Origin of the sequence: Pectobacterium carotovorum (genome assembly GCF_900129615.1) — a bacterium.
GTDB lineage: Bacteria > Pseudomonadota > Gammaproteobacteria > Enterobacterales > Enterobacteriaceae > Pectobacterium > Pectobacterium carotovorum.
In genome coordinates this window covers 403,701-574,552 of the sequence record NZ_FQWI01000003.1, presented here as the reverse complement: position 1 = coordinate 574,552, position 170,852 = coordinate 403,701, and the positions used below count along the sequence as shown (strand labels likewise).

At 53.0% G+C, this 170,852-nt stretch carries 150 protein-coding genes, 8 tRNA genes and 1 riboswitch (1 of these 159 only partly in view); of the genes, 85 read left to right on the top strand and 73 right to left on the bottom strand.

Annotated features, from left to right (window positions below):
• Positions 1-159 precede the first annotated feature (159 nt).
• Complete coding sequence (gene aroG / locus BUB06_RS09650) at positions 160-1,215, bottom strand: 3-deoxy-7-phosphoheptulonate synthase AroG (protein WP_010302704.1); 1,056 nt, start codon at positions 1,213-1,215, stop codon at positions 160-162.
• Between the two features lie 295 nt (positions 1,216-1,510).
• On the opposite strand from aroG, the gene zitB reads away from it, so the two are divergent.
• On the top strand, positions 1,511-2,461 hold the full coding sequence (gene zitB / locus BUB06_RS09645) for a CDF family zinc transporter ZitB (protein WP_039472592.1): 951 nt from the start codon (positions 1,511-1,513) through the stop codon (positions 2,459-2,461).
• Between the two features lie 7 nt (positions 2,462-2,468).
• Here zitB and pnuC read toward each other — a convergent pair whose 3' ends face one another.
• Both pnuC and nadA read right to left on the bottom strand, forming a co-directional pair.
• Entirely contained in the window at positions 2,469-3,194 is a 726-nt protein-coding gene (pnuC, locus tag BUB06_RS09640; protein ID WP_039472591.1) for a nicotinamide riboside transporter PnuC, read from the bottom strand.
• Positions 3,195-3,253: 59 nt separating this feature from the next.
• Positions 3,254-4,315 (bottom strand): quinolinate synthase NadA, encoded by a 1,062-nt coding sequence (gene nadA / locus BUB06_RS09635; protein ID WP_039472589.1) that lies wholly within the window; start codon positions 4,313-4,315, stop codon positions 3,254-3,256.
• Between the two features lie 222 nt (positions 4,316-4,537).
• Here nadA and BUB06_RS09630 point away from each other — a divergent pair, with 222 nt between their 5' ends.
• Positions 4,538-4,936 carry a YjaA family stress response protein gene (locus BUB06_RS09630; RefSeq protein WP_039472587.1) on the top strand — a complete coding sequence of 133 codons (399 nt, stop codon included), beginning with the start codon at positions 4,538-4,540 and terminating at the stop codon, positions 4,934-4,936.
• Positions 4,937-4,950: 14 nt separating this feature from the next.
• Here the strand turns inward: BUB06_RS09630 and BUB06_RS09625 are convergent, their stop codons facing one another.
• The 23 genes from BUB06_RS09625 to sdhC form a co-directional block, all read right to left on the bottom strand.
• Complete coding sequence (locus BUB06_RS09625) at positions 4,951-5,667, bottom strand: DUF554 domain-containing protein (protein ID WP_039472585.1); 717 nt, start codon at positions 5,665-5,667, stop codon at positions 4,951-4,953.
• Between the two features lie 236 nt (positions 5,668-5,903).
• A tRNA-Lys gene (locus tag BUB06_RS09620) sits at positions 5,904-5,979 on the bottom strand.
• A 51-nt stretch (positions 5,980-6,030) separates the two neighbouring features.
• Positions 6,031-6,106, bottom strand: a tRNA-Lys gene (locus tag BUB06_RS09615).
• 175 nt (positions 6,107-6,281) lie between these two features.
• Complete coding sequence (gene cpoB / locus BUB06_RS09610) at positions 6,282-7,058, bottom strand: cell division protein CpoB (protein ID WP_039472583.1); 777 nt, start codon at positions 7,056-7,058, stop codon at positions 6,282-6,284.
• A gap of 9 nt (positions 7,059-7,067) precedes the next feature.
• Complete coding sequence (pal, locus tag BUB06_RS09605) at positions 7,068-7,577, bottom strand: peptidoglycan-associated lipoprotein Pal (RefSeq protein WP_010299226.1); 510 nt, start codon at positions 7,575-7,577, stop codon at positions 7,068-7,070.
• Positions 7,578-7,617: 40 nt separating this feature from the next.
• On the bottom strand, positions 7,618-8,910 hold the full coding sequence (gene tolB / locus BUB06_RS09600; protein ID WP_010285308.1) for a Tol-Pal system beta propeller repeat protein TolB: 1,293 nt from the start codon (positions 8,908-8,910) through the stop codon (positions 7,618-7,620).
• A 139-nt stretch (positions 8,911-9,049) separates the two neighbouring features.
• Positions 9,050-10,225 carry a cell envelope integrity protein TolA gene (gene tolA, locus BUB06_RS09595; protein ID WP_039472581.1) on the bottom strand — a complete coding sequence of 392 codons (1,176 nt, stop codon included), beginning with the start codon at positions 10,223-10,225 and terminating at the stop codon, positions 9,050-9,052.
• 64 nt (positions 10,226-10,289) lie between these two features.
• Positions 10,290-10,715, bottom strand: a complete 426-nt coding sequence (tolR, locus tag BUB06_RS09590; protein ID WP_010285025.1) for a colicin uptake protein TolR — start codon at positions 10,713-10,715, stop codon at positions 10,290-10,292.
• A 12-nt stretch (positions 10,716-10,727) separates the two neighbouring features.
• On the bottom strand, positions 10,728-11,414 hold the full coding sequence (gene tolQ, locus BUB06_RS09585; RefSeq protein WP_039472578.1) for a Tol-Pal system protein TolQ: 687 nt from the start codon (positions 11,412-11,414) through the stop codon (positions 10,728-10,730).
• Complete coding sequence (ybgC, locus tag BUB06_RS09580) at positions 11,411-11,815, bottom strand: tol-pal system-associated acyl-CoA thioesterase (RefSeq protein WP_010299208.1); 405 nt, start codon at positions 11,813-11,815, stop codon at positions 11,411-11,413. Before ybgC ends, tolQ begins: the two co-directional genes overlap by 4 nt.
• Before the next feature lie 133 nt (positions 11,816-11,948).
• Positions 11,949-12,242, bottom strand: a complete 294-nt coding sequence (ybgE, locus tag BUB06_RS09575) for a cyd operon protein YbgE (RefSeq protein ID WP_010285015.1) — start codon at positions 12,240-12,242, stop codon at positions 11,949-11,951.
• Complete coding sequence (gene cydX / locus BUB06_RS09570; protein ID WP_011092952.1) at positions 12,239-12,355, bottom strand: cytochrome bd-I oxidase subunit CydX; 117 nt, start codon at positions 12,353-12,355, stop codon at positions 12,239-12,241. The genes ybgE and cydX overlap by 4 nt, the downstream gene beginning before the upstream one ends.
• A gap of 16 nt (positions 12,356-12,371) precedes the next feature.
• The gene (cydB, locus tag BUB06_RS09565) at positions 12,372-13,511 is read right to left on the bottom strand and encodes a cytochrome d ubiquinol oxidase subunit II (RefSeq protein ID WP_039472576.1); all 1,140 of its coding nucleotides are present in this window, start codon (positions 13,509-13,511) and stop codon (positions 12,372-12,374) included.
• Between the two features lie 13 nt (positions 13,512-13,524).
• Positions 13,525-15,093, bottom strand: a complete 1,569-nt coding sequence (gene cydA, locus BUB06_RS09560) for a cytochrome ubiquinol oxidase subunit I (RefSeq protein WP_039472575.1) — start codon at positions 15,091-15,093, stop codon at positions 13,525-13,527.
• Between the two features lie 725 nt (positions 15,094-15,818).
• Complete coding sequence (locus BUB06_RS09555; RefSeq protein WP_039472573.1) at positions 15,819-16,988, bottom strand: YfaP family protein; 1,170 nt, start codon at positions 16,986-16,988, stop codon at positions 15,819-15,821.
• A gap of 227 nt (positions 16,989-17,215) precedes the next feature.
• Complete coding sequence (gene sucD / locus BUB06_RS09550; protein WP_010285005.1) at positions 17,216-18,088, bottom strand: succinate--CoA ligase subunit alpha; 873 nt, start codon at positions 18,086-18,088, stop codon at positions 17,216-17,218.
• Positions 18,088-19,254, bottom strand: coding sequence for an ADP-forming succinate--CoA ligase subunit beta (sucC, locus tag BUB06_RS09545; RefSeq protein WP_010299192.1), 1,167 nt, complete (start codon positions 19,252-19,254; stop codon positions 18,088-18,090). The genes sucD and sucC overlap by 1 nt, the downstream gene beginning before the upstream one ends.
• A gap of 197 nt (positions 19,255-19,451) precedes the next feature.
• Entirely contained in the window at positions 19,452-20,678 is a 1,227-nt protein-coding gene (odhB, locus tag BUB06_RS09540) for a 2-oxoglutarate dehydrogenase complex dihydrolipoyllysine-residue succinyltransferase (RefSeq protein ID WP_039472571.1), read from the bottom strand.
• A gap of 15 nt (positions 20,679-20,693) precedes the next feature.
• Positions 20,694-23,501 (bottom strand): 2-oxoglutarate dehydrogenase E1 component, encoded by a 2,808-nt coding sequence (gene sucA, locus BUB06_RS09535; RefSeq protein ID WP_039472569.1) that lies wholly within the window; start codon positions 23,499-23,501, stop codon positions 20,694-20,696.
• Between the two features lie 275 nt (positions 23,502-23,776).
• Complete coding sequence (locus tag BUB06_RS09530) at positions 23,777-24,493, bottom strand: succinate dehydrogenase iron-sulfur subunit (protein ID WP_010299189.1); 717 nt, start codon at positions 24,491-24,493, stop codon at positions 23,777-23,779.
• Positions 24,494-24,509: 16 nt separating this feature from the next.
• Positions 24,510-26,276: a succinate dehydrogenase flavoprotein subunit gene (gene sdhA / locus BUB06_RS09525; RefSeq protein WP_039472565.1), complete on the bottom strand. Its 1,767-nt coding sequence runs from the start codon at positions 26,274-26,276 to the stop codon at positions 24,510-24,512.
• A complete protein-coding gene (gene sdhD, locus BUB06_RS09520; protein ID WP_010284997.1) occupies positions 26,276-26,623 on the bottom strand; it encodes a succinate dehydrogenase membrane anchor subunit in 348 nt (115 codons plus the stop codon). The genes sdhA and sdhD overlap by 1 nt, the downstream gene beginning before the upstream one ends.
• Positions 26,617-27,006 carry a succinate dehydrogenase cytochrome b556 subunit gene (gene sdhC, locus BUB06_RS09515; RefSeq protein ID WP_010284996.1) on the bottom strand — a complete coding sequence of 130 codons (390 nt, stop codon included), beginning with the start codon at positions 27,004-27,006 and terminating at the stop codon, positions 26,617-26,619. Before sdhC ends, sdhD begins: the two co-directional genes overlap by 7 nt.
• 672 nt (positions 27,007-27,678) lie before the next feature.
• Here sdhC and BUB06_RS09510 point away from each other — a divergent pair.
• Positions 27,679-28,965 (top strand): citrate synthase, encoded by a 1,287-nt coding sequence (locus tag BUB06_RS09510; protein WP_039472563.1) that lies wholly within the window; start codon positions 27,679-27,681, stop codon positions 28,963-28,965.
• 57 nt (positions 28,966-29,022) lie between these two features.
• On the opposite strand, the gene BUB06_RS09505 is transcribed toward BUB06_RS09510, so the two are convergent.
• The 10 genes from BUB06_RS09505 to BUB06_RS09460 form a co-directional block, all read right to left on the bottom strand.
• Positions 29,023-29,448 (bottom strand): bleomycin resistance protein, encoded by a 426-nt coding sequence (locus tag BUB06_RS09505; RefSeq protein ID WP_010299179.1) that lies wholly within the window; start codon positions 29,446-29,448, stop codon positions 29,023-29,025.
• A gap of 15 nt (positions 29,449-29,463) precedes the next feature.
• Positions 29,464-30,255 (bottom strand): endonuclease VIII, encoded by a 792-nt coding sequence (gene nei, locus BUB06_RS09500; RefSeq protein ID WP_039472561.1) that lies wholly within the window; start codon positions 30,253-30,255, stop codon positions 29,464-29,466.
• Positions 30,256-30,298: 43 nt separating this feature from the next.
• Positions 30,299-30,946 (bottom strand): pyroglutamyl-peptidase I, encoded by a 648-nt coding sequence (gene pcp / locus BUB06_RS09495; protein ID WP_010299172.1) that lies wholly within the window; start codon positions 30,944-30,946, stop codon positions 30,299-30,301.
• Positions 30,947-30,975: 29 nt separating this feature from the next.
• Positions 30,976-31,713: a 5-oxoprolinase subunit PxpA gene (gene pxpA, locus BUB06_RS09490; protein ID WP_039472559.1), complete on the bottom strand. Its 738-nt coding sequence runs from the start codon at positions 31,711-31,713 to the stop codon at positions 30,976-30,978.
• A complete protein-coding gene (pxpC, locus tag BUB06_RS09485) occupies positions 31,703-32,647 on the bottom strand; it encodes a 5-oxoprolinase subunit PxpC (RefSeq protein WP_039472557.1) in 945 nt (314 codons plus the stop codon). The genes pxpA and pxpC overlap by 11 nt, the downstream gene beginning before the upstream one ends.
• On the bottom strand, positions 32,641-33,297 hold the full coding sequence (gene pxpB / locus BUB06_RS09480; RefSeq protein ID WP_039472555.1) for a 5-oxoprolinase subunit PxpB: 657 nt from the start codon (positions 33,295-33,297) through the stop codon (positions 32,641-32,643). Before pxpB ends, pxpC begins: the two co-directional genes overlap by 7 nt.
• 156 nt (positions 33,298-33,453) lie before the next feature.
• A complete protein-coding gene (locus tag BUB06_RS09475; protein ID WP_010284983.1) occupies positions 33,454-34,197 on the bottom strand; it encodes a type 2 GTP cyclohydrolase I in 744 nt (247 codons plus the stop codon).
• Positions 34,190-35,656 carry a deoxyribodipyrimidine photo-lyase gene (gene phrB, locus BUB06_RS09470; protein WP_039472553.1) on the bottom strand — a complete coding sequence of 489 codons (1,467 nt, stop codon included), beginning with the start codon at positions 35,654-35,656 and terminating at the stop codon, positions 34,190-34,192. The genes BUB06_RS09475 and phrB overlap by 8 nt, the downstream gene beginning before the upstream one ends.
• A gap of 21 nt (positions 35,657-35,677) precedes the next feature.
• The gene (locus BUB06_RS09465; protein ID WP_039472551.1) at positions 35,678-36,637 is read right to left on the bottom strand and encodes a YbgA family protein; all 960 of its coding nucleotides are present in this window, start codon (positions 36,635-36,637) and stop codon (positions 35,678-35,680) included.
• 276 nt (positions 36,638-36,913) lie between these two features.
• Entirely contained in the window at positions 36,914-37,120 is a 207-nt protein-coding gene (locus BUB06_RS09460; RefSeq protein WP_010299142.1) for a YbfA family protein, read from the bottom strand.
• A 422-nt stretch (positions 37,121-37,542) separates the two neighbouring features.
• Here BUB06_RS09460 and kdpF point away from each other — a divergent pair, with 422 nt between their 5' ends.
• From kdpF to BUB06_RS09425, 7 genes are all read left to right on the top strand, one after another.
• On the top strand, positions 37,543-37,632 hold the full coding sequence (gene kdpF / locus BUB06_RS21765) for a K(+)-transporting ATPase subunit F (protein ID WP_039290783.1): 90 nt from the start codon (positions 37,543-37,545) through the stop codon (positions 37,630-37,632).
• Positions 37,632-39,320, top strand: coding sequence for a potassium-transporting ATPase subunit KdpA (kdpA, locus tag BUB06_RS09450; protein ID WP_039472548.1), 1,689 nt, complete (start codon positions 37,632-37,634; stop codon positions 39,318-39,320). Before kdpF ends, kdpA begins: the two co-directional genes overlap by 1 nt.
• Positions 39,321-39,335: 15 nt before the next feature.
• Entirely contained in the window at positions 39,336-41,480 is a 2,145-nt protein-coding gene (kdpB, locus tag BUB06_RS09445) for a potassium-transporting ATPase subunit KdpB (RefSeq protein WP_039472546.1), read from the top strand.
• A gap of 19 nt (positions 41,481-41,499) precedes the next feature.
• Positions 41,500-42,075, top strand: coding sequence for a potassium-transporting ATPase subunit KdpC (kdpC, locus tag BUB06_RS09440; RefSeq protein ID WP_039472545.1), 576 nt, complete (start codon positions 41,500-41,502; stop codon positions 42,073-42,075).
• A 102-nt stretch (positions 42,076-42,177) separates the two neighbouring features.
• On the top strand, positions 42,178-44,940 hold the full coding sequence (gene kdpD / locus BUB06_RS09435; protein ID WP_039472543.1) for a two-component system sensor histidine kinase KdpD: 2,763 nt from the start codon (positions 42,178-42,180) through the stop codon (positions 44,938-44,940).
• Between the two features lie 5 nt (positions 44,941-44,945).
• Positions 44,946-45,626 (top strand): two-component system response regulator KdpE, encoded by a 681-nt coding sequence (kdpE, locus tag BUB06_RS09430; RefSeq protein WP_039472541.1) that lies wholly within the window; start codon positions 44,946-44,948, stop codon positions 45,624-45,626.
• 82 nt (positions 45,627-45,708) lie between these two features.
• Positions 45,709-46,137: an EamA family transporter gene (locus tag BUB06_RS09425; protein WP_010309405.1), complete on the top strand. Its 429-nt coding sequence runs from the start codon at positions 45,709-45,711 to the stop codon at positions 46,135-46,137.
• Between the two features lie 63 nt (positions 46,138-46,200).
• On the opposite strand, the gene pgm is transcribed toward BUB06_RS09425, so the two are convergent.
• Together pgm and seqA are read right to left on the bottom strand one after the other, a co-directional pair.
• Positions 46,201-47,844 carry a phosphoglucomutase (alpha-D-glucose-1,6-bisphosphate-dependent) gene (gene pgm / locus BUB06_RS09420; protein ID WP_039472539.1) on the bottom strand — a complete coding sequence of 548 codons (1,644 nt, stop codon included), beginning with the start codon at positions 47,842-47,844 and terminating at the stop codon, positions 46,201-46,203.
• A gap of 47 nt (positions 47,845-47,891) precedes the next feature.
• A complete protein-coding gene (gene seqA, locus BUB06_RS09415) occupies positions 47,892-48,431 on the bottom strand; it encodes a replication initiation negative regulator SeqA (protein WP_039472538.1) in 540 nt (179 codons plus the stop codon).
• A 273-nt stretch (positions 48,432-48,704) separates the two neighbouring features.
• Between seqA and ybfF the strand changes: the two genes are divergently transcribed.
• Both ybfF and ybfE read left to right on the top strand, forming a co-directional pair.
• On the top strand, positions 48,705-49,472 hold the full coding sequence (gene ybfF / locus BUB06_RS09410; protein ID WP_039472536.1) for an esterase: 768 nt from the start codon (positions 48,705-48,707) through the stop codon (positions 49,470-49,472).
• A 290-nt stretch (positions 49,473-49,762) separates the two neighbouring features.
• Positions 49,763-50,044, top strand: coding sequence for a LexA regulated protein (gene ybfE / locus BUB06_RS09405; RefSeq protein ID WP_010285457.1), 282 nt, complete (start codon positions 49,763-49,765; stop codon positions 50,042-50,044).
• 132 nt (positions 50,045-50,176) lie between these two features.
• Here the strand turns inward: ybfE and BUB06_RS09400 are convergent, their stop codons facing one another.
• The gene (locus BUB06_RS09400) at positions 50,177-51,844 is read right to left on the bottom strand and encodes a methyl-accepting chemotaxis protein (protein ID WP_039472534.1); all 1,668 of its coding nucleotides are present in this window, start codon (positions 51,842-51,844) and stop codon (positions 50,177-50,179) included.
• A gap of 889 nt (positions 51,845-52,733) precedes the next feature.
• Here BUB06_RS09400 and fldA point away from each other — a divergent pair.
• Both fldA and fur read left to right on the top strand, forming a co-directional pair.
• Positions 52,734-53,261: a flavodoxin FldA gene (gene fldA / locus BUB06_RS09395; protein ID WP_010285453.1), complete on the top strand. Its 528-nt coding sequence runs from the start codon at positions 52,734-52,736 to the stop codon at positions 53,259-53,261.
• A gap of 329 nt (positions 53,262-53,590) precedes the next feature.
• The gene (gene fur / locus BUB06_RS09390; RefSeq protein ID WP_010285452.1) at positions 53,591-54,040 is read left to right on the top strand and encodes a ferric iron uptake transcriptional regulator; all 450 of its coding nucleotides are present in this window, start codon (positions 53,591-53,593) and stop codon (positions 54,038-54,040) included.
• A gap of 63 nt (positions 54,041-54,103) precedes the next feature.
• Here the strand turns inward: fur and glnS are convergent, their stop codons facing one another.
• Positions 54,104-55,762, bottom strand: coding sequence for a glutamine--tRNA ligase (gene glnS, locus BUB06_RS09385; RefSeq protein ID WP_039472532.1), 1,659 nt, complete (start codon positions 55,760-55,762; stop codon positions 54,104-54,106).
• A 190-nt stretch (positions 55,763-55,952) separates the two neighbouring features.
• Positions 55,953-57,449 (bottom strand): N-acetylglucosamine-specific PTS transporter subunit IIBC, encoded by a 1,497-nt coding sequence (gene nagE, locus BUB06_RS09380; protein WP_039472530.1) that lies wholly within the window; start codon positions 57,447-57,449, stop codon positions 55,953-55,955.
• A 358-nt stretch (positions 57,450-57,807) separates the two neighbouring features.
• Here nagE and nagB point away from each other — a divergent pair, with 358 nt between their 5' ends.
• The 11 genes from nagB (at position 57,808) to BUB06_RS09320 (ending at position 64,549) form a co-directional block, all read left to right on the top strand.
• A complete protein-coding gene (gene nagB / locus BUB06_RS09375) occupies positions 57,808-58,608 on the top strand; it encodes a glucosamine-6-phosphate deaminase (RefSeq protein ID WP_039472528.1) in 801 nt (266 codons plus the stop codon).
• An 18-nt stretch (positions 58,609-58,626) separates the two neighbouring features.
• Entirely contained in the window at positions 58,627-59,772 is a 1,146-nt protein-coding gene (gene nagA, locus BUB06_RS09370; RefSeq protein ID WP_039472527.1) for an N-acetylglucosamine-6-phosphate deacetylase, read from the top strand.
• A gap of 95 nt (positions 59,773-59,867) precedes the next feature.
• Complete coding sequence (nagC, locus tag BUB06_RS09365; RefSeq protein ID WP_039472524.1) at positions 59,868-61,091, top strand: DNA-binding transcriptional regulator NagC; 1,224 nt, start codon at positions 59,868-59,870, stop codon at positions 61,089-61,091.
• 203 nt (positions 61,092-61,294) lie between these two features.
• Positions 61,295-62,959, top strand: a complete 1,665-nt coding sequence (gene asnB / locus BUB06_RS09360) for an asparagine synthase B (protein WP_039472522.1) — start codon at positions 61,295-61,297, stop codon at positions 62,957-62,959.
• Between the two features lie 219 nt (positions 62,960-63,178).
• A tRNA-Met gene (locus BUB06_RS09350) sits at positions 63,179-63,255 on the top strand.
• 8 nt (positions 63,256-63,263) lie between these two features.
• Positions 63,264-63,348, top strand: a tRNA-Leu gene (locus BUB06_RS09345).
• A gap of 56 nt (positions 63,349-63,404) precedes the next feature.
• A tRNA-Gln gene (locus BUB06_RS09340) sits at positions 63,405-63,479 on the top strand.
• Between the two features lie 35 nt (positions 63,480-63,514).
• Positions 63,515-63,589 (top strand) — tRNA-Gln (locus BUB06_RS09335).
• Positions 63,590-63,642: 53 nt separating this feature from the next.
• Positions 63,643-63,719, top strand: a tRNA-Met gene (locus BUB06_RS09330).
• Positions 63,720-63,725: 6 nt separating this feature from the next.
• Positions 63,726-63,800 (top strand) — tRNA-Gln (locus tag BUB06_RS09325).
• A gap of 134 nt (positions 63,801-63,934) precedes the next feature.
• Positions 63,935-64,549 (top strand): hypothetical protein, encoded by a 615-nt coding sequence (locus BUB06_RS09320; protein ID WP_039472521.1) that lies wholly within the window; start codon positions 63,935-63,937, stop codon positions 64,547-64,549.
• 22 nt (positions 64,550-64,571) lie between these two features.
• Here BUB06_RS09320 and ubiF read toward each other — a convergent pair whose 3' ends face one another.
• Positions 64,572-65,738 (bottom strand): 3-demethoxyubiquinol 3-hydroxylase, encoded by a 1,167-nt coding sequence (gene ubiF, locus BUB06_RS09315; RefSeq protein ID WP_039472519.1) that lies wholly within the window; start codon positions 65,736-65,738, stop codon positions 64,572-64,574.
• A 227-nt stretch (positions 65,739-65,965) separates the two neighbouring features.
• On the opposite strand from ubiF, the gene miaB reads away from it, so the two are divergent.
• From miaB to BUB06_RS09270, 9 genes are all read left to right on the top strand, one after another.
• Entirely contained in the window at positions 65,966-67,390 is a 1,425-nt protein-coding gene (gene miaB / locus BUB06_RS09310) for a tRNA (N6-isopentenyl adenosine(37)-C2)-methylthiotransferase MiaB (protein ID WP_039472517.1), read from the top strand.
• Between the two features lie 330 nt (positions 67,391-67,720).
• The gene (locus BUB06_RS09305) at positions 67,721-68,779 is read left to right on the top strand and encodes a PhoH family protein (RefSeq protein WP_039472515.1); all 1,059 of its coding nucleotides are present in this window, start codon (positions 67,721-67,723) and stop codon (positions 68,777-68,779) included.
• On the top strand, positions 68,776-69,255 hold the full coding sequence (gene ybeY / locus BUB06_RS09300) for an rRNA maturation RNase YbeY (protein ID WP_039472514.1): 480 nt from the start codon (positions 68,776-68,778) through the stop codon (positions 69,253-69,255). The genes BUB06_RS09305 and ybeY overlap by 4 nt, the downstream gene beginning before the upstream one ends.
• A gap of 127 nt (positions 69,256-69,382) precedes the next feature.
• Positions 69,383-70,261 (top strand): CNNM family magnesium/cobalt transport protein CorC, encoded by an 879-nt coding sequence (corC, locus tag BUB06_RS09295; RefSeq protein WP_010298789.1) that lies wholly within the window; start codon positions 69,383-69,385, stop codon positions 70,259-70,261.
• 7 nt (positions 70,262-70,268) lie between these two features.
• Positions 70,269-71,798 (top strand): apolipoprotein N-acyltransferase, encoded by a 1,530-nt coding sequence (gene lnt / locus BUB06_RS09290; RefSeq protein ID WP_039472512.1) that lies wholly within the window; start codon positions 70,269-70,271, stop codon positions 71,796-71,798.
• A 452-nt stretch (positions 71,799-72,250) separates the two neighbouring features.
• Positions 72,251-73,147, top strand: a complete 897-nt coding sequence (locus BUB06_RS09285; RefSeq protein WP_010298785.1) for an amino acid ABC transporter substrate-binding protein — start codon at positions 72,251-72,253, stop codon at positions 73,145-73,147.
• 219 nt (positions 73,148-73,366) lie between these two features.
• Positions 73,367-74,107, top strand: coding sequence for an amino acid ABC transporter permease (locus BUB06_RS09280; RefSeq protein ID WP_039472509.1), 741 nt, complete (start codon positions 73,367-73,369; stop codon positions 74,105-74,107).
• A 3-nt stretch (positions 74,108-74,110) separates the two neighbouring features.
• A complete protein-coding gene (gltK, locus tag BUB06_RS09275) occupies positions 74,111-74,785 on the top strand; it encodes a glutamate/aspartate ABC transporter permease GltK (protein ID WP_014914631.1) in 675 nt (224 codons plus the stop codon).
• Positions 74,785-75,510 carry an amino acid ABC transporter ATP-binding protein gene (locus BUB06_RS09270; RefSeq protein ID WP_039472507.1) on the top strand — a complete coding sequence of 242 codons (726 nt, stop codon included), beginning with the start codon at positions 74,785-74,787 and terminating at the stop codon, positions 75,508-75,510. The genes gltK and BUB06_RS09270 overlap by 1 nt, the downstream gene beginning before the upstream one ends.
• 49 nt (positions 75,511-75,559) lie before the next feature.
• Here the strand turns inward: BUB06_RS09270 and BUB06_RS09265 are convergent, their stop codons facing one another.
• Positions 75,560-76,042, bottom strand: a complete 483-nt coding sequence (locus BUB06_RS09265) for a zinc ribbon-containing protein (protein ID WP_010298779.1) — start codon at positions 76,040-76,042, stop codon at positions 75,560-75,562.
• Between the two features lie 309 nt (positions 76,043-76,351).
• Between BUB06_RS09265 and leuS the strand changes: the two genes are divergently transcribed.
• The 13 genes from leuS (at position 76,352) to lipA (ending at position 90,179) form a co-directional block, all read left to right on the top strand.
• Positions 76,352-78,934 carry a leucine--tRNA ligase gene (gene leuS, locus BUB06_RS09260; protein ID WP_010298778.1) on the top strand — a complete coding sequence of 861 codons (2,583 nt, stop codon included), beginning with the start codon at positions 76,352-76,354 and terminating at the stop codon, positions 78,932-78,934.
• 14 nt (positions 78,935-78,948) lie between these two features.
• Entirely contained in the window at positions 78,949-79,503 is a 555-nt protein-coding gene (gene lptE, locus BUB06_RS09255) for an LPS assembly lipoprotein LptE (RefSeq protein WP_010298775.1), read from the top strand.
• Positions 79,500-80,525, top strand: a complete 1,026-nt coding sequence (holA, locus tag BUB06_RS09250) for a DNA polymerase III subunit delta (RefSeq protein ID WP_039472505.1) — start codon at positions 79,500-79,502, stop codon at positions 80,523-80,525. The genes lptE and holA overlap by 4 nt, the downstream gene beginning before the upstream one ends.
• Positions 80,492-81,181, top strand: coding sequence for a nicotinate-nucleotide adenylyltransferase (gene nadD / locus BUB06_RS09245; protein WP_048329204.1), 690 nt, complete (start codon positions 80,492-80,494; stop codon positions 81,179-81,181). Before holA ends, nadD begins: the two co-directional genes overlap by 34 nt.
• A gap of 194 nt (positions 81,182-81,375) precedes the next feature.
• Positions 81,376-81,693, top strand: a complete 318-nt coding sequence (rsfS, locus tag BUB06_RS09240) for a ribosome silencing factor (RefSeq protein WP_010284049.1) — start codon at positions 81,376-81,378, stop codon at positions 81,691-81,693.
• Position 81,694: 1 nt separating this feature from the next.
• Positions 81,695-82,165, top strand: coding sequence for a 23S rRNA (pseudouridine(1915)-N(3))-methyltransferase RlmH (gene rlmH / locus BUB06_RS09235; RefSeq protein WP_005976291.1), 471 nt, complete (start codon positions 81,695-81,697; stop codon positions 82,163-82,165).
• A gap of 33 nt (positions 82,166-82,198) precedes the next feature.
• Positions 82,199-84,103 (top strand): peptidoglycan DD-transpeptidase MrdA, encoded by a 1,905-nt coding sequence (gene mrdA, locus BUB06_RS09230; RefSeq protein ID WP_010298767.1) that lies wholly within the window; start codon positions 82,199-82,201, stop codon positions 84,101-84,103.
• A 9-nt stretch (positions 84,104-84,112) separates the two neighbouring features.
• A complete protein-coding gene (gene mrdB / locus BUB06_RS09225) occupies positions 84,113-85,225 on the top strand; it encodes a peptidoglycan glycosyltransferase MrdB (RefSeq protein ID WP_010298765.1) in 1,113 nt (370 codons plus the stop codon).
• 13 nt (positions 85,226-85,238) lie between these two features.
• The gene (gene rlpA / locus BUB06_RS09220; RefSeq protein WP_010298764.1) at positions 85,239-86,360 is read left to right on the top strand and encodes an endolytic peptidoglycan transglycosylase RlpA; all 1,122 of its coding nucleotides are present in this window, start codon (positions 85,239-85,241) and stop codon (positions 86,358-86,360) included.
• A gap of 166 nt (positions 86,361-86,526) precedes the next feature.
• On the top strand, positions 86,527-87,738 hold the full coding sequence (gene dacA, locus BUB06_RS09215) for a D-alanyl-D-alanine carboxypeptidase DacA (protein WP_010284040.1): 1,212 nt from the start codon (positions 86,527-86,529) through the stop codon (positions 87,736-87,738).
• A gap of 135 nt (positions 87,739-87,873) precedes the next feature.
• Positions 87,874-88,137, top strand: coding sequence for a DUF493 family protein YbeD (gene ybeD, locus BUB06_RS09210; protein ID WP_005976281.1), 264 nt, complete (start codon positions 87,874-87,876; stop codon positions 88,135-88,137).
• Between the two features lie 165 nt (positions 88,138-88,302).
• The gene (lipB, locus tag BUB06_RS09205) at positions 88,303-88,986 is read left to right on the top strand and encodes a lipoyl(octanoyl) transferase LipB (RefSeq protein ID WP_175552158.1); all 684 of its coding nucleotides are present in this window, start codon (positions 88,303-88,305) and stop codon (positions 88,984-88,986) included.
• Between the two features lie 227 nt (positions 88,987-89,213).
• A complete protein-coding gene (gene lipA / locus BUB06_RS09200; protein ID WP_039472502.1) occupies positions 89,214-90,179 on the top strand; it encodes a lipoyl synthase in 966 nt (321 codons plus the stop codon).
• A gap of 82 nt (positions 90,180-90,261) precedes the next feature.
• Here lipA and tatA read toward each other — a convergent pair whose 3' ends face one another.
• Positions 90,262-90,459 (bottom strand): Sec-independent protein translocase subunit TatA, encoded by a 198-nt coding sequence (gene tatA / locus BUB06_RS09195; RefSeq protein WP_010298753.1) that lies wholly within the window; start codon positions 90,457-90,459, stop codon positions 90,262-90,264.
• Positions 90,460-90,962: 503 nt separating this feature from the next.
• A riboswitch (Fluoride riboswitch) is annotated at positions 90,963-91,067 on the top strand.
• An 85-nt stretch (positions 91,068-91,152) separates the two neighbouring features.
• On the opposite strand from tatA, the gene crcB reads away from it, so the two are divergent.
• The gene (gene crcB / locus BUB06_RS09185) at positions 91,153-91,536 is read left to right on the top strand and encodes a fluoride efflux transporter CrcB (RefSeq protein ID WP_010309045.1); all 384 of its coding nucleotides are present in this window, start codon (positions 91,153-91,155) and stop codon (positions 91,534-91,536) included.
• Positions 91,537-91,617: 81 nt separating this feature from the next.
• Here crcB and cspE read toward each other — a convergent pair whose 3' ends face one another.
• Entirely contained in the window at positions 91,618-91,827 is a 210-nt protein-coding gene (gene cspE, locus BUB06_RS09180; protein ID WP_005976270.1) for a transcription antiterminator/RNA stability regulator CspE, read from the bottom strand.
• A gap of 217 nt (positions 91,828-92,044) precedes the next feature.
• Between cspE and BUB06_RS09175 the strand changes: the two genes are divergently transcribed.
• Positions 92,045-92,755, top strand: coding sequence for an aspartate/glutamate racemase family protein (locus BUB06_RS09175; protein WP_039472500.1), 711 nt, complete (start codon positions 92,045-92,047; stop codon positions 92,753-92,755).
• A gap of 170 nt (positions 92,756-92,925) precedes the next feature.
• Here BUB06_RS09175 and ypfM read toward each other — a convergent pair whose 3' ends face one another.
• The gene (gene ypfM / locus BUB06_RS22460) at positions 92,926-92,985 is read right to left on the bottom strand and encodes a protein YpfM (protein WP_137739554.1); all 60 of its coding nucleotides are present in this window, start codon (positions 92,983-92,985) and stop codon (positions 92,926-92,928) included.
• A gap of 233 nt (positions 92,986-93,218) precedes the next feature.
• Between ypfM and BUB06_RS09170 the strand changes: the two genes are divergently transcribed.
• Genes BUB06_RS09170 through BUB06_RS09155 form a run of 4 tightly spaced genes read left to right on the top strand, consistent with a single transcriptional unit; the run spans position 93,219 to position 95,593 of the window.
• On the top strand, positions 93,219-93,596 hold the full coding sequence (locus BUB06_RS09170; protein ID WP_039472499.1) for an ArsC family reductase: 378 nt from the start codon (positions 93,219-93,221) through the stop codon (positions 93,594-93,596).
• Between the two features lies 1 nt (position 93,597).
• Entirely contained in the window at positions 93,598-94,725 is a 1,128-nt protein-coding gene (dapE, locus tag BUB06_RS09165) for a succinyl-diaminopimelate desuccinylase (protein ID WP_039472498.1), read from the top strand.
• Positions 94,722-95,396: a M15 family metallopeptidase gene (locus BUB06_RS09160; RefSeq protein WP_039472497.1), complete on the top strand. Its 675-nt coding sequence runs from the start codon at positions 94,722-94,724 to the stop codon at positions 95,394-95,396. Before dapE ends, BUB06_RS09160 begins: the two co-directional genes overlap by 4 nt.
• 2 nt (positions 95,397-95,398) lie before the next feature.
• Positions 95,399-95,593 carry a YpfN family protein gene (locus tag BUB06_RS09155; protein ID WP_010309028.1) on the top strand — a complete coding sequence of 65 codons (195 nt, stop codon included), beginning with the start codon at positions 95,399-95,401 and terminating at the stop codon, positions 95,591-95,593.
• Positions 95,594-95,701: 108 nt separating this feature from the next.
• Here the strand turns inward: BUB06_RS09155 and BUB06_RS09150 are convergent, their stop codons facing one another.
• The 3 genes from BUB06_RS09150 to BUB06_RS09140 all read right to left on the bottom strand — a co-directional run bounded on the left by BUB06_RS09150 (position 95,702) and on the right by BUB06_RS09140 (position 98,749).
• Positions 95,702-97,372, bottom strand: a complete 1,671-nt coding sequence (locus BUB06_RS09150; protein WP_039472492.1) for a methyl-accepting chemotaxis protein — start codon at positions 97,370-97,372, stop codon at positions 95,702-95,704.
• A 368-nt stretch (positions 97,373-97,740) separates the two neighbouring features.
• The gene (ypfH, locus tag BUB06_RS09145) at positions 97,741-98,358 is read right to left on the bottom strand and encodes an esterase (RefSeq protein WP_010301621.1); all 618 of its coding nucleotides are present in this window, start codon (positions 98,356-98,358) and stop codon (positions 97,741-97,743) included.
• 163 nt (positions 98,359-98,521) lie between these two features.
• The gene (locus BUB06_RS09140; protein ID WP_010301618.1) at positions 98,522-98,749 is read right to left on the bottom strand and encodes a DUF1272 domain-containing protein; all 228 of its coding nucleotides are present in this window, start codon (positions 98,747-98,749) and stop codon (positions 98,522-98,524) included.
• Between the two features lie 228 nt (positions 98,750-98,977).
• On the opposite strand from BUB06_RS09140, the gene BUB06_RS09135 reads away from it, so the two are divergent.
• Entirely contained in the window at positions 98,978-101,941 is a 2,964-nt protein-coding gene (locus BUB06_RS09135) for an autotransporter domain-containing protein (RefSeq protein WP_039472490.1), read from the top strand.
• A gap of 102 nt (positions 101,942-102,043) precedes the next feature.
• On the opposite strand, the gene BUB06_RS09130 is transcribed toward BUB06_RS09135, so the two are convergent.
• From BUB06_RS09130 to BUB06_RS09120, 3 genes are all read right to left on the bottom strand, one after another.
• Positions 102,044-104,758, bottom strand: coding sequence for a M16 family metallopeptidase (locus tag BUB06_RS09130; RefSeq protein WP_039472488.1), 2,715 nt, complete (start codon positions 104,756-104,758; stop codon positions 102,044-102,046).
• Positions 104,759-104,791: 33 nt separating this feature from the next.
• Positions 104,792-106,573 (bottom strand): ABC transporter ATP-binding protein/permease, encoded by a 1,782-nt coding sequence (locus tag BUB06_RS09125; RefSeq protein ID WP_039472486.1) that lies wholly within the window; start codon positions 106,571-106,573, stop codon positions 104,792-104,794.
• A 61-nt stretch (positions 106,574-106,634) separates the two neighbouring features.
• Positions 106,635-109,013: a TonB-dependent siderophore receptor gene (locus BUB06_RS09120; protein WP_039472485.1), complete on the bottom strand. Its 2,379-nt coding sequence runs from the start codon at positions 109,011-109,013 to the stop codon at positions 106,635-106,637.
• Positions 109,014-109,423: 410 nt separating this feature from the next.
• Between BUB06_RS09120 and BUB06_RS09115 the strand changes: the two genes are divergently transcribed.
• The 7 genes from BUB06_RS09115 to BUB06_RS09085 all read left to right on the top strand — a co-directional run bounded on the left by BUB06_RS09115 (position 109,424) and on the right by BUB06_RS09085 (position 115,232).
• Entirely contained in the window at positions 109,424-109,945 is a 522-nt protein-coding gene (locus BUB06_RS09115; protein WP_010301596.1) for a sigma-70 family RNA polymerase sigma factor, read from the top strand.
• 9 nt (positions 109,946-109,954) lie between these two features.
• On the top strand, positions 109,955-110,923 hold the full coding sequence (locus BUB06_RS09110) for a FecR family protein (protein ID WP_223806343.1): 969 nt from the start codon (positions 109,955-109,957) through the stop codon (positions 110,921-110,923).
• A 216-nt stretch (positions 110,924-111,139) separates the two neighbouring features.
• Positions 111,140-112,021, top strand: coding sequence for an energy transducer TonB (locus BUB06_RS09105; RefSeq protein ID WP_039472481.1), 882 nt, complete (start codon positions 111,140-111,142; stop codon positions 112,019-112,021).
• 78 nt (positions 112,022-112,099) lie between these two features.
• Entirely contained in the window at positions 112,100-112,840 is a 741-nt protein-coding gene (locus BUB06_RS09100) for a MotA/TolQ/ExbB proton channel family protein (RefSeq protein ID WP_039472479.1), read from the top strand.
• A gap of 14 nt (positions 112,841-112,854) precedes the next feature.
• Complete coding sequence (locus tag BUB06_RS09095) at positions 112,855-113,277, top strand: ExbD/TolR family protein (RefSeq protein WP_039472477.1); 423 nt, start codon at positions 112,855-112,857, stop codon at positions 113,275-113,277.
• A gap of 127 nt (positions 113,278-113,404) precedes the next feature.
• A complete protein-coding gene (trxA, locus tag BUB06_RS09090; protein ID WP_039472475.1) occupies positions 113,405-114,670 on the top strand; it encodes a thioredoxin in 1,266 nt (421 codons plus the stop codon).
• Positions 114,671-114,860: 190 nt separating this feature from the next.
• Positions 114,861-115,232: a hypothetical protein gene (locus tag BUB06_RS09085; protein WP_039472473.1), complete on the top strand. Its 372-nt coding sequence runs from the start codon at positions 114,861-114,863 to the stop codon at positions 115,230-115,232.
• 74 nt (positions 115,233-115,306) lie between these two features.
• Here the strand turns inward: BUB06_RS09085 and BUB06_RS09080 are convergent, their stop codons facing one another.
• The 5 genes from BUB06_RS09080 to dapA all read right to left on the bottom strand — a co-directional run bounded on the left by BUB06_RS09080 (position 115,307) and on the right by dapA (position 120,828).
• Positions 115,307-117,349, bottom strand: coding sequence for a tRNA(Met) cytidine acetyltransferase TmcA (locus tag BUB06_RS09080; protein WP_039472472.1), 2,043 nt, complete (start codon positions 117,347-117,349; stop codon positions 115,307-115,309).
• 17 nt (positions 117,350-117,366) lie between these two features.
• A complete protein-coding gene (locus BUB06_RS09075) occupies positions 117,367-117,819 on the bottom strand; it encodes a DUF441 domain-containing protein (protein WP_039362141.1) in 453 nt (150 codons plus the stop codon).
• 219 nt (positions 117,820-118,038) lie between these two features.
• Positions 118,039-118,752, bottom strand: a complete 714-nt coding sequence (gene purC, locus BUB06_RS09070; RefSeq protein WP_010301568.1) for a phosphoribosylaminoimidazolesuccinocarboxamide synthase — start codon at positions 118,750-118,752, stop codon at positions 118,039-118,041.
• Positions 118,753-118,895: 143 nt separating this feature from the next.
• Positions 118,896-119,933, bottom strand: a complete 1,038-nt coding sequence (bamC, locus tag BUB06_RS09065) for an outer membrane protein assembly factor BamC (RefSeq protein ID WP_010301565.1) — start codon at positions 119,931-119,933, stop codon at positions 118,896-118,898.
• 16 nt (positions 119,934-119,949) lie between these two features.
• On the bottom strand, positions 119,950-120,828 hold the full coding sequence (dapA, locus tag BUB06_RS09060) for a 4-hydroxy-tetrahydrodipicolinate synthase (protein WP_039472469.1): 879 nt from the start codon (positions 120,826-120,828) through the stop codon (positions 119,950-119,952).
• Between the two features lie 370 nt (positions 120,829-121,198).
• On the opposite strand from dapA, the gene BUB06_RS09055 reads away from it, so the two are divergent.
• The 4 genes from BUB06_RS09055 (at position 121,199) to arsC (ending at position 124,291) form a co-directional block, all read left to right on the top strand.
• Positions 121,199-121,750: a glycine cleavage system transcriptional repressor gene (locus BUB06_RS09055; protein ID WP_039472468.1), complete on the top strand. Its 552-nt coding sequence runs from the start codon at positions 121,199-121,201 to the stop codon at positions 121,748-121,750.
• A gap of 53 nt (positions 121,751-121,803) precedes the next feature.
• Positions 121,804-122,271 carry a thioredoxin-dependent thiol peroxidase gene (gene bcp, locus BUB06_RS09050; RefSeq protein WP_039356343.1) on the top strand — a complete coding sequence of 156 codons (468 nt, stop codon included), beginning with the start codon at positions 121,804-121,806 and terminating at the stop codon, positions 122,269-122,271.
• Positions 122,272-122,441: 170 nt separating this feature from the next.
• A complete protein-coding gene (gene bepA, locus BUB06_RS09045) occupies positions 122,442-123,905 on the top strand; it encodes a beta-barrel assembly-enhancing protease (RefSeq protein WP_039472465.1) in 1,464 nt (487 codons plus the stop codon).
• Positions 123,906-123,919: 14 nt separating this feature from the next.
• On the top strand, positions 123,920-124,291 hold the full coding sequence (arsC, locus tag BUB06_RS09040) for an arsenate reductase (glutaredoxin) (protein WP_039472463.1): 372 nt from the start codon (positions 123,920-123,922) through the stop codon (positions 124,289-124,291).
• 56 nt (positions 124,292-124,347) lie between these two features.
• On the opposite strand, the gene hda is transcribed toward arsC, so the two are convergent.
• The 3 genes from hda to upp form a co-directional block, all read right to left on the bottom strand.
• Positions 124,348-125,055 (bottom strand): DnaA inactivator Hda, encoded by a 708-nt coding sequence (gene hda / locus BUB06_RS09035; RefSeq protein WP_005976214.1) that lies wholly within the window; start codon positions 125,053-125,055, stop codon positions 124,348-124,350.
• A gap of 98 nt (positions 125,056-125,153) precedes the next feature.
• Positions 125,154-126,443, bottom strand: coding sequence for a uracil permease (uraA, locus tag BUB06_RS09030; RefSeq protein WP_010301543.1), 1,290 nt, complete (start codon positions 126,441-126,443; stop codon positions 125,154-125,156).
• Between the two features lie 229 nt (positions 126,444-126,672).
• Positions 126,673-127,299, bottom strand: coding sequence for a uracil phosphoribosyltransferase (gene upp / locus BUB06_RS09025; protein ID WP_010307474.1), 627 nt, complete (start codon positions 127,297-127,299; stop codon positions 126,673-126,675).
• Positions 127,300-127,636: 337 nt separating this feature from the next.
• Here upp and purM point away from each other — a divergent pair, with 337 nt between their 5' ends.
• The 5 genes from purM (at position 127,637) to speG (ending at position 133,576) form a co-directional block, all read left to right on the top strand.
• A complete protein-coding gene (gene purM, locus BUB06_RS09020; RefSeq protein ID WP_010286490.1) occupies positions 127,637-128,674 on the top strand; it encodes a phosphoribosylformylglycinamidine cyclo-ligase in 1,038 nt (345 codons plus the stop codon).
• Positions 128,674-129,312: a phosphoribosylglycinamide formyltransferase gene (purN, locus tag BUB06_RS09015; RefSeq protein WP_010307471.1), complete on the top strand. Its 639-nt coding sequence runs from the start codon at positions 128,674-128,676 to the stop codon at positions 129,310-129,312. The genes purM and purN overlap by 1 nt, the downstream gene beginning before the upstream one ends.
• Positions 129,313-129,591: 279 nt before the next feature.
• A complete protein-coding gene (locus tag BUB06_RS09010) occupies positions 129,592-130,698 on the top strand; it encodes an ABC transporter substrate-binding protein (protein WP_039472639.1) in 1,107 nt (368 codons plus the stop codon).
• Entirely contained in the window at positions 130,691-132,832 is a 2,142-nt protein-coding gene (locus BUB06_RS09005) for a TonB-dependent siderophore receptor (protein ID WP_138255852.1), read from the top strand. The genes BUB06_RS09010 and BUB06_RS09005 overlap by 8 nt, the downstream gene beginning before the upstream one ends.
• A gap of 168 nt (positions 132,833-133,000) precedes the next feature.
• Complete coding sequence (gene speG, locus BUB06_RS09000) at positions 133,001-133,576, top strand: spermidine N1-acetyltransferase (protein WP_039472461.1); 576 nt, start codon at positions 133,001-133,003, stop codon at positions 133,574-133,576.
• 471 nt (positions 133,577-134,047) lie between these two features.
• Here speG and ybbP read toward each other — a convergent pair whose 3' ends face one another.
• Together ybbP and ybbA are read right to left on the bottom strand one after the other, a co-directional pair.
• Positions 134,048-136,477 carry a putative ABC transporter permease subunit YbbP gene (gene ybbP, locus BUB06_RS08995; RefSeq protein ID WP_039472459.1) on the bottom strand — a complete coding sequence of 810 codons (2,430 nt, stop codon included), beginning with the start codon at positions 136,475-136,477 and terminating at the stop codon, positions 134,048-134,050.
• On the bottom strand, positions 136,474-137,205 hold the full coding sequence (ybbA, locus tag BUB06_RS08990) for a putative ABC transporter ATP-binding protein YbbA (RefSeq protein WP_010307452.1): 732 nt from the start codon (positions 137,203-137,205) through the stop codon (positions 136,474-136,476). The genes ybbP and ybbA overlap by 4 nt, the downstream gene beginning before the upstream one ends.
• Here ybbA and tesA point away from each other — a divergent pair.
• The 3 genes from tesA (at position 137,128) to BUB06_RS08975 (ending at position 139,581) form a co-directional block, all read left to right on the top strand.
• Positions 137,128-137,811 (top strand): multifunctional acyl-CoA thioesterase I/protease I/lysophospholipase L1, encoded by a 684-nt coding sequence (gene tesA, locus BUB06_RS08985; RefSeq protein ID WP_072013005.1) that lies wholly within the window; start codon positions 137,128-137,130, stop codon positions 137,809-137,811. The two genes, ybbA and tesA, sit on opposite strands and share 78 nt — an antisense overlap.
• A 28-nt stretch (positions 137,812-137,839) precedes the next feature.
• The gene (locus tag BUB06_RS08980; RefSeq protein ID WP_039472456.1) at positions 137,840-138,610 is read left to right on the top strand and encodes an SDR family oxidoreductase; all 771 of its coding nucleotides are present in this window, start codon (positions 137,840-137,842) and stop codon (positions 138,608-138,610) included.
• Positions 138,611-138,720: 110 nt separating this feature from the next.
• Complete coding sequence (locus BUB06_RS08975; RefSeq protein WP_010307439.1) at positions 138,721-139,581, top strand: co-chaperone YbbN; 861 nt, start codon at positions 138,721-138,723, stop codon at positions 139,579-139,581.
• A gap of 433 nt (positions 139,582-140,014) precedes the next feature.
• On the opposite strand, the gene BUB06_RS08970 is transcribed toward BUB06_RS08975, so the two are convergent.
• On the bottom strand, positions 140,015-141,208 hold the full coding sequence (locus BUB06_RS08970; RefSeq protein ID WP_039472454.1) for a nicotinamide mononucleotide deamidase-related protein YfaY: 1,194 nt from the start codon (positions 141,206-141,208) through the stop codon (positions 140,015-140,017).
• A 220-nt stretch (positions 141,209-141,428) separates the two neighbouring features.
• Between BUB06_RS08970 and tyrP the strand changes: the two genes are divergently transcribed.
• Positions 141,429-142,637 (top strand): tyrosine transporter TyrP, encoded by a 1,209-nt coding sequence (gene tyrP, locus BUB06_RS08965; RefSeq protein ID WP_039472453.1) that lies wholly within the window; start codon positions 141,429-141,431, stop codon positions 142,635-142,637.
• Between the two features lie 157 nt (positions 142,638-142,794).
• Here tyrP and BUB06_RS08960 read toward each other — a convergent pair whose 3' ends face one another.
• Entirely contained in the window at positions 142,795-143,334 is a 540-nt protein-coding gene (locus tag BUB06_RS08960) for a YfaZ family outer membrane protein (protein ID WP_039472451.1), read from the bottom strand.
• A gap of 249 nt (positions 143,335-143,583) precedes the next feature.
• Here BUB06_RS08960 and BUB06_RS08955 point away from each other — a divergent pair, with 249 nt between their 5' ends.
• Positions 143,584-143,796 (top strand): catalase, encoded by a 213-nt coding sequence (locus BUB06_RS08955; RefSeq protein WP_236689858.1) that lies wholly within the window; start codon positions 143,584-143,586, stop codon positions 143,794-143,796.
• Position 143,797: 1 nt separating this feature from the next.
• On the opposite strand, the gene menE is transcribed toward BUB06_RS08955, so the two are convergent.
• The 6 genes from menE to menF form a co-directional block, all read right to left on the bottom strand.
• Positions 143,798-145,231 carry an o-succinylbenzoate--CoA ligase gene (menE, locus tag BUB06_RS08950; protein ID WP_039472445.1) on the bottom strand — a complete coding sequence of 478 codons (1,434 nt, stop codon included), beginning with the start codon at positions 145,229-145,231 and terminating at the stop codon, positions 143,798-143,800.
• Entirely contained in the window at positions 145,219-146,190 is a 972-nt protein-coding gene (menC, locus tag BUB06_RS08945) for an o-succinylbenzoate synthase (protein ID WP_039472443.1), read from the bottom strand. Before menC ends, menE begins: the two co-directional genes overlap by 13 nt.
• Entirely contained in the window at positions 146,190-147,047 is an 858-nt protein-coding gene (gene menB, locus BUB06_RS08940; RefSeq protein WP_010301311.1) for a 1,4-dihydroxy-2-naphthoyl-CoA synthase, read from the bottom strand. Before menB ends, menC begins: the two co-directional genes overlap by 1 nt.
• Positions 147,048-147,052: 5 nt before the next feature.
• Positions 147,053-147,868 (bottom strand): 2-succinyl-6-hydroxy-2,4-cyclohexadiene-1-carboxylate synthase, encoded by an 816-nt coding sequence (gene menH, locus BUB06_RS08935; RefSeq protein ID WP_048329183.1) that lies wholly within the window; start codon positions 147,866-147,868, stop codon positions 147,053-147,055.
• Entirely contained in the window at positions 147,856-149,538 is a 1,683-nt protein-coding gene (menD, locus tag BUB06_RS08930) for a 2-succinyl-5-enolpyruvyl-6-hydroxy-3-cyclohexene-1-carboxylic-acid synthase (RefSeq protein ID WP_039472441.1), read from the bottom strand. Before menD ends, menH begins: the two co-directional genes overlap by 13 nt.
• A gap of 245 nt (positions 149,539-149,783) precedes the next feature.
• Positions 149,784-151,106, bottom strand: a complete 1,323-nt coding sequence (menF, locus tag BUB06_RS08925; RefSeq protein ID WP_039472438.1) for an isochorismate synthase MenF — start codon at positions 151,104-151,106, stop codon at positions 149,784-149,786.
• Positions 151,107-151,448: 342 nt separating this feature from the next.
• Between menF and BUB06_RS08920 the strand changes: the two genes are divergently transcribed.
• From BUB06_RS08920 to rcsB, 3 genes are read left to right on the top strand one after another with little or no spacing between them, the layout of a single operon-like run.
• Positions 151,449-152,618, top strand: a complete 1,170-nt coding sequence (locus tag BUB06_RS08920) for an MFS transporter (protein WP_039472436.1) — start codon at positions 151,449-151,451, stop codon at positions 152,616-152,618.
• Positions 152,619-152,634: 16 nt separating this feature from the next.
• Positions 152,635-155,319 carry a phosphotransferase RcsD gene (gene rcsD, locus BUB06_RS08915; protein WP_039472435.1) on the top strand — a complete coding sequence of 895 codons (2,685 nt, stop codon included), beginning with the start codon at positions 152,635-152,637 and terminating at the stop codon, positions 155,317-155,319.
• Positions 155,320-155,327: 8 nt separating this feature from the next.
• Entirely contained in the window at positions 155,328-155,978 is a 651-nt protein-coding gene (gene rcsB / locus BUB06_RS08910) for a response regulator transcription factor RcsB (protein WP_005976164.1), read from the top strand.
• A 37-nt stretch (positions 155,979-156,015) separates the two neighbouring features.
• On the opposite strand, the gene rcsC is transcribed toward rcsB, so the two are convergent.
• A complete protein-coding gene (gene rcsC, locus BUB06_RS08905; RefSeq protein WP_072013002.1) occupies positions 156,016-158,871 on the bottom strand; it encodes a two-component system sensor histidine kinase RcsC in 2,856 nt (951 codons plus the stop codon).
• 115 nt (positions 158,872-158,986) lie between these two features.
• A complete protein-coding gene (gyrA, locus tag BUB06_RS08900; RefSeq protein WP_010301285.1) occupies positions 158,987-161,626 on the bottom strand; it encodes a DNA topoisomerase (ATP-hydrolyzing) subunit A in 2,640 nt (879 codons plus the stop codon).
• A 261-nt stretch (positions 161,627-161,887) separates the two neighbouring features.
• Here gyrA and ubiG point away from each other — a divergent pair, with 261 nt between their 5' ends.
• From ubiG to BUB06_RS08870, 6 genes are all read left to right on the top strand, one after another.
• Positions 161,888-162,607 carry a bifunctional 2-polyprenyl-6-hydroxyphenol methylase/3-demethylubiquinol 3-O-methyltransferase UbiG gene (gene ubiG / locus BUB06_RS08895; protein WP_039472432.1) on the top strand — a complete coding sequence of 240 codons (720 nt, stop codon included), beginning with the start codon at positions 161,888-161,890 and terminating at the stop codon, positions 162,605-162,607.
• Between the two features lie 349 nt (positions 162,608-162,956).
• Positions 162,957-165,242: a class 1a ribonucleoside-diphosphate reductase subunit alpha gene (gene nrdA / locus BUB06_RS08890; protein ID WP_010301282.1), complete on the top strand. Its 2,286-nt coding sequence runs from the start codon at positions 162,957-162,959 to the stop codon at positions 165,240-165,242.
• A 122-nt stretch (positions 165,243-165,364) separates the two neighbouring features.
• Positions 165,365-166,495: a class Ia ribonucleoside-diphosphate reductase subunit beta gene (nrdB, locus tag BUB06_RS08885; protein ID WP_010301279.1), complete on the top strand. Its 1,131-nt coding sequence runs from the start codon at positions 165,365-165,367 to the stop codon at positions 166,493-166,495.
• A gap of 3 nt (positions 166,496-166,498) precedes the next feature.
• Positions 166,499-166,759, top strand: a complete 261-nt coding sequence (yfaE, locus tag BUB06_RS08880; RefSeq protein WP_010284079.1) for a class I ribonucleotide reductase maintenance protein YfaE — start codon at positions 166,499-166,501, stop codon at positions 166,757-166,759.
• Between the two features lie 140 nt (positions 166,760-166,899).
• On the top strand, positions 166,900-167,814 hold the full coding sequence (locus tag BUB06_RS08875; RefSeq protein WP_010301277.1) for an SPFH domain-containing protein: 915 nt from the start codon (positions 166,900-166,902) through the stop codon (positions 167,812-167,814).
• Positions 167,814-168,269, top strand: a complete 456-nt coding sequence (locus tag BUB06_RS08870) for an NfeD family protein (RefSeq protein WP_039472429.1) — start codon at positions 167,814-167,816, stop codon at positions 168,267-168,269. Before BUB06_RS08875 ends, BUB06_RS08870 begins: the two co-directional genes overlap by 1 nt.
• A gap of 56 nt (positions 168,270-168,325) precedes the next feature.
• On the opposite strand, the gene cueR is transcribed toward BUB06_RS08870, so the two are convergent.
• The gene (gene cueR / locus BUB06_RS08865; RefSeq protein WP_039472426.1) at positions 168,326-168,727 is read right to left on the bottom strand and encodes a Cu(I)-responsive transcriptional regulator; all 402 of its coding nucleotides are present in this window, start codon (positions 168,725-168,727) and stop codon (positions 168,326-168,328) included.
• A 116-nt stretch (positions 168,728-168,843) separates the two neighbouring features.
• On the opposite strand from cueR, the gene copA reads away from it, so the two are divergent.
• A protein-coding gene (gene copA / locus BUB06_RS08860; RefSeq protein WP_039472424.1) for a copper-exporting P-type ATPase CopA crosses the window boundary here: on the top strand, positions 168,844-170,852 show its 5' portion. Its footprint extends 715 nt past the window's final position; only the first 2,009 of its 2,724 coding nucleotides appear in the window; its start codon is at positions 168,844-168,846; the stop codon falls past the right edge of the window.

Sequence of the window (170,852 nt, the reverse complement as noted above, 5' to 3'; positions counted from 1 at the left end):
GACTCGCCGAGCGAGACATTACCCGAGGGCGGTAAAAAAGAAGCCGCAACGTTACACGTTACGGCTACCTTCAAAAGCTTAACTGAAAAGCATTAGGCCTGTGCCGGGTTTTTTTATGGCGAGCGTCCTGCCCGCCACCCTACGGGCAACCGTTAGATATTACTTGCTACGGCGCTCGCGTACCGCAGATGCCAGCTGACGCAGCAGGGATTCTGTATCTTCCCAGCCAATGCAGGCATCGGTCACGCTACGGCCATAGACCAGCGGCTCACCGCTTTCCAGATTCTGGTTGCCTTCGACCAGATGGCTTTCCACCATCACGCCCATAATCGCCTTTTCACCCTGTGCGATCTGCCCGCAGACGTCAGTGCAGACATCCATCTGCTTTTTGAACTGCTTGCTGCTGTTCGCATGGCTGAAATCGATCATGACCTGCGGTGTCAGGCCCGCTTTTTCCAGACCAATTTTCACGTCTTTCACGTGCTCAGCGCTGTAGTTCGGCGTTTTGCCGCCGCGCAGAATAATGTGGCAATCGTTGTTACCGCTGGTATTCACGATAGCCGAATGGCCCCATTTGGTGACAGACAGGAAGCAATGTGGCGCGCTGGCGGCGTTGATCGCATCAATCGCGACCTTGATCGTGCCGTCGGTACCGTTTTTAAAGCCGACAGGGCATGACAGGCCGGAGGCCAGTTCACGGTGTACCTGAGATTCTGTCGTACGTGCGCCGATAGCGCCCCAACTCATCAGATCCGCCATGTATTGCGGGGTGATCATGTCCAGAAACTCACCCGCAGCCGGTAAACCGATGTCGTTAATTTCCAGCAGCAGTTGGCGTGCAATGCGCAGGCCGTCATTAATCTGGAAACTATTGTCCATGTGCGGATCGTTGATTAGCCCTTTCCAGCCAATCGTGGTGCGTGGTTTTTCAAAATAAACCCGCATAACCACTTCCAGATCGTCGCTCAGCTCGTTACGCAGCGTCAGCAGACGCGCGGCATACTCTTTTGCTGCTTTCGTGTCGTGAATCGAGCAAGGACCAATTACCACCAACAGGCGGTCATCATTGCCGTTAAGAATTTTATGAATGGCAGTACGCGCGAACGATACCGTTTCCGCGGCCTTCTCCGTGGCTGGAAACTTTTCTAGCAAAGCAACCGGCGGCAAAAGTTCATTAATTTCTTTAATTCTTAAATCATCATTTTGGTAATTCATAAATAAATCCATCGGTTCCGAAACGGTATGTTAACCCCATCCAATACGCGCCATCCCGCCTGTACGGGTCGCCTGAGAAACGGGATGTTTCATATTGAAGATTGATTATTATATGTCAAGCTGGTGTTGTCAGGGCGCTGAAATCAGCGGGATTTACGCGATCAAATGCTCTCAGATACCGCATCCGTCCTATTTTCACCAGAAAATAGCGCAACTGACAGGTCGGTGAACCGCAGAATAGGCTTTCTCTGTGGGTTTCAGTAAAGTGGAATAAAATCGCAATTCAGGGTGATCTATGGCACATAACCACAGCCACACAGAATCAGGTAACAGTAAACGTCTGCTGGCCGCGTTTATCATTACCGCCACGTTTATGGTGGCAGAAGTCATTGGCGGCCTGCTGTCCGGCTCCCTCGCCTTGCTGGCGGATGCTGGCCATATGTTGACGGACGCCGCCGCGCTGTTTGTCGCGCTTGTTGCCGTACGTTTCGCACAGCGTAAGCCCAATGCTCGCCATACCTTTGGCTATTTGCGGCTCACTACCCTCGCCGCCTTTGTGAACGCGCTGACGCTGATGCTGATTACCGCCTTCATCTTCTGGGAAGCCATCCAGCGCTTCTATGATCCCCAGCCCGTTGCGGGCGTCCCTATGCTGCTTGTCGCCGTTGCCGGATTGGTGGCAAATATCGTGGCATTTTGGCTGTTACACCACGGCAGCGAAGAGAAAAATATTAACGTCCGCGCAGCGGCCCTGCATGTGCTGGGCGATCTGCTCGGATCCGTTGGCGCGATTGCCGCCGCCATTATCATTCTTTATACCAACTGGACACCTATCGACCCGATTCTCTCTATTTTGGTGTCGTGTCTGGTGCTGCGCAGTGCATGGGCGCTATTGAAAGAGAGCATTCACGAGTTGTTGGAAGGTACGCCGACCCAGCTCAGCGTTGAGGTTCTACAGAAAGATCTGACGCTGAATATTCCCGAGGTCAGGAACATTCACCATGTTCATTTATGGCAGGTGGGCGAGAAACCGATGATGACGCTGCATGCACAGGTGGTTCCGCCTCACGATCACGATGCGCTGTTAAGACGTATTCAGGAATATTTACTGAAGCATTACCAGATTGAACACGCGACGGTTCAGATGGAATATCAACGCTGTGATGATGACCACTGCGCTTTCCACCATCAGGAAAGCCATCATCATGAAAGCCATGATGCAGACGGCCACCACCACAAGCATTAAATTTGGATTACGCGCCGTGTGAAACCGCGCTGACGCGGTTTTCCTGTGCGCTCTTAATCCACAGCCAGGAGCCGTTCAGGGCAATCAGCGTCAGGATCGCGTATTCTACCGCCATCGCATACACGCCCTGATAAGCAAAAATCACCACGCTTATCACATCAATCACCACCCACAGCAGCCAGTTCTCGACGTATTTACGCGTCATCAGGATCATCGCCACAATCGACAGTACCATCATGGTGGAATCCCAGAATGGGAACGCATCCGGCTGAAGGTTCGGCATCTGCACAGACAACCCAAGCCCCTGCATACCGGAAACGGCAATGCGCGTCAGCACAGCAAACACCGCGTCAATGTAGAACGTCATCAAGCCAATCGCGACAACGCACGCCACCGACCAGCCAATCAGTTTTTGCACCGGTAGCCAGCGGATGCGCAACTCCACTTCCTGCGAATCTGTCTTACGCGTCCAGGCATACCAGCCATAAATGTTGGCGGCAAAAAAGAAGATTTGCAGCAACAGGCTGGCGTAAAGCTGAATCTGGAAAAAGATCACAGCAAATAGCGTGACGTTAATCAACCCAAACAGATAGTTGATGGTTTTTTCCTGGCTCGCAAACCAGATACACAGCAGGCCAAACAGCGTGCCAATCGCCTCAATCCAGGAAAGATCGTATCCCCCTTCCCCCAAAGGGATATGAATTAAAATATTGCTGGTACTCAAAAAATCCATCTCATCACCCTGTCTCAATTATTGTAAAAAAATCTCTATCAAGATGCCCAAGATCTCCGTCAGGCATTCCCTTTCACTCGTAATTGCAGTGAAGCCGCAAAATCCAGCATGCGATTCAGAGGGATTAATGCGCCTTCTCGCAGGGCTGCATCAACATGAATCTCATGAGCGCCACCGCCTTGCTCCAGACCGTTAGCAATCGCCTCCAGCCCATTCATCGCCATCCACGGACAGTGGGCGCAGCTGCGGCAGGTTGCCCCTTCGCCAGCTGTCGGCGCTTCCAGCAATGTTTTCTCTGGGCAGGCCTGCTGCATCTTGTAGAAAATGCCGCGATCGGTCGCCACAATCAGTTCGCGCTGTGGCAGCGTTTTCGCCGCCTGAATCAGTTGGCTGGTTGACCCAACGGCGTCAGCCATCTCTACCACACTCTGTGGCGATTCTGGATGGACCAAAATTGCCGCGTCGGGGTACAGCATCTTCATGCGCTGCAGCGCCTGCGTTTTAAATTCGTCATGCACAATGCACGCACCCTGCCAACACAGTACATCCGCCCCTGTCTGCTTTTGTACATAGCTTCCCAGATGACGGTCCGGTGCCCAGATAATTTTTTCTCCCAGGCTATCCAGATGTTCGATCAACTCCACCGCGATGCTGGATGTGACCACCCAGTCAGCACGCGCTTTCACTGCTGCAGAGGTGTTGGCATACACCACCACCGTTCGGTCCGGGTGCGCATCGCAAAAACGGCTGAACTCATCGACGGGACAACCGAGATCGAGCGAGCACTCTGCTTCCAGCGTGGGCATCAGAATCGTCTTTTCCGGGTTGAGTATCTTGGCGGTCTCTCCCATAAAGCGGACCCCAGCCACCAGCAGCGTTGATGCCGAATGGGTGCTGCCGAAGCGTGCCATTTCCAGCGAGTCCGCTACACAGCCGCCAGTTTCTTCCGCCAGCGCCTGAATTTCAGGATCGGTATAATAGTGCGCGACCATGACGGCATTTCTTTCCCGCAGCAGCGTTTTTATCCTGTTACGATAGTGCTGTTTTGCATCAGCCGATAAGGGTCTGGGCTTCGGCGGAAAGGGATAAATGGTCTCATTGCTATCAAAAAGGATACTCATTATAAATTTCCACGATGACAACTCGGGTTGTAACACCTGATACTAATGAATGATCAGCATCGACGTTTTTTATCCTAAACAAAATACCGAAAACCCGCCCTAAAGTCGCGGTGTTTTTTCCATATGACCCGCCATTCTGTTTAATATGCTTAAAATGGTGAGGTGAAATGCGTAAGTGGCATGACTTGTAGAAAGTAGAAAAGAGACAAGGAGAGAAATGGCATGGCCAGCCTCTATATCAGACTATATCGCGATACCCTGACCGTCAGAAACGTGGACACGAAACAAGAGGTGACAGAGCAATCAGAAACGCCTTTTACCACCACGCGCTTACTGCTCGGGCAGATGATCCCGGCAATGAAGCTATTGGATCGACTCGCGCGCAAGGTAGCCCCCAAACGACTGCTCGATCTGTTCTCGTCACACAAGGTCATCATCCATGCCATGGAGATGAATGAAGGCGGACACAGCCAGGTCGAGTTTGCCAGCTACATAGAGCTAGCCAAGAGCATCAGCCCACAAGGAAAGCATATTTATGTCTGTAGCAAAAATGTGCCGCTTACCGACCAGGAAGTGATACAAATTTTTAGCGGCGACATGCCTTCGATTGTCAGCCGCTAATCAGACGTTGCGCTTTAGGCGAAAAAGCGGTGCCAGTACAGAGAGATAGGAATAACCAGAACCAACGCAGGTAGGAAGTTCACCACCGCAAATGATTTGATCTGCGCGATCCGTAGCCCTACCGCAATCATGATAATCCCGCCACAGGCAGAAAAATCGCCCATCGTGATATCTGTCATAAAGGGCATAATCAATTTGGCGGAGAAGAACAACAGCGTCTGGACAATAACTTGCGGTATCGCAATCGACATCACGGCAAGGCCAAGCGTGATGGAGAAAATCAGCGCGGTGAAAATATCCAAAGCAGATTTGATGATCAACAGTTGATAATCACCAGTTAGCCCTTCCGTTAACGCTCCAACCACGCCGGTTCCGCTGGCACAAAACAGGACGATTAACGCGGTAAAATTCTGAGTGTAGACATCCTGCGGCAAGCGGTGCTCTTGTGCAGGCAGCACGCGGTTTAATCCTTTCTGAATCATCGTACCAGCCCACTGCACGCCGGACTCCATGCGTAACAGCTCACCTAACGCCACACCAATCACAATAGCCAGCGCCACCGCAGGCAGTTGCTGGACTTTCACAACCAGCGTCACCCCCATTGCAATCGACACCATCGCAAATGCTGGCGGAAGGCCATCCTGCAAACGCTGAGGGATAAAACGACGCAAAGCGATACCCAGACCACTACCAATCAAGATAGCGGCACCATTAATCAACGGACCAATCATATATCTTCCTAAACAGGGCTACACGCGCTTCCCTGTGGCAATGACTCCATCCCTGCTCGATAGGATTAGAAAACAGTTCCTGACGGGTTATATAGTCCATAGAGAGGGGCAAAAACCTAATATACCGCAAAGTCTTAATGAGTAGGGAATGATGATGGGCTTTATCTCACCGATGCGACATGTGCGATATATGATTTAAAATGAATTTATTCGAGGAAGAAAATCTACTGCCGAAGTGGTGGGTCGTGCAGGATTCGAACCTGCGACCAATTGATTAAAAGTCAACTGCTCTACCGACTGAGCTAACGACCCGCAATGCGGAACTACTTTGATACTTAATGCTGTTATAACTATGCTTGAAATTGGTGGGTCGTGCAGGATTCGAACCTGCGACCAATTGATTAAAAGTCAACTGCTCTACCGACTGAGCTAACGACCCAATTTCATGCTGCTTTAGCGTTTTGCTATTTGCCTTGGCAACGGCGGCACATATTACTGATTTAAATTTTCGGCGCAACCTATTTTCTTAAATAACTTTTTGATTGCTTACTCTTAAGACGTTTAGGCACAAAAATCGCTCATGATGCGCAATTTTTGTGCCAATTAAGACGGGGTTACGATGCAGATAAACGTTTTTGAGCCTGCTTTGCACTTTCCGTATTGGGGTACATTTTTACAACTTGCTGGTAAACGGCCTTGGCTTTATCAACCTGACCTTTTTCCTGCATGATCACCCCAACCTTCAGCAACGCCTCGGAACTTTTTGGTGACTTGGGATAATTTTTGACTACATTGGCGAAATAGTACGCCGCATCGTCCTTTTTCCCCTTGTTGTAATTCAACTGACCAAGCCAATAGTTAGCATTAGGCTGATAGGTTGAATCTGGGTACTTTTTGACGAATGCCTGAAATGCGCTGATCGCCTGATCGTACTGTTTTTTCTCCAGCACGAGCGCGACTGCGGCATTGTAATCCGTATTCGCATCACCCGTACTGGCCGGTGCCGCCGTATTGGCTGCACCGGTATCAGTACCCGCAGCAGCGGCAGGTGCACCGTCTGTCGTCGGTGTAGAAGATGATTGCGAACTTAATCCATCAATCTGCTGATAGATCTGTTTCTGCCGTTCAACAACCTGATTCAACTGATACTGACTTTCCTGAATCTGCCCACGGAGGCTGTCAATATCACGCTGATTATCAGAGAGCTGCTGTTGAAGTTGGGTTAAAAGCTGACTGTGAGCGTTAGAAATACGCTCCAATTGAGTGACGCGGTCTTCGACCGAGCCTGAGCCGACATTACTGATTGGCGCTTGGGCAGTAGCGGCCCAAGGGACCGCTACGCCAACCAGTAACGACAGACCCAACAGGTGACGTCTGAAGTTACTGCTCATGCGATTCTCTTAATATACCAGAACGGCACGACGGTTTTTGGCATAAGCCGCTTCGTCATGACCGAGAACAGCTGGTTTCTCTTTACCGTAAGAAACGATAGAGATCTGATCGGAAGAAACGCCTTTACCTTGCAGGTACATTTGTACCGCGTTGGCACGACGCTCACCCAGAGCGATGTTGTATTCTGGCGTACCGCGTTCGTCCGCGTGACCTTCGATAGTCACTTTGTAAGACGGGTTGCTACGCAGGAATGCAGCGTGTGCGTCCAGCATCTGAGCGAATTCAGAGCTCACATCGTACTTGTCCAGACCGAAGTAAACGATGTTGTTGCGCTGTAATTCTTGCATCTGCAAACGAGCTTGCTCAGAAGAAGACATGTTGCCGCCGTCCATCATGCCATTGTTGCCAGCACCCATGGAAGATTGGTCATTGTCCGCATTCTTGTTAGAGCTACAAGCGGCCACTGCCAGTACCGGCAGAGCCAACATCAGGCCTTTCAGCACTTTATTGAATTGCATTTCTTATGTCCTTTGACGAGTTTATTGTACATATCTGTACTTATAGATACGGCGACCAGGCAGGGAATTTAACCTGTCCATCAGTAGCCGGAAGACGCGCTTTGAAACGCCCATCTGTCGAAACCAGCTGTAGCACTGAACCCAGCCCTTGTTTGGAACTGTAGATCACCATCGTGCCATTCGGTGCGATACTTGGCGTTTCGTCCAGGAACGTGTCCGTTAATACTTGTACGGCACCCGTTACCAGATCCAGTTTGGAAATATGCTGAGCCCCACCATTCGAGCTCACCGTTACCAAAAATTTCCCGTCGGCACTCACGTCAGAGTCCTGGTTCTGAGAACCTTCCCAGGTCAGACGTTGTGGCGCACCGCCGTTAGCATTCACTTTGTAAACCTGAGGACGACCAGCCTGGTCTGAAGTATAGGCCAAGGTCTGGCTGTCTGGGAACCAGGTTGGTTCCGTGTTGTTGCTGCGACCATCAGTCACCTGGCTGATTTGCCCAGATCCCAAATTCATCACATACAGATTCAGGCTACCGCTCTTAGACAGTGCGAACGCCAACTTGCTGCCATCAGGAGAGAAAGAAGGCGCACCGTTGTGACGCGGGAAGGAAGCAACCTGACGGATCGCACCATTTGCCAGCGTCTGAATAACCAGCGCAGAACGGCCGCTTTCAAACGTTACATACGCAAGCTTGCTGCCGTCTGCGGACCAGGCCGGAGACATCAGCGGTTGTGGTGAGCGGTGAACCACAAACTGGTTGTAACCGTCGTAGTCGGCAACGCGCAGTTCATAAGGGAACTGACCACCGTTAGTCTGAACAACGTAAGCGATACGGGTACGGAACGCCCCTTTAATACCACTCAGTTTCTCAAACACTTCATCACTGGCGGTGTGCGCAGCATAGCGCAACCACTGCTTGGTCACTTTGAACTGGTTCTGCGCCAATACGTTACCCGGGTTACCGGAGGTATCGACGAGTTGGTAAGAAACCAGATAGCTGCCATCAGCACTCGGTTGAACCTGACCAACCACAACCGCATCGATGCCCAACGCCGTCCATGCAGCAGGCGTCACTTCGGATGCTGTTGCAGGTTGCTGAGGCATACGGTTTGCATCGATCGGGTTGAATTTGCCACTGTTACGTAAGTCAGCACCCACGATGCCGCCGACGTCTTCAGGCGCAGCGCCCGGGCCTGCCCACTTGAACGGAACCACACCGATAGGACGTGCAGAGTCTACCCCTTGGGTAATCTCTATACGTACTTCCGCGTGAACAACCGCAGTCCACAGCATTAAAAAGCTTAATGCAACTTTCAGTACTTGCTTCATCTCATCTCCCTTATCCAGACGCGAAGTCTACGATAAATTAGCAGAATTTTAACAAAAACAAACCAATGTCAACAAAACAACATAACCTGGTTTATTTACCATCGTAATAATCTTAAATCTATTGGGGTAAACAGCCCGGTTACTGCGGTTTAAAGTCTATTGGCGCATTTTTAAAAGCCTCATAAACATCCGTACTTGGTGGCTTCGGTATTCTGGCCTGTTTGGCAGCCGCAATAGCCGCCTGACATAACGCCGGATCGCCGCCTTCAGCAGTGACGTCAATCAGCAGACCATCTGGCGCCAGCTTAATCCGTAACGTACAGGTGCGACCTTTGTAGAGCTGCCAGTCATAAAACTTGCTCTGAATGGCTGAACGAACCTGACTACCATAGCTATCAAGCGCTGCACCTGATGCACCGCTCTTCTTATTGTTACCTGTGCCCGCAGGTGCACCACCGCCAGACTTCGGCGCATTTTTCGATGAAGCCAGCCCACCCAGCAAATCATCAACGGCGCTTTCCTGCTTAGCCGCTTCTGCTGCCGCTTTCTTTTTATCATCAGCGGCTTTCTTAGCTGCTGCGGCTGCTTCTGCTTTCTTCGCTGCTTCAGCGTCGGCTTTTTGCTTAGCCGCCTCGGCTGCTGCTTTTTGTTTAGCTTGCTCAGCCTCTGCGGCTGCCTTTGCAGCTTCTGCTTTAGCGGTTTCTGCTGCCTTCTGTTTAGCGGCTTCAGCGGCTTTTTCTTTAGCCTCTTCCTCCGCCTGCTTCTTAGCAGCAGCGGCCGCAGCAGCCTGTTTCTTCGCTTCGTCTTCCGCTTTCTTTTTAGCGTCTGCCGCCGCTTTCGCCTGCTGTTCAGCTTCAGCCTTCGCTTTTGCTGCTGCAGCTTCGGCTTGCTTCTGCTGTTCTTTTGCCTGCTGAGCCGCCGCTTCAGACTGCTTACGCTGTTCAGCCTGTTCCTGAGCCTGCTTTTTCGCCTCTTCCTGCGCTTGCAGACGCTCTTTTTCCAACTCTTTCAGCCGCTGCTGTTCAGCCGCTTGCTTCTGCTGGAGCTCTTCGGCCTGCCGTTCAGCCTGCTTTTGACGCTGCTGTTCAGAACGTTTCGCATCGGTCTGCTGCTGCTGTTGGCGGTTATATTGCTCCACCACTGCGCTCGGATCGACCATTACGGCATCAATTGACGAGCCTCCGCCGCCCCCGCTGGCATCCATCGTTTGCGTCGACGAACTCCAAAGCAGCAAAGCAATCAGTATGATGTGCAAAACAGCCGAAATAATAACGGCGCGTTTTAGCTTATCGTTTTGTTCGTTTGCCTTTAGCACAAGCGATTCCCAAAAACAGTGTTGCCAGAAATAGGCTTAACGATCATTACCGTGATGCGCTCATTTAAATCGGTTGTGTCATCAAACCAACGGATTTAACGCCAGCCTGATGCAACAAATTCAACGCTTTAATGATCTCATCATAAGGAACATCCTTCGCGCCACCAATCAAAAAGACCGTCTTGGGATTGGTTGACAGCCGCGATTGCGCTTCAGCAACCACCTGCTCTGCCGGAAGCTGCTCCATACGGTTTTGTTCAACAACCAGGCTATATTGCCCTATGCCTGAAACCTCTACGATCACGGGCGGATTGTCATTGCTGGAGACCGTTTTTGAGTCGGTCGCATCCGGTAGATCCACCTCAACGCTCTGCGTAATAATCGGGGCTGTCGCCATAAAAATCAGCAACAGCACCAACAGCACGTCCAGTAACGGAACAATGTTGATCTCGGATTTCAGCTCACGACGGCCTCTGCGTACTCGTGCCATGATCCCCCCTGATTACTTGCTGTTGTCGCTGGAGAACGCCTGACGGTGCAGGATAGCGATAAACTCTTCCGTAAAGTTGTCGTAGTTTTGCTCCAGTTTGCCCACCCGCTGGCTAAGACGGTTATACGCCATGACCGCAGGGATCGCCGCAAACAAGCCGATTGCCGTTGCAATCAAAGCTTCGGCAATACCAGGGGCAACCATTTGTAAGGTGGCCTGCTTCACTGCGCCCAGCGCGATGAAGGCATGCATAATCCCCCAAACGGTACCGAACAGGCCGATATACGGGCTGATAGAACCAACGGTTCCCAAAAAGGGAATGTGCGTTTCCAGCGTTTCCAACTCACGATTCATTGAAATACGCATTGCGCGGGACGCCCCTTCCACCACGGCCTCCGGCGCATGGCTGTTGACACGATGCAACCGTGCAAATTCTTTGAAACCTGAATGGAAGATTTGTTCAGTGCCCGTCAGGCTATCGCGACGAGTCTGACTTTCCTGATAGAGGCGCGACAGTTCGATGCCCGACCAAAATTTGTCCTCGAACGCCTCAGCTTCACGCGTCGCCGCATTCAAAATTCGGGTACGTTGAATAATGATCGCCCAGGAAGCGATAGAAAAACAGATTAAAATCAGCATGATTAGTTTAACCAGAAGGCTTGCCTTCAGGAACAAATCAAAAACGTTCATGTCAGTCACTGCTTGAACTCCGCGACAATAGACTTAGGAAGCGCAATAGGCTTCATTTGATGTGGATCGATGCATGCGATCAAAACTTCAGCATGGCTTAGCAGGGTACCATGAGCATTAAGAATACGCTGGGCGAAAGTCAGAGAAGCACCACGCAGCGAGATAATCTCGCTTTGCACTTCCAACATGTCGTCGAGGCGCGCAGGAGCAAGATACTCCACCGTCATCCGACGAACAGCAAACGCGACATGCTCACTTAGCAAGGCTTGCTGGTGAAAGTTGCGCTCACGCAACGCCTCGGTTCTTGCCCTTTCATAAAAGGCAATATAGCGAGCGTGGTAGACAACGCCACCTGCATCAGTGTCTTCAAAGTAGACTCGAACTGGCCAGCGAAACAACGAATTACTCACTCTACATCCCAGTAATGCATTAAACCTCGCTACTATACGCAAGAGAAATGAGGTTTGGAATGGATTGTGACAACGGAAAGAAAATAATTATGGGCTGCAAGCAACCCATAACTAAATGGAATAGGAGGCTATTTTAGCCGAAGAAATAGTACAATCCTGCGCACAGGATCACAAAGGCGGGAAGTGGTGCGAAAAACGCGCGCCAGAGCAGGCGATGTGGACGAAAACCAACGCCATGAACAACGCCAGCGCAAACGGCCCAAATCAACAGCAGCCCCTGCCAAACCGCGAGCTCACTGGTCCGCGCGGCAAAGCGCGTCGGATCCCAGAATACGCAACCAGCCAGCAGCAACGCCATGATAAGGGAAAGAGCCCTTAACGGGCTCTTATCCATCAGGCGATAGAGTTTATCGACCAGATCACTCATTGCTTATCTTCTTCAGCCGCTTTGCTTGCCTCACTCTGCTCAATAGCCAGGGCCGTGATGATCCCTAGTGAGCAAGCAAGAAGCGTTCCGAGTATCCAGGCAAAATACCACATAAATTAAGCTCCTTACTTAGTACATAGAGTGAGTGTTTTGCTCAATCTGCTCTTTGGTAATGCGACCGAACATCTTGTAGTAACACCATGCGGTGTAAGACAGCACGATAGGAACGAAAATCATCGCAACCACTGTCATGACTTTCAGCGTCAGCAGGCTTGATGTCGCATCCCATACCGTCAAGCTGACGTTAGGCACAGTCACTGACGGCATGATGAACGGGAACATAGCGATCCCTGCGGTCAGAATCACACACGCGATAGTCAGAGAAGAGAACAGGAATGCCCAAGCCCCTTTCTCTGCACGCGCCATAAGGGTAGTCAGCACTGGCAGCACTACGCCCAGAGCCGGGATAGCCCACAATACCGGATGGTTATTGAAGTTGATCAGCCAGGCACCCGCCTGATGAACGACTTCTTTACGCAGCGGGTTAGACTCAGCCGCGGTGTTGATCGCCGACGTCACCACATAACCATCAATACCGTAAACCACCCATACGCCAGCCAGAGCAAACGTCACCATCATCACCAGCGCGGAAATCTGCGCGGCGGATTTGGAGCGCACGTGCAGATCGCCCGTGGTCCGCATCATCAGGTAGGTTGCACCCTGAGTCAGGATCATCGTCAGGCTAACCACACCCGCCAACAAGCCAAACGGGTTCAGCAGTTGGAAGAAGTTTCCGGTGTAGTACAGACGCAGATATTCATCGACGTGGAACGGTACACCCTGCAACAGGTTACCAAATGCCACCCCAATCACTACCGGTGGGACAAAGCTACCGATGAAGATGCCCCAGTCCCACATGCCACGCCAGCGCGGATCTTCGATTTTTGAACGGTAATCGAAGCCGACAGGACGGAAGAACAGTGAGGCCAACACCAGAATCATGGCAATGTAGAAACCAGAGAACGCGGCGGCATAAACCATCGGCCAGGCAGCAAACAGCGCACCACCTGCGGTGATCAACCAGACCTGGTTACCATCCCAGTGCGGCGCAATACTGTTAATCATAACGCGACGTTCGGTATCACCACGTCCCATCAGACGCACCAGAATGCCCACGCCCATGTCAAAACCATCAGTGATGGCGAAGCCAATCAGCAAAATACCGATCAACAGCCACCAGATAAAACGTAAGACTTCATATTCAAACATAGTGGACTCCTGTTTACCGTGCTTCCTGCGCAGCCGCTATAGGTTGTTCAAAATGGTAGCGTCCTGTTTTCAGGCTGCTTGGCCCCAGACGTGCGAATTTGAACATCAGATACATTTCTGCAATCAGGAAGAGCGTATACAGACCACAGATCAGCCCCATGGAGAACAGAATATCCCCTGCGGTCAATGATGACGCTGCAACGGCTGTCGGCAGAATCTCACCGATAGCCCAAGGCTGACGGCCGTATTCAGCCACAAACCAGCCAGCTTCGATAGCAATCCACGGCAGCGGAATACCGTACAACGCCGTACGGAGCAGCCAACGTTTCTGACCAATTTTGTTACGCAGAACAGACCAGAAAGACAGGCCGATGATTAACAGCATCAGAACGCCACAGCCCACCATGATACGGAAAGAGAAATACAGTGGTGCAACGCGCGGGATAGAATCTTTAACCGCCTGTTGAATCTGCGTTTCTGTCGCATCAGAGACTTTCGGCGTATAGCGCTTCAGCAGCATGCCATAACCGAGATCCTGTTTGGACTGTTCGAACGCCAGCCTTACTGCCGGGTCGGTGTTGCCCGCGCGTAATTCTTCCAGCAACTGGTAAGCCTTCATACCATTGCGAATACGCACTTCATGCATCTCCATCAGCTCTTTCAGGCCGGTAACTTCTTTATCCGTTGAACGCGTGGCAATGAGCCCCAGAGCATAAGGGATCTTGATGGCATAGTTATTTTCCATCGTATCCTGATTGGGGATGCCGATCAGCGTAAAGGATGCTGGTGCAGGTTGCGTTTCCCATTCTGCTTCAATTGCTGCCAGTTTGGTTTTCTGTACGTCACCCATTTCATAACCAGATTCATCACCCAGTACGATAACGGACAGGACAGAAGCCATACCGAAGCTTGCAGCAATAGCGAATGAACGCTTGGCAAACGCAATGTCGCGGCCTTTCAGCAGATAGTAAGAGCTGATACCCAGAATGAACATCGCGCCCGTACAGTAACCTGCCGCTACCGTGTGAACGAATTTCACCTGAGCAACCGGGTTCAGTACCAGATCGGCGAAGCTCACCATTTCCATACGCATGGTTTCGAAGTTGAAATCCGATGCGATGGGGTTCTGCATCCAGCCATTGGCAACCAGAATCCACAGTGCAGAGAAGTTAGAGCCCAGCGCAACCAGCCAGGTCACGGCCATATGCTGCACTTTTCCTAAACGGTCCCAGCCGAAGAAGAACAAGCCAACAAAGGTCGATTCCAGGAAGAATGCCATCAGGCCTTCAATCGCTAGCGGCGCGCCGAAAATATCCCCGACGTAGTGAGAGAAATATGACCAGTTGGTCCCGAATTGAAACTCCATGGTCAATCCGGTAGCGACCCCCAGAGCGAAGTTAATTGCAAATAACTTGCCCCAGAATTTGGTCATATCTTTATAGATTTGTTTGCCGGACAGCACATATACCGTTTCCATAATCGCCAGCAAAAACGCCATCCCCAGCGTTAATGGTACGAATAGAAAATGGTACATTGCTGTTAAGGCAAACTGTAAACGTGACAGTTCGACTACATCAAACATTTTGACTCCTTGCTCCTCGCAGGAAGGGATTAGCTTGCAAACGCTGACAAGCTGCCAAACATCCGGCCATTACACCCAAAAAGAACACAACAAGAATTGCTTTAACACAGGCTGTAATGAACGCTAGAAATACCGTTCACCAGGGCAGTCGCATCGCGATACCCCGACAGCAAGCTCAAGATAAATCACAAGTATTACAAATCGCATACCCCATAGGGAGGTAGCCGTATATTACGCCTGTAATCCCCTACAATAAATAGGTTTTTACGTGACCCAGACTAGGTTTTTGGCTTCAAATCAACTTTTCCACTAGACGGCGTGAAAGACGATAATTGACCTCGCGCAATTTAAGCCTATTTCAGAAATTATATCCAGAGGCGTTTTTTGATCTAAAACAATTTAACGCTTTTCTCGTGATTGTCGCGTTGCATTAATTTCCTTATTACACTCATTGTTAATGCAATGTGACTTTTAGGTTTAATTAAAATTAATTCGGCAATATAATTTTTACTTTCCGTTATCGATTATTCACATGTGTTTTTATCTTCTATTTTATGTCAAATTTCTATTTTTTATTGCTGACAACCGCGCTGTATTTTCGCCATGAATTCCCCTGCCCTTCCCCCCCTATGAATCGCCAGCTTGTAACGCTCCATGCCACAGCGGAGACCAAAAGGCCTCCGCTGTGGTTGCAGGTTAAGTGACACGTAGCAAGATGCTGCGATTTACTGCTTCGCTTTCATCCGTTCAATGGCGTTATCGTAAACCGTGTTACTTTTCTCGCTTCTTGCAAGCTCGTAATGCTGGAGTGCATCGCTGAACTGACCCGCATTCTCGTAGATTTTTGCAATATTGTAGTACGAGCTGGCACGCGTGGTTGCCGCGTTGCTACCATTTGCCAACGCAATCGCTTTGCGGTTGGCCCAAATGGCTTCGGCAATGTTGCCGCGTTTTTGATAGGTCAGGCCCAGGTTGCTATATGCCTGACCAAACGCGCTGTCCTGATCGATCGCTGCCAGGAAGAGTGTGGTGGCCTGCTCTAGCTCACCGCGCCCATAGGCGGCTTCGCCGTCACGATTGAGGCTTTTTGCCAGCGCGGTATTCCCAGTAACAGAAGCTGCCGTCTGCGCCGGGTTAAGCACCATTGGCAGCACATCGCTGTCCTTCACTTTGGTGAAATCCGCCTCGCCAACCGCATTGATATCTTCAAAATCACCGTTAGGGTTAAGACGGAAAACCGTCCAGATATTCCCTGCTTTATTCAGTGGGACGGAATATGAACGTACCTGTGAGCTGCCAACATAGACAAATACTTTTGCACGGCTTGCGGAAAGCGCTAATGAATTCGCCTTCTCACTATTTGAATAATCATGGACGGCATAAATATAACTTTCGCCTAAACGCTTTTTATCAATCGTGATCGTTTCTGGACCAAAACTATCTGTATCATCGACATCAAGATTAGCATCGCGTCCATTTTTGTGGCTGAAATAAATATGATTACCCGGATAAATAAGATGGGAATCTAAATCGTCAGGTTTTTCACCCCAGGTTAATACAATTCGCATCCCGTCCAGGCTTTTCATTACTGGACTAATCGCATAGGTCATACCATCACACGGGCATTTCACTACCAGATCGGAATACCCTGCTTTTTTAATGATCAGCAGACTGTCTTGATCGACGTCGAATGGCGCGTTAAGCGCCGCACGGCCCGCGACATCAGAACGTGCAGTCACTGACTGCGCACCGTTCTTCTGTAAAATAACCGTTGCATCATCAATTTTTTTATCTTTGACAGTCGCACTTAGCACTTCAATATTAATAGACTGTGCGCTGACTGCACAGGTAAACGCAGATAGTGCCAGAACTAGCGCTTTTATATTTCCTTTCACACAACATCCCCTTAAGGCAAATTAATTAATCATTCCCTGCTTACACATAACAAATGAGATAATCATCACTTCTGTTTATCGCTAACAGCCCTTTACAGGCGCGCGAATTATCCAATAAAACCCCGTAGAAGTCATGCGTAATTCAATTATGCCAATTATCCCAGACAGCCAAATTGGAATAAAAAAAGCCACCCGAAGGTGGCTGGTATATTTAATCGACTCATCGATTAACGCGATAATATCGCTTTTACTGCATCGCCGATATCCGCCAGGCTGCGAACGGTTTTAACACCCGCCGCTTCTAACGCTGCGAATTTATCGTCAGCGGTACCTTTACCACCCGCGATGATGGCGCCAGCGTGGCCCATGCGCTTACCTTTCGGTGCCGTCACACCCGCGATGTAACCGACAACCGGTTTAGTCACGTGCTCTTTAATGTACGCCGCCGCTTCTTCTTCTGCCGTACCACCGATTTCACCGATCATCACGATGGCTTCCGTCTGTGGATCTTGTTCAAACAGCTTCAGAATATCGATGAAGTTAGAGCCTGGGATCGGGTCACCACCGATCCCCACACAGCTTGACTGACCCAAACCGGCATCGGTCGTTTGCTTCACCGCTTCATACGTCAGCGTACCAGAGCGAGAAACGATACCGACTTTACCCGGCAGGTGAATATGGCCCGGCATAATACCGATCTTACATTCGCCCGGCGTGATCACACCTGGGCAGTTCGGGCCGATCATCCGCACGCCGCTCTGATCGAGTTTCACTTTCACCGTCAGCATATCCAGCGTCGGGATACCTTCGGTGATACAGATAATCAGCTCGATACCTGCGTCAATCGCTTCCAGAATGGAGTCTTTACAGAACGGAGCGGGAACGTAGATAACCGATGCCGTTGCGCCCGTCGCTTCTACCGCTTCACGCACCGTATTAAATACGGGCAGACCCAGATGTTCCGTGCCGCCTTTACCCGGCGTCACACCACCGACCATTTGCGTACCGTAAGCAAGTGCTTGCTCAGAGTGGAATGTCCCCTGACTACCGGTAAAACCCTGACAGATAACTTTGGTATTTTTATTAATCAGAATGGACATTATTTATCCCCCACTGCTGCAACAACCTGCTGAGCTGCACCCGTCAGGCTGGTCGCGGCAATAATATTCAGGCCGCTATCCGCCAGTTTCTTGGCACCCAGTTCCGCATTGTTTCCTTCAAGACGTACAACAACCGGTACGTTAACGCCCACTTCGGCTACCGCACCGATAATACCGTCAGCGATCAAATCACAACGTACAATGCCACCAAAGATGTTAACAAAGACGGCTTTTACCTTGTCGTCAGACAGGATGATTTTGAACGCTTCAGTAACACGCTCTTTCGTCGCACCGCCACCTACATCGAGGAAGTTAGCAGGAGAACCGCCGTGCAGCTTCACGATGTCCATCGTGCCCATCGCCAGACCCGCACCGTTGACCATACAGCCAATGTTACCGTCCAGCGCAACATAGTTCAGTTCCCACTGCGCCGCATGCGCTTCACGAGAATCTTCCTGACTTGGGTCACGCATTTCACGCAGCTCAGGCTGACGGAACAGGGCATTGCCGTCCGCACCCAGCTTGCCATCCAGACAGATCAGATCGCCCTGCTTGGTGATAACCAGCGGGTTGATTTCTACCAGAGCCAGATCGCGCTCAAGGAACAGCGTCGCCAGACCCATGAAGATTTTGGTGAACTGAGCCACTTGCTTACCGCTCAGACCCAGTTTGAAGGCCAGTTCACGGCCCTGATAAGGCTGTGGGCCGACCAGTGGATCGATCGCCGCTTTATGAATCAGCTCCGGCGTTTCTTCCGCCACTTTTTCAATTTCTACGCCACCTTCGGTGGACGCCATGAACACCACGCGACGCGTGCCACGGTCAACAACCGCGCCCAGGTACAGCTCTTTGTCGATATCCGTTGCAGCTTCAACCAGAATCTGATGAACCGGCTGACCCTGTGCGTCAGTTTGATAAGTAACGAGTTTTTTACCCAGCCAGTTTTCAGCAAAGGCGCGGATATCTTCTTTGTTGCTGACGACTTTAACGCCGCCTGCTTTACCGCGGCCACCAGCGTGAACCTGACATTTTACGACCCACGGACCCGCACCAATTTTAGACGCGGCTTCTTCCGCTTCACGCGGTGTGGTACAGGCATAGCCGGTCGGTGCCGGTAAACCATATCGAGCAAAGAGTTGTTTTGCCTGATACTCGTGTAAATTCATGATGTTCTATCCATTTAGGTTTGGAGATAAGTCGGCAGACGGTTTTTCATCACCGAGTCTTTCGGTAGAGAAAAGCGCCATTAACTCTCTGATATATTTGGATAACGCCGCTGGGAAGAAGCGGCCTGCATAGCACATAATCTGTGTATTTCGGGCGGAAACCGTCAGGGTTACCGCCCGAAAGTCTACCTGTCGGACTACACGTCTAACAGCAGACGCGCCGGATCTTCCAGCATCTCTTTCACCGTCACCAGGAAGCCAACGGACTCACGGCCGTCGACCAAACGGTGATCGTAAGACAGTGCCAGATACATCATTGGCAGAATAACGACCTGACCATCAACCGCCATCGGACGATCTTTAATGGCGTGCATACCCAGAATCGCACTCTGCGGTGGGTTGATGATCGGGGTAGACATCAGAGAGCCAAAGACGCCGCCGTTGGTAATCGTGAAGTTACCGCCCAGCAGTTCTTCAACCGTCAGTTTGCCGTCACGGCCTTTCACAGCCAGCTCTTTGATACGCTTCTCGATGTCGGCCATGCCCAGCGCATCCACATCACGCAGCACTGGCGTAACCAGACCACGCGGGGTAGATACCGCGATGCTGACATCGAAGTAGTTGTGGTACACCACATCTTCGCCATCAATAGACGCATTCACTTCTGGATAACGCTTCAGCGCTTCGACCACAGCTTTGATGTAGAAGGACATGAAGCCCAGACGCACACCGTGACGCTTCTCAAATGCGTCGCCGTACTGCTTGCGCAGATCCATGATTGGCTGCATGTTGATTTCGTTGAACGTCGTCAACATTGCTGTGCTGTTTTTCGCTTCCAGCAGACGTTCTGCAACGCGCTTGCGCAGACGCGTCATCGGTACGCGTTTTTCGCTGCGCGCGCCCAGAGCGGGTGCCGGAGAAGCCGCTGGTGCCTCGGACTTAGCCGCTTTAGCAGGCTCTTTCTTCTGGGCAGCCAAATGCTTATCCACGTCTTCACGGGTAATTCGACCGCCTACGCCGCTGCCTTTGATCGCAGCTGCATCGAGATCGTGCTCTGCAATCAGACGGCGGATTGCCGGGCTGAGCGCGTCGCTGTTCTCTTCTTCCAGCCCAGCCGTATGGCGCTGTGCTGGTGTTGATTCTTTACTCTGTGACTTCTCGCTGGTTTCTTTACCGGAGCTATCGCCACGGCGAATACGGCCCAGTAGCTGGCGAGACGTTACGGTCGCGCCTTCTTCTTCCAGCACGGCATCCAGAATGCCCGCTTCAGAGGCAGGCACTTCCAGCACAACTTTGTCAGTTTCAATTTCAACCAGCACTTCATCACGCTGAACGCTATCGCCTGGTTTTTTATGCCAGGTAGCAACGGTGGCGTCAGCGACGGATTCAGGCAGGTCGGGTACATGAATATCTACGCTACTCATTATCTATCCTTTTATTTAATCAACGTTCAGCGCGTCATCAACCAGATCTTGCTGTTGTTTCTGGTGTACGGACATATAGCCAACGGCGGGTGATGCAGACGCCGGGCGTCCTGCGTAACGTAAAGAAGCCCCAAACGGAATCACTTCACGGAAATGGTGCTGACTGCAATACCAGGCTCCCTGATTCAGCGGCTCTTCCTGACACCACACGAAATCGTGAACATGGGCAAACGGTTCCAACGCAGCTTGAACGGACTGATGCGGGAACGGATAAAGCTGTTCGATACGGACGATCGCGACATTCTTTTGCTCGTTCTTGCGGCGCTGTTCCACCAAATCATAGTAGACCTTACCGGAACAAAGCACGACACGCTTCACGGCTGCCGGATCTAATTCTTCTACTTCACCAATCGCTGGCTGGAAGGAACCATTTGCCAGTTCATCCAGTGAAGAAATCGCCAGCGGATGGCGCAACAGAGATTTCGGTGACATGACCACCAGCGGACGGCGCATACCGCGCAGCGCCTGACGGCGAAGCATGTGATACACCTGTGCTGGCGTTGACGGAATACAAACCTGCATATTTTGCTCAGCGCACAACTGCAGATAACGTTCCAGTCTGGCAGACGAGTGCTCTGGACCTTGACCTTCGTAACCGTGCGGCAGCAGCATGACCAGACCACACATACGGCCCCACTTCTGCTCACCGGAGCTGATGAACTGGTCGATAACGACCTGCGCACCGTTGGCAAAGTCACCAAACTGCGCTTCCCAGATGGTCAGGGTGCGCGGTTCTGCGGTCGCATAGCCGTATTCAAACGCCAGAATCGCTTCTTCGGATAGCACGGAGTCCCAAACGTTGAACTCGCCCTGCCCGTTGTGTACGTGGTTCAACGGCGTGTAGCTGGAACCATTTTTCTGGTTATGTACGACAGCGTGGCGATGGAAGAACGTGCCACGACCACTGTCTTCACCAGACAAGCGAATCGGAATGCCTTCATCGACCAATGTGGCATAAGCCAGCGTTTCAGCGCCACCCCAGTCGAACGGTTTGTTGCCCGCCGCCATTTCTGCACGGTCGGTATAAACCTTGGCAACGCGAGGATGGATATCAATCCCTTCCGGCACTTCACTGATACGCTTCGCCAGTTCCTGCAAACGTTTCATTTCTGTGGCGTGCGGGTAAGGTTCATCCCACTCATGGTTCAGATACGGCGTCCAGGTAAAGGACTGCATATCCATCTGACGCCATTCTTCCACCACGCATTCACCTGCATCCAGCGCATCGCGGTACAGATTGACCATCTCGGTGGCATCTTCCAGCGTGATGGATTTTTCCTGCTCCAGACGATCGGCGTATACCTTACGCGGCGTCGGGTGCTTCTTGATCTTCTGGTACATCATCGGCTGCGTTGCACTTGGCTCGTCAGCTTCGTTATGACCATGACGGCGATAACAAATCAGATCGATGAACACATCGCGCTTAAACTCATTACGGAAATCCAGCGCCAGACGCGTAACAAACGCCACCGCTTCCGGGTCGTCTGCGTTAACGTGGAAAATCGGTGCCTGCACCATCTTGCCGATATCGGTACAGTATTCGGTTGAACGAATATCCAACGGGTTAGAAGTGGTGAAGCCGATACGGTTGTTGATCACAATACGCAGTGTGCCGCCAACTTCGTAGCCACGCACCGTCGACATGTTCAACAGCTCCTGCACCACGCCCTGACCGCTAATTGCCGCATCGCCGTGAATGGTGATAGGTAAAACACGCGGGCCGCTTTGGCTATTCAGACGATCGAGACGCGCACGTACCGAGCCCGTCACTACCGGACTGACGATCTCCAGATGCGATGGGTTGAACGCCAGCGCCAAATGCACCAGACCGCCAGCCGTCTCGAATTCAGACGAGAAGCCCTGGTGATATTTCACATCACCGGTACCGAGGTGTTCTTTATGCTTGCCAGCAAATTCGTCGAACAGATCCTGAGATTTTTTGCCCAATACGTTGATCAGCACGTTGAGGCGACCACGGTGTGCCATCCCCAATACCACTTCGCGAGTATCGTTTGCACCCGCATGGCGAATCAGCTCTTTCAGCATCGGAACCAGCGCATCACCGCCTTCCAGCGAGAAACGCTTGGCACCAGGATATTTGGCACCCAGATAACGCTCCAGCCCTTCGGCTGCGGTTAACTCTTTCAGGAAACGGCGTTTTTCTTCAAGAGAAAATGACGGCTGCCCCATTACCGATTCGATACGCTGCTGGATCCAACGTTTCTCTTCCGTACTGGTCATGTGCATATATTCCGCACCGATAGAACCGCAATAGGTGCGTTTCAGCGCGTCATACAGATCTTCCAGTTTCATGGTGTCTTTGCCGATGGCAAAAGACCCCACATTGAAGGATTCCTGCAGATCATCCTGCGTCAGGTTGTGGTAATCCAGATCCAATTCTGCAACAGGTTCCTGCGGGCGCAGGAAGATCGGGTCCAGGTTAGCTTGCTGATGTCCACGGAAGCGGAACGCATTGATCAGCTGCAATACCTTGACCTGCTTAGCATCAATATCGGGATCGGTGACTGACGAGGTAAAGCGCGAAGAGTCTTTCGCCAGACGGCGGAAATATTCACGCGTTTTGGAATGGAGTTGATCCGGTTTGACCCCACTCGTAGGCAATTGCTGGAAGATCGAGCGCCAGCTATGTTCGATCGAGTCAGGATCGGTTAAAAAATCTTCATAGAGTTGCTCTATGTAGGACTGATTCGCACCCGCCAAATAGGAGGAATCCAGCCAGGCCTTCATCGCGCCGTTCTGCATTATGATCCCTTAAGCTAATAAGCTTCAGTTTTCGCCGTGGTTAACATGTAATTAGTGTCCGTATATTGTTCGCCGTAAAAACGGTTCACTTGTCGTACTTCGGTACGCACTTAGGGTATCCATCCCCCCTAAGGAACCTTTAAAAACCGGTTCGGGCGCGTAAGCCGGTTTTTAAAGGTTTCCTGCGCTCCCTCTGAAGAATAGCAACTTCAGAGGGAGATACATGTTTTACTACTTAATCTTTATGCAATAACACGTTACGTACTGACGAGTCATTACGCGCTACGGTGCAACAGCATCGATTTAATATGACCAATAGCCTTGGTCGGGTTCAGCCCTTTCGGACACACGTTGACGCAGTTCATGATGCCGTGGCAGCGGAAAACGCTGAATGCATCGTCCAAATCGTCCAGTCGTGGCGTGGTTTCCGTATCACGACTGTCAATCAGGAAGCGGTACGCTGCCAGCAGCCCCGCAGGTCCGACAAACTTGTCCGGGTTCCACCAGAACGACGGGCAAGACGTTGAACAGCAGGCACACATGATGCATTCATACAACCCATCCAACTTGGCACGTTGTTCAGGCGATTGCAGATGCTCACGCGCCGGCGGATTTTTCCCATTATTCAACAGGTAAGGCTTTATTTTCTCATATTGAGCATAGAACTGTCCCATGTCCACTACCAAATCACGCACAACCGGTAATCCAGGTAAAGGACGGATAACAATTTTGCTGTTTCCGCGACGTAACGCAGAAACAGGCGTAATACAGGCCAGCCCATTTTTGCCGTTCATGTTGACGCCATCGGAACCGCAGACGCCTTCACGGCAGGAACGACGGAATGACAGCGTCGGATCCTGCTCTTTCAGCAGCATCAGCGCATCCAGCAGCATCATGTCGCGGCCTTCTTCCGCCTCCAGTTGGTAATCCTGCATCCGCGGAGCATCGTCAACATCCGGGTTGTAACGATAAATAGAAAATTCGAGTTTCATCGTTTGATCTCCGCAATTAATAAGTACGTACTTTCGGCGGGAACGCCGGACGCAGTTTAGGCTGCATGTTCACCTCACGGCGCGTCATGCTGTCGGTTTGCGGCAGATACAACGAATGGCACAGCCAATTTTCATCGTCGCGCTCTGGGTAGTCGAAGCGGCTGTGTGCGCCACGGCTTTCGGTACGGAAGTTGGCCGATACCGCCGTTGCATACGCGGTTTCCATCAGGTTATCCAGTTCCAGACACTCGATACGCTGGGTGTTGAACTCACTTGATGTGTCATCCAAACGCGCATTTTTCAGGCGTTCACGGATCACTTTCAGCTCTTCCAGCCCTTTCGCCATCGCATCGCCTTCACGGAAGACCGAGAAGTTGTTCTGCATACAGGATTGCAGCGCCTTGCGGATTTCAACCGGATCTTCCCCTGAACGGGTAGTGTTCCAGCGGTTCAGACGGTCGAGCGAGGCTTCAATATCGGATTCGCTGGCATCACGGCTTTCGCCCTGCTCGTTCAACGACTCTTGCAGGTGAATACCCGCTGAGCGACCGAATACCACCAAGTCGAGCAACGAGTTACCGCCCAGACGGTTGGCACCATGAACCGAGACGCAGGCTATTTCGCCCACGGCAAACAGCCCAGGGATCACCACATCTTCGCCTTTCTCATTCACCGTCAACGCCTGACCGCTCACTTTGGTCGGAATACCGCCCATCATGTAGTGGCAGGTTGGGATAACCGGAATAGGCTCTTTCACTGGGTCAACGTGAGCAAACGTGCGGGACAGCTCCAGAATGCCCGGCAGACGGGATTCCAGAACATCTTTACCCAGATGGTCCAGCTTCAGCTTGGCGTGTGGTCCCCACGGGCCTTCACAGCCGCGGCCTTCACGAATTTCGATCATAATGGAACGGGCAACTACATCACGCCCGGCCAGATCTTTCGCGTTCGGCGCATAGCGCTCCATGAAACGCTCACCGTGCTTGTTCAGCAGGTAACCGCCTTCACCACGGCAGCCTTCTGTCACCAGCACCCCAGCACCAGCAATACCGGTCGGGTGGAACTGCCACATTTCCATGTCCTGCAACGGAACGCCAGCACGCAGCGCCATGCCCACGCCGTCACCCGTATTAATGTGTGCGTTGGTGGTGGACTGGTAGATACGGCCTGCGCCGCCAGTTGCCAGCACGGTCGCTTTCGCTTTGAAATAGACCACTTCACCGGTTTCGATACAGATCGCCGTACAGCCGACAACCGCGCCATCCTGATTCTTAACCAGATCGAGGGCGTACCATTCGGAGAAGATAGTGGTGTGATTTTTCAGGTTCTGCTGATACAGCGTATGCAGCAATGCATGCCCAGTACGGTCGGCCGCCGCCGCAGTACGCGCAGCCTGCTCGCCGCCAAAGTTCTTGGATTGACCACCGAACGGACGCTGATAAATGCTGCCATCATCCAGACGGGAGAACGGTAATCCCATGTGTTCCAGTTCCAGAATCGCTTCCGGGCCGGTTTTACACATATATTCAATGGCGTCTTGATCGCCAATGTAATCCGACCCTTTTACGGTGTCGTACATGTGCCATTCCCAGTTGTCCTCATGGGTGTTGCCCAGCGCAACGGTAATACCGCCCTGCGCAGACACGGTATGGGAACGGGTTGGGAACACTTTCGATAACAGGGCACAGGACAGGCCCATTTGGGAAATTTGCAGCGCGGCGCGCATACCTGCGCCACCCGCACCCACAACAACTGCATCAAATTCTCTGACTGGCAAATTCATCACGCACCCCACACCACAATAGTTCCATAAATGACGTACACCAACAGCGCAACCACAATCGCCAACTGTAAAGTCAGGCGTAAGGCCAGCGGTTTAATGTAGTCGGTCAGCACTTGCCACATCCCTATCCAGGCATGAACCAGAATGGAAAATAACGTTAGCAGTGTGAATACTTTGGTGAGGGCCATCGCGAAGAAACCACGCCAGATTTCATACGTGATGTCGCCAGCCGTAGCAATAAAACCAATAATATAAATTACATACAGAACAATGACGATGGCGGAAGCGCGAATCAGTAACCAATCGTGTACGCCATTGCGTCCTAACGCAGAAGCATTGCTTACCATACGAGGACTCCAGCCAGAATTGAAAGCACGACAGTAATAATAAAGGAGATATTTGCAGAACGCTTACCTGCGGCAAAGTCTTCTTCTATATAGCCAAAATCCATCAACAGGTGACGTATACCACCAACAATGTGATAAGCCAACGCGACGAGGATGCCCCAAACGATAAACTTGACGATGAAGCTATCCATAATTTCCGCAGCGCGCAGGAACCCTTCCTCAGAAGAAAGAGAAGTGCCTAACAGCCACAGTAAAATACCGACAGCGACAAAGGTGATAACGCCGGAGACGCGGTGAAGAATAGATGCTATCGCAGTAACGGGGAACTGGATCGTCTGCAATTCCAGATTGACAGGTCTTTGTTTTTTCACGGATTTGCCCACACAGCTTTTATTATTGTTTCTTCCTCCGGGCCTGATGTGAGGTCAGACAGCATGAAAGTTACGGCCCTGAAAAGTGGGTTTACGATACGCGCTCAAACATCGACATTCCGGTGTCTAAACAGCGCATGATCCTTTCATACTGGGTGCTCCTACTGCAGGGTGATTCCGGAGACCTGTCGGCAGTATAAGTACTTCACATTCCCATTACAATTCCCATACAAACTGTTTGGTGACATTTGCCCCGAACAGTGATTTAGATCACGAATTTCACAATTTATATAAAATTAATTATCTGATTTGACAAAAGTTCAACATTTCAATTACAACTAGGGGATTGAATTCCTTATGATGTGTTAAAGCACAACGGCGACACTTCCACACTGGCGTAACTTATGTAACAGTGGGGAGAGTCCACGTAAAAATCATAGGTAATGACTACAATCTATTCAGAGCATAGTTAATTGCCTGAAGATCGCTAATAACCTGAAGATTGTTAATTACCTGGAGAACGAATTTTTCATCCTGAATGCGGCTATCCGCCTTACTCTGTATCCTATTTGACGACTGTGTCACGACAGAGTTTCACCGGTCATTCTTCACTCGCCGGTGCACAGGCATGACGGTATTTCTTCAGTGAGAATTTTTAAAATTAAAGCGCTAAGGAGACTGTAAATGGCTGATAAGAAAGCAACACTTACTCTAGAGGGTAAAGATCCAATTGAGCTAAATGTCCTATCAGGTACATTGGGGTATGATGAGATTGATATTCGTCCCCTCGGTTCTAAAGGTTACTTCACATTTGACCCCGGCTTTACCTCTACCGCATCTTGCGAATCCAAGATTACCTATATCGACGGCGACGAAGGCATCCTGCTACACCGTGGCTTCCCGATTGCCCAACTGGCTGAAAAATCAAATTATCTTGAAGTTTGTTACATCCTGCTGTTCGGTGAAGTCCCGACGGTAGAACAGTATGAAACCTTCAAGACCACCGTGACTCGCCACACCATGATCCATGAGCAGATTACCCGTCTGTTCCACGGTTTCCGTCGTGATTCACATCCAATGGCCGTATTGTGCGGCGTCACTGGCGCACTGGCGGCGTTCTATCACGATTCACTGGACATTAACATTGAGCGCCACCGCGAAATCGCGGCCTACCGCCTGCTGTCCAAAATGCCGACCGTTGCAGCAATGTGCTACAAATACTCACTGGGTCAGCCGTTTGTTTATCCAAAAAACAACCTGTCCTACGCGGGTAACTTCCTGCACATGATGTTCTCCACCCCTTGTGAAGAATATGTTGTAAATCCAGTGCTGGAACGTGCCATGGACCGTATCCTGATCCTGCATGCCGATCACGAACAAAACGCCTCGACGTCTACCGTGCGTACTGCTGGTTCGTCTGGTGCGAATCCATTTGCCTGTATCGCCGCGGGGATCGCCTCGCTGTGGGGACCGGCACACGGCGGCGCGAACGAAGCCTGCCTGCGTATGCTGGAAGAAATCAGCAGCGTGGAGCACATCCCTGCGTTTATCGAGCGTGCTAAAGACAAGAACGACTCCTTCCGCCTGATGGGCTTCGGTCACCGTGTGTACAAAAACCACGACCCGCGCGCCACCGTCATGCGTGAAACCTGCCATGAAGTGCTGAAAGAGCTGGGCAGAAAAGATGACCTGCTGGAAGTGGCGATGGAGCTGGAGCATATCGCGCTGAACGACCCGTACTTCATTGAGAAGAAACTGTACCCGAACGTCGACTTCTACTCAGGCATCATCCTGAAAGCGATGGGTATTCCGTCTTCCATGTTTACCGTTATCTTTGCGATGGCGCGTACCGTGGGCTGGATTGCGCATTGGAGCGAAATGCACGCCGACGGCATCAAGATTGCCCGTCCACGTCAGCTGTATACCGGCTACGACAAACGTGACTTTACGTCCAATCTGAAAAACGACTAATCCATTCAGTACGAGCAAAAAGGCCGGATATCACATCCGGCCTTTTTTATAACGGTACTAAAGGGATGACTTACAACCTAAACTTTGCGTGAATCGCAATAAATAGCCATCTGGATCCTGTACCAGAAAATTACTTTCCCCGTGGTACACCTCATGATCGCGATACCAGCACGTTTCTACGGGTCTGCGTAGCGTATAACCCGCACGTTCAATCGTCGCCGCCAGCGCCTGAGCATCCGGGCACTCAATCGATAAATTCATACCACGTCCAAACGGCGGTTCTAAAGGCTCCACACGCCAGGGCGATTCAGTTAAATAATCCTGTTCCAGCATCAGTTGGCTCCCATGAAAAGAAAGGAACGCGAACTTATCTTCAGGCCTGTCGTACTCAATCTGAAATCCCAAAACGTGGCAATAAAACACCAGACTCTTTTGTAAGTCAGAGACAATCATTTCTGGAATTAACGTATTCATCTTGCGCATAAATCACTCACATTATTACTTCTGGCAGTGCGGACACCAATAAAACGGGCGTGATGACAGCATCGTTCTTTCGATGATGCCACTACAGCGCTCGCAGCTTTTTCCTTCACGATGGAAAACCTTGAACGAAAAAATCGCCCCGTGATATCGATTCTCATCAACGGTGCCACGCGTGTTGTAGGACAAACGGGGAATCTCCAGCAGCGCGTGACTTAACGTCTGTAACTGTTCCTCATTCAACTGCGCTGCCGTGTGTTGGGGTGCAAGCTGTGCCTGCCAGAGAATCTCGACGCGCAGATAATTCCCCAGCCCGGCGAGAAAAGCCTGATCCAGCAGCAAACCACTAAACTGGCGACGGCGAAAGCGCGGTAATAACAGACGCTCACACACCTGTTCCGGTGTCAGTGAAAGATCCAAGACATCAGGGCCAATACGTTGCAGGAAAGGATGCGTCGAGAGCGTCTCCAGCGTCAGCATTTCAATATCGGACGCGCTGTAAAGCAGAATGGCGCGATCCTGTGTTTCCAGTCGGACGCGCAAATCCCGCTTCGTTTCCGGTGATTCACCCGCATTCACGACTCGCCACACGCCATAGAGCTGATTGTGGCTATACAACACCCGATCGTTGCTAAAATAGGTCAGCAGCGCCTTCCCACGCGTTTCAATCTGCCTGACCTGCTGCCCGACCAATTCTGCTTCGTATAGCTTCAATTCTGGAAATGCAAACCAGACACGCGTCAGCGTTTTGCCCACGACGGCCTCAACCAGCTTATCGGCCGCCCGGCGAATCTCCGGTCCTTCCGGCATACCTTACTCCCTGAAAATCAGACGTATTGTGCGATTAACTAGACTAGTGCAGGGCGCCGCCAGTCACCGCCACATCAACCTGCTGCACCAGCGATTGCTTGATCATCACTTCCAGCGCCGCCGTGACTAACGGTGTAGGCATGCTCGGTTCACCGGGGTGTCGTGCAGCCTGTTCTGGCGAATAGGGAATGTGAACGAATCCGCCGCGCACCACATCGCCCTGCTGATGTAACTGGTGTAAAAGCCCGTACATCACATGATTGCAGACAAACGTCCCTGCGGTTTGCGACACCGACGCGGGAATACCCGCCACACGTAATGCCTGAACCAGCGCTTTCACTGGCAGCGTCGAAAAATATGCCGCAGGCCCGCCTTCCACCACCGGCGTATCAATCGGTTGGTTACCTCGGTTATCCGCGATTCGAGCGTCATTAATATTAATCGCCACGCGTTCGACAGAAATATCAGTACGACCGCCCGCCTGCCCCACCGCGATCACTACTTCCGGCTGCCATTCGGCTATCGCGCGGTAAAGCTGTTCCAGCGACAGGTCGAAAACGCAAGATAAACGGCAGGCCACCACGCGCGCACCGCCAACTTCCCGCTGATGAAGGTCTTTTACCGCTTCCCATGAGGGATTAATCGCTTCGCCCTCAAAAGGTTCAAATGCCGTGATCAAAACGGTTTTCATCGGTTATCCCCGTCATACAAAAATAATGATTATGCCGCCGCAACAGCGATCTGATGCTGGCTAAAGCAGTTACGCAGTTTGCGGGCAAACAGCAGCGCGTGTTGTCCATCGCCGTGAATACATACGGTATCCGCTTGTACGTTAACCCAGGAGCCGTCGATCGCCCTAACCCGCTGACGTTGAATCATCTCCAGCGTCTGCGCCAGCGCCAGCTCATCACTGTTAATCAATGCCCCCGCCTGAGTGCGTGGCACCAGCGATCCGTCAGGCAGATAGCAACGATCGGCGAACACTTCCTGACGCGTCTCCAACCCCAGCCGTTGCCCAGCGCGGATTAATTCGCTTCCCGCCAGCCCGACTAAGCGCAACGCCGGATTCACCACTTTCACCGCCTTGGCTATCGCATCGGCCAGCACCGGTTCGCATGCCGCCTGATTGTAAAGCATGCCGTGAGGCTTAACGTGCGACAACGTGCCCCCTTCAGCAGCGACGATCGCGCTGAGTGCGCCAAGCTGATACACCACCTGTGCAAAGACAATTTCCGCAGGCACATTCATCGCCTTGCGGCCAAAATTTTCACGATCGGGAAAGCTCGGGTGTGCGCCAAGCGCGACCCCATAGCCAATTCCCCAACGCACCGACTGACGCATGGTTTGTGCATCACCAGCATGAAACCCACAGGCAATATTGGCAGACGTCACCAACTTGAGCAGCGCTTCATCGTTCTCACTGCCTTCACCCAGATCGGCATTCAGATCAATAATCATGCAGCCTCCACGCCAGCTGTTCGAGGTAACGTCGCTGTTCTTCGGCGGCTTTTTGCGCCTGTGCCTGCGTACAGTGAATAAAATGTATCGGCTCGCCGAGTCGGATTTGCGCCAGATGGAATAAGTCCGCTTCGATCACCGTCGCAATACGCGGGTAACCGCCGGTCGTCTGCGCATCTGCCAGCAGTACGATAGGGTGACCATTATGCGGAACCTGCACCACGCCCGGCAGCAGCCCATGCGATGGCAGCTCGCGCGGTTTGCTGCCCGGCAATGCAGCGCGCTGTAGCTCAGCACCCAGCAAACGGTAACCCATACGGTTACTTTGCGGGCTCAGTTGCCAAGAAGTTCGCCAGAACAGTTCCTGCATTTCCTCGCTGAATTCCTGATACTCCGGCCCCGGCAAGGCCCGCACGCGATTGCTGAATAACAACTGCTTGATACCGACTTCTTGCGTCAGTTCACGAGTCGGCGTTCCCAGCGGAAGTTCATCGCCATCCATCAGCAAACGTCCGTCAAAGCCCCCAAAACCGGCTTTCAAATCGGTACTGCGCGAACCAAGCGCTTCCGGCACATCCACGCCACCGGACAGCGCCAGATAGCTGCGCATTCCGTTACGCGGCATGCGCATTTTCAACGTTTGTCCCGGCTTCACAGCGAAACGCCAGCCTGTCCAGAGTGGTTTTCCATCCAAGTCGGCATGACAGTCCGCACCAGTCAACGCCACCCAGCAGGCGGTGGTGAATGTTGCGGTAAACTTGCCCAGCGTAATTTCCAGCGCGGCAGCATTCTCCGCGTTGCCCACCAGCAGGTTGGCCATTGTCAGTGCAGGCAGATCGAGCGCGCCTGACTGGCTGATACCCAAACGGCGAAAGCCGATGCGACCGCCGTCCTGCACCGAAGTATGTAATCCGGCATGGATAACCTTCAGCATACGCCCTCCTTCTGTGGCAGAAACCGAACGTTATCGCCAGGACGCAGCAGCGTGGGCGGCATCGTTTGTGGATTAAACAATTTCAGCGAGGTGCGACCAATCAGCTGCCAGCCACCCGGCGTCGCCAGCGGGTAAATCCCCGTCTGTGCGCCACCAATCCCGACCGATCCTGCTGCCACGCGCAGGCGCGGCTCAGCGCGACGCGGCATATGCAGTTTCTCGTTTAATCCGCCGAGGTAGGCAAAACCCGGCTGGAAGCCCAAAAAGTAGACCACATACTGTGCGGCTGCGTGTGCTTCCACAACCTGACTCACTGTCAGGCCACTGTGAGCGGCAACCTCCACCAAATCCGGCCCTGCTTCTCCGCCATACACGACGGGAATGTCGATATCGCGTGGATCAAACACCAGCGATTCGCTCTCTTCCCACCAGCGCTGCAAGCGTTCAATCGCATCCAGCGCCACCTGCTGTGGATGCGCCAGCAGCACTGTCAGATTATTCATGCCCGGAATTGCTTCCAGCACCTCTTCATGATGGTTCAGGCGCTCGGCAAGCCCCCATATCCGCTGCTGGCTCTCCAGCGACATTGGCGGTTCCAGTTCCAGAACGACAGCCCTCTCGCCCAGAAGATAACACCGTGCTCGTTGCAATCTTTCCTCCTGAATCGCGTTTTATCCGTCATGGTGAACATGGCTAAATGATTAGCGTGGCTTACTGTTCTATTTTCTTCTCAACAGCTAAGCAACAACAATGCCAATATCAAAAATGTGACATCATTCCTGTGCGGTTCAGAAACTTTCAACCCATCACGCGGGGTTAGGAATATCAATAAATGTCACATCAAAACCATGCTGTGCCGCCAGCCATTCGCCCAACGCTTTGATGCCGCCACGTTCGGTGGCATGGTGTCCGGCAGCAAAGAAGTGCAGCCCCATTTCGCGCGCGATATGAATCGTTTGCTCAGACACTTCACCGGTAATAAACGCATCGACCCCGAAGCGGGCCGCTTGTTCAATAAAGCCCTGACCGCCGCCGGTACACCAGGCCACGCGTTGTATCTGTTGCGGTGCATTATCCCCACAATGCAGCACGCTACGCCCCAGTCGTTTTTCTACACGGCGGCAAAAGGCGTCTGCCGTCATGGGCTGTGCCAGTTCGCCATACGGCACCAGCGGTTCGATCGCGCCCTGCACCTGAATCTCCAGCAGAGCCGCCAGCTGTGCGTTATTCCCCAGTTCCGGATGTGCATCCAGCGGCAGATGGTAGCCATACAGGTTGATATCATTGAGCAACAGCGTTTTCAGTCGGTTACGCTTCATACCACAGACAATCTGCGGTTCGTTTTTCCAGAAGTAACCGTGGTGAACCAGAATCGCATCGGCCTGCTTCTCTACCGCCGCATCCAGCAGCGCCTGTGAGGCCGTTACGCCCGTCACAATACGTTTTACGTCCGCACGCCCTTCAACCTGTAAACCATTCGGTGCGTAGTCCTGAAACGTCGCCGTGCTCAGTTTCTCGTTAATAATTCTTTCCAGTTCCACATTACGCATACTTACTTTTCTCTTCTCGATCGTTATCCGCCATACCGATATTTTTGGCCGCCTCAAATGCCGCCAGCGTATTCTGACGCGCGGTTTTATGGTCGACGATTGGCAACGGATAGTTCAGCTGATGGTGGTGTTTGTCAGCCCAGCGATGGGGCTGATGAATATCTTTATCCGGCACGGCGGCCAGTTCAGGCAGCCAGTGACGAATAAACCGACCTTCAGGGTCGAAACGCTCGCCCTGCGTTGTCGGATTGAAAATGCGAAAATAAGGTGCCGCATCGGTGCCGGTCGACGCCGCCCACTGCCAGCCGCCGTTATTCGCCGCCAGATCGCCATCCAGCAACTGCGACATAAAGTAGCGTTCACCTTCACGCCAATCGATCAGTAAATCTTTGACGAGAAAACTGGCGCAAATCATACGCAGGCGATTGTGCATCCATCCCGTTTCATTCAGTTGACGCATCGCCGCATCCACGATTGGGTAGCCCGTTTTCCCCTGCTGCCAGGCGGCTAAATCCTCCGGTGATTCTCGCCATTTCACCCACTGCGTCCACGCGGTGAACGGTCGGTGTTTACACAGCTGCGGCCAAGAGACAATCAGGTGGCGGTAAAACTCACGCCAGACCAGCTCGTTAAACCAGGTAAACGCCCCGCCCTCACGCCGTTCCAGCATATCCGGACACTCGGCACGCAGGCGGTTAAAACATTGGCGCGGCGATACGATCCCAAGCGCCAGGTACGGAGAAAGTTTGCTGGTGCCGGGTAGCGCAGGAAAATCCCGCTGCTGATCATAATCATGCACCTGCTCGCGGCAGAAACGGCGCAGTTGCTGTAATGCCGCGCGTTCGCCGCGAGGAAAATCCTCACTATCCACTTCGCGCTGCGAATAGCTGAACGGTGCCAGTTCCACCGTGTTATCGATCGGCTCACCGCGCGCGTCTGGTGCCGGTACGCACGTAGTATCCGACTCCAGCAGGCGTTTGATAAAGGCCTGACGAAAGGGCGTAAACACTTTGTACATCTCGCCGTTGCCCGTCAGCACGCTACCCGGCGGTAACAACAGGCTGTCATGATAACCGTGACAAACCACGCTATCCGCCAGCCGATCTTTCACCTGCTTATCACGCAGGCGCTCGTTAATTTCATACTGATAATTGTAGAAAAGGTCGGTGGCCTGCTGCTGCGCACAAAACTGCACCAGCCAGTCAACCGACGCCGCAAAGTCAGCACATTCGTGGTAATGCAGCGGGATACCTTTTTCGGCCAGCGCATGCTGCACCAGCGTCAGGTTCTCAAGCAGAAAGGCCGCCTGACGCGGTGCCATATCGTGCTTTTCCCACTGCGCAGGCGTGGCGATAAAAACCGCCAGCACGCTGGCATTCGGATCCTGACAGGCGGCGTACAGCGCCAGATTATCGGTAACGCGCAGGTCGTTGCGTAGCCAGACTACATGGGTGGTCATGACATTCCTCGGGCGGTCAAACTAGTGTCCGTAACGCAGGCGTAATGCCTCGGGGTACGGCTCAAAATAACGCTGCTGAGCCAGATACACATCGGGGTATTCTGCCATGTAATGTTTTAGCAACGTGATAGGCGCCAATAGCGGCTGCAAGCCCTGTCGATAGCGGTCGATGAGCTGCGCCAGTTCCTGTCGCTGCTGAGAATTAAGCTGGCGTCGGAAATAGCCCTGCACGTGCATCAACACATTGGTGTGGTTACGCCGCGTCGCAGGCTTCGACAAAAGCTTCATTAGCCGTTTCCGGTATTCAACGATGTAGTCTTCCAGCGATTCCCACTTATCGATCCCCGCAACAAACGGCCCTAGTTCACGGTATTCCGGCTGGGAATGCGCCAGCAGCAGGAGTTTATAGCGGCTATGAAAGGCAATCAGCGCACCACGGCTCAGGCCGTTTTGCCATAGCTGATTCAGTTCGTGTAACGCATAAACGCGCTCAATGAAATTTTCCCGCAAGCCGGGATCCTGCAGGCGTCCGTCTTCCTCAACCGGGAGCCAAGGCATTTGCCGCATCAGCTCCTGCGTAAACAGGCCGATACCACTTTTACGCGCATCCTTTTGCGTTTCATTGTAAACCTTCACGCGCTCCATACCGCAGCTCGGCGATTTGGCGCAGACGATATAACCGCATAAGTGCTGAAGCTGGCTGACTTTGTCAGCGGAAAACGCCGCCATCTGCTGGGTGACATCCAGCGGTGAACCGTTGCTGGCACGCAGCGTGATATGGCTTTCCCCTTCTCTCACCAGCCTGAGTGCCGGACGCGGCACCGGTAAACCAATCGCCATTTCCGGGCAGACAGGTTCAAAACGAAAATAGGGTGCCAGTTGTTCAGCAGCAAACGTCAAACGCTTGTGTCCGCCATCAAATCGCACGGGATTACCGAGCAAACAGGCGCTGATACCAACAGGGATGAGTTCGAGCGTCATGATTTATCCTTATACCCGTCATATTTCAAGTTGCACGTGCGTTGGCATTCTGCAAACCCTCTGACCAGCATAGCGGATTTCACCACGATTCTGTGCAGTCGCAGCGAAGAATAAAGTAATAAATCATGAGATTGGGGAGAAATAACGGAAGAACAGACGGGAAGGGAAAAGGGTAAATCGCGTCAAAACATCCTTAAACCGATACTTCATCGGTTCATTTTTCGTGTTTACCTACCGGAGATGGCAGATAAACACGAGAGACCTTAGACGTTGGCCTTAATAAAAATCGCAGGCGGCGGCTTCGGACTGCGCCATCCAGACCGGTTTATCGCTGGTTTTCAGCCAGACGCGGTGTAAATAGCTGTAAAAACGTGCCCGATCGCGGCGGAACAGCATCACCGGTAACGCCAGCACGCCGATGGCAACCACGGCAGCGCGACGCAGGAGAATACGGTGCAAGGGATAAGTAGTATAAAGCGACATAACGATCCTCCTCTGGGATAAGCACCCTTGTTCAGCGGCGCTTTTCATAACGATAAAATAAGAACTGTGACATTGGTTAAAATTTTACCGCCTTTTCTGAAAGTTTACTACTCATCTGACCAGTAAAAGATGAAATAATCGCCAATTTTTTCGTCATTACGTCATTAAGTTACAGCGACGTTAAAAATAAAATTACCATTGGTTAATTTATGGTTTTAGGTTGGATCATTTTACTCTCTCTTCTTTAATGCTCTCTTCTCACTGCCTTCAGCGTTGCTGGCGCCACAACGCCCTTACGGCCTCCACCGCCTACTTTTCATCCCATTTTTATACTTTTTTTACGCCCACAGACGGGAAATTTGCACCTTCTTTTCCTGCGTTTTCCTACTCTGACGCTGTCTATTCTGTTCTGGAGGTGTGTTGTGACGCTTAGCATCGTCTTAGGCGGCCTGCTCGTGCTGCTATTACTGGCCTATCTGGTTTATGCCTTGTTGAAGGCGGAGGAATTCTGATGGCCGCTGACGCTTTTTTACTGATCTTTGGTCTGCTGCTCACGGTGCTAATCGTAGCCCAGCCGTTGGGCAGCGTACTGGCCCGTCTGATTGAGGGCGAAACGAGTACGTTCCTGCAAAAATTTGAGGCGGGTACTGCGCGCCTTTTCGCTTTGGATACGACGGAGATGCGCTGGCAGCAGTATGCGGCGGCCATTCTGACGCTTAACCTCATCGGCATTGTCGTGCTGTTTGTGCTGTTAATGGCGCAGGGTGCTCTGCCGCTTAACCCAGAAAATATGCCGGGACTGTCGTGGCATTTGGCGTTGAACACGGCAATCAGCTTTGTGACCAACACCAACTGGCAGGCTTACAGTGGCGAAAACACGCTGAGCTACCTGAGCCAGATGGTCGGGCTAACGGTACAAAACTTCCTTTCCGCCGCCAGCGGCATTGCGGTGGCTTTCGCGTTAATCCGCGCGTTTTCCCGCCGCTGTGTCGATACGCTGGGCAATGCGTGGCTCGATCTATTGCGTATCACGCTGTACGTGTTGCTGCCACTGTCTCTGCTGTTAGCGCTGTTTTTCGTCAGTCAGGGCGTATTGCAGAACCTGCTGCCTTACCAGCATCTGACCACGCTGGACGGCGCAGCCCAAACGCTGCCGATGGGGCCCGTCGCCTCACAGGAAGCGATTAAACTGCTGGGCACCAACGGCGGTGGCTTCTTTGGCGCCAACTCGGCGCACCCGTTTGAAAACCCGACGGCGCTGAGCAACATCGTGCAAATGCTGGCGATCCTGTTGATCCCTACTGCGCTGTGCTTCGCCTTTGGCAAAGCCGTCAGCGATAAGCGACAAGGCCACGCGCTGCTGTGGGCGATGGCGCTGATCTTTATCGTCGCCGCTGCCGTAGTGATGAAAATGGAGATCAATGGTAACCCGCATCTGCTGGCCTTAGGCGCGGACAGCGCCGCGAATCTGGAGGGCAAAGAGACGCGTTTTGGCGTCCTGACGTCCAGCCTGTATGCCGTTGTCACCACGGCCACCTCGACAGGTGCGGTGAATGCAATGCATGACTCCTTCACGGCTCTCGGCGGCATGGTTCCCATGTGGCTGATGCAAATTGGCGAAGTGGTGTTCGGCGGCGTCGGCTCTGGCCTGTACGGCATGCTGTTATTCGTGCTTCTGACCGTCTTTATTGCCGGCCTGATGATTGGTCGCTCGCCGGAGTATCTGGGCAAAAAGATCGAAGTCTATGAGATGAAGATGACGGCACTGGCGATTCTGATTCCGCCCGCACTGGTGCTGCTCGGCACCGCGCTGGCGCTGAGTACGGAAGCGGGACGCAGCGGCATTCTGAACCCCGGCGCACACGGCTTTAGCGAAGTGCTCTATGCGGTGTCTTCCGCCGCAAACAACAACGGCAGTGCGTTTGCTGGCCTGAGCGTCAATACGCCGTTCTATAACGTCCTGCTCGCTGTCGCGATGCTGCTGGGCCGCTTTGCCGTCATGGTGCCCGTGCTGGCTATCGCTGGTTCGCTGGTCATGAAAAAGCGCCAGCCGGAAAGCAAAGGCTCACTGTCGACGCGCAGCCCGCTGTTTATCGGCATGCTCATCGCCATCGTTCTGCTGATTGGTGCGCTGACGTTTATCCCTGCACTGGCGTTAGGGCCAGTTGCTGAACATTTACAGTTCGGCCTGACTCACTAAGGCTGGAGACTCTTTATGACTCGTCACACGATGAATCATCAGGCAACACAGGAACCGACCTCAGCCCAACAGGGTGAGGCCTCCCGCCAGATTGGCAAACGTAAACAGCAAACGCTGTTTGACAGAACGTTAATCCGTTCGGCGCTGAAAGATGCGTTGAAGAAACTCGACCCGCGCATACAGTGGCGCAACCCGGTCATGTTTGTGGTGTATCTCGGCAGTATGCTGACCACCCTCGTCTGGCTGACTATTCTGGCAGGTAAAACGGAAGGGAATGCCGTGTTTACCGGGCTGGTGTCACTCTGGCTGTGGTTTACCGTGCTATTCGCCAACATGGCCGAAGCACTGGCGGAAGGTCGCAGCAAAGCGCAGGCAAACGCGCTGAAAGGCGTCAAGAAAACCAGTTGGGCTAACAAGCTCTCCGCGCCGAATCACGATGCCAGTTCAGAATCGGTACCGGCAGACAGCCTGCGTAAAGGCGATATCGTGCTGGTGAGCGCGGGTGAAACCATTCCGTGCGACGGCGAGGTGCTGGAAGGCGGTGCGTCCGTCGATGAAAGCGCCATCACCGGGGAATCCGCGCCAGTGATCCGCGAGTCCGGCGGCGATTTCGCTTCCGTTACGGGTGGCACCCGCGTGCTGTCCGACTGGCTGGTGATTCAGTGCAGCGTCAATCCCGGCGAAACCTTCCTCGACCGAATGATCGCCATGGTTGAAGGGGCACAGCGCCGGAAAACGCCGAACGAAATCGCCTTAACCATTCTGCTGATCGAGCTTACGCTCATCTTCCTGCTGGTGACTGCCACGCTCTACCCTTTCTCCTGGTTCGGCGTACAGGCGAATAACAGTGGCGATATCGTCGGCGTGACCGTGCTTGTCGCTCTGCTCGTCTGCCTGATCCCGACCACTATCGGCGGCCTGCTGTCGGCTATCGGCGTGGCTGGGATGAGCCGGATGCTGGGGGCTAACGTGATTGCCACCAGCGGACGTGCCGTCGAAGCGGCGGGCGATATCGACGTTCTGCTGCTGGATAAAACCGGCACCATTACGCTGGGTAACCGTCAGGCTTCCGCTTTTCTGCCCGCGCCGGGTGTGACCGAACAGGCGCTGGCTGACGCCGCACGCCTCGCGTCTTTAGCCGATGAAACGCCTGAAGGCCGCAGCATCGTGGTGTTGGCAAAGCAGCGCTTTAATCTGCCGGAGCAGGACTTAACGTCGCTGGACGCCACCTTTGTTCCCTTTACCGCCCAAACGCGCATGAGTGGCGTCAATTTTGGGCAGCGTGCCATTCGTAAAGGCGCGGTCGATGCCCTGCGTCGCTACATTGAAGCAAACAATGGTGATTTCCCGCATCAGGTCGAAGAAGCGGTATCCAACGTCGCACGCAGCGGGGGCACACCGCTGGTGGTTGCAGAAGGCAAACGCGTGCTTGGCGTGGTGGAGCTGAAAGATATCGTGAAAAGCGGCATCAAGGCGCGCTTTGCCGAACTGCGCAGCATGGGGATAAAAACCGTGATGATCACCGGCGACAACCCGCTCACGGCGGCAGCGATTGCCGCAGAAGCCGGCGTCGATGATTTTCTGGCAGAAGCGACACCGGAAACCAAGCTGGCGCTGATTCGCCAGTATCAGGCCGAAGGGCGGCTGGTGGCGATGACCGGCGACGGCACTAACGATGCTCCCGCGCTGGCGCAGGCCGATGTCGCGGTGGCTATGAACTCCGGCACGCAGGCAGCGAAAGAAGCAGGCAACATGGTCGATCTGGATTCCAATCCGACCAAGCTGATCGAAGTGGTGCATATCGGCAAACAGATGCTGATGACGCGCGGCTCGCTGACCACGTTCAGTATCGCCAACGACGTGGCGAAATATTTCGCCATTATCCCGGCTGCCTTTGCTGCCACCTATCCGCAGCTCAATGCGCTAAACGTAATGCAACTGCATTCTCCCACGTCAGCCATGTTGTCAGCGGTGATCTTCAATGCGCTGATTATCGTGTTTCTGATCCCGCTGGCGCTCAAAGGGATTAGCTATCGCCCCATGAGCGCGGCGGCACAGTTAAGTCGCAATCTGTGGATTTATGGTCTTGGCGGGCTGCTGGTGCCGTTCCTCGGTATCAAGCTCATCGATATGTTACTGACCGGGCTGAATCTGGCTTAAGGACTGACGGGTATACGCTATGCGCTATTTACGTTCTTCTTTGTTTTTATTCTTATTACTGCTGCTGTTTACCGGTCTGGCCTACCCGCTGCTGACAACGGTGTTGGCACAGTGGCTGTTCCCAACACAGGCAAACGGATCGCTGATTTACCGTGAGAATGCCGTCGTCGGTTCATCCCTGATCGGGCAATCGTTCAGTCGGGCGGGCTATTTTCAGGGGCGTCCGTCGGCCACGTCAGATGCCGCGTATAATGCACTGGCGTCCGGCGGTAGCAATCTGGCCGCCAGCAATCCGGCGCTGGATAAACTGATCGGTGAACGCGCCGCTCACTGGCATCAGGCGATCGGCAACCAGCAGCCGGTGCCAACTGAACTGTTGACGGCCTCCGGCAGCGGGCTGGATCCGCAGATTTCCCCAGAGGCAGCACGCTATCAGGCACTCTATATCGCGCAGGCCAGAGGGATGTCGCTCCAGCAGGTACAGCAATTAATCGACCGCTTTACTGAGACCAGCAAGCCCGCGTTTATTGGGCAGCCAGCAGTCAATGTTCTGTTGCTGAATTTGGCGCTGGATAAGGAAAAGCCTCTGCCTTAATCAACAGTGCGTTACTATTAATTATTATACGGGGAGCCAGACTCCCCGCCGTCTTTGCTACGGCCTGACCACCGTTCAGGCCGCGCTAATAAGGGATAGAACATGATTGACGGTGAAGATCGTCGCCCGGATCCCGATAGCCTGTTGGCACAGGTCGGTGCGCCACCGCGTGGCAAGCTGAAAATCTTTTTTGGCGCCTGCGCGGGCGTCGGGAAAACCTATGCCATGTTGCAGGAAGCCCAGCGGCTGCGGGCGCAGGGATTAGATATTCTTGTCGGCGTGGTCGAAACCCACGGTCGCAGCGAAACCGCCGCGCTGCTGGAGGGTTTACCGCTACTGCCGCTCAGGCATTTTCGCCATCACGGTCGCCACACGGTTGAATTCGATCTGGATGCCGCACTGGCGCGCTGTCCGGCGCTGATTCTGATCGACGAACTGGCGCACAGTAACGTCAACGGCTCTCGCCATCCTAAACGCTGGCAGGACGTGCAGGAATTGCTCGATGCCGGTATCGATGTCTTTACCACCGTGAACGTTCAGCATCTGGAAAGCCTGAACGACGTGGTCGGCGGCGTCACGGGGATTCGCGTACGGGAAACCGTGCCTGACCCGATCTTCGATCAGGCCAGCGAAGTTATTTTGGTGGACCTGCCGCCGGACGATCTGCGCCAGCGCCTGAATGAAGGCAAAGTGTATCTGCCGCTTCAGGCCGAGCGTGCCGTCGAGAATTTTTTCCGTAAAGGCAATTTGATCGCCCTGCGTGAGCTGGCGCTGCGGCGCATGGCGGATCGGGTTGACGATCAAATGCGCGCCATGCGTGCCGGGAAAGGCCGCGAGCAAGTCTGGCATACGCGCGATGCCATTCTGTTATGCATCGGCCACGGCACGGGCAATGAAAAACTGGTGCGTACGGCAGCGCGGCTGGCGGCACGGTTGGGCAGTGCCTGGCACGCCGTTTACGTCGAAACGCCGCGTCTGCACCGCTTGCCGGAACCGCAGCGACGCGCCATCTTGCGGGCGCTCAAGCTGGCACAGGATTTAGGGGCAGAAACCGTTACGCTGTCCGAACCCGACGAAGAGCTTGCCGTCCTGCGCTATGCGCGTGAGCACAACCTCGGCAAAATCGTCATTGGTCGCCATGTGGAGCAGCGCTTCGGCTGGTGGTGGCGCACGCGTTTTGCCGAACGACTCGGCAGGCTGGGGCCGGATCTCGATCTGGTCGTGGTGGCCGTGCAGGATGATGCGCCAGCCGCACCGATTAAAACGCCTGATGCCCGCGGACTGGTAGAAAAATGGCGTATGCAGCTGTTTGGCTGCGGGCTTGCCACGCTGCTGTGCGCCTTTATTACCCTGCTCGCCTCGTGGTCGCCGTTTGCCATGCTGGAGCCAGTCAATCTGGTGATGATTTATCTGCTGGCAGTGGTGATCGTTGCGCTTTTCTTTGGCCGCTGGCCGTCGGTGTTCGCCGCCGTCATCAACGTCGCCAGTTTCGATCTCTTCTTTATTCTGCCGCGCGGCACGTTTGCCGTGTCGGACGCACAATATCTGGTCACTTTTGCCGTGATGCTCGGCGTCGGCCTGCTGGTCGGTAATCTGACCGCTGGCGTACGCTATCAGGCCAGAGTCGCCCGCTATCGCGAGCAGCGCGTCCGCCATCTGTATGAGATGTCCAAAGCGCTGAACCGCAGCCTGTCCAGCACCGATATTGTCGAAGCCAGCCAGCACTTTCTCAGCACGACGTTTCAGGCCAGAATCGCTGTTCTGCTCGCCGACAGCCTGCATCATAGCTCGCCCGAACTCGCGCACCCCGCACGGGATAGTCAGCAGTTGATTGTCGATCATGCTATCGCCCGCTGGAGCTTCGATCACCGCGCGCCAGCCGGAGCGGGAACATCCACCCTGCCCGGCGTGTCGTACCAGATTCTGCCACTCGCCACCACGCAGCAAATCTTCGGCGTGCTGGCGATCGAGCCTAATAACGCTCGGCAGTTGATGATTCCCGAACAGCAGCGCCTGTTGGAAACCTTTACCGTACTGATTGCCAATGCGTTGGAGCGTCTGCATCTGGTGCAAAGCACGGAGAATGCCCGGCTGGATGCCGAACGTGAGCAGTTGCGTAACTCGCTGCTTGCCGCACTCTCGCACGACCTCCGTACACCGCTGACCGTCCTTTTTGGTCAGGCCGAGATTCTGACGTTGAATCTGGCAAGCGAGGGGTCGCCTTATGCCCAACAGGCCAACCAGATTCGCCAGCATATTTTGAACACCACGCGACTGGTGAATAATCTGCTCGATATGGCGCGCATTCAGTCGGATGGTTTTAACCTGCGCAAAGAGTGGCAAACGCCAGAGGAGCTTATCGGCAGTGCCCTGCAACAGCTGGAAAGCGCACTGGCAAAAAACACCATTCAGGTTAATCTACCTGATGAGATGGTTCTGGTTTATTGTGATGCCGGGCTGGTGGAGCGCGTGTTCATTAATCTGCTGGAGAATGCGCTGAAGTACGCCGGAGAGCAGGCCACGATCGCGATTTCAGCACGCGTTATCCCAGCAAGCCTTATTTCAGAGAGCGCTGCCTCGCAGCCCGATGCACAGGAGAGCGCGCTGGAAATCATCGTGCAGGACAATGGCCTGGGGATTGAACACGGCCAGGAAAGCATGATTTTTGATAAATTTTCCCGTGGTCACAAAGAGTCATCGATTCCCGGCGTGGGGCTGGGGCTGGCGATCTGTCGGGCAATTGTGGAAATTCACGGTGGCCGTATCTGGGCAACGAATGCGGAAAGTGGCGGTGCCGCTTTCCATTTCACGTTACCGCTGTCAGCACCGCCGGATCTCGACCCGGAAGATATTGAGGAGCACTGAATCCATTGCAGGCCACTATTCTGATCGTTGAAGATGAAAAAGAGATCCGTCGTTTTGTTCGTCAGGCGCTGGAAAGCGAAGGCTGCCGCGTGTTTGACGCCGAAACGATGCAGCGCGGCTTGCTAGAGGCGGCCACGCGCAAACCCGATCTGATTATTCTCGATTTGGGCCTGCCGGACGGCAACGGTATCGACTACATCCGCGATTTACGTCAGTGGAGCAGCCTGCCCGTGATTGTGCTGTCTGCCCGTACCGACGAGCAGGATAAAATAGACGCGCTGGATGCCGGTGCCGATGACTATCTGACAAAACCGTTCGGCATCGGCGAGCTGCTGGCACGGTTGCGCGTCGCGCTGCGTCGCCACAGCAATACGCAGCAGAAAACGCCGCTGGTGAGCTTCGGTAATATTACTGTCGATTTGCTTAACCGGCAGGTCAATCGTGATGGTCAGGAACTGCACCTGACGCCCATCGAATTTCGTCTACTGGCAACACTACTCGCCAGCCCCGGTAAAGTGCTAACGCAGCGCCAACTCCTGACGCAGGTCTGGGGGCCAAACGCCGTCGAGCACAGCCACTATCTGCGTATTTATATGGGGCATCTGCGCCAGAAGCTGGAAAGCGACCCGGCAAGACCACGCCATCTCTTGACTGAAACCGCTATCGGCTATCGTTTTATGCCGTAAAATCATCTTTCTGTATCAGGCGACGTCCGTGGAGAATCCCTCCCGCTGCACGCGCTTGTCTTTTCTTCAGGAATACGTCGTCATGAGTAGTTGGTTAATTTACGCTTTGCTGTCTGCTGTATGTGCTGCGATGGTTGCGATATTTGGCAAGATTGGTTTGCAGAATTTGGACGCCAATACGGCGACTGCAATTCGTGCCGTCATCATGGCACTTTTTCTGGTGGGCGTGGTGGTCGCGCAAGGTAAGCTGGCGCTGGTCGGTGAGGTTGTCGCCAATAAAAAAGCACTGTTGTTCATTGTGCTCAGCGGTGTCGCGGGTGCGCTGTCGTGGCTGTTTTATTTTGTCGCGTTGAAGAACGGTAACGTCGCACAGGTCGCGCCGATCGATAAACTCAGTGTGGTCTTCGCCGTCGTGCTGGCGGTCATACTGCTGGGAGAAAAAATTTCGCTGATGGCAGGAGCTGGCGTTGCGCTGATTTCAGTGGGAGCGTTGCTTGTCGCCTTGGGATAAATACACTCTACGTTTTATCGCTGCACAAGATTAAAAAAGGCGCTGCAAGCAGCGCCTTTCCACTTATTTAGCCGTTGCCAGAACCGCGCTAACAATCTCTACCGCTTCTTTCTCGATACGCTCGCGGTGTTCCACCCCGAGGAAACTTTCACAGTAGATCTTGTAGGCTTCTTCCGTACCAGAAGGACGCGCGGCAAACCAGCCGTTCTCCGTCATCACTTTCAGGCCACCAATCGATGCCCCGTTCCCCGGAGCGGCGGTCAGGCGTGCGGTAATCGGATCGCCCGCCAGCGTACTGGCCGACACCTGCTCAGGCGACAGCTTAGACAGCGCAGCTTTTTGTGCATGTGTCGCAGAAGCCTGAATACGGTTGTAGCTCGGTGCGCCAAAGCGCTGTGCCAGCTCGTCATAGTGCTGCTGCGGGTTTTTACCCGTCACGGCCGTAATTTCCGCCGCCAGCAGACACAGAATGATGCCGTCTTTGTCCGTCGACCACGGCGTGCCATCGAAACGCAGGAAAGACGCCCCCGCACTCTCTTCACCACCGAAGCCAAAGCTACCGTCATACAGACCGTCAACGAACCATTTGAAGCCAACCGGTACTTCTACCAGCTTACGACCCAAATCTGCCACTACGCGGTCGATCATTGCGCTGGATACCAGCGTTTTGCCGACGGCAACAGACTGTCCCCACTGTGGACGATGCTGGAACAGGTAGTTGATTGCCACTGCCAGATAGTGGTTCGGGTTCATCAGCCCTGCCGGGGTAACAATACCGTGGCGGTCATAGTCAGGATCGTTGGCAAATGCCAGATCAAACTTGTCACGTAGCGCCAGCAGCCCAGCCATCGCGAATTCTGATGAGCAGTCCATACGGATCACACCGTCGTGATCCAGCGACATAAAGCGGAATGTCTGATCGACGGCATCGTTAACCAGCGTCAAATCCAGCTTGTAGTGCTCTGCGATACGCTGCCAGTAGGCAATGCCAGAACCACCCAGCGGGTCGACGCCCAGCTTCAGGCCAGCGCGTTGAATCGCCGCCATGTCCACCACGCTAGCCAGCCCTTCTACATAGGCCTGAACCAAATCCTGTTCATGGACGTGTCCGCTTTTCAACGCCTGATCCAGCGTAATGCGTTTCACGTCACGCAGTTCATCCGCCAGCAGCGCATTCGCGCGCGTCTCAATCACACTGGTGAGGTTGGTATCTGCCGGGCCACCGTTTGGCGGATTATATTTGATGCCACCATCTTCCGGCGGGTTGTGGGACGGCGTAATCACAATGCCGTCCGCCAGCGCACCGCCCTGACGATTGTGAACCAGAATCGCATTAGACACCGCAGGCGTTGGGGTAAAGCCATTATCCAACTGAACGATCACATCCACACCGTTGGCAGCCAGCACCTCAAGCACGGAGATAAACGCCGGCTCGGAGAGCGCATGAGTATCTTTACCGACATAGCACGGGCCGCTGATACCTTGCTTTTTACGCTCTTCAGCAATCGCCTGCGCAATTGCCAAAATGTGCGGTTCATTAAAGCTATGGCGCCCCGCGCTACCGCGATGGCCAGACGTACCGAATTTCACCGCGTGCGCTGTGTTGCCGACTTCCGGGCGCAGCACATAATATTGTGACGTTAACTGTGCCACATTAATCAAATCGCTCTGCTGGGCAGGCTGTCCGGCCCTTGGGTGATTAGCCATTGGCGCTTCTCCCTAACGCTGTAGTTAGATAAGTAGTTAATAAATAATTAGATGGTTCCGCACACTTTTTCTGTCAGTTCCGCTGGGAACTGCATCGTCAGCATGATGTGCTCAACCATGCTGCGTTTACGACCGGTATTCGTGTTGGTAATCACCCAGTATGGCGTGCCCGGAATATGTTTGGGCTTGGTGTGTGTGCCATGCTGAAGCAACGTTTGCTGGTCGCCCGCGAAATAGACTCGGGTGCGGCCATGAAGGGATTCTGTCGCGGCAGCAAATTCCTGCGGCGATAAGGTATACAGCGTGGACAGAACCAGCATAAAGCGATTGATGGCTTTATTCTGTTCAGCGTATTCATCCGACAGCAGCAGTTCACGCAGGGTTCGTACCCGATCGCGCGGGCTCGGCGCAGCGGCAGGCTGAGACGTCGTCGTTGTTGCAACAGCCGCTACCGCTGGTGTTGTGACAGGCTGCCCAGCGGTAAATTTCAGCATGCGCCGTAAAATATCCGATGCGCTCTCACCAATATGCTGTGTGTGGCTGGCAATATAACGATAAAGCTCTTCGTCGACTTCAATAGTTTTCATCTTTATCCAGTGCTGTTTTTACCCATTACCATGCAAATTACAGAGACGTTTCCCTTCTGTAACCCGACATCTATGGGTAGATGACTCAAATCAAAAGGATTATACAGGCGTTCAAACATTATCGAACAGCGGCATAGTGGGACAATAGCAAAAGTCAGACTATGCCCCAATGCCTTTCACATCCCTTCGAGTGGCTATACTGTTCCTTCAGCGACAACATTGATTCTAAAGTCATGATACCCTAAGCCCATGTCTCTCTGAATGAACTTCACCATGAAATTGAATCATCGCTGGCAAAATGCGCACCAGCCCACAGATAAGCTCCCTGTCGTCCTGATTCATGGCCTGTTTGGCACATTAGATAACCTTGGCGTATTGGGCCGGGATTTGCAAAATACGCATGACATTCTGCAAATCGATTTACGCAATCACGGTTTGTCGCCACGTTCATCGCAAATGAACTACCCCGCGATGGCGCAGGATGTGCTGGCATTACTGGATGAACTGAACATCGAACGCGCTATCGTTATTGGGCATTCGATGGGCGGAAAAGTCGCCATGGCGCTCAGCGCGCTCATTCCCGAACGGTTGGACAAACTGGTCGCCATTGATATCGCTCCGGTGGATTATCAGGTGCGTCGCCACGACACTATCTTTGCCGCACTGCGTGCTGTAACAGAAGCGGGCGTGACATCACGCGCGGAAGCGGCAGCATTAATGCGCCAGCATATAAAAGAAGAAGGCGTGATTCAGTTTTTGCTGAAATCCTTCCAACAGGGAGAGTGGCGTTTTAACGTACCTGTTTTGTGGGATGAGTACGAAAACATCGTCGGCTGGCAAGAGGTTCCGGCTTGGCAAGGGCCAATCCTGTTCATTCGCGGCGGCGATTCTCCCTATCTGGACGATTCCTACCGCGATTCGCTATTGCGTCAATTCCCGGCGGCGCGTGCGCATGTGATCAGCGGTGCTGGACACTGGGTTCACTCAGAAAAACCCGATGCGGTTTTGCGTGCTATTCACCGTTTTCTGGACACGAATTAACCAGACGACACTGACACTGGCGGATTCATGATAACGGCGGCAGTTAACCGTTGTCGCCGCCAGTGCGGCTAGGGTATGATGGCGCCCGCAGTAGAGGGACGGCTGATTCAGCCACAAGCATTGTAACCACTTCATCAGAATGCACGCATAACTTCCCGACATGTTTCACAGATAGAAAACCGCCACCTGACAATCCTGTAGCAGGGTGAGAATAGGCATCGATTTTATCTGTAGAACAAGACGGACAGCGCGGTGTATTTTGGTCCGAATACCTTGCAGTATCATTACTTATGGCAAAAGAACAAACGGATCGCACCACACTGGATCTGTTCGCAGACGAGCGTCGTCCGGGCCGCCCCAAGACCAACCCGCTCACGCGTGACGAACAACTAAGAATCAACAAACGTAATCAACTACGTCGCGACAAAGTTCGTGGGTTGCGCCGTGTCGAATTAAAGATTAACAGCGACGCCGTCGATATCCTGAACAGCCTTGCTGAAGAGCGGAACATTAGCCGCAGTGAATTGATTGAAGAGATGCTGCTGGCGCAGTTGGCCGAACAGCAATCCTGATTGACGTAACCCGCTATTTATATAACGTAGTACTCACATAACTTAAGCATTCACATCTTGTGCGGCGCCATTTCTGACGCCGCCTGAACGTTCATCCAAGATTAAACACGCTATCTCAGGCTAAAACGACGCTTAGAATTTTTCCCAGTTGTCGTTACTGGGTGGTAGCGCTTTGCCAGCACGCGGGGCAATCGCCGGCGTTTTCTGCACCGGTTTTGCCGCCACTTGCAGCCCTGACTGCGTATCGGACAGTTGGAACAGCGACACGGTCTGGTTCAACAGCGCCGCCTGCTCTTCCAGCGACAAGGCTGCTGACGAGGCCTGTTCCACCAACGCGGCGTTTTGCTGCGTTACGCTGTCCATTTCCGCCACGGCCTGACCCACCTGTGCAATCCCTTTGCTCTGCTCTTCCGATGCCGACGCAATTTCACCCATGATATCCGTCACGTTAGTCACCGCACGGACGATATCCTGCATGGTGTCACCCGCATCACTAACCAGATTGGAACCGGTATCCACACAGCGAACAGACTCAGAAATCAGCCCTTCAATCTCTTTCGCCGCCTGCGCACTGCGCTGCGCCAGACTGCGGACTTCGCCCGCCACCACGGCAAACCCACGGCCTTGTTCACCCGCACGCGCCGCTTCTACCGCCGCGTTCAGCGCCAGAATGTTAGTCTGGAACGCAATGCCGTTAATCACGGTGGTGATCTCTGCGATTTTTCTTGAGCTGCCGGAGATTTCCGCCATGGTTTTCACCACGTTCTCAACGATTTCACCGCCCTTCTTCGCCGTTGTCGAGGCTTGCAATGCCAGTTGGCTGGCGTGGTTGGCGTTTTCGGCGTTCTGTTTCACCGTCGCCGTCAGTTGCTCCATGCTCGCTGCGGTTTCTTCCAGCGCAGAAGCCTGTTCTTCGGTACGTGAAGACAGATCGTTGTTGCCCGCGGCAATTTCAGAAGCGCCCTGATAGATGGAATCCGTGCTGTTTCTGATCGTGCTAACCGTGCTAGCCAAACTCCCCTGCATTTCACGCAGCAGTGGGAACAGACGACCCACGCAGTTGTTACCAAAGTCCAGAATCGGCTTGCCCAGGTGACCAGAAGCAATCACGCTAAAGTGATAGCGCAGATCGTTTAACGGACGAACCAGACACACCACCAGATAGCGGTCGGTCAGGAACAGCATGACCAGGCCGATAACCAACCCGCTCAGCAAAATGTTCTGTCCTATCGTGGTGATTTGTTCGAAACGGACACCTGCGGCATCGAATTTCTCTGCGCTGGCGTTACTGAATGCAGAGAGAGAGGCACCAAACTGACGACTCAATGGCGGCACAACGTTCTTGGCCTGATTTTGGTAGTCATCCAGCGCGTTGGCAACGGCCTTCTGGTAAAGCGGTTCAACGCCCTGAACAACCAGGTTATTCCAGTCACGACTGACGGCCTGTACCAGTGCAGCATCCAGACCCGCATGATCGATAGCGTTAAACGCCACCAAATCAGACTTGAGTTTATCCAGCGCAACAAGTGCAGAAGCCTGCTCTTTATCTGCAGTGGCATTATCACCGCTGCGACGAGCGTCAACTGCACGCGCCAGACGGGTTACCATACGGAAATATTGATCGTTGCCCTGGTTGATAAAATTCATGTTCTGAACCAGCAAAGTGCTGGTTTTCGAGGTCGCCGTCATCTCTTTAAAAGAGAACATGGTATATATCGATACGCCCCCCCAAAGAACACAAAAAATGCCCAGCACCCACAGCATCGCGGTTCTGATGGCAATATTTTTTATAAGTTTCATAGCTCACTCCAAATCAGGAAAATGGTTAAAAAGATTTTTATCGCTAATCAACCGATATGAATCAGAAAATTCACACCATGAAACAGGTCACTTCTCCCTAGCGTTCACATTTCACCGAGTTGAAAACTCAAAAACCACGCTAACTCATCGGCTAAATACAGAGAATATTTAGCGTTCTTGCTATATTTATTAAAATAATTTTTCACACTGAGAATAAATTCACCTATTTCTATAGATATAAGTATTTTAATCATAGAGTTGCAATTAAACGTGCCGCGCGCCCGCGTCCTGCTTGCGTTGGCATGGACATACCATTAGGCAATAAGGTGGTTTGAGATGAGCTTTCATTTTATTCTTTAACATCAAAAGAATAAAAGCCTTTCTTTCATGATTGCATCGTTTCAGCTGCAAATGGTTATAATTCTTATTTCCATTTATTAAGAATATTCCCGAGAAATGTTACAGGTTTTCATTTCTATAAAAACATTATCTTTTGTGTGCATTTTAATTCCCAGGATTAGTAATGTACCGCTCCGTGATTTTTATTTTTCACAAACAGAAGTCTGCTTTTAATTACAATTGAAACAAACAAGGAAATAAAAAATACATTCATAAAAAATGAAACGTCGTTGCAAATATATAACCTCAGTTATATTAAGGAAATGTGTGCGTAATCTCAGACAATAACATAATCCCTATTCATTATGGGGAATTTAGCATCAAGCAGAGATACGTTTCGTTTCCTTACTCACCTTCGCATGTCACACGCTCTTGATTTACGCATCCTTACCGATACGAGTTTCTCCCGATGTGAGTGTCTGTTATTATTAACAGATAAGTGGGTGAAATATTACACCATACCATTAGGAATCAAGAGGTTATTCAATTCATGGCACTCATCGGAATATTCTTTGGCAGTGATACTGGCAACACTGAAAACATCGCCAAAACGATTCAACAGCAGTTAGGCACCAACGTTGCTGATGTTCATGACATCGCCAAAAGCAGCAAAGAAGACCTCGAAGGTTTCGATATTCTGCTGCTGGGTATTCCAACCTGGTATTACGGTGAAGCTCAGTGTGATTGGGATGACTTCTTCCCGTCGCTGGAAGAAGTGGATTTCACAGGAAAATTGGTTGCCCTGTTTGGCTGCGGCGATCAGGAAGACTACGCAGAATACTTCTGTGATGCCATGGGCACCATCCGTGACATTATTGAGCCGCGCGGCGCGACGATTGTCGGCCACTGGCCAACAGAGGGCTATTACTTTGAAGCCTCTAAAGGACTCGCCGACGACAATCACTTCATCGGCTTGGCTATCGATGAAGACCGTCAGCCTGAACTGACCAGCGAACGCGTAACAACGTGGGTGAAACAGATCAGCGATGAGCTGAACCTGAAAGAACTGGTTGGCTAAGCCATTTCGGCTCTGATAATCCCTATCAGAGCCGAAACAGCATTGATAGGTAAAACCTTTCATAATAATTGATACATTTTTTTAACTTCTATCAGTAAACCTGTACAATAATCCCATCGGCTTTGTATGTGCATCATCATTTCCTCATTCATCAACAACGAATTGCGTTGTATACCAATAGTGTGAATGGGGACAATATTGTTAACATTCGCTTGTTTTCATTTTGTATGCGCGGTTCTATAATTGAGACGCTTTTGCATTTTTTGAGCCGACCGATGTCATAGGCTAGGCAGCCTCCATTGATAAGTAAGCAACAGGATTAAACCCGCATGACTGACAACAATACCGCATTAAAGAAGGCCGGCCTGAAAGTCACTCTTCCAAGACTGAAAATACTGGAAGTGTTACAGGACCCTGTCTGCCATCACGTCAGTGCGGAAGATTTATATAAGAAACTGATTGATATGGGCGAAGAGATTGGTCTTGCTACTGTCTATCGCGTACTCAACCAGTTTGATGATGCGGGTATCGTAACCCGTCATAACTTCGAAGGTGGCAAATCCGTCTTTGAATTGACGCAGCAGCATCATCACGATCACTTAATTTGCCTCGACTGTGGCAAAGTCATTGAATTCCGCGATGAATATATCGAAGCGCGTCAGCGCGAGATCGCAGAAAGACACGGCATCAAACTGTCCAACCACAGTCTGTATCTCTATGGGCATTGCAGTGAAGGGGATTGCCGAGAGGATGAAACCCTGCACGATTCCACACGATAAATCGACCGCATAAAAAAATAAAACCGCCAAGGCGGTTTTATTTTTGTCTTCTTACCGGTGGCCTTAGCCTACCCAGGTATCTCGCAGTCCAACCGTACGGTTAAACACCAGATGTTCTGCGCTGGAATAAACGCGGTCAGCACAGAAATAGCCTTCACGCTCAAACTGATACGCTTTCTCTACTTCCGCTTGTGCCAGGCTCGCTTCCACAAAACCTTGCGTAATTTTCAGTGAATCTGGATTAATCGTCGACAGGAAGTCTTCCGCCGCACCAGGGTTTGCCACACTGAACAGGCGATCGTACAAGCGGAATTCTGCTGGTACCGCGTGTGCCGCAGAAACCCAGTGGATAACGCCTTTCACTTTACGGCCGTCAGCCGGATCTTTGCTCAGCGTTTCCGCATCATAGCTACAGTAGATCGTGGTGATAGTACCCTGCTCGTCTTTCTCAATGCGCTCTGCTTTGATCACATAGGCATTACGTAGGCGTACTTCTTTACCCAGCACCAGACGCTTGTACTGTTTGTTGGCTTCTTCACGGAAGTCAGCACGATCGATGTAAACTTCGCGGCTGAATGCGACCTGACGTGAGCCCATTTCCGGCTTGTTCGGATGGTTTGGCATCGCGACAAACTCTTCATGCTCAGTTGGCAGATTCTCGATCACAACTTTAACCGGATCCAACACTGCCATTGCACGTGGAGCATTCTCATTCAGATCGTCACGGATACAGGACTCAAGCGCGGCCATTTCCACGTTGTTGTCCTGCTTCGTTACGCCAATGCGCACACAGAACTCACGGATAGATGACGCGCTGTAACCACGACGGCGCAGACCAGAGATGGTCGGCATACGCGGATCGTCCCATCCTTCAACGACGTTTTCCACAACCAGCTGATTCAGCTTACGCTTGGACATAATCGCGTATTCAAGGTTAAGGCGGGAGAACTCGTACTGACGCGGGTGACAAGGAATAGTGATGTTATCCAGCACCCAGTCATACAGACGGCGGTTATCCTGGAATTCCAGCGTACACAGCGAATGCGTGATCCCTTCCAGCGCATCGGAAATGCAGTGGGTGAAGTCATACATCGGATAGATGCACCACTTGTTGCCCGTCTGGTGATGATCGGCAAATTTAATGCGATACAACACCGGATCGCGCATCACGATAAAGGACGATGCCATATCGATTTTTGCACGCAGACAGGCCGTACCTTCCGCAAATCCACCGTTACGCATTTTTTCAAACAGCGACAGGTTTTCCTGCACGGTACGGTCGCGGTAAGGGCTGTTTTTACCCGGTGCCGTCAGCGTACCGCGGTATTCGCGAATCTGCTCAGGCGTCAGTTCATCAACGTAAGCCAGCCCTTTACCGATCAGCTCAACCGCATAAGCGTGCAGTTGATCGAAATAATCAGAAGAATAGCGAACGTCGCCGCTCCATGAAAAGCCCAGCCACTCGACGTCACGTTTGATCGACTCAACGTATTCGATATCTTCTTTTACCGGGTTGGTGTCGTCAAAACGCAGGTTGCATTGCCCCTGATAGTCACGCGCGATACCAAAATTCAGGCAAATAGATTTTGCATGCCCAATATGCAGATAGCCGTTCGGCTCTGGCGGGAAACGCGTCTGAATATGGTCATGTTTACCGGACGCCAGATCTTCATCGATAATCTGACGGATAAAGTTGGTTGGGCGGGCTTCAGCCTCACTCATTCTTCATTCCTCAATGCTAAAACGACGTATAACCGACAATGATCCAACAAGCTACGCTGGGAAACAACCGTTAGTTTCATTTAATTATTCATAACGAAAAAAAAGGGCGAGATTGCTATCTCGCCCCACCGCTTTCATCGACATAACATCGCGTTAAACAAGTAACGCCGTCATATTACGCCTTGTCATACTATATCTTTTCATACTCCGCTTTCAGCGCGTTCGCTATCGATTCAGCCTGCGTACCCACAACAATCTGTACGCTCTGCTTATTCAGACGAATAACGCCCGCCGCACCAAGACGTTTTGCCTGTACATCATCAACCAGAGAGGAATCAGCCACGTTCAAACGCAGGCGTGTAATACAGGCATCAATGCCCGTCAGATTGGCTTTTCCGCCCAGCGCCTGCAGATAGCCCCGCGCCAACACCGCTGCATCGCTTGATTTCTCGCCCGCAGACGCTGTACTCACGTCATAACCATCGGCTTCACTACCGCTCACCGCCAGTTCACGCCCCGGCGTTAACAGATTGAAGCGAGTAATAGTAAAGCGGAACACCACATAGTAAATGACGAAGAATACCAGCCCCTGAGCAAGCAGCATGTACCACTGGGTAGCCAACGGGTTACGTGAGGACAGCACCATATCCACCAGACCCGCACTGAAACCAAAACCGGCGATCCAATGCATGCTGGCCGCGATAAAGACGGAAAAACCGGTCAGCAGCGCATGCAGGAAATACAGCACTGGCGCGACAAACATGAAGGAGAATTCCAGCGGCTCGGTAATCCCGGTAAAGAAGGAGGCAAATGCCGCCGCCAGCATAATCCCGGCCACTTTGCTTTTGTTTTCAGGGCGCGCGCAGTGATAAATCGCCAGCGCGGCTCCCGGCAGGCCGAACATCATAATCGGGAAGAAGCCCGCCTGATAACGTCCGGTGATCCCCACTACGGCTTTACCAGAGTCGATTGACTGTTGGCCAGCCAGGAAGTTAGGAATATCGTTGATACCTGCGACATCAAACCAGAACACGGAATTCAGCGCATGGTGCAATCCAACAGGAATCAGCAAGCGGTTAAAGAAGGCGTAAACCCCGGCGCCAACCGAACCCAACTGCTGAATATGTTCACCGAACGATACCAGCGCATTGTAAATCACCGGCCAGACGTACATTAAAATGAACGCGACCAGAATCATCAGGAAAGAAACCAGAATCGGCACCAGGCGGCGTCCGCTGAAGAACGACAGCGCCTTGGGCAACTCAACCTGACTGAAGCGGTTATACAGCTCGGCGGACATCACACCGACCAGAATCCCGATAAACTGGTTTTCAATCTTGCCAAACGCAGCAGGTACCTGTTCAACAGGGATTCGTTGGATCATGGCAACAACGGCCGGCGAACACAGCGTGGTCAGCACCAGATAACCGACAAAGCCGGTCAATGCCGCCGCACCATCTTTATCTTTAGACATACCGTATGCGACACCAACCGCAAACAGCACGGCCATATGCCCGATAATCGCTTCACCCGATTTGATGAGGAGTGCCGCCAACGCGTTCTCGCTTCCCCAGCCAACCGGATCAATCCAGTAACCTATCCCCATCAGGATAGCGGCAGCAGGCAGCGTCGCGACAGGCACCATCAATGCCCGACCGACTTTTTGTAAATAGCTCAGAGTACTCACTTTTCCCTCTCTTACCTTTGCGAGGTAATGAAATGTTGTGGGGCAAACAAACCTGCCAATAAATTTCACTGCCGAAGAACGTCGCTGTCGAAAAACGCCATTGTCGAAAAAATGTGGCAGCGGTGGTTCTTAGGGGGAGTGTAAGAAAAATAATTCGCTACACAAATTAAACCCCGTAATTATGTGATAAAAATCACCAAAAAACTGCATACAAAAAGTTTATACCTGAATAAAACCCCAACTTATTTCAAGATTAAAAAAAACGGAGTAGACTAATTTTAATGCATAGACAAAACGCGCAGCTGGCGCGATTTGTGCAATAACGTATTTAATTCCACTAAAAATCAGGAGAGCGCCGATGAGACTCATTCCTTTAACCACCGCCGCCGACGTCGGAAAATGGGCCGCCCGCCACATCGTTGAGAAAATTAACGCTTTCAAGCCCAGTGCAGATCGCCCTTTTATTCTGGGATTGCCGACAGGCAGTTCACCGCTCGAGGCCTACAAATCGCTGGTCGCCATGCACAAGGCGGGACTGGTGAGCTTCAAACACGTCATCACCTTCAATATGGATGAATATGTCGATCTGCCGACCGATCACCCTGAAAGCTATCATACCTTCATGCATCAGAATTTTTTCAATCACGTTGATATTCCGCGTGAAAACATTAACCTGTTGAACGGCAACGCAGAAGACACCACAGCAGAATGTCGCCGCTATGAAGAGAAAATAAAGTCCTACGGGAAAATTCATCTTTTCATGGGCGGCGTGGGCAATGATGGACATATCGCCTTCAATGAACCCGCCTCCTCTCTGGCCTCCCGCACACGCATCAAAACGTTGACAGAAGAAACCCGTATCGCCAATTCCCGTTTCTTCGGCGGGGACGTCAGTCTGGTGCCTAAATTTGCCCTGACCGTGGGTGTCGGTACGCTGCTGGATGCCGAAGAAGTGATGATTCTGGTGACCGGTCGTAACAAGGCACAGGCACTACAGGCTGCGGTAGAAGGCAATGTTAACCATATGTGGACCATTAGCTGCCTGCAACTTCATGCCAAAGCCATCATGGTTTGTGACGAGCCTTCAACAATGGAACTGAAGGTAAAAACCGTTAAATACTTCCGTGAATTAGAAACGGAAAGTATGAAAAATCTCTAACCGATGCGGGAGTCGATGATGTACGCGTTAACCCATAGCCGGATTTTCACCGGCCATCAGATTCTGGATAATCACGCCGTCGTGATTGCCGATGGGCTGATCGAACGAATCTGTCCACTTGCCGAACTTCCTGCCGGCATTGAACAACATGATCTGGGCGGTGCATTCCTCGCCCCGGGGTTTATCGATCTCCAGTTGAACGGCTGCGGCGGCGTGCAGTTCAACGACTCGCTGGACACGATCTCCGTCAAGACATTGGAGATCATGCAGCAGGCAAACGAGCGTTCAGGCTGTACCAGTTTTTTGCCTACTCTGATTACCTCCAGCGATGCCTTTATGAAGCACAGCATCAGCGTGATGAGAGACTGGCTGGCTCAGAATCAGCATCAGGCGCTTGGGTTACATCTCGAAGGTCCATGGCTGAATGTGCTAAAGAAAGGCACGCATGACCCTGCTTTTATCCGCAAACCAACGCAAGAATTGGTCGACTTTCTGTGCGCCAACGCGGACGCCATTACGAAAATCACGCTGGCACCGGAAGAAGTCGAACCGTCGGTTATCCGTCAGCTAACGGCGGCGGGCATTATCGTCTCTGCCGGGCATTCCAACGCCACCTGGGAACAGGCTAAGCAGGGTTTTTCCGCTGGTATTCGTTTCGCTACCCACCTGTTCAACGCCATGCCGTATCTGACTGGCCGCGAACCAGGATTGGTCGGCGCGATTTACGACGCACCGGAAGTCTATTGCGGTATTATCGCAGATGGACGACACGTTGACTGGGCCAATATTCGCAACAGTAAACGTATCAAGGGCGATAAACTGGTGCTGGTGACCGACGCCACGGCACCAGCCGGTGCGGATATTGACCAGTTCATTTTTGCTGGTAAAACCATATACTACCGCGATGGTATTTGTGTCGATGAACACGGCACTCTGAGCGGTTCGGCACTGACCATGATCGAAGCCGTGCGTAATAGCGTCGAACATGCGGGTATCGCGCTGGATGAAGCAATTCGGATGGCAACGCTCTATCCCGCTCGCGCCATCGGCGTCGATAAGCAGTTAGGCAGTATTGAAAGCGGTAAAGTGGCCAACCTGACCGTCTTTGACCGTGACTATCACATTCTCAAGACGTTTGTTAACGGTAATCCTGTTTGGGGATAAAACGAGAAACGCCTTGGGGTAAAGCAGAAATACGTTGGGTAAACTGCGATAAGGTTTACCCAACGCTGAGTTAAACCTAAGCGAGTAACTTCTTAATGACCACAGGCGGACAAGCGCAGATAGGGAATGTCGATCTGGTTAAACAATTAAACAGTGCGGTGGTTTATCGCCTGATTGACCAGCAGGGTCCGATCTCACGAATTCAGATAGCAGAACAAAGCCAGCTTGCCCCCGCCAGCGTCACCAAAATCACCCGCCAGCTTCTGGAACGTGGGCTAATCAAAGAAGTCGATCAGCAAGCTTCCACCGGCGGCAGACGCGCCATTTCGATTATCACCGAAAACCGCCCTTTCCATAGCATCGCCGTACGCCTTGGCCGTTACGACGCCACTATTGCGCTGTACGATTTGCAGGGAAAAGCGCTGGAAGAAGCGCACTACGAACTGCAAGAAAAAACGCAGGAGTCGCTGGAAGCCGCACTCTTTCAGGCCATCGGCGGCTTTATCAGCAGCCATCAACGCCGTATTCGCGAGCTCATTGCGATCTCCGTTGTGCTGCCGGGGCTGGTTGATCCCGTTGCAGGCATCGTCCGCTATATGCCGCACATCAGCGTGGATAACTGGCAACTGGTCGAAAACCTGCAACGCCAATTCAATGTTACCAGCTTTGTCGGTCACGATATCCGCAGCCTGGCGCTAGCAGAACACTATTTCGGTGCCACACACGATTCACTGGATTCTATTCTGGTACGCGTCCATCGCGGCACAGGCGCGGGTATTCTCGTCAACGGGCAAATATTTCTTGGCAGCAACGGCAACGTGGGCGAGATCGGCCATATTCAGATCGATCCACTCGGCGATCGCTGCCACTGCGGCAATTTCGGCTGTCTGGAAACCGTCGTCGCCAACGCCGCCATTGAACAGCGCGTACGACACCTGCTGGGTCAGGGCTACCCCAGCAAGCTTTCTACCGACCACTGTACGATTTCTACGATTTGCAAAGCGGCAAACCGAGGTGATGCCCTCGCCCGTGAAGTTATCGAACAGGCCGGGCTCAATCTCGGCAAAGCGCTGTCCATCGCGATTAACCTGTTCAACCCGCAGAAAGTCGTGATTGCGGGTGAAATCACCGAAGCAGAAAAAACGCTGCTTCCTGCGATCCAACGCTGCATCAACGCGCAGGTGCTGAAAGAATTTCGCCACAACCTGCCGATTGAGATCTCCAGCCTCAACCATCTTTCTGCTATCAGCGCGTTCGCGTTGGTCAAACGGGCGATGCTAAACGGCGTGCTGCTACAGCAATTGCTCGAAAACGCCTGATTCCCTTTCTGGCCGGATTATGTAATCACTAAAAATCCGGCCTTTCCCTTCTATGAATTTGACGAATCAACACCAAAAAACCGCATAAATTAACGAAACACCATGTCGATGGCTTTTTTCATTAAATAATATTGAATTCCCATGGCACTTTGATGCTAAATCAATGGCACTGAGTTCGAATCTGTCATTACTGGGAGTCATGTATGTGTTCTATTTTTGGTGTGCTTGATCTGAAAAGCGATCCTGTTGAACTGCGTAAGAAAGCGCTGGAATTATCCCGTTTGATGCGTCACCGCGGCCCAGACTGGTCCGGCGTGTATGCCAGCGACAAAGCGATTCTGGCTCACGAACGTCTGTCTATCGTTGACGTCAACACGGGCGCACAGCCGCTTTACAACGCCGAGCGCACCCACATTCTGGCTGTTAACGGTGAAATTTATAACCATCAAGCATTGCGTCAGCAATACGGCGACCGTTACGCGTTTCAGACTGGCTCCGACTGCGAAGTGATTCTGGCGCTGTATCAGGAAAAAGGCCCTGAATTCCTGGATGAACTGCGCGGCATGTTCGCCTTTGCCCTGTATGACAGCGAGAAAGACGCCTACCTGATTGGCCGTGACCACCTCGGCATCATCCCGCTGTATATGGGTTACGATGAGCACGGCAACCTCTACGTCGCTTCTGAAATGAAAGCGTTGGTACCGGTTTGCCGCACCATCAAAGAATTCCCGGCTGGCAGCTACCTGTGGAGCAAAGACGGCGAAATTCGCGAGTATTACCAGCGTGACTGGTTTGATTATGACGCAGTAAAAGACAACGAAACGGATAAAGAAGCGCTGCGCGATGCACTGGAAGAAGCGGTGAAAAGCCACCTGATGTCTGACGTGCCCTACGGTGTGTTGCTCTCTGGCGGTCTGGATTCCTCCGTTATCTCCGCGATCACCAAAAAATATGCCGCACGTCGCGTAGAAGATGACGAGCGCAGTGAAGCCTGGTGGCCTCAGTTGCACTCTTTCGCCGTCGGTTTGGAAGGTGCGCCAGATTTGAAAGCGGCGCAGGAAGTTGCTAACCACTTAGGCACCGTGCACCACGAAATTCACTTCACCGTTCAGGAAGGGCTGGATGCGATTCGTGACGTGATTTATCACATCGAAACCTATGACGTCACCACGATTCGCGCTTCAACGCCGATGTACCTGATGTCCCGTAAAATCAAAGCGATGGGCATCAAGATGGTGCTGTCTGGTGAAGGTTCTGACGAAGTATTCGGCGGCTATCTCTATTTCCACAAAGCGCCAAACGCCAAAGAGCTGCATGAAGAAACCGTGCGTAAGCTGCTGGCACTGCACCAGTACGACTGCGCCCGCGCCAACAAAGCGATGTCAGCCTGGGGCGTGGAAGCTCGCGTACCGTTCCTGGACAAAAACTTCCTCGATGTCGCGATGCGCATCAACCCACGCGACAAAATGTGTGGCAACGGCAAGATGGAAAAACACATCCTGCGCGAGTGCTTTGAATCCTACCTGCCGCACAGCGTTGCATGGCGTCAGAAAGAACAGTTCTCTGACGGCGTGGGCTACAGCTGGATCGACACGCTGAAAGAAGTGGCAGCTAACCAAGTTACCGATCAACAGTTAGAAACGGCACGCTTCCGCTTCCCGTACAACACGCCGGGCTCCAAAGAAGCGTACCTGTACCGTGAAATCTTCGAAGAGCTGTTCCCAGTTCCAAGCGCGGCAGAATGCGTACCGGGTGGCCCATCCGTCGCCTGTTCGTCAGCTAAAGCGATTGAGTGGGATGAATCCTTCAAGAAACTGGATGATCCATCAGGCCGCGCAGTTGGCGTACACCAGTCCGCCTACAAATAATCCGATTTAATTTCTTCAGTCAACGGGCCTTTCATGGCCCGTTTTTGTACGCTTAATTGACTGGGAATGCGTGCTTTTTGGCGTTTTTCTCACCATACTGTTCACAACCCAAACAAACGATACATTGAGGGCACTTTTCGGGAAAAAACTAGTTGACGCAATTAGGCCAACTACGCATAATGCGCCCCGCAACGCCGATGAAGGTGACGCGGAAAAGATGGCTACGTAGCTCAGCTGGTTAGAGCACAGCACTCATAATGCTGGGGTCACAGGTTCGATTCCCGTCGTAGCCACCATCTTTTTTGCGGGAGTGGCGAAATTGGTAGACGCACCAGATTTAGGTTCTGGCGCCGCAAGGTGTGCGAGTTCAAGTCTCGCCTCCCGCACCATATCATCTTCTCGGTCTGACATCGCTTTTCGAAGCCTGTTAGTGTTTTGTAGTGATTGGGGTATCGCCAAGCGGTAAGGCACCGGTTTTTGATACCGGCATTCCCTGGTTCGAATCCAGGTACCCCAGCCATTTCAAAACATATGCTGAAAAATTCGTTGTCCTGTTGGGGTATCGCCAAGCGGTAAGGCACTGGTTTTTGATACCAGCATTCCCTGGTTCGAATCCAGGTACCCCAGCCATCTACTTGATAGTAGAAGATTTGTTGAAGTAAAGTAACATTAGCAGTAAGTTTGGCTACGTAGCTCAGCTGGTTAGAGCACAGCACTCATAATGCTGGGGTCACAGGTTCGATTCCCGTCGTAGCCACCATATTTTTGGGGTATCGCCAAGCGGTAAGGCACCGGATTCTGATTCCGGCATTCCGAGGTTCGAATCCTCGTACCCCAGCCAAATAAAGCTGGTAAAACAGCAAAGAAACGGGGCGACAATCGAAAGATGTCGCCCCGTTTTGTTGTGTCTGGTATTAACATAGTCTGGTGTTAATATATCCAAACCAATCATTCGATTTTCCTAAAAGGGCGGGCATGAAGGTTTTATCTACATCCTCTGTTACTCATGGTTTCAGCCATGTTGTGCTGCCACAGCAGAATGACGTCGGCCAATCGCGATGGTCTGTCAGACGTGCGCAGTTAACCACACTGTTACTCAGCGTGGCGTTGCTGCTTTGCTTCATTACACCGACTTATGCTGCTGGCGTCCCTTCTTTTAAGATGTCTTCGCAAACGTTCGCTGACCGGATGAATGCTAATCTGACGAAACTCAATATCCCTCTCGCATTGACCGTTAAGTTGGAAAAGGGAAGCTCCGTCGATGACTTTCAGCACATTTTTAACGAGCATGTTGGATTAATTGGGTCAGTAGAGAGTAAAGGCCAACAGCTTAATGGACTCGTGATACTCAACGCCGCGTCAGAATCCCCCGAAGCAACAAGACTGAATCTGCAAATCGTCACAGCCGCATTTTCTGCGCTATTGGGCGAGAACAATATGGAAAGCCCTGAGCTGACCGAGATGATGTTCGGCCTGCTGCAGGATAGCCAGACCTCAGGCAAAGGTGTTCGACAGGTAGGAAAGGTTCGCTTTACAGCAACAACCAATGAGGACACCGATATTATCTTCACCGCCGAGCCCGTGCTCTAGCGGGTGGCATCCTCATTATTCATTAAACGCCAATGGCATATTTCAATGCGCGCTGTTTTAACACGCCAGCGCGCTGTGCAACCATCAGCGCCATATTGCGAGCAAAGCTCAGCGGTGGTAACGCATTACTGAACGCGTTATAGAAGAGATCCATCCCGCTTTGCATCATCAGGTTATCCGGCATACGGCGGCACTGATAGCGGCGTAACACACGCTCAGAAGCCCATTCTTCCCCTGCATTGCGCGCGTTAATTAACACATCCAGCAGCGCCTCAACATCGCGATATCCCAGATTTACCCCCTGCCCCGCCAGTGGATTGATGGTATGCGCGGCATCACCCAATAGCACCAAGCCTGGCTTGATATAGGTTTGCGCATGGCGTCTGACCAGCGGGAATGATCCGGCGGAGAGCGCCTTGACCTTGCCCAATCGCTCAGGAAACGCGGCCGCAATTTCTTTATCCAGCTGTGTAAGCGGCATCGCCTGAAGCTGACGAATGCGCTGAGGGCTGTCATACCACACCAGCGATCCCCACTGGTCAAACAGCGGCAAAAACGCACGCGGGCCGCTCGGTGTAAACTGCTGCCAGGTCACATCCTGCTGGGGTTGCGAGGTCTCTACGCCGATCAACATACAAGACTGGCGATACTGCCAGCCGCTGATGCCAATCCCCGCCCACTGGCGAACCTGAGAATTCGCGCCATCGGCGCCAATTACCAGCGCAGCCGTCAGCTGTTGCCCATCGGCAAGCTGTAAACACCAGCCATCATCGGTGCGTTGCAAGTTCTGCGGCGTAGCCGGGCAATAACAGTGGCAGCGTTCCTCTTCCTGCAAACTTTCCCAGAGCGCCAGTTGCAGCACGCGGTTTTCCACCATAAAACCCAGCTCGGGCAGGTGAATGTCGGCAGCATCAAAAACGACTCTGGCATTCGCCCATTCCCAGGTTTCCAACCGACGGTAAGGCGCGCTGCGCATCTGCTGCACCCGTGGCCATGCACCCAGTTCTTTCAATAGCGCAACCGACGCATAGCCAATCGCCGAGATCCGTAAATCTGGCGGACTGGCGGCATCAAAAGGCGTCGGCATTTCCTGCTCAACGACTGCAACCTGAAATCCTTGCTGTGCCAGCCCAAGCGCCGCGGCCGCACCGACCATGCCACCGCCAACCACAATCGCATCGTAATGCATATTGGCTTTATCCTCTCTGGTTCTGGTTTATTCACACCAGTAAAAATGCATGAAAATAGTGTACTGGATTTGCGGGTAACTTTTCAGAAAAGCCGCATTTTTATAGAAAGTAAGGAGTTATCAAATCAGCGTGGTTTCCGGCGCTGGTCACAACGTCAGCGAGCGATTACAATACCCACCCCAAATGAGGGGAATCTTTCTTATCCGCACTGAGTAATGGTAAGTCGATGACAAAAAAACTGCATATTAAAACCTGGGGCTGTCAGATGAATGAGTACGATTCATCGAAGATGGCTGATTTACTGGGAAGTACGCACGGCTATGAGCTGACTGAAATCGCTGAAGAAGCCGATGTCCTGCTGCTCAATACCTGCTCGATCCGTGAAAAGGCGCAGGAAAAGGTCTTCCATCAACTTGGCCGTTGGAAAACGCTGAAAGATCTCAATCCGAACCTGATTATTGGTGTCGGTGGCTGCGTGGCCTCACAGGAAGGCGCGCATATTCGTGAACGTGCGCACTACGTTGACGTTATTTTTGGCCCGCAAACCTTGCACCGACTGCCGGAAATGATTAATCACGTTCAGGGCACGCGTAGCCCTATCGTGGATATCAGTTTCCCTGAAATCGAAAAATTCGACCGTCTACCAGAACCACGCGCCGAAGGGCCAACGGCTTTCGTCTCCATCATGGAAGGCTGCAATAAATACTGCACATTCTGCGTTGTGCCTTATACCCGCGGCGAAGAAGTCAGCCGCCCGTGCGATGATGTGTTGTTTGAAATCGCTCAACTGGCCGCGCAAGGCGTACGTGAAGTTAACCTTTTAGGGCAGAACGTCAACGCCTATCGCGGCGAAACCTATGACGGTGAAATCTGCTCCTTTGCTGAGCTGCTGCGTCTGGTTGCTGCTATTGACGGGATCGACCGCGTCCGCTTTACCACCAGCCATCCAATTGAATTCACAGATGATATTATCAGCGTCTATGAAGATACGCCGGAGCTGGTCAGCTTCCTGCATTTGCCAGTACAAAGCGGTTCTGACCGCGTGCTGACAATGATGAAACGTCGTCATACCGCACTGGAATACAAAGCGATCATCCGTAAACTGCACAATGCACGTCCGGGCATCCTGATCAGTTCTGACTTTATCGTCGGTTTCCCTGGCGAAACGCAGGCTGACTTTGAACAGACGATGAAGCTGATTGCCGATGTGAATTTCGATATGAGCTACAGCTTCGTCTACTCTGCCCGTCCAGGGACACCGGCTGCGGATATGGTTGATGATGTGCCAGAAGAAGAGAAAAAACAGCGTCTGTATCTTCTGCAAGAACGCATTACCCAGCAGGCAATGCGGTTTAGCCGCCTCATGCTAGGCACCGTCCAGCGTATTTTGGTAGAAGGCACCTCACGTAAGAGCGTGATGGAGCTGTCTGGCCGTACGGAAAACAACCGCGTCGTTAACTTCGAAGGCACGCCGGATATGATCGGTAAATTCGTCGATGTGGAAATCGTTGATGTTTATACCAACTCGCTGCGCGGCATCGTGGTGCGCACCGAAGATCAAATGGATCTGCGCGTACATGAATCACCGTCTTCCGTGATTGCGCGTACCCGCAAAGAGAATGAGATCGGCGTCGGGTTCTATCAGCCGTAACTGACGTTCATTCCAGTCTCAGCATGATGATGGGTGGCTTTGCCACCCATTTTTTATGGCAGGCTATCCCTGCCTTCCACCCTCCGGGCCGCTGCTTCGCAACGTTGAAAAACGCTCCTGCGTTTTTTTATGGCAAGCTATCCGCTTCAATTTCATGCCGCTTACATTTGCTTTTGCGAGGCGGCATCCCAATATCATGATTGTGACTTGCACCATCGGGCATTCACGATGAATAATTCACTCATAGGGCGGACACATCAGGCCGTCTGACAACTGTTCACTTTGTGCGGGCAGGATGGAGCCAGCACAGTAACGCTCAAGAGGAATAATTTGAACGTAACGACAAAAGAGATTGCCCTTGAACCCGCCGACAACCAACGCCTGCTCAGCCTTTGCGGTCCGTTTGATGACAATATTAAACAGTTAGAACGCCGCTTAGGCATCGAGATCAACCGCCGGGATAATCAATTCAAACTGGTCGGCAAAAGCCTGCTGACGCAAGCTGCCGCCGATATCCTGCAACGTCTGTATGTCGATACAGCACCGGTACGTGGCGTCATTGGTGATATCGATCCTGAGCAAATTCACCTTGCGATTAAAGAATCCCGCGTGCTGGAACAGTCTGCGGAACACGTTCCTGACTATGGTAAAGTGGTCAACATCCGCACCAAACGCGGCGTAATCAAACCGCGCACGCCGAATCAGGCGCAGTATGTCGCCAACATCCTCGATCACGACATCACGTTCGGCGTTGGCCCGGCGGGAACGGGGAAAACCTACTTAGCTGTCGCTGCCGCCGTAGATGCGTTGGAGCGTCAGGATATTCGCCGCATTCTGTTAACGCGCCCAGCAGTCGAAGCGGGTGAAAAGCTGGGTTTCCTGCCTGGCGATCTGAGCCAGAAAGTCGATCCTTATTTGCGCCCACTTTATGATGCCCTGTTTGAAATGCTGGGCTTTGAGCGCGTCGAGAAGCTTATCGAACGTAACGTGATTGAAGTCGCGCCACTGGCTTACATGCGTGGCCGAACGCTGAACGATGCCTTTATTATTCTGGATGAAAGCCAGAACACTACCATCGAACAAATGAAAATGTTCCTGACACGCATCGGGTTCAACTCAAAAGCGGTCATCACGGGTGACGTCACGCAGATCGACCTGCCGAAGAATCTGAAATCCGGCTTACGCCACGCGATAGAAGTGCTGGCAGATGTGGAAGAGATAAGCTTTAACTTTTTCCACAGCGAAGACGTGGTGCGCCATCCAGTGGTCGCACGGATTGTGAATGCCTATGAAGCGTGGGAAAATGCCGAACAGAAACGTAAAGACGCCTTAGCAGAACAGCGTAAGCGTGAAGCGCAGGCTGCGGCATCAGATCAGGAGCAAAAATGAGTCAGGTGATTCTGGATTTACAAATCGCCAGCGAGCAAGCACAGGGGCTACCAGAAGAAAAAGACTTTCAGCGCTGGCTGGAAGGCGTTCTACCACAGTTTCAGGAAGTCGCTGAAGTCACCATCCGTATCGTGGATGAGGCCGAAAGCCGCGACCTGAATAACACCTATCGCGGTAAAGACAAGCCGACCAACGTGCTGTCGTTTCCTTTTGAGGCACCGCCTGAAGTCGAGCTTCCTTTGCTTGGCGATTTAATCATCTGCCGTCAGGTTGTCGAGCGTGAAGCCGCCGAGCAGGAAAAAACCGTAGAAGAGCACTGGGCGCACATGGTTGTCCATGGTAGCCTGCATCTGCTAGGGTACGACCATATCGAAGACAGCGAAGCCGAAGAAATGGAAGCGCTGGAAACCGAGATTATGCAGGGCATGGGTTATGCCGATCCCTACCTTGCAGAAAAAGATGGCCTCACCGAATAAATAGAAATACATTTTGTCTAGCCCGAGATCGGGAAGATATCGGGCATTTGTCTTCACACATCAGCCACTGTGCCGCTTCCAGTTGCTGGCAATAATCCTTTAACAAGAGTGATGTTAATTAAAACGCATGAGCGACGACCATTCTCAAAACAGCGATGCACCCAGTCCCAAAAAGGGCTTCTTTTCTCTTATTCTTAATCAGCTTTTTCACGGCGAGCCAAAAGATCGTAACGGTTTACTCACTCTGATTCGTGATTCCGAACAGAATGATCTGATCGATCCTGAAACGCGAGATATGCTCGAAGGCGTCATGGATATCGCCGACCAGCGTGTACGCGACATCATGATCCCTCGCTCGCAGATGATTACGCTCAAGCGCGATCAAACGCTGGAAGAGTGTCTGGACGTGATTATCGAATCCGCCCACTCCCGTTTCCCCGTCATTAGCGAAGATAAAGACCACATTGAAGGCATCCTGATGGCGAAGGATTTGCTGCCGTTTATGCGCAGCGATTCCGAACCGTTCAGTATGGATAAAGTTCTGCGTTCCGCCGTGGTTGTGCCGGAAAGTAAACGCGTTGATAGGATGCTGAATGAGTTCCGCTCACTGCGCTATCACATGGCGATTGTCATCGATGAGTTTGGTGGCGTATCCGGTCTGGTCACGATTGAAGATATTCTTGAGCTGATTGTTGGCGAAATTGAAGACGAATATGACGATGAAGAAGACCGAGATATTCGTCAGCTTAATCGCCAGACCTACACCGTTCGTGCTTTAACCGATATCGAAGATTTTAACGAGGCTTTCGGCACACGGTTCAGCGATGACGAGGTCGACACTATTGGCGGCTTGGTTATGCAGTCCTTCGGCCATCTTCCTGCCCGTGGCGAAACCATCGACATAGAAGGTTACCTGTTTAAGGTTGCGATGGCGGACAGCCGCCGTATTATTCAGGTTCATGTCAGAATCCCTGACAATGCCCCTCAACCAAAATTGGAAGAATAATTTGGCAATGGTTGTCGCTTCTTTTCTACAACGCCAGCAGGTTAAAGCCCTGCTGGCGCTCTTATTTGGTGCCTGTGGCACGCTGGCATTTTCTCCCTTTGATTTCTGGCCCGCGGCGATTATCTCGCTCATGGGCCTACAGGCACTGACGCTCAACCGTACGAGTCGCCAGTCAGCCTGGATAGGATTTTGCTGGGGATTGGGTCTGTTCGGTAGCGGCGTTAACTGGGTTTACGTCAGTATCGCGCAGTTTGGCGGAATGCCAGGCCCTGTCAATGTTGCGCTGGTCATTCTGCTCGCCGCCTATCTGTCGCTCTATCCCCTGCTGTTTTCGGCCCTGCTCTCACGCCTGTGGCCAAAGACGACGCTATGGCGTCTGGTGCTTGCCGCTCCCGTACTCTGGCAGTTAACTGAATTTCTGCGCGGCTGGGTGCTCACCGGTTTTCCATGGCTGCAATTCGGCTACAGCCAAATCGACGGCCCGCTAAAAGGTATCGCGCCTATTCTGGGTATCGACACCATTACCTTTCTACTGATGGGCCTCAGCGGACTGCTCGTTTATGCCATCAATCAACGAAAAATCGCACCGGCAGCCATTGCTATCGGCGTTTTCGTTTTATCATGGCCGCTGCGCAACGTGCAGTGGTACACCCTGCAACCTGAACGCGCCGTCAATGTCGCGCTGGTACAGGGCAATATCCCGCAGGCTATGAAGTGGGAACAAGACGAGCTGTTGAACACGCTGAAAATCTATCTGGATAACAGCCTGCCCTATATGGACAAGGCCCCCATCGTTATCTGGCCAGAAACGGCAATTCCTGATATTGAAAGCCGTCAGGGCGCTTATCTGAAGCAGATTGACGATATCCTGCGTAGCCGTAATAGCAGCCTGATTACGGGTATCGTCGATATCCGGCGTGAGGGTAATAAAACCGATTTTTATAACTCAGTGATCGTTTTGGGCGATAAAGATCCGTATCACTACCCCACAACGAACCGTTACAACAAAAACCATCTGGTGCCTTTTGGCGAGTTTGTCCCGCTGGAAACGTTGTTACGTCCGCTGGCGCCGTTCTTCGATCTCCCCATGTCGTCGTTCAGCCGCGGAGACTATGTTCAGCCCCAGCTTTCTGTGCACGGCTTCAAGCTCAACGCCGCTATTTGTTATGAAATCATCTTAGGCCAGCAATTGCGTGATAACTTCCGGCCAGACACCGATATGCTGCTGACCATCTCGAACGATGCCTGGTTTGGTCATTCAATCGGCCCGTGGCAACACTTCCAGATGGCCCGCATGCGCGCACTGGAATTAGGACGTCCTCTGGTTCGTAGCACCAATAACGGCGTCACAGCGGTGATTACGCCTGATGGCGAGGTCAGCGCTAGCCTGCCGCAGTTTACGCGCGCGGTGCTGAGCACGCAGGTCGTGCCAGCAACGGGGATAACGCCTTATGCGCGCTTCGGTTCCTGGCCGCTCTGGATCATTACGCTACTGGGCGGTACCGCTGCCGCTTTCTTCGGTTTGCGTCGCCGATAATCGTCCCCTCCTCACATCCCTAAGGGCATGCTTTTGCATGCCTTTTTTTATTTATGGCACGGTATTTGCCTCTTATTACCCTGTAAATGGTTGTTTCTGTATTTTTTTGGATATTACGCCGGCGTAAAGCTCTCTATTGGGGCAAGCAACGCACCAAATTGGTGCCACCCTCTGACATTGCTGTTATTTGGTGCGGCAGATATCGCAAAAAACAAACATTTCTATTTCAATCTATTTACAATCAGCTACTTTTTAACTGTATAGACAGTAACTTCGCGCTTTAACGGTGCAGCGTTATCACTGAGAGGTAGCAAAGCATTATGAGTGATGCAGCGATACGCTGTTTACCTTGAAGACAATGCTAGCTTGAAGATAACGGGCACATTAACCATACGGTTATTAATGACAGCGCTATAACTATTGCACTGCAACGACAGCAAAGGAGTTAGAACATGCAAATGCGTAAACTGGCATTATCACTGCTTCTGCTTGGCACCGCCGCCAGCGTAGCTCAGGCTGAAGATCTGGCCGGTACATTGAAGAAGGTCAAAGATAATGGCGTGATCGTCATTGGACACCGCGAATCGTCCGTACCTTTCTCTTACTATGACAACACGCAAAAAGTGGTCGGCTACTCTCAAGCCTACTCTGACAAAATTGTCGAAGCGGTTAAGAAAAAACTGGATGCGCCTAACCTGCAGGTCAAGCTACTCCCTATCACCTCTCAGAACCGTATCCCGCTGTTGCAGAACGGTACCTTTGATTTTGAATGTGGTTCAACGACTAACAACCTGGAACGTCAGAAACAAGCTGCGTTCTCTAACACCATTTTCGTGGTCGGTACGCGTCTGTTAACCAAAAAAGATTCCGGCGTAAAAGACTTCCCGGATCTGGCGGGTAAAACCGTCGTAGTGACTTCCGGCACCACCTCTGAAGTTCTGCTGAACAAGCTGAATGAAGAAAAACAGCTGAAGATGCGTATCATTAGTGCGAAAGACCACGGCGACTCCTTCCGTACGCTGGAAAGCGGCCGTGCTGTCGCCTTTATGATGGATGACGCGCTGCTGGCGGGCGAACGTGCGAAAGCGAAAAACGCCGATCAGTGGGATATCGTCGGCAAAGCGCAGTCTGAAGAAGCCTACGGCTGTATGCTGCGTAAAGACGATCCGCAATTCAAGAAACTGGTTGATGACACCATCGCTGAAGTTCAGACCTCCGGTGAAGCTGAAAAATGGTTCGATCGCTGGTTCAAACAACCTATTCCGCCAAAAGATCTCAACCTGAACTTTGCACTGTCAGATGAAATGAAGGCCTTGTTCAAAGCGCCAAATGACAAAGCACTAAACTAATTAATAATGAGAATAAGGGCAGAGTCATCTGCCCTCTGATTGCTGATTCGTGGCAGGACAGACAGGCATGTGATGGTCGTTCCCCATCACATGTTGCCCCGAGAAATTTCGATAAACAGGAAAATAAACAATACGCCTGTAGTTTGAAACAGAACGGGAATATGGCCGCTCATCAATCTTCAGGGTAGCTTAGCTACCCTTTTTTTACCGGAGTTCGTTATGTCAATAGATTGGAACTGGGGCATATTTCTACAAGCCGCCCCCTTCGGCAACACAACCTACCTCGGGTGGATTTTGTCCGGTCTGCAAGTCACCGTCACATTATCTATCTGTGCCTGGATTATCGCGTTTCTGATTGGTTCTTTATTTGGAATCCTGCGTACCGTCCCTAATCGTTTCCTTGCGGGCATTGGCACCTGCTACGTCGAGCTATTTCGCAACGTCCCACTGATTGTCCAGTTTTTTACCTGGTATCTGGTGGTTCCCGAGCTGCTTCCCGTCAACATTGGCATGTGGTTTAAAGCCGAGCTAGACCCGAATATTCAATTCTTCCTGTCATCGATGATTTGCCTGGGGCTCTTCACCGCAGCGCGCGTTTGTGAGCAGGTGCGTGCGGGGATTCAGTCTTTACCACGCGGGCAGAAAGCCGCCGGGCTGGCGATGGGCCTGACGCTGCCGCAAACCTACCGCTATGTATTACTGCCGAATGCGTACCGCGTGATTGTTCCGCCGCTGACGTCAGAGATGCTGAATCTGGTAAAAAACTCGGCCATCGCTTCCACTATTGGTCTGGTTGATATGGCGGCACAGGCAGGGAAACTGCTGGACTATTCCGCCCACGCGTATGAATCCTTTACTGCCATCACGCTGGCGTATGTTGGCATCAATGCCGTCATTATGTTGATTATGCAGGTCGTTGAGCGAAAAACCCGTTTGCCGGGCAATATGGGGAGCAAATAAATCATGCATGAATTTGACTGGAGCTCAATTGGGCCAAGCATGCCGTACCTGATTCAGGGGATGGTCGTCACACTCAAAATTACGCTAACGGCGGTGGTATTCGGGATTGTCTGGGGCACGATTCTGGCGGTGATGCGCCTGTCGCCGATCAAACCCATCAGTTGGTTCGCCAAACTGTATGTGAACCTGTTCCGCTCCGTGCCACTCGTCATGGTGCTGCTGTGGTTCTATCTGGTGGTTCCTAGCTTATTACAAAATGTGCTTGGGCTATCGCCTAAAACCGATATTCGACTGATTTCAGCTATGGTAGCCTTCTCGCTGTTCGAGGCAGCCTATTATTCGGAAATCATTCGTGCGGGTATTCTCAGCGTGTCACGCGGTCAATCCTCCGCGGCGTTAGCATTAGGCATGACACACTGGCAATCCATGAAGCTGGTTATTCTGCCGCAGGCATTCCGCGCTATGGTGCCGCTGCTGCTGACGCAGGGGATTGTTCTGTTCCAGGATACCTCACTGGTTTACGTGCTCAGCCTCGCTGATTTCTTCCGTACCGCCTCAACCATCGGCGAGCGTGACGGAACACAAGTTGAAATGATCCTGTTTGCTGGGTTCATTTATTTTCTCTTCAGCATTACTGCCTCAATGCTGGTCAGTTACCTGAAAAAAAGGACGGTTTGATGATTTCCCTGAAAAATGTTTCTAAATGGTACGGCCAATTTCAGGTGCTAGCCGACTGCTCCACAGAAGTAAAAAAAGGTGAAGTTGTGGTCGTCTGCGGGCCTTCTGGCTCTGGTAAATCAACCCTGATCAAAACCGTAAACGGTCTGGAACCGATTCAAAAAGGTGAAATTACCGTTAATGGCATCGCCGTTAACGATAAAAAAACCAATCTGGCTCAGTTGCGTTCCAAAGTCGGGATGGTGTTCCAGCACTTCGAACTGTTTCCACATCTGTCGATTATCGAGAACCTGACGCTGGCGCAGGTGAAAGTGCTGAAACGTAAGCGTGAAGACGCCAAAGCCAAAGCACAGAAGCTGTTGGAACGCGTTGGGCTAGCGGCACACGCCAACAAGTATCCAGGGCAGCTTTCGGGTGGTCAGCAACAGCGTGTCGCCATCGCCCGCGCGCTGTGCATGGATCCTATCGCGATGTTATTCGATGAACCGACTTCCGCGCTCGACCCAGAAATGATCAACGAAGTGTTGGACGTTATGGTTGAATTGGCGCAGGAAGGCATGACCATGATGGTCGTCACCCATGAAATGGGCTTTGCCCGTAAAGTGGCGCACCGCGTGATCTTTATGGATGAGGGCAAAATCGTTGAAGACACCCGCAAGGATGATTTCTTCAATAACCCGCAGTCCGAACGCGCTAAAGACTTCCTGGCGAAAATCCTGCATTAATACTCAGATAAAGCGTGCCGCAAGGCACGCTTATTTACCCCCAACAGCTCTACGGCTGAAACGGCTGACGGTGGAACAGGTCATGCGAGCATTTCGGGCAGAGTGGCAAAACCTCCGGCGTGTAGAATGCAATATGGTGATGGCAGTTCTCGCACACCAGATTACCTAGCCCCACCACTTCACCGCTGTGGTACACCCCGTGGTGATTCACATCTTTGAAGATCTCGCGCCACTCTAGCTGCGTTTTATCCGTAATATCCGCCAGTTCCTGCCACAGGCTTTCCTTGATGACTCGCATAAAAACGCTGTCAGTAAACTCATCCTGACTTTCGTTATAGCTGCGGGCAAACTCTTCGAGATCGCGCTGAACAGCCTGAATCACCTGCTCTATTTCTTTCTGCGTCAGCTCCGAGCTTTCCTGCAAGGTTTTACGGGCGCTCAGCACCAGACTGTCGAGATCGCGTTCACCGTTGTTCAGCCGGGCCGTCACTGAAGCCATTAACTCGCGGTAATAGCGGGCTAGTTTATTCATGCTTCCTCCTGAATAAGCGGGTTGAAGGGTGATAAAGAACGCATATTCGCCGTCTGGCACACCGGGCCAAAAACCGCTACGTTGCCTATCTCTCTCTATTTTAGATTATTTTTGCCATTCTTCTGGTGAATTGTCGCTAATTTGCGCAACAGCTCGCAGTCTATCGCTCACAAATCAGAAATATTCCTCAGTCGGGCGCTGGGTGTTGTTGCCCGCGTCGCTTACGGCTATGCTATGCGGATCTTTTGTTATGAATCAGAACAGGCTACTCACGTAGCGATTCTTCACTAAACAGGACCCCTGGCAGCCATGCAAGAGCAATACCGCCCAGAAGAGATAGAAGCGGACGTCCAGCTTCACTGGCAAGAGAAGCAGACATTTAAAGTCACCGAACAGCCCGGCAAGGAAAAATACTATTGCCTTTCCATGCTGCCTTACCCTTCTGGCCGACTACATATGGGCCACGTCCGTAACTACACCATCGGCGACGTGATCTCCCGCTATCAGCGCATGCTGGGAAAAAACGTTCTGCAACCGATCGGTTGGGATGCTTTTGGTCTGCCGGCAGAAGGTGCTGCGGTTAAAAACAACACCGCGCCAGCCCCCTGGACATACGCCAACATCGACTACATGAAAAACCAGCTCAAACTGCTGGGCTTTGGCTATGACTGGGATCGTGAAGTCGCGACCTGTAAACCAGACTACTACCGCTGGGAACAGTGGTTCTTCACCAAGCTGTACGAGAAAGGTCTGGTTTATAAAAAAACCTCCGCCGTTAACTGGTGTCCGAATGACCAGACCGTACTGGCGAACGAACAGGTTATCGACGGCTGCTGCTGGCGCTGCGATACCAAAGTTGAGCGCAAAGAGATTCCGCAGTGGTTTATCAAAATCACCGCTTATGCAGACCAATTGCTGAACGATTTGGATACGCTGGAAAGCTGGCCTGAACAGGTCAAAACCATGCAGCGTAACTGGATTGGTCGTTCCGAAGGTGTAGAAATCACCTTTGACGTGGCAGACAGCGCAGAGAAATTGACTGTCTATACCACACGTCCGGATACGTTCATGGGCGTGACCTACGTTGCCGTTGCCGCCGGTCACCCTCTCGCTGCACAAGCGGCAGCAACCAACCCAGCGCTGGCCGATTTCATTGCAGAATGCCGTAATACCAAAGTCGCCGAAGCCGATATGGCGACGATGGAGAAAAAAGGCATGGCCACTGGCCTGTATGCTATTCACCCGCTGAACGGTGAGAAAGTCGCTATCTGGGTCGCCAACTTCGTCCTGATGGAATACGGTACGGGCGCAGTGATGGCCGTTCCGGGCCACGACCAGCGCGACTGGGAATTTGCCACCAAATACGATCTGTCCATCAAGCCGGTTATTCTGAATGCCGACGGCAGCGAGCCCGATCTGTCCGCTCAGGCGATGACGGAAAAAGGCAACCTGTTCAACTCTGATGAGTTTGACGGTCTGGATTTCGAAGCCGGGTTCAACGCCATTGCCGATAAGCTGGTCGAAAAAGGCATCGGCGAACGTAAAGTCAACTATCGCCTGCGCGACTGGGGTGTCTCCCGCCAGCGTTATTGGGGTGCTCCAATCCCAATGGTGACGCTGGAAGACGGTACCGTTATCCCGACACCAGAAGATCAGTTGCCGGTTATCCTGCCGGAAGATGTCGTGATGGATGGCATCACCAGCCCGCTGAAATCTAACCCAGAATGGGCGAAGACGACCGTTAACGGTCAGCCAGCGCTGCGTGAAACCGACACGTTCGACACCTTTATGGAATCGTCCTGGTACTACGCGCGCTACACCTGCCCGCAGTACGATCAGGGAATGCTGGATCCGGCTGCCGCCAACTACTGGCTGCCCGTTGACCAATACGTTGGTGGTATCGAACACGCCATCATGCACCTGATGTATTTCCGCTTCTTCCACAAACTGATGCGCGACGCTGGTCTGGTTACCTCTGATGAACCCGCCAAACGCCTGCTGTGTCAGGGCATGGTGCTGGCCGATGCCTTCTATTATCTCGGTAATAACGGCGAGCGCGTCTGGGTTTCTCCGACCGATGTCACCGTTGAGCGTGATGAGAAAGGACGCATCGTCAAAGCCGTAGATAACGAAGGCCGTGACGTGGTTTACGCGGGCATGAGCAAAATGTCGAAGTCCAAAAACAACGGCATCGACCCGCAGGTCATGGTAGAGAAATACGGTGCAGATACCGTTCGTCTGTTCATGATGTTTGCTTCTCCGGCAGAAATGACGCTGGAATGGCAGGAATCCGGCGTAGAAGGCGCAAACCGCTTCCTGAAACGCGTCTGGAGACAAGCCTTTGAGCATACCGAGAAAGGTGCGGTAACGGCTCTGGATATCGCTACACTGACTGAAGATCAGAAATCACTGCGCCGCGACCTGCACAAAACGATCGCTAAAGTGACCGATGATATCGGCCGTCGTCAGACCTTCAACACCGCGATCGCCGCCATCATGGAACTGATGAACAAACTGGCGAAAGCGCCGCAGGACAGCGATCAGGATCGCGCACTGACGCAGGAAACGCTGCTGGCCGTCGTTCGTATGCTGTATCCGTTCACGCCGCACGTCTGCTTCACACTGTGGCAGGCATTGCAAGGTGAAGGCGACGTCGATACTGCGCCGTGGCCAGTTGCAGATGAAAACGCAATGGTTGAAGATTCCAAGCTGGTCGTTGTTCAGGTTAACGGTAAAGTACGTGGTAAAATCACCGTTGCCGCTGACGCGAGCGAAGAACAGGTTCGCGAACGCGCTGCTCAGGAACCGCTGGTCGCGAAATATCTGGACGGCGTCACGGTTCGTAAAGTGATTTATGTCCCTGGCAAACTGCTTAACCTGGTTGTGGGTTAAGGCAAGGAGGAACTGTGCGACATCGTCTATTCACGTTGTTGCTGGGGCTGGCGGTGTTAATCACCGCTGGCTGCGGTTTTCACCTGCGCGGCACGACACAAGTGCCTGCGCAGTTACAAACACTGGTGCTCGATAGCAGCGATCCTTATGGTCCGCTAACGCGTGCGGTACGTGAGCAGCTCCGTCTTAGCGATGTAAAAATCGTTGACGATGCGACGCGTCAGGACATCCCGTCTCTGCGGGTACTGGGCTCAAGCGAAACGCGCGATACCGTCTCTATTTTTCAGGACGGTAAAACAGCGGAGTACCAGATGGTGCTGACGTTGCAGGCGCAGGTGCTGATGCCGGGTGAAGATATTTATCCGCTCAGCGTGACGGTGTTCCGCACGTTCTTTGATAACCCGCTGGCTGCACTGGCGAAAGATGCCGAACAGGACATCGTCCGTCAGGAAATGCGCGAGCAGGCTGCCCAGCAGTTGGTGCGTAAATTGCTGACCATCAACGGTAGTCAGGAAGTCAAAAATCGGTTGCAGTCCACCGATTCACCTACTGCCGCCACGCGTTCATGATTCGGCTTTACCCCGAACAACTCACCGCGCAGCTCCATGAGGGGCTGCGCGGTTGTTATTTGGTCTTTGGTTCAGACCCGCTCCTGCTGCAGGAAAGTCTCGACAGCATCAAACGGGTCGCTCAACAGCACGAATTCAGCGAGCATTTCAGTTTCATCCTGGATCTTCATACCGACTGGGATGCGATTTTCAGCACCTGTCAGGCGCTCAGCCTGTTCGCCTCACGCCAATCACTCTTGCTGGTTTTGCCGGAGAACGGCCCAAACGCCGCGATGGGTGAAAATCTGGTTAAGCTCTCTGGATTATTGCACCCCGATATTTTGTTGATTCTGCGCGGTCATAAGCTGACCAAAGCGCAGGAAAACAGCGCCTGGTTCAAAGCGCTGGCGCAAGACAGCGTCTATATCAATTGTCTGACGCCGGAACAGGCACAGCTTCCCCGCTGGGTCGCCCATCGTGCCAAATCCATGAAATTGACGCTGGATGAACAAGCCACGCAGCTCATTTGCTATTGCTATGAAGGCAACCTGCTTGCGCTGTCTCAGGCGTTAGAGCGGCTGGCACTGCTGTATCCCGATGGCAAGCTGACCCTGCCGCGTGTGGAAAGTGCTGTCAATGATGCCGCTCACTTCACGCCGTTCCATTGGCTTGATGCGCTGCTGGCAGGCAAAGGCAAACGCGCCTGGCACATTTTGCAGCAGTTAAAACAGGAAGATTGCGAACCTGTCATTTTACTACGCACGCTACAGCGTGAACTGCTACAGTTGCTGGCGCTAAAACGACGCATGTCAGACACGCCGCTGCGTACGCTATTCGATCAGCAAAAAGTGTGGCAAAACCGGCGTGACCTGCTCACTCAGGCACTGCAGCGGCTCTCTCTTCAACAGCTACAGCAGGCCGTACGATTGCTGACGCAGGTGGAAATAACCTTAAAGCAAGACTATGGTCAGTCCGTTTGGTCTGAACTGGAATCGCTTGCCATGCTGCTGTGCGGCAAAGCCTTGCCGGAGGCATTCATCTGAATACGTCACCCGCTGCGCCATCGCTGACCGCATTTTTTGGCGGTACGTTCGACCCCATTCATTACGGTCACCTTCAGCCAGTGACCGCACTGGCAAAGCTCGTGGGGCTGACTCAAGTCGTCCTGATGCCCAATAACGTTCCGCCACACCGGCAGCAGCCCGAAGCCAGTTCCCGACAGCGTTTTCATATGGCTCAGTTGGCCGTTGAAGGCAACCCGCTATTTACCGTGGACGATCGTGAACTGCAACGGCAAACCCCCTCCTATACCATCGATACGCTGGAAGCGTTGCGGGCTGAAAAAGGCTGTGATGCGCCGCTGGGCTTTATCATCGGGCAGGACTCGCTGCTGACGCTACACCATTGGCATCGCTGGCAAGATCTGCTGAACGTTTGTCATTTGCTGGTATGCGCTCGGCCCGGCTATCGCTCGACGCTGGAAACACCCGAATTACAACAGTGGCTGGACGACCATCTGACGCACACGCCGGACGATCTTCATCAGAAGCCGCATGGGCGGATTTTTTTGGCAGACACACCGCTGGTCACCATTTCCGCAACGGACATTCGCCAACGTCGCCAGCAAGGCCTAGACTGTCACGATTTATTACCTCCCGCCGTGCTCAGCTACATCGACGAAAGCGGCCTGTACCAATAACACCGCTTTTCCTGCCCATCAGCCACGGGCTTTATACCACTCGGTAAAAGTGCGTGATATACTCCGCGGCTGGTTTCAATCACCGGGAAAAGCGGAAATTCTCGGCAATTACTCGGTGATTCACCTTTTTCTTAAACAATTCAGCGCCACACGCGTTCGTCAGTTGCTGACAAAACGCCATTGAGGGGGAACCTTTGCAAGGCCAAGCACTCCAAGACTTCGTTATTGATAAGGTCGATGACTTAAAAGCCCAGGATATTGTTGCACTTAACGTGCAGGGTAAGTCCAGCATCACCGATTACATGGTTATCTGTACGGGAACCTCTACGCGTCATGTCGCGTCTATTGCCGATCACGTTGTGCAGTCTTCACGCGCCGCGGGTCTGATTCCACTCGGTGTCGAGGGCGAAAGCGCTGCTGACTGGGTTGTTGTTGATTTAGGTGACGTGATGGTTCATGTCATGCAAGAAGAAAGCCGCCAGTTGTACGAATTAGAAAAGCTGTGGGGCTAGTATGAAACTGCAACTGGTCGCCGTTGGCACCAAAATGCCCGACTGGGTGCAGACTGGTTTCACCGATTATCTGCGCCGTTTCCCAAAGGACATGCCTTTCGAATTACTCGAAATTCCGGCGGGGAAACGGGGTAAAAATGCGGACATTAAACGCATTCTGGAGCGCGAAGGCGAACAGATGCTAGCCGCGGTGGGCAAAGGCAACCGCATTGTTACGCTGGACATTCCAGGGACTCGCTGGGAGACGCCGCAGTTAGCGCAACAGCTAGAGCGCTGGAAACAGGACGGACGCGACGTCAGCTTGCTGATTGGTGGGCCCGAAGGGCTTTCGCCGGAATGCAAAGCCGCAGCAGAACAAAGCTGGTCACTCTCGCCATTAACGCTGCCGCACCCGCTTGTTCGTGTGCTGGTGGCAGAGAGCCTGTATCGTGCATGGAGCATTACGACTAATCACCCTTACCATCGGGAGTAAGGCGATACGATGAAACCTGTGAAATAACGCTGGATGAAAGTAGAACGTAAACCCTTTCGTGATTATACGGCTGAGTCCGCCCTGTTTGTGCGCCGTGCTTTGGTAGCCTTTCTGGGCATTTTGCTGCTTTCCGGTGTATTAGTCGCTAATCTTTATCATCTGCAAATTGTGCGCGTTGATGACTACCGCACACGCTCTAATGAGAACCGTATTAAGCTGGTTCCTATCGCGCCCAGCCGCGGCATCATCTATGACCGTAACGGCACCCCGCTGGCGCTGAATCGCACTATCTATCAGTTAGAACTGGTGCCCGACAAAGTCGATAACCTCAAAGATACGCTGGAAGCCCTGCGCCCCGTCGTCGATCTGACCGATAGCGATCTGGAAAATTTTGAAAAAGAGCGCAAGCGCTCACGCCGCTTTACCTCCATTCCGGTAAAAACCGGGCTCGATGAGATTCAGGTTGCCCGTTTTGCCGTCAACCAATATCGCTTCCCCGGCGTTGAAGTTAAAGGCTACCAGCGCCGCTATTATCCTTACGGTTCTGCGCTGACACACGTCATCGGCTATGTTTCCAAAATCACCGATAAAGAAGTGGAGCGGTTGACCAAAGAAGAAAAAATTGCCGACTATGCCGCCACGCGTGACATCGGTAAGCTGGGGATTGAACGTCATTACGAAGACCTGCTGCACGGCAAGCCCGGTTATGAAGAAGTTGAGGTTAACAACCGTGGCCGCGTGATCCGCCAGCTCCACGAACAGCCGCCGCAGGCCGGGCGTGATATTTATCTGACGCTGGATCTGAGCCTGCAAATCTACATCGAGAAACTGCTGGAAGGCAGTCGTGCCGCCGTGATTGTCACCGATCCACGCGACGGCGGTATTCTGGCGATGGTTTCCACGCCCAGTTACGATCCCAACCTGTTTGTCGACGGAATTTCCACCAAAAATTATAACAAACTACAAAGCGATCCCGATCGTCCGTTGATCAACCGTGCAACACAGGGGATTTATCCTCCCGCTTCCACCGTGAAACCTTATATCGCGGTTTCCGCCCTGACGGCGGGCGTGATCACCACTAATACCAGCCTGTTCGATCCCGGCTGGTGGCAATTACCGGGCTCCGAAAAGCGCTTCCGTGACTGGAAAAAATGGGGGCATGGTCGCCTTAACCTCACCAAATCGCTGGAAGAGTCCGCGGATACCTTCTTCTACCAGGTCGCTTATGACATGGGGATCGATCGCCTGTCCGAATGGATGAACAAATTTGGTTACGGCGAGAGAACCGGTATCGATATTTCGGAAGAAAGCAGAGGCAATATGCCAACGCGCGAGTGGAAACTAGCACGGTTCAAAAAGCCTTGGTATCAAGGAGATACGATTCCGGTCGGGATTGGTCAAGGTTATTGGACTGCAACGCCTATCCAAATGAATAAGGCGCTGGTGACGCTGATCAACGACGGTCAGGTCAAAACACCGCACCTGCTTTATAGCTCGCGGGAAAATGGCAAGATTGTGCCTTTCCGACAGACTGAGAATCAGCAAATTGGCAACATCCACTCTGGCTATTGGGAAGTGGCGAAGGACGGCATGTATGGCGTGGCTAATCGGCCTAACGGTACCGCCCACAAAAGCTTTGAGGATGCGCCTTATAAAATTGCGGCAAAATCCGGTACAGCACAGGTTTTCGGCCTGAAAGAAAACGAAACCTATAATGCGCACAAGATCGCAGAACATCTGCGTGACCATAAATTAATGGTTGCGTTTGCCCCGTATAAAGACCCTAAAGTAGCGATGTCGATTATTCTGGAAAACGGTGGAGTAGGCCCGACCGTTGGCACCATCACCCGCCAGATCCTTGACCATATTCTGCTGGGTGATAACAATACCGATTTACCTAGTGCGCCTCCTGCGCCGCCGGGTAGCGAGAGTGAGTAACAGACAGTCATGACCGATAGCCAACAAAAGGGATCGTTTTGGGCGAAAATCCACATCGATCTCCCGTTTCTTCTCTGCATCCTGGCACTGCTGGGCTATAGCCTATTTGTCTTATGGAGTGCCAGCGGGCAGGACATCGGCATGATGGAACGAAAAGTCGTTCAAATCGTGTTGGGGTTTACGGTGATGATCGTGATGGCGCAAATTCCCCCGCGCGTCTACGAAGGCTGGGCGCCCTACCTTTACATCGTCTGCGTGATTTTGCTGCTCATCGTGGATATTTTTGGGCAAATCAGTAAAGGCGCACAGCGCTGGCTGGATCTGGGCTTTATCCGTTTTCAGCCGTCAGAAATTGCCAAAATCGCCGTACCGCTGATGGTCGCGCGTTTTATCAACCGTGATATGTGCCCACCGTCGTTAAAAAATACGGCAATCGCGCTGGTGCTGATTTTTGTCCCTACGCTGCTGGTTGCCGCACAGCCCGACTTGGGCACCTCGATTCTGGTCGCGCTATCAGGGCTATTTGTGCTTTTCCTCGCAGGCATGAGCTGGCGGTTAATTGGTATCGCCGTCCTGCTACTCGCCGCTTTTATTCCTATACTCTGGTTTTTCCTGATGCATGACTATCAGCGCGCCAGGGTCATGATGCTGCTCGATCCAGAAAGCGATCCGCTCGGGGCCGGGTACCATATTATTCAGTCGAAAATTGCGATAGGCTCAGGTGGCCTGTCAGGAAAAGGCTGGCTGCATGGCACACAGTCTCAGTTAGAGTTTCTGCCTGAGCGCCACACCGACTTTATCTTTGCGGTGCTGTCAGAAGAGCTCGGGTTAATCGGCGTCTTGATTCTGCTCGCCATGTATCTGTTCATGATTATGCGCGGTCTGGTCATCGCCGCGAATGCGCAAACTTCGTTCGGCCGGGTGATGGTCGGCGGGCTGATGTTGATTCTGTTTTTCTATGTGTTCGTCAATATCGGGATGGTCAGCGGTATACTTCCCGTCGTTGGCGTGCCGCTGCCGCTAGTCAGCTACGGTGGGTCGGCGCTGGTCGTCTTAATGGCGGGGTTCGGTATCGTCATGTCGATACATACTCACCGCAAACTGCTATCTAAGAATTTATAACACGAGGTGAGCAATGCGTAAGGATTGGCTTTGGGTCGGCGTAGCAACTCTGGCGCTTGCGGCCTGTACCACAACGGAACAACGGCAGCCTACGCCGCCCGTGACTCAGGTTTACAGCGGACCGACGGAAGAGATCGGTGGCGCTGAACCGCGTTATGAACCCTACAATCAGGGCACGCTGCAAGATTACAACATCAAAGGCAAGACCTATAAGATTGTCAAAAATCCGCAAAATTTTAGCGAGACAGGCTTAGCGGCATGGTATGGCGAAGAAGCCAGCGGCAACCGCACGTCAATCGGCGAAACGTTTGACCCGAATGCGATCACTGCCGCCCACCCAACGCTGCCGCTGCCAAGCTATGTCCGCGTGACCAACCTGAGTAACGGTCGCCGTCTAGTCGTGCGTGTGAACGATCGCGGGCCGTATACGCCGGGCAGAATTATCGATCTGTCGAAGGCCGCAGGCGATCGGCTGAATATCTCGAACAATACCAAAGTAAAAGTGGACTTCATCAACGTTGCGCCAGACGGTACGCTCTCCGGTCCCGGAACCGTAGGCACCACCGTCGCCAAGCAAAGCTTCGCCCTGCCGGAACGCCCGAGCTTCGGTGCCAGCGGCTTGGGTACACCGATGATGGAAACGACGTCACCCACGCCCAACAGTGCGGTTCGTCCGATCAGCAATAGCAGCCTGAGTGCACCAGCAGAAAGCACACAGCCGCAGAGCAGCGCGCCGTCACACAGCGGCGGTTTTTTGGGTGCACCTTCCGCCCTGCGCGCTGGCGTGGTTGAATCCAGCGTAACGCCAGCGGTAGCGCCATCATCATCCGCTGCGCCAATGAATGTCGCGCCAGCGGCGGCTGCGGTTACAGCTCCTGCGGCTGCAACGCCTTCCGCCACGGGTCGCTATGTAGTTCAGGTCGGTGCACTGAGCGATCAGCAGCGCGCGCAAACCTGGCAGCGCAGCCTGAGCGAACGCTTCCGCGTGGCCGGGAAAGTCACGGCGAGCGGCGGCCTGTATCGTATTCAACTGGGGCCATTCCAGAATCGTCAGCAAGCTGCTGAACTTCAACAACGTTTGTCAGTCGAAGCTCAGCAGCAGTCGTTTATTACCGCCGCACCCAGCACCCTCTAGTAACGGATAATCGGCAGACTCACGCAGCGAAAAAGGCGGCTATGGCATTGAACATACCGCCCTTTTGCAAAATCACGTAACGTAATGTCTGATGCCTGCCTATTTCCCATCTGCTATAGTGTGGCTCGTTTTTTAACTCATACCCACGGATGTTGTTGTTCCAATCATGAATACTGTAAACACGTCTCGTTTTACTAAACGTACTGCGCTTGGCGCACTGCTCGCCATTAGCGCCTCTTCCTTTGCCTATGCCGAAGATATCAATCTTAAAACGATGATCCCCGGCGTCCCGCAAATCGATGCTGAATCCTACATCCTGATTGATTACAACTCTGGGAAAGTGTTGGCGGAAATGAATGCCGACACGCGCCGCGATCCGGCCAGCTTAACGAAAATGATGACCAGCTACGTGATTGGTCAGGCCATTAAATCAGGAAAAATCAGCCCGAACGACATCGTTACCGTCGGTAAAGATGCCTGGGCAACTGGCAACCCGACTTTCCAGGGTTCTTCCCTGATGTTCCTGAAGCCGGGCGACCGCGTTCCTGTCTCCCAGTTAAACCGCGGCATTATCCTGCAATCCGGTAACGATGCCTGCGTCGCAATGGCCGACTACGTTGCTGGCAGTCAGGATGCCTTCGTTAACCTGATGAACGGTTACGTGAAAGCACTGGGACTGAAAAATACCAATTTTGAAACCGTGCACGGTCTTGATGCACCGGGCCAGTTCAGTTCGGCACGCGATATGGCCCTGATCGGTCAGGCGCTGATCCGCGATGTGCCAGAAGAGTACGCGACCTACAAAGAGAAAGAGTTCACGTTCAACAATATTCGCCAGCCTAACCGTAACGGTTTGCTGTGGGATTCCAGCCTGAATGTTGACGGCATCAAAACGGGCCATACGTCATCAGCCGGCTTTAATCTGGTTGCCTCGGCAACAGAAGGTCAGATGCGCCTGATTTCGGCGGTACTGGGCGGGCGTAACGCTAAAGGACGCGAATCAGAAAGTAAGAAACTGCTGACCTGGGGCTTCCGCTTCTTTGAAACCGTCGCACCATTGAAAGCAGGCAAAGAATTCGCTTCCGAGCCTGTCTGGTTTGGCGACAGCGACCGCGTTGCGCTGGGCGTTGAGAAAGATGCCTACCTGACCATTCCGCGTGGCCGTATGAAAGATCTGAAAGCCAGCTATGTTCTGGACAATACAGAACTGCATGCGCCATTAGCCAAAAATCAGGTTGTGGGTTCTATCAACTTCCAACTGGATGGCAAAACCATCGATCAGCGCCCGCTGGTCGTCATGAACGAAGTGAAAGAAGGCGGGATCTTTGGCCGCATGATCGACTACATCAAACTGATGTTCCATCACTGGTTCGGCTAATCCCCCTTGTATGGGGCCAAAACGCCCCCATATAGATACCATCCATAACTCCCGCACAACGCGGGAGTTATATTTTTTAGTATAATGTCGTTATGTCAGTGCTAATACCGTTGTATTATCCTCTCTGGAGCGCAAATGAAAACCAAATTAAACGAACTGCTTGAATTCCCCTGTGTTTTTACCTACAAAGTCATGGGCGAGGCAAAACCAGAGTTAGTCGATCTGGTCGTTGAAGTGGTACAGCGTCATGCGCCAGGCGACTACACGCCGCAGATCAAACCCAGCAGCAAAGGGAATTATCACTCGGTTTCCATCACCATCACGGCGACTCACATTGAGCAGGTGGAAACGCTGTACGAAGAACTGGGCAACATCGACATCGTGCGCATGGTTCTGTAAGGCATATAGTTCTGTAAGCATCGAGCTGTAAGAAGAACGGGCGGGAAAATTGGCGAATGCGGCATAGTTTTATACTACATAGTTTTATACCGCATAGTTTTGCATAGGACTGTTCGCTGACGCTTCCCGCCGTTATAATCTCCCCCACCTTTCCTTAACCTGAAGATGACACACTTGCTACAGGATAAGATCATCGTACGCCAATTTGACGTACAGCCGTATGAACCCGTCTCTCTGGCGATGCATAATTTCACCGACCGACGTGATGATAAAACCCCAGATGAAATCTGGCTGGTTCAGCATCCCCGCGTATTCACACAGGGTCAGGCAGGCAAAGCCGAACATGTCCTCATGCCCGGCGATATTCCCGTGATTCAGAGCGACAGAGGCGGTCAGGTAACCTACCACGGCCCCGGTCAGCAGGTCATGTACGTGTTGATTGACCTGAAGCGTCGCAAGCTCGGCGTTCGCCAGCTCGTCACCGCCATCGAAAACACCGTGATTGGCACGCTGGCACACTTCCAGATTGAAGCCCATGCGCGCCCTGATGCACCCGGCGTCTATGTAGGCGAACGTAAAATCTGTTCGTTAGGACTGCGTATTCGCAAAGGCTGCTCTTTCCACGGGCTGGCGCTCAACATTGCCATGGATCTCTCCCCTTTCCTGCGTATCAACCCGTGTGGTTACGCTGGAATGGAAATGACGCAAATCAGCGATCTGGTGCCGGGCGTCACGTTGGATGACACCGCCCCCGTGCTGGTGAACACCTTTTTGCAGTTAGTCGGCTATTCCGCACCCGAATTTGTTTCGTGGAATCTGGACGTTCAGGGTGAGCCGCTTCCTGGTTAATGCATTTCATCCTGTTAATAAAAATCAGTCAGTTAGACGATCGTTTTTTGATAAATTACATTTTATTCACATAATTTCTTCATTTTGATCGCGCAAAGGCTGATTGTGGTTAGGCAAGATGATATAATTTTTATAGTTTTTTAAAAAAAAGTTTAACTAAAAACATAATCCTTTGAATTTGAATTACAAATTTAAAGAAACGATTCAGAACTGGAACTTACGCAAACATGAGTAAACCGATTCAGATCGAACGCGGCGTTAAATACCGCGATGCCGATAAGATGGCGCTAATCCCGGTACGTACCGTCGTCACCGAACGCCAAGAGCTTCTGCGCAAACCTGAATGGATGAAGATTAAGCTTCCGGCGGATTCAAGCCGTATTCAGGGAATCAAAGCGGCCATGCGCAAAAACGGGTTGCACTCAGTTTGCGAAGAAGCGTCCTGTCCGAATCTGGCGGAGTGTTTCAACCACGGTACCGCCACCTTCATGATTCTGGGCGCCATTTGTACGCGTCGCTGCCCGTTCTGTGACGTTGCCCACGGCCGCCCGCTTACGCCGGATGCCAATGAGCCTGAGAAACTGGCACAGACCATCCATGACATGGGCTTACGCTATGTCGTGATCACCTCCGTTGACCGTGATGATCTGCGCGACGGTGGAGCCCAGCACTTTGCAGACTGCATTAGCGCTATTCGCCGCAAGAACCCGAATATCCGCATCGAAACGCTGGTGCCAGACTTCCGTGGTCGTATGGATCGCGCGTTAGAGATCCTGACCGCCACACCGCCAGATGTGTTCAACCACAATCTGGAAAACGTACCGCGCGTTTACCGTCAGGTTCGTCCTGGTGCGAACTATGAGTGGTCACTGAAGCTGCTGGAAAACTTCAAAAAAGCGCATCCAGATATCCCAACCAAATCTGGCCTGATGGTTGGATTGGGGGAAACCAATGCTGAAATCGTGGAAGTGATGCGTGACCTGCGCCGCCACGGTGTGACGATGCTGACGCTGGGACAATATTTACAGCCGAGCCGCCATCACCTGCCAGTACAGCGCTACGTCAGCCCAGATGAGTTCGATGAGATGAAGGCCGAAGCGATGGCGATGGGCTTTACCCACGCTGCCTGCGGTCCATTTGTTCGCTCGTCCTACCATGCCGACCTACAGGCAAGGGGCATCGAAGTAAAATAAGCGCTCATACATATTTACACATTTTTTGTGTGGAATAAAAAACGGACGGCTATTGCCGTCCGTTTTGCTGTGTGAGATGCGATCAGGATTCTTTACGAGAAGAATCATTCAGCGCTGTCGTATCATCCGTCTTCGCCGGTTGATCGTCATTCATCGCCTTCTTGAAGCCTTTAATCGCCGCGCCCAAGTCACCGCCGAGGCTACGAAGTTTATTCGTACCGAACAGCAGAATGATTAATGCGCCAATCACCAACAGCTTGGCAATACTGATACCTTCCATACAAACCTACCTGATTTACAGAGGCTGGAGACGCCAGCAAACGAGACTATTCTCTTCTCTACAAAGCACGCTGTAGAAAAAATCTTCAGTGCTTTATACTCTAAATAATTCGAGTTGCAGGACAAAACGTTAACGTTTTGAACAGCGCTTGCGCTGACCCCAAAGGGGTGAGGCCACAAGGCCGAATCACGCGGCAAGAGAAGGACAAATTCGTCGGGAACGAATTTGACCAGCCAACGGCTGACCTCCGGTGAGAGACAGGATGTCTCTCATTTCATCCCGATGAGCTTACTCAAGTAAGTGATTCGGGTGAGTGAATGCAGCCAACGCACATGCAGCTTGAAGTATGACGAGTATATGTAAAACCTTATGCAGCAAGGACACAATCTCCATCTGTAACAAAGTAAGACGCGGCAAAAGTGCTTTCGCCCGCATTCAGATTGCTTTACAACTTTCGCCCCGACATCACTACAAAAATCCCGCCTGACGGCGTACACTTTCCCTACTAAAGCGGAGATGACATTCCTCCCTACCCTCGCGCAGCCAAAACGCTGACAGCCTTAAAAACAGGGTACAACCGCCACTCGGCTAATGATGTCTACGTCCACCTCGCAGAGAGGGCGTAGCGTCCTGCCCAACACTCTCCGAGATCGCAAAAACAATCTAGGTAAAAGCAACCCAAGAAAGGTTTCTATGTTTAGTACATTACTCGCGGTATTTATTGGTGGCGGAGTCGGTAGCGTGGCGCGCTGGCAGCTTGGTGTGAAGTTTAACAATCTGTATCCAACGCTGCCGCTGGGCACGCTGCTTGCCAACCTGATTGGTGCTTTCGTTATTGGCGGCGCGTTAGCCTTCTTCCTGCGCCATCCTCATCTCGATCAAGACTGGAAAATATTGATTACCACCGGACTGTGCGGCGGATTAACGACGTTTTCGACCTTTTCTGCTGAAGTCGTCATGTTCCTACAAAGCGGGCAGCTAGCGGCGGCGGGGTTGCATGTGTTGTTGAATCTGGCGGGTTCGTTGCTCATGACCGCACTGGCGTTTACTCTGGTCACGTGGGTGACAACGCACTGATGTCATGTGGAAATTGATAGCACGTGGAAAATAAAGCAAAAAAAACCCGCCATCGGCGGGTTTTTCACGAAATCGGTATAATTAAATAGCGTTAACGTTAGCAGCTGAAGGACCTTTGGCACCGTCAGTGATTTCGAACTCTACACGCTGACCTTCAGCCAGAGTTTTGAAACCATTGCTCTGGATGGCAGAGAAGTGTACGAACACGTCTTTGCTACCATCTTCAGGAGTGATGAAACCGAAGCCTTTAGACTCATTGAACCACTTAACACTACCTTTAATCTTAGACATCAAACTTACCTTTACATGAATGAAAGACACAAAATCTGTGTCAGGTACAGTACAACAATAGATTGGCCTTTTGTCCAGTTGAAGTTGGATAAAAAGTGATAAAAGTCGCTAAAAATGTATACCGCGCAACTCCGCTGTCCTATTTTAACCCGATGCAGAACGCAGAGAGTTCAGTTCTGGCCAATTCATCACTTTTTACGATATGAAGGAAGGCACTATGGTAAGCAAAACGCTGGGTCTGATCGGGGGCATGAGTTGGGAATCCACCATCCCGTATTACCGCATTATCAACGAGTATGTGAAAAGCCAACTTGGCGGTCTGCACTCCGCCAAAATTATCCTGCACAGCGTCGATTTCCACGAAATCGAACGGTTGCAGTCACAAGGTGATTGGGAGCAGTCAGCCGCTGTACTCAGCAATATCGCAGTAGGATTACGTCAGGCAGGCGCAGAGGCGATCGTCATCTGTACCAACACCATGCATAAAGTGGCCGATGACGTTGAACGGGCCTGCCAGCTTCCCCTTTTGCATATTGCCGATGCCACCGGTACCAGCCTGAAACAACATGGATTGAAGAAAGTCGGTTTGCTTGGAACCCGCTACACAATGGAGCAGGATTTCTATCGCCAGCGCATTCAGGAACGATTTGGCGTGAAGGTGATGGTTCCTGACCATGAGGGGAAAGAAGCCGTTAATCGCATCATTTACGACGAACTGTGTCTGGGGAACATTAATGACGCATCAAGGCAGATCTATCGGGACATTATCCAGCAGCTTGAACAGCAAGGCGCGGAAGGCATCATTTTGGGTTGTACGGAGATCCCGCTATTAATCAGTGCTCAGGATGCGAAGGTTCCTCTTTTTGATACCAGCAGGCTCCACGCGATTGCCGCAGCGAAATTTGCGCTTAGTCAGCCATCGTCATGAATTAGCTAGATAAAATAAAATTCATACGCAAACTAATAATAGCCTCTTTTATTTACTCAGGTTTCCCCTTTTTACAAAGAAAAAAAGCAGTATTGAGAGACTCAACACTGCTTTATTCGTATGATTTTATTCCTGGTATGGTATGCAATGGCTAACAGTACTTCTCGTTATTATTTACGTAACATTGCTTCAATAAAATCTTTCCAAGTACTCACTTCTACTTCTACCATGCGAACCTCTTGGTGATTAACGGCGACGCATTATATGCACACTTTTTAATCAGGGAAAAGTGTTATGAAAGTATAAAAATCATACTTCCTCACATTTCTGCAACACAGTTCACAGTAGATCTCCCCGCCTTTTTTCGGCATGCTGGGCTATCGCACGATTAGGCTCAGTCAGGGCGTGCCGTCCTGAACAGCAATCGTCATGCAACCCAATAAGCAGAAAGGATTTTACCCCTATGGCGCTGACCATGTACGGCATCAAAAACTGTGACACTATAAAGAAAGCGCGCCGCTGGCTGGACGATCAGCAAGTGGCGTATCGCTTCCATGACTACCGTGCCGACGGTCTGGATGAACAGCAGCTACAGCGTTTTATCGACCAACTGGGGTTTCAGGCCTTACTCAACACGCGCGGAACGACATGGCGTAAGCTCAGCGAAGAATTGCGTGAACAGATCAACAGCGATACCAGCGACAGCGCAGAGGCCGCCAAAAACCTGATGCTGGAGCAGCCAGCAGTGATTAAACGGCCGTTGCTGATGACCGATGACGGCCACGTGCTGCTTGGTTTCAGTATCGACAGCTACCAGAAATTTATTGCGGAGAACAAATAACGTGTCTTGCCCAGTCATAGAACTCGCTCAACAGCTAATTAAACGCCCTTCCCTCAGCCCGAATGACGAGGGTTGCCAAGCGCTCATGATTGAACGCCTGACGGCGATTGGCTTTACCGTCGAAGCGATGGATTTTGGCGATACCCAGAATTTCTGGGCATGGCGCGGCACAGGGAAAACGCTGGCCTTCGCCGGACACACCGATGTGGTTCCCAGCGGTGATGAAAGCTACTGGCAGCATCCACCGTTTGAACCCATCATCCGTGACGGCATGCTGTACGGTCGCGGCGCGGCGGACATGAAAGGTTCACTGGCTGCGATGGTGATTGCCGCCGAGCGCTTTGTCGCAGCCCATCCGAATCATCAAGGGCGTCTGGCGTTCCTGATTACCTCGGACGAAGAAGCCAGCGCCGTTAACGGCACCGTAAAAGTGGTTGAGGCGCTGATGGCACGCAACGAGCGGCTGGACTACTGTCTGGTCGGCGAGCCGTCCAGTACGCATGTTGTGGGTGATGTGGTAAAAAACGGCCGTCGTGGCTCTATCACCGCGAATCTGCGCGTACACGGCGTACAAGGGCACGTTGCCTACCCTCATCTGGCAGACAACCCCGTTCACCGTGCAGCTCCGGCGCTTAACGAGTTGATCGCCACCGAGTGGGATCAGGGCAACGATTTCTTCCCGCCAACCACGATGCAAATCGCCAATATTCAGGCTGGCACCGGCAGCAATAACATCATCCCCGGTGAGCTATTTGTGCAGTTCAATTTCCGCTTCAGCACCGAATTGACGGATGTGTTAATCCAGCAGCGCGTGGCTGAATTATTGGATCGCCACCAGCTTAATTACACCATCGACTGGAAGCTTTCCGGCCAGCCATTCCTGACCGCACGCGGCGAGCTGGTCGATGCCGTGGTGAATGCCGTCAAACATTACAACGAGGTTACGCCAGAGTTGCTGACCACCGGCGGCACCTCCGATGGCCGTTTCATTGCTCGTATGGGCGCGCAGGTCGTTGAACTTGGGCCCGTCAATGCCACGATTCACAAAGTCGATGAATGCGTCAGCGCAGCAGACCTACAGCTACTGAGCCGCATGTATCAGCGCATTATGGAGCAGCTCATCGCATGATGACGCCAGCTACGTTAACCGGTAAAAGCGACCAGCATCTGGTCGCTTTACACAACCACCATCGTCTTCAGCCGGAGGCGGTAACCGCGTTTCTGGCGCTACAGCAGGCGGCAAAAGCGGCGGGATTTAACCTACAGCCCGCCAGCACGTTTCGTGATTTCGAGCGCCAGCGTCAGATCTGGAATGGCAAATTTCGCGGCGAACGTCCCGTTATGGATGCCAACAGCCAGCCGCTGGACGTGTTATCTCTGGACGAAGGCGAGCGCTGTGAAGCGATTCTGCGCTGGTCCGCCATGCCCGGTTCCAGCCGCCACCATTGGGGCAGCGATCTTGATATCTACGATCCCGATTTATTACCCGCAGGCCGTTCGCTCCAGTTGGAGCCGTGGGAATATGAAGAAGGCGGTTACTTTGCCGCACTGAACGCGTGGCTGAGTGCACACATGCATGAATACGGTTTTTATCGGCCTTATGCGCACGATCTCGGCGGTGTCGCAGCCGAACTCTGGCATATCAGCTATTATCCACTAGCACAGTATGCGGAAGAACAGCTTACACCCGACCTCATTCTTGCCGCCTGGCAAAATGAAGACATTGCAGGCTACCACTGGCTTTGCCAGAACTTGCCGCAGCTGTTTACCCGTTATATTCATAATGTTGATGAGGCGTAACCATGGCATGGCTGGCTGATTACTGGTGGATAATTTTGATTGTCCTGATAGGCATGCTGATTAACGGCATCAAAGAATTGCGCAACGTTGACCATACGCGTTTTCTGCTCAACAAACCGAAATTGCCCCCGCACCGTGACAACAACGACAAGTGGGACAAGGAAGAAGACGAAGACTGGCCGAAGAAAAAACCCTGACATCTATCATCGCCAAACCGCCTGCACGCGAGCTAAGCCCCGCGCGGCGGGCGGTTTGATTCTTATATTTCCGTTAGAACACTCACTTCCGTTAAACACTCATCTCCGCTAAAACGTTTCCCAATTTGCATTCGATGACCCGGCATGGGCGGGTTTAGGTAACAGTGACTTTGGTAATGCAGCAAGCGAAGGCGCTCGCTCGGCACGATGTTCCTGCGCTGCTGCCTGATCAATCTTGAACACCGCCACCGCGTTCTGTAAATATCTGGCCTGCTCTTCCAATGCCGCTGCGGCAGACGCGGATTCTTCCACCAGCGAGGCGTTTTGCTGGGTGACACGATCCATTTCATTGACCGCCTGACCGACCTGATCAATCCCCCGGCTTTGCTCATCGGATGCCGACGCGATTTCCCCCATGATATCCGTTACCCGGCTCACCGCACCGACGATTTCTTTCATCGTGTCACCCGCGTCTTTCACCTGTAAAGAGCCGGTATTGGTGCGGCTCACCGAATCATCAATCAGCATTTTGATTTCTTTGGCAGCCTGCGCACTGCGCTGTGCCAGCGTTCGCACTTCACCCGCCACCACGGCAAAACCTCGCCCTTGCTCCCCTGCTCGCGCCGCTTCTACCGCCGCATTCAGCGCCAGAATATTGGTTTGGAAGGCGATGCTATCAATCACGCTGGTGATGTGGGCGATTTTTTGTGAACTGTCGGCTATCTCATTCATCGTTTTCACAACATTATCGACGACAGTGCCGCCTTTATTGGCCGTTTCCGACGCATTTTTTGCCAGCAGCGTAGCCTGACGCGCGTTGTCTGAGTTCTGCTTCACCGTTGAGGTCAGTTGCTCCATGCTAGCCGCCGTTTCCTGTAGCGATGCGGCCTGTTGCTCCGTGCGCGAAGACAGGTCGTTACTGCCCACCGAAATTTCACTGGCTCCGGCGTGGATGGAGTGGGAGCTGTCGCGCACCAGACTGACGGTGCGGATTAATGACTGCTGCATATGATGTAGCCCTGCCGCAAGCTGGCTCATCTCATTGCGACCGGTCGCATCAATAGGATGTGTCAGATTGCCCTCGGCAATCGCGCTGATATGCCGCATGAGGGTACGCAGCGGGTGCAAAAGAATACGCTGCAACCCGATCCAACTGAGGATAATCACCAGCACGACAACCACAGAGAGTGCACCCAGAAGCCACAGCATCGTTTCAAATGCCGCGTGGTTCTCCTGTAGCCCGTCATCCGATAGCTGGTTTTGCGCCGCCCGCCACGTAATATAGGCGTCCTGCATGGCCACGTTCAGCGGCGTGGCACCGCTACTCAATTTCATCGCCGCCCCCGCTAACCCACCGGAAAGCGAATCCACAATATCATTCAGTAGCTTGTCGTAAGCGATATAGCTCGCCTCAAGCTTTTTGGATAATGCTTCATCCAACCCGGGCGTATTAGGCAGAGACAAATAGTGTTTATAACTACTCTCTGAGGCGGCCAATTGCGATTTTGCTTGCTGTAAAAGAGCCTGCATAGCCTCTTTATCCGCATTCCCCATCATCATGTTTTGTATAATAGAACCGATAGCGATGCGCGTCTGATTCATCATAATCCATGCATCGGTAAAGGCAGCTACATTCTGGTTAGAGCGTTGGGAGACAAGGAATCCCTCTCTGTCGTTAATCAGTGCGCGAACGGATAGCGCACCGGTTAAGAATTGAGATATCCCCAAAACAAACAATAAGATAACAAGGATGGTAATGACTTTAATACGCTTAAACATGGCACACCCTCTTTTTCCATAAGGATGTGATATTTATATCTGAAAAAATAAGATAAATATTGAACACTCAACACAAATAAAAACATTGCCTATATTATTTAACATCCCAATATGGACTATATTATTTTAAATATGGATAAAATCTTATCTCTAAAAATAGAGCCTCCATTTTGAATATAAAAGTGAAAGAATGAGAAATAAGATAATCTGATGAAATAAACATTAGGTCATTCGAGTGAAATGATAAAACGTGAGCGGGTTGAACAGCGCAAGGCGCTGATCCTTTAAATGTCCCGTAATGAGCCGAGCATTTAAGGGAACCAACGCACATGCAGCTTGAAGTATGACGGGTATAGCGGGATAGATTTTTATTTGAGGTAGGCCAACGCCTGTTTCAACATCCGTTCATCAATGCCGTGTCCGACAGCGGGGGCGACATCCAACGTAAACGACGTCCCCAGTTCCTGAAAGCGCTGAGCGGCGGCGTGAGCATGTCCAACCACAATCACGCCGTCCGCTTCACCGTGAATCAGGTGCACCGCGACATCGGCAAATGCCTTTTCTGGCAACACAGCAAAGCGACCGCTGAACGCGATAATGTGCCCAGCCAGCGAGGATTCAGACTTCAACGCCTCCAGCGACATAATACTGCCCTGTGAGAAGCCCACCAGCACGGTGTGTTCCGCACTCATGCCGCTTTGCGCCTGCCAGTGGCGTACAGTATCAATAAAACGCGGCAGGTTTGCTTCAATGCGGGAGAAACGATTCTCTTCTGTGATGCCCTGAACAGAGAACCACTGCCGCCCGTCGCCATAGCCGCTGCTGAACGGTCCAGCAATGCTGACCACCATCGCCTGTGGCAATGCGGCAGCAAAATAGCGCCCAATCTGCGCCATACCCGCGGCGGTATCGCCCACGCCATGAAATAGCAGGATTAACCGATTTGCTTCCGAAGGCTGCTGAACAACAACATAATCTTGACTCACGTTTCTCTCCTGAAGGCATGCGCCGAAGGCGTCACCTGCCGATATTCGTCATAAGGTACGGTTAATCCTCACTATACGCCGTGCACTAACAGGAGAAATCGGGAATTACTGAACGAGATGTTCCATTTTTTGCAACGACAGACAGAGATGCTCCCCCTCCCTGTCAATGCGGTTTGATAATACGGATCGTTGAGGCCGGATCGTTCGCCAGACAGCGAGCTGGGCGTACCGGCCGTTTAACCAGTCCACCGCCGCAGTTCGGGCAGGCGTGGTGAAAGACGGAATCCGCACAGTCAGGACAGAACGTGCATTCGTAGGAACAGATATACGTTTCGGCGTCCGGCGGCAAATCACAATCGCAGTGCTCACAGTTGGGGCGTAATTCCAGCATCGGCTTATCCTGACTCAGCAAAAATAATGGGGTTCGCGCTGTCACTTTCCTGTGGCTATTGCACAAAGATCAGTGAAGGGGAATGAAGTTCTTTTCTACCAGAAACTGCCTTTCATGCAAATAAGGTTTATTCACCAGAATAACGCCTCTCATTAGCGGCAATTGGTTTTCCAAATCCCTGTTTCTTTGGGAGGCGGTTCCATGTTCTAAAAATACAGGGAAAATAAAATGACAGCAGCGCGGCGATTCTCATTAAAAAGAACCGTTTCATTAAAAAATCACGTATTCAGGCAGTCAATCATTGCGGCCAATATCAGTCTCGCATTGCTGATGTTGGCAGGCTGCGGCAGTGGTGGAGGTGGCGGCAGTGAAACCGCCAGCGTCGCGCCAACATCGCCGCCCACAACGACACCGACTACGCCGACAACGCCAACCACACCTACGACGCCGGAAACGCCGGAAACGCCGACAGCATCCGCTGTTAAAGTCGGGATTATTGATTCCGGGCTGGAAGCGGCTCGCCCGGAATTTAATTACAGCAATCTACATTTCACCTCTTTTGTCGGCGGTTCACAGCTTAACGATAATCAGGGCGTTAACGGCCACGGCACGCTGGTGGCACTGGCGCTGGCGGGTCTGGCGACGGAAAGCTATGCGGGAGGCATCGCACCGGACAGCGAACTCTATATTGCACAAACGTCGTTAAATAACCGCTTCGATTACCAAAACACCACGTCTGCCGTGAATTGGTTGCTCAATTCAGGCGTGAAAATCATCAATATGTCCTATGGGCAAGATGAGCGGTTGACGACCACCGAGACATTTAACAGCGCCAGAAACAATTTTAGCTATCTCTTAGTGCGTAACGAATTGAAAAGTATCGTTGATGCCGAAGCGCTGAGTATTGTCGCCACAGGGAACAATGCTGGCTCCACGCCGTCACCGAATACCCAGATCCCGCTGATTTTTGGCGATGCCTCGCTGCAAAAAGGCATTTTGGCCGTTACGGGCTATATCCCCGAATGGGTTGGTCAGGAAGGCAATGAACGCCCTGCTGAGATGTATCTTTTTGATAAATGTGGCAATGTCGCCGTCTACTGCATGAGCGCACCAGGCTATGTTGATTATCCCGTTGCGGGCAGCAGTGCTTCAGAGCGTTCGCACGGGACCTCCTTTGCGGCTCCACGCGTTGCAGGCGGGGCTTCACGAGTACAGGCCGCCTACCCGTGGATGACCGGATATAACCTGCAACAAACGTTGCTCACTACCGCGACCTACCACACCGATGGGTATACTCGCTACGACGCAGAGAATTCTTACTACGAAATCATCCGAGACAGCGACGGCAATATCACAGGAAGTGTTTTCCATCCAGCCTATATTTCAGTAGCCGACACCACCAACGGACGCCCTTATAACGATACCTTTGGCTGGGGCGATCTGAACGTCGAAAAAGCGGTAAAAGGACCGGCCATGTTTTATGCCGATAACTTCACCGCGCGTTTAACCGCAGGCGACTACACGTTCGCTAACGATATCAGCGGCGACTACGGCCTGATCGTCAACGGTGCCAGCAATGCGGGGGGCGTTCTGCATTTGACTGGCAACAACACCTATAAAGGCGATACGCAAATCACCGCTAACAGCTTGTACGTTGACGGCGCCATTGCGGGCAACGCCAGCGTATCCGGCTCCGGCACGCTGGCAGGAAAAGGCCGCATTGGCGGCAATGTGAGTAACACGGGCCTTGTTGCCACCACCGCAGATGGCGGGCTGACCGTCGCAGGCAATTACACTCAGGGCAGCAACGGCCTGCTGAGCGTAACGCTAGCGAATCCGTTCACCGTGGAAGGCAGTGCAGCACTGGATGGCACATTGCGCGTTGGCCTGCCCAGCAATACCTACATCGTCCAAACGCAGGAAACACTGCTGCACAGCAATCAGGGTATCAGCGGCACGTTTCGCACTACCGATCTCGGGCTGTTCCTCACGGGGAACCTGACTTACGGCAGCAACGATGTGACAGGCGCATTCAGCCGCCTGAACACCGTAGAGGCCGCCACCAGCAGCGGCTTACACAGCGCCGCACAGTTGCAGACCGCCGCCAATATCGAATCGGCGCTACAGGTTGCCGACCGCTGGTCAACCTTGTCCTCAACCAACGAGCAGCAATCCAGTTTGCTAGCGAAAGCCGCCGCCTTCCAGCAATTAGGCAGCGCGAGTGCCGCCGCTACCACGCTGGATTCGCTATCCGGTCAGGCGCATGCCTCCAGCAATGCCATTTTGTTTAACAGTCTGGATTATCAGAACCAGCTCCTCAACAACCGATTGGATCTGTTAGGGAACGGGAAAAACTACGGTCTGTGGATTGAAACCGGCAAGCTGCGCGGCGACCTGAAACAGTCCGGCTATCTGGGCAGCCATTACGATATCACCCTGACCGCCATCGGTACGGACACCGACTTCAACACGCCGGGGCTACGCGCCGGGATTGCCTATACCAACAGCCAGATCAAAGCAGACTACGACGGTAGCGGCGGCAGCAGTGAGAATGAACTGCACGGGGTGATGACCTACGCGCGCTATAACCTCACGCCGGAATGGTACGTTCAGGGCAACCTGAGCTATCAGCACGGCCGCGATAAGCTGAAGCGCTCTATCCTGCTGAACAATGTCGAAGCCGTTTCCAGCAGCACTTCAAGCGATAGTTGGCAGAGCCTGCTCAAAACTGGCTACGAGTTGGCGCTCAACGATATCTTTAGCGTGCAGCCTTATGCAGGACTCAAGTACAGCTACCTGTCCACTGGCGGCTTTACGGATACTGGTAGCGCATTGGGCCTGACGGGCGAAGGCAACGATTATTCCCGTACCGTAGGTCTGACAGGGCTTAACCTGCGCGCCCTGCTGCAATGGAATCAGGGATGGTGGAGCAGCGTCGGCGTGAGCGGCGAGTATCAGCATGCGTTCACCAACCCATCGCTTGATGTCTCTGCCCGCTGGAGCGGACTAGGCCGCGAAGGAGAACGCCTCGATATTCCGGGCATTCGACTGGACAAAGACTCGCAGTGGGCGGGCGTGAGACTGGACGTCGGTAAAGCGGCAGATGCCCGTTTCTTCCTGCGTGCTGACAAACACTTTGCCGATCGTGGTAACGAAGAAGTGCTGCGCGGCGGCGTCGACGTTTCCTTCTGATAAAGCATGACGCCGACGGTATCTCCGTCGGCGTCAACATTAAAAAATAGTCGTACAACGGCATTGGGGAATACCGTCGGCAATGGCTAAAGCGACATGCTCCTATAAGGAATTCGTTTCATATAAAGAGTCGCCATCGCCCGCAATCACGTGTATGTCGCCCAGCGATAATGCCTGAATCGACGCTTGAATTAACGTCCAGTCTCCCGCAATCAGCCATGTTAATGTTTCTGGATGAAAGAGTTCTTTTGCCAGCGTGTTCACGCCATCCACCGTGGTACTGCTAATACGTTCCTGATGGCGCTGCCAGTGATCGTCCGGCAGTTGATAACGCACAAGGTGAGACAACATACTGTTCAGGCCGCCCAGTCCTTCAATAGAACTTTGCAACCTTAACAACGCCGCGTTCTTCACTTCCTGCAGTTCCTCTGCCGTAACAGGGCGATCGCTGAGAATCGCACGGTATTCATCAAAGATTTCCTGCATGGCCGCCGCGGTGCGATCGGCCTGAACCGAGGTTTGTACCGAATGAATCCGTGAGCCCACATCATTCAACAACTGGCCGTGTACGCCATAAGTCCAGTTTTTGTTTTCACGAAGATTGAGGTTAATGCGAGAGGTAAACCCGTTGGCAAGCACGTCATTCAGCATCGTGAAGCTGGCTTCATGCGGCCATTCGAGGCCGGGAATGATGGTCGACGCGGCAATAGCAGACTGCTCCGCACCGGGAACATCAAATACAAATACCTGGCTTTTCCTCGCGGGGCTCAACTGACCATCGCTGGCACGCTCGGTTCCCTGAGACCACGGGATCGCGCCGATAGACGCATTCAACACCGGGACGATTTGCTCCAGTGTGGTATCACCCACAATGACTATCGTGCCCCCAACCGGCTGGATCGCGCGTGACTGGTACTGCTGAACGTTTTCAAACGTCACACGTTCCAGGCTCGCTTTTGTCCCTTCAATCCCTGACGGTTTACGGTAAGGATGCCCCTGCGGGTACATCACCGCGGGCAGCAAACGGCTCACCATTCCACTGACGTTGTGTTTTAATCCGGTCAGGGTGTCTCGCAACACGCCACGTTGGCGTTCAAAGTCGCTCAGCGCTAACGTGGAATGCTGAAAGCGATCCAGAAAGAGAGGAAGTAACGCGGATAGCTGCGAGGGTCGGCATGACAGCGACAATGTTGTGGTTTGATCGCGTCGCCACACATTAATCGAGGCGCTTAACCGACGAACCGCGCTTGAGAATTCAAACGCATCACGCTCGCCAGCGCCTGACTGATTAAGCAAATCAAACAGTAATGCCGCTTCACTCTGCGTATTCTCTTTCACGCGGGGTAATACCAGTTCGATATTGACGGTGGGATGGCTGTGCCGCGCTATCAGAACCAGCGGTAGCCCATTGTCTAATTGTCCGTGCTGCACGGCGGGAAGCTGGAAAGGCGTTGGAGATAAAATCGCAGGCGGCATTATCGGTCCGGCGGGCTGCACGGTGGTCGTTGTTGAGGCAAACGGAACGATGTGCAGGGTATGGCATGCGCGCGCTAACCAATGCTGTGCGGCTTGCTGCACGCTGTCGACATCAGCCTGCTTGATGATCGCGATAATCTGCCGATAGCGATCGGCATCCCCTAACAGCACATGAGAATTGGACAGCAGCCCTGCGATCGGCGCAGAAGTCTTGTGAGCGTTGGCGAAAGAAGATAATGCGGTGATTTTCACCAGCTCCAGCGTCTCGTCATCAACACCATGCGATAAAAAACGTTGCAGTATGTCGTGCACGGACAGCTCTATCTGACTCAGCGCGACACCGGGTACTGCCGTGACAGTAACCGTAAACTGGCTAACCAGCGCGGCGTAATTGATGTTTGCCGTGACATGGCTGGCAATTTTCTCTTCATACACCAAGTGCTTGACGAGTAGCGAAGCAATACCCGAGGCAAGCAAATCTGCGGCGATAGACAGCAAGATTGTCGCCTTGTCGCCATAAGGCGGGATGTTCCAGGACAGCATGACGCTGCCATTCGGCACTTTGGCCTGATAGACATCGCGTCGGTTTTCAGGAATATCGGGCACCCACACGGCGGGTCGGGAGAGCGGCGGGCCAGAAGGAATATGGCCAAACCAGGCGGTCACTTTTTCCCGCGCAGTTTGCTCGTCAATCGCACCGGATAAAGCCAGCACCGCGTTTGATGGCGAATAATAGGTGCGGAACCAATTCTGCACATCTTCCAGCGTCGCCTCTTGCAAATCCTTCACTTCACCGATAACGGTGTGAGCATAAGGGTGTGAAGCAGGAAAACACCCTTTTAATTTCAGCTCGTGGAGTTTGCCGTAAGGGCCGCTTTCCGTTTGCAGTTTTTCATTCAGTACGACACGACGCTGCTGATCGAGCGAGTCTTGATTGATGGTTGAATAGAAATGCCCCATCCGATCCGCTTCCATAAACAGCGCATAGTCCAGTGACCCAACCGGCACGGTTTCATGATAGGTGGTGCGATCCTGCCCGGTATAAGCATTCAGGTTTGACGCACCGGCTTTCAGGAGATTTTCCAAAAAAGAGCCCGGTGCATTTTCACTTCCTTCAAACATCAGGTGTTCAAATAAATGCGCAAAGCCCGTTTTTCCTGATGGCTCATCTTTTGAACCGACCTGATAAATCAGGTTCAGCGAAACCAACGGTGCATCATGATTTTCATGGACAATAACGGTAAGCCCATTGTCCAGCACAAACGTGGTAGACGAAATATCCACATTGTCATAACGCTCATCGTCTTCTGGTCGTGGCTGTGCGGTAAGCTGTGTCGTCACACGTATTCCTCAATTGATTGGTTGAACGGTTAGTCAGGACGCGTAAAAAACCCGATCTGAAGCTTGAGGCTGTGGCGCTTCATCACCCGTTGCCGTCTCGCTTTCATGACGACTGTCACTTTCAGCTAACGGTGTCAGATGCAGGTGATGAGTATGCAAGGCGGCCAGCGCTTCCCGATGCGCCACGCTGATAATGGCGCTGTCAGGCAAGCCAGTGACCAATGCCTGATAAACCCGTTGCTCAGTCTCAGGATCGAGCGCGCTCGTCGCTTCATCCAGGAAAAGAAAGTCGGGACGATGCAGCAATGTCCGGGCGACCGCCACTCGCTGCTGCTCGCCGCCGGATAACCGCTGCTGCCAGCGATCTTCGACATTCAGTTGCGAGGCCATGTCCGGTAATTCACTGTCAATCAGTACCTGACGGCACTGCTCGTCGGTGAAGTCCTGCTCGTTAGCGGGGTAGCACAGCGCAGCTTTCAGCGATCCCGTTGGAAGGTAGCTTTTTTGCGGTAAAAACAGATAGCGGCAGCGGCGAGGACGCGTAATCGCCCCGCTACCGTGATGCCATAGTCCGGCACAGGCGCGTAGCAACGTGCTCTTACCCACGCCGGACGCGCCGTTAATCATCCAGCGTTCGCCGGGTAAAACCTGCCAGTCGTGTAATGCCGTCAGCGCACGACCATCCGGCGTGAGCAGCCGCAAGCCCTGACAGGAAAAGTCAGATCCATCGTGTTCCGTTACCCGAATAGGCGATGATGTCCGTACGCTTTTGTTCAGCGCTTCTTCCATATCCTGTAAACGCTTGGTTAGCGCCAGCCAGCGCGTGAAAGCCTGATACGCCTGCATAAAATAGCTCAGCGTCGCACCAAGAGAGCCGTAAGCCATCTGAATTCGCGTCAAATCACCAAAAGAGATCTCTCCACGCAATAGCTGCGGCAGCGCCAGAAGCGTCGGTAACGGCGAGAGGAAATGGCTAAACAGGCTCTGACCAAACGACACCTTAAAGCCGCGCAGCAGCACGGACAGCGCATTGTCACGCACGCGCGCAAACCGCTGGGCAAGCCGTTCGCCTTCGCGTGGCCCTCCCTGATAGAAGGCAATCTGTTCGGCATTTTCACGTAATTGAACGCCCAGAAAGCGGAAGTCACCTTCCGCATTCTGCTGGTTCATGTTCAGCTTGATCAAAGCCTTACCGAGCCAGTGCGACAGCAAAATCTGGAGAAAGTATTCGATATAAAGGGCATAGACCATATAGCCGGATATCGCCCAGTCACTGCCCATAAACGAGAAGCGCAGCACCCCAGACACCGACCACAGCAGTGCCGTGTACGTTACGGTACTGATGACGACCGAGATAAGGCTGAGGAAAAAATTCAGCGAGGCGGACACCAGCTCATTAACGTCATCGGCGATACGCTGATCGATATTCGACAGCGCACCGTCCCTTTCTATTTCGTAATAAGCCGATGTCCCCGTCCAGCGCAGGATATAGTGGAGCGTCATCCAGGTACGCCAGCGCAACGCCAGATAGCCTTGACCGAGTACGTTTACCCATCTCAGCATCATCGCACTCAAACCGAGGATGAAACTGAAGATAAACAGTGGCTTTATTTGCTCCCAATCCAGCCCAATCAGCGCGTCGGTGAATTTCCCCGATATGCGGTTCGCCTCCACGCTGATGTAGGCCGTACCCAGATTGATGCTAATAATCACCACCAGAATAAACAGCGCCAGATACTTCTCTGGCGTCTGCCAATAGGGCATCAGAATCTGACCGATGCCCGGTCTTGTCGTACTCGTCTCACTTGCGTTCATGCGCCGTTTCTACCTGCTGATTCGTGTGAATGACCGTTCTCGTCATTTACCGAACGGATGATCAGAACGAATACGTCCCGGTGAGACGCCACGTCCGCCCTTCTTTCACCCCGATATACAGCGGTGTGGTGCTGGTGTAGTAGATATCGCGATCGAAGACGTTATTAACCCCCAGCGTCAGCGACCAGTCAGGCTGGCGATAGAACACCGATGCATCGGTTGACGCCTGGCTGCCGATCGAGAAGTATTGTCTTCTATCTCCATTTTCAGTTTTTGACGTTCCGCTAATACCGGCAGACGCACCAAGTCCCTGATAACGCCCAGATTGGACCTCATACGATGTCCAAATATTACCGGTATGACGTGGCGTGTTGGTCCGGATCCTCACGCTCTCTGGATCTTTACTGGCGGAGTAAGTATAACTGGCTGATACATCCCAGCCCGGTAATAACGTCCCATTCAAATCAACATCAAATCCTTCACTTTTTCTCCCTGTCGTCGCGATAGAAAAACCATTATTGTTGGTCACCGTCAGGTTATTCTGCTCAATACGGAATACCGCCGTTGTCAGCGTCAGGTCGTCATCAAGCAGGTTAAACTTCAGTCCGGCTTCTCTTGATTTTCCTGTCATTGGAGGAAGTTGCTCGCCCGTGCGGGTAACGGCAGCACTACCGCTAAAACTATTCAACTGGTTAGCATACGCCGTAATATCCGGTGTAATATCAAAACTCACGCCATAATTTGGTATCCACTTGCTGGTGTTATAATTCGAATGTGCTCGACCGATTAAATAACTATTACTCCAAGTGGCATGTTTAACAGACAATTGAAAATGCAGGCGTTCGAAGACGTCCACTTCGTCCTGGAATAGAAAGCCGCTTTGGATCGATTTTGTCGAATAAGACAGGAAGTTAGGCTCACCAATACCAGGATAAACCAGAGAGTCTGGGTTATAGATATTCCCATTGGTTAACAGAATAAAATCACTATCATAGCTGGCATAGCGTTCATGCTTATAGTCATGACCGACCAGCAGCGTCTGCGTGACGGGTCCTGTTTCTATCTTACCGCGAAAATCATTCTGCGCACTCCACGTCTGATTGGTGGATTTATAGGCCAGCGGGTGACTGACTTTGTCGCCATTAGCGGCAATCAGCAGCGTTTCGTTAAGCTTCATCTGAGAAGCGGTACTCTGAAAACCGGCTTTGCTATTGAACGTCCAATCGTCGACGAGCTTTTGCTCCAGCTCATAATACGCATTCGTCGTTTTCATCTTGTTATGATCGTCTTTATCGCCCAGACGATATTCCGGCAGCTTCTGTATTCTCCCGTTGGCGTAAATCGTCCCGGCTGGCCCCGACTTACGCGCCTGATTCACCTCTGCGCCAACCGTGATCCGCGTCTTGTCATTTTGCCAGGTCAACGCGGGGGCTAAATAATCGCCGTGGTTGCCGTTGTAATCAGGAAAGGAATGCTGAGATTTCATGGTTGAGGCATTCAAACGGTAGCTAAGCGATTTGTCATCCGTAATCGCGCCGCCCAGATCGACAGCCGTTTTGAATTCCCCATAACGCGCCGCTTCAACCTTCAGACGACGTAATGGTTCAGTCACTGGTTTTTTACGCACCACATTGATCGATCCTGCTGCCGAACTGCTGCCTGCGAGTACCGACTGCGGCCCTTTCAGCACTTCCACCCGTTCCACACCTTCAATCTCAGTTCCACGGCCAATCCCAGCATTACTGGAGCCTGACAGCCCGTCCGTTGAACCGGATGTAACGGCATAGCCGCGTATCCAGTAGGTCGGATCACCACGGTTCGATTTTACCGTGACGACGCTGGCCGAGTTTTTTAACGCCTCTTCCAGCGATGTCGCCTGACGCGCGTTAATCAGCTTATTACTGATAACCTGCACCGACTGCGCCGTTTGCTGCAACGATGTACTGGTGCGTAATGCCGAAGACGACGTGCCGGGGTTTAATACCGTTTCATCTTCGCTGCCTGCATTTACCGTAATTGCTGGCAGCGTTTTGTCGCTGGCCTGCGCCACTTCTGCATCATTGGCACGAGAAGAAACAATGGTCAGCGTGCCATTGTCCGTCGTCGTCAGTAATAAAGGCGTGCCTTGTAATAAACGCAGAATCGCCTGACGCGTTGAATAGTTGCCATTTAGCGCCGCACTCTGGTAATTCGCTACCAGCGCAGGATTAAAAGAGAGCGTTTGTTTGCTTTGATTGGCAATAGCCAATAATCCTTTTTGCAGGTCGCCCGCAGGAATAGAAAATGCCACGGTGTCATTTTCACCCGCCGCGTAGACGGCCATAGGAACAGCCGTTGCACCCACGAATAACGCAGAATGAATCGCCAACATATTCGTGAAAAATAAGCGTTTCTTAAAACTTAACCCCAGAGCGGGAGAGGCAGCATTACGTTTTTTCATTTTTCCCTCGTCAATTGCTTCAACAAATCAGTTTTTATTGGTCTTCGTATGAGTTGTGCAATGACGATGAAAAAGTGACAGCAGGAAGTCATTTTTTCACGTAATTATTTTTTCGCGACAGCAAAAATATTGATTTTGAAAATACTTTTTCTCTGTATTTTTTACTGTGTGAAATACCGTTCTCCGATACACCTTCTTTTTATTTCCTTTTACAGACGTATCCGGAAATAGCCATTTACCCATTTCAGGCAATAACAGAACATTTCTAACTAACCATAGAAAAAAAATGTGGTTTGACTCCTGCAAATTTTGACTTAAAAACAGCACAGGACGCATCGTTCCTTTTGTTCTGCGGCCCTGGGGTATCCCGGCTCAAGCATTGTTGTGATTTACGCTATTTAAGGATGCCCATGTACACAGAGGCTGTTAAAAAACCCGACTTACTGTCGCTGATATTTCGCAGTGATTATCGCTGGCTAACGGAAAAATTACGCCGCCGTATTGCCTACGGCTGTGAAGCGGAAGATGTCGCCTCTGAGGCATTTTTACGTTTAGCGTCTCTGCCGAATCTCGCCAACGTACAAGAACCGCGTGCGATGCTCACTACGCTCGCCAAGCGCGTACTGTATGAAAACTGGCGTCGTCGCGATCTGGAAAAAGCCTATCTCACGGCGCTGGCAAGTAAACCTGAATTTCACCATCCGTCGCCGGAAGAGCAACAGCTTTTGATGGAAGCGCTGCTCACTATCGATCAAGCGCTGGATGGGCTATCCATCAAAGCACGACAGGCCTTTCTGTTCAGCCAGCTTGATGGCATGACTTATGCCGACATTGCCGTACAGCTCGATGTCTCCGCCAGCATGGTGAGGAAGTATATCGCCAAAGCGCTGACCAACTGCTATCTGGCCACGCAGGACAGCAGTGACTTATAGGTGAACCGCATGGCAAGACGACACATGGACGACCCGATTGCCGAAGAGGCAATTGAATGGATGGTGCTGCTGCGTTCCGGTGAAGCAACCCAGAACGATTATGATGAGTACCGCCGCTGGCGATACGAAAACCCGCTGCACGAGCGGGCCTGCCAACGCATTGAGCGAACGCTGGGGAAATTCCAGCCGCTGCTTGCCGCGCTGCCTCATGAACCGATTCGTCAGGCGCTCTTAGCACCATCCGGCCGACGGAAAGTCCTGCAATATGGGCTGGGGATGGTGGCTGTCGCATCGCTAAGCAGCCTGCTGCTTAATCAGCACTACCCTCTGTCTCCGCTTGTGTCCGACGTAAAAACCGCAACGGCACAGCGCCAGCAGGTTCCACTCAGTGACGGCAGTATGCTCATGTTGAACGCACGTACCGCTGTCGATATCAACGTGCGCCCGGAAACGCCAGTGCGTCAGATTGCTCTGCATAACGGCGGTATCTTCGCCAATATTCAGCCAGATACGCAGCGCCCCTTCGTGATCGCCACCGGTATGGGCGATATCGTCGCCCTTCAGGCCAATGTGAACGTACGTTATGAAAGCGGTGGCATCCATGTCGGCGTGCTGGACAACATCGCCAAAATTACCAACCACGCCGGACAAAGCCTGCGCCTTCACGCGGGTCAGGGTGTCTGGTTCGATCGTTCCACGCTCTATCAAGTCGCCGTTACGCCGGAATCAGAAACAGACTGGTTACACGGCCGGCTGGAAGTACGCGATCGTTCGTTGGCTTCCGTCATCAGTACGCTACGTGATTACACCCCCGGCATCATCCGGCTGGATCCCGCTATCGCCGATCTGCGCGTCAGCGGGAATTTCCCGCTCGATAATCTGAACTACACGCTGGATTCGCTGGCGCAAACCATGCCTATCGCGATTGTGCATACCACCGATTACTGGATACATATCCGCGCCGCCAGACCGACATAAACGGTAAGCCACAAAAAAACGCCGGGAGCGTTTTTTGACGTCACGACGTGACGGCCCGTCAGGGTGGCAACCAAGGACGGTTGCCACAAAAAAATTTCGCGCGCGTGGTGACACTTTTTCTGCCTCGTTGCACATCGTTAATAGAGGTCATCATAGTTCCGTGTTCAGGACTGGATGAAACGTCCGACACCGTAAGCCAGAGCAGCAGAGGAAAACGTGCAACAGGCATCCGTACAACACCTTTCGTTAAACGCGCGCGTCGACGCGGCTCCCGCCGCACGGCGTGACGTCGCCCCCGCACAGCCGTCGCGAAGTGTGGCGATGGCTGCGCCCGTTCGGGGAGAAATGGGGAAGATCGCGCTCAGCTTTCTGACGGTCGCGCTGATCCATGCGGGTGTCGCCGCGTTGCTCATCACGCGAACCACCGAATACACACCGATCAATCTGCTTAATCCGGCAGCCAGCATCAGCATTCAGGCCACGATGGTTGAAGCGCCAGAACCCGAACCGATTCCCGAGCCGTCGCCGGAACCGCCCGTGCTGACATCAGAACAGGGTGAACGTGAAATTGCACCCATCCCTGAAAAGCCCGTCGTTGAGGAACAGCAGACGCCGCCCCCGACGGTCAAAAAAGAAGTTCACCAGCCGCCGGTGAAGCCAGTAGTCAAACCGCAGCCCGTCCGACCTAAAACTATCGCCGAGCGTCAGCCTGCGGCTCGTTCCACACCGGAGCCTTCCCCCGCTGCACCGGAAGCGACGCCAGGCCCGCTGACTACCGCCAGCAAAGGCAACCTGATGCAGAACAGCCCGGGTGCACAGCCCAAGCAGGTCGCTTCCGTCGGCTGTGTCGTTCCGCAGCCTGACTACCCTCGCCGCGCCAAACGTCTCCAGCAGGAAGGCAACGTGCTGGTTCGTCTGGTCATTAGCCCAGAGGGACGCTTGATTCGGCACGACATTGCCCGCAGCAGCGGCTATGACGTCCTCGATCAGGCCGCGATTGACGCCGTAGCGCAGGCGCGCTGTACGCCTTACCGCGAAAACGGACAGGCCATTACCGTCATGACGGTTCAGCCAGTCAATTTCCGGCTGACTCATTAAGAAAGAATCCGCGTTGAAATAGCGCATCCGCCGTTTCGCAGACACGCCCGAATCAGGTTATTGCATAAGAGGTCACACATGAACACGTTAGATATCCACCATTTTTGGCAGCAGGGCGATCTTGTCACCCACTCGGTAGCCATCATTCTGCTCATCATGTCGCTGCTGTCATGGACGGTCATGCTGCTCAAAGCACGCCAGCTGTTTGCATTGAACAAGAGCGTGCAATACAGCCGCAATACCTTTTGGCAGGCGACCAGCCTGCAAGAAAGCGTCGAGAAATTTGGCAAACAGCGTTTTAATCCGTTCCGCGATCTGGTGATCGAAGGACATGCGCTGCTGAAACACCCGCACAAATTCTCTTCCACGCTGGGCGGACACGTCGATCTCAGCGACTGGCTGGTGCGCGGCCTGAGCAACACGCTGGACACCAACTCAGGGAAACTGCAATCCGGCCTCGGAACGCTGGCCTCGATTGGCAGCACCGCACCGTTTATCGGCCTGCTAGGTACCGTATGGGGCATTTTTCACGCGTTGCAAACCATCAGCACCATCGGCCAGCCCGATCTGGCGCAGGTGGCTGGCCCGGTCGGCGAAGCGCTGATCATGACGGCATTTGGCCTGTTCGTGGCGATTCCCGCCGTATTAGGGTTCAACGCCATTAACCGCCGCAACCGTATCGTCCTGCATGCCATGAACCGTTTTGCGCACGATCTCCACGCTTACCTGCTGACGGGCGCGCGCGTGGACACCAGCGTTAGCGACCTGAATAGCCCCGCGCGGTATGAAGCGGCTCACCCCGTTGAACGCTCCGCCTGAAGAGGAACACCGCCATGAGTATGTCATCCCCGTTTGAAAGTCAGGAAGACGCGCTGCTTAACGACATTAACATGACACCGTTTATCGACGTCATGCTGGTGCTGCTGATCGTGTTTATGATTACTCTGCCGGTCATTAACCACGCTGTTAAAGTGGAGCTACCGCGTGCCAGCGTCGAGAAAATCAAGAAAGATCCGCAGGCCGTGGATATCGCGATTACCGCGACGGGGCAGATTAACTGGAATAAAGAAGCGATTGATGATGCCCAACTGATCGCCAAACTCGATGCGGCCTCAGCCGACGGCACTCACCCGAATATACGGCTGTTTGCCGATCAGGCTGTTGAGTATGGCCGGGTAGCGTATGTCATGACTAACGCCCAACAGCGCGGCCTGAGCAAGATTGATTTCGTCCTGCAACCCGCCAAAGCCCCCTAACCTTCTGTGTTGATGCGGATAGCCAATCGACAACATAACCGTGACGGCTCGCCATAAGCTGAGCCGTCACGGTTAATGACCCGCATCCCGCTCATTTACTCACGATTTTCTCTGAATGGAGACACCCATGTCCGACGCCATCATCACTGCCAGCGACACCTCGCTGGATACCTTACTCAATCATAGCGACAAGCCTATTCTGCTTGACCTGTGGGCACCCTGGTGTCAGCCATGTAAAACGCTGGCTCCTTTGCTAAACACCATCGCGGACAACACGCCAGACAACCTGACCGTCGCCAAGCTGGATGTGGAGCAATATCCGGCATTGATGCAGCGTTTTGGCGTGCGCGGCATTCCTACGCTACTGCTGTTTAAAAACGGACAGGAAATTTCCCGGCAAATCGGCGTGAAAACGCTGGCACAGCTGCGCGGCTGGCTGGAATCGCACCAGATTGCGATACAAAACACCACACCGCCGTTGGCAGACACTCGCGTAACGTGGGGAGCGTTCTATGGCGATGCGTCGCTGCACGGTTTTCTCCACCAGCGGCTGCGCCAGCATGCAGCGGACGGCGATATTGAACAGGCATTTTCTCCCTACTGGCAGGACAACAAAGGCTCGGTTTCTGCCGTACTGGCGCACAGCGCGGATATTCACATCTTTGAACGTATCACCGGGCTACCTGCCGCACTCGGTCTGCTGCTGGAAAAGCTGCCGAGCACCACACCAGCGCAGGTTGACGCCCTCTTTACCGCCATCGCGCCGGGAAAAGCCGTAGACGGCGTCGCGCTGCAATGGCTACAGCAATGGTTAGACGATTCGGGCAATCCGTGGTCAGACTGGCTGGCAGACAGCACAGTAGACGGGCTGCGCAAGCAGTGGATTCGTGCGATTTCGCAACGGTTAGCGGGAGAAACCGTGGCAGAAAGCGAATGGACAGCGCTGCATCAGCAGGCAATAAGTTGGGAAGAGAAAGCCTCCGGCGAACTCGGCCTGGAAAAAAATATTGCGGCAATACTCGCGAGCCTATCGCCGCCGCCAGCCGCATCTGATGTAGATAGCTGGCGGGGTATCAGTATCACTCTCGGCTTTGCGCTGGCGCAGATCATGCAAATTAACGACGGATGGAACAGAGAAGAACGCGCAACGCCGGATAAACGCTTCCGCTGGTTTAAAGAACAGGAAGACGCCACGCCCAACAAACAGCTAACGGACGAGCAAATTACCGCGCTCCGTGCGCAATGGCTTCAGGAGAACCCGGATTTTTCCGCGAAAGAGGGCGCGTTTTATCAGCGCTATCCGCAGTTGTTAGAAGCGCAGAAAATCCCCTTACAGGAAACGCTGTGGGCATTGCTCCGTCGTGCCCCCGCCTTCAAAGCACAGCTGGATTGATACCGTAATCTGCGCCTCACGGATGAGGCGCATCCTCCGCCGACCAAACAGAAAGCCCCCCATTCTCGCCAGCACTTCAAGAGCGCTTTCCAACAGAACCTCAAGCGATAACAGGCAGAGCCTGATAAAATTCACCACTCGTACCCGATGAGTAGAGTCGGACCGTTTGGGAAGAATAAGGCGATGAGAGATGACACGTGACAGAGATGAAATTTATCGGCTCGCGGGCGATCTGTTGGGGGGCATCCAGCATAGCGATCCCGCAGCGCTACTCAATTTTGGCGTGAGCCCTGCTATCTACGAAGAGATTCTTGAAGAGCTGGATAGCTCGGGAGAACCTGTTGCAGATTTGACGCTTCCGCCTTTCGACGTTGCCTTTACACCCGATAAAACGGGCAGAATTCCCCTGTACCGTTACGACATTGACGCCGATGCTCCGCGAAAAAGAGTCGAGTGTCAGCTCTGGTCTGGAGAGAGGAAAACTGACCTCACGTTAATTGCCGACTACTCTGATGAACAGGGGAAAGCGCCGCTGATTTTCCGGCTACTAGAGACGCAGTAATCCACTTCATCTTCCTATATTCGACGTACCTGTACGATTTGCGAGTTCTGTCGCCTTCAATCACGCAATACTCGTCAAGAGTCACCGAATACGACGGTTCTTCGCCAGCGCTCACTGCGTTGCACATCGAGATCGACCAGCGCAGCAGCGGTCTCTTCACGCCAGCGTTTCAGGAGCGCTTTTTTACCAGTCAGCCCCAGCGTCGTGGCTATCTGCTCGCTTTCACCCGGTTTTTCCGCCAGCAGGCATAGCGCAGGCAGCAGCAAAGTGGTGTGACTCAACAGACGGCAAATCGCAGCGAAGCTGGCCTCTATCGGCCGATGCGCAAACGCAAACCCCGCCAGTTCACGCCAGTCGTCTTCATCCAGCTCAGTATTTCCTGTCTGCGGCAGCGCGAGGTTAAGCGGAATCAGGCGCTGTAACCAATACCAGTCACGCGCCAATTGCCGGCTTCCCTGCTCCGCCAGTCTATGTCCCGCTTCACTCAGCGGCAGTATCGCCATCGCACTGTAACAGCCGCTGCTGGCTTCAAGATGGCTACCGATACGCACCAGTTGAAACCCACACGACTGCCAGAATGCCCACAGCTCTGGCTGATAGCCGAAGCTAACCGACAGGTAATCCAGCGCCTGTCGCTGTGCCTCACACATCTGTTCAGCAATTAACGCGCGACCAATCCCCTGTCGGCGATATGACGATGCCACCGCAATCCGGCTCACGCGGCGAGCACGTAGCGTTGGTGCATACCATAGCCCGGCGTGTGCCGCCAGCGACTGCGCCACCAGATTACCGCGTGGGCGTCGCCGTCCAGCCCACACCTCATGCGCCAGTGAGGCAGACAGTCCGCCTTCCTCTACTAACCACAGCACGCCACCAATCTCGCCCGCCATCTGTGCGCTGGCAATATGCATGCCCGGCGCATCCATCAGGCGGCGCAGATCCAGCGGCGAGGTACGGTAATGCGCGCTGCACAAGAGCGCGTAGCACCACTTCAGGCGGTCAGGATGTGCCAGCCAGTCGTCAGCGCGTTCGATTCGACTTTCCACCGTAGGTCGATCGGACGGCTGCGGGGAATGAAACGCTTCGGGTTCGCTAAACAGCAGTGCCTGATCCAACACCCGCTCCAGCGGATCGTTAACGGCCCAGCGCAAAGGTTCGTCCAGCGTAAATGCCCGCCACTGCGGCAGCGTCGCACAAAATTTGAGAAGAAATCCCCGTCCGGTCCCTTCATACCCTTGCACCGTCGTGGTCATCAGAATGCGGGAAAAATACGGTAACAACGCGGAGAGCACGGAAGACGGGATCGCCGCCGCTTCATCAATTAACAACCAGTCGACATTGGGTGCACCATGAAGGCGGCAGTGTTCCAGCAGCGCATCCGGTGCCCAGAATGGCACATCGGCACGCGCGTGCTGTTGCAGGATATCCGCCGCCGCGCGGGAAGGTGCAGTGATCCAGCAGGCTGCACGACTCCGCTGCGTCAGCATTCCCGCCAGCGCCGATTTCCCTCGTCCGCGCGGGGCGGTAATCACCAATACGCCGGACTCAGCGGCATTCAGTTCGTGCAGAATATGCTGCTGTTGCGCGGTCGGTTCACCGCTAGCTGGCTGCCAGTCCGAACGCGCGGCCAGTGGCCGAATCACGAATGCCTGATCCTGCTGCCAGAGAACGACATCCTCATCGGCTAACAGCTGGCGCTGAAAATGTTGGATAAAGTGCGGGGTAGCAATCGGCTGTTCTTGTTCACTCCAGCGCAGGCTGTCTTGATCCGGCTGTGTCGGCCATCCCTGCCACGACGGCACCAGCATAATCAGCCAGCTACCGGCCTGTAGCGTGCCTGACAGCATCGCCAGCGCTTCGACATCCACGCCGCTACGTGCATCAAACACCGCGTGAAGAAACTCCCGCCCCAGCAGCGTCCGCACTCGACTGGCTGGCAATGAGGTAACGGAATCAGGCGCGTGTTCGCTAACCCACAGCCAGTCGCCGGACAATTGGCCACTGAGCGCCAGCGCCTGCTCTTCACACCAGTTCACTTTACCGCTCAGCACCAGCAATCGCCGGACGCCATAGCGCTGCTGCTGGCATTGGCTGTGGAGAAAATCACGCAACATCATCACACGCGCCGAATCAATCAGGTCTTGCCAATCAGCAGAGAAAGCAGCCCTGCGGCGATCAGCGGACCAACCGGAACGCCGCGAAACAGCGCCACGCCCATGACCGTCCCCACCAGCAGCCCGGCCACAACGGAGGGCTGGTTGCTCATCAGCGACACGCCGCGTCCGCCAAGCCAGGACACGACAACACCAATGAGGATCGCCAGCAGGGATTTCCAGTGCAGGAAGGAATGCATTACTTCACTGGCGGTAATTTTTCCGCTGGCAATCGGTGCCATCACGCCAATCGTCAGAATGACGATACCGATGCTCAGGCCGTATTTTTCTACCCACGGAAAATAGCTATTCAAAGGCGTGATACGTATCGCCAGCAAAACCAGAATCGCCAGCGTGACGGTCATGTTGTGGCTGATGATACCCAGCCCCGCCAGGACGAGCAGAATTAACAATGTCGGATCGAAGTAAGCCATGGATGTGAGTCTGTCGAAAGTCGTCGGGTTGCGCGTTAAGCAAACCGCGATGATAGCATTAATCGGGGTCAGGGGCAGGAGTCGAAATAAGGGGTAAGTCAGCAAATCATTCAGACAGAGACGAGAAGATAAAGGCAGCTTTTCGAGAGGAAAATAGGTAAAAGATTCAGGCCGTCAGCCTATCGCCAGCCGGCGACCTGAACGTAAACGATTGCGCAGTTAGTCTAATTTTACGCCGATACGGTGCGCAACTTCTTCATACGCTTCAATCAAGCCACCAAGGCTCTGACGGAAACGGTCTTTATCCATTTTGTTCAGCGTTTCTTTGTCCCACAAGCGGCTACCGTCTGGTGAAAATTCATCACCCAGCACGACTTCACCTTTGAACAGACCAAACTCCAGCTTGAAATCGACCAGAATCAGCCCGGCGTCGCCAAACAGTTTGCTCAGCACGTCGTTCGCCTTGTAGCTCAGCTCTTTCATGCGAGCCAGATTCTCTTCATTCACCCAGCCGAACGTCTTGCAGTAAGATTCGTTCACCATCGGGTCATGCATCTCATCGTTTTTCAGGAACAGATCGAACAACGGCGGGTTCAGCTCGATGCCTTCTTCAATACCCAGACGTTTTACCAGCGATCCCGCCGCGCGGTTGCGCACGACACACTCGACCGGCACCATCTCCAGCTTTTTCACCAGCACTTCATTGTCAGACAGCAGGCTCACCATTTGAGTTGGGATTCCAGCTTCTTCCAGTTTGCTCATGATGAAATGGTTGAATTTGTTATTCACCATCCCTTTACGGTCAAACTGTTCAATGCGTGCACCGTCTCCTGCTGATGTATCATTGCGGAACTCCAGCACCAGTAGATCGGGATCTTCGGTGGTGTAGACGGTTTTCGCCTTTCCACGATACAGCTCAGCTAGCTTTTGCATCTTTAATTACTCCACACAGTGAGGGTCAACAAGTACGACCCGATATTTAACGCTTCCCCGAACGGTTGCCGATAGCGCCCGTCAATTCGGGTAGAGATTGTTGAATGAAGAAGGGCCGGATAATCCGACCCTTGGTTTATGCGTTATTTACTGAACGCCGCCTGGAATACGGCCACCAGTGCATCATTCTGAGACTGGGTTAGCGTATGCCCTTTGGAGTCGATAAATTGCAGACTGCTGCGGTTGTCTAAATCGCCGACCTGCAATTTGTAATCACCGTTAGGCAGTTCAGGATTTTTCGCGCCCAGATCATCCCAGGTTCCGCCGCTCGGCGCACGATACGTCACGGAGACAGAACCCTGCGGACGGCTGCGATCGTTAACCTTCATGCCGATCTTGTCCAATGCGACAGGCAGACGATCCCACACAACGGTATACGGGCCGCGCACAATCAGCAGTGGCAAGCCTGTATCATCCGCCCCGCTCTGCACATCCAGCGAACCGATGGTGCGGTTTGCCAGTGCGTTTTCGCGTGCGGTTGCCTGAGAATCCAGACCATTGCTAAGCGCATTCAGCATCAGACCCGTGTAGCGCTGAGCCTGATCGCCCGTCGTCACTGGCTGACCGTTCAGCTGTAATCCCAGCAGTTTCACAACCAGTGCGACCTGATACCCCTGTTGCTGCACGGAAATCTGATAACGCCCTTGATACGGGACGTCTTCATCTTCACGCGGCCATGAAATCCAGTCGGTTGTCAGCGTTTGGCTGGCATCCTGACGGCTGGCAATGGTAAACGCTTTGTCTTGCAGCACGCGGATAACCTGAGACCAGAGCTGGCTGTTTTGCGCGCTGTTTTCTAACAACAGCGTGGCCGTATCTCCTGAGATCTGGGTGCGGGAACCATTCAACAAAGCCAATGGCTGCACAGGAGGACGAATATCCAGCTCCTTGCCGACCGCACCATTCAGGGTAACTGGCGGTATATCATAATCCCCGTTCTGCACCGGTAAAATCATCCCGGCAGGCGTATTCAGCGCGTGCAGCGCCGGTGCCTTCAGATAGGATTCATCGCCACTGACCTGACGTTTATAGCGCTGATCGCTGGAACAAGCCGCAAGCAACATCACGAGTGATATGCCAACAACTTTCGCCACCATCGACTTTTGTAATGAATAACTCATTAAATCTCCCTAACGATTACAGCAAACCCGCTTGCTTAAGTGCTTGCCCCATCACCGTGCGACCGGAATCGGTCAGCGGTGTCATCGGCAGGCGCAGCCTATCGGTCGCCATGAGTCCCAATTCCTTACAGGCCCACTTCACCGGAATAGGATTGGGTTCAACAAATAATTTCTGATGCAGTGGCATCAGGCGCTGATTTAAACGGCGCGCTTCGACAAAATTGCCCTGCGCCGCCAGCTTGCAAAGTTCCGCCATTTCACGCGCAGCAATGTTCGCCGTTACGGAAATCACACCTTTACCGCCGAGTTGCATAAAGTCCAGACCGCTGGCGTCATCGCCGCTCAGCAAAATGAAGTCTTCACTAACCAGCTCTTGGATCTGGCTTACCCGACTTAAGTTCCCCGTCGCTTCTTTAATTGCGACAATATTTTTCACTTCGGACAAACGGGCAACGGTTTCCGGCAGCATGTCACAGCCGGTGCGGGAAGGTACGTTATACAGGATTTGCGGCAGATCGGTATGCTCGGCAATCGCTTTGAAGTGCTGGTACAGGCCTTCCTGCGTCGGTTTATTATAGTACGGTGTGACCGTCAGGCAGCCAACAACGCCTGTGCCATGAAAGCGTTTGGTCAGTGAAACGCCTTCAGCGGTAGCATTCGCACCGGTTCCAGCGATGACAGGAATACGTCCGTCGCTCAGTTCCAGCGTCAGCAGCACGACATCGCCATGCTCGTCGTGGCTCAGCGTGGCGGATTCCCCCGTTGTGCCGACAGAGACAATCGCCGATGTACCGCTAGCGACATGATAATCAATCAGTTTTTTCAAGCTCGCCCGATCGACGGCGCCTTTGGCGTCCATCGGCGTAACTAGCGCAACAATACTTCCCGTAAACATTGGCCATCCCCTCCACAAACAAGTGCTTCATGGTACTTTTGACTTCTATGCAAAAGCAAGCGGACAAGGGCGTTGTAGGTGCCTGACGCAGGTTTTTTTATGACGCAGTAAACGAAATTAAAAATGCTTCTGACGTTTTGGGGAAATAGGCTGGCAAGGATAGCTAAAATTGCTCCAGGTTTTTACGGCGGCTATCCCTGCCCGCCACCCTTCGGGCCGCCGCAAGCGGCGTTAAAAATTGCTCCAGGTTTTTTACGGCGGGCTATCCCTGCCCGCCGCCCTTCGGGCCGCCGCAAGCGGCGTTAAAAATTGCTCCAGGCAATTTTTTATGTTTACCATGTGATTAATGGGAAAAAAGACAGGAAGCATGATGTTGCCAAGCTCACAAGAACACTATCTGGTTATTACCGCGCTGGGAGTTGATCGTCCCGGTATTGTCAATGCGATTACCCGCCACGTCAGTAGCTGTGGCTGTAACATCGAAGATAGCCGTCTTGCCATGCTGGGCAAAGAGTTCACCTTCATTATGCTGCTGTCCGGCAGTTGGAACGCGATAACGCTGATTGAATCGACCCTGCCGCTGAAAGGCGCAGAGATGGATTTGCTGATCGTGATGAAACGAACGGAGTCACAGGCCAGCCAGCCAACGCCCTCAACCGTCTGGGTGAAGGTTGACGTTGCCGACTCCCCTCACATCATTGAGCGTTTTACCGATTTGTTCGATTCTCACCAGTTAAACATTGCTGAGCTGGTGTCAAAAACCCAGCCCGCCGAGGGTGACAAGCCGCCGCAGCTGTATATTCAGATTGCCGCACACAGCTCTGCCACGCTTGATAGCTTAATTATTGAGCCAGCCTTTCATCAGCTATGTACAGAATTGCACGCACAAGGCAGTATTAGCGTCGTTAACTATGCCCAATAGTATAAATTATGGGTATATCCACAGCATGAAGAGAAACAAGACGGAGAGTCGTGATGAACACACTGAAAGCCGGTGATATTGCACCGAAATTTAGCTTGCCCGACCAAGATGGCGAACAAGTAAATTTAACCGACTTCCAGGGACAGAAAGTGTTGGTGTATTTCTACCCTAAAGCGATGACGCCAGGATGCACCGTTCAGGCCTGCGGCCTGCGCGATAACATGGACGATTTGAAAAAACATGGCGTTGAAGTTCTCGGTATTAGCACGGACAAATCAGAAAAACTGTCCCGCTTCGTCGAGAAAGAAGTCTTAAATTTCACGCTGCTTTCTGATGAGGATCATCAGGTTTCAGAAGGATTTGGCGTTTGGGGAGAAAAAACCTTCATGGGGAAAACCTATGACGGTATTCATCGCATCAGTTTCCTGATCGACGAAAACGGCAAGGTGGAGAAGGTGTTTGACGACTTCAAAACCAGCAACCACCACGACATCGTTCTTGATTATCTGAAAAGCGCCTGATTCACCGCTTTCAGATTTTCCACCGGCACCGTCATACGTGCCGGTTTTTCCCTATCATTCTCTCTCTTCACCACGTTTTTCCCGCTCGGGCATTTCTTTGTCTGCCATCGCTGGCTAAGATAGTCAGCAGAATGTTTTCACGTTAGCTGTTGATAAGGTTATCTTCCGTTATGTCTATTCGGTTAAGAAAAACGGTCATGTCCGTCCTGTTTGGGACATTACTGGCTGGCAACCTGCTTCCTGCTCAGGCCGACACGCAGGATCGGCTGCCGGATATCGGCACCACCGCAGGCGGTACGCTCAGTATCAATCAGGAACTGGCGATGGGCGATTTTTACGTCCGCCAGCTGCGAGCCGGTGCGCCGCTTATCAACGATCCGCTACTGTCCAATTACATTAGCCAGCTCGGCAACAGATTGGTCAAACAGGCTGATTCAGTGCGTACGCCGTTCCATTTTTACCTGATCCGTAATGATGACATCAACGCCTTCGCCTTCTTCGGCGGCAACGTGGTGCTGCATTCCGCGCTTTTCCGCTATGCCGATAGCGAAAGCGAGCTGGCCTCGGTGATGGCGCATGAAATCTCTCACGTTACCCAGCGTCATCTGGCACGTAGCATGGAATCACAGCAGCGTAGCGCCCCGCTTACCTGGGTCGGCGCGCTCGGTTCTATTCTGCTGGCGATGGCCAACCCGCAGTTGGGGATGGCGGCGCTCAGCGGCACGCTGGCGGGTGCGCAGCAGGGCATGATTACGTTCACACAGTCGAATGAACAAGAAGCGGACCGCATCGGTATTCAGGTGTTGCAGCGCGCGGGCTTTGATCCACAGGCCATGCCGAATTTCCTGCAAAAGCTGGCCGATCAATCACGCTATGCGTCCAGACCGCCGGAAATGTTGCTGACTCACCCCTTGCCGGAAAGCCGCCTGTCCGATGCACGCAACCGCGCCAACCAGATGCGCTCAACGCCGGTACAGTCCTCTCAGGATTTCCTGTTCGCCAAAATACGCACCTTTGGTATGTATGGCTCACCGGAGCGTCCGCTGAGCGACGATCTGCTGGTGCAATGGGAAAAGGGTAACGTGCGAGAGCAGTTAGCCGCAAAGTATGGCCGCGCGATTCAGCTTTATCAGGCGAAGAAGTACGATGAAGCACGTAATGTGCTGCAACCGCTGCTAAGCAGCGCGCCTGAAAACCCGTGGTTTCTGGATATGATGACGGATATCGATCTGGGACAAAGCCGCGCGACGCAGGCTATCGCCCGCTTACAAAACGTGCCTGGAATGCAGGCGAATCCGGTACTTCAGCTCAATCTGGCGAATGCTTATGTGGAAGGGAAACAGCCCGCTGCCGCCAGCAAAATACTGTATCGTTACACCTACGCGCACCCTGACGATTCGAACGGCTGGGATCTGCTGGCACAAGCCGCTGCTGCACAAGGACAGCGGGCAGAAGAACTGGCCGCACGAGCGGAAAGTCTGGCACTCAGTGGTCAGCTCGATCAATCTATTCGGTTACTGAGCAACGCGAGTTCACTGGTCAAATTGGGGAGTCTGGAACAGGCGCGTTACGACGCCCGCATCGACCAGCTCCGCCAGTTGCAGCAGCGCTTCCGCCAGTACCAAAAATCCTGATAAGGAGCATGACGATGACACCGTCTCCAACCAAAACATCCGTGACGATTTACCACAACCCGCGCTGCTCCAAGAGCCGTGAAACGCTGGCGCTGTTGCAAGAACACAATATTACGCCTGACGTCGTGCTCTATCTCGACACGCCGCCCGATGCCGCGACGTTGGCTCAGCTTATCAAGCAGTTGGGCTTTACTAGCGCACGCGAATTGATGAGAACCAAAGAAGAAATTTATCAGCAGTTGGGGCTGTCAGATGCCGCACTAACGGACGCGCAGCTGATTCAGGCGATGATCGATAATCCGAAGCTCATCGAGCGCCCCATCGTCGTGGCACAAGGTCAGGCACGTATCGGCCGTCCGCCAGAGCAGGTGCTGGAAATACTGTAGTTGTAAAAGATAACTGTAAACGATAACCGGAAGCGATCCTCAACGACGATCGTTAATTACAGTCCGAGGATCTCTTTCACAAAAGGAATGGTCAGCTTGCGCTGGGCGGTGATAGAAGCGTGGTCAAGCTGATCGAGTGTCATAAATAACGTGCGCATTTCCCGATCCAGACGCTTAAGCAGAAAACGGCTGACGTCTTCCGGCAATTCGAACCCACGCAGTCTGGCACGCAGCTGTAGCGCTTCCCCTTTTTCGTCATCCGACAGCGGCTGTAGCTTGTAGATTTGTCCCCAATCGAGACGAGAAGCCAGATCGGGCAGACGTAAATTCAGCTGACGCGGCGGACGATCGCCGGTAATCAACAACCGGGCACGCCCTGTTTCCTGAATGCGGTTATACAGATTAAACACCGCCATTTCCCACTCTTCATCGCCCGCGATAGATTCGATGTTATCGATGCACACCAGCGCCAGTTGCTCCATCCCTTCCAGCACATCCGGTACAAAGTAGGCACGTTTATCCAGCGGCACATAGCCCACCGCACGTTCCTGACGCGACAATTCGGCGCAGGCAGCATGCAGCAGATGGCTGCGCCCGCCCCCTTCGCGTGACCAGAAATAGATATAGCTACCATGCTCTTGATACAAAGCATTATTGACGGCGGCAAGAAGAGACGCGTTTTCACCCGGATAGAAACTGGCAAATGTTTCGTCATCGGGTAAGTAGAGTGGCAATGAAAGCTGTGCCGGCGTGTTCAGAATCACCTCAAGCAAAACGGGCAGGAAACGGATCGAGTTTATCACAGAAACCGAGCCCTGTTGAGGACGCGATATGCACGGCCTCAACAGGGGGAACGATGCGGCTATGAACGCACGTCGTTCTCTTCTGGCGCATCGAGGATCTCTTCCTCTTTGCGGAACAGGCTGATGACCTTAAACACCAGACTCATGCCGATACCGACAACTGTCGCCAGCGCCATGCCTTTCAGTTCGGTCGAGCCCAGATGCACTTTCGCGCCACTGACGCCGATGATCAGAATCACGGAAGTCAGGATCAGGTTTTGTGCTTTGTTGTAATCTACTTTGGATTCAATCAGCACGCGAATACCGGACGCACCAATTACGCCGTACAGCAGCAGCGACACGCCGCCCATAACCGGAACCGGTACAGCCTGAATCGCCGCGGCCAGTTTGCCCACGCAGGAGAGCAGGATCGCAAGGATCGCCGCACCGCCGATTACCCAGGTGCTGTACACTTTGGTAATGGCCAGCACGCCGATATTTTCGCCGTAGGTCGTGTTCGGCGTAGAGCCGAAAAAGCCAGACAGCACGGTAGAAATCCCGTTGGCGAACATGGAGCGGTGCAGCCCCGGCTCACGCATCAGGTCTTTCTTCACGATATTCGCCGTTACCACCAGATGGCCGACGTGTTCCGCAATCACCACTAGCGCCGCGGGCAGAATCGCCAGAATGGCAAACCACTCAAAGCGTGGCGTATAGAATGTTGGCATCGCAAACCAGTGCGCTTCACGAATCGGGGTCAAATCGACCACACCCAGCGCGAACGACAGTGCATAGCCAGCGAGTACCCCGATCAGAATCGGGATAATCGCCAGAAAGCCGCGAAACAGCACCGAACCCAGAATGGTGATCGCCAGCGTCGCCAGTGAAATCGTCACGGCGGTAGAATCGACAGACGTGCCATCGGCAGGCAGTAGCCCAGCCATTCCTGCCGCGACACCCGCCAGTTCAAGGCCGATAACGGCGACAATCGCCCCCATCGCCGCAGGTGGGAATAGCACATTCAGCCAGCCGGTGCCCGCTTTCTTAACAATCAGCGCCACCAGACAGAACAACACGCCGCACATAATAAAACCACCCAGTGCGACTTCATACCCCAGCGGTAACAGCAGTAAAACTGGGGAAATAAACGCGAAGCTCGATCCTAAATACGCCGGGATTTTGCCCTTACAAATGAATAAATAAAGCAGCGTCCCCACACCGTTGAATAACAGTACGGTAGCTGGATTGATCTTGAACAGAATGGGTACCAGAACGGTAGCGCCAAACATCGCAAACAGATGCTGGAAACTCAACGGGATGGTTTGTAACAAGGGTGGTCGTTCACTTACCCCGATGGCGCGACGAGTCATCTTCAATATCCTCTGTAGTGTTGTTATCTAGTGTTGCTATTTATGTGTGCAGGTATACCCGCACCTCTTATGGCAGCCAGACTTATCCCGCTCCACCGTAGTAAAGCAGGAAAAGGTTGGCTACTGATGTAATAAAGCACCGCGTGTGACGAAGCACAGGCTCTGGCGCACCATAGGAAATACTTAGGTTTGCGCCAAAAAAAAGCCGACTATCAAGTCGGCTTACCTGTTATTTCGTACCAAATATTTTATCGCCCGCATCACCGAGGCCCGGCATGATGTAACCCTGCTCGTTGAGGCCTTTATCGATGGATGCCGTGTAAAGCTCGACATCGGGGTGGGCTTTTTCCAGTGCGGCAATCCCTTCTGGGGCCGCGACCAACACCAGCACCTTAATGCTGTGACAACCCGCTTTTTTCAGCAGATCGATCGTCGCGATCATTGAGCCACCGGTTGCCAGCATGGGGTCAACAACCAGCGCCATGCGCTCTTCGATATTGGAAACCAGCTTCTGGAAATAAGGAACAGGCTCCAGCGTCTCTTCATCACGGTAGATGCCGACAACGCTGATACGCGCGCTAGGCACATTTTCCAGCACGCCATCCATCATCCCCAATCCTGCACGCAGAATCGGTACGACGGTAATTTTCTTGCCTTTGATCTGATCGACTTCAACCGGACCGCACCAGCCATCAATGGTGACTTTTTCGGTTGCCAGGTCAGCCGTCGCTTCGTAAGTCAGCAAACTTCCCACTTCGGAAGCCAGCTCACGAAAACGCTTCGTACTAATATCGTTCTCACGCATCAAACCCAGTTTGTGTTTGACGAGTGGGTGTTTCACCTCGACGATCTTCATCATTATCTCCCCATCGGCTAGTGGACGGACAAAAACGCCAAACGCGTTTTTAAACACCGCTTGCGGCGGCCCGCAGGGCGGCGGGCATGAGAGCCCGTCGTAAAAAAAATCGCGGGATTATACCGCCTTTTTTACTTAGCGCCATATGATTAAGCCTGATCCAGATCAACCGAGGAGAGAAATTGTCGCCATTGACGAAAAATAGCCAGCCGATGACTCATCACTCGCAAACGATTGCCTACACTGTTAGAATTAGCGCGCATTATTTTTACCACAGTATGTTTTCTAAATACCGTGTTTTCTGAATACGACCCGTAACCTTCGTGGGGACTCAGCAGTGACCGACAAAACCTCTCTCAGCTATAAAGACGCAGGCGTGGATATCGATGCGGGTAATGCATTGGTAGACCGTATCAAAGGTGTAGTGAAACAGACCCGTCGCCCGGAAGTTATGGGTGGATTGGGTGGTTTCGGTGCCTTGTGCGCCTTACCGCAAAAATACCGCGAACCGATTCTGGTTTCCGGCACTGACGGAGTCGGCACCAAACTGCGCCTGGCGATGGACCTGAAACGCCACGATACCATTGGTATCGATCTGGTTGCGATGTGCGTGAACGATCTGGTCGTTCAGGGCGCTGAGCCGCTGTTCTTCCTCGACTACTACGCCACGGGCAAGCTGGATGTCGACACCGCTGCCAGCGTAATTACCGGTATCGCGGAAGGCTGTAAGCAATCAGGCTGTGCGCTGGTCGGTGGCGAAACCGCCGAAATGCCGGGTATGTATCACGGCGAAGACTACGACGTTGCTGGCTTCTGCGTCGGTGTGGTAGAAAAATCAGAAATTATTGACGGCAGCAAAGTTCAGAACGGCGATGTTCTGGTTGCCCTCGCTTCTAGCGGCCCACACTCAAACGGCTATTCGCTGGTGCGCAAAGTGCTTGAAGTCAGCAAGACCGATCCAGAGCAGTTCGAGCTGGAAGGCAAATCGCTGGCCGACCACCTGCTGGCCCCGACCAAAATCTACGTGAAGTCCATACTTTCCCTGATTGAGAAAGTCGATGTCCACGCGATTTCTCACCTGACCGGCGGCGGCTTCTGGGAAAATATCCCACGCGTGCTGCCAGAAGGCATGCAGGCGACAATCGACGAATCCAGCTGGCAATGGCCTGCTGTGTTCAACTGGCTGCAACAGGCCGGTAATGTCAGCCGCCACGAAATGTATCGTACTTTCAACTGCGGTGTTGGTATGATCATCGCACTGCCAGCCGAACAGGCAGACGAGGCCGTTGCATTACTCAACAGCAGCGGCGAAAACGCATGGAAAATCGGCGTCATTACTCAAACCGATGCCGGAGACGCAGTGGTTATTAACTGATGAAAAACATCGTTGTGCTGATTTCAGGTCATGGAAGCAACTTACAGGCGTTAATTGACGCCTGTAAGAACGGACGCCTTAAGGGAAAGATCGCCGCCGTATTCAGTAATAATGCGGAGGCTTACGGGCTAGAACGCGCACAGGATGCGGATATTCCTACGTGCGTCCTGAACCCTGAGGACTTTGCCGACCGTGCTGCATTTGATGCCGCACTGGCAAACGAAATTGAGCAATATGAACCGGCGCTGGTGATCTTAGCTGGCTACATGCGGATTCTTAGCCCGGAATTTGTTGCCCAGTTTGCCGGCAAAATGCTGAACATTCACCCTTCTCTGCTGCCCAAATATCCCGGCCTACACACGCACCGCAAGGCGCTGGAAAATGGCGATCGGGAACATGGGACGTCCGTCCATTTCGTCACCGATGAGCTGGATGGCGGCCCACTGATTCTGCAAGCGAAGGTGCCTGTATTTAGTGACGACACGGAAGAAAGCCTGAGCGAGCGCGTGAAGACGCACGAGCACACGATTTATCCGATGGTCATCAACTGGTTCCTGAACGGCAGACTGGTGATGCGTGATAATGAAGCCTGGCTGGACAGCGTTCGCATCCCGCCACAGGGCTATGCTGCCGAGTAGTGAGTTCGTCGTATCTATCTATCAACTCGTCATAGTAGTAAGGCTCCCCTGCGGAGCCTTACTCTTTATTACGTCTTCCTTTTCACACCCATTCATTACTCATCAACTTTTCCCCTCCCTTCCTACGCTTTAAATATTTACTAATCTTTACGAAATAATCTCTAAGACTCAGATAAGAAAGAATATTTTTATCAACCGACATTACACGCACTCTTCATCGGTTGAAAACGGAAATGACAATGATTATCTTTCCCCATCTTAATTTTTGTGAACTCCATCATGCGTACCGTCTTACTGCTTTGCCTGCTTTTTCTCAGCCCGCTCTTGCAGGCAAAAACCGTCACCGACCTTTTAGGCCGACAGGTGGAGATCCCAGACAGTCCCCAGCGCATCATTCTGGGCGAGAGCCGCATGCTGTATACGCTGGCGTTGCTCCAGCCTGATAATCCGGCAAAGCATGTCGTCGGTTGGCCGGCAGATATGGCACGCTACGATGCACAGAGCTGGTCGCGTTATACCGAGAAATTCCCACAGCTGAACCAGATCCCACAGTTAGGTAACGGCAGTCTGCAAGCGATGAATGCAGAAATGCTGCTGCCGTTAAAACCCGATCTGGTCATTCTTCCACGACTGGCAAAAAGCGCGACCAATGAAGATCTCCTGCAACAAACGCTGACCCGTGCAGGGATCCCTTTTATTTATGTCGATCTGCGTATCGACCTGCTTAACAACACGTTGCCCAGCATTCGTCTGCTCGGTGAGGTGCTGAATCAACCCCAGCGCGCGACCGCTTTCAGCGATTTCTATCAGCAACATATGGATGTGATTCGCCAACGCATCGCGCAATACCACGGCAAGAAACCGACGGTTATGTTGCATTTGCATCTGGGCAGACGTGACACCTGCTGTACTACAGCAGTCGGCGGCAGCCTTGGCGATCTGCTGACTTTCGCTGGCGGCGAGAATATTGCTAGCGGCACCATTAACAGCGTCTACGGAGAACTGAGCCCGGAGCGCGTGCTGGCCGCCAATCCCGATGTTTACATCGCCACCGGTATGGCCGGGCCTGATGGCAAACGCTTCTCCAGTCTGATGCTCGGGCCGCTGGTTAGCGCTGCACAGGCGAAAGAGAGCTTCGACACACTCATTCATCAGGAACCTATTTTGTCTCACCTGCGAGCCGTACAAACCGGTCGTGCCTGGAGCATGTGGCACAACTTCTATCTCAGCCCGTACCACGTCGTGATGGTTGAGATGTTTGCCAAGGCGCTTTATCCAGAGCGATTTGCCGATATCGATCCACAACAAACACTACAACAGCTCTATCAGCAGTTTTTACCGATTGAATTTTCAGGGATTTATTGGAGTCAGATTTCGCATGAATAAGTTTGCTATAGAAAAAACCACGCTCCGTCACGGCTGGCCGCTGCTGGCGCTACTGCCGTTTAGCATTCAGGCTGCCATTGTTGATAACAAAACTGTTGATGGCAAAGAAGACACCATGGTGGTGAGTGCCACCACGGGTGCTCAGGCAGGAAAAGAGACTGGCTATCAGCCGCATAAAACCGTGACCGGCACCCGCACTGAAAGCCGTCTGCTGGATGTCCCACAGGCAGTTAACGTTGTCCCCACGCAGGTGCTTGAAGATCGTGCGGTACGCAACATTGATGAAGCGTTGTATAACGTCAGCGGTATCACCCAATCTAATACGCTAGGCGGCACACAGGATGCCATCATCAAACGCGGCTTCGGCGATAACCGCGACGGTTCAATCTTTCGTGACGGCGTGCGTTCTATACAGGCGCGCAATTTTACCCCTAGCAGCGACCGCGTCGAAGTACTGAAAGGCCCAGCCTCTATGCTCTACGGTATGGGTGAACCCGGCGGCGTCATCAATATCATCAGCAAGAAGCCCGAACTGGTACAGAAAACGCACATTGAAGGCTGGGGAAGCAGCTTCAAAGGCGGCGGCGGGCAGTTAGATGTCACCGGTCCGTTAGGGACATCCGGTCTGGCTTATCGCATGGTGGTCGATCACGATGAAACCGACTACTGGCGCAACTTCGGGCGTAACCGCCAGACGACAATTGCGCCGTCATTAATGTGGTACGGCGAAGACACCACCGTGCGCGTCTCCTACGAACATATGGAATATCTGACGCCTTTCGATCGCGGTACGATTATCGATCCGAAAACGGGCAAACCGGTGAATACGCCGCGCGACCGCCGCTTTGATGAAAGCTACAATGCGACACGCGGCGATCAGGACAGCGTCACCATGCAGGTTGATCGCAACCTGAATGACCGCTGGAAAAGCAGCCTGACCTATTCGTATAACCGCAACCGCTACAGCGACAATCAGGCGCGGGCGACGAAATATAATGCCAACACAGGAATCCTGACGCGTCAGCCAGACGCTACTGGCTATGCACATAGTCAGGCTCAAATTGTCCAGCTCACACTGAACGGTGATGTTGACTGGGGCCACATTAATCACCAACTGTTGTTTGGATTTGATTATGAAGCGGATAGAACCTTCCGTGGCGATATGATTCGCGGTACAGCGACTTCAGGGTTCAACATTTACAACCCGGTATATGGTCAACTGCCTGCCTCTACCGCCGTCAATGCCAAAGACAGCGATCAACGAGAGAATATCGACAGTAAAGCCGTCTTTATGCAGGATGCCATTCGCCTTAACGATCGCTGGCAATTACTGGGCGGTCTGCGTTATGACACGTTTGATGTCATGGCAGGTAAAGGGCGTCCGTTCATCACCAACACGGACAGCTCATACCACCGCGTCGTGCCGCGTGCGGGCATTATCTACAGCCTGACATCTTACTCATCACTCTATGCCAGCTACAGCGGATCATTTAAGCCCAACAGTAATATTGCCAATAATATCGGCGCCCTTCCGCCGGAAATTGGTAAGTCTTACGAAATCGGAGCCAAGCTCGATCTACCCAATCGTATGACTGGTAACGTGGCCTTGTTCGACATTGAGAAGCAAAACGTGATGGTTAAGGTCGATGACAATCTTTACCGCACTGCGGGCAAAGTGCGTTCACAAGGTGTGGAACTGGATTTAGCAGGCAGCCTCACGGATTCACTAAGCCTAATCGGTTCTTATGCCTATACCGATGCTCGCGTCACAGCCGATCCTGAAAACACCGGTAAGCGTATGCCTAACGCCGCACGTCATACTGCTTCGCTGTTCCTGACGCAGGACTTTGGCAACATTGGGCTGGCCGCCGGTGACGATCTCCGCGCCGGAGCAGGTGCACGCTACGTCAGCCGTCGCGCGGGCGATGCAGCAAATACCTTTTATCTCGATGACTACACCGTTGCCGATGCGTTTGTCGCCTATAGCCTGCCGCTCAACGGCTACAAGGTGAAATGGCAGCTCAACGTGAAAAACCTGTTCGATCAAACCTATTATCCATCCAGCGGTAACAACCTGCGTGTCGCCATCGGCGAGCCGCGTCAGGTGGTGCTGCGCGCCAGCGTCGATTTCTAATGCGTTTTAGCCCCCGTGTCTCACTGATACGGGGCATTTTGCTACTTGCCATTCCACATTGGGAGTTCAGCACCCGCCTCCCCGCCGCTATACTAGCGTTGGCATATCCATGCCAGCGTGACGCCGGCAATGCCGTTTCACGTTTATCTAATCAATTAAGGATTCACTATGTCCGGTACGAGCAATTCCGTTCGGCTACGACCGCTGGAGCGAGACGATCTCACTTTTGTTCATCAGTTGGATAACAATGCCAGCGTGATGCGTTATTGGTTTGAAGAGCCTTACGAGGCCTTTGTCGAACTCAGCGATCTGTACGACAAGCATATTCATGACCAAAGCGAGCGCCGCTTCATCATTGAACATGAGCAAACTAAGGTAGGTCTGGTTGAGCTGGTGGAAATTAACCATATCCACCGTCGCGCGGAATTTCAGATCATCATCGATCCCGCCTATCAAGGCAAAGGCTACGCCAGCGCGGCGGCCAAGCTGGCGATGGATTACGGCTTCTCGGTATTAAATCTCTACAAGCTGTATTTGATTGTGGATAAGGAAAACAAGAAAGCGATCCATATCTACAGCAAGCTGGGGTTTGAGGTTGAAGGCGAACTGATCCACGAGTTTTTCATCAACGGTGAATACCGCAACACGATCCGCATGTGCATTTTCCAACATCAATATATGGCGAAGCACAAAACCGTGACGGGAACCGGCGGCGAAGCACCGGGAAGTTCTATCAGCCAATAAGGTAAGAAGGCCAGCACCGCTGGCCTCAAGCGATTTACGTCCCCTTTCGCACAGTCTCTGTGGCTCGTGTTATGTAGCTTCAGAGACGGTTTCGTGCGCCATAATACTGTCATTTCATGCTACCTCGTAGCACGCGCCCGACGCAGGTCGCTCAGGCGCCGCCGCCCTGCGAACCCAGGCTTTCCAGCTAAATTATGCCGCTACGCGGTGCCATCGGTGTTCATGACCGCTGATCGAGCTGCCAGTGACGCGTTTACTCACCCCATAAATGGGGTTCGCCCTGCGGGCCAGCAACAAGTGCTGTTCAAAACGTCTTTGACGTTTTGTCCGACGCGGCACGGGCTTTCGCGACGTCCTGTCGCTCACTCGGCATTCATGCCCACCGCTGCATAATTTTTTACGCCGGATGATGCTAAAAACCATCGTGTCATAGCGTTTCTGTATAAGAGATTAACGCACCGTATATAAATTTTACCCCGCGAATTGCCGGAATAGCGCTTTACCGCGCAAGAGCCGTAGTCCCAGCCAGCCGCCGCAGAGCGACAGGAGGAACGCCGCGATTAACGGAAGTGCTATCCACATCCCGATATTCGGTTCCCAGGCAAAGTTAAAGACCTTACGCTGCAACAGCCACAGGGCCGATTCTGCGCCAATCGCCGCGGCGGTTCCCGCCACCAATCCCAGCACCGCGAATTCACACCACAGCGTGGTGCGCAGCAGGCGCAACCCGGCTCCTAGCGTGCGGTATACCATCAACTCCTGCCGTCGCTGACGCATCCCGACCTGAATCTGTGCCAGTAATAACAGCACGCCGCAGAACAGCACCAGTATGACCATAATCTCCAGCGCGCGACTTACCTGCTGTAAAACCTGCCCAACCTGACGCAGAATACTGCCGATATCCAGCACGCTCACCGTCGGGAACTGGCGGTTCAGTTGCGTAATCATCTTCTCATCGCCATCGTAGCGGAAGCTCGTCAGCCAAGACTGTGGCTGGTTATCCAGCGCCCCCACGGGGAAAATAAAGAAGAAATTCGGACGCAGGCTTTCCCAATCCACCTGACGGAAGCTCGTTACCGTCGCACTAAACGGCTGTGTATCGCCGGTGAAGGTCAGCGTATCGCCAATCTTGATGCCCATCTCTTTGGCTTCTTTCGCTTCCATCGAGACTTCGCCCGTCTTCGGCGCTTCGCCCTCCACCAATACGTTGTGCTGTGGAATTCCGTTCATCCAGGTCAGATTCAGCTCACGGTTCACCGTGTTGCCGCCCGGATCGTCTTCGTGGATCACTTCCGTAGCAACCTGCTGATTAATCTCCGTCAGGCGCGCACGAATAATCGGGAAGAACTGCTCTGGCGTCACGTCATGCTGAGAAAGGAACTCCCTCATCTGCGGCACCTGTTCCGCTGTGATATTCAGCAGGAAATAGTTCGGGCTGCCCGGCGGTAACTGTTGCTGCCAGCGTTCCAGTAAATCACCGCGCATCACCAGCAGCAGCGCTAATAGCATGAAGGACAACGAAAACGCCGCCAGTTGGCTGAGCGTCGACCACGGCTGACGCAGCAGGCGATTAATGGCCAGACGCAGCGCTAGACGTTTAACCGTCAGACGCCGTAACAGCAGCAGACCGCCCCAGCCAATAACACCCAGCAGTAGCGACAATACCGCCACGCCGCCGAGCAGCGACCACAGCAGCACGCCGCCACCGGACAACACCGCCAGCAGCCCGACGACAATAATCAGGACAATCGGCAGGTAATAGCGTAGCGGCCACACGTTCGCCACCACATCCTGTCGTAACACGCGCAGCGGCTGTGTCGCCAGCAGCAGTCGATACGGACGCAGCCCAACCAGCAGCGAGATCAGCACCAGCGATCCCAGCGCCCATACCCACGGCCACAGCCCGGATGCAGGCAATGCGGCGGGCAGCACCGGAGCCAGCATTTTCATCAGCAGCGCCTCAAACCCAAGGCCGAGCACGCTACCGCAAACCGCCGCCAGACCTAGCACGGAAAGCCACTGCCCGATAATTAACCGCCTCAGCGCTTGTTTGCCTGCTCCCAGCGTTTTCAGAATGGCGACCAAATCATAGCGACTGCGGCAGTAGTGCCCCATCGCCACCGCGACCGCAGCAATAGACAACAGCAGCGTCAGCAGCGCCGACAGCAACAAGAACTGCTGCGACCGCTTTAACGACTGGCTCAGCGCACCTTCAGAATCTTCCATGCCATACCAGCGCTGATCGGGCTTGAGCTGTGGCTTGATGAAGTTGCTAAATTCGCTAATTTGCTTCTCATTGCCAGAAAACATGTAGCGCCAGGTAATACGGCCCCCCGGCTGAATCGCCCCCGTTTTCTCGACATCATCCAGATTCATCAAAATACGCGGCGCGGTCTCAAACGGATTAAAGCCGGAATCTGGTTCCTGAATCAGTTCGCCGCTGATACGCAGTGAGGTATCGCCGACATCCAGCATGTCACCGACTTTCAGCCCAAGCAACGCCAGCAGGCGCGGGGCCACCAGCACCGTTCCCGCTTCCGCATGCAGCCCTTCAGGGCGCGTCTGCAAATTGCCGTACAGCGGATAGCGCTGGTCGGTCGCTTTAACCTGCGCCAGCTGCGGCGTATCGCCCGCGAACGTCATGGTCATAAAGGAAATTTGTCGGCTGAGCGTCAGTCCGCGCTGCTGCGCGTCCAAAAGCCAGTCTTCCGTGACGGGCCGCGACGCACGCAGCACGCGGTCGCCCGCCAGAAAATCACGGCTCTGCTGGCTGAGTCCTTTTTCCATCCGGTCGCTAATCGTACCCAGCGCCAGCACACAGGCCACGGCCAGCGTTAACGCCAGCCAGACAATCAATAAGGAAGGAGAGCGCCATTCGCGCCAGAACCATCGCCAGATCATGCGTCCTCCCGCAGCTTGCCGTCGACTAACCGCAGGCGTCGCTCGCAGCGGGCCGCCAGTTGCTCATCGTGCGTCACCAGAATCAGCGTGGTGGCATAATCGCGATTGAGGGAAAACAGCAGATCAACAATGCGCTCACCGGTTTTACGATCCAGATTCCCAGTAGGTTCATCGGCAAACAAGACGTTAGGACGACCGCTGAACGCGCGAGCCAGCGCCACACGCTGCTGTTCACCGCCGGAAAGCTGAGCGGGAAGATGATGTAAGCGCTCACCCAACCCGAGCTGCTGTAAAAGCTGCTCGGCCTGTCCACGACTGTGGCTGTCGCTTTCGCCACGCAGCAACGCAGGTAATTGCACGTTCTCCAGCGCATTCAGCGTCGGCACCAACATGAAAGACTGGAAGACGAAACCGACATGCTGGGCACGCAGCGCCGCACGGCCTTCTTCATCCAGTGCGCTCAGCGATTTGCCCATCAGGCTAACGTCACCTTCGGTGCCATCATCCAGACCAGCCAGAATCCCCAGTAACGTCGATTTCCCCGAACCGGATTCACCAATCAGGGCAATTGTCTGCGCAGGTTTGACAATGAGCTCAACTCCGGTAAGGATGGAAAGCCGATTTTCTCCCTGACCAACGTGCTTACTAAGATGATGAACTTCAAGAATGTTTTCTACGTGCGCAGTTTTGCTTGGCGTAGCACTCGCTGGGCTGGTCTTCGCAAACATGTTTTCGTCCTTTTGCTTCTGGGATTATGCAGCGTACGCGCTTTCGCCGCTGACACATTATTAATTCTGGGCGATAGCCTCAGTGCGGGCTATCAAATGCCGATCGCTAACGCGTGGCCAACGCTATTGAACACGCAGTGGCAGACGCAGAAAAAAGGCGTCGCGGTGGTTAACGCCAGCATTAGTGGAGACACCACCGCACAAGCGCTAGCGCGTCTTCCTGCCCTGCTGAAACAGCATCAGCCGCGTTGGGTGTTGATTGAACTGGGCGGCAATGACGGTCTTCGGGGATTTCCAGCAGCCAACATAGAGCAGGATCTGGCGAAAATCATCACGCTGGTCAAACAGGATAATGCCCAACCGTTGCTCATGCAGGTTCGTTTGCCGACCAACTATGGCCGCCGCTACACCGAGTCATTCAGCAATATCTACCCCAAACTCGCGGAGCAGTTTGCGCTTCCTCTGCTGCCTTTCTTTATGGAGCAGGTGTATCTTAAACCGGAGTGGATGATGGAAGATGGCATCCATCCAACCCGGGATGCCCAACCGTTTATCGCAGACTGGATGGCGAAGCAGCTGGAACCCTTAGTTAACCATGAGTCTTAATAAATAGGCTTTTGAATTAGGTAAAGTTATGCAAAAAACGGTCTTCATTACGGGTTGCTCCAGCGGCATTGGCCTGATTGCCGCTCAGGATCTGCAAAAACGCGGCTATCGCGTGATTGCGTCCTGCCGCCGCGCAGAGGATGTCGCTCGTCTGACTGAACTGGGTCTGGAGGCAATTACGCTCGATCTGGATGACAGCACCAGCGTGGAACAGGCTGCGGCGGAGGTGATCAGACTGGCCGATAATCGACTGTACGGTTTGTTTAATAACGCCGGATATGGCCTGTATGGCCCGTTGAATACCATTTCGCGCCAGCAGCTTGAACAGCAGTTTTCCAGCAACCTGTTCGGCACGCACCAGCTCACCCAACTGCTATTGCCCGCGATGCTGCCACATGGTGAAGGCCGCATCATCCAGACCAGTTCCGTACTGGGGCTAGTGTCTACACCGGGTCGCGGGGCGTATGCCGCCAGCAAATATGCGCTGGAAGCCTGGTCAGATGCGTTGCGTATGGAGCTCCACGGCAGCGGCTTGCACGTCAGCCTGATCGAGCCCGGCCCGATCAGTACGCGCTTTACCAATAACGTGGCACAGACGCAGACGGACAAACCGGTCACCAACCCCGGCATCGCTAAACGCTTCACGCTGCCGCCAGAAGCGATCTTGCCGAAGCTCCACCATGCGCTGGAAAGTTCACGGCCAAAATTACGCTATCCCGTGACGCTGGTAGCTCACGCCTTAACCTGGCTGCGTCGTTTGCTACCGGGGTGTCTTCTGGATAAGGTATTACGAGGATAAGGTCGCAGAAGGTGACGGATTGCGCACTCACCTCTGCACAAGGCTTGTAAGTGACTCCGACAGGCCCCATCTAAGAGTCAAATGAATTCAAGAAGTAAGAGAGACTACTCATGTTAGAACAACAAGCGACTATCGTTGACGTCAATGAATCCAACCTGCATCAGGTGTTGGAACACTCCACGACACTGCCAGTCCTGTTTTACTTCTGGTCGGGGCGTAGCCAGCACTGCCTGGAGCTGGAACCGGTGCTGGACAAGCTGGCGCAGGAATACGCAGGACAGTTCGTTCTGGCGAAGGTTGACTGTGATGCCGAGCAGCGCGTCGCCGCTCAATTTGGCCTGCGATCAATCCCAACCGTTTATCTGTTTAAAGACGGGCAGCCGCTGGATGGTTTTCAGGGGCCACAGCCGGAAGAAGCGATTCGTGAATTGCTGAAACGCGCGCTGCCGAAAGAAGAAGAGCTGAAAGTGGCACAGGCACAGCAGCTGATTCAGGAAGACAAACTGCCGGAAGCAATGCAACTGCTGAAAGACGCCTGGCAACTCAGCCAGCAGCGCAGTGACATCGGTCTGATGCTGGCGGAAGTGCAGATTCAAATTAAACGCAGTGAAGATGCTGAAGCCGTGTTGGCCACAATTCCTTTGCAAGATCGAGACACGCGCTACCATAGCCTCGTGGCTCAGATTGAATTGCTGAAACAGGCGGCAGACACGCCAGAAATTCAGCATCTACAGCAGCAATTGGACGCCGATCCGCAAAATGCGGATCTCGCGGTACAGCTGGCTCTGCAACTGCATCAGGTCGGCCGTAACGAAGAAGCGCTTGAACTGCTGATGGGCTTCCTGAAGAAAGATCTGGCCGTTGCTAACGGCAGCGCACGTAAAACGCTGATGGACATCATGGCCGCCCTCGGCACCAGCGACGCCCTCGCCGCCCGCTACCGCCGCCAGCTCTATTCGTTATTATATTGATTTATCTTGTGAAAAAAGCCAGAACGTTGATTCTGGCCTTTTTATTTTCAGGCAAGCATTAGCGTTGCTTTTTTATCGTCTTATCATTTTATGCTGAATTGCTGTGATAGTTGCGGGCGTGCTAACCCGGCGTAAAAATTGCGCTGAGGTGAGCGTTACCGCCGAGTGAGCGGCATGGACGCCGCGAAAGCCAGTGCCGCGTCGGGAACGCGTCACTGGCGGCTCGACAAGCGGGAACGATCGCCGAAGGCACCGCGTAGCGGCATAATTCACGCCAAAAAGCCTGGGGTCACGGGGCGAGCGGCGCTTGAGACGCCCCGTGTCGGGCGCGTGCTATGAAGTAGCATGAAAATGACGGTATCATCGCGCACGAAACAGCCTCAACAGTGACATAAAAATACGACTCAGAGGCAGTCTTAGATCCCCCCGCCGACTACAACGTCTTCAACACCGTTATCCAACCATGGCCACCATAGACGGACCAGCCATTTAGCCAGCGGCGCAGCATGTTCATCGCCAGCATCGCAACGACTTCCTGATGGGTTTTCAGGCTGTAGCGCTGTACGTTGAACTGTATCGTTTGGGCAAAAGATCCTTCCGGCGTATGCAGCGCTAATGACAGCTCCGCATCGTTTCGGTTCCCGACAACCAGCGCTAATGACGCCCCCTGACGCTCCGCCAGATGGTGAGCATAATCCGCTAGCCCAGACAGGCTGACATCCTCAACGTTTGCCAGCAGTTCTCCACCCACCAGCGGAACGTTCGCCGACTGGAGCTGCCAGTTGAGCAATCCTGCCGTGAAGTGTTCACTCACTGCCAGCGTCATATCACGCTCGGCAAGACGTCGTGCCAGCTGTGCAGGTAATCCCTCGGTTCCTTCGAAGATGGTATTTTCCCCTGCCACGGTGCGCACCGTTTCCCACAGTTGCTCCATATTTTCCTGCTGGGCAGCAGGGCCAGTCAGCTTCAGCTCGATAATCGGCATAGAAGAGCGGTAGCCCAGCACCACGCCCGGCGGTAACGCCATGCCGTCCAACTGGCTTGCCAGATCGCTCTCGGAGCGGCCAAAGGTGGTCAGGCGTAGGCACAGTGGGGCATCGGCGACAGCAAAACGCTCGCGCAGGCGCGGCATAATTTGCTGATCGACCATGACCTTAAACTCAGACGGCACGCCCGGTGTAAAAAACATCAGGCACTTGTTCAATTGCAGCGCGAAACCACAGGCGGTGCCCACCGGGTTATCCACCATTTCCGCGCTTGCGGGGATTTGCGCCTGTTTACGGTTGCTCGGTGCCATCACTCTGCCACGCTCGGCAAAGAAAGCCTCCATACGCGCCAGCCATTCCGCGTGCTCAACCAGCCCTTCTCCTGCGGCGGTGGCCGCCGCCAATGCGCTGAGATCGTCGCTGGTCGGCCCCAGGCCGCCGTTCACAATCAGGATATCGGCTATCTGGCTACGCTGCGTTATCGCAGTCACCAGCGCATCGAGATCGTCCCCCACCGTCATTCGGCTGGTCATCGGTAATCCCTGCTGAAACAGATAATCCGCCAGCCAGGCCGCATTGGTATCAATAATCTGACCATGCAGCACTTCATCGCCGGTACATAACATCTCGACCCTAAGCATTTTTTTATTCCTCGTGACGATCCTGAAACCACTTTAAAAAGTCGCATGAACAAACACAATGTTTCTTTCTGCCTGCCCGATAACGCACCGCCTCCGACGCCCTCACTCCAGTGTAAATATAAAATTACACCCCTCGTAACGGCGTTTTGACAGAAATCACTGAATACTCTACCCTGCTGCCAAAAATATCTGGATAGCCACGCTATATATAGAGGAATAGGTGAAAAATCGTACTCTTGGCAGCATTTTTATCGTTGCTGGCACCACCATTGGAGCAGGAATGTTGGCGATGCCGCTGGCAACTGCGAGTGTTGGGTTTGGTACTACATTGATGATATTGATCGGTCTGTGGGCACTGATGTGTTACAGCGCCCTGTTGCTGGTTGAAGTCTATCAGCATCAGCCGTCGCACACTGGGCTGGGCACGCTGGCAAAAATCTACCTCGGTCGCTGGGGACAGTGGATTACCGGCTTTAGTATGTTATTTCTGATGTATGCGCTCACCGCGGCCTATATCAGCGGAGCAGGCGAACTACTCGCCAGCAGTATCAGCCAGTGGAGTGGCTACTCACTTCCGCTGTCCGCAGGCATTCTGCTCTTCACGCTGGTTGCTGGCGGCGTCGTCTGTATCGGAACATCCTCAGTCGATTTGTTTAACCGCATCCTGTTTAGCGGCAAAGTGCTGATGCTCGTCATCATGTTGGCCGTCATGGTTCCCCATATTCAGCGCGTCAACCTTCTAACGCTGCCGCTGCAACAGGGTCTGACGCTCTCGGCATTACCGGTCATTCTGACCTCATTTGGTTTTCACGGCAGTATCCCCAGCATCGTGCACTACATGGGTGGCGACAGCCGTAAGTTACGCCGGATATTCCTTATCGGTAGCGTGATACCGCTGATTGCCTATATCTTCTGGCAGCTCGTGATTTTGGGTAGCCTCAGTTCTTCAACATTCAACGCTATTTTGGCCGATCAGGCGGGATTGAATGGGTTGATGCAGGCTATTCGCACGCTGGTTGCCTCACCACACGTTGAACTAGCCGTCCACCTGTTTGCCGATCTGGCGCTGGCGACCTCTTTCCTCGGAGTGGCGCTTGGATTATTCGATTATTTAGCCGATCTGTTTAAACGTAAAAATAGCATCATCGGGCGCGCGCAAACGGGCTTGCTGACCTTTATTCCCCCGCTGGTGTTTGCCCTCTTTTATCCACAAGGATTCGTGATGGCACTTGGCTATGCGGCAATTGCGCTGGCCGTGCTGGCACTGCTTATTCCAGTCTTGCTGAGCTGGCAGGTGCGCAAACAACGTCCTGAAATACGCGCGACGCGCGGTGGCGCACCGGTCTTGGCACTGGTCTTCACCAGCGGCATCGCAATCATCCTGATCCAACTGGCGATGGTGGCAGGCTGGCTGCCGTCAATCAGTTAACCTTCTCATTGGTTAATCCAAGACATAAAAAAACGCTGGGAGCGTTTTTCAACGTCGCTTGCGACGGCCCGAAGGGGGACGGACAAGGATGTCCGTCATAAAAAAAGAGCGTGAACTCAACATTCACGCTCTTTTTTCTTTTAACTTCAGATAGCTATCAGAAGTTCAGGCCAACGCCGACATAGGCAGAATCCGCCAGTCTGTTATCCGGGCCGTTTTCACGTGCCATATTGATGTAGCGGTAGCCGACATCAACGCTCAACGGTGCAAACACCTGCCAGCGTACGCCTGCTTTCCCTTCAACATAGTGATCAACATGGCTGGAGAAGGAATCCGGTGAATAGTAACCTTCACCATACAGCGAGAACTGACGGCTCAGCGGCCACTGCACGCCACCTCCCAGTGCGACGCCATAGCCATCATTGCCGTGATCCTGATTCAGGTACAGCGCTTTGCCACCCAAAGTCAGCTTGAGTGGACCAACAGGAATGGTGTATCCCAAGCCGAAGCCGTATACATCATTGTTGTTGTCGCCGTGGGCATAGCTCACATTGCCCGCAAGCCCAGGAATGCCCAGACCGAAGCCCGCACTGGCACCAGCGTAATCGCGACCTGCTTCCCCGGAAAGGCTAATGGCATGTACAGAGGCACTTGCAAGTAACAAGCTTCCCGCACAGGCAATCACAAACTTTTTCATTTTCAATATCCTTAAAAACCGTCGTTAAACGCGCGTGTAAAGGTGTTATCGTTGCCGATTCTACCCGAAACGCCCCCTCACTCCAGCATGAAATTGCCCTGAGCAGCGATTTATTCTTTTAATAATCATGAAAGTTTGCCTTCAGCGCTGCTGACAATAGCAGCAATAAGCGCCGCCTATTTGCTCAAAAAAGACAAAGTGAACAATAGTAATCATCATGGATGACGATAAAACAGGCAGAAGGAAACGATGATGAGAGAAGGGAAATTAGCCACAGAAAAGCGCGCAACGACGATCGATCCCCCTCATACGGTGAGTTCCGACAGGCACAGCCCAATGCGATTTCAGGACATATGGTTTCTGGAAAAGCTGGCGCTGTTTGATCGTGAAACCAGCGCCAGTAACCAGACCAGTCATCCACGAAAGGTGACGAAACCCGGCACCAGCGCACCGGACAACTAGCCTACCGCCGCGCTGCGCGACCTGTTGTGTTGGGTGAATGGTGCGTTGCATTGACCCAGCTTTTCACCTGCTGGCGAGATAGCTTAATCCCACCATTTTTCAGTTCAACGGGCAGCGCATAATACGCGACCGGACGCTGAAATCCGGCAAGCTGCGGCTGTAGCCAATCGCGTATCGCATCAAGCGTCGTGGTTTGTGCCACCTCCAATACCGCAACAGGACGGTGGCCGAACTCCGCATCGTCAACAGGCACAATGCAGGCCTGTTGAACATCGGGATGTGCCAACAGCACGGCTTCGATATTCTCGGGCTGAATCCCTTCCCCACCGCTGAAGAATTGATTATCCAGACGCCCCAGAATGTGCCATTCGCCTTCGGTAAATAACCCGCGATCTCGCGTGTGGAACCAGCCATCATCATCGACGAGTGGAATCAGTTTTCCGTCACGCCAATAACCGGCGGCCAGCGTGCTGCCACGCAGCAGGATTTCATCCTCCACCAGCCGGATCTCTCGCCCGTGCAGTGGCATGCCGACGCCCGAACATCCATCAGCACGTTTCGCGCAGACCGTGGACGCCAGTTCCGTCAGACCATAGCCACACCAGCAACTGACGCCTCGCGCTTCCGCCTGTTGCGTCAGCGCCTGCGGGATCATCGCACCACCGAGCAATACGGCCTTTAATGCCGTGGGGAATGTCCCCTCTGACAGCAGTCGCCACAGCTGCGTCGGCACCAGAGAAGCATGGGTGCAATCGCGCAGCGCACTATCCAGAGGCTGATGCGCACGGACAACAATCGTTGCCCCAGTCGCAAGCCAGCGCCAGACGATGCCCTGCCCAGAAACGTGAAAGAGCGGAAGTGACAACAGCCAGCTATCGCTGGAGGAAAATGCCATCATCTGCACCACGCCTTCCGCGCTGGAGAGATGGGCAGCAAATGAATGCACCGCCGCCTTCGGCATCCCGCTGGAGCCGGATGTCAGCGTCAGCGTCGCCAGCCGATCGGCCTGCCAGCGTAGTCTATCGATACGGCGGCTTTCCTCGGCATCACACAGGGGTAAAGAATCAGACGGCAAAGAAAGCGTACGTACAGCCTTCGACCACGATTTATCATTCAGGCACAGGCCATGCGCTACATTCAGCGCAGGCAGTAGCGCCTCGGTTAATGCATCAGGTAACTGTGGATTCAGCGGCAGTACGCGCACACCACACTGTAACAACGCCAGATAACTGAACAGCATCTGGACGCTATTTTTCCCGCGTAGCGCGACTGTACTGTCGGCCATAACGCCCTGCTGGGTGAAATGCTCTGCCAGCTGATCCACCCACTGGGCAAGCGACTGCCAGCTCCAGCGGGTTTCATCTTCAATCAATGCCACAGACTGGGGCATCTGGCTAGCCCAGTATCGCCACGGCCAGTCGGTCAGGATTGCCATACCACGTCCAGTTGCTCAGCAGCCAACAGCGGCAACGCGCTATCCGGCCAGCGTTGAACCACCTGCGCCTGCATCAGATCCAACGTGTCCAGCCCTGGAACCGTATCCGGTGTCAGCCAGTGCGCCAGACGTGCCAGCTGCGTTAAGCCCAGACTGGATTCGATGCTGGAGCTGATCACCGCCGTTAATCCAGCCTGATGCGTTTCCTGCACCAGCTGTTGGCAGCGTGCGAGGCTGCCGACCAGCATAGGTTTGATCACAATCGCACTCACGCCCGGCTCGGCTTCTACCCGAAAATCCGCCTCGCGCACGCTTTCATCCCAGGCAATGTTGATGCCCGTTTCTCGCGCAAACTCGCGAGATTCTTCACGGGTTTTGCAAGGTTCTTCGAGGAAGGCAATGCGCGAACGCAATGACGGCGCGACATAACGAGCGAAGCCATCGGCTTTGGCTCGCGTCCAACTGCGGTTGGCATCCAGACGGAGTTTCAGATCCGGCAAGGCTTCCAGCAGCACGTTAACGATCATGCCATCACGCACCGCTTCGTACAGGCCGACTTTGATCTTTGCCACTTTCTCGCCCGGCATCGCCTGTAGCATCTCAAACAGCTCGTCAGGATCGCCGCTGCACAATGGCGCTTTGCGATAGTCCGCTGCCTGCGGCAGATGCCGATCCAGCTCGGCCTGCGCACAGCTCAAACCAAAGGCAACCGACGGCGGAAGATCGTCAGAAAATGCCTGTCCTGCTGCCCACGATTGCAGCTGTTCAAGCGTGGCTGATTCCGCCTCTTTCAACGTTTCCACGCTGAATTCTGGCAACGGCGCAATCTCACCCCAGCCCAACCGCTCGCCGTCTTGCAGGCGAACGATAAGCCCATCGCGGGTTTTCAGACGCTGATTGCGCAGCACCACTCCGGCTTCCATCGGCACGCTGTAACGATAGAGAGTGACTTGACGCATTACGGATTCCGTTTGAATTTGCTGAAGTCAGGCTGACGTTTTTCATTGAACGCGTTGCGGCCTTCCTGCCCTTCGTCTGTCATGTAGAACAGCATGGTGGCGTTACCCGCCAGCTCCTGCAGGCCAGCCTGACCGTCGCAGTCTGCGTTCAGCGCCGCTTTCAGGCAGCGCAGCGCCATTGGGCTGTTTTGCAGCATTTCACGGCACCAGCGCACGGTTTCTTTTTCCAGATCCGCCAACGGCACTACCGTGTTCACCAGCCCCATATCCAACGCTTGCGCAGCGTCGTACTGGCGGCACAGGAACCAGATTTCACGCGCTTTCTTCTGACCCACGATGCGTGCCATGTAAGAAGCGCCCCAGCCGCCGTCAAAGGAGCCGACGCGCGGACCCGTTTGACCGAAGATGGCGTTTTCTGCCGCAATGGTCAGGTCACACATCATGTGTAGAACATGTCCACCACCGATGGAATAGCCTGCGACCATCGCGACAACCGGCTTCGGACAGGTACGGATCTGACGCTGGAAATCCAGCACGTTCAGATGATGCACGCCGCTGTCATCCTGATAACCGCCGTAGTCGCCACGAACTTTCTGATCGCCGCCGGAGCAGAATGCTTTATCGCCAGCACCGGTCAGGATAATCGTCCCGATACCGTCGTCATGACGCGCATTATCAAGCGCCTGAATCATCTCTTTTACCGTTTGCGGACGGAACGCATTGCGTACCTGAGGACGGTTAATGGTGATTTTGGCAATGCCATCGATGGATTTATGGTAGAGGATATCGGCGAAGTCGCCGCTGCAATCGTGCCATTCAATCGGTGCGTAAAGCAGGTCTTCACTCGGATAAAGCATAGTTATCAATCCTTAACGTGATGCAAAAGAAAAGAGCGAACCCGCTCGGCATAGGCCGTTGGATTCGCCTGATGGGCATTGTGGCCCGCCTGAGCCACGCTCAGTAACGGCAGGCCGTATTGCGCCGCCAGCGTTTGAAACTTCACGTCGCTGGCACCGCATAAGTAAACAAAAGGTATCGACAGGTGCTGGAGGCGTTCCACCAAAAAAGGCTGCCGCCCCAGCGAGGTGGCTTCCAGCATCGCCGCAACGGACGCACCGTGATTGGCGCTGCGCCGCGCAATCAGCTGTTCACGCTGAGTAGAATCAACATCGGCAAAGACCGCCTGCTGATACCAGTCCTGCAAGACCGCTGGCAGCGGTTCCTGACGAAAGCGCTGCGCCCAGCGTGCATCATGGTGGATGCGTTCCGTACGCAGATCCGGCGTTACCAAGCCGGGATGTCCGCCTTCGACCAGCAGCCCCAGCATGCCGTCATGCTGTCCGTTGCAGGCGTGATACATTGCGATACGCCCACCGAGCGAATAGCCTAGCAGCCAGTAATTCTCAATGCCTTGATCCAACAGCGTCTTGCTTAACTGGCGGCTGACATCGGCAAAATCTGTTGTGGAAATCGTTCGCGATGCGCCGTGTCCGGGTAAATCCACCAGCAGCACGGGCCAGTCACGGCAGAACGGGAGGATGGACTGCCAATCCTCACCACTGCCTAATAAACCATGCAGACACACCAGCCACGGCTGCCTCGGAGCCACCGCGCCGTGCGTCACTTTCCGGCAGCCTAGCCCTTGAAAATCTATCCCCTGAAACTCTAATGCGCCCACGTCGCCACCTGAGCGACCAGTTCATTGAGCGTTTCCGCGCCGTCTTTCGGTTCAACCACCACTTCCAGTAGCGTGACGCCGCCCTGAGTCCAGCAATCCGCCACCGTACCCGCCAGCTGTTCCCAGCTCTCGGCACGTACGTAATTCAGGCCAAACATCGCGGCCGCGTGCCCGAATTCCACATTTTGCGGCATGCAATAAAACGCTTCACGCTGTGCAACCGGCGTCGGCAGCAGGGAAAATATCTGGCCACCGTTATTGTTCACCACGATCAACACCAGCGGTGCGGGAGACTGACGCAGGAGCGCCAGCGCATTCAAATCGTATAACGCGGAAAGATCGCCGACGATGCCCAGCGTGGCTTTTGACGTGGCACGCTGTACACCGGCCAGCGTGGAAATCAGGCCATCAATGCCGCTGGCACCACGATTACCGTACACCGGATACCCTTGCGGGAGCTGCGCCAGCGCGTCGATCAGGCGCACAACGAGACTGTTGCCGACAAACAGCTGCCCGTCCGGTGGCAACAGCGCCGGTATGCGCTGCGCCAGCTGTGCCTCACCAAAGCGGGAAGCCAGATGTGCGTCAACCTGCCGCTGCGTTCTGTCGGCAATATCCGCCAGCAAATCCGCCCACGGAGCTTGCTTATGTGCAGGATGCGCAGACAGCCATTCACCCACGTCCGCCACCAGACGGCGTCCGCGGTGATGAGCCGGATCCAGCCGTCCCGGTAGGTCATCGATTAACCAGAATTCTTGCGGCTGGCACTGTTCCTGCCATTGCAACAGGCGCTTACCGGTCAGGCTGCCGCCGAACTGCAAGACAATTTCTGCCTGCCGTAAGCGATCCGCTGCATCAGGATGCGCCAGCCAAATATCCGCACAGGGTAACGGCTGCCCGCTCTGCGACAGGACGTCACCAATCAGCGGCCAGCCCAGTTCGTTCGCCCACGCAGCGAGTTGCGCCCCTTGTTCAGGACTCACGCGCCCAGCGAGGACGACGCCCCGCTTTTGTCGCCACTGCAACCAGTCCGGCTGTACCGCCAGCGAACTCTGGCGCATTTCGCGCAGCCAGGGCTCACGGCTATTCCACCAGTCGCCCAGCGTCATCAGCCAGTCCTGGTACGCCGTGCCGTCATCGGCACCGTAAAGCGGTTCGGCAAAGGGACAGTTAATGTGCAGCGCGCCGTGCGTCAGCCGCGCCATGGCGCTATCCACAGAGGAAACTAGCCAGCTAGCCGGAATGTCGGGCGTAGGGCGCGGCAAATCCAGCGCCAGCGTGGGGTGTGAAGCATACAGTGCATGTTGACGAATCGCCTGATTCGCACCGCAGTCAATCAGCTCCGGCGGGCGGTCGGCCGTCAGAACCACCAGACGTTCGCCAGTCAACCCCGCTTCAATGATGGCGGGATAAAGATTCGCGGCAGCAGTGCCTGACGTCACGATAATCGCAACCGGTTCACGCGAGGCTTTTGCCAGCCCCAGCGCCAGATGCCCGAGCCCCCGCTCGTCAAAATGCGTGTGGCAAATGAGTGCGCGATTATCCGCCGCAGACAGCGTCAACGGGGTGGAGCGAGAGCCAGGCGCGATGCAGACATGCCGGACACCGTGGCGGGTCAGCGATTCCAGCAGTAATGTAGCCCAGCGGCGATTAAATACACTTGTTGACATGTTGTACTCAACAACTCAGGTTGCAGGTTATATCCGTTATACTTCAAGCCGCATAGCGCTGTTCAAAACGCTAACGTTTTGTCACGCAACTCGAATGATTTAGGGTATTAAGCAAATACTAATGATCAAACTGTTGGCGGTCTGGTTGCCCTTCAGCAAACATCGAGATCAGCCTTATTATATTTTTTTTTATCACGCTGACTTTGATATAAACCAGTACCTCGCACAACAACCATAAAACAAAACTATGACATATCACCGTCTAACAGGGATCTTAGCCCTGCTGCTTTGTTTTCTAACTCCTGCCATTCTTGTTCTGGATCAGAACCCGCCACAATTCCGGCACCGGCATAAAGCGTTAAAACATGATCCCGCACTTCGGCCGAACGTAGCGCCACGCTGAATTCAGACTGCTGACGCGAAAGGTAACCTGCGGAACCCGCGTACCAGCCGCGTTCAAACGGTTCATGTTCGGCAATAAAACAGCGAGCCTCTTGCCTCGGCAGGCCTGCGACGGCTGCCGTGGGCTGTAACGCATTCAGGCATGCGCTATCGGATGCGGTGCGCAGCGTGGCGTGAATGGTGCGGCGCAGATGCTGTACTTTACGCAGGCGCACAATTTCCGGCGGCATGACATCCAGCGACAGCGCGGACTGCTGTAGCCGCTGGCAAATATCATCCACCACCAACATGTTCTCGCACTGATTTTTGGTGTCATTCATCAGCCAGTCGGCCAGCTCAGCAGCTTTGTGCGCATCGCGATCGCTTGCCACCGTCCCCGCCAGCGCCTCGGTTTCCAGTTCGCTACCCCGCCGACGATAAAGCCGCTCCGGGCTGGAGCCGAGAAACGCATGACGCGCATCGTGCGCCAACATGAAATGGAAACAGTGGTGATTCGCCGCTCGGCTGGCAGCCATAAAGGTGGTGGCCTGTAGCGGCTGCGTCAGCGTTAACGTGGTCGCCCGCGCCAGAACCACCTTTTCCATCAACCCAGTATTGATGTCATGCAGCGCCCGCTGGAGCAAATCGATCCATCCCTGACGCTCCGGCTGATGCCCGACGGACTGAACTTCCGCATGCAAAAGAGGCTGCGACGCAGGTGGCAGAAGCAGATTAATAAACGCCGAGGCTTCAACGGCATCCTGTTGCAATGATGTATCACTGAACAAATTAATACTCAGGCTGAGCGTATCATCCTGACGCCGCAGTTCCGCACGGGGCAAAAACAGGTAGCCGGGTGAAGAAACAGCGTCCTCTTTCGTTTGATTAAACGCGTTCAGCCCCCAGATGCGCACAGTGGGATCGCACTGCTGCTGAGCAAGAAACGCCTCGGCATCCTGAATGTGGCGAAACCCGCACACGTTGCCGCACACGGCGGCCTCTTCACGATCCTGACGATGCTGCCAATAGAACTGGGGGTACACAGGCTGAGTCGCCAGCCACGGCAATAGCTCAGACGCGTCGCTGAGGGTCAACGAACGCGTTATTTGTCTGAAACCTGCGCGTTCAGGCTGTGGCTCGCGCAAATCCTGCTGCAGATGCCGCAGCAAGTCGGAAAGTTGTTTCACCGTTACCCCGGAGACCTAACACAAAGTAGGGGATTATACGGGAAAAAAACACGCCGTGGGTGAGAGGTTACGCAAGACCATAACGGTGAACACTGACTGAAATCGCACCAAACGGCAAAACGGGTCGCGCGCATCGCTCTAAAATCCTCTCCCATCATCATTATTGCTTCAATTGACCGATTCTTTTGCCGATTATCTAATCGGCATTTTTTTGCCCGCGCCACTGCCCCGCCTCTCCCTTCTTCCCCCGCGCCAAAACCGTACACCAGGATTCTTTCCATTCAGACCGCTAACTATGGTAAAAATAGGCTTTTGTTACGTCGACCGGATAGCCTCATCAGGATGAGTACAACACTGAATTCCAACCCGTTATGCATTAATCAGAATCTGCCAGGCAAGAAAGCACAGGCAGCCACGCGCATCGTTTTCTTTGTTGCGGGCTTTGCTATGGCTTCCTGGGCACCGCTGGTGCCCTTTGTCAAAACGCGGTTGGCTATCAGTGATGCCTCTCTGGGGATGTTGCTGCTTTCTCTCGGTATTGGTTCGCTCCTAGCCATGCCGCTGACCGGTTTTCTCACCAGTAAACTGGGGTGCCGCAGCGTTATTTTGCTGGCAAGCGCGCTGCTTTGTCTGGTGTTGCCCGCGCTGACGCAGGCTGAAACGCTGCCTCTAATGGCGATAACGCTGCTCTTTTTCGGCGCGTCTATGGGGATGATTGATGTCGCGATGAATATTCAGGCCGTTATCGTAGAACGGGCGAGCGGCCGGGCGATGATGTCTGGTTTTCATGGCTTCTTTAGCATCGGGGGGATTGTCGGCGCAGGCGGCGTCAGCGCCCTGCTGTGGCTTGGCCTGTCCCCGCTGATGGCGATTCTGGCGATTGTCGCACTCATGCTGATATTTATGGCAACGGCGCATAAACACCTGCTGCGCACCACAAATCAAGATGACGACAGCCCGCTGTTTGTCATCCCGCGCGGCTGGGTGATGTTCATTGGCTCACTGTGCTTCATCATGTTCTTAGCCGAAGGCTCCATACTAGACTGGAGCGCCCTCTTTTTAACCGTTGAGCGCAACCTGAGCGGCGCGCAGGCGGGCATGGGCTATGCGGCATTTTCCGTCGCGATGACGCTGGGCAGGCTGAACGGCGATCGCATCGTTAACGCACTCGGCCGTTACGCAATTCTGACCGGTGGCAGCCTCTGTGCCGCTCTCGGTCTGCTGTTAACGATCAGCATTGATAATGCGATCACCGCCATTCTTGGCTTTGTGATGGTGGGTATCGGCGCCTCGAATGTGGTACCGATCCTTTTCAGCGCAGCAGGGAATCAAAAGATCATGCCGCCGAATCTAGCCATCGCCTCCATTACTACCGTAGGCTATGCAGGTATTCTGCTCGGCCCGACCATTCTCGGCTTTATTGCACAGTTCAGCAATTTGGCTACCGCATTCGGGTTTGTCGCACTGCTATTGCTGGGCGTTAGCGCCAGCGCGCGTGCCGTTATCCGCTAATCAGGAGCGTTAATTGATGCCAGCCATAATCCTGCGTTATTTTTCACTCCTTACGGTGCTGTCGCTCCTTATTACCGGAACGTTCGGCTATAGCTACATCAACGATTTGCTGGCGGACAAAAAACACTCGCTGACGACCATCGCTCAGGGCATACAAAAACGCGTCGATACTTATCGTTTTTTCACCTATCAAATATATGGCAGCCTGAACAGCGAGCCAGCGGCTAGCGACACCAATATTACCGCCATTAATTTAATGCCGAATGTTTTCTACGTAGAAAAAAACGGTCAGAAAACGGACGCGCTGATTTTTGGGCAACACGATAAAAGCACGCTGACCTCGGTTCGCCGGATATCACGTTATCTTGATATTCTCTGGGGAGCGGAGAATAGCGTCTATTCCATGTATTACCTGAATGGTATCGACAACAGCCTGACGATGATTTCCACGCAGACGTTGAAAGATATCTCCTCGCAGTTCCGTGGGAATTATATTACGGTCATTGCCGAAGCCCGCCGGACAGAAATGCTGCAACAGGCGAATGTATTAGACGAACGCGAAAGTTTTTCCCCGCTGCGTAAATTACGCTTCTATAACGACTACTATTTTACGCTGCGCACCACATTCAATCAACCGGGTCATCTGGCGACGATTCTGGCGTTCGATTTACCGATTAACGATTTAATCCCAGACACCATTCCGCGTGAGCATCTTATGCTTAAGCCGGATACGCCGGCGGCCAGCAATATGGACAATAATAATGGCGAAGGCACGGCTGACGTTCAGCTTCATGGCTCGAATCTTGAAATCTCCGCCACGCTCGTGAATGCACCGATAAAAATCGTTTTTCAGATGCCTGTAAAAGCCCTGATTATTGATTCATTGCGTAATAACATCTGGCTTCTGCTGTTGAGTCTGGTCCTGCTGAGTTTGTCCATCGTCGGCTTTTATCTTTTCCGTCGGCAGTATGTGCGTCCCGGCGAAGATGTCTCTCGTCAGTTGGAAAAGACGCTGGATGTTTACCGCGAAACAACGGGCAGAATCCCGATGGGCGTGCTGCTTTATGATTTCAGCAGCAATAAAGTCGTCATCCAGAATGAGCGCGCTGAGCAGTTGCTTCCGCACCTGAGCCTGCAAAAAATCACCAATATGGCGGACGAGCATCAGGGCGTCATTCAGGTCACGATTAATAATGAGATGTATGAAATCCGCCAAATCCGCAGTCAATATTCGCCTGACTATTGCCTCTTCCTGCTGCGTGAGCAAGATAAAGAGATTCTGGTACAGCGTAAACTGCTGCTCGCCCAGCGTGAATACGAAAAGAATATTCATGCCAGAAAACGGTTATTCCAAAACCTGCTCAGCGAATTCAAACAGCCGCTGATTTCACTACGGCAGCATATTCATGCGCTACGCCACAGCGAGACAGCAACCATACCGGTACCCACGCTGGATCAGCTAACGGCCGATACCCGCTGCGCTATCGAGCTGCTGGAAAATATCGCCTTGCACGAAAAGCTGGAAGCGCAGGAATGGAATGCGGTCAACGAGAGCTTTTCACTGCTGACGGCTATCGACCATGTTCTCCTTGAGCTGCTGCCGCGATTGAATCAAAAAGGTCTGACCCTATTCCATCATTACAATCTGGATATGAATCAAACCTACGTGGGCGATGTCGAGCTGTTGAAAAAGACGCTGGCGCTGCTGCTGAATTATTCGGTGACCAATACGGATTACGGCAAGATTACGGTGTCGATTGATAGAAAAAATAATGAGTCGGATACGCTGATTATTCAGATCAGCGATACGGGAACGAATGTTTCAGGCAAAGAGCAGGAAAATATTCGACACCCTTTCCTGCATCCTGCGACATCCGATCGTTTCGGACAAAATTCAGGATTGACCTTATTTTTGTGCAATCAACTCTGTAATAAACTGGGCGGTGCGTTAACGATCAACAGTAAGGCCGGATTAGGCACACACTATATTCTGACGCTAAAACTGGAGCCGGAAGCGCTTCCCGTTGAGGAAGAAAAACTGCTGGATGGTATTACCGTTCTGCTGGATGTGACGTCTGATGAAGTACAGCATATTGTCGGCAATATGCTGACGGGCTGGGGTGCGAATTATCTGGTTAGCGATGAACGCCAGATTAATCAGGAAGCAGATATCTGCATGACTGACGACCCGGAGAAAAAAGCAGATTATACGCTGCTGTTGAGTCATGACGATGACACAGTAACGCCTTTGGGCCCGCGCCGTTTACGGGTGAATTATAATATCAGCCACCTCCTGCTGGAGGCATTACTTAAGCTGATTGAGCTACAACTGGAAACATCACCCGATGCGCTACAGGAAGGGGAACCGGATAATGTCGAATTTTACGCCGCGCAATTGGCAGCAAGCGACTATTATTCGCTGTTCGTGGAGACAGTACCGGATGATTTAAAGAGGCTGTATACTGAAGTGGAAGCAGGCGATTTTCCGTCGCTTTCGCAGACGGCACACCGGCTGAAAGGCGTGTTTGCCATGCTTAATCTGCATCCTGGCAAACAGTTGTGTGAACAGCTTGAACAGCATATTACCGCGCATGATAGTGAACAGATTGAGGCTAACCTTCATGAAATCGAGAGGTTTGTCAGTGCATTACTATCCCCAGAAGAACCTAAAGGGCAGCAAGGTAGCCAACAAGATGAGTAACCAAAACGATGAGTAACTTAAACGTAATTATTGCCGACGACCATCCTATTGTTCTTTTTGGCATCAAAAAATCGCTTGAGCAGATTGAATGGGTCAATGTGGTTGGCGAATTTGAAGACTCAACAGCGCTGATCAATAACCTACCTAAGCTGGACGCTAATGTTTTAATCACCGATTTATCCATGCCAGGCGATAAATACGGTGATGGTATTACCCTCATTAAATACATTAAGCGCCATTTTCCTCACCTTTCTATTATTGTTCTTACCATGAACAATAATCCGGCAATTCTGAGCGCGGTGTTGGATTTGGATATCGAAGGCATCGTACTGAAACAGGGTGCGCCGACCGATTTACCCAAAGCGCTGGCGGCCCTGCAAAAAGGGAAGAAATTCACGCCGGATAGCGTATCCAAAGTGCTGGAGAAAATCAGCGCCAGCGGCTACGGCGACAAACGCCTGTCCCCGAAAGAAAGTGAAGTGCTGCGCTTGTTTGCAGAAGGCTTTTTGGTTACCGAAATCGCCAAAAAACTGAATCGCAGTATCAAAACGATCAGTAGCCAGAAGAAGTCAGCCATGACCAAGCTGGGCGTCGAGAACGATATCGCCCTGCTGAATTACCTGTCCTCCGTTAACGGCGGCGCGACGCAGGTAGACTAAGCCTTTCTTCACCTGCACCAGCAGCCGCTGGTGCAGGTTATTCCTCAGAGGTTCTCGCCTGACGCACCACGTTGCTGTAATGCGCCAACGACTGCTGCAACGTATCCAGCGTAACCGGTTTTGACAAACAGTGATCCATCCCAGCCCCGAGGCAACGCTCTCTTTCTTCCGCCAACGCATTTGCCGTCACGCCGATAACCGGGAAACGTAACCCCTGCTCGCGCATGCGTCGTGTGAACAGATAGCCATCCATATTCGGCATGTTGACATCCGTCAGCACGATATCGATGTGATTTTTACTCAGTACGCCCAGAGCGTCTATGCCATCATTTGCCGTCATCGCCTGATAGCCCAGAGAACCGAGCTGATCCGCCAGCAGTCGACGGTTGATGGGGTGATCGTCAACCACCAGAATCATAATATCGCCATTCTCAGCCCGTATGTAGCTGGTCAACGGTGGTGAAATCTCGACGCGATTTCTGTCTTCGCTTTCTGAGCGATAGATTTTCTCGAGCAAATCAGGCAAATGTTGAGGTGTGGACGTCCCTTGCACCCAGTGCCCATCGCTCACTTCCTGCGCTGATCCGTTATGCGCGCCACTCATCACGATATGCGCCCGAACGTTAACGTCCTCTTCTGACGCGTAATCGCTAATCATCACATCATCAGGCGACACGGTTTGATTCTGATAACGCGCGACCTGCACCCCCTGTTCCTGCAATAGCGTCAGCAGATAAGCCTCCAGCCGGGCGTTGCGTATCCTCAACCAGCACATTTTCCCTTGCAGGCTGGCATTGATCGCCGCTGGGGCATAGCGCGCTTTATACAGCGGAATTCTGACGCCAAACAGGCTGCCGAGCCCAGGTTCCGACTCGATGGTAATGTCTCCATCCATCAAATTGACCAGCTTTTCACAAATCGCCAGCCCTAAGCCCGTGCCCTGAAAATGCCGCTGAACACCGCTACCTGCCTGGAAAAACGGGTCAAACAGCTTCACCGCCTCGCGAGGTTGAATACCCACGCCGGTATCACGCACCACAAATTCCAGATAACCATCGCGGCAACCGACCTCGAAAATGATGCAGCCCGTGTCCGTAAATTTGATGGCGTTACTCAGCAAGTTAGATAACACCTGCTGCAAACGTACGGGATCGCCAAACAGGCTGACCGGCACATTGGGATCGATAAAGCAGTACAGCGTCAGGCGTTTCTTCACTACCAGCGGGAGATAGTTGCTGGTGATGTGGCTGATGACTTCATGCGGCGCAAACTCACACGCTTCGATCTTCAACTGCTCCGATTCAATCTTGGAAAAATCGAGGATATCGCTGATGATTTTCAGCAACAGCGAGGAAGAGTTGTTCATCGCGGCAACCAGACGATTGGCGTCCTGCGGCAGCGATTTGGTTTGCAGTAAATCGAGGTTACCGATAATCCCGTACAGCGGCGTACGCAATTCATGGCTGACGGTGGCAAGGAACATCGATTTAGACTGGCTTGCCTGCTCGGCGGCATTCGCCATTTCCTGTAGCGACTCTTCCATTTTGACGCGTGCGCTGACGTCCAGCAGTACACAAATCGCCACGTTTTCATTACGATAGCGCGAATGGACAAAGCTGATTTGCAGGTGATGATTGCGGCTGGTCATGACATCCACAAACTTGGACTGCTGCTCGCAAATGATACGGGTAATTCGCAGCCTATCCTCGTGGGTAAGCAGGTTAAGATAGTTGTGCGCCAGCTCGTTACTGAGGATGTTCGTGCCGTCATTAATACGCAGGATGCAAATCCCTACCGGCGCCGATGCGACAATCTTGCGGTTGAATTGCTCGTTTTCTTCCAGTTGGAACGCATTCACTTCCGCAGGCAGCAACATTTTCCGCTCAAACACCAGCGCCAGCACAAACAGCAAGATAGCCGATAGCATATTCAGCATCAGCATGTTGATCATCAGTGCGCTGATATGGGAGAGCAGCACCTTCAACGGCAGCGAATACACGATGCCGAATGACGTCGGCGGCAGCGATTTCTTCAGAATGAGTTCATCATACCCATTCACATAACCAAAATAATTATGTTCGGAGGGATAGCCGTCTACTGAGGAAGCGTAACGCTCTTTATCATCGGAAAACTGTAAAACCACCTGATTGTATTGATCCAGCAGCCGGGCACTGATCGGAAATTTACCCATGGTGACGAAATCATCCAGACGAATCGTCTGTTCAATCCCCATGATGACTTCCAGCTTGCTATCCACATAAATCGGCGTCAGCGCATATAAATAGCCGACATCGGGAATCGAAGCTGGGGTAATCCAATAGACCGTTTCATCGCGTCCGCTTTGGGTGCGACTCTTCTTCTGCTCCTGAAACCGATCCTGCACGTTTTTAAGCAAGTTATCACGGTCGAGCGACTGGTTACGGATGCCAAAATCAACCATACAGCGTCGATCGCCGCCGACAAAAAAGACCCGGTTAAGATCGTAGACGGCAGAGAAGTTATCCTGCCAGCCGTTGAAAAAATGGCTCAATGAGAGCAACGCCGCATTCCCGCCATATTGCGTGGAACAGGTTGCGCCGGGAGCCAGCGCATAAACGGAGACGCCGGGGCCCCCTTCCGCTGGCGGCTCTGCCTTTTCTCTTGCCAGCATCAGGCGATTTGCCGCCAGATACTGGAGTTCGCGCACAATATCCGACGCGTGTCGGATGTAACCCTGCGACTGATCAAAGCTGAGGTTATATTCCTGCCGCAGCTCTGATTCTTTTTCATTCAATACTTTAGTGACATAAAAAACGGATATCAGCGCGCCCAATACCCACAGCATGACCGCCAGAACCCGAAACAAATAGCGGGACACCTTTAATGTGGTCTGGAATGAGGCGAGATATTTCAAATGGATACCGTTGAATAATGGAAGAACCAGTTGGCTGATACACTACCGAGAGTCGATAAAAAAAGCCAGCGCATCGCGCTGGCTTACTCTGCTCATTCCGGTTTAATGAAAAGGCTTATTCGTCATCTTCAGCGATATCATCATCGCCATCAATGTCGTCGATAGCATCATCGTCTTCGGCAACTTCGCCTTCAACTTTTACTACGCCATCCAGCTCTTCATCTTCTACCGGCTCGGCAACGCGTTGCAGGCCGACAACATGTTCGTCTTCCGCCGTACGAATCAGCGTGACACCCTGCGTGTTACGGCCAACGATACTGACTTCAGACACGCGCGTCCGCACCAGCGTTCCCGCATCGGTGATCATCATGATCTGGTCTGCGGCATCAACCTGAACCGCGCCAACCACTTTACCGTTACGTTCGCTGACCTTGATAGAGATAACCCCTTTCGTCGCACGCGACTTGGTCGGGTACTCGCTCACGGCAGTACGCTTACCAAAGCCATTTTGCGTGACGGTCAGGATATCGCCTTCGCCGCGAGGAATGATCAGAGAAACGACGCGATCTTCGCCTTGCAGATTGATACCACGGACGCCCGTTGCCGTACGGCCCATAGAACGCACCGCCTGCTCGGAGAAGCGAACCACTTTACCTTCCGCAGAGAACAGCATCGCTTCATCGCTACCGTCGGTCAGGTCAACGCCAATCAGCTCGTCACCTTCATTCAGGTTAACCGCGATGATCCCCGCACTACGTGGACGGCTGAATTCCGTCAGCGCCGTTTTCTTCACAGTACCGCTCGCGGTTGCCATGAAGATGTGGCGGCCTTCTTCGTATTCACGTACCGGCAGAATCGCGGTGATACGTTCATCCGCTTCAAGCGGCAGCAGGTTAACGATCGGGCGACCACGCGCACCGCGGCTGGCTTCCGGCAGTTGATATACCTTCATCCAGTACAGACGACCCCGGCTGGAGAAGCACAGAATCGTATCGTGGGTGTTGGCCACCAGAAGACGATCGATAAAGTCTTCTTCTTTTATACGTGCGGCAGACTTACCTTTGCCCCCACGGCGCTGGGCTTCGTAATCGCTCAGCGGCTGATACTTCACGTAACCTTGGTGAGACAGCGTGACAACAACATCTTCCTGATTGATCAGATCTTCGATGTTGATATCAGCGGTGTTCGCCGTGATTTCCGTACGACGTTCGTCGCTGTATTGCGTTTTGATCGCTTCCAGCTCTTCGCGGATGACTTCCATCAGGCGCTCAGGGCTATTGAGGATATAAAGCAGCTCGGCAATTTCCGCCAACAGCTCTTTATATTCATCCAGCAGCTTCTCGTGCTCCATGCCGGTCAGCTTCTGCAAACGCAGATCCAAAATCGCCTGCGCCTGCTGTTCCGTCAGGTAGTAGCGACCGTCACGGATACCGAACTCTGGCTCCAGCCACTCTGGACGCGCAGCATCATCGCCCGCACGTTCCAACATCGTAGCCACGCTACCCAGTTCCCATGCCTGTGCGATCAGCGACGCTTTCGCTTCAGCAGGTGACGCAGCACGGCGAATCAGCTCGATAATCGGATCGATGTTCGCCAGCGCAATCGCCAGACCTTCCAGGATATGAGCACGGTCACGGGCTTTACGCAGTTCAAAAATGGTACGACGCGTCACCACTTCGCGGCGGTGGCGCACAAACGCGACCAGAATGTCCTTCAGCGGCATGATCTTCGGCTGGCCCTGATGCAGAGCGACCATGTTGATGCCGAATGACGTCTGAAGCTGCGTCTGGGAATACAGATTATTCAGTACCACTTCGCCCACGGCGTCACGTTTAATCTCGATGACGATACGCATACCGTCTTTATCGGATTCGTCACGCAGTGCGCTAATGCCTTCGATACGTTTATCTTTAACCAGCTCGGCAATTTTCTCGATCAGGCGCGCTTTGTTCACCTGATATGGGATTTCATGCACGATGATGGTTTCACGTCCGGTTTTCGCATCCGCTTCCACTTCAGCACGCGCACGGATGTAAATTTTACCGCGCCCGGTACGATAGGCTTCTTCAATGCCGCGTCGGCCATTGATGATCGCCGCCGTCGGGAAATCTGGGCCTTTGATGTGTTCCATCAACCCTTCAAGGCTGATGTTTTCATCATCGATATACGCCAGACAGCCGTTCACGACTTCCGTCAGGTTGTGCGGTGGAATGTTCGTTGCCATCCCGACTGCGATACCGGAAGAACCGTTAACCAGCAGGTTGGGAATACGCGTAGGCATGACGTCAGGAATCTGCTCGGTGCCGTCATAGTTCGGCACAAAATCGACCGTCTCTTTTTCGAGGTCGGCCAGCAGTTCATGAGCAATTTTCGACATGCGAATTTCGGTATAACGCATCGCCGCCGCGGAGTCGCCGTCAATCGAACCGAAGTTGCCCTGACCATCAACCAGCATGTAACGCAGTGAGAAAGGCTGCGCCATACGTACGATGGTTTCATAAACGGCAGAGTCGCCGTGTGGGTGGTATTTACCGATGACATCCCCGACGACACGGGCGGATTTTTTATACGGTTTGTTCCAGTCGTTACCCAGTACGCTCATCGCATACAGTACGCGGCGGTGTACCGGTTTCAGTCCATCACGAACATCTGGTAATGCACGCCCGACAATAACGGACATCGCATAATCCAGATACGAGCTTTTCAGCTCTTCTTCAATGTTGACCGGTGTGATTTCTCTGGCAAGGTCGCTCATGGAGCCGCTATCCCTCTATTTAGGCATCTACCCGTGTTCAGAAAAGTGAACCGTTCAGATTAGGTGAACTGTTCAAAAGGTGAAAAATTATATCACAAACCGCCGTTTCGGGGGAAACTCCCTTCCGCCCCGAACAGACTGTTTTCCCAATGGACTTTTATTCACCGGATATCCCTCAGAGAAAACGGACACCGCTGCACGTTGCAGCGCGAAGGGAGTATACTCGCGGCAGTAGAAGATAACGAAAGGCAGTGATGACACATGAATGTAGAGAATCAAACTCCGAACGTTGACCATCAGGAAATTGCCAAATTTGAGGCTATCGCTTCACGCTGGTGGGATCTAGAAGGCGAATTCAAACCCTTGCACCGCATTAATCCGCTGCGTCTGGGCTATATTTCGCAGCACGCGGAAGGCCTGTTCGGCAAGAAAGTGCTGGATGTTGGCTGCGGCGGCGGCATTTTGGCCGAAAGCATGGCGCATGAAGGCGCGGACGTCACCGGGCTCGATATGGGCGCAGAGCCGTTGCAGGTCGCACGTTTGCACGCGCTGGAAAGCGGTGTCGCCGTCGATTACGTGCAGGAAACGGTAGAAGCGCATGCACACGCTCATCCGGGTCTCTACGATGTCGTCACCTGTATGGAAATGCTGGAGCACGTTCCCGATCCGCAGTCCGTGGTGCAGGCATGCGCCAGATTGGTAAAACCGGGCGGGCACGTCTTTTTCTCCACCATCAACCGCAATGCGAAAGCGTGGATGATGGCCGTTATCGGTGCGGAGTACGTGCTAAAAATGGTGCCGCGCGGCACGCACGACATTAAGAAGTTCATTCGCCCAGCAGAGCTGATGCACTGGGTCGACAGTACACCGCTGCGTGAAAAACATATCACCGGGCTTCACTACAACCCGCTGACGGACCACTTTAAACTGGGTCCAAACGTGGACGTGAACTACATGCTGCACACGCGCCACGATAAATAGAATCGATTAAGAATGCTCTTAAAAGATGCGCGGTTTTTTGCCGCGCATAATCATATTGATGACGAAACCAGCAAAAGATCACAAAGCACATCCCGCACAAATTAAGGAAAGTACCCTTAACTACCTTGTTTGATGAGGTTTTTAACAAAATGTCTGTTCTTAAATCCTTAAATTAACGAAAAATCAACTCTTGTTCTTAAAATAATCCGGACTAGAATACTCATGATATGGTGGTTATTTATCAAAAAATATCCATATTTAGTGTTTATCCACAGAGTTAGTCACAGAAATGCTTTTGTGACTAACTCTGTGGATATTTGTTTATTTTCATCAACAGGTAAACCCCAACATGAACCAAAGCCTCCTAGTAACCAAACGCGATGGCAGTAAAGAAAAGATCAATTTGGATAAAATCCACCGCGTCATTACCTGGGCCGCAGAAGGTTTACACAATGTCTCCGTTTCTCAGGTGGAACTGCGTTCACACATTCAGTTTTATGACAGCATCAAAACCTCTGATATCCATGAAACTATCATCAAGGCCGCTGCCGATCTGATCTCGCGCGAAAGCCCGGATTATCAATATCTGGCTGCGCGTCTGGCTATCTTCCATCTGCGTAAGAAAGCCTATGGCCAGTTTGAGCCGCCTGCTCTGCTGACTCACGTCACCAAAATGGTAGAACTGGGTAAGTACGACAAACATCTGTTAGAAGACTATAGTCCAGAAGAATTCGCCCAGATGGACGCTTTCATCGATCACTGGCGTGACATGAATTTCTCCTATGCGGCGGTGAAACAGCTGGAAGGGAAATACCTGGTACAAAACCGCGTCACCGGTGATATCTACGAAAGCGCCCAGTTCCTGTACATTCTGGTCGCCGCCTGCCTGTTCTCCGGCTACCCGCGTGAGACGCGTCTGGATTACGTTAAACGTTTTTATGACGCGATCTCTACGTTCAAAATTTCTCTGCCAACGCCAATCATGGCGGGCGTGCGTACGCCAACGCGTCAGTTCAGCTCTTGCGTGCTGATCGAATGTGGCGACAGCCTGGATTCCATCAACGCGACCTCCAGCGCGATCGTAAAATACGTTTCCCAGCGTGCTGGTATCGGCATCAACGCAGGCCGCATCCGTGCGCTCGGCAGCCCAATTCGCGGCGGTGAAGCATTCCACACCGGCTGTATTCCTTTCTATAAACACTTCCAGACGGCAGTGAAATCCTGCTCTCAGGGTGGCGTACGCGGCGGTGCTGCTACGCTGTTCTACCCGCTGTGGCATCTGGAAGTCGAAAGCCTGCTGGTGCTGAAAAACAACCGTGGCGTAGAAGGCAACCGCGTTCGCCACCTCGACTACGGCGTGCAGTTGAACAAACTGATGTATCAGCGTCTGGTAAAAGGTGAAGAGATCACCCTGTTCAGCCCGTCTGACGTACCCGGATTGTACGACGCCTTCTTCGCCGATCAGGATGAATTCGAGCGCCTGTATGTGCAATATGAGCAGGATGACAGCATCCGCAAACAGCGTATCAAAGCAGGCGAGCTGTTCTCCCTGATGATGCAGGAACGTGCTTCTACCGGCCGTATCTATATTCAGAACGTTGACCACTGCAACACGCACAGCCCTTTCGATCCGCAGATTGCGCCAGTTCGCCAGTCCAACCTGTGTCTGGAAATCGCGCTGCCGACCAAGCCGTTGAACGACGTGAATGATGAAAACGGTGAAATCGCGCTGTGTACGCTGTCTGCTTTCAACCTCGGAGCCATCAATAGCTTAGACGATCTGGAAGAGCTGGCGACGCTGGCCGTGCGCGCGCTGGATGCCCTGCTGGATTATCAGGATTACCCGATTACCGCAGCAGAGCGTGGTGCGATGGGTCGCCGTACATTAGGTATTGGCGTGATCAACTTCGCCTACTATCTGGCGAAAAATGGCGTGCGCTACTCAGATGGCAGCGCCAACGGCCTGACACACAAAACGTTTGAAGCTATTCAGTACTATCTGTTGAAGGCGTCGAATGTGCTGGCACGCGAACAAGGTGCTTGCCCGTGGTTCAATGAAACCACCTATTCGCAGGGTATTTTGCCTATCGATACCTATAAGCGCGATCTGGATGCGATCTGTAACGAACCGCTGCATCTCGACTGGGAAGCGCTGCGTAACGACATCAAAGAGTACGGTCTGCGTAACTCCACGCTGTCCGCGCTGATGCCGTCTGAGACGTCATCTCAGATCTCCAACGCCACCAACGGGATTGAACCACCGCGCGGCCACATCAGCGTCAAAGCGTCCAAAGACGGCATTCTGCGCCAAGTGGTGCCGGAGTACGAAACGCTGAAGGATTCTTACGAACTGCTGTGGGATATGCCAAATAACGACGGCTATCTACAACTGGTTGGTCTGATGCAGAAGTTTGTCGATCAGGCAATCTCCTCCAACACCAATTACGATCCGTCACGTTTCCCATCAGGTCGAGTACCGATGAAACAGCTGCTGAAAGATCTGGTCACGGCCTATAAATTCGGTGTTAAGACGCTGTATTACCAAAACACCCGTGACGGCGCTGAAGACGTACAAGATGACCTGCTGGCAGAACCGCAGGACGACGGCTGCGAAGGCGGCGCGTGTAAGATTTAAGCCAATAATGAAAGGCTGCCGATGCAGCCTTTCATCTTTTATAGCAGGCGTCGCAGCCCGCCCCTTATGGGCCTTCACAAGCGGCGTTAAAAAATGCTCCCGGCATTTTTTTGGAGAGACTCATGGCCTATACCACATTTTCACAGAACAAAAATGACCAACTGCTAGAACCGATGTTCTTCGGCCAGTCGGTTAACGTGGCGCGTTTCGATCAGCAAAAGTATGAAATTTTCGAAAAGCTGATCGAAAAACAGCTGTCCTTCTTCTGGCGTCCAGAAGAAGTCGACGTATCCCGCGATCGCATCGACTATCAGGCGCTGCCCGATCATGAGAAACACATCTTTATCAGCAACCTGAAATATCAAACGCTGCTGGATTCCATTCAGGGGCGTAGCCCAAACGTGGCGCTGCTGCCGCTGATTTCTATCCCTGAGCTGGAAACCTGGGTGGAAACCTGGGCTTTCTCGGAAACCATTCACTCACGCTCCTACACGCACATCATTCGTAATATCGTTAACGATCCATCGCTGGTGTTTGACGATATCGTAACCAACGACGAGATCCTGAAGCGCGCCAAAGATATCTCCGGCTATTATGATTCGCTGATTGAGATGACCAGCTACTATCATCTGCTGGGTGAAGGGACACATCAGGTTAACGGCAAGACCGTGACCGTGAACCTGCATACGCTGAAAAAGCAGCTGTATATCTGCCTGATGAGCGTAAACGCGCTGGAAGCGATTCGTTTCTACGTTAGCTTCGCCTGTTCATTTGCTTTTGCAGAACGCGAACTGATGGAAGGCAACGCTAAAATAATCAAGCTGATCGCCCGTGATGAAGCGCTGCACCTGACCGGCACGCAGCACATGCTGAACCTGATGCGTTCAGGCCATGACGACCCAGAAATGGCGCAGATTGCCGAAGAGTGTCAGCAAGAGTGTTATGACCTGTTCGTGCTCGCTGCTCAGCAAGAAAAAGAGTGGGCTGAATACCTGTTCCGTGATGGTTCGATGATTGGTCTGAACAAAGATATTCTGTGCCAGTACGTGGAATACATCACCAACATCCGCATGCAGGCGGTTGGGCTGCCGCTGCCGTTCCAGACGCGCACGAACCCAATCCCGTGGATCAACGCCTGGCTGGTGTCCGATAACGTACAGGTCGCGCCACAGGAAGTTGAAGTCAGCTCTTATCTGGTCGGTCAGATCGATTCAGAAATCAGCGACGACGATCTGAGCGATTTCCAGCTGTAATCGATGAGCAATCCAACGATCACACTGCGCACATCTGGTGCGCAGTTTTCCTGTTCAGACGACGGCCCTTCGCTGCTGGATGTGCTGGAATCTAACCGAGTCAGCATTGAATATCAGTGCCGCTCCGGCTATTGCGGTTCCTGTCGACTGCGTCTGGTAAAAGGCAGAGTGGCGTATCGTCAAACCCCGCTGGCCTGCATCCAACAGGATGAAATCCTCCCCTGCTGCTGTATGCCTCAGGGCGACATTGAACTCGATATTTAGCCCTCGTTCCCTCACAGGACATTCTCCTTACCGCGTTTACTGGCGGGCGTATTTACTGCCCGCTTTCATACGCAAGTGAGTTACACTACTCGCTGAAATAGCCTTTTGACCGAAATAAAACAACCTGGAGGTTTTAGAATATGCTCACCGTCATTCCTATTTTGATCTTTGTTGCACTCATCATCGTCTGGTCAGGCATCAAAATCGTACCTCAGGGATATCAATGGACTGTGGAACGGTTTGGCCGCTATACCAAAACGCTGATGCCGGGGCTGAATCTGGTCGTGCCGTTTATGGATCGCGTTGGTCGTAAAATCAACATGATGGAACAGGTATTAGATATCCCCTCTCAGGAAATTATCTCACGCGATAACGCCAATGTGGCCATTGATGCCGTGTGTTTTATTCAGGTGATCGATCCCGCACGTGCTGCCTATGAAGTTAGCAATCTGGAACAGGCTATCGTGAACCTCACCATGACCAACTTCCGTACGGTGCTGGGTTCCATGGAGCTGGACGAAATGCTGTCTCAGCGCGATAGCATCAACACCCGTCTGCTGCACATTGTTGATGAAGCCACTAACCCGTGGGGCGTGAAAATCACCCGTATCGAGATTCGCGACGTACGTCCACCCGCTGAACTGATTGCCGCCATGAATGCGCAGATGAAAGCAGAACGTAACAAGCGTGCCGATATTCTGGAAGCCGAAGGGGTACGTCAGGCCGCGATCCTGAAAGCCGAAGGGGAAAAACAGTCGCAGATTCTCAAAGCTGAAGGCCAACGCCAATCTGCCTTCCTTGAAGCAGAAGCGCGTGAGCGTGCTGCTGAAGCGGAAGCACAGGCGACTAAAATGGTATCCGAAGCCATCGCGGCAGGTAACATTCAGGCGATTAACTACTTCGTCGCACAGAAATATACCGATGCGTTACAGCAGATCGGTTCTTCTAATAACAGCAAAGTGATCATGATGCCGCTGGAAGCCAGCAACCTGATGGGGGCTATCGGTGGAATCACGGAACTGATTAAAGATAGCAAAAACAGCCGAGGTCAATAATGGGCATTGAACTGGTGATGGAAAATGCGCACTGGTTCTGGCTGTCGCTCGGCGGTCTGCTTTTAGCCGCCGAAATGCTGGGTGCCAGTGGCTATATGCTGTGGAGCGGTTTATCGGCAGTATTGGTTGGGCTATTAACATGGGTGATGCCGCTGGGATGGCCATTGCAGGGAACGATTTTCGCCATCCTGACGATCGTCACGGCACTACTCTGGTGGTATTGGCTGCGTAAACGAACGCTGTCACGCCCACAGTCGATGCTCAACCAGCGCGGGCAACAGCTGGTTGGACTGCGCACTACGCTGACCGACCCGGTGATCAACGGTTTTGGGCGGGTAAACATCGGTGACAGCAGTTGGCGCGTGAAATCAGAACAGGATTTGCCCGCCGGTACGCAGGTTGAAGTGATTGCCATCGATGGTATCACGCTGCATGTACGCCCGACTGAGCGCTAACTAACGCATTATTGGGGGGAGCCTGTCTCCCCTTTGTGACACTATTCTTTTTGACACTACCCTTTCTGACAACAGCCCGCCAGATTATTGATTATCGGACACTCCGAGCCACCATCTCCCGGGCACTGTTCGGCCAGCGCCAGCAAATGTTCACGCATCGCTTTCAGCTCTTCGATATGCATCTCGATTTCCTGCACTTTCTGCAAGGTTCGCGCTTTTACATCCGAACTTCGCCGCAGCGGATCGTTAAATAACGTAACCAGCTCTCGGCATTCATCCAGATTAAAACCAACCTGGCGCGCCTGACGCAGCAGCGTCAGCTCTTCGACGTGATGGTCGTCGTAGCTGCGGTAACCATTTTCAGAACGCAGCGGCGTAGTCAGAAGTTCTTTCTCTTCATAGAAGCGAATGGTTTTACTACTAAGACCGGTTTTTTTCGCAACATCACTGATATTCATGATTTCCCCCTTGACCCTCCCCTTGCTAGAAGGTTTACCTTACTCAATAACTAGTAGAAATCAGATGGCCGGTCAACGTCTTTCACCTCCGGCTGTGATCACAGGAGAAAATTATTATGTCTCAAACTATCGTGTTGTCGTTGCAGGGACTGACCTGCGGACACTGTGTCCAACGCGTGAAAAAAGCGCTGGACGCGTTGCCTGCGATCGAACAAACCAACGTCACCCAACAGTACGCCAGAGTCAGCGGCGACGTTGATTCCCAGACGTTGATCGACACTATTGAGCAGGCTGGCTACGAAGCACAGCTTGCTACCACGCCGGATGTCTCTCTTCAGCTTTCCGGCCTGAGCTGCAATCACTGCGTCGCCGCTACGCGTAAAGTGCTGGAAGCCATTCCCGGCGTCGTGGCGACGGATGTCACCACAGAGCAGGCAACCGTGTATGGCAACGTTGAGGCCACAGCACTGATTAGCGCCATTGAAGAAGCTGGCTATCACGCCAGCGTGCAGGAGAATGTTCACCCAAAAACTGAGCCGCTGGCACAGGTAGCGACGACGCCGGAAGCGCTGCCAGCGGCCGAGAGTATTCTTCCGGCAATGACAACACCCGCCACCCGCGATGAAGACAGCGTACAGCTCCTGCTTCAGGGAATGAGCTGCGCCAGCTGCGTGAACCGCGTACAAACGGCGCTGCAAAACGTCAGCGGCGTCACACAGGCGCGGGTGAATCTGGCTGAACGTAGCGCGTTGGTCAGCGGTCACGCCGAACCGGAAGCGCTGATCGCCGCCGTTGAGCAAGCGGGCTATGGCGCGGAAATTATTCAGGACGAAGAAGCTCGCCGCGCACGCCAGCAGCAAACCTCTCAGCAGGCTATTCGCCGTTTCCAATGGCAGGCCGCGCTGGGATTGCTGCTTGGTGTGCCGCTGATGTTGTGGGGCGTACTGGGCGGCAGCATGAGCCTGACGCCGGAAAGCCAAACGCCGTGGCTGGTCATCGGTATTTTGACGCTGGCGGTGATGGTGTTCGCTGGCAGTCATTTTTACCGTAACGCCTGGCGCAGTCTGAGAAATGGCACCGCGACCATGGATACGCTGGTCGCGCTGGGAACGGGGGCAGCCTGGCTTTACTCTATTACCGTCAATCTGTGGCCGGATCTTTTCCCAATGGCGGCGCGTCACCTTTACTATGAAGCCAGCGCCATGATCATCGGTTTAATCAACCTCGGTCATGCGCTGGAACAGCGTGCCCGTCAACGTTCTTCGCGGGCGCTGGAACGGTTACTGGATTTGACGCCCCCCGCCGCTCGCGTCGTGACGCCGGAAGGTGAGAAATCCATTCCGCTATCCGACGTGCAGTCCGGCATGACGCTACGCCTGACAACTGGCGATCGTATTCCTGTCGATGGCGAGATTTTGCAAGGCGAAGTGTGGGTGGATGAAGCCATGCTGACCGGGGAACCGATCCCGCAAGCCAAAACGTCCGGCGATACAGTTCACGCAGGTACGCTGGTTTCCGACGGCAGCGTCCTCTTTCGTGCAGACGCCATCGGCAACCAAACCACCCTATCGCGAATCATCCGATTGGTCAGACAGGCGCAAAGTAGCAAACCCGCTATCGGCCAGTTGGCGGATCGTATTTCTGCCGTGTTTGTTCCCGTCGTCGTGGCCATCGCCCTTCTCAGCGGCGCAATCTGGTTCTTCGTAGGGCCACAGCCGCAGATGGTCTACACGCTCATTATCGTCACGACCGTTCTTATCATTGCTTGCCCCTGTGCGCTTGGGCTGGCAACTCCGATGTCGATTATTTCCGGCGTCGGACGTGCCGCGGAGTTTGGCGTGCTGGTGCGGGATGCCGATGCCTTGCAGCAGGCCAGCAAGCTGGATGTGCTGGTATTTGACAAAACCGGTACGCTAACCGAAGGACAGCCGCGCGTCGTGGCGATTCATACCTTCGCCGACGTGACAGAAGTTCAGGCGCTAGCCTGGGCGGCTTCGCTGGAGCAAGGCTCGAATCACCCACTGGCAAAAGCGATTCTTGAACGCGCAGAGAATCTGACACTCACGCAAGTCGAACAGTTCCGTACGCTGCGCGGCCTCGGCGTCAGCGGCAAGATCGGTGATGC

Coding starts and splice junctions, on each gene's coding strand:
- aroG (WP_010302704.1), bottom strand. CDS start 1,215: ATGAATTACCAAAATGATGATTTAAGAATTAAAGAAATTAATGAACTT.
- zitB (WP_039472592.1), top strand. CDS start 1,511: ATGGCACATAACCACAGCCACACAGAATCAGGTAACAGTAAACGTCTG.
- pnuC (WP_039472591.1), bottom strand. CDS start 3,194: ATGGATTTTTTGAGTACCAGCAATATTTTAATTCATATCCCTTTGGGG.
- nadA (WP_039472589.1), bottom strand. CDS start 4,315: ATGAGTATCCTTTTTGATAGCAATGAGACCATTTATCCCTTTCCGCCG.
- BUB06_RS09630 (WP_039472587.1), top strand. CDS start 4,538: ATGGCCAGCCTCTATATCAGACTATATCGCGATACCCTGACCGTCAGA.
- BUB06_RS09625 (WP_039472585.1), bottom strand. CDS start 5,667: ATGATTGGTCCGTTGATTAATGGTGCCGCTATCTTGATTGGTAGTGGT.
- cpoB (WP_039472583.1), bottom strand. CDS start 7,058: ATGAGCAGTAACTTCAGACGTCACCTGTTGGGTCTGTCGTTACTGGTT.
- pal (WP_010299226.1), bottom strand. CDS start 7,577: ATGCAATTCAATAAAGTGCTGAAAGGCCTGATGTTGGCTCTGCCGGTA.
- tolB (WP_010285308.1), bottom strand. CDS start 8,910: ATGAAGCAAGTACTGAAAGTTGCATTAAGCTTTTTAATGCTGTGGACT.
- tolR (WP_010285025.1), bottom strand. CDS start 10,715: ATGGCACGAGTACGCAGAGGCCGTCGTGAGCTGAAATCCGAGATCAAC.
- ybgE (WP_010285015.1), bottom strand. CDS start 12,242: ATGAGTGATCTGGTCGATAAACTCTATCGCCTGATGGATAAGAGCCCG.
- cydX (WP_011092952.1), bottom strand. CDS start 12,355: ATGTGGTATTTTGCCTGGATACTCGGAACGCTTCTTGCTTGCTCACTA.
- cydB (WP_039472576.1), bottom strand. CDS start 13,511: ATGTTTGAATATGAAGTCTTACGTTTTATCTGGTGGCTGTTGATCGGT.
- cydA (WP_039472575.1), bottom strand. CDS start 15,093: ATGTTTGATGTAGTCGAACTGTCACGTTTACAGTTTGCCTTAACAGCA.
- sucD (WP_010285005.1), bottom strand. CDS start 18,088: ATGTCCATTCTGATTAATAAAAATACCAAAGTTATCTGTCAGGGTTTT.
- sucC (WP_010299192.1), bottom strand. CDS start 19,254: ATGAATTTACACGAGTATCAGGCAAAACAACTCTTTGCTCGATATGGT.
- odhB (WP_039472571.1), bottom strand. CDS start 20,678: ATGAGTAGCGTAGATATTCATGTACCCGACCTGCCTGAATCCGTCGCT.
- sucA (WP_039472569.1), bottom strand. CDS start 23,501: ATGCAGAACGGCGCGATGAAGGCCTGGCTGGATTCCTCCTATTTGGCG.
- BUB06_RS09530 (WP_010299189.1), bottom strand. CDS start 24,493: ATGAAACTCGAATTTTCTATTTATCGTTACAACCCGGATGTTGACGAT.
- sdhA (WP_039472565.1), bottom strand. CDS start 26,276: ATGAATTTGCCAGTCAGAGAATTTGATGCAGTTGTTGTGGGTGCGGGT.
- sdhD (WP_010284997.1), bottom strand. CDS start 26,623: ATGGTAAGCAATGCTTCTGCGTTAGGACGCAATGGCGTACACGATTGG.
- BUB06_RS09510 (WP_039472563.1), top strand. CDS start 27,679: ATGGCTGATAAGAAAGCAACACTTACTCTAGAGGGTAAAGATCCAATT.
- BUB06_RS09505 (WP_010299179.1), bottom strand. CDS start 29,448: ATGCGCAAGATGAATACGTTAATTCCAGAAATGATTGTCTCTGACTTA.
- nei (WP_039472561.1), bottom strand. CDS start 30,255: ATGCCGGAAGGACCGGAGATTCGCCGGGCGGCCGATAAGCTGGTTGAG.
- pcp (WP_010299172.1), bottom strand. CDS start 30,946: ATGAAAACCGTTTTGATCACGGCATTTGAACCTTTTGAGGGCGAAGCG.
- pxpA (WP_039472559.1), bottom strand. CDS start 31,713: ATGATTATTGATCTGAATGCCGATCTGGGTGAAGGCAGTGAGAACGAT.
- pxpC (WP_039472557.1), bottom strand. CDS start 32,647: ATGCTGAAGGTTATCCATGCCGGATTACATACTTCGGTGCAGGACGGC.
- BUB06_RS09475 (WP_010284983.1), bottom strand. CDS start 34,197: ATGCGTAATGTGGAACTGGAAAGAATTATTAACGAGAAACTGAGCACG.
- phrB (WP_039472553.1), bottom strand. CDS start 35,656: ATGACCACCCATGTAGTCTGGCTACGCAACGACCTGCGCGTTACCGAT.
- BUB06_RS09465 (WP_039472551.1), bottom strand. CDS start 36,637: ATGACGCTCGAACTCATCCCTGTTGGTATCAGCGCCTGTTTGCTCGGT.
- BUB06_RS09460 (WP_010299142.1), bottom strand. CDS start 37,120: ATGTCGCTTTATACTACTTATCCCTTGCACCGTATTCTCCTGCGTCGC.
- kdpA (WP_039472548.1), top strand. CDS start 37,632: ATGGCCGCTGACGCTTTTTTACTGATCTTTGGTCTGCTGCTCACGGTG.
- kdpB (WP_039472546.1), top strand. CDS start 39,336: ATGACTCGTCACACGATGAATCATCAGGCAACACAGGAACCGACCTCA.
- kdpC (WP_039472545.1), top strand. CDS start 41,500: ATGCGCTATTTACGTTCTTCTTTGTTTTTATTCTTATTACTGCTGCTG.
- kdpD (WP_039472543.1), top strand. CDS start 42,178: ATGATTGACGGTGAAGATCGTCGCCCGGATCCCGATAGCCTGTTGGCA.
- BUB06_RS09425 (WP_010309405.1), top strand. CDS start 45,709: ATGAGTAGTTGGTTAATTTACGCTTTGCTGTCTGCTGTATGTGCTGCG.
- pgm (WP_039472539.1), bottom strand. CDS start 47,844: ATGGCTAATCACCCAAGGGCCGGACAGCCTGCCCAGCAGAGCGATTTG.
- seqA (WP_039472538.1), bottom strand. CDS start 48,431: ATGAAAACTATTGAAGTCGACGAAGAGCTTTATCGTTATATTGCCAGC.
- ybfF (WP_039472536.1), top strand. CDS start 48,705: ATGAAATTGAATCATCGCTGGCAAAATGCGCACCAGCCCACAGATAAG.
- ybfE (WP_010285457.1), top strand. CDS start 49,763: ATGGCAAAAGAACAAACGGATCGCACCACACTGGATCTGTTCGCAGAC.
- BUB06_RS09400 (WP_039472534.1), bottom strand. CDS start 51,844: ATGAAACTTATAAAAAATATTGCCATCAGAACCGCGATGCTGTGGGTG.
- fldA (WP_010285453.1), top strand. CDS start 52,734: ATGGCACTCATCGGAATATTCTTTGGCAGTGATACTGGCAACACTGAA.
- fur (WP_010285452.1), top strand. CDS start 53,591: ATGACTGACAACAATACCGCATTAAAGAAGGCCGGCCTGAAAGTCACT.
- glnS (WP_039472532.1), bottom strand. CDS start 55,762: ATGAGTGAGGCTGAAGCCCGCCCAACCAACTTTATCCGTCAGATTATC.
- nagB (WP_039472528.1), top strand. CDS start 57,808: ATGAGACTCATTCCTTTAACCACCGCCGCCGACGTCGGAAAATGGGCC.
- nagA (WP_039472527.1), top strand. CDS start 58,627: ATGTACGCGTTAACCCATAGCCGGATTTTCACCGGCCATCAGATTCTG.
- nagC (WP_039472524.1), top strand. CDS start 59,868: ATGACCACAGGCGGACAAGCGCAGATAGGGAATGTCGATCTGGTTAAA.
- asnB (WP_039472522.1), top strand. CDS start 61,295: ATGTGTTCTATTTTTGGTGTGCTTGATCTGAAAAGCGATCCTGTTGAA.
- BUB06_RS09320 (WP_039472521.1), top strand. CDS start 63,935: ATGAAGGTTTTATCTACATCCTCTGTTACTCATGGTTTCAGCCATGTT.
- ubiF (WP_039472519.1), bottom strand. CDS start 65,738: ATGCATTACGATGCGATTGTGGTTGGCGGTGGCATGGTCGGTGCGGCC.
- miaB (WP_039472517.1), top strand. CDS start 65,966: ATGACAAAAAAACTGCATATTAAAACCTGGGGCTGTCAGATGAATGAG.
- ybeY (WP_039472514.1), top strand. CDS start 68,776: ATGAGTCAGGTGATTCTGGATTTACAAATCGCCAGCGAGCAAGCACAG.
- corC (WP_010298789.1), top strand. CDS start 69,383: ATGAGCGACGACCATTCTCAAAACAGCGATGCACCCAGTCCCAAAAAG.
- lnt (WP_039472512.1), top strand. CDS start 70,269: ATGGTTGTCGCTTCTTTTCTACAACGCCAGCAGGTTAAAGCCCTGCTG.
- BUB06_RS09285 (WP_010298785.1), top strand. CDS start 72,251: ATGCAAATGCGTAAACTGGCATTATCACTGCTTCTGCTTGGCACCGCC.
- BUB06_RS09280 (WP_039472509.1), top strand. CDS start 73,367: ATGTCAATAGATTGGAACTGGGGCATATTTCTACAAGCCGCCCCCTTC.
- gltK (WP_014914631.1), top strand. CDS start 74,111: ATGCATGAATTTGACTGGAGCTCAATTGGGCCAAGCATGCCGTACCTG.
- BUB06_RS09270 (WP_039472507.1), top strand. CDS start 74,785: ATGATTTCCCTGAAAAATGTTTCTAAATGGTACGGCCAATTTCAGGTG.
- BUB06_RS09265 (WP_010298779.1), bottom strand. CDS start 76,042: ATGAATAAACTAGCCCGCTATTACCGCGAGTTAATGGCTTCAGTGACG.
- leuS (WP_010298778.1), top strand. CDS start 76,352: ATGCAAGAGCAATACCGCCCAGAAGAGATAGAAGCGGACGTCCAGCTT.
- holA (WP_039472505.1), top strand. CDS start 79,500: ATGATTCGGCTTTACCCCGAACAACTCACCGCGCAGCTCCATGAGGGG.
- rlmH (WP_005976291.1), top strand. CDS start 81,695: ATGAAACTGCAACTGGTCGCCGTTGGCACCAAAATGCCCGACTGGGTG.
- mrdA (WP_010298767.1), top strand. CDS start 82,199: ATGAAAGTAGAACGTAAACCCTTTCGTGATTATACGGCTGAGTCCGCC.
- mrdB (WP_010298765.1), top strand. CDS start 84,113: ATGACCGATAGCCAACAAAAGGGATCGTTTTGGGCGAAAATCCACATC.
- rlpA (WP_010298764.1), top strand. CDS start 85,239: ATGCGTAAGGATTGGCTTTGGGTCGGCGTAGCAACTCTGGCGCTTGCG.
- dacA (WP_010284040.1), top strand. CDS start 86,527: ATGAATACTGTAAACACGTCTCGTTTTACTAAACGTACTGCGCTTGGC.
- ybeD (WP_005976281.1), top strand. CDS start 87,874: ATGAAAACCAAATTAAACGAACTGCTTGAATTCCCCTGTGTTTTTACC.
- lipB (WP_175552158.1), top strand. CDS start 88,303: ATGACACACTTGCTACAGGATAAGATCATCGTACGCCAATTTGACGTA.
- lipA (WP_039472502.1), top strand. CDS start 89,214: ATGAGTAAACCGATTCAGATCGAACGCGGCGTTAAATACCGCGATGCC.
- tatA (WP_010298753.1), bottom strand. CDS start 90,459: ATGGAAGGTATCAGTATTGCCAAGCTGTTGGTGATTGGCGCATTAATC.
- crcB (WP_010309045.1), top strand. CDS start 91,153: ATGTTTAGTACATTACTCGCGGTATTTATTGGTGGCGGAGTCGGTAGC.
- cspE (WP_005976270.1), bottom strand. CDS start 91,827: ATGTCTAAGATTAAAGGTAGTGTTAAGTGGTTCAATGAGTCTAAAGGC.
- BUB06_RS09175 (WP_039472500.1), top strand. CDS start 92,045: ATGGTAAGCAAAACGCTGGGTCTGATCGGGGGCATGAGTTGGGAATCC.
- BUB06_RS09170 (WP_039472499.1), top strand. CDS start 93,219: ATGGCGCTGACCATGTACGGCATCAAAAACTGTGACACTATAAAGAAA.
- BUB06_RS09160 (WP_039472497.1), top strand. CDS start 94,722: ATGATGACGCCAGCTACGTTAACCGGTAAAAGCGACCAGCATCTGGTC.
- BUB06_RS09155 (WP_010309028.1), top strand. CDS start 95,399: ATGGCATGGCTGGCTGATTACTGGTGGATAATTTTGATTGTCCTGATA.
- BUB06_RS09150 (WP_039472492.1), bottom strand. CDS start 97,372: ATGTTTAAGCGTATTAAAGTCATTACCATCCTTGTTATCTTATTGTTT.
- BUB06_RS09140 (WP_010301618.1), bottom strand. CDS start 98,749: ATGCTGGAATTACGCCCCAACTGTGAGCACTGCGATTGTGATTTGCCG.
- BUB06_RS09135 (WP_039472490.1), top strand. CDS start 98,978: ATGACAGCAGCGCGGCGATTCTCATTAAAAAGAACCGTTTCATTAAAA.
- BUB06_RS09125 (WP_039472486.1), bottom strand. CDS start 106,573: ATGAACGCAAGTGAGACGAGTACGACAAGACCGGGCATCGGTCAGATT.
- BUB06_RS09120 (WP_039472485.1), bottom strand. CDS start 109,013: ATGAAAAAACGTAATGCTGCCTCTCCCGCTCTGGGGTTAAGTTTTAAG.
- BUB06_RS09115 (WP_010301596.1), top strand. CDS start 109,424: ATGTACACAGAGGCTGTTAAAAAACCCGACTTACTGTCGCTGATATTT.
- BUB06_RS09110 (WP_223806343.1), top strand. CDS start 109,955: ATGGCAAGACGACACATGGACGACCCGATTGCCGAAGAGGCAATTGAA.
- BUB06_RS09100 (WP_039472479.1), top strand. CDS start 112,100: ATGAACACGTTAGATATCCACCATTTTTGGCAGCAGGGCGATCTTGTC.
- BUB06_RS09095 (WP_039472477.1), top strand. CDS start 112,855: ATGAGTATGTCATCCCCGTTTGAAAGTCAGGAAGACGCGCTGCTTAAC.
- trxA (WP_039472475.1), top strand. CDS start 113,405: ATGTCCGACGCCATCATCACTGCCAGCGACACCTCGCTGGATACCTTA.
- BUB06_RS09085 (WP_039472473.1), top strand. CDS start 114,861: ATGACACGTGACAGAGATGAAATTTATCGGCTCGCGGGCGATCTGTTG.
- BUB06_RS09080 (WP_039472472.1), bottom strand. CDS start 117,349: ATGATGTTGCGTGATTTTCTCCACAGCCAATGCCAGCAGCAGCGCTAT.
- BUB06_RS09075 (WP_039362141.1), bottom strand. CDS start 117,819: ATGGCTTACTTCGATCCGACATTGTTAATTCTGCTCGTCCTGGCGGGG.
- purC (WP_010301568.1), bottom strand. CDS start 118,752: ATGCAAAAGCTAGCTGAGCTGTATCGTGGAAAGGCGAAAACCGTCTAC.
- bamC (WP_010301565.1), bottom strand. CDS start 119,933: ATGAGTTATTCATTACAAAAGTCGATGGTGGCGAAAGTTGTTGGCATA.
- dapA (WP_039472469.1), bottom strand. CDS start 120,828: ATGTTTACGGGAAGTATTGTTGCGCTAGTTACGCCGATGGACGCCAAA.
- BUB06_RS09055 (WP_039472468.1), top strand. CDS start 121,199: ATGTTGCCAAGCTCACAAGAACACTATCTGGTTATTACCGCGCTGGGA.
- bcp (WP_039356343.1), top strand. CDS start 121,804: ATGAACACACTGAAAGCCGGTGATATTGCACCGAAATTTAGCTTGCCC.
- bepA (WP_039472465.1), top strand. CDS start 122,442: ATGTCTATTCGGTTAAGAAAAACGGTCATGTCCGTCCTGTTTGGGACA.
- arsC (WP_039472463.1), top strand. CDS start 123,920: ATGACACCGTCTCCAACCAAAACATCCGTGACGATTTACCACAACCCG.
- uraA (WP_010301543.1), bottom strand. CDS start 126,443: ATGACTCGTCGCGCCATCGGGGTAAGTGAACGACCACCCTTGTTACAA.
- upp (WP_010307474.1), bottom strand. CDS start 127,299: ATGAAGATCGTCGAGGTGAAACACCCACTCGTCAAACACAAACTGGGT.
- purN (WP_010307471.1), top strand. CDS start 128,674: ATGAAAAACATCGTTGTGCTGATTTCAGGTCATGGAAGCAACTTACAG.
- BUB06_RS09010 (WP_039472639.1), top strand. CDS start 129,592: ATGCGTACCGTCTTACTGCTTTGCCTGCTTTTTCTCAGCCCGCTCTTG.
- BUB06_RS09005 (WP_138255852.1), top strand. CDS start 130,691: ATGAATAAGTTTGCTATAGAAAAAACCACGCTCCGTCACGGCTGGCCG.
- speG (WP_039472461.1), top strand. CDS start 133,001: ATGTCCGGTACGAGCAATTCCGTTCGGCTACGACCGCTGGAGCGAGAC.
- ybbP (WP_039472459.1), bottom strand. CDS start 136,477: ATGATCTGGCGATGGTTCTGGCGCGAATGGCGCTCTCCTTCCTTATTG.
- tesA (WP_072013005.1), top strand. CDS start 137,128: ATGATGAACTTCAAGAATGTTTTCTACGTGCGCAGTTTTGCTTGGCGT.
- ybbA (WP_010307452.1), bottom strand. CDS start 137,205: ATGTTTGCGAAGACCAGCCCAGCGAGTGCTACGCCAAGCAAAACTGCG.
- BUB06_RS08980 (WP_039472456.1), top strand. CDS start 137,840: ATGCAAAAAACGGTCTTCATTACGGGTTGCTCCAGCGGCATTGGCCTG.
- BUB06_RS08975 (WP_010307439.1), top strand. CDS start 138,721: ATGTTAGAACAACAAGCGACTATCGTTGACGTCAATGAATCCAACCTG.
- BUB06_RS08970 (WP_039472454.1), bottom strand. CDS start 141,208: ATGCTTAGGGTCGAGATGTTATGTACCGGCGATGAAGTGCTGCATGGT.
- BUB06_RS08960 (WP_039472451.1), bottom strand. CDS start 143,334: ATGAAAAAGTTTGTGATTGCCTGTGCGGGAAGCTTGTTACTTGCAAGT.
- BUB06_RS08955 (WP_236689858.1), top strand. CDS start 143,584: ATGATGAGAGAAGGGAAATTAGCCACAGAAAAGCGCGCAACGACGATC.
- menE (WP_039472445.1), bottom strand. CDS start 145,231: ATGGCAATCCTGACCGACTGGCCGTGGCGATACTGGGCTAGCCAGATG.
- menC (WP_039472443.1), bottom strand. CDS start 146,190: ATGCGTCAAGTCACTCTCTATCGTTACAGCGTGCCGATGGAAGCCGGA.
- menB (WP_010301311.1), bottom strand. CDS start 147,047: ATGCTTTATCCGAGTGAAGACCTGCTTTACGCACCGATTGAATGGCAC.
- menD (WP_039472441.1), bottom strand. CDS start 149,538: ATGTCAACAAGTGTATTTAATCGCCGCTGGGCTACATTACTGCTGGAA.
- BUB06_RS08920 (WP_039472436.1), top strand. CDS start 151,449: ATGAGTACAACACTGAATTCCAACCCGTTATGCATTAATCAGAATCTG.
- rcsD (WP_039472435.1), top strand. CDS start 152,635: ATGCCAGCCATAATCCTGCGTTATTTTTCACTCCTTACGGTGCTGTCG.
- rcsB (WP_005976164.1), top strand. CDS start 155,328: ATGAGTAACTTAAACGTAATTATTGCCGACGACCATCCTATTGTTCTT.
- gyrA (WP_010301285.1), bottom strand. CDS start 161,626: ATGAGCGACCTTGCCAGAGAAATCACACCGGTCAACATTGAAGAAGAG.
- ubiG (WP_039472432.1), top strand. CDS start 161,888: ATGAATGTAGAGAATCAAACTCCGAACGTTGACCATCAGGAAATTGCC.
- nrdA (WP_010301282.1), top strand. CDS start 162,957: ATGAACCAAAGCCTCCTAGTAACCAAACGCGATGGCAGTAAAGAAAAG.
- nrdB (WP_010301279.1), top strand. CDS start 165,365: ATGGCCTATACCACATTTTCACAGAACAAAAATGACCAACTGCTAGAA.
- yfaE (WP_010284079.1), top strand. CDS start 166,499: ATGAGCAATCCAACGATCACACTGCGCACATCTGGTGCGCAGTTTTCC.
- BUB06_RS08875 (WP_010301277.1), top strand. CDS start 166,900: ATGCTCACCGTCATTCCTATTTTGATCTTTGTTGCACTCATCATCGTC.
- BUB06_RS08870 (WP_039472429.1), top strand. CDS start 167,814: ATGGGCATTGAACTGGTGATGGAAAATGCGCACTGGTTCTGGCTGTCG.
- cueR (WP_039472426.1), bottom strand. CDS start 168,727: ATGAATATCAGTGATGTTGCGAAAAAAACCGGTCTTAGTAGTAAAACC.